Raw genomic sequence first — 230686 nt, 5'->3', positions numbered from 1 at the left:
GTGCCAACTTGACAATCAATCACAACTTCATCGCCAGCCACAAAATTACGCACAATCCGTAGAAATTCATTATAATTCTTTTCAATCTTTAATTCAGTAGCTGTAGCCGAAAAATCGACAGTGATAATAGGAAATGATTCTGCCGTTCCTGTATTATTTATTGTTGCAAAGTCGTTTGAAATCGTTGATGAACTTTCTGTTATGGAATAAGCAAAAGGATCCGGGCAAAGGAATTCAATTTCTGCCATTCGCTTTGCAAAGATCCCTTCAAAATCTGTATTTTCGGTTACAACCGCATAATATTTCTTATCAGTTTCATCATCAAAAATCAGTTCTTGTGGTCCATTGTTGGGATTCAGCCATACAGCTAAATCCCTTATCTTATTTCTGTAATCAAATAGAGAAGCACCGAAAAGGTTTATTTCTACCGTTATTCTGCGCTCCATAAACCGATAACCAAAGTAATGAACCCCATTTTCAGAAGGCGCTTGAGCCGTTCGGCTTTCGATCTCCGGGAGTGTGTCACGACCTTGTATATTTGTAATCCTTATTCCTTTTGATGTTGAATGAAATCCGTTGAAGGAAAATCCCCAACTCATGGATTAACACCCCCTACACGCAAAGACCTGTTTTCTAAGCTTGCCAGTTTTTGAGAAATGCCCCTTGCATCATTTTCAGTCCGAACATTAGGCATAATAAGCTGAATGGTTTTATTGACCACTCCTGCTGCAGCACTTGAAGCAGTTTGTGCAGAATGAACTTTCTGCTTGGAAATGTCTAACCTGGCATCTTGCAAAGGTTTCCTTGTTCCGATTGCAACAGTTTCTCCTACTTGAGTTGCTGCTTTCATCAGTTGTTTTGCCCTAGCTAAAAGCCCATCCTCTAAACCTTCCGTAAAGAATGAGCCTAATTCAATGGCTACCCTTGAAGGACTATGAATATCTAATGCGCTCTGGATCTTATTTGCAATGCTTTTCGCAATGCTTCTTGCAGTGTCCATCAGGCTTCCAAACATGCCCCACAATCCTCGAATAAGACCGCTTATGATGTTTCGCCCTATCCATTCAAGATCAACACCTTCAAGCCAATCTTGGGCCTGATTCCATATGTCCATGATCTTCTGTTTGACTTCATAAAGCTTTTCTTGAACCCCTTGTCTTAAAGCAACAAATTTTTCAACAGCAGTTCTGCGTATGGCTTCAGCTGTGTTTTGGACAATTCCCTTTGCTTCATTCCAAGTATTTTGTATTTTGGTTTTTAAGGAATTGTATATTTCATTTGTTTTGTCCTTTAACGCTTGCCATTTTCCAGAAACATAGCTCCTTATATTATCAGCTACATTATTTGCAGTGTTTTTCATGGCCAGCCAAGTATTGGAGAAAAATGTTTTTATTCCTTTCCACGTATTTTCTGTTACTGTTTTGGCAGCTTTCCAAGTTTTATCTATGAAATCAGATATGAACTTTAGAGATTGCTCAAATAAAATCTTGGTTAAACTCCACATATTAGAAAGGAAGTTTTTTACCTGGCCCCATTTTTCAGTCGTCCATTTGCTTATAGAATCCCAATTTTCATAGATTAAGAGTGCTAAAGCTACAACGATTCCCGAAATAATACCTACCGGGCCTGTGAGTGCAAGCATTGCTGTTCTGATTAACGGGAATATCGCCTTTACTTTAGATAACCATTGCCAGGCTGTTGTTAGTGGACCAATCATTGCCCCTAATACGGTTAAAAACGGGCCTATTGCAGCTGCTATTAGTCCGATTCCAACAGTTATTGCCTGCATAACAGGATCCATTTTTGCAAAGGCATCAGAAACAAATTGGATTGCTTGGGAGACATACGGGAGAACTGCCATGGCAAAGTCTAAAAGAACTTTCCCTAAAGGCTCTAGGGCAATCAAAGCTTCCCTTGTGAATTTCTTCCACTTGGTTCCAAAGGATTCTTCTGTTACCCGGTTCATTTCATCCATGGAACCTTTAACACCTTTTACCCCCCCATTAATATTGCCAAGGGCATACATGGCATCAGCTTCAAGATCTTCCCACTTAGTTCCGTACAAGCCAACCCCTATTTCATTAGCTTTAACCTGATCATCCATTCCTTTTAATTCCGCTATGACTGCATTGTGAACATCTTTAACCGTACCCTTACCTGCTAAGAAATTCTTCCATACCTTCTGTGTACTTTTGGACATTTGGCCCATAGCATCAGAAGTTGATTTGGATCCGTCTTTGATTTTGATTTGAAATTCCTTCATTGCATCATTAATGTAATCGAGGTTATACACTCCTGCTTTACTGCCTTGTTCTAACAGCTGAAAGTATTCAGATGCAGAAAAGCCCATTTCAGCAAACAAAGGCGCATATTCGCTGAGATTATCAAACATTTCATTAGAGAAGTTCAAGCCGTTCTGCGCCCCATGTGCCATGAGATCAAATGCTTCTTCAGCAGAAATCCCAAACCCTTTTATCAGGTTTCCTCCGGCCCTTGTAACCTCATTTACATCTGCATCAAAGGTTTGAGCCAAGTTCATGGCCGATTTTGTTACGGTTTCAAGTTCTTCTTGATCTAATCCCTTGATATTTTGCCGGGTTTGAATCAAGGCGTTTGAAACATCTTCAAGGCTTTCACCGAACCCCGCTGTATAAATGTTTTTGGCTGTTTGGGTTAGTCTTTCAGCCTCTCCTTTGGTAAGTCCCAAACTATTTCTTATTTTCGCTTGTGCATCACTAACGGAAGTTGCAGCAGCAATCCCAGCAGCTCCCATTGCAGTAAGAGGAACCGTTACGGCCTTGGACATGGTTTCCCCAATGGATCCCATTCTGTCAGCTACATCTTGTACCCGGTTTTCAATCTGCTGAAGCCCTGATTCCACGTTATTTGTGTTTATTTCTGTATTGATGACAATGCGCCCATCAATCGAAGCCATATTTTCACCTACCTTTTTTGTAGGATTTCTTTAACGCTTTACCTATCGCTGTTAAAGTTGCATCAGCTTCTTCAAGGGAAGGTGTTTCATTTTTGAGCATATAGATCCGCTTCAATTCAATAATCCTGTTCCGTTCTTCCTGGTTGTATTTAGTAGGTGCAGGAATTTTCTGCGCTCTAATTGCCAAAACCTCTTTAAATTTCGTATCATCAGATAAGCTATCTAATAATGCCAAGAACTTCTGCCAATGCAGTTTGCCTTGCATTTCAAAAAGATCAATCTTGTAATCTTGAAGGAACGAAGCATAAATAAAGGCAGCATCTTGTTCAAAATCAAAATAGCTTTTACCACCGTTTTCAGGTTTCTTAGGAAATAGAATTTCGTCAAAAAGAAAGCCTATAAATTGGCTTATCTCCAAAATAGAGAGTTCCAATTCATAGGCATTTTTCACAAGCATTTCAAATAGAATTTCAAGCTTTTCTATTTCATCAAACGTTTCATCAGATAGGAGCTCATAAACCCGTAGAACATTATCAAAGGCAAGATTAAGCTTGATTATTTGGCCTTGAAATTCTATTTCATCTATAAATCTTTCCGTAAGCTTCATAAGCTTTATTTTCCTGTGTAATAGGCTTTTTCTCTCTTTTTAAAGGCCTGCATTCTCTTTCCGACTACTTCCATCAGCTGCATGATTATATCAGCCATAACAAGCAATGATTTCCCGGTATCTGCATAGACCTTTTCAAAGGATCCTTCACCCAAAAGAAGTTCCACAACGCTAAACATAATTTCGTAATTCTCTTTTTCCGCTGCTTTTTGTTCTTTATCTGTCATTTTTGAATAATCCCTTTCGCTCATTTTCAGGGATTCTTTACGGAACTTTCTAAAGACCTTGTCATACTCCCTCAATTTCTCATCATTGAGATCCATCACATAAACTTTGTCTGCAATCTCGACTTCTTCATATGCTTTTTGAACATTAATTTTAATTGCCATATCATTTCCCCCTTCTTCTAATATTTTTTATATTTATGGTGCAGCTGGGGTATAGGTTGGCTTTCCATTGAAATGAATTTCAAAACTAAAGGTGCTTTTCTCATTGGCCGCACCTGAAGCACCTACAATATTTGCTACAGTACATGGACCTTCGTATGAATCCCCTTCTGGGTCTGTCCAACGGAATAAGGTTTTTCGTCCCTCACCCAGTTCTGTTTGCAGTCCGGCAATGAAATCCTGTGCTTCATCCCCATATTTCCTATGACCCTCAAAAGCAATGACCAGCTGTGCAGCCGTCACATCGGATGAGCCGAATCCATCACCATCTAAATATGGAGTTTGGTCAATTTCTTCATTCCATTGTGGATCAAACGTGTTGATTCCTGCTGCTACACGGGCCCAAACTTGAGTCATTTCATCAGTTGTCTGAGTTGTTTCAATCTCAAAGGTATGTGCTGAATTCAAAGTGAATCCTGCCATCAAAATACCCTCCTTTAATTCTTCGTTATAGTGGCGTTAAATAGCGCTGAATAGATAAAACTGCCCCGGCTGTCTTTTTCGACAAGCAAGGGCATTGTGTAAATCTCTGACTTGATAAATTGATAGGAACCATCAGTAGGAATAATTGTATTTGGGCCTAATTCATCAAGATAGACGGTTAATTCGTTTATAGTATCAATGGCTTGCACCTGGTTCTGGTGCTTCACCAATATTTGAAAGGCAATTACCCATTCCCTTGAACTGTCCAAATATCGCCCAATAGGTGATGAAGGCGTTCGCCTGATTGTAATTGCATTCAGATCTACTGGCAGAACATCAACAGTCAAGGAGTCGAACAAGGGGATTTTTAGTTCTATATGATTTGCCAAATCGTCAATGAAATCTGAAGGCATAAGGGAAATCCACCCCTTTCTTACAAGTGCCGATTTATGGCCTGTTGTGTCATGCGTACCCAATCACTAAGGAACCTGGCTTTTGCAGCTTCAAACCAAAGGCCCTGTGCATTTGGGTTTGCATCTTTGGAAAAGTTATATTGTGGGTTGTAATAAAGCTTTCTGGCATATGGCGTATCCCAAACAATCTTCCCTTTTCCGATTTGTGAAGCCCGAACCCCTGAACGTACAAGTTCCCCTGTTTCTTTGGGAATGAAATAGTTTGAACCCTTCAAAACTTCCTGATCCAACTGTTTCTGCCCGGCATCTACCGCTTCTTCAACCTGGCTTTGAATATTATCCATTTCCAAATGAACATTGAAGCTGATCATCTATATCAGCTCCACTTCATAATGATGAAGGGTTTCGGCATAAATAGGGTTGATACGCTGGACTTGCATCGTTACGCCCTGGAATGTCACCTTTGATTTTTCCTTGAATTCGAATATGCCTGATGAACTTGAATTCTTTTGGTCAAAGAACATTAGAGCTTTAACACTTTTGCTTTCTGTATCCCCTGCCCTGCTAAAACTTTTTTCAAAGTTGATCCTGATGTTTTTCAGGGTTACGGCAGGCAAATAGGATTCACCATACCGCCCATTTTCTTCGAACTGTTCATAAGTAGCTTCATGAATTAATAGATTCCGAGGAATAGGCCTGATTCTTAACATCTAACCCCAACTCCCATATACAGCAATCCCGTTGGCCTTAAATAGCTTAGGGCCATTTCAGAGACTTTCTTTACACTGGATCCTTCTGTATAACTAAAGCAGCCTATACTAACTGAAGAAGGGGAACCGCCATGAACTGACAATTTCCCACCTTCCGAATACATATATTCAATTTGGGCTGCAACAGCCTTTTTAACATTGGTTTGTACCAAAGTAGGTTCCTTGGATAAATCGACAACTAACAGCTTGTAACTAGTCACCATGTCAATAAGATCTGAAGCCCTGGATTCTAACTTGTTAAAGGTTTCAGCATCCATGGGAGTACCGTTGTACATATCATTATAAAAAGCCTGATCAATATAAGGCATGACTACTCAACCTTCTTACCTTCAGGCTTTTTAGCTTCCGTTTTCCCTGAGTTCTTCTTTTTAGGTTCATTAGATTCCTCAACCGTATAACCTTTATTCTTAAACCACTCCAGCAACCATTTATTATCGGTTTCAGCTTCTCCATTAACAAATTGAAGGGAAGCGCTATTCCCGTTGTAATTAGGATTAGGGCTTTTAATTTTAGCCATAAAAAAAGCTCCTTCCTTTATTGAACTTTAATATTACGGAGAACACCGGCTTTTCGGGTAGCTTTAAGGGCAACAGCAGCCACCATTTCTACCTCACCAGTTTTAACCGCTCCTGGAGAGTTGAAGTCAGGCAAGAAAGTACGAATCACTTTATTACCGGTAGGAGAAACTCCATGGAATCCATCCATTCCAAGAGAAACAGCATATAGATCTGTTAACCCTGTTTGCTCAGTACCAACCGTACGGTTTACGATCGGAACAACAGGAACCGTTGAAGTACCGTCATAGAAATATTCAAGATCAACCAGAGGAATTCCATCATAACCTGTTACGGTGCGTCCAAATCCATCCTCTGTCTTAGTCGCATAACCAGCCCGGCGGGCAACCGATTTGATTTTGGTGATTAACTTGCTGTTACCCATCAGCATGGTTGGCCGGCCATCTAATTCCGATAGAAAATTATCGATTTCATCTAGTAAAGCAAACTTCTTGCTTTCTAAGCCTGCTTCATCTGAGAGATCAATAACAGAATCGGTGTTTAATTCTGTATTAGAACCAGTAAGCGCCTTGTCTAACCCATCAAACGCTTTGGAATCGACAGCTGAATCTCCATTAATTACAGTGTAATGAAACAGATTGGCAGCCCCTTTAATTTTTTGCTGCATTTGGAAGTTCATTTCGTTGATTTGACCACTGGTATCCTGAATTACACGGTCAATTTTAAACGCTCCCCCAAAGATTTTAAGATTCACGTATTGATTCTCTCGGTCTGCTTCATTTGCTGTGTATTCGCTGTTAATCTCACGGAACCCAGCAGTTGAAGGAGTTTTTAAACGAGTGTAACCGTACGTTAAAGTTGATCCACCTGTACCAGGTGAAACAGCATTATCGAATGTTAACCGATCTAAAAGGAAGGAAGCACGACGAAATTCATCGATAACCTGCTGGTCAATATGGTCTGCCATTCCTACCTTTGCTTGCTCTAAAGTAATTGGCATAAACAATCATCTCCTAATCTTAATTATTCGTTGTTGAAAACCTTTGATTTAATGCATCTAAAAGGGTGATAGGCTCACCCGCTGCAGTCGTTTGGTGCTGGCCATGAGAAAATGTTGGCTTACTTGGCTGCTGCTCTGTTTCAAATAAATAAGCATCGCTTTTCTGCAATGCTTTCAACTGATCTTCCAAGCCTAGGAGCTTATCTCCATCCAACTTGATAGATTCCTTATTTAATAGAGCCTCAACCGCCTTAGGATTTTTAGCTTTGACGCTAGTTAAAGCAGACTTTAGAGCAAAATCAAAAGCCTGCTGATCAAGCTTTTCCTGATATTCAGCTGCAGTCTTCTTATTTTCTTCTGTTAATTCATTAATCTTGGCTGTTAATTCCTCATGACCTTTAGCCTTTTCGCCAAGTTCAGCTAATTGGGTATCACGGTCTTTCAACTGCTTTTTCAGTTCCTTGGTATTTTCGTTCAATTCATTAAATTTTTCTTTAGGGATCCAATTGCCATCAGAAACAATAGCAATCTTTTTATCTCCTGTTTTTTCCATGACTTGCTTATAAAGTTCTTCTCCAAGCAATTCTTTTAAATCCATCTATTTAAATCTCCTTTTTAATGTTTTTTAGCGTGTCACACCTCACGCAAAAAGGTTCCGTTTCTTTATGGCGTCTAACCTTTAAAAAGACGCACTATTATTAATAAGGCTTTTCTCGCTCATATCGCCTTGTTCGGCCTGTATCATGGATAAATGCTCTCATGTTAGCTTGTCGCTGCCGTACTTTCTTTTTAGCAGCATCTATGGCTTCAGATTCACCCATGGCTTCAGCAACAGCTAATTGTCTTTTAGCTTTCCTGATTTCCCTTTCCAAGTGCCTCTGCCTCTGGCTTTCCTCATAGACCTTCCTGTTTTCTGGAGCTGGGTAAGGCTTATAGACACGCTTTGAAAAACCTTCAATATAGGGATAAAAAACATGCCGGCAATTGATCCCCATTAGTCCATCGGGTTCGCCATAGCTAGTAGATGAAAGAGGAGGGTATTTATTACTGCTCCCTGACCTTGAAAAAATCTTCCCCTGATACTTTGCGCATTTTGGCCTTGCTCCCATATGGGAACTGACTTCAACTAAATCTGCCCCGTATTCATCCATTCGAGCAAATTGCATTTCATTGGCAACACTGTTCGACATTGACCTGGTAACCATTGATACATAGGCTTCGGTAGACATCTTGGCCCCATCTTTTCGAATAAGAGCAGTAACTCCGTGTTCTGCCCACCTTGCTGCTGTCTCTGCCAGCGCTTGCCTTGGCGTCTTTGTGCCTGCCAAGACTTTTCCTGTTGTTTCATTCAAGATATTTAAATATATTTGCTGAGACTGATTTAACATGGTTGTATTGATCAGGTTGAAAGATTCCCTTGCTTGCCTTTGAAAAGACACTAATACCGCTTCAAGAACAGAGCTTTCTTTAGGTAAAGGAGGTTGCAGCAAGATTCCTTGAGCAACAGCTTCGATCAATTCTATTTCTGAATCAGTGACAGCTTCATAGCCAGCTTCTTCAAGCATAGCTGTTACTCTTTCTATCGAAAGTTCTGCGTATTTTGCTATAGTTATTATATTTTGCTGTGTTAATTTTCCTAATTGTCCAAGCTTCTCGGTTTGCCACCTTTCTACATCTTCTTCCAGCAGGCTTTTTCCTTGTTTCAGGATCTTGGCAATGTTTAAAAGGATTTCCTCCTCAATGGATAGAAAGACTTCGATAACAGGCATTGTTAATTGCTGCTGCCTTAGTGGTTCCATTAGGTGTCATCCTGTTCTTGTCTTTTATTGTTAATGCCAAAGAAATCAATTGCTTCAGCCGTTGCTGTTGCATTTTCTTCAGCAATTTCCTTTAGTAACTGCTCGGCTTCTTCTTCTGAAAAACCATGGATTTTCATAATCGCCTTTTTCTTAGAAGTCAGCTGATTGGTAACCAACTGAACTTGCTTTGCAATCTCTGCGTTTTGGTCTTCTGCTATTGAATCATCAAAAGCAACTGTGACTTCATATTCGCCTTCTGGCCGAGAAAATAACTGATATAGCTCAGCGACCTGAAGAATACATTCCACTAGTTCCTGAATACCAGCTTCAATAAGGTTTTCATGGCTTTGCTTGGTCCGGAAGGTCTTAGAGTTTTCAGAAACGACTTCTGTTGCTGTCTTGACCCCCTGGCCATCAAAAGTGAATGCACCGGAAGAGAAGCCTATTTGCATAGCCAAGACATTGAGCAAGGAATTGATCGCTGAAATATGTTCCTCGACCCGGAGTGTTGCTGAAATGTCTGCTATTTTATTGGCATCCATATCGCCAAGAGCCATCGCCTGGTAAACTTCATCTTCAGCATCAAAATAACGGTGCATTTGTCCAGTTAGTGGGTCAATAACTGTTTGAATAGCTGTATCCGGTACTAAAATGCGCTTTTTCCCAAGCTTAAATTCTCGTTGATAGGAGTCAAAAGCAATATCCAAGGAATGCAGCGTATCAAGTGCATTAGCGAAAATGGAAATTCCTAATGGGCTGGCTGTATCCAAGTTATTGGCTATGTTTGGCTTAAAGTAGACAAAACCCGGTCGCTTGTAATTGGATATCCTAATCTCCTCTTCAAGGTTCGGGAAAAATTGTTTCAGTGGAACCTTAACCCCTAATTCCTCGCCTGTATTATTTTCATAGACTTCATTTCGGATTAGATAGGTCTCCCCATCCCACAGGTGCCATTCCAGGTGAGTGTATTTCTTTCCTTTCTTGGAGAATTCATTTAGGAATACAGCCTCTCGAATGGTGTTATGGTCCCAGCTAATCGGGATAAAACAATCAGCTGTCAAATAGGAAAGCTTTAATTTCTCATCCTCCACATATGGCTTGATCACCATGCCACCCATTGCAAACTGGTATTCTAAGTAATCCTGGAATTTCTTAACGAAGTTATTATTCTTAAAGACATCATGAATGTTTTCGGACAATGTCTTGTCAGAGATATTTATCTCGCAACGCTCATTAAAAATTAAAGTGGCTAGCTCCTGAGAAACCACCTTAGGCATGTTCAAGGTAGCCATTCGACGTTTTTTCTGTCCGGCAATCGTTGTATATCGGATATCATGCCACTCGCTAAAATACCCTTTATAGAGAGCTCTCCAATTTCCTATATCTTTGTAGAAATCCTCATTAATCTGGATGTCCTTGTGATCAGCCAGCTTTTTAATGCCTTTAATCAATCCCATTCTGTACATCACCTGCCTTATGCGGGCCAGCATGTTTTTAAACATTGGTTGTCACCGCCTTAATATTTCAATCCAAGCTTCCTCAAATTATCCTGAACATAATATTGGAAAGCATCGCATGTATGATCATCAATCTTTATGACCTTCGGATCATCGCTCTGCAAGGTATCAGCATCCCATTGGTACTTTTTATGTTCGGTAAGGAAAATCTCATTGGTTGCTTTTTTAAGCACAAAAAAACGCCCCTGAGCCAATAGGTCCTGGACGTTGTCGATCATATCTATTTTCTTTTTCTTCACTACCGGATGAAGCCGGATGCCATAGTCCTTAAAGAACTGGTTGCGCAAAGCCCCTTCAGCAGAATCAATTGTCTGCATATCAAAATGCCGTTTATAGGTTTGTTGGATTTTATCCATCCATTCTTTTAAATCCTTTGAAAGCTCGCTGGGAGCCTTTTTTACAACTTTGTTTTCCGGGCTATAGTAAAAGGTATCGAGTAGGATTACATTCCGCTTTTTCGTAAACCCCAAGGCCAGAAAGGTTGTTGCAGATACTTGGTGCCCTGTATCAATGGCTATATCGATAAGAATTAGATCATCATCCTTTGGCAGCTCATCGATCTCTTTAAAATGAGCCATATTATATACCATGTCACCAAGACCAATAACCTCACCGGCATACATCCAGCGCCAATAATCCTCATCATTTTCCTTGTATTTCTCAATTTTCCGGATCATCTGCTCGGATAAGAATCCCTTTTTATCATCAAGATACGTTGAATGATGGATAAAGTAATCATCATCCCCTGCTTTAGTTTCCAACCACTCATTAATCCAGCTGTATGGATTTCTGGGAGGGTTGTATGAGAAATAAACCTTAACCTCTTTTCCCTCTATTTCTTGCCGGATAAACGTATCTTCTACAATATCAATATCTTCTACACCAGCAAATTCAGCAGCTTCTTCATACCACAATGCCATGACATAGCCTTTTGCTATTTTGGCTGACTTTATCTTCATGGGATCGTCAACACCGTAAAAATAAAAGGCCGTATTGGTGACCTTATGACGAATTATGAGAGGAGACTTTCCAAAATAAAACTCATCCTCAACGCCCAGCATGTAAATGGCCCATTTAATCTGCTCGTAAATGGAAGTAGAAAGATATTTTCCTACTTTTCTTAAACAAACGACATTGCCCAGGTCATCTTCCAAAAAATCGACCACAAGCTTTAGACTAATCACCGAGGATTTCATGGAGGAACGGCCGCCTTTAGCGACTATATGGGACTGTTCAGCAAGCCAGAGGGAATAGAAATTGACGTTCATCAAGTCCATGACATTAATCGTTTTGACCGTCATTTTCTAACGCCTTTCTCATTGCTTCTTTATCATTTACAATAACAACCTTGCTGGTATCTCCGCCCTCTTGTTTGATTTCAGCTTTCGTTTTCTCGATATTTGCCCGCATAAGTTCAAGTTTCAGCCTGCGCTCATCATGAATGTGAGCCATCTCATCAAATTGCTTTATTAGGGAACGCAGCTCCCCCATTGCCCTGGACTGAGCATTCAAAAAGTTAGCATGCTTATCCCAAGCAAATTGATACTCCCATTCTCTTTCCTCAGCTGAATCCGAGTCTTTTTTCTTTTTTAAGACCTTTGTGATATCGTCTTTGTTTTCTACGAACATAATTCTCTGGGCACGAATAATGGCAGCATACTGAATCTGTATTTGATCCCAGATTAAATCAGATGGGGAATGTTCCTGCATATGGTTCATGATTTCTAATGATTCTTCTGGAAGATACTTAGAGAAGAAACCATGGGTGACCGCATTCGTGTTTCTTTTTGGTGCAGCTCCTCCTCTATTGCCTTTTGCATTAATATTGCCTTTAGGAGCACCACGCTTTTTTGTATGCACACTTTTTTCTTTGGGTGCACACCTATCACGATTCCAGCCATATCTCTTTTTCCATGACTTTACGGTATTCAGTGACACCTGATATTTCTCAGCAATGTCCTTGTATTTCATGCCTTTGACATAGTCTTTCTCCGCTTGGACATATTTTTCGGCCATGCTACATCACCTGGCACCTCCTGATATTTATGTTTGTTTTGGAACAAAAGAAAAAAAGCACCCAAAGGATGCTTTAAACAATTCGGTCCCTCTTCAATTATCTCGCCTCTGTCAAATAGTATATATTTCTAATTAATTTTTCTACTCTAAATTCTTTATCAAAAAAATCACTTTCATTAGTAATTACAAAAGCATTGATAGTATATTCCTCGTTTTGTTCACTAGTTTCTAAAAGTTCTATTTTCCAGACCTTATAAGTCGAAACGAAAAATAGTGGACAAGCAATAATATAGTCTACTCTTGTTAACAGAATTATTATGAATATAATAACCGAAAAACATATCAAAAAGCTAACAGTTGATGTAAAGTCTACTGTAATTAAAGGTAATATTAATGTTAATAGAAAAAAAGTATAATCATTCAAGTTAGGTCTTTCGAATTTTTTCACTATAACGTTACGCCCTTTTTCTCCTTTAACCATCTGTTTATTTAGTTTCTTAAACATAGTTTTTGGTACATAATAATACAATCCGGCAGAAAAAAGCATTATAAAAGATATAAATATTAGATGTAAAAAGTCATCAGAAATCGTGTGACCAAAAACTTCTAACGTTTTTACTTTTTCTTCAAAAAAATACCTATATAAAGCTACCACCAATACAGGTAGATATGAGATAATCCATAAAAATCCCTGTTCTGTTTTCCCCCACATAATTTATCTCATCCTTTATACTGCCATCATCACCCTTATTTCCTTTGTTAAAAATGAAGTAACAATTTTATCTTGAAAAAAGTGTAACAAAGGCTTAGGATCTTCTTCATCATCAAAAATAACTGTTTTGTTATTAAAGTCAATAAATTTAATTAACTTATCTAATTCTCCTATTCCCTTAATAAAAGCTTCTTTCTCTTTCCCGTCTTTAATTTGATCCCTTTTTGATTTTATCTGCCTTAATTCTTCTACCCTATCATTAAAATGTTTTTCTACATTTTCAATAGTTCCAGGTTTTATATTAGCAAGCCCCCTTGCTAATAATTGGTGACTAGAAGCTTTTTTAAAATACTCCTTTGTCATTTCATCTGGAAAAAAGCTCATTGAAGTTATCTTTTCAATATTTTGTTTACTAATCTCAGAAATATGATCAGTATAATCAAAAGCGAATTCAAAATATTTTGGGTCAATTATATAGACATTGCCCGCATCCATAAAAAATGAGAATTTCCCTCCAAATTCAATAATTTCTTGCTTTATTGTTTTGAATTCATTTGAAGAAAACATTGCCAATTTTTTTGTTTTAGCATTCTTTTTGATTCCTTTATAAAAGCAGAAATCTACTTTTTCTTTACCTAAAGCTATAGAAATAATTTGAAACTTAGTTTTAGATAATTTCTCAAGCGAATCATGAATAAAAGATTTTTTTAATAAATCAATATTTTTCACAGCTTTATTTGATTGGCCATGCTCTTTAATGTTAAAAACACCTATATGATCTGTTAATTGAAATTCCTTGTTATACTCTTGAATCGGAAAGGAGAAATCTTCACCAATTCTAATTTCCTTTAAATAATTTACAATATTTTCTTTAATAAAATCCACTAATTCAGGTTCAGCTTCAATTTTCTTTGAAAAATAAAGTTCGCTTTTTTGTTTATCTTTACATACCATATAAATATTAACATCTAAGCTTGAATATTCTTCTATGTTCATTCTTAAAATTTTATTAACTAAATGTGCCGAATCATTAATTGACATAAACAGTATCTCCCTTCTTATTCTTTTATGTCATTATACGACAAAAGGAGATATTTTCCTGCAACTATTTTACTACATGTTAAACTAAAGAACATAAATAGAGGAAGCAGTCTTTTAACCGCCTCCCCGTCCTGCCTTCAAGTTTAGCAAGCAGATTTATGTTTTAGCAATTTTGCATCATTCGTATCGTTTGGAACATTGGGAACATATTCACTCATTTTCTTAACAATAGAGTCTTTAATACGTCCAATATGAGTATGAGACAACCCCATATGCATAGCAATCCATCGATAACTTTTGCCCTCGAGCAGCCAATGAAGAACCTCATTTTCTCTGTCATCTGTAATAAGATGCATCCGATCCTGAATAACAGAAATCTTTGCCTGGTACTTAAGAATAACTGAATATCTTCTCTCTCTGCGTACACACTCTCTATATACCGGATCACTTGTGGTGCCTTGAGCTTTTGGCATCCCGGCTGCATCTCCATATTGGGATGTAAGCTCTTTTCCTACATCTTTCACTGAGTCTCTGAGAACCTTAATAGACTTTATCATCCAATGATAATCCTTAAGGATGGATTCAATCTGTTTGCTGGCAGCTTCTTTCATCCAGGACCCCTCCATGGTAAAATTAATTGTGGTGGCCGGGACAGATCCTGGCTTTTTTCATTCCTTAAGAATTTGTCGTTTCAATACAAGTTTTGTCGAAATCATTTAATATTTTTCCTTTATCTGTAATAATAGTTCCTGTAATTTTATCATTTAAAGGAGCAAATGAATGTGTCGTTTCTGCCGAGAGCTTAGAAAAAAGATTAAATTTTATAGAAAAGTGCTTATTGAAACTGGATTAAGAAAAGGGTTAGATGACCCTGAAACTATAAGAAACAGTCAATCTCTTGATAAATTAATTTTCAAGTATCAATCAAAATGCAGATAACATTTTAAATTTCAAATAAGGGTCGAGATATTCTCTGTTTCATTTTTTATAAAAACAATGAAATAATATTTAAAATCCAAACTGCCATTCACAAACATATGTTAATATCCTAATAAAATTTTAAAATGGACTAATATGAATTCCTTCATTCTCTCGCCAATCTGCGTAGAGTATACGTTTAACATTTTCATATCCATTGGTAGTTAATTGATTATCTAACCACTGTTGATCAAATCCGAGTTCATGTAAATTATCCCTTAATACTTCCCCATCTATAATTAACGCTGTTGGGAGGTATACTGGACTTTCTAGAAGACTGAGATCTCGCTTGTCTGGTTTTTGATACCTCGATTGTAATAATATACTTATTTGCCCATTGGCTTCCAATATACCGTATTTGACTTCGCGAACAGAAAAAACCTGATTTTGCCGAAGTATACTTAATACTTGATTTACATCCAATTTGTTCTTTTTAAGTAACTTTCTATCCATTACACCATCTCGAATAATGATGTTAGGATCGCCCAATAAGAGAGAACGTGTCGATTTATTTTTTAGAGTCAAGAACTCTACCCCCAACATGAGAAGCGTCCACAATCCGATGGCATATAAAAAGTGAAAAATCCCTACCTTATCTTCATAAATGGTATTTCCTAAAAAATCTCCAAGCACTAATACAAAAACTAAGTGAAACGGGGTTAACTGAGAGATAGATGTTCTACCTGTTATGATAATGATAAAAAATAAGGTGACAAAACCTACTATGACTTTGATTGTCAGTAAACCCAAAAAAACTTCACCCAAAGTTTATTCCTCCATTTTATATTTCACTCGATCCCAAAAATCCTCATGTTTTAAAATATTTATATTAAAACATGTAAGCTAAATTAAAAATCAGAAAGATAAAAAATACGGTTTTTTTCACTTATAATAATGGAGAAAGCAGGCGGGCACCCTGTTCAACAATGCGCTCGGTCAGGGGTCGTTCCAGCAAGTCTTCAATATTTAATGGAATAGAGTCCATTAGATCGCGTTCGAACTGATCTGTGAGTTCCCTCGCCACATCAGTACTGTACAAGACTTGACATACCTCATAATTCAGGCGAAAACTTCTCATATCATAGTTTGCTGAACCTATGGCAGCAATCTCCTCATCTATAGTCAACACCTTGGTATGAATCATTCCTTTGTCGTACTGGTAGATTTGTACACCAGCTTCTAAAAGTTCCCCATAATAAGTACGGCTTGCAAATTCCACGATTTTTTGATTATTGTGGCGAGGAACCAGCAACCTTACGCGCACACCACGAGCTACTGCTGTCTTTAATGCCATGATAATATCTGTTTCCGGTACAAAATAGGGTGTTGTTATATCAATAGTCTTAGTCGCCTGTGTTATACATATAAAGTAAGTTTGACGAATAAATGGGGTAGGAATTCCAGGATTTCCTTCCAACGTATGGATATACGCTTTTTGCAATGTCCTTGTTTTTGGCGATATATCTATCTCAATATAATCTAGGGTGCTCAACTCTGATCCCAATTCGGCTGACCATCCGACATGATCTTCTCTTCCGATTGGATTGATTACATCATACTTTGTTTTCAGGTTAGTTTTTGATTTTATTTTTTCCGGCACCGCCATATTCCAATGAACATCAAAGACAGTCTGTAAATCGACCAATGCATCTCCTATGATTTGCAAATGTGTATCCCGCCAGAAGCCAACGTCAGGCTTCAATCCTGTATATTCATATCCTACGTTCATGCAACCAGTAAAAGCTTTCTTTCCGTCGATTGTTACAATTCTACAGTGATCACGATAATTCCAATAAGAAAAGATCCAAGGAAATCGTAAAGGAAATATTGTCCTGCATTCTATCCCTGCTTCAACCATCTGCCGGATTTTTTTACGCGGGAAATTATAACTCCCCAAGCCATCTCTCATAAAACGAACCCGCACTCCGTTTACTGCTTTTTCGATTAGTAGTTCCGTGATGCGACTACCAATTTGGTCATTCCTAAATATGAAATATTCCAGATCAATCGTTTTTTGGGCTTTTTGGAGGGATTCAATGAGTTGTTCATATTTTGCTATTCCATTTTCAAATACTTGGACTTGGCCCGTTCGTAGCCCATTCACAGTGAAGTGCCGTAAAGCATCGGCGATTACCGATGCTGAATCACCAAATGTATCAGGTAATTTATTAGATTCACTTTTAGAAGAGGTCAATCTTTTCCGATGAATAAACTTAGGATTTGATATGCTTAGATAAAGCAAGAAACCAATGATAGGAAAAAGAAGGACGATTATTATCCAATTCAAAGCCTTGGCAGGCCTACGTACATCCCGAATTGCTATGATTAAGATAAAAAACGTATTTATCAGGTATAGATAAAAAATCCATTCCAACTAAAAATCCTCCCTTGTTTTTCTCTTAACATTTACAAAAAATGTAGGGAGTATACTTTTAGAATTCGAAAGAATACTTGTTTACTCTTTTGCTTCCTTGTCTTACTCTTCCAGCCACCTATTTATCTTGGCAACAAACAAATCTAATCCTTCCCTTTCATCAAGATGAAATGCTATACCAGAGAAATCAGGTCCCTGATAATGACAAACGCCCTTGTATTTTTCATGATGACGGATCAGCAGCCGTTCCATCCCTCTGTAAAACTCCAACTCTTCGCCCTGTTTTAAATCAGCGATTTGATCCTCAAGGGCGAAGGAAAATAAGTCTAATTGCTTCATTCCCTCACCGCCTAATACCCCTAATAATGCTATTTTTCCCATTCGTAAACATCATTACATTTTCGTTACAAAAACCGACAAAATATGACATTATACCTAAATTATGCTAGTATTTCCTCGGGCAAATTTTACGAAAGTAAAAGACGCAAAGCCACGGGCCTAAAACAGCTTATTTGTCATGGCAGCCGAGTTGCACACAATATATTACCAATACATTACCTTTCTAGTTTGCCTATTTTTCAACTAAAGAAAGGGTGTTGAAATTCATGATTTTCCCGACAGTATACAGTAAAGAGCCTGGTCTAAGACATATAATTAAGGATCAAAACTATTGCTTATGTGGCGTTAAATACCATGTCTTTTCTACATTTACAAGAAGTGATTTTAAGAAGATTCAATTTAAAAAAGTAGATAATGTCACCTGCCCTAAGTGTAAAGCCATTATATCTGCTCATCACTCTAAAACTTCTGCATTTCGATTTTATTAACTTCAGACGGCATTATGTTTTTCTGAATAACATTTAACGCAGGGACCCTCAACGTAGAAATAATTTGGCTTTCCACAAATCTTGCAAGTCTTGGAATAAGTATTCCAGCGTTTATTACAGTCCCTGCACTCAAGTAATAAAAGATTATTTCGATGGCCAATCACAGTCCCCTTGGACAGACATTTTGGACAGCGAGTAACTAACTTAACATTTGTGATAGTCATTTTTCATATCTCCCTTCAAAACCAGTTATTTTGTGCAGCCTCCGCATCAATCTCCCGAAAGGATGCCAGTACAAGCTCATATTTCAGTTCCTCGTAATCACATTCATCAATGCTTTTTCCGGATTGAGCTCTAGAAATATTCAATTCTGATAATCTCTTGATGAGGATATTCCTTTTCTGCTGCATAACGGATTCATAAAGGATCCCCATAGTATCAACTCCCCGATCTTAATAGTTTTAGTTTTTCCTGCAAATCTGCTTTCTTCTTAGCAAGTTCCTGCTGCTCATTCTTTAAAAGCTTAGGCTTTTCATCCTGTTGGTCCTCATCGTCAAACCAATCTGGCAGCATTTCCGTCCGTATTGGCTTGGATCGCATACCCTTAGGTTTATAAGAATTAGTGTTTTTAAAAGGCTTAACGTTTTTAGCTGCCTCTTTCGCCTGTTCTCTTGCTACTAAGGCTTCATAATGGTCCATAATGTATTTTTCACAGTAACCGAAGGCTTTAATGGCTCCATTTGGCTGACGTTCTTTATATTCAGCAAAACACTGTTCAAGCAATTTGATTGTTTGTGGCAACGGCATACCACGGGCGACAATCCGGGCGATTGCTTCATAATCTTTTGTTGTTGGGTAAACAGAACGTCCTTCATTAGCTGTTCGTAAATCGATAAATTTTTCCGCAATGACATCCACTGGATCCTTAGTAGAAGTATTTAATTCTTTAATTCTTAAATTCTTTAATTCTTGTTCTTGTTTCGATAACGTTTCGATAACGTTTCGATTTCGTTTGGATAAAGGTTCATTATCCGTTTCGATTGGCGTTTCGTTATCATCGTCAAACCCTTGGTATTCGTGGTATTTAAGGATGGTGAACACCGTTCCGTAATCCGTTTCGTTAACGGAAACTATTCCTTCATCAACTAATTTCTTAACCGAACGTAAAACCGTGCTTTTGGAAACTTTTTTAAATCCTCTTTTTTCCTTGTATTCGAGATCTTCCGCTAACTTAGAATAGGAACGGAGGTACTGACCTCTCTTTAATTCAATGCCTTTTACCTTAACCCCGTCCTTGTGAACAGCTTGCAAAAGCAGCAATGTAAAAAGTCGAAAAGTGGTGACATCATGCCATATTTCGTTCTCAAGTATCTTCCTATGAAGCTTTATCCAGCCTTGCACCTTTGTACCTCCTCCCCATGAAATTAACTTCTCTCGCACACAGCAAATCCGTTTTTAACGCCTTTTACTTTGTAATCCGGATATCGACGCATATACTGTAGGACAAGCTTTTTCAAATGTTCTTTATCTCTTGCCTCCTCCCAGATCCATCCTGGAAGGAGGACATTTGTCTTATTACTCTGCATCTTCGAAATCTATGTCCAGTGATTCCTGGGCGGACATCTTTTTGCTAGTTTTTTTCTTTTGATCCACATCAATAATTTCTGGTTCAGCAGCTGATTCTTGGTCTTCTTGGCTTGGTGGATCAAATTGAATAGGCTCTTCATATTCATTTGCATCATCCGTAATATCTTTTACTTCACGCTCCTGCTCGTCTTCTGTGAATGCTTTTTGCATATCGATGGACAAGATACCCCATTTGCCTAACATGTTCCTAAGAACTGTTTTCATTGCCATGGCATCGTAATCAGAACGCCAAACATTATTAAGAGATTTCTTGTCTTTTGCCTTGTTGTGCTTTATTCTGTGTACCTCTACTTCATCTCTGGTCCAATAGACCGTTTTTTCAAAGCCATTGACCAACTTAAAGTAGCCACAGTAACCGATGACCTTGTCACTTTTCCTGGCATCCAAATCTAGGTCAATTTCCTCCGTTAGACGATTCCACTTTAGGAGTTCTCCTTCATATACCGGTATTACATTTATGGCCTTGTACTGGCCACTTCTTAGTGCCAGCTGAATGTATCCTTTGTATCCCAGCTGGAATTGGGCTGCCTTATACCCCTTTTTAGAATCATAAAAAGCAACAATCCAGGCGTAACCTAAGTTTTTATCAACTGGTAAATCGAGAGATGCAGCAACCATTGCACTGGACACTATGGACATAGGCTCAGCTTCTCTTAGGCCAGGATCTCCGTTATACAAATTAAGAACGGAAGCCATAAACTGCGGAGCTTTATTGGCCAATACCTGCTCGAATTTCTTTTGCATTGTTGGTGTATTTAGTAGACTTTTAAGTCCAAGTGATTGGGCTGATACTTGCTTTGCTGCAGTCTCCTGCCTATTTGCTAATTGATTCTTCAAATCTGTATTGGTCGCCATCAATTAATCTCCTTTACAGCGAATTTTCGGAACGAGGATTCTTTCAAAACTTTTTTGTAAATGTCCGGAAACTTCTCTTTCAGGGCTTTCGAATCCACACTTTTTCTATTCTGATTTTTCCAAGTGACTATAAATTGATCTGTTATACCTGTTTCAGCATCTTTCAATACTTCTTTTAATTTGTTTTCAATTTCCGTTTTTGCAGTTTTAATCAGCTTTTCATCGGACTTCACTTTCTCATATTGAACCAGCAAATCTTTATAAACAGATGGAAGGACAATTTCTTTATCCTTCTCAGCACGATCGTACTTCTCTTTCAAATACTTCTCAGCTGCACTGGATCCATCTAGTTCCGGAGCATGACCTTGCAGTACGTGATATTCCCAAAAATGCTTTTCAGCATTGAAAATCATCTCGATAAGCTCCTGGTCTCGCTCTACTTCCTTCCAGATGAACTTGTTGCCACCGACAAGGACAGCGATATAGCCCTTTTTCTTATCTGTAACTCCGAGATAATGCTGGAGCTGCGCAAGGTAGCTTGCCGGTATTTCTTCGCCTTCCCACTCTTTAGCGAGATACGCACTGGCTGTCTTGCATTCCAAAACCGCTGATTCTCCAACAACTAAACGGTCAACGTTTGCTTTTATAAAAGGAAACTTGTGATGACTGTACATGAAATTTGTACGGCGGACTTTTTTACCTGTACGCTTTTCAAACTCCTTGGCAACCACATTTTCCATTTGATTTCCCCAGTAAATTGCTTCATTATCAGTTTCCTGTGGTTCGACCTGCCCTGTTTTTTCAAGCCAAAGCTCAAACGGTGAACGAAATTTATTAACTCCAAGAATGATTCCAGCATCACTCCCGCCGATTCCTTTAGCCCGTTCTTGCAGCCATTCAAACCGGCTCATATCCTTTGTATGAACTGCATTGTTTAATGCCAATTCTAGTCCCCCCCCTTTACCGCCAATAGCCTATATGCTAAAATGATGGTACTAAATAATTAGCCAATCATTATCGACTCCTGCGCCAACAGGAGTCATTTTTTATGCTGTTCTAAATTCAAATTCCATGACTTCTGTTAAGAACCGATCCAAGTTGTCCTTCAAGATGATTACACCGTCATATTCCACTATGTCGTCACCATCAAGGATCTCGTCACCAAAGTAATCAATTCCTACATGTTCAGGCTGTGCTGCCATATTCGGATATCCGGAACGCTCAATCTGTTCGATTATAGGATGATTCATTTTTATCCTCCTCTCTATGTATTAGGTGCTTTATTCACACCGCGATAAGCCGAAACGTAGATGATGGGGGAATGGTAGATATTCGTTCCGACTTATCGCGGCAGGAACAAAGGTTCTTGCCGCCCAATTCTAGTGGTGGTAGAATAGGATTATCGAATATTTAGTGGCAGTGAGCTGTGGTGAGCTTACTGCTTTTCTTTTTGATCTGAAGTAAAATCTCCAATTAAAATTCCCATAATGAAAATAAAATAGGTTCCAAAAATCATAGCTAAGACATAACCCAAGTCCATTCATGAACCCTCCTTTGGAGTACGGATCCTCACAGCCCAATCAATCTTGACTCCTTGGCTCTTCAATTTCCTAATTAATTGTTCCAGCTTCTCTTTTCTGGTTAGAACCATTGGATTATTCCTCCTATCAACGGCATTAACTGCTGCAATATCATCACTGGATCTACCCCTGTCACAATGGCACATGCCACATCTTTAGCTGATGTAACATCTGCCCACTTGATTAAAGTAGCGACATCCAGTGTTTTTTTATCTGTTTCAAATTTTGAAATACAACTCCGTGAACGATGAAGCTTTTCTGCGATTTCCTCCTGGGTAAGACCTGCTCGCTCCCGGCATGCTTTCAATACTGCGCCGAAAGTCAATCCTTTCTCCCTCCCTTCTATGTTCCATTTTGGAAAGGTTCCAGTATGGAACCGACAAATTAATAGATTGCTATTAAAATTAATAGATGAAAGGAAGTGCACCGAATCTTTTTAAGCCTGGCAGCTTCGTAAGGTGCCTTCGCTCATGAAACTTTTCTAGGAAACCAGTTTTCTATGTAGCTGAGTGCTGATTGAAGCTCCTTCCTTTTAATGTCTTTGTAACTTGCTACACCAAAACGGTCCTTGATTTCCCGATGTAGTTCCCTGAAGAGCTTTGATCGGAACTCTGGATTACTTTCCAGCTCATAAACCTTTTGAGCAATTCCTTTCTGCACACGGCGTTGTTCGCCACTGGATAGAGTGATATGCTCTTCGACTTTATGATCAATCTCATAGACTAGCTTTCTGATTTTATGTTGTTCAGCTTTAATGGTTTGAGTATCCTCCATAAGATCTGCAGTTGTTCTCAGCACTGTGACAAGAGCCTGATCTTTTGATAGAGGAACAATGTCTTCTTTAATCGTGTAGTATTCATCGACTAGCCTTTCGTAAGCATCCCATGCCTGCTCGGTATTTAGTGAGCCAAGCTCCCTTTTCAGTCCAGAGATAGAGAATAGAAGTAAATTTAAGGCTGTCGTCAAATTGACGTGACCCTTTGAATTCCCGTAATTCTTCTCCGGATAAGGCAAAATAATGTTTGCCTTGAACATACCGATCGGCATTTCTTTGAAAGTTTCGGTTAATAATTTTTGCTTCTGTACCAAAAGCCTCTGCAAGCTGAGTGGTAGTTAATACTCGCTTACCTCTCTGGCAAATAGGCTGCAATTGATTCATTTACATCGCCTCCAGACTTTTTTGTTCTTGGTCTCGCATCCAAGCATTAATCGTTTCCAGGGAAAAGAAAATTCTTCGCCTAACCCGGAAATGCGGGATTTGCTTTTCTCGGACCATCGTATAAATCGTGTCAGGATGGACACCAATATAATCAGCCACCTCTTGAGCTGTGAGTGTTTTTCGCTGCACTTTGAAATGATCCTGTGCTATTAGCTTTTTGAGATCCATTTATATACCTCCTATTAAGCTGTAGTTCTATTACACTTTACGTGTAACTCCTCCTCAAAAAAATATGAAGGAGATACACCTAATGATTTTGCTATTATTTGTAGTTCGTCAGTATTTATAGGCCTCTTACCAAGTTCTTTCATGTTGTACCCTGAAACACTGATGTTAAGCTCCTTAGCTATATGTTTTTGAGAAATTCCTTTCGATTTTCTATAGTTTCTAATACATTCATTTAAGTGCAAGTTATCACCACCTTTCCACGTAACGTGAAACTTTATGTTTTGATTATAAATCCACTTTTCGTGAAAGTCAATAAATATATTCAACTTTTTGTGGATTTTATTTAACGTAGCGTGAAATCTTGTTATGATTTTATTATTAAATAATTTAACATTATGAGGAAGATGGAATATGTCATTAGGCAAGCGTTTAAAAGCAGAAAGAGAGAGAAGAAATTGGTCTCAAATCTTTGTTGCTCAGAAAATTGGAATAACCAATACAGTCCTATCAAATTATGAACGGGATTACAGAGACCCAGATACTGAAACTCTAAAAAAGCTTGCAGATCTTTATGAAGTGGAGACAGATTATCTATTAGGCAGGTCTGATTTCCAAAAATCAAATGCAAATTTGCAAAACAAAGACGAAAAAGACATTGCAAAAAGAATGGAGAAAATTCGGCAAGACCTTTCTGAAGATGACGGCTATATGTTAATGGGGGAACCGATTAGCGAGGAAGCAAAGGAATCAATCATGGATGCCATGGAATATGCAATTAGACAAGCCACCAGAATTAACAAAAAGTATATTCCAAAGAAATATCGTGATAAACAGGACTGATTAGATGAAGGATTTTATTGTTGCTGAAGTTCAAAGATTAATTAAGAAATTCAAGACAAGAGATCCTTTTCTAATCGCTGAGAAACTTGGTGTTCATGTTGTGCCATGGGATTTTACGGATGAAGTCCAGGGAATGTACAAATATGAAAGGAAAAATAAATTTATTTTCATAAATAACAACTTAGGCAAAGTCCGTAATTTTGTCATGGGACATGAATTAGGTCATTCGGTTCTTCACCCCAAACATAATGCTTCATTTCTTAAAAAGAGTACTTTCTTTCCAGAAAGCAAATACGAAAGGCAAGCAAGTCAATTCGCTGTAGAGTTGTTACTTCCAGACGAATGTCTAAGTGAATTTAAAGATTCGCATCTTTCAATCTATGAAATTGCAGAAATATATGGTGTGCCAAGAGAAGTTGCTCACTTAAAAAAATTTAATCACTAAATAGGTACATTTAATCAAATCCTTATGACCACGCCAATAGCGTGTTTTTATTTAACGTTTAGTTGGGATAATAACCCATTTATACATAAATTTATATTTTTCGGGAGGAAAGCTTCATGAAGAAATTTTTAAAACTAGGATGTTTTGGTCTGATTGGTTTGTTCACAATTGTTATTATTGCCTTAATTATTGATATCGGAAATGACGATGAACAAGCTTCAAATCAACCTAAAGAAGAGAACGTAGAGAAAAAAGAAACTAATTCTGAAGAGACTGCTAAGGAAGAGACAAATAAAAAGGCAGATGTTATCACCGATGATGTCTACACTAATGAAATAAGACCCGAAATTAATGAGATCACTAAAGAGTTTGATAGCATATGGACTGAAAATTGGCAGTCATCCTGGGAGAAGATTTCTACTGCAAATGGTCAACCTGATATTGTTAGTTTAAAAGATGATATGGAAATCGTAAGTGAAAAGTATAGTGAACTATCAAAACGAATAAGTGCAATTGATTCTAAATCCATCAATCCCGAGTATCAAGAGCAATTGGAGGAATACAGAGTAAATATGTCTTTGGCAACGAATTACAGAGGTAACGCAGCTAACGCAATCTTACAAGCGATTAATGGCGTAGCTGACCTTGAATCCAGAATGGAAGAGGCTAAAAAATCTGTGGAATTAGCCGACCAAAAGATGTTAACAGCACTAGTTGCTATTACATCTATAGATAGTAAATTAGGTTTAATTGAAGAAAAAGATAAATAATGCCGGTATTCGACTATTTCTTTTAATCAGTAACAAAACTAATATTTCTTTGGATGAGAAAGGAGACATAAATGGACTTTATTGCAATTGACTTTGAAATATCAAATGAAAATTTATATAGCGCATGCTCTGTTGGCTTGGCAATTGTAGAAAATAATCAAATAGTTGATGAAAAGTATTACTTAATCAAACCTCCTAACCTTAAATTTGATGAAAGCTTTAGCGCAATACATGGTATCACTCCAAGAGATGTATTGGGCGCAAGAAATTTCGATGAGGTTTGGGAATTAATCAAACATTATTTTCAAGACACTACCATTGTTGCACACAATGCGCAATTTGATATGAGTGTATTGCATGCTGCTTTAAAGAAGTACCAGATTCCCCTTCCGGATTTTGAATATATTTGCAGCATTCCAATTAGTACACGAGCATGTAGAGGTCAAGGAATTGGTCAAAGCCTAGAGGAGAGATTGGCATATTTCAACATAGCATTAAATAATCACCATAATGCCCTCTCTGATGCTAGAGCATGTGCAGAACTGGTAACTACCTGCATCAGGATGAAAAACAGAAAAAACCTTATGAGTTATTGCAGCACTTATAGCAGTATTCCAGTCAAGAGATTTTCAGAATTGAAACCACAAGAGACTTTCACTAAAAGGAAGAAGTTTAGTAAAATTCGAGTTTCAGAAATCGCTGCTACTGTTGAAAATTTTGATGAGACACATGTTTTATTCGAGAAAAATATTGTTTTCACAGGTGACTTACAAAGTATAAGTCGGAATGAAGCAATGCAAAAAGCTGTTGATTTAGGGGCAATTATAAAATCTGGAGTGAGTAAGAAAACAGATTATCTTGTGGTTGGAATTCAGGATAAATCTTTAGTTGGTACAAAGGGAATAAGTACAAAAGAAGAAAAAGCATACTCCCTTATTAAAGAAGGTATAAACATAAATATAATAAACGAAAGTGCTTTCTTAAATTTAATAAAATGATTAATATGCCCTTTTGGGCTTTTCTTTTCAACTAAAACAGAACATACATTCTTATAGGAGGTTAACAAATGGCTAATGTTGAAAATCGCGGTAATGGTAGCTATCGTTTAACAGTAATTTTAGGTTATGACGAAAAAGGAACACCCATTAGAGAAAGAAGAACTGTAAAAGCTAAAAATATGAAAGAAGCTAAAAAGCTACTCACCCTATTTGAGGCTGAAATATTAACAGGTCAATATTTTAAAGCTGAGGATAAAATGACCCTAAATGCCTTTTTTCCTCAATGGCTAGAAAAACACGCTAAAGATACTCTTTCACCTGATACCTTGCAAAATTATATCAGTATCTTGCAAAAGCGAATCCTTCCGAAATATGGACATTTTAAACTGGAAGACATCAAAACTATTCATGTTGTAAATTTTATTAATGATCTTAAAAAGAACGGCCAGCGCCTGGATGGAAAAGATGGGAAACTTTCTGCATCTGCTGTACTGAACTGCTATAAGGCTTTTAACAATATCCTCTCTTGCGCCTATAAATGGAAGTTAATTAAAGAAAATCCTGCTATGGGAGCAAAGCCACCAAATGGAAAAGCAAAAAAATCAGAGGTTTATTCAAAGGAGGAGTTAAGCCAGTTAATGCAGCTTCTTGATGACAAGCCCCTGTTTTGGAAAACGCTTATCCTCCTGGCAGTTTCGACCGGAGCCAGAGAAGGTGAAATTGCTGGACTTGAGTGGAAACATGTTGACTTTGAAAAAGGAACTATTCGAATCGAGCAAGCTATTACAGAGATTAAGGGTAAAGGAGTTCAGATAAAAGGAACTAAAACCGGTAAAGACCGAACAGTTAGTGTTCCTGAAAAATTACTTGATATGTTAAAAAAACTAGAGTTAACTAGCCGGCATGATAAATGGAAAGTACGTGACCTCTGGGAATGGCCCAATCACTTCTTCATCTTTGGGAATGAATTCGGCAAACCGATCCGTCCAGACAGTATCGGTCAATGGTGGCGCAGATTCACCAAAAAACATGATTTTAAACATATACGCTTTCACGATCTTAGGCATACCTCCGCTACCCTGCTAATAAATGAAGGTGTACACGCCAAGGTTATCAGCGAAAGGTTAGGTCATGCTGATATTTCAACCACTATGAACATCTATGGTCACGTATTGGAAGAAGCAGATAAAACAGCTGCAAGTCACTTTGACGGTATTTTTAAAAAGAAGGCTTAGAATATATAAAGTTGCTGTTATTAAATAACGGGTGCATTGGTTAAAGATTTGAATTTATAATAAAGAAAACTCGCCATTTCCCCCAGGCGAGTTTTGCTTTTTTTAAATGCCATTTACAAATTCAAAAGGACTGTCATTTTGGTGCATTTAAAATGGAATTAGTATGCGATTTTTCCTGATTCAAATGAAATTTAATTTTTTGGTTATCTTGGTCGGTAACTCTCCCAAAAGGAAAAACCCTTATACAACCTTCCTAGTAGAATTATTTAAAATAATATTTCCTACTCTTTTCATTTGTTCCTGGTCGAACATCTCATCAAATTCTAATCTTCTCTTACCATATTGTATTTTAAGGCCTCTTTCTAGCAATCCATCTTTAAACCAATTGACATTAATTATAGTCTGGTATCTAAACTTATCCATATAATTTAAATTTTTGGTTATAAAAATAACTCTTTTATTAGTTGGTATTAAATAGCCCTTTATTTCTTGTTTGCTGCTCTTATCATATTCACAAAAAATAAACGTCAAAACTTTTTCATTAGGTTCAAGAACACGTTGAGCAAGGGATTGAAAGAACACTTTGTTTCTCTTAATCTCATTAAATTCATAAGAAGAATAGTCTTGGCCTTTATTTTCCATTAAATTAGAGATGATGTGTTCAATTTCTCTTCTTTCCTGCTCTTGTTGTTCTCTTTTTATCCTGTCTTTTTCTTGTTGCTGTTGAGCTCGAATTTCTCTTTGTTCTTCAATTTTTTGAGCTTTTTCCTCTTTTCGCTGAAGGCGGGCACGTTCTTTTTCAGTTCTATATTGGTCTACTTTCGCTTTAACAGCAGCAGGATCATCCTTTTTGGCTAATAATTTAATAAAAATATCTTCGACTTTATAACAAACGGTTTGATAAATCCCCATTTCAAGCCTCCTTAACTAATCATTTTTTTAGCAACATAGAGTCTTCTGCCTAACCAACTAAGTGCCGCTATCCCGATACCGCCAGCTGCGCTAGCTTGATTTTGTTTTTTCTCCTCTTCGTATTGTTTATATCCTTCTTGATAATAATGCTTAAATATTTCTTCACCCTTTTTATATTCGGAAGGGAGAGAATAGTTTTCGCCCTTTTCTCCCAGAAGGTATCCGGCATCTTTAATTCCCTGTATTTCTTCGTTAGAATCGAATCCTTCTTTGTACCACTGTGTAAATTTATCGTTTGGGAGATCTGGATCCTTAAATTCCAAATGTGTAAAGGCAGTTTCATATCCCATATTAAAATACTTATCTTTCAATTCCGCTTGTGCCTTTTCGTATCCTTCTTGGTATGCCTTTACATAAACATCCTCTTTGTCTTTAGGAGGGGCGTGAGTATCCTCTTTGCCATTTTTATATCCTAATTCTTGATATTCTTTTTTCTTAGTTTCAATTTTCTCTGACAAAGCCTTATTAAAGCCGCTTTCAAAGGATGATTTTAAACCTGGGTGATTTGAATATGCATCAGGAATTGCAATCTTATCCTGTTTTTTACCTAGAGCGTAACCATCATTTGTTGCTTTAGTTTTATCTGTTGTAATTTTCTGTTTACCTTCCTCGTAACCTTTGTTATAGCCTGTTGAATAACCAGATATAAACTCCTCTGAACCTTCGGATGTAGAATCGCTAGCATCCGTTTCAGCATAACCATCCTTTAACCCTTGTTTATACCCTTGATTTTCTCCTTTTTCGGCATCGGCTTGTTCTTGTTTAAATTGGATTTGTTCAGGACTGTTATTGATTTTGGTTTTGTCATATCCGCCCGGCGCTTCACAAGGGATTCCGTCATCAACCTGCCCATTTCCCCAACCATCTAAGTTTTCTGGATCATAAGTAGCTGAATATCCTTTGGAATTCCAATAATCGATAACCTCATCATAAGTAGCAAAATCAGAACAATTTTTATCATTTCTCGTTGTTGCCGGCTGACTGGTAGTAGTTGTTGATCCCCCGGTTGATGAACTGCCTCCATTATGATAATGATACCCGCTACAAAGCCCTTTTGCCTGTGATTTAGGGCTACAATTGTGGCCACCATTAGCATCGGTTCTTCCCCCGTGTGCATAAGAATTTGTAACAAAAATCAAAAGAAATAAAAATAATAAAAATGCAACTTTTTTACCCATTTCTTCCCCCAATATTTATTTTGTATGTCTATTATAGTATTATATGTAAATATTTACTATCACATTATTGATTAAGATATATTAGAAGAAGTTTTGAAGGAGTTTTTGGAGATAAGCAGAATGATTTGCAACTCTCAAATAAATAGTTAAATTGAGTCTATGGGGTCGATTTGGGGTCGAAACTCATCATGAAGCCTCAAATTCTAACCATCTCAATCTGGTTCGTAGTTCAAAAATGTTGATTTAACAAGGGTTTATCCAAGTTCTTCAAAGTTGTTCCTGATAAGTAAGACCGCCTCCTAAGCTGTAGGTCGTGAGTTCGAATCTCGCCTGGGACGCTTTCAGAAAAAAACGCCAACAAAAGTTGGCGTTTTTTCTCGTACTTACAAACCAGGATGCCGGGTGTCTAAGGCTTTATAAATCTTCAATAACAATATACGCAGCCTTAACAGGCCCATGTACACCAACAACGAGGTTCATCTCAATATCAGCGGAGTTGCTTGGCCCAGTAATGAAATTAATGCAGGAAGGTGCCAGCTGCCCTGAGTTTACCCTTTCCCTAATGATCCTTGCAGCCTGTGTCATACGCGGGACCAGGGTGCTCTTCGGAATAAGGATGATTGAAGCAGCAGGGAGAAAGCTGACTGTCCGTCCGTGATCCTTACTGCTGAACAAGACTGCTGTGCCGGATTCAGCGAGAGTTATTTCACTGACCGTAATGCCGATGTTGGCATGTTCTGCATATTCAATATTTCTTCCTTCTTCAGAATAATCCCATTCATATACTTCCACTTTCTCTTTTGGCCAAATTTCCTTAAATAGCGGTGTAAGCCCAAACTGTTTATAGCGGTCATCCTTCCAGGTCACAACTGGACCCCCGCCATACTGGGCTACAATTTCTTTAAGCGTTTCCGTCAAATTGGCAGCATTGGTTACAGCAAGATCAGTGTGGATTTTCGTACACTGTGTCTTTAATGCTTCAAGAAGCTCATCAGCATCTGCTTCTTTCAAGACTGCATCCTGCGGGTTATAGCTCCATTTTGGTCTTTCTACTCCAGTAACTCTTTTTTCTCTGCCCAATCTGCCTGCAATTTTATTTAAAAAAGCATCTCGATTCTGAATGGTTCCCTTCACTGCTGTCCGCCTCCTTTCGGCCGGTTTTTGAACCAATCGCGAAACCTTTCTTTATTAGGAGCTGGAAAATCCCTGATTTCTGTCCAGGCCTTTAAGGGGCCTGGTCCCTTTGTAATTTTGTCGCCGGCGGTAAATGGATTCATGGCTGCCGGTGCCAGCTTTGACCCCAGTTTATAAAGGGACGGCGAAGCAGCTCCCAGCCCAAAAGCCTTCATGGTCATTTTTTCCGATATGGGAGCCCTTCCTTCTTTTTCGACAATTACCTGCCGGTGTTTATGAAGAAGTTCATGAAGAGGGATTTTGACCGGACAGGCTTCCGTACAGGCTCCGCAAAGTGTTGATGCATAAGGCAATTCCTTATAATCATCATAGCCGCCTAAAAGGGGTGACAGAACCGCTCCAATCGGGCCTGAATAAATGGATCCGTAGGAATGGCCGCCAACATGCCTATATACGGGACAAACATTTACACAAGCAGCACAGCGGATACATTGGAGAATGGAGTGAAACTCTCCCCCTAAAATCGAAGAGCGGCCATTATCTACTATAACCAGGTGGAATTCTTCAGGACCATCGACATCGAGTTCTTCTTTTGGACCTGTCAGAACAGTAATATAGCTCGTAAGCTTTTGTCCAACAGCGCTCCTTGTCAACATACTTACAAGCACTTCCATTTCCTCGTAAGTCGGGACCAGCCTTTCCATGCCCATTACCGTAATTTGCGTCTTAGGCAAGGCAGTGACAAGATCTGCATTGCCTTCGTTAGTCACTAATGTGATTGAACCTGTTTCAGCCACAGCGAAGTTGCAGCCCGTAATGCCAACATCGGCGGTTAAGTATTCGTGGCGCAGCATTTCTCTCGCATGCCACGCAAGTTCTTCCGGCTTTTCTGTGTTCTGATAGTTCAGTTTTTCTGCAAAAACATCACGAATCTGCTCTTTATTCTTATGAAGGGCAGGCGCCACTATATGTGAAGGGGGATCATGGTCGTCCACCTGAAGGATGTATTCCCCCAAATCAGTTTCAATGACCTGGCATCCGGCCTCTTCCAGTGAGGCATTTAAATGAATCTCTTCGGTTACCATCGATTTAGATTTAACTACTTTTCTTGCATTCTTCTTTTCAATTACTTCCCGTATATAGGCAGAGGCTTCTTCAGCAGTTTCAGCAAAATAAACGTGCCCTCCCCTTTTAGCTACATTTTCGCTGAGCTGGTATAAATAAAAATCAAGATTTTCAAGTACATGCTGGCGAATTTCTTCTGATAGCGACCGCCATTCTTCCCAATTTCCAAGTTCTGCGGCAGCATCAAGCCTTCTTGTCTGAAGCCTTTCCTGTGCACCTGAAACTGCCCCTCTCATAAAGGAATTGCTTATCCCGGAATCTACACGATCCTTAAAGTCGTTTGTTCCTATTTTCATAGCCATTTCTATTCCCCCTTTAGAAAAGCGCAAGCACCTTACCTGACACACGAGGGGCAGGCTCTTACGCAAGACAATTATCAACGTTCAAAACTGTCTTTCCTGCTTTGCAAGAAAGCATGACCATTAATGGCTTATCGGCAATTTAACACTTCAGCAATATGCATAACCCTTATTGGTTTTCCCTGCCTACCGATCCTGCCTCCAATATTCATCAGGCACCCTGCGTCAGCTCCAATGAGAATGTCTGCTTCTGTCTCCTCTATATGCCCAACCTTCTCATCTACCATTTGTTCAGATATTTGAGCCATTTTCACGGAGAAAGTACCGCCAAAACCGCAGCATTGCTCCTTGCCGGGAAGCTCTTCGAATTCCAGGCCCTTTACATTTTTTAATAACCTCATAGGTGCTTCTTTTACCCCAAGAAGCCTGGTCATATGGCAGGAGGTATGATAGGTGGCTTTACCTTCTAACTTTGCCCCGACATCGTCAACGTTTAGAACTTCAACGATAAATTGAGTAAGTTCGTATGTCTTTTCAGCAAGCCTTTTTGCTTTGGGTTCCCATACAGAGTCGCCTTTAAAAACATGCGGATACTCATGAAACATATAGGCGCAAGATCCAGAAGGGGAAACAACATATTCTGCATGTTCAAATGCTGTGATCATCCTTTTCATGGCTTCCTTTGATTCCTTCACATAGCCGCTGTTGTAGGCAGGCTGGCCGCAGCAGACCTGTTCATCCGGAAAATCTATTTCACATCCCAGGCGTTCAAGCAGTTCAACAGCTGCTTTGCCTGCATTTCCCTGAAACATATCTACAAGACATGTTGCAAAAAGACTTACCTTCATTCATTCCCTCTCCCAGCTAGATATTGTATTTTTCTACTATCTTACTATAGTTATAATACAAATTGTTGAATTTTTATAAATATTATAATAATTAGTATAATTCACCTTACAGATCATATGTCAATGTTTTACTTCCTTTTTTTCATTAAAAAATATGATACAATTATATGATGTTTAAGTTGCTAAAAAGGGAGTTCAAAAATAAATGAAAGTTATCGCCAGTACGCTTAATGCCAAATACATTCATACAAATATAGCGATCCGCTATCTAAAGGCATACGCTCAGCCTGATTTCGATGTGGAATTAGCCGAATATACAATTAAAGATCCGGTAATGAATATCGTTACAGATCTGGTCCGCAAAAAACCTGATGTGATCGGATTCAGCTGCTATATATGGAATATCGAAGAGACCATTAAGGTCATTAAAATGATAAAAAAGATTGACCCCTCCATTCATATTACAGTCGGAGGACCTGAAGTGACCTATGATGTTGCGGATTGGATGAACAATGTAAAAGAATTTGATTACATTGTTATCGGAGAAGGTGAGGAAACGTTCAAACAGCTGCTGACAGAGCTGAATGGCACAATGAATATGGAAAATGTGCATGGTCTTGCTTTCAGGGAAAATGGCCAGGTTCGTATTAATCCTCAGCGGAATAAGCTGGATTTGCGTGAGCTTCCCTCACCATTCCGATTTGATGAAGATATTCCCCACCTTTCTAAACGGGTCACTTATATAGAAACCAGCCGGGGATGCCCATTCAGCTGCCAGTTTTGCCTTTCCTCTATTGAAGTAGGTGTGCGATACTTCGACAGGGAAAAAATCAAGGACGACATCCGATATTTAATGAGGAATGGTGCAAAAACCCTTAAATTTGTGGACCGCACATTCAACATTAGCCGCAGTTATGCTTTGGAAATGTTCCAATTCTTAATCGATGAACATCTGCCTGGTACTGTCTTTCAATTTGAGATCACTGCCGACATCATGAGACCGGAAGTGATTGAATTTCTAAACAAGGAAGCTCCAGCAGGATTATTCCGATTTGAAATTGGTGTGCAATCTACAAACGACTATACAAATGAATTGGTCATGAGGAAGCAGAACTTTAACAAGCTTTGCAGAACGGTCACAATGGTAAAGGATGGAGGGAAAATTGACCAGCATCTTGACTTAATTGCCGGGCTTCCTGAGGAAGATTATGATTCATTCAAAAGAACATTCAATGATGTATTTGCAATGCGGCCCGAAGAGCTTCAGCTCGGCTTCTTAAAAATGCTGAGAGGCACCGGGCTTCGATTGAGAGCAGAAGATCATCAATATATTTATATGGACCATTCTCCATATGAAATACTTGGAAATAATGTTTTGTCCTTTGATGATATCATTCGCATTAAGCAGGTTGAAGATGTTTTAGAGAAGTATTGGAATGATCATAGAATGGATGCGATTATTGAATATTTGGTTACAAAGGTATTTCCGACTCCATTCGATTTCTTCCAGGAATTCGGCAGTTATTGGGAGCAAAAAGGATGGTCCAGAATCGGCCATCAGCTTGAGGATCTTTTCAAACGTCTTTTTGAATTCCTGGAATCAAAAAAAATTGCTGATTTGGATATAGCAGAAGGCCTTATGAAGTTTGACTATATTTCAAAGCAAAAATACAAGCCAAGAAAACCCTGGTGGCAGCCTAGCTTTGAAAAATCCGAGAGATCAAAGCTTTACCAGTCTCTGCTTGAAAATCCAATCCATCTGGGTGAAGGCTTCTTAAGCCTTCAGTTGAATGAAAAAGAAATATACAAACATACCTTAAGTGAAAGATTATCTTTTGATATTGAAAAATATATTAAGGATGGAATAATTGAAAAGAGAGACTCAGTTCTGCTTGCCTATTTCGACTCAAGCTCAGAAAAGGTTTCCATCTTTACCGGCCCTATACATGATTGATAAAACCGGCAGGAATCTGCCGGTTTTTTAACATTTATCCCGATCTTTCTTTTTATCTTTATCACGGTTCATAAATGGCAGCTCATAAAGTTTTCCGGCATTTATATCACCAAACTCCATACCGAATTCTACATTGGCCGAGCCATTTTGCCGTCCTTTTTTTCGTGGTTTATTATGATCCACTAGGCTCTTCCCTCTCTCCCATGCTTGGAGTTGCGGTTAGCCATTTTCATGGGATTCTCGCCCTGGCTGAATTCTGCTGAAAACTCAGATTCCTGAAGATTCTTTTTAGGCGTCTTGCTGTATTTTTCAACGGCATTATACTCAGCTTTTCGTTTGGCCATCCCAATCTCCTCCTGAAATATATTTCATAGTGCTAAATCCATTTTCAGGTTTAACACAGCTTTATTTTTAGTAAAAAACACAGTTTCATTCCTATCTGAGCCTTCCTTATTTTACAATCATAAATTTTACTGCGGTGCAAAAAATAGAGTAAAAAGGAATGAGCGATATGACTAATAAAAGGAATAAAGATAACAGAAGCATTGGCATTGATGAGACACTTCCACATCAAATAGAAGCACCGAGCTTTAAAGACACAGGCATGAAACTTCAGCCGCCTTTCACGAATTCTTTTGGCGTAACCATTGGGGACAGTTATTATTCTTCGGACAGTTCACCGCTGGAAAACTGGAGCGATGAAACAGATCCTGCAGTGATGGCAGGTGAGGATTGGATTCATCCGACAAATGATATCGGCTGGAATACAACGGAAAACAAAGAACTCCTTGAAAGCAAAAAGCCGCCTCAAGGCTACCCATTCATGCATCCTACTAAAGATGTCAGCCGCGGGACGGATTAATAAGAAAAGCCCAGCCGTATAGGTGAAGGGATACAAAAAAAACAGTCCGGAATAATCTTCCGGGCTGCTTTTTTAGCCAATAATAACACGCTCTTTAGGATAATGAAAATTCGGCTGTTTTTCTTTGCCGCCTATAATAAATAAGAAGGAAGTTAATCCAATTCTTCCAATAAACATTAAGGCCATTATGATACATTTTCCGATCATTGATAATTCCGGTGTGATTCCTAACGATAGCCCCGTAGTACCAAAAGCTGAACAGACCTCGAAAATGATTTCAATTAGCTCCATCTGCTTTTCTGTAATGCTTAAAATGACTACAGAGAGAAAACACATTCCAATAGCTAGCAATGTGATAGCAAGGGACTTCAGAATATCATCTTCATGAATTTCTCTTTTAAATATTTTTATATCCCGATTTCCTTTGGCAAAGTGATATATAAAAAGGATATTCACTGCAAAGGTAGTCGTCCTGATGCCCCCACCGACAGAACTCGGTGATGCCCCGATGAACATTAAAATACTCATTATGATGAGAGTAGGCATTGTAAATTCATTAACATCCATCGTTGATAAACCGCCGCTCCGGGTGGTAGCGGATTGGAAGAATGAATAAAAGAAGCTTTCATGCCAATTCATGTCTTTGAAATATTGATTGAATTCCATGATGAGCAAAATAACCGTACCAAACACAAGAAGGGCGGCGTATGTAACGGTCGTCAATTTTGCAAATAAAGAAAAGCGAAAAGATGGTTCCTGGTCCCATTTATTCCTAAATAGATATTGCTTTAATTCGATAAGAACAGGAAAACCTATAGCTCCTAAAGTAATCAGAATAATATTGATCAGCTGCACGAAATAATCGCCGGCATAAGGTTTAAGAGAGGCTCCTGTTATATCCATGCCCCCGTTGGTTGTTGCACTGACAGATGCAAACAGCGCGTGCAGGAATGCGTCATCCCATGCAGGATAATATTTAAGAAAATGAAAACCCAATATGAGCGCACCAAGCGTTTCAATCACTAATATAATTTTAATGATTTCTTTTACTAAATTGACCAGGCCGGACAAGGCATATTGATTATGATCAACCATGATGAGGCGGCGCCCTCTTAATCCAATCTTGCGGCCCAGCAGGAGCCAAAAGAATGTGCCAAGCGCCATGATCCCTATTCCGCCAAACTGAAGGATGAACATGATGACAAAATAACCAAAAACACTATATGTTGCCGATATATCAACTACAGAAAGACCGGTCACACTTACTGCACTGACAGCCGTGAAAACCGTATCAATAAATGCAACCTCCACTCCTGGTTTATGTACAGCCGGTATTTTTAATAAAAGTACCGATACAGATACTGCCAATAAATAATATCCGGATATTACTTGGGCAGGTGTTAGTTTATCCAGCCAATTTCTTACGTCTTTCCACATATCATACCTGTCCCCTTCAAAATTTTTCTAACCCTTATCATAATGAATATACCCGGTTTTTAAAAGGGATATTAGAAAATTCGCAGGAAGTTTTTTATTTATATATAATAAAGTCAAAAAATCAAAGGGAGATATGACATGTTGTTGCCTGACCTGGCTGAAAAAATTATAGCTGAAGTGCGTCAGTTTCTTCAGGAAGATATCATAGTTGCCAATACCTGCGGGGGGATCATTGCAAGTACAGATGCAGGCAGAATAGGCAGTTTTCATGAAGGGGCACTGATTTGCATAAAAAATAAAGAAAAGCTGATTATTACCAGGGAGGATCAGTCGCGCCTTCAAGGTGTAAAAGCCGGCATTAATCTGCCGATCTTTTTTAAAGGGGAAACAGTTGGTGTTATTGGCATAACCGGAAACCCCGATAAAATTTCCCCATTCGCGGAAATCATCCGCAAACTAACAGAGTTATTTATCAGTGAGAGTTACTTTGCAGAGCAGTTCGATTGGCAGGCTCGTGCACTGGAAGGTTTTATGTTTGACTGGCTGCAGGCAAAAGAATGGGATCCTGCCTTCAAAGAACGGGCTCATCTTCTGAAAATTAATCTGGCTGTGGACAGACAGGTTTCCATCGCAGAATTCAGGCAAAATAGCCAATTGCTTCATAGGGATCTTTGGAATAGAATTTTATCCTGGAAAGAAGCGGGTCCGCATGATATTCTAATTCGCTGGGGAAACAACCGGATTGTACTTTTATCAGGTATTTCTTCAGCAAAAAAAGAAAATAGGTTAAGAGAAAGGGTCACTCGCTTCCATCGTTTTCTTGAAAACCTTTTGGCTGCTGAAGTAAGTATTGGCACCGGTAAACCATTGCCTCCCTTCTGCCTTTCCGACTCATTTATGCAGGCAGAACGAGCTTTAAAAATCGCAAAAGACCGGGACACCATCATATTTGATCAGGATTTGACCATTGAAATGATATTTGATGATCTCTCTCCAGAAACTAAAAAGGACTTCATTGAAAGAACGATCGGGACATTCATGAATGAACAGGATCTTATGGTAACCCTTCAGGAACTGTTCAGGCAAAATCACTCTTTGAAAAATACTGCTGAAGCTTTGCATATACATATTAACACCCTTCATTACAGACTCAAGAAAATATCGGATCTTTCCGGCCTATATACATCCAATTTGAATGATTTAATGAAATTATACATCGCGATTAAACTTTTAGAGGAAGGTACAAAAAACAATTAAAGTATCCATAAATATTTGTATAGTTAACCATAGCAGGGCGCTCCCTGTTTTTTTATACTTAAAGAAATAGATATTGCCAGCTTCCATTAAAGGAGTGGATCCATTTGGTTGACGTTCAAATAAAAGAAAAATTAATTGCCGTTGTCGGCGCAGAAAATTATGATGACTCCAAAGCAGGGCGCCTCGTCTATTCATATGACGCTACTCCAAATTTCCAATCGATGCCCGATGCAGTCATCAGTCCGCGAAATACTCAGGAAGTATCCAGTATCCTCAATATTTGCAGCAGCTCAGGAATTCCAATCGTGCCAAGGGGATCAGGCACCAATTTATGTGCAGGCACCTGTCCTACAGAAGGCGGAATTGTACTCCTGTTTAAGCATATGAATAAGGTCATTGAAATCGATGAAGAAAATCTTACGGTTACAGTACAGCCTGGTGTCATCACGCTTGACATGATAAACGAGGTTGAAGCAAGAGGGCTCTTTTATCCTCCTGATCCAAGTTCGATGAAAATAAGCACAATCGGAGGAAACATAAATGAAAACTCAGGCGGACTGCGTGGATTGAAATATGGAGTTACAAGGGACTATGTGATGGGGCTGGAAGCTGTACTTGCAGGCGGCGACATTATTAGAACCGGCGGCAAGCTTGCGAAGGATGTAGCAGGATATGATTTTACCAGACTGCTGGTTGGCTCTGAAGGAACTTTGGGGATCATTACGGAAGCAACATTAAAATTAATCCCGCTTCCTGAGTCAAAAAAGACAATGCTCGCATTATATCAGGATCTCGAACAAGCTGCAAAATCAGTCTCAAAAATCATCTCAGACAAAATCATACCCGCCACCCTTGAATTTTTAGATCAGCCTACATTAAAAGCAGTTGAGGATTTTGCCCAAATTGGATTGCCAACCGATGTCCAAGCTGTCCTTCTTATTGAACAGGATGGTCCTATTGAGGTCGTGGAAAAAGATATGCAGAAGATGGCTGAAATCTGCAAGAAACAAGGAGCTGTATCTGTACAGCTTGCAAATTCTGAAATGGAAGCAGAAGCCTTGCGGACTGCAAGGCGTGCCGCATTATCCGCCCTTGCGCGCCTTAAGCCGACAACCATTCTTGAAGATGCTACAGTGCCAAGATCTGAAATTGCCAACATGGTAAAAGCAATAAGTGAAATTTCAAAAAAATACGGACTTTCCATCTGTACATTTGGCCATGCCGGTGATGGAAACCTGCATCCGACCTGCCCTGCAGATGCACGGGATAAAGATGAAATGGAACGGGTTGAAAATGCTTTTGAAGAGATTTTTATCAAGGCAATTGAACTTGGAGGGACTATTACAGGCGAACATGGAGTAGGGGTCATGAAAGCTCCCTATCTTGAACTGAAACTTGGCCAGGCTGGCATTGATGCAATGAAAGCTGTTAAGACTGCTTTAGACCCCAATAACATTCTTAATCCCGGCAAAATTTTTGCCAAGGATGACAGAAAACGAGTGGTGGTTGCCCAATGACAACATTAAAAGAACAAACAATCATTCAGGAAGAATTTAAGAACCGAATGAATGAAGATGAGCTGCTGAATTGCATGCGCTGCGGCTTTTGCCTCCCTTCCTGCCCCACCTATGTCGAGTCAGGCTTTAAAGAAACACATTCTCCAAGGGGCAGGATCGCGTTAATGAAAGCTGTTGCAGACGGATTAATTGAACCGGATGAAGACGTAGAGAGATCTCTTGATCTTTGCCTGGGCTGCCGGGCCTGCGAGCCTGTATGTCCTTCAGGAGTAAAATATGGGCACTTGCTGGAAGAAGCAAGAGATATTATTATTCAGAATAAGAAACACTCGCTTCCGGTCAAAGCGGTTCGCAGTTTGGTCTTTAATGGGCTTTTCCCCCACCAGAACAGAATGAGGGCAGCTGCCGGGCTATTGGGCTTTTATCAGCGTTCAGGTCTGCAATTGGCCGCCAGAAAAACAGGAATGCTGAATTGGCTTCCAAAAAACCTCACGGCCATGGAAAAGGTACTTCCTCAAGTGCCAAAATTAAAAGAAATGAAAAATAGGCCATCATATCTCTCAGCAGATAAACCTATAAAAAAAGCCGCTTTTTTTACTGGGTGCCTAATGGATACGATGTTCCTGGAGACCAATAATGCGACAATAAAACTTCTTCAGCTTGCAGGATGTGAAATTCATATTTCTCAAAATCAAGCCTGCTGCGGCGCTCTTCATGGCCATAGCGGTGAAAAACAGACGGCTAAAAGTTTGGCAAAGCGGAACATAGAGGCTTTTGAGAAGCTGGACGCAGACTATATTATTACAAATGCAGGTGGATGTGGAGCATTCCTTATTGACTATGGCCATCTTCTTAAAGATGACCGGGAATGGCATGAACGAGCTGTAAATTTTTCTCAAAAGCTCAAAGATATCAGCGAGATTCTATACGAACTAGAATTCCACAAAAAAGTTAATCTTGAGCTGCCAGGGCAGATTATAACCTATCAGGATTCCTGTCATTTGCGCAATGTCATGAAAACCTCAACAGCCCCGCGCACCCTTCTGAATTCAATTAAAGGCATCGAATTCAGGGAAATGAAGGATGCAGACAGATGCTGCGGTTCTGCCGGTATTTATAATATTGTTGAATCTGAAATGTCAATGCAGATACTTGATCATAAAATGATTCAGGCCAAGTCGGCAGATGCAGCAGTAATTGTGACCTCTAATCCGGGCTGTCTTCTGCAGATGAAGCTGGGGATAGAACGTGAAGGTTTATCAGGAAACGTAAAAGCCGTTCATATTGCAGATATTCTTCTGGAAGCTGCTGTTGATAAAAAAAAGTAAAGAAATTGCTTATGCCGAAATATTACCACTTATGAAACTCCCTTTTTAATTCATACTACAAATACAGAGGGAAGATAAACTCTGTAAGACCAATAAAAAGGAGTTGAATACAATGGCAAGAAGCAGCAATAAGCTTTTAGTTCCTGGGATTGAACAATACATGGACCAGGTAAAATATGAAATTGCCCAGGAATTTGGTGTTCAATTAGGCTCTGATACTGTATCCCGGGCTAACGGATCTGTGGGCGGAGAAATTACTAAGCGCCTAGTCCAGCAGGCACAGGCACAAATGTCCGGCCAGAATAACCAATAACAACTTCATATAAATGGAAAAAGTCCGGAGCCATCTCCGGACTTTATTCTTACCATTTCCCTTTGTCATTATGCTTCCCTTGATTGTTTCCGCTGGCATTATTTCGATTGTCCCTGTCTTTCTGGTTTTTCTCAGGTCCATTCCCGCCTCTGTTTTTCCCATTATCTTTTTCTTTGGGATTTCTCTCGGGGCTATTTCTGTTTTCATTACCATTATTATTTTTTTTTTCGCTTGAATGATTTTGATGTTTTTGGGCTTTTACGTTATTTTCTTGATCTTTCTTTTCTTTATTATCCTGCCTTTTTCCAGGATTATTTCCATTGTTTTTACCGCTGTTATTTTGCTGGTTCTCAGATTTCTTTATTTGCCCCGGAACAGCAGGTTTTTCTTTACTATCTTCTATTTTCTCCTGCTTTTTTAATTGGCTTTGCGTATTTTCTGCCGGCTTTTGCGGAGCACGAGTTTCTTTATCTGTCTGTTTATCCGGATTTGCAGGTTCAGGTCTTTCTTTCTTGTCAGCGTCAGCTTTTAATTTATTTTCTTTATATATTCCAGGTGAGAGCCCTTTTTCAATAGCAGCTTCTCTTTCCTCTTCACTTGCTTCCAGTAAAGTTACTTCAAGCTGCTCTTTTTGTGCAGCTTGTTTAATATTTGCCAGCTCCTCCTGAATGCGCTTATCCGCTTCTTTACTCTGTTCTGTATAAACGGCAGCAATGACTACCTCTTTATTTTCCTTAAAATAGCCTTGTTTCTTTATTTGAAGCAGAATCTTGTCAGCTACATCATGAATGCTGGTTTTTTCCCAATTCTTGATGTTTTGGATAATTAGTTCTCCTTCCTCATTATAAGGAACGAGCTCTACTACCTGATATTTTTCATTGACCCCTAATTCAATACTCGGATTAACGTCGATTGACATATATGCATACACTTCGTCGTTTTGAAGGAACGGCAAAAAAGAAACGATTGCGAGCATTAGCGCAAAAGCTGCTGCCATTAATCCTTTTCCTTTAAATAGATTAAAAATAGTTAAAGGCGAGGACTTTTTTCCGTTTTTCAGTTCTATTGGGAAGAATTCAATTTCCTGGCCAAGTGCATATGCCCCATCTTGTTTTCGGGCCCGCAGAAATTCTCCTTCCGGGGTTAATAGTGTTAAAAAACGTTCGTTTATTTCCATGATAATTCCTGTTTTCACGTTTCCAACACCCCTTTGATATAATCCTTTAGAAAGATATAATCACCAGTTAATATCAGTGATATGGCAATTATATATTTCCTGTTTCTCTCTATTGTTTTCCTGCTTAAGGATACATAGCTCTCCAGCTGCTTTATCGGCAGCTTTTTTTTATCATAAAGTATTTTTTTGAGTTCATCATTTTCAACCAGAATCTTGGCTACTGTCATCGCATTTTTTCGTGCATCAGCATGTTTTGGAGACTGCTCGATCAGATCGCTGAAGGTAAGGTCGAATTCCTGCAGAATCTGTGTAAACTGGAGAATTTCTTCTTTTCTCAGTTCTTCATCCGTTTTTTTCCTGAAGTCTTCTATGGACAATTCGTCTTCAATCGCAGAACCCGTATCATCATCTTCCAGATTAGAGCCTCCATTAAAACTAAGATTCTGAAATTTGGATTGCTTGCGGATATAATCAATAACCCGTCTTTTGATCAGCACTTCCGAAAAACTGATCAATGAACTCCCTTTATCAGGACTATACTTTTCAATGGCTTCATTAAAAGCGATGAGACCAATGCTGAATTCATCATCTGATTCATGTATGTATCTTTTGCAGACTGATGATACTGTTTTAGCAATAAACGGCTTATATGACTCTATTAGCTCATTATTTAATGCTGTATCTCCCTGCTGTATTAACTCTACCGTTTCTTCGAGCGTTCTTTTACGCTTCTTTGCCAAAAACAATAAACTTAGCAATTGCCCCACCTCTTTTCAAAACACATTATATCATACGGTGTCCAGGTTATTTTTTTTAGGGTGGTATTGGCAAAGGAAATGTAAGCCTCGAAGCGCTTTCTTTTCCATCTTAAATCAGTTGCCTTTATTCTCTTTTCCTTGACCTTTTACTTCTTCAGCTTTCTCTTTTCCTTTGCCGGCATGGCTCATTGCCTCTGCCTGCTTTTCTTGAACTTTCTTTACCTGCTGTTCTTTTGCTGCTTTCCTGGCTGCCTCACGTGCTGCTTTTTCAGCTTGTTTAGCTGCCTCGCGTGCTTCCTTTTCTGCTTTTTTAGCTTCTTCACGTGCCGCCTTTGCTTCTGCTCTCTTTTGAGCCTCTAAAACCTTTGCCTCTTCATGTGCTTTTTTCTTCTCAGCTTTAGCTGCATCTTTTGCCTCTTTAGACACCTTCACGTGATTTTCAGGTGACACAGTTTGCTCTTCAGAAGCTGATTCATCAATCTCTTTCGCCGGATCTCCTGCTGCTTCAGGTTCTTCAGATTTAATCGGAGCAGGCGCCTTTTCTTCAGATTGCCCAGCCTGGTCAATTTCAGTATATTCTTTTTCATCTATCAATTGTTCAGACCATTTTTCAGTGAACTTAGCAATGTTCTTTTGCATCGCTAAAACTGCAGGATGGTTTTCATCGAATCTTTCTGAAAACTTAGCAAGATTTGCCTGGAGGGCAATGATATTCTGTGCAAGGATTTCTTTTACTTCATCTTCAGTTTCCTTGTCAGCGCTATCATTATCAGAAGAATCTTCACCGTCTGCAGCGTCTTCATCAGGAGCACCCTCTTCAGCTGATTCGTCTTCACTAATTAGATTACCGTTGTCCTCATCACCTGATTTTGATTTTCCTGGGTCTTCATTCGCTTCCTCAACGATGGTTTCAGCGTTTTCCATTTGTTCCAGTGCTTTTTCTATTGCTTCTAAAGCTTCCTCTTCCTTTCCTTCAGCAAAAAGTGCTTCTGCTTCAGCCATACGCTCTGCAGCATAGCCGGCAAGCAGTTTTGCTTCTTTAATGTCATCAAAAGTTAGAGCAAGCTTCACTTTTTCCAATGCAAGCTTTGCAAAGTAGAAGAAGCTTCCAGGCAACAGAGATGGGGCTTCTGATTCAATTTTATCAAGCTTTTCTTTAGCATTTTCAATGGATTCTGCTGTATCTTTATTTGTTTCAGCTGTTGCTTCAGCTGAAGGATCATTTTTTAGTTCAACTGTTTCAAATTCTTCATCTTCCTTGTTCTCACTTGCAAAGGCTGTTGCGGCTGAAAATGTGAATGTTCCCGCAATCACCAGTGCAAGTGTGCTTTTTGCCATTTTATTCATTTCTTTACTGGATAAAAATTTCAATGATTTCACCCCAAAAATTATTTTAAGCGGCCGCTTGTTCATTACAACTGTACGGTTTCATGAAAGAGATTTTTGGGGGTTATTAAAAAAATTATTTTAAAAAAAGATAAAAAGCTTTAACAATCACTAAATTGATTAGTGTGCCAAAGCTTTTTTCAATAATTAAATCATGTGCCATCTTAACTTTCCACCGGGCGCTTTCTACATTTCAAAATGATCCACCTGATCAATAGACCGGTGAATACACCCGGAATAACAAAGAGCATAGGAAGAAAGACCGGTCCGAAAAAAACCCCCAATAATTTCAGCTTGGTTGAGTACATAAGTCCTACTGTTACAAAATAGGCACTGAACACAAAGGGAAGGAAAGATAATTCTTCATTTTCCGGCATAGCCGTACGATATGCATCCCACATTGCAAACATGTAAAGACATGGGTAAAACATGAGCCACTGATAATTAAGGACATGAACCGCTTTATCAATTTCTCCCATGAAACTGAGCATGATGGCTGAATTAAAATGGCTGTATACATTAATGATGAATTCAAGCGCGACAAATAAAGTTCCCTTCCACAGCTGCCCCATTAATAATTGGCTAAAACCAGGCAATGCAATACTCCAAAAAACTGCTTCTAGTTTACTGAATTTTTTCATTTCATTACCACCAGCTACAAGTCGATACTTTTATTGTGCTCTGTTTATAAGCCAATTATCAATGAATTTTCCAGATATTTTCCTGAAAATCCATTGGAAAATTATTTCTCTTTTGACCTCACTATGCCAAAAGGCCCCTTCTTACGGAAGGAGCCAGCACGGATTAGGGGGTTTCATCCTCGTTTTGTTCTTTTTTTTCCTTGTTATCTTCTTTTAAAATTTTTAATAACTCTTCCAGCATGGCTGCCATATCATCTCTGCTGTAGGAACTGGCTTCAGAGGTTTGAAGTTGATTTTTGTCTTCTGCACCTTTATTGTGAATCCAGTCTTTATCCACTCTTTCTTCAAGCAGGTAAGCTGGCACTAAGTGGCCATCCGGTGTTGCATACATTTTATTTAACCGCCTTGTATCCCTGTCAAAGAAACTATATACAACAGGTATCACAAATAGTGTCAGGAACGTACTGCTGATCAGCCCGCCTATCAGAGCTATTCCCATAGGCTGGTTAATTTCAGTTCCTTCTCCTATACCAAGGGCAAGTGGAACTAACCCAAGTATGGTTGTTAAAGCTGTCATAAGTATTGGCCTTGCACGGTCCTTAACCGAAATGATTATGGCATCGTAGGTCTTAAGGCCATGTCCTTTCTTTTGGTTAATATAATCAACAATGACTATTGCATTATTAACTACAATTCCTGCCAGCACAATAATCCCGATTATTGCTGTTAAGCTAATAGGTGTTTGGGTTGCTGTAAGAGCAATTGCCACCCCTATCACCATGAGAGGCACAGTAAACATGATAACTAACGGATATTTCAGCGACTCAAATTGGGCTGCCATGACTAGATATATAAAGATGATTGCCAGAACAAAGGCAAGAATCAGGTCATCAATGGATGATTCCAGCAACTCCCTGTCACCGCTAAAAACGATTTCCGTTTCATCCGGCAAATCCAGGTCAGCAATTTCTTTATCCACTTCTTTTGACACGGCACCCATGTTTGTTGAAGACTTGTATTTTAATGTAAATTGAACAGCGTCCTGCTGATTGATGCGCTGAATATTGACCGGTCCTTCTCCGCGTTCTATATTAGTTACGTCACTCAGAGCAGCATAATTCCCATCAGGCTTTTTTATAAGCAATTTTTTTAAATTCTCTATATCCTGTGTGACTTCCCGATCATACTCAACAAAAACGCCATATATATTCGACTCTTCATCTATCATTTGTGTTGCCCGATTTCCACGTGTTACATCATTTACTGCCATGGCTACCTGGGCAGGAGCCAGTCCTTGCTTAAGTGCCTTTTCACGGTCCACAGTTATTTGAATCTCTTCAACTGTATCCATAAGGTCTGTCGATAAATCTGTTACATCATCTAAGTCTCTTAATGCATTATAGATTTTATTTACATTTTCTGTTAAGCGATTTGGATCTGTATCCTTTACACTGAAAGTCAGTGTATTCGGAGTTGTACCGGATGAGGATTGCATGTTAAATGAGAGTTCGGCCGTATCATTAACCTTTGATGCAGCATTTTCCAGATCCTTTTTGATATCATCGGCAAATTCAAAGGTTGATCTTTCACGCTGATCAAGCTCTTTCATTTTGATGTACAATTCAGCGATATTGGCATTCTTCGAGCCCCGGAAGGACCCTTCCTGTGTGGTTCCGATGAGGCTGACATATGTATCTACCTCTTCTTCATCCTTTAATTCTTCCTCTAAAGCAGATATAACCTTTTCAGTTTCTGAAAGTGCAGTGCCATTTTCAAGCTCCATCCGCACCGTAAAGAAGCCTTCATCTGTATTTGGAAGAAATTGTGTACCTACAGTGGTCATTCCAAAGCTTCCCGCCGCCAATAACAGCATGGTGATCGCTATTACCACTGCGCGATTCCGCAAAGACCACTTAATTGATTTTTCAAGTGAACGCATTAAGCCTGATTCCTGCCTTTTTGTCTCAATGTTTGCTTTTGGAGACTTCAGCAGCCGGCTCGCCAGCATGGGCACAACTGTCAGTGCAACAGCTAGAGATGCAAATAGGCTAAAGGAAATGGTCAGGGCAAACTCCTTAAACAACTCACCGATGATTCCAGTAATAAATACTACTGGGAGGAATACAGCGACAGTCGTTAGTGTTGAAGCAGTAATCGCACCGCCTACTTCTTTTGCTCCATCACTGGCGGCTGTTTTAGGATCTTTCCCCATTGATAAATGACGGTAAATATTTTCAATAACTACAATGGAATTATCCACCAGCATCCCAATTCCAAGCGCTAATCCGCCTAGCGTCATAATATTTAAGGTGAAATCTGAAAAATACATTAAAACAAACGTAAAAATTACAGAGTAAGGGATAGAGATACCAATAATAAGCGGGCTTTTAACATTTTTCAAAAAGAAAAATAGCACAATCATGGCAAAAGCACCGCCAAGAATCAGTGAATTGGAGATATTCCCTATTGCAAGGTTTATGTAATCCCCCTGGTCAAAAAGAATTTCTGATTCAATATTTTCAAACTGTTCTTTCTCAAGTAGATCATCCAATTTCTGTATGAATTGATTTGAAACTTCTGCCGTATTAGCGTCTGACTGCTGCAGGACACTCAGCAAAACAGATGGAGACTGGTTTGTGCGCGTGATGGTGCGATCATCCTGGCTGGCCAGCCTAACCTCTGAGATATCTTCAAGGCTTACTTTATCGCCTGTTGCAGGGTCAACTGTTACAGTAATTTTTTTCAGCGTATCAAGGGAATCAATAGAACTAATGATCCTGGTTGTCAGTTCTTTTCCCTCAGTTAATACCGGATCACCCGGCATTGAAATGTTATTGGATTCAATTACATCAACAACTTCAGCCTGGCTTAGTTTGAAATCTCTTAGTTTTTCCTGGTCAAGTTCCACCCTTACTTCCTTAATGGCTGTTCCGGAGAGATTTACGCTTGCTACTCCTTCAACCTTGGCCAGCTCCAGATTCAGTTGTTCTGCAAGCCTTCTTAATGCTTCAGGCTCTTCATCTGCACTAAGGGATAATTGTATGATAGGAAACTGGGCAGGATCAAACTTCATAAATCGCGGTTTTTCGGCTTCATCAGGAAGCTGTGTCTGGTCCAGTCTTTGAATAACCTCATTTTGTATTTCATCAATATCAGTAGTCCAGGAAAATTGCATCAGAATGAAATTTGCGCTCTCTTGCGAGGTAGAGGTTAAGGTTTTAATCCCCGGCAATGTTGCCAGATTTTCCTCGAGCGGCTTTGTTACTTTTTCCACAACTTCATCGGGACTTGCTCCAGGATACGAAGTTACTACTACTCCTACAGGAGGATTCAGATCAGGTATGAGCTTTAATGGAATATTCAAGAGGGAGACAACCCCTAAAATAAGCACTAAGAACATTGTAACCAATGTAAAGATTGGCCTTTTGATTGAAAAATCACTTATTCGCACACACTCTGCTCCTTTCAAAGTCAATAAATATATGACGGCAGGCAATGATTGATTTAAACACATTATAACTATATTAAAGCAGCAATCACTATGCAAGAAATCAGTGTGCTGTTAAATGGAGAAAAAGAACATTCTATTTGACTTTAAAGTGGTTCCATCATGCAAAATTCTACAACTACGGATTTTTTGTCCACAGAAAAAAGCAGCATTACACAGCTGCTTTTTTCTCAATTTTTTCGATCTTTAAACCAGTGAATCCATAGATAAGAGTAATAACTGGACTTAGTATGCAGAAGAACGCAAACGGCATGTAAGCTGCTGTTTCCACCCCTAGTACACCTGTTAGAAAAACTCCGCAAACACTCCACGGGACTAACGGGTTTACCACGGTGCCGGCATCCTCCAGAATCCTTGAAAGATTTTTCGGGTGCAGCCCGGCTTTTTCAAAAGGCCCTCTGAACGCATTCCCTGTTAAGAGAATCGACAGATATTGTTCTCCAAGGAGGAAGTTAATCCCGATTGCTGTTCCTGCTGCTGCCGCTACTAAAGCGGACACACGATTCAAAACTCCTTTGATGCCTTCTAGTAAAGCTGGAAGAATGCCAAGCTTAAAGAATAAACCTCCCATGGAAAGTGCAAGCAATACCAAAGAAATAGAAAACATCATACTTTCCATGCCGCCTCTTGATAATAGTGCGTCTACTTCCTCTGAACCACTTTTAGAGGCATATCCTGAAAACAGCAATGACATCACTTTTTCGAAACCGAAACTGTTTTGAACAAAGATCGCCAGGATTAAAGCCGATAAAATTCCAGCTGAAAGTGTGATGATAGCCGATACTCTTTTAATGGCCAGTATTGACAAAATGACAAATGGAATTAGGGAGTACCAATGTACAAGCCCCTCATCCAGCAGAGTTTTTTTCAGCTGGGCAATTTTTGAAAAATCAGATGCTGCCTCGCCTGGTGACAGCACAGCAAAAATTGCCAAAGAAATAATAAACGAAGGGATCGTTGTCCATGCCATGGTCTTTATATGTTCAAATAAATCCACCTTAACTGTCGATGATGCCAGATTAGTTGTATCGGACAACGGAGACATTTTATCTCCAAAAAATGCACCGGAAATAACTGCACCTGCCGTAATAGCATCCGAAAGACCCAAAGCAGAGCTGACTCCCATAAAGGCCACCCCCAATGTAGCAGCCGTTGTAAGCGAGCTTCCAATGCTCATGCCAATCACTGATGCTACCACAAACACAATGGCATAAAAGAACTTTCCATTAACAGCTTCCAAAGCCATGTAAATAAATGTAGGAATGGTTCCGCTTGCCATCCAGCTGCTTATCAGCATGCCTATTAAAAAGAAAATGAAAATCGCCCCTAATCCGGACTGGGCACCTTCAATCAGCCCCTTTTCCAGCTGTGTAATGGATACTTTTTTTATTAAACCGTAAGCAATTAACCCCATTATCGCGAAAACAACGGGAATATGAGGCACTGCCCCTGCGAAAATAATTGAATAACTTATCCCTCCAAGGATTAATAGAGTGATAATAAGTGCCTCTAACGGCTTCAAGTTCAATGCTGCATGTTCCTGATGCATAATGTATTCCTCCTAAAAATTACCATGAAGTTGGGAGCAAACAAAAAGAGCCCTCTCGCCAATAGGGACGAAGGAGCTCCGCGGTACCACCCTAATTGATAAGCCATTTACGCTTACCCGCTTAAAGAGAATGTCCTGTTGCAATGCAGTTGTATTTCGACCAATTGCTGCCTGGATTTTCATCACCCATCCAGTTTCTATCTGCTGACGGCAACTGCTCTACTTTCTTCTGCGGACAATGTCTATATTTTTATCGAGATTGAACTTCCTGCTTTTTAACTTAAACGCTTTTTAGTGCTAAAGCGCGTGTGTTAATACTATATTATCAATTGATGAATATGTCAATAGAATGACAGAGGAATATACAGGAATTGAAGCAGGAAAAAAAGAGGCTAATCATTTACAGAGACCAAAATCAGAAACGGCCCCTAAAAGAGGCCGCATGATTATTCTGAGTCCATCGGATTATATAGTTGAACATCCGGATTTTTTTCCTGGAACCATCGGAGTGCAAAGTCATTTTCAAATAGAAAAACGTTTTTGTCATAACGGTCTTTAACCAGGAGACTTCTTCCGCTGGAAAGATTTTCGTTGACCTCATCGCCTTCTACCCAGCGGGCGATTTTGGAGCCTTGCCTTTCCATATAAACTTCTGTGTTATATTCATTTTTCATGCGATGTTCAAAAACTTCAAATTGCAGCTGTCCTACTGCACCCAGAAGGTATTCTTCCATTTTTACTGTTTTAAACAGCTGGATTGCTCCTTCCTGTACCAGCTGCTGGATGCCCTTATGAAAATGTTTTTGCTTCATGACATTTTTGGCAGTTACTTTTACAAATAACTCAGGTGTAAATTGAGGAAGACGTTCATATTGGAAATTATTTTTACCAGCCGTTAACGTATCGCCAATCTGGTAAGTTCCCGGGTCGTAGATTCCAATGATATCCCCGCTTACTGCAGTATCTACTGTACTTCTGTCATCAGCCATGAATTGTGTGGACTGCGCAAGCTTGATGGACTTGCCGATTCTTGGTATATTTACAGCCATGCCTCTTTCAAATTGGCCTGAACAAATTCTTAAAAATGCTATCCGGTCGCGATGAGCAGGATTCATATTTGCCTGAATTTTAAATATGAAGCCAGAAAATTCTTCTGACAGCGGATCTATTTCACCTGCTGAAGAATCCCTCGGCTGCGGCGGCGGTGCAAATTGGAGATAAGACTCAAGGAATGTCTGTACGCCAAAGTTGGTCAGCGCGCTACCAAAAAACACAGGGGTCAATTCTCCCTTTGCAATTCTCTCTCTTGAAAACTCATTGCCCGCTTCATTTAACAGCATAATTTCTTCGAGCGTCTGATCATATAGCCCAGAATCCTTGATGGAATGGCTGCCCTCTATTTCACCTTCTTCATTCAGGGAAATGAAGCGGTCCTCTTCCTCTACTCTGAATTGCTCAATTCGATTATTAAACCGATCATAAATTCCGAGGAATTCTTTCCCCATCCCGATTGGCCAGTTCATTGGATATGATTCAATTCCCATGACCTCTTCTAATTCTGCAAGGAGCTCAAGTGGTGCCTTTCCCTGGCGGTCAAGCTTATTCATAAATGTAAAAATCGGAATTCCTCTCATGCGGCAGACCTTGAATAATTTAAGTGTCTGCTCTTCGATGCCTTTTGCTGAGTCAATGATCATAACAGCACTATCAACTGCTGTCAGCGTACGATACGTGTCTTCACTGAAATCCTGGTGACCAGGAGTATCTAGAATATTAACGCGCGCACCATCATATTCAAACTGCATCACACTGGAGGTAACAGAAATACCGCGCTGCTTTTCAATTTCCATCCAGTCGCTTGTCGCATACTTGCCTGTCTTCTTCCCTTTAACTGTACCCGCGTCTCGAATGGCACCCCCGAATAACAGGAGTTTTTCTGTCAGCGTCGTTTTACCGGCATCCGGGTGGGAAATGATTGCAAAGGTGCGGCGGGATAAAACTTCTTCTTTAAATTTTTTGGACATATTCGTTCCTCACTTACTTATATGAAAATTTGTTTATCAAGCAATCATGTGTCACTTAATTATTGCAATACCTTCAATTTTATCTCTCTAAAGTAAAGTTTGCAATGCATTTTAAGATTGCATATTTCTTTTTATAAATCTTTTTCAGGCTTATAATAATGAAACTAAATATAAGAAAGGAGGTTAATGATGGATACAATTACACACACTTTATTCGGTTTGAGCCTTTACGGAGCAGTTGATAAAAAAGACATGGATAAGAATACGAAAAGAGCGTATTTGCTGACTGCTGTAGGTGCAAGCCAAATTCCGGATATTGATGTCATTTCCCGCTTATGGGACACAGAAGGACTTTATCAGATGTGGCACAGAGGCATTACCCATTCTATTTTCCTAACCCCTCTCTGGGCACTTTTATTTTTTCTGCTGTCCTTCCTGCTGTTCAAAGTTAAGGATAAGAAGCTTTTCCTGCTGGGATGGCTTTCCGTTTTCATACATAATACAAGTGATTTATTCAATGCTTGGGGCACTGGATATTTGGAGCCATTTTCAGATATCCGGGTTACCTTTGGCACCATTCCTATTGTTGATTTAGTATTTTGGATTATACTGGGGACAGCTTTTGTTTTTTCAAAAAGAAATAGACCTAAATCCCCCTACTACTTTAAAATGGCATGGTCTTTTTTGCTGATTCATGTGATAATCCAAAGCACACAGGGATTTATCATTTATAAGCAATATGATGATCACTATGATCAAGTGGCCCTGTCTGCAGACTTTATTCCATGGACCTTTTCCGTTATTACAAAAAAAGATGATGAAGTGACCATTTTCAATGATAATCTTTTCATTGAAAAGGAAGCCCAATACGTGCTTCAATCAAAGGAAACGGCTGATTTGGACAAATTGTTCTCTCAGCGCCCTGAAGCTAAAACACTTTATGAATGGTCCCCTTTTGTCGTTCTTGTTGATGATACAGACAGGCTTGGCCTTTATGACCCCCGTTTTTACAGAAACGGTCAGTCTTTTTTATTTGAATATATCGAGAAAAATACTGAAAGATGAGTCTGGTGCTCATCTTTTTTTCATTTCACCCCATTTATTTTACATGCATAGAATTTTCATGAATTTATTCCTTTTGCACATAATACAACTATTGAGCTTTACAAGCAGTGTTATTAGGGAATAGAAGTACTGCCTGAACACTCCCTAAAGATTTTTGCAGGGAAAAACTACATAGTTAAGAGGTGTAAACATGAATTTTATTTGGGGGATATTCGGTATTATTGTCATTTTAGGGATAGCTTTCCTGCTCTCAAGCAACAGAAGGGCGATTAGTTTAAGAACTGTTGCAGGAGGGCTTGCCATTCAGCTAATTTTTGCCTTTCTCGTTCTAAAATGGGAAGGCGGCAGAAAGGGATTGGAATGGCTCACAATGAAGGTAAACGATATTATCAATTACGCCAATCAGGGAATAAATTTTTTATTTGGCGGACTTTTTACAGATGAATCTGGAATTACCTTCGTTTTCGCACTGCAGGTTCTCCCTGTGGTAATCTTTTTCTCTTCATTAATATCCGTCTTATATTATTTAAGGATTATGCAGTTTTTCATTAAAATCCTCGGCGGAGGTCTGTCGAAGCTACTGGGGACCAGAAAAGCGGAATCAATGTCAGCAGCAGCAAATATATTTGTTGGTCAAACTGAGGCCCCTCTTGTTGTCCGCCCTTATATTGCCAATATGACAAAATCTGAGCTATTTACAGTTATGACAGGCGGGCTTGCTTCTGTGGCAGGATCTGTTTTGATTGGTTATTCCCTTCTGGGAGTGCCTCTAGAATACCTTTTGGCAGCAAGTTTTATGGCGGCACCTGCAGGTTTGATCCTGGCCAAAGTTATGCTGCCTGAAACGGAGGACAAAGAAGAGCCTAAAGAATTTGATATGGAAGTGGATAGCGATTCAGCTAATGTCATTGATGCAGCCGCAAAAGGAGCAAGCGTCGGATTAGAACTCGCTTTGAATATCGGTGCGATGCTGCTTGCCTTTATTGCTCTGGTTGCCTTAATTAACGGGCTTCTTGGATGGGCAGGAGGGTTATTTGGTTTAGAAGGCTTAACGCTCGAAACCATTCTCGGGTATGTTTTCTCTCCGCTCGCATTTGCTATAGGGGTTCCCTGGTCAGAAGCAGTGCAGGCAGGTAATTATATCGGCCAAAAATTAATTTTGAATGAGTTTGTTGCTTATTCTGCTTTTGCACCGGATATCCCAAATTTATCTGATAAAACTGTGGCAATCGTCAGCTTCGCTCTTTGCGGTTTTGCCAATATTTCTTCATTGGGCATTCTGCTTGGAGGGCTTGGAGGATTGGCGCCAAACCGAAGGCAGGACATTGCACGGCTTGGCCTGAAGGCAGTTGCTGCGGGTGCCTTAGCATCTATGTTAAGTGCTGCCATAGCTGGAATGCTATTTTAAAAAAATCATGTAAAAACTCCTCCCGCTGTTTACGGGAGGAGTTTTTCGTTCTTATTTTTTTAAATGATAGATAACGGATTCATACGGCCTTAAATTAATGGTCTGTGCTGCAGAAGGTGACTGATTGTAATTGGACAGTAAGATTTCACCCTTATATTCGTCAGCTTGAATATGTTCAGGGATGACAAATGATGTTTCTTTCCCATAAAAATTATTAACGACCAAAAGTTTTTCATTTTCACCATTTCGAAGATAAGCAAACACATCAGGATGATCCATAGAAATCAGTTCATATTCTCCAAACGTGATAATATCATATTGCTTGCGAAGCTCGATCAGCTTTTTATAATGATAAAAAATAGAATTCCCGTCCTTCAATGCATTTTCGGCATTTATTTCCCTGTAATTAGATGCAACATTAATCCATGGCGTTCCATCGGAGAAACCAGCATTTTCAGAACCATCCCACTGAACTGGCGTCCGGGAATTATCACGAGATTTGCTTTTGAGAATGTTTATAATTTCCTCTTCGTCCATTCCCTTTTCCTTAAGGATATTATAAACATTCAGTGATTCTACATCTCTGTAGTCTTCAATGCTTTCAAAGCCTGGGTTTGTCATGCCAAACTCCTCACCCTGATAAATATATGGGGTCCCCTGCATCATATGAATGGCTGTCGCTAGCATTTTAGCAGATTCACGATGATATTGTCTGTCATCACCATATCTTGATACAACACGGGGCTGATCATGATTGCACCAGAATAAAGCATTCCAGCCTCCGCCTTTGTACATTTCCGTCTGCCACTTGGATAAAATCTGCTTTAACGCCCCAAAATCAAATTCAGCAAGTGCCCATTTCTCCCCATTAGGGTAATCCACTTTTAAATGATGAAAGTTGAAAGTCATGCTCAACTCTTCCCTCTCAGGATTGGAATACTTTATACAATGATCAATGGAAGTGGAAGACATTTCGCCAACTGTCATACTATCGTATTTTGAAAAAACATGTTCATTCATTTCATGCATAAATTCGTGCACACGAGGTCCGTCTGTATAGAATCTTCTGCCGTCACCCGGAGGCACAGACCCGTCATCATCGGGATAATCCTGGTTTTTAGAAATCAGATTGATTACATCAAGTCTGAATCCATCTACACCTTTTTCAAACCAGTACTCCATCATGTCATACACTTTTTGGCGAAGCTCTTCATTTTCCCAATTTAGATCCGCCTGTGTGACATCAAATAGATGGAGATAGTATTGGCCGGTTGCTTCGTCATATTGCCATGCATTACCGCCAAATTTAGATTCCCAGTTCGTCGGTTCGCTTCCATCATCCTTAGGATCCTTCCAGATATAAAAATCTCGGTATGGATTGTCTTTTGATTTTTTAGCTTCCTGGAACCATTGATGTTCAGTGGAAGTATGGTTTACTACAATATCCATAATGATTTTAATATCCCGGTTATGTGCCTCTTCAAGAAGCTTATCAAAGTCTTCCATTGTTCCATACTCTTCATGAATGCTGAAATAATCACTAATGTCATATCCATTGTCACGCTGCGGAGATTTATAGATTGGTGTCAGCCAAACGACGTCGACACCCAACTCTTTTAAGTAATCAAGTTTGGCAATAATTCCAGGGATGTCTCCAAGCCCATTCCCTGTCGTATCGTTAAAGCTTTTCGGATAAATTTGGTATACTACTGATTTTTTCCACCACGGTTGTTTCATTATAATCACACCTGTTTTAGTTTTTTTGAAATTGAGTTTTTTTAAGCTGTTGGCTTATAAATGATGTATTATGCTTATTATTCTGCCCGTTGATTTCCGCTGCAGGCATTCACTTTCCGCTCCTATCCACACAGTGGTTAAATTTAGTTGGCTGACTATAAAATTTTAATACTATATTTAATCAGTGATCATGGTACTCATCAACATTTTATCTTTTAGCTGTTAAAAAGAAGGACCTGTGCTTCATAGGGGCGCAGCTTAATTATTCTGCTAACTTGTGTATCTTTATAATTCCCTATCAGCACCTCAAATTTCTTCTCCTGGATGTCAGCAGGGAGTTCGACTTCGGGGTTTCCTCCATAGAAGTTGCACAAAACAAGAAGAATCTGATTGCCCAATGTTCTTGTATAGGCGTACACCACACGATGGTTATCAAGTATTAGGTTATACTTGCCGTAAACAATAATTTCATTTTTCTTTCTGAGTTCAATAAGCTTTTTATAATAATGAAAAACAGAGTCAGGGTCATTCAAGGCCTTTTCCACATTAATGTTTTTATAGTTAGGATTTACTTTTATCCAGGGGATTCCATGCGAAAATCCTCCGTGATCGGAAGAATCCCACTGCATTGGTGTCCTGGCGTTATCACGTCCTTTGGCATAGATGCTTTCAAGGGTCTTTTCCTCTGTCCAGCCACCATTAAGAGCTTCTTTATAAAAATTTAGTGTTTCTATATCCCTGTATTCTTCAACACGTGAGAAACGGACATTCGTCATTCCAATTTCTTCGCCCTGATAAACATAAGGAGTTCCCTTCATCATATGAAGCAATGTTGCGAGCATCTTAGCCGACTTTTCCCTATACTCTCCGTCATTACCGAATCTTGAAACAGAGCGAGGCTGGTCATGGTTATTAAAATAAAGACTGTTCCAGCCAACTTCATCCAGCTCATTTTGCCATTTTGTCAGATTAGCTTTTAAGTCACGCAGATCAAGGGGTTTAAGATCCCACTTGCCACCCGGCCCGTTATCCAGGCTAACATGTTCAAATTGGAAGACCATATTTAACTCATTGCGTGATTCTCCTGTATATTGCCTGGCCAACTGAGGAGTTACACCAGGCATTTCACCAACAGTCATAACATCATACTTTGATAAGGCCTTTTCATTCATCTCCTTCAGGTATTCGTGAATTCTTGGACCGTTTCGATAATACCTGCTTCCTGAAGCATATTTCTTACCCGGCTTTGGTTCATCATCAGGAAGTCCCTCCTCTTTGGAGATAAAGTTAACCACATCCATTCTAAATCCATCAATGCCTTTTCCGAGCCACCAAGTCATCATGCTGTATATTTCATTTCTTAGTTCTGGATTATCCCAATTTAAATCTGGCTGTTTCTTTGAAAACAGATGCAAATAGTATTCTCCTGTATGATCATCAAATTCCCAGGCAGATCCGCCGAAATTACTTCCCCAGTTATTCGGCTCTTTTCCATTCCTTCCTTCGCGCCATATATAATAATCCCTGTATGGATTGTCTTTTGATTTCCTTGACTCTGCAAACCAGATATGTTCGTCCGAACTATGGTTCACCACCAGGTCCATAATGAGTTTAATCTCTCTCTTATGCAGCTCTCGGAGAAGTTCTTCCCAATCTTCCATTGTTCCAAACTCCATCATAATGTCCTGATAATCGCTGATATCATAGCCATTATCATCATTTGGCGATTTATAAACTGGCGAAAGCCAGACTACATCAATCCCAAGCTCCTTCAAATAATCCAGCTTGGAGATGATTCCCTGCAAATCTCCTACTCCATCTCCATTGCTATCCATGAAGCTCCGAGGATATATTTGGTAAACTACACTTTCTTTCCACCAATGCTTCTTCATATGTGGACCTCCTATATTTACATTTTTCTGCAATCCTCGGAAAAATGGAGATACCATGGAATTTTAGAACCCCATGGCATCAATCTTTCTATTCTGCTTTTTTAAATTTCGAGAAAGCTAAAGTCAATACAAAAGGTACGACAAGTGCAATACCCATTCCGATAAAGAAAGCACCCCAGTTTTCCGCAAAGATGGAGAAGAATGCAGGCAAGCCTCCTACTCCTATCGACGGTGCCTTAACTCCATTAATAGTGATGAAGATTCCTGCAATTGCTGACCCAATAATCGCTGCAAAGAACGGGTACTTAAAGCGAAGATTTACCCCAAACATAGCCGGTTCGGTTACTCCAAGCCACGCTGATACTGAAGAAGTAAGTGCAAGCCCTTTCAGCTTTTCGTTCCCTTTGCTTAACAGCATCATGGCAAAAGCCGCGGAACCCTGTGCAATATTAGACAGTGCAACCATCGGCCATAAAAACGTGCCGCCAATGCTCCCAATTAACTGCAGGTCAACTGCCAGGAAGGTATGATGCATACCAGTGATAACGAGAGGAGCATATAATCCTCCGTAAATCAAGCCTCCAAGGGCTGGAACAGCATCAAAGATTCCTACAACCCCATTTGTAATCCAGCTGCCGATCGTGAATGTAATCGGTCCAATGGCAATAAAAGAAAGAAATCCAGTGATCAGTAATGCAATCGGCGCGACAGTCAGAAGCTGAAAAGCATCAGGAATTCTTTTTCGCAGAAATACTTCTATCTTAGCCAATACGTATGAAGCAAATAATACAGGCAATACCTGTCCCTGGTAACCCACCTTTTCAATTTCAAGACCGAATAAATTCCACTTCGGAACTTCTCCTGCTGAACCATAGCCCCACGCATTTAAAAGATCCGGGTGCACTAGCATCAAACCTAGCACAATACCAAGAAGTGGACTTCCGCCAAACCGGTTCACAGCACTCCATCCAATCAAACCGGGAAGGAATACGAAAGCAGTATTGGCTATCAGGTTAATGATGCCAGCCAGATCAGCCCAGTTTGTATAAACTTCAACAAATGACTTATCATCGAAGAAAATATCCGGTGCTGTCATAATGTTGTTGATCCCCATCAGCAAACCAGCTGTTACAATAGCTGGGAGGATTGGAATAAATATATCTGCAAGAGTTTTAATGCCGCGCTGCAATGGATTTAAGTTTTCAGCAGCAGCACTTTTTGTATCTTCTTTTGACGATTCGCCAATTCCTGTTGCTTCTGTCATTTCTTTATACACTTTATCAACGAGGCCTTGTCCAATGACAACCTGGTATTGTCTATTTGTGGAAAAAGAACCTTTCACAATATCTATATTTTCGAGCTTTTCTTTATTGACTTTTCGTTCATCTTTTAAGGCAAAACGCAGCCGTGTTACACAATGAGTAGCCGCTGCGATATTATCCTTTCCCCCTATAGCTTCTACAATTTGCTCTGCTGACTCTTTATTTGTAGCCATTCTTCGCTCTCCTCCTGTTACCGTTTTCATATTAAAGAAAAAAACAGTTATAAGGTTCTTATTTATTGTTCTCGCCCTTAATACATCTATCTATTGACGCAAACCAACTTGTATATACATGAACTGTTTACGCTTTCATTCTATCTTGTATATACATGTTAGTCAACATTTTTTTCATTCACTATTTTATATACCCACTCAATCGCTTCAGAAGCCAGAAAATAAAAAAACCGGCTTCGAGACTAATTTGTCTGCAAAGCCGGTTCTAAACCTATTGAATCGGTTATTTCCTTTTATCATCGTCATCATCTTTTGTGAGTTCACGGGTAGATTTCTTAAATTCCTTTAAGGTCTCTCCGAAAGCTCTCCCTATTTCAGGAAGTTTCTTAGGACCAAAAATAATAAGAGCCAGAACCAGGATGAGAATTAAACCTGGAATACCGATGTTTGATAACATGCTGAACACTCCTTATTTATCATATCGCTTGAGGCAGTAATAATCATGTTCATTGTCCATTATAGTGGATTGGCTAAAAAAATCATAGCATGAGAGCTATTTTTATGAATTCTCGTTTTTTCACTATTTAAGTGCTTTATCAAGTTCTTCCAGCACTTCACCAATTTTGCGATTATGGATCACATCATCAGCATAGATATCGAAATCTGTAGGTTCCATATTAATAATCACTAGTTTTGCTCCGTTTTGTTTGGCTATGAGCGGAAATTGATTTGCCGGTGTTACAGTCAAGGATGATCCCAGAACAATAAAAAGTTCTGCCTTTTCTGTTTCATCTGCTGCGAAATCTAAAGCTCCCTCAGGTAGCATTTCCCCAAAAAGGACTACTGAAGGACGGAGTACACCACCGCAACTACATTGGAATTGTCCATGCAAATACCCCTCGCTCGGGAACTCTTTTTTACATTTCTGGCAATGGAGTGTCTGCAAATTCCCATGGAGCTCTAATAGATTCTTGCTCCCAGCCAGTCCATGAAAACCATCCACATTCTGGGTTATAATGCTCTTAATAATATCTCTCTTTTCCCAATCTGCTAGAATATAGTGTCCTTCATGGGGATTGCACTCCTTTAGCCCGATTACCCTGTGCCGATAAAATTCTATAAACTCGTTCACATTTTCATTTAGTGCGTCTGTACTGGCTATTTTTCCAGGATCTTTCACACTCCATAATCCATTATTGGCAGACCTGAAATCAGGCAGTCCGCTTTCCGTCGACATTCCTGCTCCAGTTAATATTACTGTATAATTTGATTCCTTCAGCCATTGCTCAAGCAAAGATATCAGCTCCCAATAAGGTTTTGTCACAGGTTAAATAGGACTTCCATTTATTTCTCCAAGTGAAATGTTTATGTCATGTTAGATATGCGGTAAATACTAGATTATAACCTTTTATGCGAATTATCAATATAGGAGTGATAGCTATGCCTAAAATAGAAACGACAGATTATAAGGACGGATATAAAAGATTTTCTTCCAGGGCCAAACGGTATGCAAACGACCCTGAAAAAACAAAAGGACTGCTAAGAAAGGCGACACTTAAAGCAGATAAAAACAAATCTTCATTAAGTGATATATGGGAAAAGTTTCAGCTTCTGACCGATTTAGTTAAGGCTTGGTCAAAAGGCGATTACCGGCACATCTCAAAAAAATCGATCATCTTTATTATTGCTTCCATCCTATACTTTGTGTCCCCTATCGACCTTGTTCCAGACTTTTTAATTGGGATGGGGATCTTGGATGATGCAGCAGTCCTTGGCTTCGCCGTAAGCCAAATTACAGGTGAACTTGAGAAATTCAAAACATGGAAAGACGGTCGGACTATTGAAATGAAATGAAATAAATATCATATGCTGTCGTTTTTGATATTATTTGCTATAATAATGATGGAAAGTATTCATGCCTGTAAAAATTAAATAGCAAGAAATGTAGGGGAACCGGTATGCCGGTTGAGACTTCATCCTTATGATGATGACCCTTTGAACCTGATCTGGCTAATACCGGCGTAGGGAACATATTCTTAAACATACTTCATGTTTTTTATATGCGTCCCGGTTTATGCCGGGGCGTTTTTATTTTTTCAGGGCAAACTATCATTGACTTTCCTTGTTACATAAAAGCTTATAGGAGGTTTCATTATGAAGAAATGGATTGCAGCTATCACTGCGCTGCTTATTCTTTCAGGATGTGCCGGCAATGGCCAGGATGCTCAGACTGGAAATGAAGATACAGACAGCAAACAAGAATTGAAAAAAGTTACTGTTGTACTGGATTGGACGCCCAATACCAATCACACTGGCTTATATGTCGCAAAGGACAAAGGCTATTTTAAAGAAGAAGGACTTGATGTTGAAATTATAATGCCAGGTGAAGCAGGTGCAGATCAATTGACTGCATCAGGCAAGGCGGATTTTGGTGTCAGCTATCAGGAAAGCATCACGGAAGCACGTGTACAGGGTGTTCCGCTTGTATCGATAGCAGCTGTTATTCAGCATAATACTTCCGGTTTTGCATCCCCTGCTGAAAAAAACATTAAATCGCCAAAGGATTTTGAAGGAAAAACCTATGGCGGCTGGGGAGCTCCTGTGGAAAAATCGGTAATAGACTCCCTAATGAAAAAAGAAAATGCTGATGTTGATAAGGTCTCCATTGTTAACATGGGGGATGCGGACTTCTTTACAGCTGTTAAAAGAGATATAGACTTCGCATGGATTTATTACGGATGGACAGGTGTAGAAGCAGAGCTTCGGGGGGAAAAGATTAATATGGTCTACCTTACCGACTACTCAGAAAAACTGGATTACTACACGCCTGTCCTGGCAACCAGTGAAAAAATGATTGCAGATAACCCGGATACCGTAAAAGCTTTTGTTAAAGCTGTATCCAGAGGTTATGAATTTGCAATCGAACAGCCTGGCCAAGCATCAGATATTTTAATCAAGAATGCTCCTGACCTGGACAGCGAACTGGTCAAAAAAAGCCAGGAATGGCTATCCTCCCGATATCAGGATGATGCTTCCAGATGGGGTGAACAAAAGCTTGCGGTCTGGGAAAACTATGCAGACTGGATGCATGAAAATGGTCTTTTAGATAAAGAATTAGATGCCGGCAAAGCATTTACAAACGACTTCCTGCCGGAATAAGGAGAGTCTAGAAATATGGCAAACGCACTTGTAAGCATTCAAATCATTCCAAAAACAAAAGATGGGGAAGATGTTATCCCTTACGTCGATGAAGCAATTAGTATTATTCAGCAATCCGGTGTCAAGTACGAAGTACACCCCCTCGAAACAACAATGGAAGGCGATTTAGAACATTTATTGAAAATCATTGCCGATATGAACAAAAAAATGATTGAAAAAGGAAGCCGAAATGTAATCTCACAGGTTAAGATTCTATATCAGCCGGACGGTATTGAAATGAGTGATTTAACGGAGAAATACCGCCCATGATAAATGTGTTAAGAAAAGGATGGAGGCCGGCTTCGGTTCTCCTCCTTTTATTCATTGCTTGGGAATTGGCGGTAAATCTGGCAGAAGTCCCTGCATGGCTCCTGCCCCCGCCGACAGATATTGTTCAGGAAGCGATTTCGGGCTGGGAGGGCTTCCGTTTTCATCTTCAATCGACAGTCATGCTTTCTTTATTAGGATTTGCCATTGGCACCGGCATAGGATTACTCACAGCTGTTACACTGCATTTATTGCCTTTTATAAGGGAGTCGGTTTACCCTCTCCTTATACTTTCACAAAATGTGCCTATAATTGTTCTGGCCCCTTTGCTGGTTGTTTGGTTTGGTTTCGGCCTGCTTCCAAAGCTGATTGTCATCACACTGGTTTGCTTCTTCCCCATTACTGTTGCAGCATTAGATGGCTTTCGTCAAACCCCTGATGAATTTAAGCATTATATGCTGATGGCAGGGGCCAGCAAAGGACAGCTGTTTTGGAAGCTGGAGCTTCCCTATTCCCTTCCTTCTTTATTTTCAGGGCTAAAAATCTCCGCAACCTATAGTGTGATGGGGGCTGTAATATCCGAATGGCTCGGAGCTAAAGCTGGAATAGGAGTTTATATGACTTTGGCCTCTTCTTCATTTCGGACAGACCGTGTTTTCGTTGCCATTTTTGCGATTATGCTGTTAAGCTTGCTGTTTTTTGGAGGCATATTACTGGTTGAACGTTTGCTTATTAAATGGAAGTCCCGGGAGAGTGCCAGGAAATGATACAATTATCTGTTGAACATTTAACAAAAATTTTTGATACAAATCAGGTTTTAAATAATTTGAGTTTCCATGTAAATGTTGGGGAGTTTGTTTCGATTTTAGGTCCATCAGGGAGCGGAAAGAGCACTATTTTTAATCTGATTGGCGGCATGCTCCTGCCTGACGAAGGCAGCATAATACTTGGTGGTGAGAAGATTGACGGAAAACGCGGTTCAATCAGCTATATGCCTCAGACACCTTCCCTTTTGCCATGGAGAACCATTCTCCAAAACGTTCTGCTTGGCCAGGAACTAAAAGGAGAAACCGACTCTGAAACCGCCAGAAAAATGCTTCAAAAAGCAGGCCTCGGCGACTATGAAAATGCTTATCCTCATGAATTATCAGGGGGCATGAAGCAAAGGGCAGCCTTTATCCGGGCACTATTGAGCCCTCAGCCAATCATTTTACTGGATGAACCTTTTTCAGCATTGGATGAGCTTACCCGCCTTGAAATGCAAAAATGGCTGCTCGATATTTGGAGTGAGCATAAACCGACGATTCTGTTTGTAACTCACAATATAGAAGAAGCTATTTACCTCTCTGATCGAATTTTAATACTGAGCAGCAAACCTGCTAAAGTAATTCAAGAATATAATGTACCCTTTAACAGGCCAAGAATGGAGGAGCTTTTTCTCGATGAAAATTTCCTCGCCTGCAAAAGAAACATTCATCATGCGCTGAAGAATCAATAGGAGGCAACAGCAATGGATAAGTATATTGATGCCCATATTCATCTTGATAAGTACAGCAATGAAGAATTAAAGAAAATGTTTCATGAGCTGCCGTTCCAGCTTTCGCTTGTTACAGTTTCATGCGATTTAGAATCCTGTAAAAGGAATCTTGCTCTTGCAGAGATTTATCCTTTTGTTAAACCAGCCTTTGGTTTTCACCCTGAACAAGGTTTACCCAGTGATAACGATATTTCAGATCTTTTCAGTTGGATAAACGCTCACAAAGACCAGATGGCTGCTGTTGGGGAGGTTGGGCTTCCATACTATTTAAGGTCTGAAGAGGACATAAAGCTTGATGGATATATTGAACTCCTCGAAGAATTTATTAAGCTTGCTAAAAGGTGGGATAAGCCCATCGCCCTCCACGCTGTTTATGAAGATACACCGGTTGTCTGTGATTTATTGGAAAAACATTCGATTAAAAAAGCTCATTTTCACTGGTTTAAAGGTGACATTTCCGCTGTCAGCAGGCTTATTTCCAATGATTATTCCATCTCTTTTACCCCAGATATTGTATACGAAAAAGAAATACAGAATCTTATCCGGGATTATCCACTGGATAAAATGATGGCTGAAACAGATGGGCCATGGGCATTTGAGGGACCTTTTAAAAACAAGCCAACCCATCCTGCCATGATGGCACATTCTATCAGCACCCTGGCTGAAATAAAAGAAATATCTTTCAACAGCGCTCTTAACCAGGTATATGAAAATACGAAAAGCTTCTATAATATAGATTAATTAAATGGCTTTATGGTCTATTACCGCAGAGCTTTTTAAAATACAGGTTAGTTAAAAAATACCAGATAAATATAATCACTTCGCACCATTCCTAATTTTGGAAATATAAGTTAATCTTATATTGGACACTACTTTTAGGAGGTATGTGATGAAAAAGTATATTTTCTTGTTATTGACTATTTTACTAGTCTTCTCAGGCAATGTTTCTGCACAGCCCAAAAGCTTTTCTGCTGAATTGACTGAAAAAGATTTCATAAAAGCCGTGATGATGGCTGATGAATTTAAGGAATTTAAATCCTCCATTTTAAAAGATGCACGCAGCCAGCCAAAAGCTCTTATTGATGAAAAAGGAAAACAATATGGCTGGACAGTTCAATATGAAATTGATTACAATGAAAAGCATGTTTTCTTAAATGAAAAAGCACTTGTAAATTTCTCTTCCCTTCTATCGTTTTCGTATGAGTCCGACGGAAAAGGATTAAAGGTCCGGCTTGTTGATTACAGCAGACTTATTGAAGATCAGGCTTTTTATGTAAAAGACCTGAAATCTGATGAAGAAACCAAAATAGATATCTCAAAAGACAGCACCTTTACTGAATATTTGACAGAGGTAGAAATGAAGAAAATGCATTTGATTGAAGAAGCAGCAGTAAGCAATGCTGTCACTTCCGATAAAATCACTGCAGCTGGCGAGTTATGCTACTACTGTACAAAATATGAATGGCGCGGCGGATACCCTTGCTCATCCGCAAATACTGAGCCTGAAGTTTCAGTTTCTTCCCAGCTGAAAGAAAGTGGACTTAATCCAGATTCGGTTATCATTGACTGTTATGTACCCCGCCATAAAGTATGTGTTAGCGGGGAATGGAGAACATATTGCCCTATTCAATAAAAGAAAAGCGGAACGCTTATGCTTACCTTCGACATGTATAAGCAAATCGCGCCTGGAGCCGGGCATTTATAAAACCGGCTAAGCAGATGCTTAGCCGGTTTTGTTATCCCTTTGTGCCTGATGTGATATTTGAACCTTCTATGAAGTGCTTCTGGAAGAAGAAAAATAGCAGTACAACTGGCAGGAGAACCATGACTGACATGGCCATCAGGTAATGCCATTGTGTCTGAACTGTTCCCTTGAAGGTCTGAAGCCCGATTTGCAGTGTGTACAGACTTTCATCATTTATATACAATAATGGTCCGAGAAGATCATTCCATGCCCCATTAAATGAAAAAATGGCCACTGTAATAAGAGCTGGCTTCGTCAGCGGCAGCATGACATGCCACCAGATCTGCAGATGATTCGCGCCGTCAAGTACTGCCGCCTCTATTAGTTCATTAGGAATGGTCATCATAAACTGGCGCAATAGGAAGATGAAAAAGGCACTCCCCAAAAAAGCTGGAACAATCAGCGGCAGGTACGTATTTACCCAGCCGAGCTTCGAAAATAAAATGTACTGAGGCACCATCGTGACAAACCCCGGAATCAGCATGGTTGATAACACAACTATAAACAAAGCATTTCTTCCTTTAAAACGGATTTTTGCAAACGCATAAGCAACTAGCGAATTGACAAGAACACTTCCAGCCATTCCGCAAAAGGCAATAAAAAACGTATTCATTGCCCAGCGGGTAAACGGCGCTGTTTTCCAGGCTTCAACATAATTGGAAAAATGGAATTCTTTTGGCACAAAGGTAGGCGGATATTGGGCAATCTCAGCAGGAGATTTCAATGATGTCGAAATCATCCACCACAGCGGAGATAATAACAGTACACTTCCTGCTAATAAAACGGTAAAAATAATCGTCTGCTTTAATTTATCTTTGAATTTTTTTGTCTCATAAAACTTAGGTGCTGCGGCAGTTCTCATTTATTATCCCCCCCCTCATAATGAACCCATTTTTTGCCGAGTTTCATATTAATGATTGTCAGTACCATAACGACAATAAACAGAAGCCAGGCCATTGCAGATGCATAGCCCATGTCAAACACTTCAAACGCGTTATTCCACATATGCAGATTGTAGAATAGGAGTGAATTTCCTGGTCCCCCGCTTCCGTTTTCTGTCATGACATATGCTTCTTGAAAGATCTGAAAGGCACCTATGGTACTAGTCAGCACATCGAAGAAAATGATTGGTGAAATCATTGGCAGTGTGATATAAAAGAATTTCTTCATAACACCTGCCCCATCAAGATCGGCTGCTTCATACAGTGAAGCTGAAACTCCCTGCAGACTTGCAAGGTAAAGCAGCATCCCGCCGCCGACACTCCACATTTTCATCAAAATCAAAGCCGGTTTCGTCCATTCAGGATCAAACAGCCAGGCTGGCCCTTCAATCCCAATCCATGCAAGAAACGTATTTACCAGTCCTGTCGAAGGACTTAGCAGCTGCATCCACAAAAAGTAAACCGCAACACCCGAGAGGATAGCAGGCAGATAATAAAGTGTGCGGAAGAATTTCATGCCTCTTACTTTCTGATTTAAAAGAACCGATAGAAAAATCGCCCCTGCAGTAGTCAGCGGGACAGAGAATAAAACGTAATAAAGGGTATTCCATAAAGACGTTTTAAAAAGATCATCGATTGTAAACATGCGTTTAAAATTATCAAGGCCGATAAAATTCATTCTTGAAGTAATATTATAATCTGTAAAACTGGCAAATAAGGAAAATAATAGCGGACCAAATGTCAGTCCAAGGAAACCAATAATCCACGGGCTGATGAATAGATAGCCAAAGATATTTTCTCTTGTTTGGCGGGACATCCGTCTGCGTGATGTCTTTTCTTTTTTTCCCGCAAGTCCCGCTCCCCGGCGCGCAATCGTTGTATCATATGATTTCAACCCATACACCTTCTTTTATTTATTTTTAAAGAGAGAAGGAGGCCCCCTTCTCTCTTTGTTCTATTTTCTCTTTAGTTTTTCAACATCTTTCTCTGCTTCCGCCAGTCCTTTTTCCGGCTTCGTTTTTCCAAGCAGTACACTGTCAATATGCGGATTTATGCGGCTCTGGTAATCAGGATACTTTACTGGAACCGGAAACAATTGCGTTTGATCCAGGTTTTTCACCGAAGCTTCATATACGTACTTATCATCACCCTTAAGATCATTAACAACTGCTTCTGCAGCTTCTTTGTTTGCAACATTATCATAGTTTTTCATAGCCCAGTATTTTTGTGCCTCCTGGCCAGTTAAATACTTGATAAATTTCATAGCTTCCTCAGGATGTTTGGCTCCTTTCGGTATTTCAGCTACGAAACCGCCTCCATCGCTCCAATTCCCCGAACCTTTTTCATATGCAGGAATAGGGGCTACCCCAAAGTTCATATCCTCTCCATAGTCACGAATCTGTGTATAAAAAGTACCGATATCAACCCACATTGCCACTTTGCCTGCAATGAATGGATTTGACTGCTCACTGCCAAATTCAGCTTCAAAAGATTGAACTGTCTTCTCACCAAGACGCTCTTTCCATCCCAGCAGCCATCGAAGCGCTTCCTGCTTTTTAGGTGTATTGATGTAAAGTTCTCCATCTTGAATGAATCCTTTTCCGCCGTCAGCGCTTGTCATCCAGCTAGCAGCACCAATGCTGCCCCATAGCGGATAAAAGCCAACTCTCTCATAGCGGTCTCCATCCTTTATATCAAGCTTTGCGGCGTACTCCTCAAGCTCCGCCCATGTTGCTGGCGGCTTTTCCGGATCAAGTCCAGCTTCTTTAAAAGCATCTTTATTGTAAAATAGCAATCTTGTATCTGTATTGAATGGAACTGCATAAGGTTTGTCCCCGTACATTACAGTTTCCCATAAATGAGGATAAAATTGATCTTTGAAGGATTCATCGATATACTTGCTCAGATCTTCCGATTGGGCATTTTCAGCTCGCTGGGCGACTGAATTGATATCGTTTATAATAACATCCGCCGGGTTTCCCGCTGCAACGGATGCCAGGTTCTTGGTCCAAATATCTCCCCAGGGCAAATATGTATGCTTTACAAAAACTTTATCCTGTGAATTGTTAAAATCCTCTATGATTTTTTCAATGATCGGACGCCTCGTTTCTGAACCCCAGAAGCTCCAAAAATCAACAATTACTTTTCCATCCTTCGTTTTTTCTGCCTGAACACTTTCCCCACCTGAACAGCCTGCCAAGGTACCAATAAGCAGGATGGCGGAAATGATAAAGATTAATCCCTTTTTCATAATGCTCCCCCTAAATAATATTTAATCTTCTGCTTTAAGCTTGTGCCTAACCCCTGCGCAAGGAAAAATACTGGCCAGCAAATAAATTAATAATCAACTAAGATAGTACTACCCTGTTATTTGGGGATAAAACATTATTTTGAAAAAATTCTCGTAATTTGTAAATCTCCAGGACTTTACGCCTAATAAAAAAAAGACCCCTAAAAAGGAGTCTGAATTAAGGAGTTTTTTGAATGCTTTGCGCAATGGCTTCCAAATACTCAATGAATATGGCACCTTCTTCAGAGGGAACTGCATACATTATCTCACTGTCCATTGACTTGAAATATACCTCACCACGCTCGTTCCAGACCTTCACCTTTACAGGGTCTTTGCCTTTCATAATAAATTGGATATCATATAATGGTTTTGAGTCGATGACGGCCTCGGCAGGCATTGCTGAATTTATGGCAGTTCTTGCCGTGTTTTCCCACTTTTCATCTTTTACAGTCGCGGTTTCAGCAGAATACGTTCCATCAGCAGAGAAGGAATTCTCAGTTTCTGATAGAGCAATAGCTGTTTGACTGATAAAACTATCCCCAAGCATATCTGCACTGCTGCTGCCTCTTGTCGTTGAACCCTCAGAAAAAATAATGAAAGCGAACATAATACAAGCAGCCATTACTGCGGCGGCAGATAAAAATTCAGGGAAAATATTTTTCTTTCTTTTTGGCCTATCCTCTATGCCACTCCATATTTTTTGCAGGCTATCCTGCTTTTGCTTTTGCGATCGCGGAATACGGTCTAATTCACGAAAAGAATTATCGAATCCGAATGAGCTCTTCATGGATTTCCCCCCTTTTCTGCAATTCTTTTTTTAGTGCTGCGAGTGCCCTGGAAGTGGTGATTTTAACTTTGTTTTCGTTCCAATTCAAGATTTCTGCCGTTTCCTTGATGGAAAACTCCTTTATTTTTCTCAAAATCAGCACTTCTTGATAGCTTAATTTCAAATGTCGGATTGCTTCATATAAGAGTGTAACTTTTTCACCCTTAATCATAATCTCGGTTGGGGTCTCTTCATCTGATTGGAGCTGGAATTTTTCAATTGAGAAAAATTTGAATCTGTTTTTTTTACGCAGATAATCAATGGCTACATTTCTTGATATTCGGACCAGCCATGTAAAGATCTGGGACTCCCCATTAAATTGGCTCATATATTTATAAGCTTTAATAAAGGTGTCCTGTGTCAAATCTTCGGCGACTTCCTTATCATTCACGAGAAGAAATATGTATCCATAAATTCGATCGCTGTATTCGCTGTATATATCTTCAAAAGCTTCAGCCGATATTCTCTCCATTGCGGCGCCCCCTCGCGTATTATTAGACGAATGAAAAATAGAAAAGAAACACTTTTCCAATATTTATGTAAAATAGTCAAAAGAAATTTCATGCAGGCCAAGAATCCAAATTTTGTTCATTTATCCTATTTTTTCTAAATGTCCTGATTCTATTGTATTAATTAAGACGAATTCCGAAGAAAGAGTCATTTTCCCTGTAACCATTCTTCCAGCCACAATTCACAATTAAATACAAAGAAAGTTACACTTCAAAATACCCATTTTCATATAATTTACTTGCTATTTTCCTATTGGATTGACGAAAGGCATCTTTTAAAAATCCCCCTCTTTTTATTCATTTTATCATTCTGGGAAAATACTGCCTCCCTCCTTTTTCTTATTTTTTCCAAAAATTATTATTATTTCAATATTCCTGGGTATAAATGATTCCTTTCATCTAGATATAACCAGGTTAAGTTGATTCTTTAAGACTGTAACCTTATGAATGCTCTAAAACCTTCTAGCTATTTTATTCATTCCACAGCAATAAACTTCATTTTTCGACAATCTCCAGCTGATTCTTCAGCTAAAGTTCTTGTTAACGGAAGGGTTTTCCATTTTTGGAAGAAACCCTTAGGAGGTGATCGAGTTCATTCTGCCGGAAAACTATTTAAGAAATTAAACAAAACAAGGAGGGAATTTTTTGAAAAGAAAAAGAAACTCATTGAATCGCATTCTTTATGTGATGCTGACAGCTTTTTTGATTTTGCCGCTGATGTTCCCGGGCATGGGATCAGCAGAAAGTAAAAGCTCTCCGCATACCTCAGTTAAGGAAGCTGCACCTCAGACAGCAAAAAGCAAAATAAACAGCTCATTGCTGAAACAATTTGATAAAGAAGATAAAGTAACATTCCTGATAAAATTTAAAGAACAAGCTGATACTTCAGCAGCAGCCAAGAAAGCTCAAAAATCGGCTGCATCCCAAAAACTGACAGCCTCTAAATCCAAGTACATGAAACGTTCTGCAGTCCTATCCTCACTAAGATCTACAGCTATTGAAACTCAAGGCCAAGTCACAGATTTCCTTAAAAAGCAGGAAAAAGACGGCAAGGCAAAAGATGTTCAATCCTTCTACATCGTCAACGCCATTGCAGTAACAGCTACAAAGGACGTTATGGAACAAATCGCCGTGTTCCCTGAAGTAGAAAAAATCCTTCCAAACGAAACTAGACAGCTTCATAAGCCAGTAAAGGAAGCCGCAAAGACTCTAAAAACACAAGCAAAAACAAATTCAATCGAGTGGAATATTGACCGTGTCGGCGCTCCTGCTGTATGGGAAATGGGAATCGACGGTTCGGGTACTGTCGTTGCGTCCATTGATACAGGTGTTCAGTGGAACCACCCGGCGTTAAAAGAAAAATACCGGGGCTATAACGCAGCACAACCCGATTCACCAACGCATGAATTCAGCTGGTTTGATGCCACTGCAGGTCAGACAGCACCATATGATGATCAGGGACATGGTACCCACGTAACTGGAACAATGGTGGGTTCCGAGCCAAATGGAGCCAATCAGATTGGGGTTGCACCTGGTGCAAAGTGGATTGCAGTAAAAGCCTTCACTGCAAGCGGCGGAACTGATATAGATCTGCTTGAAGCAGGTGAATGGATTCTAGCTCCAAAGGATGCTGAAGGAAACCCTCATCCTGAAAAAGCTCCGGATGTTGTCAACAATTCATGGGGCGGCGGACCTGGGCTGGATGAGTGGTATCGTCCAATGGTTCAAGCATGGCGAGCAGCTGAAATTTTCCCAGAGTTCTCTGCCGGAAACACAACTTTGTTTAATCCAGGCGGGCCTGGTTCCGTTGCTACACCGGCTAACTACCCGGAATCATTCGCAACTGGTGCGACAGACATTAATAATGGTTTAGGCAGCTTCTCATTGCTGGGACCGTCACCATACGATGAGATTAAACCTGATGTATCTGCACCCGGAGTCAACATTCGTTCCTCAGTTCCTGGAAGCGGATATGAAGGCGGCTGGAATGGAACTTCCATGGCTGGCCCGCATGTTTCTGCGGTTGCCGCGCTGCTCCGCCAGGTTGATTCAAGTCTGACTGTTGAAGAGATGGAGGAAATTTTACTGACTACCTCTACTCCATTGACAAATGGTACTTATCCTGAGACGCCAAATAATGGTTTTGGATATGGGCTCGTCAATGCCTTCGATGCGGTTTCTTCCGTACTGACTGGCCTTGGAAAAATTAAAGGCCAGGTTGCAAAAGAAGGAGATGACTCAGAAGCTCCTGCAGCCAATCACGAAGCACCTCAGGAAACATATACAGGAATGGATCTGGCACTTGAATTGTCGGCATCAGATAATGTAAGCGTCACAAGAGTTGATCTTGAATACTTAAAAGCTGACGGCAGCTGGGCAGCCATTGAGGCCAAAAGAACAGCTGGAAACTATAAAGAAGGTACTTACCAGGCAGTTATTCCTGGAGAAGACATCGCCGAGCCTTCCGTAACTTATAAATGGAAGGTAAATGATTTTGGCGGAAATTTAACTGAAACTGACTCCTATGAAGTTGCGGTAAGACCTGGAATCAGCATCGGCTATTCTCAGGACTTTGAATCACAGCCGGCCGGCTGGACTTCATATGGACCGGAAAACAGCTGGGAGTGGGGTGTTCCATCTTCAGGTCCTGGCAATGCAGCATCCGGGGACAATGTATATGCAACTAAACTTGACGGCAACTATGCAAATAGAGCAAACATGAATCTGCAGATGCCTCCTATTGACCTGCCGGAAGGCAATGCCTACCTCCAGTTCAAGCAATGGCACGAGCTTGAAAACCGTTATGATTACGGCCATGTATTCGTTTCAACTGACATGGAAAACTGGGAACAGGCTCTTCGCGTAAACGGTAATACAACAGGCTGGGTTAATGCAGAAGTGGATTTAAGTGCGTATGCAGGACAGAGAATTTATGTAGCATTCAATGTGACTACCGATGGATCAGTACAGAAGCAAGGCTGGTATATCGATGATGTCCAATTATCTGATTCTCCAGTTGAACCTGCAGGTAAAGCTCAGCTTGGCATCAGCAAGGATAAACCTTCTGCAGAACTAAAGAAAGAAAAGGTAAATCCGGATAGCATTGTTCCTAAAAAGGATACACCTGCAAAAGATGATGATAAACAGCAGCAGCCTGCGCCTATGCTGCTTCCGCTTACTGCCGAAGTAAGTGTGCTGGAATCAGGCAGGTCCGTATTTACTAATCCTCAAAATGGAGCGTTTGAAATGACACATGCTTCAGGGGATTTCACTGTAAAAGCGGAAGCTTACGGTTATCGTTCTCAAACGCAGAACGTAAATATCCCGCAGGATGGAGAAGCGACTGCAAATTTCGTCCTTGAGGAAATACCAAAAGGGACAATCACAGGTGTTGTGACAAATGAAGCAACTGGAGAGCCTGTTGCAAATACTGCGCTTCTTTTAATAGAAGATGCAGCAGTACAGCCAGTAACAACAAATGAAAACGGTGAATATACAATCACAGCCTATGAAGGCACATACACTTTAAAAGCTATGGCACCTTCCTACTACAGCAAGGAGCAGAGCATCACGATCGAAGGCGGCTCTTCTTTAGAGCAAAATATTGAGCTAAAGCCATTTATTGGATACCCGGGTGAAATCGGATATGATGATGGTACAGCTGAAAATGCACGTGCATTCTACGATGCCGGCAACGGCTGGGCAGTTAAGATGTCCCTTGCATCCGGCCATGACAGTGCGATGGTTACTGGCGGTTTATTCCGCTTCTGGGATACCACCTGGCCGACTCCGGGCGGAACAGACTTCAAAGTAGAAGTATACGATGCAAGCGGACCAGATGGAGCACCTGGCAAAAAGCTGGCAGGTCCATTTGAAGCAACAGCCCTAAGAAACGGTGAATGGACACATGTCGATCTTAGTGACGAAGGAATCGTTACAGATGGCGACTTCTATCTGGTATATATCCAATCAGCACCGAATCCTAATGCTCCAGGTCTTGGTACAGATGAGGATGGAGAAAATGCAGGACGGAGCTGGCAGCTTGTAGGCGGAGCATGGTCTCCTGCTCCTGAGGATGAAGGAAACTATATGATCCGTGCCACAGTGAACTATGAAGTAACTGCACCAGTCATCACTTCTCCAGCTGACGGAGGCTTCACAAACCAAGGGAAAGTTACAGTTGAAGGTACTTCAGCCCCTACAACTACTGTAAAAGTATTTAATAATGGTGAAGAAGTCGCATCATCAGAAACAACTGAGGAAGGTACATTCTCAAGTGAAGTTTCCCTTTCTGAAGGGGAAAATACTCTTACAGCGAAGGCATCTACAGAGTCAGGATCTACCGATGCCTCTGAACCTGTAAAAGTAATATATGACAAAACAAAGCCGGAATTGGCAATAACAAGTCCGGCAGATAAATCCAAAACAAACAAAGAAACAGTCACTGTTAAAGGAACCGTTTCAGACGATAACCTTGATTGGGTTAAAGTCAACGGCCAGGCAGCAAAGATTACAGATGGTGAATACACCCTTCGCATCCTGCTGGATGAAGGTGAAAACACCATTACGGTAACAGCACAGGATAAAGCGAAAAACACCGAAGAAAAAACAATCACGGTCGATGCTAAATACACCGCTCCTGCCATAGAAAATCTTCTTCCTGCAGAAGACAAGGAACTTAAGAAAGGCGAATCGGTAAAAATCGAATTTGATAGCGAACCAGGGTTAAAAGCGGCGTTTGCCATCAGAATGCCTTTAACAAATGCTGGGGGACAGCTGAATAACGCTACTGAGCTTCCAATGATGGAAACTTCCCCAGGCCATTATGTCGGCTACTATACCGCCACATCAAATGTAAAGGCACCTGGTGCCGAAATCGAAGTGAAAGTAACGGATGACTACGGCAATGAAACTCGCAAGACAGCAGAAGGCAAACTGTGGATTAATGCGAAAAAGAATAGTAACAGCACTAAAACGAAGTAAAAATCAGATGAAAAGGCGGGCCATTTTTATAAGGGCCCGCCTTTTTGCACTTATTGATTTAATAATTTTCTTTTTTTAGTTATTAAGCCATTAAACTCTTTATCCAATTCTGCATATTTGCTGTCACCCGGAACAAGCAGGCTGAGTTCTCCCAGTATCGCACTGATGCGGTTATCAATAACCATAATTTGCTCTTTGGTGGAGTCATGATCTTTTTCCTGTTTGGAAGTCCTGGATTTCTTCTGATATTCCTTCAGGTCCATTTCAAATCTGGTAATTTTATTTTCTTCAAATACAAGTAACCTTGAGCTTAACTTCTCCAAAAAGTATAAATCATGAGAAATAATGATAAGCGTCCCTGAAAATTCTTTGAGCGTTTTTTCAAATTGTTCCCTGCTCGGCAAATCCAAATGATTTGTCGGCTCATCTAGTATTAGCACATCATATTCTTTTAAAAGCATGTCTGTAAGCTTGACCCTGATTCGCTCTCCCATGCTAAGCTGTTCAATCGGCTGATTTAACTTTGCTTCCTTCATCCCCAAATTCGCTAACAGGGTCCTTGCCTTGTAAATCATCATACGATCGGTGAGATCAAGTGCCTCAACGGCATTTTTTGTTAAGGGCAAATCATTGACATCCTGATTTAAATAAGCAATCTTTAAAGTGCTGCTGACCCAAAGTTCTCCATCAGAAGGTGGTACTTTATCTAAAAGCATACGGATAAATGTGGTCTTGCCTGCCCCGTTTGCTCCAAGAATCCCTATTTTTTCACCATGCTTGATATAAAATTGGCTATCCTCGAAAAGAGTCCGATCGCCAAAGCTTTTTGAGAGGTTTTTAGCTTCGATGATTCTCTTCCCTCTTTTGCCTGACGAATCAAATTGAAAATGTACTTTCGCCTCTTCTTCCGGCTTCTCAACTTTATTTTTATCCAGCTCCTGCTGAAGCCTTTTCATTTTTGACTTAATCTGCTGATCCATCTTTTTGGCTTTTACTCTGTGATATTCTTTAAAGCCCATCTGCCTATTCTCAGAAGGACTTCCGCCTTTAGTTGAGTCCCTGTGAGCTTTTTCAGACCATTTTTTTAAATTGGACATCTGGTTTTCGATTCGTTCGATCTCCTTCTGCTGAACATTAAATTGATGAAGCCGATCATCAAAATCTTTCCGTTTTTGCTCCCGGTAGTCTGTGTAATTACCCTGATAAATGGTGAGGATGCCTTCCTGCAATTCAAAAATTTTCCGGACAGCCTGATCAAGGAAATGACGGTCATGGGAAATGATCAGAACCGGGCCGCTGAAATTGCAGATTTCGCTAATGAGCCATTCGATGCCCTGTAAATCCAAATGATTAGTAGGTTCATCCAAAATCAGCATATCCGGGTTTGTTGACCAGACTTTAGCCAAAGAAAGCTTCAGTCTTTCGCCGCCGCTCAAAGAATCAAGTCTATCCGGTTCCCATTCATGGAGTTTTGAAAGACCAAGTTTGCTTGCCTGCTGAAGATTCTTTTCATTGTGATATTGGTTAAAATCGGAAATTTCACTGACAGAATAATCTGCCGACTGATGCAGGTAGCCAATTCTGCATGGCTCCTTCATCCGCTCGATCGTGCCTTTATCCGCTTGAATACTGCCGAACAATATATTGGCCAATGTAGTTTTACCTGTACCATTTAAGCCAACAAGGCCGATGCGGTCCTGCTGATAAATATCGAAGGCCAAATTAGAAAACACCGTTTTATCACCGAATGACTTTTGAAGATCCCTGGCCATGAGAATCGGCAGGTTATTATTGTTCTGATTGCCGATTAAACGTTTATTTGCACACATAAAAAAACCTCCCCATACCCGGAGAGGATTATGCACCCATCATTGGAAATGGTGCAAATACATAAAAAAACATGCGCCTAAATAAAATTTGCCGCTTACAGACAAATATAGTAAACATCCGTTCCGATACGGGATGACTAAAAAAGGCACACTAATCCTATGTTCTCCGGGTTAAACTTTTTAAATATAAAAAGATACCAGAAAAAATAAGATTATAACTTCATGCCCCTAAATCATCCTTTCAAACTCTTTGCTTGTAGTATATAAGCTTCTGGCTTTTTTTGTCAATAGGCAAATGATCGGCAGCTTGAATGCAAGCATCTGCCTGCTTTCATTAATCAATCCGGATATGCTTGTTGGTTAGCTCCTTAAGCATATTTAATATCGTTGCTCTTTCCTCCAGATTAAAACCGCTTACCCATTCTGAAACAAGCTTGTACTCGCTTTTATGCATTTTCCGCTGAAGTCCGCCCTCCAATATGGAGTATATTTCCCTCATCGTATTTTCCCGATCCTGTGTTTTAAGTTCATCCATTTTGCAAACCTCCCAATTTCGTTTATGCAGCTTCTTTTCCCTATTTGACTTATTAGGAAACACGAGTTTGCAATTGGTGAATTTGCTGGCTGATTTCAGGTTTTGTATGCGGAGACGGATTTTTACGCCTGGGTATTTGGTTATTTTGGGCGGTGCTTTTCCTTTTGCACGCGCTTTCTTGTATTATTGCGCGGAGACAGACTCTTTGCGCGCGGGTATTTTCCATTTTCGAGCGGAATTTGCCGGGGCTTCCAGCACTCACATCCAAAGGTATATATATGCATACAAAAGAAAAGCAGGTCCCCCTGCTTTTCTTTTAATCTATTACCACTTAAAGCAAGAAGCACCTACGATGATCAACAAGATGAACAGAACAACGATTAGCGCAAAACCGCCGCCGTATCCAGCTCCACCATATCCACAGCCGCCATATCCGTAGCCATACATTATAGAATCCCCTCCCTTACTAATAAACTATGTCACCATGTTTTATTATTAGAAACCACCGTAACCCCAAGAAGCACCGATAATAATCAGTAAAATAAACAATACAACTAAAAGGGCGAAACCGCCGCCGTATCCGCATCCGTCTGACATAGTCAATTACCTCCTTTGTTTGATTCAATATATCCTATTCAATTCACCCAATTTGTGCGATAGACGAATACACAGTTTTTATCGCAAAAAAGAAGCCTTCCATGGGAAGGCTTCTGATTTTTGTTGATATAACAGTATTTCCTGACTATCTTCCTTGAGAAAAATAGGCAATTTCATTATTTTTTATGAGAGAGAGTGGCTTGGATTCCTTTAGAGGATTGGACGGGTTCTTTTTCTTTAATTTCCTCAGTCAGCTGTTCCAGGCTTTGCCGGACGTTTCCTTTGCCAGAAAAATTTTGGAGCAGCTCCTTCACGTCTATGCCAGACGAAGCTTTCAGGCTTTCCTGCATCGTGGACATCAGGTTAGTGGCATAACCGGTTACTTTATTGGCCCCGCCATTATTGCTGTCACTTCCTGTATCAACCACTGTAATCTTATCAATATTTGATAGTGGGCTTGCAAGCTGCTTCGCATATTCCGGTAGCATGTTAATGACCATATCCATCATGGCCGCCTGGCCATACTGTTCAAACGCTTCCGCGATTTTCCTCTTTGCCTCCGCTTCCGCTAGTCCTCTGAGGCGGATGATTTCGGCTTCTGATTCACCTTGAGCGCGCTGTGAATCAGCCTTCGCCATCCCATCAGCCCTAACTCTTTCTGCTTCAGCACGGGCCTGTGATTCAATTCGATATTGGTTTGCATCCGCTTCGGCAATCTGCTTTTTCTTTTCAGCCTCAGCTGCCTGCTCAACAGCGTACCTGTCTGCATCAGCTTTCTTTTTCACTTCGGAATCATATTGGCGTTCTCTTCTTAAGATTTCTTTTTCTTCGAGCTCAATTTGCTTTTGGCGTTCAATGATCCTGATTTGCATTTCATGCTCCGTAACTTCTTGCTTTGCCCTGGCTGTCTCAAGGTCATATGCCTGGTCAGCCCGGGCTTTGGCAATATCCTGTTCCCTTCTGTAGTCAGCCATTTTCATTTGATTTTCCTTCTCAGCTTCCGCTATTTCTGTCGCTCTTTCAAGTTCTGCCTTTTGGGCATCCTTGGCTGCTTCCGCCCGTTTAATCCGGGTTTCCTTTTCAGCTTCAGCTGTGGCAATATCCGCATCCCGCTTTACCTGGGCAATTCTTGGCCTTCCCAGTGAGTCCAAATAGCCATTTTTGTCGCGGACATCTTTGATTGTGAAAGAAACGATGATCAGGCCCATCTTAGCCAAATCCTGTGAAGCAACCCTTTGAACCTCTTGGGAAAATTTATCCCTATTTTTGTATATTTCTTCGACTGTCATAGAACCCAGAATTGATCGTAAATGCCCCTCAAGAACTTCTTTCGCTTCATTTTCACGATCTTCCTTTGATTTACCAAGGAATTGTTCTGCAGCAGTAGCAATTTCTCCAATACTCCCTCCAATTTTTATGATCGCAGTACCATCTGCCATAACAGGAACTCCCTGTTCGGTATATACTTCAGGAGTGGTAACCTCCAGTTTGCTAGAAAGGAGACTCAATGGCTCTGCCTGCTGAAAGACCGGCAGTACAAATGTTCCTCCGCCTCGGATTATTTTTATCTTATTTCCTGATTCGTCCACATGGACATTTTTGCTGCCCAAATAACTTCCTGTTACGATCAACGCTTCATCTGGCCCTGCAGTCCGATATTTTGTAATGAACACACCAAGCAGCGCAATTAGCAAAAATGCTGCAATTCCAATTACAACCCAAATCATTATCATTTTATGTCCCCCTGTCTATAATTCTTTATAATCGATAACTTTAATAACTCCATTTTCCACTTCAACGATCAGCACATTGCTGCCTTCTGCTATGAACGTATTTTCATAGCTTAGAGCAGGCTTGGAAATTCTCCCGCTAATATTTTCAATCAAAACCTCACCGAAACCATTCTCTGGTATAGGAATTAATACCGTACCTAATCTTCCCCTTAAGGATTCATCTGTGTAAACGAGAGATTCTTCAGCAGTTGATAATGGTATAAGAACAAAAATATTCAGCATTATATCCAGCAGTCCTGCTATTCCAGCTCCTATCAAGAGAATGACCACGCTATTAAGAGAGGTTGTCATTTCAAAGATATAGCCTGCAGCGGAAAGAAAAGTGATAAATGCAAGAATCAGTACAGGATTTAGAAAGCTTCCCTCCGCAATTCCGTCAGCAATATCTCCAAAAAACACATACAAAATAATTAAGATGCCCGAAAAAACAAGTGTGAAGAGATATATTGTGTGAATAGGAAAACCAAATAGTTCCATTACATGCACCCTATCCATATTTTATTGTCCAGCTGTTCTATCCCATGCCTCCTTTCCCTTTTCTCTTAACGGATTAATTTATATACGGACAAAAACCTGTAATTGTTTCAATTTTCGCAGTTTTTTTCCATATTCATACTTCAATTTGTTCAGCTTGTCTAACTTTCAGCCCATTTTTGTCATTTTCATCTCTATTTCTGCATACCTTATTTTGGGATTAACATTCGCCACGGGGGATTAAATGCCGAAAATTGGTGGAATAGACGAATATATCTAGTTAGCGGAGGGATAGGGAACATGACAAGATCTGAATTGAACATAGAGAAGCCAAAGAGCAAATTTATGCTGATGACAATTGTCCTATTGGGCTTTTTTGCTGTCTTTACAGCATTATATTTTTATTCTCAAAGTCTCATTACTATAGAAGCCCCTAAAAAAGAACTAGGTGAGAAAATTATTATCCAGCTTCCTTCCGGAAAGAGTGTATTTACATATGAGAACTTGGTTGTTAAAGAAGATGGAAAGCTTTTTTATAAGGGAGAAAGAAATACACTGGATTTGACTGGCGGTACTATTGTTTATGAAGAATGGGAATAAACAGAGATAAGATACTCTGTTCCTCATCCCGAGGGCAGAGTCATTTTATTTTGAAGAAATCCTCTGCAGTTGACAAAATGTTTTCAAATCCTTTAAGATGAGCAAAAAATGGCGAGGAGAAATGACTTTGAAGGTAATGAAAAATGTTTTTTTTACAGCTTTAGCTACAGTTATTTCATTTTTCGGCATAAAGAAAATGACAAGCACCACTCACAAAATGAAAAGAATCGGACATCGGGGAGCAGCCGGCTACTGTCCTGAAAATACATTCCCTTCATATGACCGCGCGATCGAAATGGGTGCAGATTATCTGGAAATTGATGTCCAATTAAGCAAGGATGGAAAGATTGTTGTGATTCACGATTCACTTGTCGACCGTACAACTGACCATAAAGGCAAGGTGTCCGATTTTACCTTTGATGAGCTTAGAAAGATGGATGCCGGAAGCTGGTTTTCCCAAAAATTCCGCGGTGCCTGCATCCCTTCTTTTGCAGAGGTTTTAGACAAATATGCAGATCGAGTCGGGCTTTTAATTGAATTAAAAAAACCGTCCCTATACCCTGGCATTGAACAAATGATTGCAGAGGAACTAAAGAAAAGAAATTTTCACACAAAAGGGGACGACCATATTATTGTGCAGTCATTCGAAACCGAATCAATGAAAAGATTCCATGAATTGGTGCCGGAAATCCCTGTCGCCATCTTAATTAACTATCCGCCTGACACTGTTGAGATTAAAAATATTGCCAAATATGCCAGTTACCTGAACCCCAAATGGACTGTGGTTAACAAACGCGTGATCGATCTGATTCACTCAAATGGCATGAAAGCAATCGCCTGGACTGTGCGTTCCAGGAAAGAAGCAGAAAAATTGAAGCATTATCCACTGGATGGGATTGTGGCCGATTATTTAGATCTTATTGAATAACAAAAAGGATGCAGACCGATGAGGGTCTGCATCCTTTGTTTTGAGAGATGAGGAAGTATATATAAAATTCCGAAGGTCGATAACTGTCTAGCACAAGCAGCCTGCCCCTCGAGGTGAGGCTCCCAGGAAAAGGATGACTTCGCCAGCTTATTCATCGCACGACCAAAAGCGGCAGCTTTTGGGAGGATGGGCGTCATGCAGACGTTGCCACAGGGCAAGGCACTTCCGCTTCTCTTATAGCACCGCCTGTTTTCTTCCAGATTCCAGGAGCAAATTCAGGGTTTCCAAATCACTTTCAGCCGGAAGAGCAAATGGCTTTTGATAAGCTTCCGGCCCCTTTCCCGTGATAAAAATCCAGTCATTCTCCCTGGCTTCCCGCCATGCCTTCTGGATAGCCAAAGTACGGTCGGGAATCACTTCACCCTTTCCGCATCCAAATTCTTTATTCAGCCGTTGCAATTGGCTTATCATCTCATCCTCAGATTCATCATTTAAATCATCAGCCGTTAAGTAAAATTTATGGCAGTATTTTGCGGATGCCTTAATCATGTCCATGCGTTTAGATTGATCTCTGCCGCCGCGGAATCCATAGATTTGAGAGATTCTTTCCGCTCCCTGTTCCCTTGCTGCTTCCAGGCAATATTCAAACGCATCCACTGTATGTGCATAATCCACAACGAACTTAGCTCCTAAAGGGTGGATAATCGTTTCAAAGCGGCCCGGTATGCCCGGGAATGCAGCCAGGGCCTTAATTATATCTGCAGGGTCTATCCCCAGATCAAAGCCTGTCATAAAAGCCATTGCTGCATTATAGACATTATGGTGTCCCGGAAGAGGAAATTCAATTTCAAAAGACTGGCCTTTCATCTCCAAAATAAATACTGTTCTCCCATTAATAGCAACGTCTTTTATTGAACAGAACTTTTCATCACCAAGCATAATCAAAGGAATCTTTTCTTTTTGAAGATCCTCTGCCATTTTTTCTCCCCATGAATTATAGAAATTTATAACTCCTTTACCGCCGTCTTTTAACAAGGTGAAGATTTTCTTTTTATCATGAAAATACTGATCCATATTTTCATGATAATCAAGATGGTCATGAGCCAGATTAGTAAATAGCCCGTAGTCTAATTCCAGACCTTCAGTTCTTGATTGTTCCAGCGCATGAGAAGAAATCTCCATAACAACAAACTCATCAAGGCTTTTACTCAGCATTTTTTGGATCTGTAAAGCATCTGGTGTAGTATTGCTGGTCTTATATTCCTTGTTATTAATAATGTTGGAAACAGTTCCCAGGAGGGAGCATGTCCTGCCTGCAGCCTCCAAGATATGCTTTAATATATAGGCAGTGGTCGTTTTCCCGTTAGTTCCTGTTATGCCAATTATTTTATGTTTCCTTGATGGCCGATCATAAAAACAGCTTGCCAGCTTCCCCAGACTGGTTCTGCTATCCGTTACTTGTATATATGGCACATTCAATTCAAGGGCTTCTTCACCCACCACGGCAGCCGCCCCATTTTCAACAGCTTGTCCAATAAAATGATGTCCATCTGTCTGAAAGCCTTTTATCGCAACAAAAAGGCTTCCTTTCCCTACTTTGCGTGAATCCATTTCTACCCCTCTAATTTCAGGGTCGTTTGTAAAAACATCCATCTCCCCGCTATCCTTTAGGCACTTAATAACCTGGGATAATTTCATATTTCTGTCTCCTTTAATGTTTAAACAACAAGTAATTTGGTGTATATATCTATATTCATTATCTTTTGTTTTCCCACATTTACAGGAAATATGCCCTCTAAAGGACACAAATAACGGGGGAACGGGAAAATCGTCTTAATATACTAGAATTGAGGATAAATTTGGGTGAATGGCTTTCTGAAAATAAGCGATTCACCCTATTGAAATGCCAGCTTACTTCCGTATTAAACGATAGACAATGGCCGCTTTGCAAACTGGGATAAATACTTCACATTCAACCGGCTGTGCTGCGAAATAAGATAAGCATCTCTTGTAGCACCAGGTTTTCTTAACGTATTAAGAGCTCTTATCATCCCTGCTTCACTTTCCATGCCAACCCCATGACCAAAGAACATGCCTCCTCCCAAATAAACGGAATTCTCACCTGTCCAAACTGGATGATCATAGTCAGGATTATAAAAATAAACGACATCACCTGGTATGAAATTCCTGCCTCTTTTTGTAACAATCGATAGATCATAATCATAATTCCAGTCCCATACAAGAAGCCCCTGAAATAATGTATTGAAGCGGCTGACAGAGATGGAGTCCAAGACAGCTTTATAAAAAATCAGCACAATGGCTGTTGTACATTCAAAAGCATATTCCCAGCTGTTCGTAAACACATCCATAATCGCATCTGACGGTAAAACGGATGGATCGAGCAGGTATCCATATTTTGTCCCTCTCCATATGCGCGGATTGAAACGTGATGTGTTAAAGGGTGCAAATTCAACCCGGCTCGCATAAAGCTGTCTGGCTGCTTTGATGATATTCTCCCTTAGAAGGATATCAAACAGCAGTTCATGCATTGAATCATATTGATGAGTCTCCGGACTGCTCTCCAGGGCCAGATAAATTTCACGCTGAACACCAAAAAAGCTGGAAGCCCCCGGTTTATTTTGATTATTCGAAAGGATAATCATTGTCTTCCCCCCTTCAAATGAACTTATAGTAGCTTATGGTTTCTTTTGCAGGAGGGTTCCTTCATTATTTTTCTTCTCTTTTTTTACTCTCTGAAAAATGTAAGCGTTATTTATTATCGGAAAATATCTTTTTTCTGAAATAGACTTGCTTTTCCTTCTATTTTGCTTGTACAATATTCCACATATTCATAAGTTTCAGACTTTACATACAATTCATTTACAACAGGAGGCATATTACATGGTGACTTTTTTAGGATCGATGGTTTTGCTGGTGGCAGGATATGCCACTTATTCGAAATTAGTAGAGAAAATCTTTGGTATAAATGACAGTATCCCAACACCGGCATACACAGAAAATGACGGAATGGACTATGCTCCAATGAGCTGGTGGAAAGGCAGCCTGATCCAATTATTGAATATTGCAGGACTGGGGCCGATTTTCGGTGCTATCATGGGGGCTTTATATGGACCAGTTGCTTTTATCTGGATAGTGGCCGGTTCCATTTTTGCCGGTGCCGTTCATGATTATTTTTCAGGGATGCTCTCTTTGAGGCATAAAGGTGAGCAATTTCCCTCTATTGTTGGCAGATATTTAGGAAAACCGGCCAAAACAGCCATTAATATTTTTTCTATTCTCTTAATGGTACTGGTTGCCGCTGCATTTACCGCTGGACCCGCACAGCTTATTTCCAGCTTAACACCATTAAGTTTTATGGCTTCATTGTTCATTATTTTTGCTTACTTTATCCTGGCAGCTGTATTGCCTGTAAATCGGATTATCGGAAAAATTTATCCTTTTCTCGGAGCAATTTTAATTTTTATGGCTGTATCCATTGCAGTCGCATTGCTTTTCAGCGAAAAATCCATACCGAATGTAACGCTTTCTAACTATCATCCCGGAGAGCTTCCTATCTGGCCTTTACTGATGGTCACCATTTCCTGTGGTGCCATTTCTGGATTTCATTCAACACAAAGTCCGATTGTCTCACGCACACTGAAAAAGGAAAGCGACGGAAGAAAGGTATTCTATGGAGCAATGATTGGAGAAGGAATAATCGCTTTAATCTGGGCTGCAGCGGGCATGACCTTTTTCGGGGGAACAGGAGGTCTGCAGGAAGCCTTAGCTGCTGGAGGCCCAGCTGGAGTTGTTAATGAAATCTCGAGCAGCCTCCTAGGTACATTCGGTGGGATACTTGCTATTTTTGGCGTTATTATTCTCCCGATTACAACCGGTGATACAGCTCTCCGCTCTTCAAGAATGATGCTGGCTGAATCGCTGTCCTCTTTTATGAAAATAGATGGAAGATGGAAGGTTGTCATCACCACTTTGCCAGTGGCTCTTCCAACTTTATACCTTGCAACAATCGATTACTCTTTCTTATGGAGATATGTTGGGTGGACAAATCAGGTTACAGCTGCAGTCATGCTTTGGACCGCCACGATGTATCTCTTGAAAAATAAGAAATTTCACTGGATTTGCGGTGTGCCTGCATTGTTTATGACTGGTGTAGTATCCACGTATATTTTCTATGCACCCGAAGGCTTTCAGATGGATTATCAATTGTCGATGATTATCGGTTCAGTCATTACACTTGCAATTGCAGTGTGGTATGTTTACCAGATAATAAAACATAGACAGCTTGGCAAAAATAGTACCAGCTTAACAGCGGCTTAACTGTAAAAATGCACCTCATTCACAAGAGTGAAGGTGCATTTTTTAATTGGCTGATAACCTTCAGCTCAATCCCCTTTTTTCAGATTTCAGTTGTTGTCTGTCTTTCTTTTCGGTTAGCCCCGCACTCTGGATATCTGTCCCGTTACGTTTTACTCTTCATGAAGCGGGTAATGAATACTAACAGTTAAAGGAGGTTTTTTACGATGGCAGATAAATACAAGTCAGAAAAAAATAATTCTATAGAACAAGAAAAAAAGAAAGAAGACAACAAAGATATTGAGCCCCAAAGAGAGCCTGAAAAACCTCAGGAAGAACAGCGGAATTAAGGAGGATGTCTAAAATGGCTGACAAAAACATTCAGGATGGAAAGATGGATAACCCCGAACAATATAAAACCGAAAAAGAAAGTTTATTTGACAAGTATGAAAGTGAGAAGAATGTAGATCCTATCCCAGTGGAAGACTTAAAACAGGAAAAAGAAGAAGAAAAAAACGGCTCAAAAATTAAGAGCAGCTCTTCTACAGAGGAAAAGTACAAAGCTGACTTTGAAACGATAAAAAAGAAAAAGCTGTTTGGCGATAAATATGACGATGGAACAAGGACATAAGAAAGGCAGGATAGTATGAGTCAAAATAACCTAAAGGAAGAAATCATGAATGTATTGGAAAACAGCAAAATAGGCACCCTTTCTACCGTAAAAAACAACAAACCATATTCGCGCTACATGACATTTTTTAACGATAATCTTACCTTGTTTACACCCACCAGCATTCAGACAGATAAAGCAGATGAAATTAAAGCTAACCCAAACGTTCATATCTTAGCAGGATATGAAGGTGAAGGGTTTGGTGATTCCTATGTAGAAATTGAAGGAACTGCTTCTATTAATGATTCGGATGATTTAAAAGAAAAACTATGGAATGAAAATATGGAACCATGGTTCGATGGTCCAAACGATTCCAATTTAATTGTTCTTGAAATTAACCCGGATAAAATAACACTGATGAACATAAAGGAAAATTCTACAAGAACACTTGATTTATAAACCAAGACGCCTGGCATCGAATAACGTGCCAGGCGTCTTTTATTGTATGCTTCCATCATATTAGCCAGTAGCATATTTTCTATGAATGCTCTATTTTATTATCTTATTAAAATCCCTATAGTGACTCAAATAGTAATCTGCTCCTGGAGTATTATTCTGAAAGAGGCAAGTCCTTATGCCAAGGTCCTTTGCCGGCAGAATGTCTATTTCCCTGTCTCCAATTGCTAAATCCACTTTATGCTTCTCATGCAGAAATTCATATGAAGCGGTGTGAGGCTTGCGGGGATAGCCGTCATCTCCTGCTACCATATCGGTAAAGTATCCATCTAAATTATGGAACTTCAATATAGATAGAACATCATCTCTTTCCTTATGAGTCATAATAACATTCTTATCAGCCTGCTTTAATACATGCTCAACCCCAGGAAAAGGCGTTAAATCTTCGGGCTGGAGCTGTCTCGCCATCTTCCTGATTGCTTTAATTTGTTCATCATTTAAGCTGAAATGTTCAAATGCATCGCTGAATGAAACCTTTAACTGCCAAAAAATCTCATCTTCCGAGATCTTTTCATCCCCCATTACTTCCCTGAAAATCGCTGTGTAAGCTGGGTATGTATCAAACAAAGTGCCGTCAAAATCCCAAAGTATATTCAACACGCAAAGCTCCCTTCAAACTCCTTTTTATCCCCTTATTTTAGTAATTATACCTGCAGCCAATCTATTAACCTGCTTTTCCATTGTAATTAAATTACTTTGACAAACCTATAGCACAATGCTAATTTAATAGCTATAAGACTAAAAAAATCTTGCCCTGATAAAATAGGGAGAATTTTTAAAGGATGAATATGAATGAACAAAGAAATTATTAAGCTAATCAGAAAAAGCTATAACATGACACAGCGTGATTTCGCAAGAGTTGTCAGCTGCAGCTTCTCTCTAATAGCTCTGGTTGAGGTAGGCAAGAGAAGAGTAACAGCTGATCTTGAAAATAAGATCAAAATTGCTTTTGACCTCGATGACCAGCAGATGCAATCACTCACTTCCCTTGTTTCAGAAATCAGCAAAGGCGTCCCCCCCTTCATGTAAAAACAGATGCGGCTGTTTAAAGACCCTCCCTTCTATGATGATACCGATCACAAATTAGCAGCAGGCAATTAAAATAGGCATTTGCCGTGTCTCTCCGCCCATTTATGCATAAAGTATAAGGAGTTTTAGGATTTTTGCATATAAGGAGAGTGCCCAATGTATCCATATGGCTATTATCAAGGTTATCTTCCTCAGCCAGCAGCCCACTTCACCCCTGAATATGAATTTCAGCAGTTCGAACAATATGATTCTGACAGACAGCCACAGCAGCTCGAAAGAAGGGTTACAGCTTTAGAAAGGCAAAATCAGGACCAATCCAGAGAGATTACACGGCTGAACAGGCAGCTGGTAAATTTGGCTGACCAGGTTAAAATGCTGAACCAGACCGTTGACCGCCATACACGAAGGCTTAATCGGCTGAACCAAAGGCTAAGAGCAGTTGAGAATAGACTTAACATCCCTTTTACTCCTTTTGACGGGGAATTCTAAGGGAGAACATTGTGCTTTTTGCTGTGAGCCTTAGGAATAACAAATTTGCCCCAATCTCATAGTGATTGGGGCTTTAACTTATCTATTGATTTACACGCAAACTTTGGCAGTGTTAGGCCATTTTCTTCTTAGTTAAACCTTGCTATACGTTCGTAAACCTCTTTTAAGTTGGAGCATCCTAATTTATGAACTTCCTCGATCAATCGGCACCATAAGAGAGCTGTAAGCTTTGCATCCCCCAGCGCATGATGTCGGTCTTTAACAGGGATGCTATAAAATTCACAAAGGTCTTCTAATCTCCAGAATGATTTATTAGGATCAGCTATTCTGTAAAGGAAAGAAGTATCTAATATCCTATACTTGAATGGCGTACGGAATAGCTTCCAGCAGCTGTGCTGCATAAAGCTTTTTTCGTGATTCGCATGATGGGCTACAAGCGGCATATCCTTCACAAATTCAAGGAAGCTAATCAACACTTCTGAGAGTGGAGGAGCTTTTTCTAAAACAGCTTCAGATAAACCCGTCAGCTCCTTAATTTCGTTTGAAAGTGGCTTTTCAAAACGGACAAGTGAATAAAAACTGTCTTCACTGACTTTCCCTTTAATAATTTTAACCGCACCAATCGATATAATCTGATCCCCTTTATCCGGATAAAATCCAGTTGTTTCAATATCAAAGACAGCCACATTCAAATTTCCGAATGGAATAGCCATAGAATCGGTATTCTCCAGTTCCCTCTGCATTTGCCTTATAAAAGCCATTTGCTGCGGATTTTGACCATTCATCCCACCAAAAATATTCGTTTGAAGTTTACCTTGAATACCTCTGACAAATTGAACAAAAGGATGGAATCCCATCAACCTGCACCCTTTTCAATGGCCCTGATCACAAACTGATGAAGCTTTTTGCCATCCTTTAAAATATTTTTCAATTCATTTCTTTCAGATTTTGATAAGGATTTCAGCTGAATGTAGTGGGTATCATCATAAGCATCTGTTTGCCTGTAAGACTGAAGTCTCCATTTTAACAAAGCAGCAAAATTACTTGTATATTTACCCATTTCCTCATCATAGCCATCCATTTCTTTGAGCTTGCTCATTCGGGCAATAGTGGAAGTCTCCAATACCCCTTCTTTGACAGCAAGAATTCTAACCGCATTTACATATGGTATAAATGCGGCATATTTTAGATCCAACTCTCCTTGATGGCTCCCCTTTTCCTCTGTCAGAAGCTGGCCGAATGGACCAACTGATTTTTTTATATGCATACTGGTCTCCATCATCCTGGTCAGCAAATGAGGTCTTTTTTGAATGTTCATGTGGATAATGGACTTCAATTCACCTATATATCCCTCCTCGCCTGCAAGCACTCTGCTGTCATAGAAAATGTGGAGATTTCTTATCGTCTGCAGACTCTCCTCCTGCATCCATGCTTGGATCTGTCTTTTCCATTTAGATATGGACTTGCACCACAGCGGATTTGAACTCATCACATTCCCTTCGCAATAGGGATATCCAGCTGCATGCAAACCTTTTGAAATTTCCTCCCCCAGCTGCAAAAAATACGCTTCTGCTTCATCCTCTTCCGGTTCAAACACCAATCCATGGTCCTGGTCACTCAGAAAGCCCTGTTCCTTTCGCCCGCCGCTCCCCATCGTAAACCAGGCAAACTTCCATGAAGGTGATCTTTCTATTTTCAATCGCTCCAAAGCTATGCTAATAACATCTTTCATGATAAGGTCGTGAAATTCATTCAGAGCACTGGCATCATAGCGATATTTTATTATCTGTTCCTCTTTCCACTTTTTTAGGGTTTGATAAGAATTAAATGATGATTCCATTCAGGCACTTCCTTTAAAAGAAAGCTCGATTCTTGCTTATGAGCTTAAACTTTTGTTTTCCTCAGCCATGAAGACTTCCGGATATCCGTAGCTTCCATGTTCACTTAAATCTAATCCCATAATTTCTTCTTCTTCTGTTACCCGAAGTCCTCCCAATACTTTCTTGGCAGCAGCCAAAATAATGAAGGATACAGCAAAAGCATAAAGACCGGATACAGCTACACCCATGAACTGAACCCCCAGCTGTTCAAAACCGCCCCCATAAAACAATCCAGGCTTTCCGACTGATGCCAATTCAGGTGTTGCAAAGAATCCAGTGGATAATGTCCCCCAAACCCCAGCTGCACCGTGGACAGATAGTGCAAAGATGGGATCATCAATTTTCCTCTTTTCAAAGAAACGCACACTGTAGAAAACAAGGATCCCTGCTACAAACCCTATGACAACAGCCGCCCATGTATCCACAAATGCACAGGAAGCTGTAATAGCGACAAGGCCTGCAAGAGCACCATTGAGCATTGTCGGCACATCGGATTTCCCCATAACTACCCAGGAAATAATCAATGCTGATACGGCGCCTGCTCCTGCAGCAAGATTTGTATTAAGAGCTACAAATCCAAAGAACCCATCTTCCACAGTCAATGTACTGCCAGCGTTAAAACCGAACCAGCCAACCCACAGGATCAGCACACCCAGGGCTGTATATACTTGGTTATGGCCATAGATATTGTTAGCCGAACCGTCCTTGTTGAACTTTCCAATTCGGGGCTTAAGTAAAATAGTAGCGGCCAAGGCTGCCATAGCACCTGTTAAGTGAACAACCGTTGACCCGGCAAAGTCCTGCTTGCCGTGTTCTGCAAGCCAGCCCCCTCCCCAAATCCAATGTGCAACCACAGGATAAACAATTGCGGAAAATAATACGGTGAAAATGAGGTAAACGGATAGTTTTGCACGTTCAGCAAATCCGCCTAGTGCAATCGTGATGGCAATACCGGCAAATGCCAGCTGGAATACGAAGAATACCGAAGATGATAAGCCCATTCCCTCAAGTTCAGCACCTGAGTAAAAGAAATTTGTAAGCCCGACCAGGATATTTGCATTATCGCCAAATATGAAGCCAAAGCCCACTGCCCAAAACACTAATGATGATAAACCAAAGGTAAAGATCGTTTTTCCTGCAATATGCCCCGCATTTTTCATCCGGGTAGAACCGGCTTCCAGCATAATAAAACCGCCAAGCATAAAAATGACTAAAATTGCTCCCAGCATAACCCACAGGCTGTTCATTAAAAATGTGGCATCCAATTGTCATTCCTCCCTATTATTGTTTACAATGTAATAATTAATACAAAAATGATGTTATATTATCTAACATCTTGAAATTTAATCCTTATTTTACTCTAAATTTTACATAAGTCAATCTTTTTTTTAGAAAATTTATAATTTTTATGTTATATTATCTAACATTAATCTTACTATTAGATTAAAATGATTGGAAATTTTATAGTTGCATCTGTCTTTCATTAATCGGTTAAGTTAAAAACGAGCATTAATTTGCTCAAATAATCGTCGGGAGTGTTGTATCATGGCAAGAAACAAACTTTTGGTACCCGGTGCAGAAAATGTATTGGATCAAATGAAACAGGAGATCGCCAATGAGTTTGGAGTTCAGCTTGGTGCTGATACGACCGCACGAGCAAACGGTTCTGTCGGCGGGGAGATGACAAAGCGCCTTGTCGCAATGGCAGAACAGCAGCTTAAAAACCAGCAAAATCAGTAGAGGATGTTTTTTGCTGGACTTAACCGGCCCTGCCCATGGGCCGGTTATTAATAAAATACTTTCACTCAAAAGCTGAATTACCAACGGAGGCATACCTATGACCAACAAAAATGATAACCGCGAAAGAAAAAACAAATATCCTAAAAACCAAAAACAGGATACGGAGTTTTCAAGAGAGGCAAATATCAGAAGCGAAATAACAAAAAAAGATCTGCAAAAATAAACCGTCACACCCAAAAAAAGGCACGTCACTTGACTGCCTTTTTTTGGGTGGTTATTATTCATTCTGAATTTACAAAATACTTCTGATTACGGGTTATTTTCCATGTACTGTTTACCCCTCCTGATTGTGACACAAATACTCTTGCCTCAAAAACAATTGCAAACAACGCTGTCCCAAAAGCAAGGTGGAGAACTGCCCAGGATAATTCAATGTAACTTATAATGGTAAGAACTCCAATAATGATTTGGGTTAAAACAAGCAAGGAGGCAGCCATAAGCCGATTCTGCAGCCCAGCCTCACATTTATTTTTAAATGATAGATATGTAAGAATAAGTATGTAGAATGCCAGAACTCCAGCTAGAATCCTGTGTCCGGTCTGGATCATCCCAGATATGGATACAGGCATTAAACCATTTGCACATTCAAGCCATCCACAGGACAATCCTAATGATTGATGCTTAATATACGCACCAAGGAATAATGTAAGAAGAGTCACAATCAGCAATCCATTAAAATTTTTTTGGAAACTCTTTTGTTTTCTGAATACAGCAAGTGATCGCTGTTCACCAGCATTGCGCCAGATCCAGATTAGCGCAGCCAGGAAAAGCATTGCCACCATCAGGTGAACAGAGACAACTACAGCAGGCAAATCCAGCCAAACGACAGCAGCCCCCAGTAAAATTTGAATTAGTAAAAGCAGCATCAGCACCTTCGAAACTATATCAAGTTCTCGCACCGGATTTGACTTTTGAATACTAAAATACAACACCGCCGTCATTATTCCAAGTACTGCACCGATGACCCTGTGAGCAAACTCAATTAAGGTATCCCCTTCTAATATCGGGATTACCTTACCATTGCATAAAGGCCATTCCGGCCCGCATCCCATGCCCGACTCCGAAGATGCCACATACCCTCCGAATACAATTAGAAAATAGGTAATGACAATTGTTAAAAATGCCAGCCGTTTTACCTTCAAACTCCACACCCCTTATATTTCAATATTTAGAATTTTTCATTCAGTTTATCAAAAGGCGGAATATCTTTCGGTGATATGAATCACAAATTAAAGCGGGCCCTAATGCAATTTTCAACATAAAAAAACCGCCAGAGTTCCCCCTGGCGCAGCTATGCATGTCATTATTTTGAATAAGTACGGCTATAAAGGGTGACATCCTCCATTTTAGAACGATTAGGTTCATACCCTATTCCAGGCCTTTGAGGCACAAATATAAATCCATCTTCCATAATGACTTCAGGACGGATGATATCTTCCTTCCAGTAGTGGGATGATGGGGCCGTATCTCCAGGAAGCGTGAAATTGGACAGTGAAGTAATGGCAATATTGTGCGCACGGCCTATTCCAGCTTCAAGCATTCCGCCACACCACATCGGAATATCATGATCTTCGCAAAGGTCGTGAATTCTTTTGGACTCTGTCAGTCCTCCAACACGGCCGATTTTAAGATTTATGATTCTGCAGCTTCCAAGCTCAATCGCTTTTCTTGCATCCTCAAAGGTATGTATACTTTCGTCAAGGCAAATTGGCGTTTTAAGATGACTTTGAAGTTTGGCATGGTCGATAATATCATCATGATCTAAAGGCTGTTCAATCATCATTAGATTAAACTCCTCCATCCTTTGTAGATGATCAATATCATTAAGTGTATAGGCACAATTGGCATCAGCCATAAGCTGTATTTCAGGAAATTGGGCACGGATGGATTTTAAAATGTGCACATCCCAGCCGGGCTTGATTTTCACCTTAATCCGCCGATAGCCTTCATTTACATAACCTTCAATTTGCTTGAGCATCTTTACTTCTGACTCCTGTATGCCCACACTTACGCCCACTTCTATTTTTTCCTTTACTCCACCTAAAGCTTTTGCGAGAGATATCCCCTTCTCCCGGGCATAAAGGTCCCAGACAGCACCCTCCAGCGCTGCTTTAGCATTAAAGTTTCCCCTGATAGGCCTGAATGCCTCTGAAACATCATCAGGGTGCCGAATTTCTGATGCAAAAAGGATCGGTATTAAATGATCACTCATTATATGCCAATTTGTTTTAACTGTTTCTTCATTGTAAATAGGCTCCATAATGGAAACCGATTCAGCCCAGCCTGACTCTCCGCTTTTTGACTTTACTTCTACCAGAATAAAGTCCTTATCCACTTCCGTTCCGACACTTGTTGTAAATGGATTCAGCAGCTCCATTTTGACGTGCCTTAAAACGACGCTTTTAATGTCCATATTCCCAGTCTCCTAGCAGTATCCCTTTTCTTTTTCCAAGAGATATAAGTATTGGTTTTCCGCCGTTATGTCCCTTATCAAATCCGTTACAATCCAGCCTTTGCTGAGATAATGAATGAATACTTCTTTCGTGCTCTCTCTCCATTTCAAAGCCAATTCAAAATCCCGCTTTTTAATATCCTGAAAATCCCCTGGAACCGGGATAAGAATTTTTTCATTTTCATGAAACAACTGTGTATTTTCAGGAAAATAAAAGCCATCCGACATACCTGTTTCCAATGCCTTCGGCAGAACCTCTTCAGACCATTGACGTTCAGGACATTCCCCTTTAATTCGCCACTCCACTACAAATCGGTCAGATGGTATGCCTGCATTCATATGGTCTGACATTTCACCATAAGCATTTTCGATATATTGAGTGCATACCGCTCCGAGTTTATGCAGATTGAGATTAGCATTAACCGTCTCAAGCGGGTCATATGTCCACGAAATCAGATCATAGCCTTTCTCAAGCGCTGTCTTTTTTTGAGCATTTTTCAGCTTTTCTCCAATCCCGAACGCCCGGTACTCCGCTTGAACCCCAAGGCTGTGAGAGCAAAGATATATCCTTGTGCCGTCAAAGCCAGGAAAGCTGTATTGAAAGCCGATCAGTTCCTCTTCCAGGAAAGCTCCCAAGACAAACCCGCCATTTTTAACCGTTGCCACCGTATGATTAACCGGCACAGCTTCTTCCACACTCCATATGCGGGTTTCAAGTTCGTATACAGCTTCAAGGTCCTTAACTGTGTGAAGGTTTTTAATTGCCAGTGATGTTAATGCTTCTTGCTTCATAACCTTCCCCTTTCCATGAATATCCAAAGACTTTCCGGCCTCTATGCTGCCTTTTTTATGAATGCAATAAAGTTTTAAAAAATAATATGAGCCACAGCTGCTACTATTGGCAGTGTTATCATAGTGCGCAGAAGGAAAATTAGAATTAAATCCTTAATGCTGACAGGCAGATTTGAACCTAATAGCAGGCCGCCCATTTCAGACATGTATACCAGCTGTGTTACGGAGACACAGGCAATAATAAATCTTGTCATTTCACTTTCAATGCCGCTGCCGATGACAGCTGGCAGGAACATATCTGCAAATCCCACCACCATTGTCTGAGCTGCTTCTGCCGCCTCCGGAATTTGCATCAGGGCGAGGATTGGTTCAAACGGCTTGCCAAGAATAGTAAAAGCAGGTGTAAATTCAGCTATTACCAGGGCAACCGTTCCAATCGCCATAACAATTGGCAGAACACCCATCCACATGTCCAAAACATTTTCAACACCTTCTTTTACAACAGCGGCTGCACTATTATTTGTACGCGCTTTCTTAATAGCATTATTGAATCCCCATTTAACAGATGTAGTATGTGAAGGGATATTTGTTTCCGCCTTAAGCTCTGTCCCTTCATATGCCGTATCCGCTTTCCTTGATAAAGGCGGTATTCGAGGCATTACTATAGCTGCCACCAAACCAGCCAGGATAATCGTTAAATAGTAATGAATGAAATATTGCTCTAAGTTTAAATATTGAATAATTACAATCGTAAAAGTAATGGAAACAACTGAGAAGGTTGTTGCCACCACTGCTGCCTCCCGCTTTGTATAATAGCCTTCTTCGTATTGTTTTGTCGTTAACAGGACTCCAATTGTCCCGTCACCTACCCACGATGCCAGACAATCAAGCGAAGAACGCCCGGGCAGTTTAAAAACTGGCCTCATAACTTTAATCAATAATGCACCAAAAAATTCGAGGAGACCGAAATTTAATAGAAGCGGCAGCAATAAACCTGCCAGGAGAAATGTAGTAAATAGTATTGGAATTAAATCATAGATTAAGAGCGCACCCGTATTCTCTGAATATATCGGTTCCAGACCGAACTCAAATAATGTAATAATAGCAAAAACTGTTCCAAGTAAACGGGCTGCCACCCAAAACTTGCTCACATTCAGTAATTTGTTCAGATATGGGCTGTCCAAGATAAAGCCCGGTTTAAAAATTACTGCTATCAGTGAGCCAATTACTGAAAGCGCCATGATAAAAACAGTAATTGAAGGTATGGAATCTCCCAGTAATCCATTAATTTGATTTGCTAAATAAGCAACTGGGATTGTAATTCCATCAGCTCCTTGAATCGGTACCATAAATAGTAAAACCCCGACCAGAGAAGGAATTAAAAATTTTAAATAATCCCCGGTTGTGTAGGATGGCCTTCCCTCCTGCTGAACCATCTTCTTTGATAAACTGCTCATTCATTTTGCCCCCTTTATTTCTGGTATTAACTCCCCTGCTGTTCAAACTTACTCAAAAAACCGCTCTTGTTCAGCATATAAGATTTCCAGTTCCTGCTGTCTTTTTGCAGCTCTTTCATGATCCCGTTCATCGATACCTGCAATCAGCACCTCCAGTAAACTTATTACGGAAGCTGCCGAATGATGTCCAGAATCCATAAGCTCATCCGTAGTAAGCGTAACTTCTGCCAACTGCCCGATTGGCGACAGCTGGCGGTCTGTTATGGCAATAATCCTTGAATCTTGCCTTTCAGCAAAAGATGCAAGCTTTAACGCTTCTTTCCGGTAACGAGGAAAAGAAAAAATGACAACGGCCGATTGATCTGTTAAATCACACACATCCTCAGGAAGAAAACCGTTAGGGCTTGAGATATAAACATTTCCCCTAATTTGTTTAAGCGTGTAATAAAACCAGTATGCTGCGGCAAAAGAGCTGCCAAACCCCCCAACATAAACCCTGTCTGAGCGGATTAATGCATCAATCGCTTTCCAAATTTCCCTTTCATCAATCTGATCAAGCAATTGCCGAAGTATTTTCCTCTCCTGATCAATGACTCTCCTAAACAGGTTCTCTTCCGCAGTATTTTCTATGGAAGAGTCATGTTCAAAGTAATCCACCTGTTTCCCAGCAAGCCACTCTTTTCTTATTCGATCCTGCATTTGGGAATAACCGCTGAACCCAAGTGCGTACGCAAGTCGAATGACCGTTGTCTCACTGACCCCTGCATTTCTCCCAACTTGAAATGCTGTTAATAGAACAGCTTCATCAGCATGCTCCATTATAAATTCAGCAGCTTTCCGCTGTCCTGGCGAGAGTGAGGAATAGCTTTCTTTAATCATCTGGCTCATTGTTTTCTTATCCATGCCGGCTCCTCATGAATAGTGAAGGAAAAACTTCTTATGCAAATTATAAAGCATGAAATGCTTCTCTAACAAGAAGAATTTCCACTATTCAAAATTATTTTTATCTATATTCATCTAGAAATCTATCCTTTTACGTGAAGGGATTCCTTCTTTAAGAGAATTTTAAAGGATGAAATACTTCTTTAGCAAGAGGAAAATGTATTTTTAATAATATTTATTTATTTTTATGCATTAAACTCTAAGGTATTTCTTTTTAGATGGATGATTTGGAAAAATATTATCAAGGGAAATTACTTCGATATCCATAAAAGTTCTAAAAAAAACACTTCACACTAAACGGTTGCATCTTTCCTTTTTCAAATGGAAAGGGCTTTGTGCCCTTCACTGTAATTGGCGGCTAGGTTGGAGCAGCCTTAATCTTATCAATTGTTTGGCCATTTATTTAAGGGTTATTAAAAGATTGCGGTCAATTGTTTGCTACCAGTTATTTCCCCATTTTTTGGCACACTGGAACGATTGCTTCTTCCATTTGGATTGCATCATATGCTGACTGTCCCAATTAAACATTTAGCCTGTCGGAACCTAGAAAATCCTGACAGGCTCTAATGCAGTTTCAACAGCGGCTGGACAAGAACCGCAATGGCTTGCATGGATTGATGACCTGAATAACTTTTTGGCGGCAGGAGATACAGAATTATGCACTGTTGTTAATTTAAGAATTGAGAAATTAGGTTTTGAAGATTACGTATATAAATGGGAGTTCTCACATATCAGCTATGATATATATGAAGAGGGCCTGCAATCATGACCAGGCATGAAATAAATGAAGATCATTCATTTTTCATTACAAATAACCGAGACCAAAAACACTGGAAGACACGAAAAATAGTTGGTATTAAATTAGTTCATCAAGATAGGCCCATCTCCTTCTATACTTGTCATCTCGGCTGGTGGCACGATGAAGAAGAGTCCTATAAATTCCAGGTTGAATCTCTTCTTTCACAAGCCGCAAAGGATGAATCCGCCATTTTAATGAGAGATTTCAACAGCTTCGCTCGTGTCCGCAATGAAGGTTATGACTTTCTGACAGGCAATGGGCTCTACTACACTTATGAATTAGCTTCCAGGTAGGATTCGGGTGTTACTGTTAAAGGAAAGATTTTCGGCTGGGAGGACATTAAACATGATATGCGGATTGATTTAATTCTTTCGGCTCAGCCTATCCAGCCGAAATATTCACGGGTTATTTTTAACGGCACACACAAACCAATCATTTCAGATCATTATGGCGCTGAAATTGAAATATAGGCAAAAGTCCCTGACAATACTGTAAGGGACTTTTTTTACACTTTTAGCTTATAGATGGGTTCAGGATGGAAGGCCTGAAAGATCTCCTGTTGGTTCAAAACCAACTTTCGTATAAACACGAATAGCCGGCTCATTCTCCTTGATGACTAATAGGCAGATTTCATCACAAGCATACATCTCTTTCATTTCCTCTATCACAAGTCTAATAGCCGGTATACCGTACCCGTTCAAGACAAAAAAGCCTCCCTGCTTAAGTAAAACAGGGAGGCTTTCGCAGTATTATTTTTTCCGCTTCTTTGTCAATCTTCCTAATAGGAAAGCTCCTGCAGCCACACCAATCACAGTATTGGTTTTCTTATTAAATACCTGCTTGGCAACAAGATTTAAATTCTGCGGCCTTTCAGCCAGGCGCCTCATGAAGTAGCCGTACCAGTCATTTCCAAATGGTACATACGTACAGAAATTATAGCCTTCACCAGCAAGCTTCAGCTGCATATCCTTGCGGAAGCCATAAAGCATTTGAAATTCAAATTTCTCTTTAGGGATATTGTTAGCCCTTACAAAATCTTTTACATGATTAATTACTTTATGGTCATGTGTTGCAATAGATGTAAATTTGCCATTCAGCAAATGCCATTCTATTAATTTTATAAAGTTAGCATCGATGTCACTTTTTTCCTGATAAGCAATTTCTTCAGGCTCCTTATAAGCCCCTTTTACAATTCGCAAGCGGAAATCTTTATATTTCATTAAATCTTCTTCAGCATCCAGGAAATAGGCTTGTATAACTGTACCTATGTTATTATATTCTTTAGATAATTCATCCAGTAAATCAAAGGAAGGCTGCAAACGCTTAGAGTCTTCCATATCCATATTCACAAAAATACCATAATTGCTTGCTCTCTCTACTATCTCCCTAACATTTTCAAGACAGAAAGAGTAGTCGATATCCAGGCCTAATTGGGAAGGCTTTAAAGATATATGTGCATCCACCTGATTTTCATGAATGGCCTCTATCACTTCAATTATTTGTTTCTTCGCTTCTGCCGCCTCTTCCTTTTTATATACAAATTCCCCGAGGTTATCGACAGTACAAGAGATGCCATGAGCATTAAGCTCTTTGATGCTTTGAATTGCTTCATCTAAATTTGTTCCCGCAACTACACTCTGCGCTCCCAATTTCAACCCATATTTCTTTGCAGCGCTATTCAGCAATTCATTTTGGGAAAGGCCGATAAACAGATCTTTCAACATAGAAATATCCCCTAACTCTTGTAATTTCACAATGAAATTATAGCATAGATTTTTAATAAAAATTATTTTGTGAATTTTTATATTTTATCGATTCCCTATCATAATTTCGTTAAAACATTGCAAGGAGTTCCCAGTTCAAAAACAAAGTCCCTGTAAACAAAAAAAGTGCCTGGCTATTGCAGCCAGACACTTCAAGTATGATTCCGACTGGGTTCGAACCAGCGACCTCTACCCTGTCAAGGTAGCGCTCTCCCAGCTGAGCTACGGAATCGTTATGATATTTCCCTGTATTGGGGACAATATAAAATATACTTCTTTCTTTCATAAAAGTCAATACCTTAATTTCAACCATAAACTATAAGGTTATCAGGTTTAAAACGAGATTACATTCCCATTACAAATCCTGCATTTATGCCTTAAAGGTATCTTTTTAAGAATTAATGCTTTATAATGCCCTCTATATGATTCTTTTGTTAGCTGAATCAAACCACACAGGGTTACGGAAGGAGAAATTTTAATGAAGAAACTAATGTATCCCTTTTTACTAGTATTAATATCTGCCGTTTTAGCTGCTTGTGGAGCTGATGATGAAAGCAAAAGTGCAGATAAAAAAGAGGAAACGAAAACAGCTGAAACCGACCAGCAGGACCAGCAAAAGCAAATGGAAGAAATGAAAAAGAAAATGGACAAACAAAAGCTTGATGAAGAAAAGACTGTTGCAATTGTTAATGAAAAGAAAATTCTCGGCCGCGAGTATAACAGTGTGCTTACTTCATCACAAATGATGTATCAGCAAATGGGACAAGACCCTACTACCAAAGATGCTGCAAAGAAAATCAAGGAGCAGACACTCGACAGTCTAGTCGGCCAGACACTTCTTCTCCAGGAAGCCGACAAAAAAGGCTACAAAGCTTCTGATGAGGAAGTCAAAAAGCAGCTGGAAGAAACAAAAGGACAATTCAAGGACGACAAGGAATTCGAAACAGCAATGAAACAGGCTGGCCTTAACCCTGACTCATTAGAGAAGGAAATTGCCAACAATATTAAATATACGAAATATATTAATGGCGAGATTAAACCAGGAGAAGTTACAGATGCTGAAATTCAGAAATTCTATGATGAATATGCCAGCCAGGGTGGTGCTGAAGGACAGGAGCCCCCTAAATTGGAGGAAGTAAAACCTCAGATCAAGCAACAGCTTGAACAGCAAAAACAGCAGGATATGCTGGTTAAGCATGTAGAAGAATTGAAGAAAAGTGCAAAAATCGATATTAAGGTTTAAGTATTTTTAAAGCAGTTCCCATATATGGGAGCTGTTTTTATATGTTAAGGATTAAAAAATGTGCTATTCCTATACTGGACTGTTTGGAATACTAAATAATTTTCTTCCTTTTCTTTCCCTTGAGAATTTATTTAAATACGGTAATATGTATTGGGGAGGATGCAACATGATTAAACATACAACACTCATTCAAATAATTGCAGGATATTTAATTCTCACTCTCGGTGTCTCATTAATTATCTTATCCAACCTTGGTGCAGGTGCCTGGGACACTGTTTATGTTGGCCTGTTTAATAAGTTCGGTCTGACAATTGGAACATGGTCATTTCTGGTCACAGCATCTCTTATATTTTTTAATGCTCTGCTGACCTGGGAAAAGCCCCAGTTTAAATCATTTATTGGAACCATTTTAGCGAGTGCGGGGATCGATTTTTGGATGGAGCTTGTTTTTAGCGGCATCACAGTTACAAACTTATCCCTTCAGATCCTTGCCTTCATTACAGGCGTCTCATTACTTGGCTTCGGGGTCTCTATATATATCCGTCCTCAATTATTCAGCGGCCCCATTGATGGATTAATGATCGCAACTGCCAAAAGGCTCAATATCAGCATTAAGACTGCACGTATAATTAATGAATTTCTAGCATTGGCCATTGGCCTTATCTTAGGCGGTCCCGTTGGATTAGGCACATTGTTCGTAGCCGTCTTTTTAGGCTATGCCATACAATACGGCACTGTTTTGCTTAATCACTTGAAAAACAAGGGGTTAAAGATTATTTAAAATGACTTCATTTGTGAAGTCTTTTTTTATGCGAACAAATTTTCGTATTTTGCTTGAAAAAGAACGCACGTTCGTATATAATGTAAATAAAAGTAAGGAGGGATTTCTATATGAAAGGAATTCTTTATCGAGCTATGGAAGAGAGAAAGCCTGTGGAAATCATTTATCTCTCCAAACGCAATTCATTTACACAAAGAAAAATATTAATCAAAGAACTTCGAGGCAGCACGATTTTAGCCTATTGTTTATATAGAAAACAAATGCGCATCTTCAACTTGAACCATATCATGTCCATTTTGCCCGAAAAGAAAGCTCGCCAAATCAGCTAAAAGGAGCTTTCTTTCAAAATATTTCATTTTATTCATTCAAAGCCTGTATTTCACTTGGGGAGTACGGCTTTTTACTATGCTCCTTTCCTTCTCCGATTATTTGGTCTTCATCCGGGTATACACTCTCTAACCGGGATTTGGCCCTTAAATAATTTAAACTGAAGAAAGGAAGTATTTTATTAAAAGCAACTCATTGATTGCTGCTTTGTGTTCAGCAATCCTTATACTGGCAGGCTGTAATCAGAGTGAAGAGCAAATTGTCGAGGATGAAGACAAAAATAATCCTTCTACGGAGGAACAGCGGGAGGAAACAGAGAAAGCTCCGGAAGATAACAAAAAGATAACTGAAGAGGTTGGTTTAGGAGACATACGGGACCTTTTCACAAAGGCTTATGAGGAAAATAAAATAATGATGAAATTGCCCGCTTCAACGGAGACAGTATGCTGGAAGAGTTTGAAACGCATCGTGCAATAAAAGTTGAGATGCAATTTAAAAATATGGAAAAAGATATGAGTAATGAAGAGGTTCTTGCTTTTATCGAAAAACGCATTCCAAAAGATGCTGAAGAAGTTAACAGATTTAAAGAAGATAACAATCAGCGTGAGATCATTGAGTATAAAAGCGAACTATTAAAAGAACCCCTCCGTTATGAAGTATATGAAGGAGAAGAAACAGGCACATTCACTGTGTTATTAACCAGCAGCGAAGAAGAATATGTTAATACAACCCTTTCAATCGGCCATAGCGATCAGGGGGCCTGAAAGTCTAAGGATGCAGAAGCAAAAAAGGAAGGATCTCATCATGTGAGCATCCTTCCTTCTACATTTATTAAGCTGTTTGAGGCTTTGCCTGATCGTCTTTTTTAATGAAAACCTGCAGTGCTATCAACAGGATAAAAATAACTAATCCAACAATGTCAGTTACCCCTTCAGGATATATTAGCATTAGTCCGCCTGCAATTCCCAGCAGCCTTTCAATAATATTTAATTTACGCAGCCAGAAGCCAATTACGCCAGCCCCAATTGCCATCATACCTGCCAAGGCGGTGAATACTACCCAGATTAAGTAATACCAGGTTGTATCAATCATCAATAACTCAGGTGAAAGGACAAACATGTATGGAATAATAAAAGCTCCGATAGCAAGCTTGGATGCTGTTACTCCTGTCTTTATCGGATCTCCACCGGATACGCCCGCCGCCGCAAACGCTGCAAGAGCAACTGGCGGTGTGACATCTGCCACAATACCGAAGTAGAAAACAAATAAGTGAGCAGATAAATCAGGTACACCCAGCAAGATGATCGCAGGGGCGGCTATTGTTGATGTAATAACATAGTTTGCAGTTGTTGGTGAACCCATTCCCAGGATTATCGCTGCAACCATTGTCAGCATTAGAGTCGGAATCAACAGACCGCCTGAAAGATCAAGAAGACCATTCGCCATCTTTAATCCAAGACCTGTCTTTACAACAACTCCAACAATTATACCTGCCGCAGCTGTTGCTGCAGCAACGCCCAAAGCGGTGCGCGCACCATCAACCAAGGCATCGATAGCATCTCTGAATCCAATGCGCGTTTCCTTGCTTATCATACTTACTGCAACCGTAATTACAATTGACCAAAGAGCAGCACGTATTACACTCATTCCGCTCATTAGCAGGATGATAACTGCCAAAATAGGCAGCAGCAGATAAATCTTTTTCAATACTTCTTTACGGTTAGGCATCTCTTCATCTTTCAGCCCTCTGAGACCTACACGTTTTGCTTCGAAGTGAGTCATGATCCAGACCCCGGCAAAATATAGAAGTGCCGGAATAGCAGCTGCCTTTGCAATATCCCAGTATGTAATGCCGCCGCCAATAAACTCAACCATCAGGAATGCAGCAGCACCCATGATTGGAGGCATAATCTGGCCGCCGGTTGATGCAGTCGCTTCAACTGCGCCAGCGAACTCTTTCTTGTACCCAAGCTTTTTCATCATTGGAATGGTGAAAGATCCAGAGGTTACTACGTTAGCTACGGAACTTCCGCTGATAGTCCCCTGGAGAGCACTTGAGAAAATGGCCACTTTCGCCGGTCCGCCAGTTCTCTTTCCGGCGATGGACACAGCCAAATCATTAAAATATTGACCTACACCCGTTTTTACAAGGAATGAACCAAATAATAAGAATAAAAATATAAAGGTGGCAGATACGCCTAAGGGGGTACCCAGGATCCCCTCTGTCGTAAAGAACATGGTCTGCACCAATCTTTCTAAATCAAGACCGCGGTGCGCTAAAAATGCCGGCATATACGGCCCGAACATAGCATAGGCAAGAAAAATGACGGCAATAATGGTAATTGGAAGTCCAACTGCGCGCCTTGTCGCTTCCAGAACCAGAAGTACTGCAATTAATCCTACATAAAAATCAATCTCGGTCAGACGGCCAGCTCTCATGACAATTTCATCAATAAATAGAGGCCAATAAGCTCCGACAGCAATACCCAGTATAGCTAAAATGATATCGTACCAGGCAACTCTATGCTTTCGGCCTCTATCTTTCTTCCTTGCAGGGAATAATAGAAATATTAGGGCTAAAGCAAAGCCTAAATGAATCGAACGCTGCAGCTGGGCTGTAAGCATTCCGAAAACCCCTGTATATAGATGGAACAGTGAAAATGCTAAAAGCCCAAAAAAGACGATCCAGCCTAATACTCCTCCTAATTTCCTTGTACCAGCCTCTGGATCGTATTTTTCCAGCAATTTTTGCTGTTCCTCAAGAGATAATGTTTCTCCTTTATTTTCCAAGGATATTCACTCCTTTCAACACCTCGAATAAGTTTATTTTTTTTGCCTTTATCCGTACCCATGTGCCAGGTTCGATATAATCTGCAAGGACATATTCTTCGCCCTGCAAAATCAATCTGTGATTCGCTCTGACCTTACCCAGCCTTAAGTCAAATGAAGGAAAAACCCTTTTCATATTCTTAATATAATATTTGCCGTCCTTTTGTTCAAATGTTTCTCCATCTGAAGCATTCTCAGGCATGCCGATGGCAAAATCCTCATACATGAGTTCGAACAATTTAATACTTCCATCCTCGGTTATAGTATAGCTTTCTACAACATCTGTAAGGTGGATGGAATGTGTATACTTTATCTTAAAGGTTCTGTCCTCTTTAATCGGGAAATAAGCAATCACCTTTCCTTTGTTTTGATACTCAAAAACAACTGCCTGCTTAATGGGTATGAAGAACATGATTGCGATGGTAATGATTACGAGGAGTGCCAGGACCGCTTTTTTGTTCCCTGGCTTATTAAATTTCATGAAACCTCCACCTAAAAAATATTGTCAGCTTTTACAATTGATTGCCATTTCATTTTAAAATTAATTGACCGGCGCAATAACCTTATTAGGTTTTACAGCCGGCCAAATTTCATCATTGGATTATGTTATTGAAAGATTATTCAGCTTTAAAGCCTTTTTCGTCAAAGTACTTTTTAGCACCAGGGTGCAGTTCAATGCCAGTACCCTTTACAGCATTTTCAGCCTTAATCATTTTTCCTTTGGCATGTGTAACTTTGTCAAGATTCTCAAAGATTGCTTTCGTAACATCGTAAACTACATCCTCTGAAAGGTCATTTGAAACAACAAGCATTGCCTGTACTGCTACTGTTGGCACAGCTTCTGCAAGCTTATATGTTCCAGATGGCACTTCATCTTGTACATAGTAAGGATATTTTTCGATTAATGCATCGATTTTATCCTGTTCAATCGGAACGATCACAACATCTTCAGTTGCAGAAAGTCCTTCAACAGCACCTGTAGGAGTTCCAGCTGTAACGAATGCTGCATCAATATTGCCATCCTGGATTCCGGCAGTTGACTCATCAAAAGAAAGATCCTGCTTTTGAATGTCATCCAATTTGATTCCGTGCACTTCAAGAATCTGTTCTGCATTCGCAGCAGTTCCTGAACCAGGAGCTCCGATTGAAACTTTTTTGCCTTTTAAGTCTTCAACAGATTTAATGCCAGATTTTGCAGTAGTAACGATCTGAATCGTTTCCGGATAAAGCGTGCCGATCGCACTCACATTATCCACAGCTGCACCTTCAAACATTAATTTTCCTTCTTGTGCATATGAAGCAATATCTGTTTGAGAGAAAGCAATCTCAGCATTGCCATCTTTCAGTGTGTTCATGTTCTCTGCAGATGCACCTGAAACTTCAGCATTTGTATCAATGCCTGTAGCATCAGAAATAATCTCAGCGAATGATCCGCCCAGCGGATAGTATGTACCGCCTGTTCCACCAGTTACGATGCTCATGAATTTAGGCTTGTCTGCGCCGCCTTCTCCATCGCCGCCGCCTTCATCTTTTCCGCCGCCGCATGCTGCAAGAACCATAGAAAGCGCTAACAGAAGAGCTGTGGCTAGGAATATACTTCTCTTTTTCATCCTATTTCCCCCTTATAAAGATTAGATTTTATCAATTATATACTAACATAAACCTTATCTGAATTGTCAAATGATCCTTCCCTACTTTTAAAATTTGCCGTTAATTGTCTTTTTGAATGCTGATTCACCCTCTCTGTGAATTTTATCCAAAATAAAGCGGCATGCCTCATGCATGAGAATGCATGTAAAAAGCAATTCCTATATATATATGATAAAATCTCATTGTAAACTCTTACATAACACATTAGAACTAAACGGAGGAACAAAAATGATGGATTACCCTAGAGGTTCAATACAAGATATTGCAATCGAAAGCAAGGAACTGGGCGAAGAGGTTGAACTGCTCATTTATTTGCCCGCTTCCTTTTCACCTTTATATAAATACACAGTTGTTATAGCCCAGGATGGTAAAGATTACTTCCAGCTTGGAAGAGTCGGACGCATAGCGGATGAATTATTAAACAAAAAAGAAATTGAAAATATTATCATTGTTGGAGTCCCTTATAAAAACGTCAAAGACAGATGGAAGAAATATCATCCGGACGGTGAACAGCATAATGCTTATATTCGTTTCCTTGCACACGAACTGGTTCCATATCTTGACCGTGAATTTCCTACTTATCAAATGGGAATGGGACGTGCCCTTATGGGAGACTCACTTGCGGCAACTGTTTCATTAATGGCAGCCCTGCAATACCCTAATACTTTTGGGAGGTTAATTCTTCAATCACCTTATGTTGACACCTCCGTTACAGAGGCAGTGCAGGAATTTACGCAGGCCCACCTTCTTAATATTTATCACGTTATCGGGAAAGGCGAGACATCTGTAAAAACCACAGGAGGTGAAGAGAAAGATTTCCTTACACCAAATCGGGATCTTTCCAGTTTGTTTAAGCAGAAACAATTCCCTTACTTCTATGATGAATTCGATGGCGATCATACATGGACATACTGGCAGCCTGATTTAAAAAGGGCGCTAAAGTCTATGTTTTAACTTCAGAATTGTGTAAAAAGACCTATTCATTCGCTATAAAAAGATTATCTTGACATACTGTTTTTTATTATGAAAAAAGGTATAATTATATAATGAATTTAGAAAATTTGCTATAATAGACCAACCAAGTGTTTTTCATTTCATTTTAGCCTGCCAGTTATAAAAAACATTAATGAACATGGAGGTTGTTGTATGAACACTAATTACGGCATAGTTATTTTCCCGTCAAAAAAATTGCAGGATTTGGCCAATTCTTATAGAAAGCGGTATGATCCGCATTATGCTTTAATTCCTCCGCATGTAACATTAAGATCGCGCTTTGAAGCATCTGAAGAAGAAATAAAACAGCTGACGGAAACACTTCATGGAATAGCTGATAAACACGAGCCATTTCATATTAATGCTACAAAAATCAGCTCTTTCCAGCCTGTCAACAATGTCATTTATTTTAAAATTGAGCCTTCAGCCCAGCTTGAAGAGTTACATATTGAACTGAATGATCATATTAGCGGCGATACACCTGAATATAATTTTGTTCCCCATATTACCATCGGACAAAAACTCTCCAATGATGAACATTCCGATGTATATGGGAGCTTAAGAATGCAGCCTGTTAATCACGAAGAGGTTGTGGATCGTTTTCATCTTTTATATCAGCTGGAAAACGGTTCATGGACCGTTTATGAAACATTCAGGCTAGGAAAGGAATAGTGAAAAGTGGAAGTAAAAGTAGTCTCATCTGAACAAGAATTGCATGATGCCTTCTCAGTAAGGAAACAAGTTTTTATCAACGAGCAAAATGTTCCCGAGGAAGAGGAAATCGATCAGTTCGAAGACGAAGCAGTCCATTTTGTACTATATAATAATGGCATGCCTGCAGGTGCCGGAAGATTTCGTACAGTTGACGGCAATGGCAAAGTGGAAAGAATATGCGTTCTGAAGGAGAACCGTCAGAGCGGCTCAGGAAAGGCAATAATGGATAAAATTGAAGAGCATGCTAAGAAACAAGGCTTGCCTGCCTTAAAATTAAATGCCCAGACGCAGGCTATCCCTTTTTATGAAAAGCTGGGCTATCAGGTAATCTCGGAAGTATTCATGGATGCCGGGATTCCCCACCGTACAATGAAAAAAAAGATATAACGGACAAGCTTCTGCCAGGATGGCAGGAGCTTTTTTGTATGCAATAATTTTGGGACAATCTGCAAATACTATTCCAGATACAGCATTTTAAGGAGTGGTTTGAATGGAATATTTACATATCATAAGTGTACTTGTGATAGGATATATTTTCTTATTTATTATGGCAAAACTCCTGGGAAAAACTCAGATCACACAGATTACTCCTTTTGATTTTATCTCTGCCATCGTGTTAGGCGAGCTGGTGGGTAATGCCTTATACGATCAGGAGACTGGAATCCCCGAAATATTCTTTGCTGTTGCTGTATGGGGGACTCTCATTTACGCAACAGAAATCCTTACCCAGAAATTTAAACGGGCACGCAAGCTTCTTGAAGGTGAGCCCTCTATTGTTATAAAAAAAGGAAGAATCGTCTATGAAGAACTGAAGAAAAACCACCTTGACCTTAATCAGCTTCAGCACCTCCTCCGTTCAAAGGACGTCTTTTCTATTAGGGAATGCGAATATGCCATTCTTGAAACAGATGGAACGGTCAGTGCATTAAAAAAACCTCTTTACTCAACCCCAACCATTGGGGATTTAAAACTCCCTATAAATAAGATCGAGCTGCCAGTAACTTTAATTTTAGACGGAGAAGTGATTTGGGATAATCTCAAAAGCATCAATTGGGATGAAACAAACCTTATCCATGAAATTAAAAGCAGCGGCGCCAATAATGTCAAAGATGTCTTATATGCAGAGTGGAAAAAAGGAGAGGCTTTGCACGTGCAAACGTACTGAGCCTCTCCTTCTTTTTATTGGTTAGAAACTGCTTTAGTTTAGATAACTGTCTAATAAGGTTTCGGCAGCTTAACCATCGCAACTCTTAAAAGCGGCAGCTTTTAGGAGGCCGCCTACCACCTCGAGGTGTCGGGGGTGAGCACCAAGGGAAAGCTTCCTTGGATGCGCTTCCGCTTTTCCTATATGCATTCACTAATATAGCGGCCTTTACCCGTCAGCTCGCCGTATGTTTCTTCTGCCTTCTTTCTGGTGCTCCGTGTTTGGATGTCAGCCCGCTGCTGAGAATTTAATTTGGTTAGCCTTCTTTGAATATTAAGAGGAAGCTCATGACGAAAATCTTTTGAATTGGATTGTGCCGATATTTTGGCAACTGGCACGAAATGAAATGGATCATATTTTGTGTCAATCTCTCTTTCTGCATACTGACTATATTGATATGAAGTTACAGGTAAAATGTAGCCCATGAATGCTCCCCTCTCTTTTCTCTATGTATGTGATTATTAAAGGTATACGAAACAATATTTACTTTTATGTACCCGTTTACATAAAATTTTAAACAGAAAAGCACTTTAGAATCCTTTGCCGGTTTGTTATGATAAAATTTGTCTTGTTGTAAGGAAGATGATTAATAATTTAAACTCGGCAATTTATAAAAATGGGGTATTTTTTATGAAGACAGCAATTTTACATAATAAAGCAGTGAATCTGGAACAATTGAATCGGGAAAGTTTTCAGCATATTTATGAAGAAGGCAAAAAAGGAAAGCTGTATTGCCCTGATTGTGGAGTTTCTGTCCGTTTGTATTTAGGAATTATGGATGAGCCTCATTTTTATCATATTCAGCAAAGCAGCAGAATGTGCAAGGATATAGTGACGAAAAAAGAATCAGCCACGATTGAAACTGAAGAATATATAGAAAGAAACGGCTTTAAAATTCCTGTTTCAAGGCCAATTGCTTCTGCTGCTGTAAAAGAAATCGAATCAGCCTTTAAAAAAGCTCAGCCAGCAAAAAATATCCCCCCTTATATCCAGGAAAGCACTCACAATCAAAGTTTCCCTGATGAATACTTAAAGTCCCTTTCACAAGCAGGAGTCTTTTTGGATGAACAGCAGGCTGCGGCTGTCTCACATATTAATGGGCCTCTGCTCGTTCTTGCAGGAGCAGGGAGCGGCAAGACCCGAGTTTTAACAACCAGGACTGCTTTTATGCTTCGCGAAAAAAATATCGATCCTAAATCAATAATGCTCGTTACTTTTACAGCTAAGGCTGCGGCTGAAATGAAGGAGCGCCTTATCCAATATCCCGGAATGGATTCACAAAAAGTCAGGCAAATCGTTTCAGGGACTTTTCACAGCTTATTTTACCGGATTCTCTCTTTCCACAATCCGGGAAAATGGTCTTCCGTCAAGCTCCTTAATAAAGAGTGGCAGCGGGAACAGATCATTAAGGAATCCAGCAAAGACTTAAAGCTCGATGAAAAGGAATTTGCCTTTGACCTTGCCCTCCAGCAAATTAGCTATTGGAAAAACTCTCTTATTGGTCCTGGGAAGGTTCATCCAAAGAATGATTGGGAGGAACAGACCGCGATACTTTATCAAAGGTATGAACAAACAAAATTAAGAAGAGAATTATTTGATTTTGATGACATGCTGACAGGCTGCCATGCTCTTTTTCATGAAAAGCCTGAAATTCTTGAACAATATCAAAATCGCTTTCATTATTTCCTGATCGATGAGTTCCAGGATATTAATAATGTTCAATATGAGCTTATGAAAATGCTGTCCGATAAAACAAAAAACGTCTGTGCAGTGGGTGACGATGATCAATCTATTTATGCTTTCAGAGGAAGCGATCCCCAATATCTTTTAGATTTCGAGAAAGATTTCCCTGGTGCTAAGGTTATAACATTGAATCAGAATTACCGCTCTGCTCACGAGATCGTATCAGCAGCAAACCAAATCATTTCTCTAAATAAACATAGACGTGCCAAAAGCATGAATGCCCAATTTTCTGGCGGGCAGCACCCATTTCTCTTTTTTCCTTTTGATGAGGAAGAAGAAGCAACGATGATCATGACTGATATTCAGGAAAAAATTGAAGAAGGATATGAGCCGCGGGATTTTGCAGTATTATTCCGCACTCATACTGGCAGCAGGGCCATTTTTGAAAGGCTGGCCAATTCCAGCCTTCCGTTTAAATTGGATCAGGATGCCGAATCATTTTATGATCGGTTTATTGTTAGAAGCATGCTTGCTTTTCTAAAGTTATCATTAAATGAAGATGACCAGAATGCTTTGAAAGATATGCTCCCGTCTCTATTTGTTAAACAATCAGTCCTTCAGGATATTAAGGCAGAAAGCATCTTGCAGGATTGCTCAATGCTGGAGTGTCTAAAGTTTATAAAAACAGGATTTGCTTTTCAGGAAAGCAAGTTAAAAAAAGTGATCTCTGTTACCAGATCAATCTCCGGACTTAGTCCCATCACTGCATTTGAAACTGTTGAAAAAGAGCTGGGCTTCCAGGACTTTTTAAAAAAACGCGGCAATGAAGGCAATAAAATGGATAAAGGCTCTGATGATATAAAAGATTTAAAGGTCGCTGCGCGCAACTTTGAATCTCTTCATGAATTTCTGGAGCATACTGAACATATGAGAGCCATGAACAAAGAAATCAAGCGCCTCAGCAGGAATAATGATAATGCCATTACTTTAAGCACTATCCACCGTGCAAAAGGCCTTGAATATAATGTGGTATATGTTTCAGGTGCAGTTGAAGGAAACCTCCCGCATGATCATGCACTGGAAGCTTACCGTTCAGGTGAGTCTGCACCGCTAGAGGAAGAACGAAGGTTAATGTACGTTGCCGTTACAAGGGCAAGGAAGGACTTATACATTTCTGTGCCGGAAAAAAGGCGGGGACGGAAGGCATATGCCTCAAGGTTCATTGCCCCCATCACAAGAAGCGGCAGGAACAAAGACGGAAAATAAACAGAAGACCTGGCTGCAACCTGGCCAGGCCCTTCTGTTATTTTTTATTCATCATCTGGGAAATTGTGTTAAAGTCAAGCTGCTTTCCATCAGCAACAATTGATTTCACAATTTTATCTTCCATATCCTTGGAAACGGGTTTATTTGCAATTTGCGAAACTCTCTTGATTACATTTCGTACTGTTTTTTCATCTTTAAAATTTGCATTCTGCAATGAGCCGGCCAGTTCAAGTACATCCTTCATATTTACGCCTGTTTTCTTTTCAAGGTTTTTAAAAAAGTTGTTATCCATGCTGATCAATCACGCTCCTTCATTTACTCCTTTATATCTTATGAAGGTGGGCGAAAAACGTGAAATGTATTAAAAATTTATGTACTTGATACGCAAAAAAGCCAACACAAAACCTGCTGCTGGTTCTGAGTCAGCCTTTGTGAAATCTAATTGTAGAAACTTGCTCCGACGATAATGAGTAATATGAATAGGACAACGATTAGAACAAACGTATTCCCATAGCCCCCGCCATATCCGCAGCCTCCATAGCCATAGCCCATGCCTCTCACCTCACTTGGATTTCTCCCTGCAACATATGTGAAAATATAGCATGGTGAATGGGCAAGCTCCCAAGGGAGGCTTGGTTTATTCAGTCAGATTGAAATAAAAGGCTTGTTTTTTAATAACTTGAAGGAAATACTAGTGTATTTACCATCTCATTTACCCTTTTGGCTTGAAAATTAGTGCACCGATAAAGCCGAAGATTATCGCAGCTGAAATACCGGAGCTGGTTACTTCGAACATTCCGGTCAATACGCCGACTAGCCCGTGCTGATCAGCTTCCTGAAGGGCTCCATGGACGAGGGAATTGCCAAAGCTTGTTATAGGGATTGTCGCTCCTGCCCCCGCAAAGTCCGCTAGCGGTTCATACAGCCCAACTCCATCAAGAACAGCTCCAATTACAACCAAAAGGCTTAATGTATGGCCAGGTGTTAACTTAAAAATATCAAATAATATTTGTCCAAATACGCAAAATAGGCCTCCAATTACAAAAGCCCAAAAAAACATAGGCAGCATGCAAATATTCCTCCTTTAAACATCCTCTTTAAGTCATTTCAATTGAAACTGCATGTGCAATACAGGGGATGCTTTCACTCTGCTGGAATGTCAATGGCGATAATAAGGCGCCCGTCGCGACAACAAGGATTCTTCTATAAGTCCCTTGCTTCATTTGATTCAAAAGGTGTCCATACAAGACAGCAGCCGAGCACCCTGCGCCGCTTCCTCCAGACTGGACAGGCTGATCATCTTTATAAATCATTAATCCGCAATCTTTAAATTTCTCTCTATCAATTTTCAATCCATTATTTATGAGCAGTTCATAAGCAGTTTCCTGCCCTATTCTCCCAAGATCCCCTGTGACAATCAAATCGTAATGTGATGGATCCAGCTGCATGTCTTTGAAGTGTGCAGTAATGGTATCTGCTGCTGCAGGCGCCATAGCTCCTCCCATATTAAAAGGATCTGTCAGACCCATGTCGATTACTTTACCAATTGTAGCAGAAGTGGTAACCGGCAAATTCGAACCAGCTGATTTTGCGGAAACCAGAGCGGCACCTGCACCAGTTACTGTCCATTGGGCTGTTGGGGGCTTTTGGCCACCGTATTCTGTCGGGTATCTGAATTGTTTTTCAACAGCAGCATTATGGCTCGAAGCACCTGTCAAAACGTGATCAGCACCACGGTAATTAACAATGAAGGATGCCAGCGCAAGTCCTTCCATTGAAGTTGAGCAAGCTCCGAAAACCCCGAAATATGGGATTTGTATCGTTCTTGCGCTTAAACTGGAAGGAGTAATCTGATTGATTAAATCCCCGGCAATATAAAATTGTACATCCTCCTTCTGGACATTTGCCTTATTTAAGGCTGTCTGTCCCGCCTCTTCCAGAAGAATCCGATGTGCTTTCTCATAAGAATCTTCACCCATCCACAAATCATCATGCAGAACATCAAAATCTTCTGACAGATTGCCGTTTGCCTCAAATGGCCCGCCGGATACACCTGCAGCTGCAATTACCGGACGGTTTTGAAAGACCCAGGATTGTTTTCCCTTTAGCATTAAATAACCCCCCAAATAATTAATAGCGTTTTAATTAGGGCCACTACAAAAGCCGAAAACACACCAAAAAGAATAACCGACCCAGCAAGCTTGAACATGTTTCCCCCTACACCCAGCACAAAGCCTTCCGTGCGATGCTCAATAGCAGCTGAAATTACAGCATTTCCAAAGCCCGTTACAGGAACGGCACTGCCTGCTCCCGAGAACTGGCCCAAACGGTCATAAACGCCAAAACCTGTCAGAAGCATGGAGATAAAGATCATCGTAGCAACAGTTGGATTACCGGCCGTCTGTTCGGTGAAATTAAAAAAGTAGATATAAAAATAAGTTATTGCCTGTCCAACAACACAGATGAGACCTCCCACCCAGAAAGCACGAATGCAATTTTTCAGGACTGGGCGCTTCAGCTCATGTTTTTGCTCAAGCTTCTCATATTGCTGCTGTTCCGGTGTTTTTGTTTTTTTACTCATGCCCCTGCACCCTTCCTATGTCATTTCATTTTTCAGCTTTATGATTTTATCAAGTTTCTTTTTAGCCTTATTGTCTGTAAAATCGGGATCTTTCATTTTTTCCTGAAGTTCAACTGCCTCAATAAAGATTTTATAATCGCTTGAAACAATGAATTTCTCATCAGGGTATTTCTCCTCAAGCATTTTTGTCATTTTCTTTTCAATCTTTTTCATGTGGAATCGCTGCAAATGCTTCACTTTGTAAGCAACAAGAGTATCCCCATTGCTTTTTACCACTGCAACATCATACAGTTCTTTCATTTTTTCGACGTCATGCTCAATGTTTTCGACTAAATCCATATTTCCCTTTGTATTTTTATCAATTAATACAGCAGGGGGATTAGTCGTTTTGAGCAGCGCAAGATCGCTATCCGTCACCTTCCCATCTCCGCTGCAGCCTGATAATAAGATCAGTGAAAATGCAATAAACGATAAAAGTCTTTTTTTCATAATAGTCCCTTCCTATGTAGAATCTTTAATTATATTGTCCTCGAATAGTTTTGGATTTATGAATATTACTATCCATCCTATTTTTCCCAGAAAAAAAACAATAAAAAAAAGCCGGGTCCTCCGGCTATTGAGCTTTCTTCGTTTTTTTTCCGCAGCCGCATCCCTTTTTCTTTTTCTTTTTGACCGGCTGTGATTTTTCAGCTTGCTGATCCTTATGATTCTTTAACATCTTTGAGGCCCTCCATTAACAATAATTTTCCTCTTTTTAATTTATGCTGAGCCTCAAAGCTTGTGTAAAACAAACGCCCACATGAAGGAACAAATAGCTATGAGCTAATTAATTAATTTTTGCACCATAGATTCTATAATAGCTGCAAGTCCGGCAACTGCTAAAATCAGCAGCACCGGAACTGCCAATGATGCATAGAAGTAATATGACACATATAAAAAAATCGCACTCCACACACCAGTACACCAGTAACAGCTTAAAAGCTCTCCGAAGAAACCTCGCACTTTTCCATCTTTCACAACCCAATAAACTTCAATTTCGCCTCCGTTTTCATCCTTTTCCTCAACTTCTTCCAAAAAAGGCGTGCGCAAAAACTCGGTAATTTTATCAAATACAATCAGTCTGGTCAGCCTGAAGCTTGCAAGAGCAAAAATCAGCAATTCCATAGGTGTTATGTCCATTTTTTTCACCTCCAATATAAAAAAATAGCCTATTTTTTCAAAAAACAAGGCGTTTGTCCGTAACCCATAGGGCACTTCGGCAATATGTTAGTAGTGTAGACCACAAGAAACAAACAAGGAGGAAAACAAAAATGGGTTGTGGAAAAAAAGACGACTTCAAAGGCAAAGGCTGTGTATGTGAAGTAGTTCGAGCTATAAAAGATATTCAAGATAACGCAGAAGATGTGTGCGAATGCCCTTCAAACTGTTTCCTGGAGCCGCTGGGAGTTATATCACCAACAGGCAGAAAACGCCACAAGCGCCCGGATACCCGCGTATTCACATTAAAAACTGCGGACGGTTCACCATTCCATGCTTTCTTTACAGGAAATGACTGTGCATGTGTATCCATTTTCTTTAGAGTAGAAGAAGTGTTCGATAACTGCTGTGCAGTGCTTCGTGTCCTAGAGCCAATAAATAGAAAACCTGGTCCAGACAAAACAGTCAACCTTGCCGATGACTGCTGCATCGACCTTAAAAAAGTTTGCGAAGTTGACGACTTCCGCAGTACTAATGACTGCGTAACAGTTGACCTAAACTGCTTCTGCGCTGTTCAATGTATTGCCGATGTAGACCTTGATATCTGTGAAGATTAATTTGGAGCCAGCCGTCCATTCGGCTGGCTATTTTTTTCTGTCTAGCTCCTGCACTTTTCTTTTACCTTCTTAGGCCAATCATTTTGACAGCATTTAATGATTGAAGACTAATTTGTTCAATCGATTCATCAAATAGCTTAACCCCGATGGATTCTTCCTTTTTCGAAACCAGAAATCCCCTTATTGCCTTATCGCCGGTTTCAAATATACAGGGTATAGGGGGAAGCTGTTTTGGAAAATCAATTAAGTACTCCAGGCGCTCAAGCGTGTCCATTTCCTTAAAGCTTTTTACACGATTGAAAGCAGGTTTTCTTTTTTCCGTCGTAAATGCAAAGGATGCACTTTCATTTTTCTCTTCCCTGCCTGCTTCAAATTCTTCAATAGCTGCCTGCACCTTTACTTCGGTCATATTTTCAGTCTTTTCTTTGGGCATCGCCTGTTCATTTATTTTGTTCCCGGGTTCCGGTACACTTTCTTTTTGTTCCAGTTTACGATCCAGCTCTGCTTTTCTGCTGGAGTAGACTGTTTGCATCCTGGTCTCTGGAAATTGGAAACTCGGCTGCTGTATATAAAATAATGGTTCCTTCACTTTTTTCTCAGCCATTTTTTTGCCCACCTCCGCTAATCTTATTGTTCGTCGTATTATATGTATGCAGAAGATGGGCTTTCGTTTCTGGTGGAAATAAAAAAAGCCCGCTCACATTGGAGCAGGCAATTTCTATTAGAGAATATGATAACCGGAATCTACGTGAATATTTTCACCCGTTATTCCTCGGGACAGGCTGCTGAATAAGAATAAAGCTGTATCCCCGACTTCTTCCGGAGTTGTTGTTTTACGGAGAGGAGCCCGCTCTTCAATTTCTTTCAGGATAGAATTGAACTCGCTAATTCCTTTTGCAGAAAGAGTCCTGATTGGACCTGCTGAAATGGAATTGACCCGAATTCCATCTTTACCGAGGTCGTTTGCCAAATATTTGACACTTGCGTCAAGGGAGGCTTTTGCTACACCCATAACATTATAATTTTTCACAACCTTCTCACCGCCAAGGTATGTGAGAGTCACAATGCTTCCGCCTTCTGTCATTAATCCTTTTGCTTCCTTGGCAATGGCAGTCAGTGAATAAGAGCTGATATTGTGAGCTAAGAGAAACCCGTCTCTTGTGGTGTTCATATATTCTCCCTGAAGTTCTTCTTTGTGGGCAAAGGCTATGCAGTGGGCAATTCCATGAATTACACCAGCTTCCTCCTTAATCGTGCCAAAGCATTTCGCGATGTCTTCATCACTTGTTACATCACAAGGAAGAACTAATGAATGTGCATCCTCCAATGATTCTGCCAATTCACGCACACTTTTCTTTAGTCTTTCTCCCGCATATGTAAAAATTAAACGGGCACCAGCATCATGAAGGGATTTGGCAATTCCCCATGCTATACTTCTTTTATTTGCCACACCCATTACAACGAATGTTTTTCCATTTAGTGAAAGAGTCATTTTAAAATCCTCCTGATTTATTATTACATGTTATTAGTACCTAGTACTAATTGTACAACAATTTATCTGAAAAGAAAAGCCGAAAAAATCCTGCTATTAAAGCAGAACTTTTTCGGCAAGAAAGATGTCGGAGAGCCCTAACACCATTCACAAAACTCAAGTTCCCTTTTTAATTCATCAACGTACTCCTTAGATCCCGTAACAATCAGGCGGTCATTAACATGCAGTTCTGTATCTCCGTGCGGAACAATAGAATCCTTACCTCTAAATATACGTACGAATATGACATCCCCTGTAAACGGGAATCGCCGGAGCATCATGCCTTCAAACTGCTCATTCTTCAATCGGATCTCGTATAAAGCTGTCTCCTGGTTCGTTAAAATGTTCACCACACTAGGTGATTCAATTAAAGCACGAAGCAGTGCCTTAGACGAAAGAATGGTTGAAAACAGCTCAATATCATGTTCCCGTAAAGTTTCTTCCATATCAGGGCTTTCCATACGGCAAATGACACGATCCACTCCCTTTTCTTTAAAAGCAATAGATAATGTCGCATTTGTCTCTTCATCCCCTGTCGAGATTACTACAATATCTGATTCAAATGCTTCTGTACCATCAAAATTTTCAATATTAAATTCATCAACTTCAATGATATCAAACAAAGAGTCAGCTATCTGCTTTTCCGCCTTTTCCTGCTTTTTATGATACAAAGCTGGTTCGTAAAGGGATGATTTAAGTTCATTATAGATCGGCATCGTCATTTGATTAGCACCAATGAAAGACACTTTTAGCTTCTTCTCTTCGGCCGCTTCCATAGGGAATAGCTTTTTAAAGACTACAGGAGTAAATATACTCGTTATGACTGCAACTAAAATCAATGTTCCGCTCATTTCGGCGGTAATGACATCCATTCTTTCACCAATAGTTGCTGCAGCAATAACAAGAGAAAGGGTTGACGTTAATAAAAACCCTGAAGCAATAACAGTTTTAATGTCATACCATCTTTTTAAAATATAGATTGGTAAAAGTTTTGAAAGCAGCAGTGCAACCAGCAGCAATGGAATAAGCATTAGCAATTTCGGATCTCCAAACAATGTCCATACGTCGAGATCCACCCCTACCATCACAAAGAAAATAGGGATGAGGAATCCATATCCGAAAGAATCCAGTTTATGGATCATTTCCTGATTTGGCGCCAGCAATGATACAAGTACACCGGCAAGGAAAGCACCTAATATATTCTCTGCCCCAACTGTTTCTGATAACGCCACCAGGAATATGATTAGTGCAAACACCGCTCTTGTTCCAATCTGAACAGTCCCTGTAGACATCGCTTCAAGAAAATTAAGGTTTTTAAACCTTCTCCCCAGGAAATACAGCAATACACCTACGCCAAATAAGACGAGAAGCAGCCAGGTATTCCCTCCGCCTGTATCATTTAATGAAACAAACACAGCCAGCAGAATCATGGTAGCCAAATCAGCAATAACGGCGATCAGCAGAATGATTTGGCCTATGCCTGTTTTCATCAAATGCGCTTCCTTAAGTGTCGGAACCACAACTCCCAGAGAGATGGTCGAAATAATTAATGTCATTAAAAAGGCATTATCAATGAAATCTGCCCAGACAAATAAATACGATAAACCCAATGAAACCAAAAATATTCCTAAAAATACAATGGAAGAAACAGCAAAAGAGTTTGGCTCAAGCTTCCCGCTTGGGAGCTTTACTCTCTTCTTTGCCGAAGAAAAAGCTGTAAAGTCAATTTCCAGACCGCTCAAGAACATTAGAAATATAAATCCAAGAGTCGAAAGAGTTTCCAGCCACATATCTTCATGTACGATATCAAAGCCGCTTTTACCGATAATCAAACCTATAAGAATCTCTGCCACCACTACAGGGATGAAATTAATTTTCAGCCGGTGCAGCAAAATGGGCGTGATAAAAGCAGCCAATATCACAATGACCAGCGAAGCTACTGATGCTCCATGTTCCATAAAATAACCCCCTTAGCCTGTTAAGTAGCTCATAAATAATGTCGCCATTCCAAAATAAATTAAAATACTGATTAGATCATTAATAGTTGTAATAAATGGACCTGAGGCAACAGCCGGGTCAATTTTCATCCTGTGCATTAGCAATGGAATCAGCGCACCGGCAAGGGTGGCTACTATCAACGTAAACAAAATTGAAACGCCAACTAAAACACCAAGAAAGAAATTTCCTTTCCAGAAGTAAACAATGAAATTCACAAGAACACCGCAAATTCCGCCATTAATTAACCCAGTCCCTGCTTCCCTTATCACCAGTTTCCACTTATTTTCTTTCTCCAGGTCACCTGTAGCAATACCCCGGACAGCAACGGCCAATGCCTGAGTCCCTGTATTTCCTGCCATCCCTGCAATAAGAGGAATGAAAACAGCCAGAATGGCAACCTTATCCAGGGTATCCTCAAATCTTCCGATAAGGCTTGCAGTTAACATACCCAAAAACAGCAGGATGATAAGCCAGGGGAGCCTTTTACGCGCTGCAGAAACTGGATTCCTGTCAATATGATCCATATCCGATACAGCAGCCAATTTGGAATAATCATCAGATGCCTCTTCTTCCATGACATCCATGACATCATCAACTGTAATAATACCCAGCAAATGGTTTTGAAAATCCACAACCGGTACGGCGAGAAAGTTATAGTCTTTAATTTTTCTTGCGACTTCTTCCTGATCTTCGCCGACAGATACGGAAACTACCCTGTCATTTGTGATTTCCGAAATCATCGTATCATCATCACTTACTATTAAATCCCTTAATGAAATAACGCCAATAAGTTTTTTTTCGTCATTAACAACGTACACATAATAAATGGTTTCCGCCCTTGGCGCTTCATTTTTCAGGATATACATAGCAGAACGAACCGTCTGATTGGCTGACAGTGAGACAAATTCCGTCGTCATTATACTTCCTGCTGTATATTCTTCGTAATGAAGCAAATCCTTAATTTCTTTTGCCGATTCATCATCCATAATTGTCAAATAGCTGACTACCTGGTCTTTATCTAGTTCATTTAAAACATCAACTGCATCATCGGCATACATTTCCGAAAGCATATCCGCTGCATAGTGGGGATTCATCTCAGCAAGGACGTCTTTATAATCTTCTTCCTCAATCTCCAAATTTTCAAATAGAGCTGCCATTTCTTCCGGAGAGAGATAAAGATAAATTTTTGCCCGGATGTCCTCATCCAGATCTTTAAAAAATGAAGCCTGATCATAAGGGTGCATATCAAGAAATTCATTCCTGAAGATATCAATTTCTTCATTTTGTAAAGATTGGATTAGAAGACTGGTATTGATGTGGGAATCTGCCCTTTCCACTGCGTGATCTTCCATAGAAATTACCTCCTCTCATACAATGAAACCTTCTTTTTGAAATGTTATCCCCAGCACAGGAACCTGAGGTGAATTGGAAAAATTTCATTCTTGCTGTGGAATTGATATTGCCAGCGGTATTTTTTTAAAACACGAAACCACGAGCTTCTTGCCCGTTAAAAAGCCTAACAGGAAAACGTACTTCACTATACTAGCAAATCTTTGTTTTTTTGTCGTCTCTGAACATTCATAAATTCAAATGAACGTTAATGTACTTTTCAGTTTTAATTTTCCCATTCCTTTAACTTAAAACCGTTAAAGCTTCTCTGCAAGCTGAAAATAAACGTCATGATAATTATTATGAAAATTGATATCATAACAGTAGAACTATTAAAGGAGCCTATATATGAGACTTGATATTATTGGTGATATTCACGGCTGCTTTGCTGAATTGAAAGAACTGACTTTGAAAATGGGCTATAGATGGAAGAGGGGATTTCCTGTCCACCCAAGTAATAGAAAACTCGCCTTTGTTGGAGACTTAACAGACAGAGGACCAGAATCTCTGGCAGTCATCGATGCAGTATATAACCTTGCCGCAAATGACCTGGCTTACTATGTCCCGGGCAATCATTGCAATAAACTATACCGCTACTTTCTAGGAAATAAAGTTCAAATTACACATGGCCTGGAAACCACAGCAGCTGAATATGAGCAGCTGGACCCGCAATCACAGATGGAAATGAAGAGTAAATTTATGGAATTATATGAAAGTGCACCGCTATACCATGTGCTTGACAACAATAAACTGGTAATCGCCCATGCTGGAATTAAGGAAAGCTACATTGGGATGCATTCATCAAAAGTTAAAACCTTTGTTCTTTACGGAGATATAACTGGAGAAAAAAATCCTGACGGGACACCTGTGAGACGGGATTGGGCTAAACAGTATGAGGGTAAGGCAGCGGTTGTCTATGGGCATACTCCTGTAAAGGAAGTCAGGAAAATCAATAACACCTATAATATTGATACAGGCGCTGTTTTTGGAAATAAATTAACTGCAATTAGATATCCGGAAATGGAATTAATGTCTGTCCAGTCAGGCATGCCTTATGTAGAAGAGAAGTTTAGGAAGATTTAATCCAAAAAGCCGGCAAATGCCGGCTTTTATAATAGACAATTCATATCTTCTGGAAACAGCTGTTTAAACATAAGAGTTCTGTGCAGAAAGGGATGATAAAAGGAAAGGCTGCAGCAGTGCAGTGCCTGCCTCCTGATAAATTGCCTTGTGCCTCCATACAATTCATCACCTGCAAGAGGATAACCAAGCCATGCCAAATGGACTCTGATCTGGTGAGTTCTGCCAGTTTCAAGCTTTAATTTTACATGTGTAAATTCCTTGTGCCGGCTGATTACCTGATAATGAGTACATGCATATTGGCCTGCCTCACTAACTTTCCGCTCAATAATACTGTCTTCTTTTCTCCCAATCGGCTGTTCTATAGTACCGGCATCCCGGCTGATTGTCCCTTCTGCAAAGGCTTCATACGTCCGCTGGATTTTACGGCATCGCTGCTGCTGGCTAAACAAATGATGCACATGCCTGTGTTTCGCTATTAAAACCAGGCCAGAAGTATCTCGATCGAGTCGAGTCACAATATGCGCAGCAGACTCTAAGCCTATTCGCTGATAATACCCAATCAGACGATTAGCCAAACTTCCCGAAGGATGTTCTCTGGAAGGAATGGTACTCACACCTGCAGGTTTATTTACTACAAGAAGATAATCATCTTCATAAAGAATATCAAGGGGCAAGTCTTCCCCCTTCATGCCTTTACTGGGAACTTCTTCAGGGAATCCAACCCGAAGAATATCTCCCTCCTTTAGCTCGTAGCGGACATTGACTTCCTGATTGTTCACTTTAATGAAGCCCCCAGCAAATTTTATGTCAGTGAGTGCAGTTTTAGAAATATCATTTTCTTTTAAAAATCCCCTGATTAACGAGCCCGCCTGCAGGGCAGTAATTTTCCATTGTAATTCAAAACGCGCCATGAGCTATAGGCTCCTGTTCTGTAAGAAGTAACGGGCTTATTAAAATAAGCGATTCTAAATACTGAATAGTTCCTTTTTCAATCAGCGACAAATGAATCGTGAACCCTTTTCCAGAATGGGAATGGCCTGAACCTGGCAAAACGGATTTTCTCATCTGCCACTCTGAATTGTATTGATTTTACATCCTTATGAAGAAGAGTCAAATGATCAATGGTAATTTGAAAATCCGGCTCATTCACAGGCTTCAGCATGCATGTATGGTGTGCCGGCAGTACGAGCGGAGAGCCCACTGTACGGAAAACCTTGTTATTAATGGAAGCCATTTCAGCAAGCTGGATGGCAGGCAAGGAAGGGTGCAGGATGGCACCGCCCAGCGCCTTATTATAAGCTGTACTTCCAGATGGAGTAGAAACACAAAGACCATCTCCCCGGAACCGTTCAAAATGCTGGCCGCGTATCTCCACATCCATTACTAAAGTGCCTTCCACCGCTTTGACAGTTGATTCATTCAATGCAAGATAGCGGGTTTCTTTGCCGCCATGCTGGTAGCGGATAATCACTTCCAGGAGCGGATATTCAATCACCTGATACGGGGTTTTAGCAATTGCAATGACAAGCTTTTCGATTTCCTCCGGCACCCAATCTGCATAAAACCCAAGATGGCCTGTATGTATACCAACAAACGCGGTCTTGTCCAGACGGCTGCTGTATCGGTGAAAGGCATAAAGCAAGGTGCCATCCCCGCCTACCGATATGACTATATCAGGCTCTTCTTCATCATATGTAAGCTCGAAGTCCAATAAATAGGTTCTCATTTTGTGCATGAGTGTATTAGATTTTGAATCTCCTTTTGAGGTAATGGCAAATTTCATCTTATCCAAGCTCCTCTTTTATACGTTAGTTTTCTCCCTTTTGCTGCTTTTCCTTTTTCCTTGTAAAGAATGCCTGGGCATCCTGAATCTCACCGCGAATGAGTGACATTTCTTCATCAAGCCTGAAAGCAGCCTCTGCCGCTCTCTGGAGCCTCATCTGGATATCTTCAGGGAATTGGCCCTTATATTTATAATTTAACGAATGTTCAACCGTGGCCCAGAAATTCATGGCAAGCGTTCTGATTTGAATCTCTGCGAGGATTTTCTTCTCTCCTTTTATTGTCTGAACAGGATAGCGGATCACGACATGGTAAGAGCGGTAACCGCTTGCTTTTTTATGAGATATGTAATCTCTTTCTTCAACAATTTCAAAGTCATTTCTTTGTCTTAATAGTTCAACCACTCTCTTAATATCATCTACAAATTGGCACATCATTCTAACACCGGCAATATCCTGCATTTCAGATTCCAATTTGTCGAGAGGAATGCCTTTTTGGTTTGCCTTATCAAGAATGCTTGCAATAGGCTTTACCCTACCAGTAACAAATTCAATCGGAGAATGGGTAGAATCCATTTCAAATTGGCTTCTCATGCCTTTTAGCTTTATTTTTAATTCTTCGATCGCCTGCTTATATGGCGCCAAAAATAAATCCCAATGCTTCACCTGCAACACCACCAAATATCCGAAGTTAGAAAACGCAAGCGCCTCGACCACCCCCGACTTCGAGAGGGGGTAACACAGCCTATCTCTTTATCCAAGTTTTTCGTTATTCAAACATTTAATTAAAATAAGTTCTCTACTTTTTCTACCATTTCATTTCCATAATTGCTGTTCCCGCGGATATTTTCTACTAAATCTCCTAATTCCTCATGAAAGCCTGCCAGTTCAATGCGAACATGATTACGATCAGAAGCAAAAACACGCATTTGGCCATCCAGTGCCTTTTTTAGTTCCGGCCAGACTGTTTCAGGAAGCGAAATATATGTATAGTCATCATTTTGTTCTGCTATGTAAATAAATGATAGGTTGTCGGAATCAGCCAATATTTGCTGCATGGCTGTTAAGCCTGAGACTGTTCCAGCATCTATTTCCAAGATTAATTCATTTTCAATCCATTCTGCATTTACAACTGTAAGTTTCTGTTTCATTTTTCTACCTCCATTGTCATTACCTATTCTATCGCAGATTTTATGGACAGTAAAACCCCTGATTCAATTTTCACAGCCACAGTCCTGCACCCCGAAAGTTCAGTTAAACATGAAGCAAACTCCCCTGATGACTTTATCACAAAAATAAAAAAAACTTCAAAGATTGAAGTCCATCCTGATTAAGGAGATAATACAGGAAATTACTTATAGCTGAGGTGTAGTGGCTTGTCTAACAAAAATATTGAAATTGAATTTAAAAATATGGTCACCAGAGAGGAATTTTCCTCATTAATAGATTTTTTGAACATAAGGAGCGAGGATTTTTCCGAACAGGAGAATCATTACTTTGATACACCGGATTTTTTATTGAAGGCTAAAGGAAGCGCCTTAAGGATTAGGCAGAAAAATGGCTCATTTGAATTGACTCTTAAACAGCCCCACCCTGAAGGACTATTGGAGACCAATGAAAATCTTACTGAGTCCGAAGCTGCAGAGATGATCCAGACTGGGAAAATTCCCACTGAACTGATAATAAGATCCCTAAAGGAGCTGGGCATAAAGACAGATAAACTTCAGTACTTTGGTACTCTCGCAACAAAACGTGCAGAGAAGGAATACATGAAAGGAGTGGCTGTTCTTGATCACAGCCGATATTTAAATAAGGAAGATTTTGAGTTAGAATATGAAGTGGATAATAGGAATGAAGGTGAATTGATTTTTCATAATTTGCTCAAACAGCTTAACATTCCTGTCAGGAAGACCGAAAATAAAATTAAGAGGTTTTATAGCGAAAAATACAGACAGCAAAAGGATTAATAGAAGTACACCTTTTGCCAAGGAGCAATACAATGAACGTAAATCAGTTGAAGATATTGATGGAGCTGCAGGCACTGCAAGGTTTTAATAATTCTAAGCAAACGAATACTTCAAACCCTCTGTTTCAAGAGCTGTTGGCCGGGTTAGTTACGGAAAATTCCGGTTCATCACATCAAGTAAAAGGAGGACTGGGGGCAGTTGCGTCTCTGGAACCTTATTTTAGTGTTTTACAAACAGATACCCTTAAAGCTGCAGCTCTTCCGCCCCTTAAACTAACCAAATTTGCCGAAACTTCAAATAGTGATTTTGATGATCTGATTCAAAAAGCTTCAGATCTGTTTAATGTACCTGTTAACCTGATCAAGTCAGTCATTAAACAGGAATCAAATTTTAATCCGAATGCAGTCAGCCATGCAGGGGCTTCCGGGCTTATGCAGCTTATGCCCGATACAGCCAAGGGGCTTGGCGTTGAAAATATCTTCGACCCTGCCGAGAACATTTTTGCCGGAGTCAAATATTTACGGCAAATGATGGACAGGTATGCGGATAATGTAGAACTTGCACTGGCTGCCTATAATGCCGGACCTGGAAATGTAGATAAATACGGAGGAGTCCCCCCTTTTAGAGAAACACTGAATTACATAAAGAAAGTGACCTCTTCCTTTATGGCTTAAGGCTAATTTCAGCCGCCCGAATTTACCGGGCGGCTTTTTCATATCCTTTTCGGCGAATGTTTCGGATTGACGGCATGTGCTTAATCCATACTATAAGAAAAGCGCAAGCGCCTTGCCCACGAAGGAGCGCAGACTAAGAACGGCACGTCCTCCCAAAAGCTGCCGTTTTCGGTCGTGCGATGTATCGCTGCCGCAGTTTTCTTGTCCTGTGGCAACGTTTGCATGACCCCCATCCTTGGTGCCTTACCTCGAGGTGGGGCTGCACTAGACAGTTATCTGCTTCAGAATTTTTACATTTTCTTTTAAAAAAGAATCGAAGAGCGGGCAAAAGGGCTGAGTAAGCTATTTGTTTGAGATATAAATCCCTCATTGATAGAATATAAAGAGATCACATCTCTCAATATTAAATAGGAAGATTTTTTTACAAACGAATTAACTCATAAAAGGAGTTTTAAATATGGCCGAGAAAATGCACACTCCCTTCGACGCTATTGGTGAGGAAAAGCTTCACCAGCTAATTGACGCTTTCTACCGGCGCGTAGGACAACATCCTGATCTCGTTCCTATTTTTCCAGATGACCTGACAGAGACAGCCAGAAGACAAAAGCAGTTTATGACCCAGTATTTAGGGGGACCCCCTTTATATACTTCAGAACATGGACATCCGATGCTTCGTGCTCGGCACATGCCTTTTCCCATAACGGAAACGCGGGCAAAGGCCTGGCTTTCATGCATGAATGAAGCAATGGACGAAATTAGGCTTGATGGGCCCTTGAGGGAAGACTTTTTTGCAAGGCTTGTGCTCACTGCGCAGCATATGATCAATACACCTGAAAACGGCGTGAAAGGTGAAAGCTCGTGAATAAGCCAGAATCCAATGCAAACAAGCTTACATCTCCACATTGCCACGGCAGTGAAAAAAAACCAATAGAAGTCTATATGTTTGTTGATCCCCTTTGTCCAGAATGCTGGGCTTTGGAGCCAATTTTAAAAAAGCTCCTGATTGAATATGGCCGCTATTTTTCCATAAAGCATGTATTAAGCGGCAGGCTGGCAACGTTAAATATGGGGAAAAGGCAAAACTACGAGAACATTGCTGAATTGTGGGAGAAAACAGCAAGCCGCTCTGGAATGTCCTGTGACGGGAACGTCTGGTTCGAAAATCCGATTTCTTCACCCCACCTGGCTTCGGTTGCAATTAAAGCCGCGGAATTGCAGGGGAGAAAAGCCGGCATCAGATTTTTACGCAAGCTTCAGGAGGTCTTATTTCTTGAAAAGCAGAATGTGTCTAATTTTGAAGTTTTAAAGGATTGTGCTAAGGAAGTCGGTCTGGATGTCGTAGAATTTGTTTCTGATATTCATTCAGATAGTGCAGCAAAGGCTTTCCAATGTGATTTAAAAATCACTTCTGAAATGGATGTTCAAGAAATACCCACTCTTGTCTTTTTTAATGAAAATATAGAAGATGAAGGCATCAAAGTCACCGGTTATTATCCCTATGAAATTTATGAACAGATTTTGGAGGAAATGCTTCCTGCTAAACCTGAACGTGCTCCTTTGCCGCCACTGGAATATTTCTTAAAATACTTTAAGCTAGTGGCCAGCAAGGAAATCTCTGTTGTATATAATATGTCAGACAGCGAAGTGAACAGGGAAATGAAAAAGCTTCAGCTAAAACAAATAGCTGAATATGTACCTGCAAAATACGGTAATTTCTGGAGATATTTAGGGTAATGTAAAGCTGTGCAAAATGCACAGCTTTATTTTTTTCAATGAAAAAACCATGCATTTCATACGCACGGCTTTTTCGGGTTTTATACAAACAAAGGGGATGGGAGAAATTTTTCACGTCCAAACAAAAGGGGTAAATGTTTGCATGTGATCAACTTCACATTTGTATTATATAATGAGGTAACAAACAACGACAATAAGTTTGTGCCTCATTTCACAATATTGTCAAAATCAAGTCATGACTGTCTGGACAACCGCATAAAATAATAGGGATGAAACCTTGCCAAGGAGGAGAATGCAATATGAAAAAACTGCCTGTATTATTGATAGTGATGCTCATCTTGCTCTCCTTTATTTTAAATATTTTCGGATTGATGAAACTTATCCCTATTTTCATCACTTCACCTATTTTATTTATTTCTCTCCTGATCCTATTTTTATATTTGAATGACCGAAGGAGATTTAAGGGATTTTGAACAATACATAAAAGGTGCCAGACAAACTCCTGGCACCTTTTATGAACTGCTTGCGGCTTTTCTAGGAAAGCAAGCTTTCCATTTCATTAAGCTTTTCCTCAAATACTTTGCAGGCATCTTCAATCGGCTTGCTGCTCGTCATATCAACACCGGCTTTCTTTAGCACCTCAATTGGATAATCTGAGCTGCCGGATTTCAGGAATTCAATGTATCTGTCAACTGCAGGCTGGCCTTCCTGAAGAATTTGCTTGCTTAATGCAGTTGCGGCACTGAAGCCAGTTGCATATTGATAAACATAATAATTATAGTAGAAATGCGGGATTCTGGACCATTCCAGGCCGATTTCTTCATCAATAACAATGTCTTCTTCCCCAAAATATTTCTTATTAAGCTCATAATATTCTTTAGTCAATGAATCTGCAGTCAAAGCTTCATTGTTTTGTGCCTTTTGATGGATGAGATGTTCAAACTCTGCAAACATTGTCTGGCGGAAAACAGTTCCCCTAAAGCCTTCAAGATAATGATTAAGCAGATACAAACGCTTTTTATCATCATCTATTGTTTTGAGCAGATAATCATTTAAGAGGGCTTCATTACTTGTGGATGCAACCTCTGCGACAAAAATTGAATAATTTCCATATGGATATGGCTGATATTTTCTTGTGTAATAGCTGTGAACAGAATGCCCAAATTCGTGAGCAAGGGTAAATAGATTGTTTACATTATCCTGCCAGTTCATCAGTATATATGGATTCGTGCCATATGTTCCCGATGAATAGGCACCGCTTCTTTTGCCCTTATTCTCATGAACATCTACCCAGCGATTTTCAAAACCCTCTTTTAGAATAGTTAAGTAGTCCCCGCCAAGCGGCTTCAGCCCTTTTAAGATTAGATCTTTTGCTTCTTTGTATGGGATTTCCATTTTTACTTCCTTCACCAAAGGTGTATAAAGATCATACATATGAAGCTCCTTGACACCGAGAACCTTTTTGCGGAGTTTGACATATCGATGAAGCAAATGCAGGTTATCGTTAATGGTGTTTACTAAATTTTCATAAACACTTTCAGGAATATTGTTCGCAGCAAGAGCAGCATGGCGCGCAGATTCATAATTCCGGATCTTTGCATTGAAATTATCCTTTTTAACATTTCCGCTTAGAGTGCTTGCGAAAGTATTGCGGAACTTCCCATAAGTCTCATATACCGCTTTGAAAGCATCATGGCGGACACTCTGCTCATCACTTTCGAGAAAACGGATGAATCTTCCATGAGTAATTTCGACCTCTTCGCCATTTTCATCTTTAATGGACGGAAATTCCAAATCAGCATTATTCAGCATGCCAAATGTATTGCTTGAAGCCCCAAGCACCTCAGAAGCCTGGGCAAGGAGGGATTCCTGCTCAGCAGACAATACATGAGGCCTTTGGAGATTAATTTCCTCAAGGGAATGTTTATATAATTGCAGCTCCGTTTTGTCCTCTAAAAAACCGGCAATCTTCTCTTCATCTTCAGCAAGCAATTCAGGAACAATATACGCGAGTGCACTTGCAGCTTCTGAATATAAATTTTTAATTTTGTCATCCAGGCCCTGATAAAATGAGTTTGTTGTATCCTGGTCATAACGCATATGGGCATATGTATAAAGCTTCCCAAGGCGAGAGAGTAAATGATCCTGGAACTGCAGCGCTTCATATAATGTTTCAGCACTTTCTCCAAGCCTGCCTTGATACTTGCCTGCATTTGGGATAAGCTTTTGCACTTCATTATATTCCTTGTCCCAATCCTTATCAGAAGGGAAAATATCCTCCAAACGCCAGGTGTCTTCTGATGAAATCTCATTCCTTGCGGGCAGTTTCTTTACAGTTGTCTCATTAGCCATTCATTCATCCTCCATTCAAAAGTCCCATTACACTATCTTCTCTTTCAAGAAACAAATTCCTTCTTTTCAAGAGCGAATGTGCAAATCTTTGATTATTTTATGTTAAATAGATCATTTTCATTTATTGACCTGCAAAATGCTTTGCGTGATCCCTCTAAAAAAATCCTCATCTCTTTGGAGAAGACAGTAGGAATTATCAGGCTCTCCACATGGCGCAGTTCTTTTATATAGACCGTTTCCTGTCTGCTTAACAATATTTAAGTTAATAAGGATATCCAGATATTCTTTAACTGCCAAGACTTCGGATCCGGTTTGAATTAGTGGAATTGACCTGACCTTAATATCACTATTCTTTACCCTATTGCGAAAGGCTGCAACCATTCGCGCATGAGAAAACGGTCTTTCTTTGCCGATGACATCCATGTACAAGTAAGTCTGCCACTGTATGGGCGGGGTTTCTATAAAAGGAGAATGACGGACAGGAAGGCCGATTTCAGGTGGGAGTAAAGCAGGAGCAATTGAACGGGAGTATAAATCCTGAAGAAAGTTATTTTTATAAGCACTGCTATTTTGAGCCAGGAAATTCTTTATTTTTCGAATTTCATTTTTCCATTCACTTATGTTTAATTCATTTTTAAAATATGGATCAAATAAAAAATCTGGATCAGCATGGAAGATTGTTTTCACATCGTAATGTGCACAGGCATTTCTGACTGTTAGGGGAAGGATTTGGCGGACATTGATAAAGGACTTGGTATTGGGGCAAAATGAAGGGATTACCCATCTGCCTGAAGGGGTTTGCCGAAGAAAAAAGTACTGGAAACCAGATAAAGAAATTTTTGTTTTCCCAATGCGTTTAATATTTTTTCCTGCCAGTATCCACATTGGAACTATGCCTGACTGAAAATATGCTTCTGACCGTTTTTTAAATAACTCTTCTGAGATGATTGAACATTGAAATTCAAGAGCATAATTTACCCCTTCATACTGGACACCTATATCTGGCCGCTGGGTAATGTCCGGATAGTATGGCTCCAGAATTGGATCTAACCCTTTTTTCTTAAGCCATTGAAACAAAAGTAACTTTCCAGAAATATGGTATTCAGACTCCCTTTCATAGCTTTCTGGACATTCAGAACCCTTTTTGTGGCTAAAATGCGGGATTCTCTTATTACCAATCTTCATAATTACTTCCTCTTTGCATTCTGGGCAGAAAAAAGTGTGCTTTTCCCTATACTTTTGTAAATCCGGGAAACTCTGTGAACCAATAAGACTTATTTGAACCCCTTTCTCTGTTTCGGCAACCAACAAATGATCATCTCCTTTCTAAGCTAAATGTTCTTTATTTAATTGCTAAATTCCTTTATAATCCGGAAATTCTTTTTGAGATTTTTTATGCAGCCATCCGCTTATGTTCATAGCTGCAATGAAACAGTTTCTAAACACGAACGCTTAACAAAATAAAGCCGATTTCAAAAATGAAATCGGCTTTGCTTTACTATTTAAAGTGTTTTCTCAGATTTTCAAAAACATCATTTTCTATAATCAATTTACCGTACTCCATTACACGGTGAATAGTTGTGCTCGTTTCGTGCCCGTACTCCAGGAGAATGCTCAGCATGTTATCTATATCATCCTCTTCAAAAAGCTCTTCAGGGAACTCCGCGAATAAATAATACTTCCCTTCAAAGGAATATAACTTTGTAGTAATGGAATCAAGAATTGACCGCTTTGATAAAGAAATAACGTCCTCAAAATCTTTAAAAGATAATAAGAACTCAAGATCGCCTTCATATCCAGGCTCATCTTCATCGGATTTACGGAAATGATGATCCAGCATTTCCTCTATATGCTCATCCACAGGCAAATCTTTCACTTTTTCATCCGGGACAGGAAGTTCAAACTTCTGACCATCCTTTGAAAGCTGGGCCTTTGTTACAAGAACCTCCAGACCCTTATCCAATGCCTGAACCTGAATCCATAAAGGTCCTTCAACTAGAAATTCTTCCTCCTGATGGACTTCATCCATCATTTCCCAAAAGAGTTCCTCACTCCGCTCACGATTGTACCAAATCTCTTCACGGTCAAAGCCTCTTTCTTCTATATCAAGGTAAGAAATATAAAATTTAACTGTATGATCATTAATACGTTCGATTTCCATGCAGCAACTCTCCCTTCTGGCTATGATTGAAGGGACTAAATACCCCCAGCAGTCATGTGTTATCCATTTACCCGTAAATCAATTGGTTAATCCCCGATTTAATTGAAGGTAAACTGTATTTTGTACCTTGTACTTTTATTTTATGACAAATTGAGCATAAAGGGAATTAAAAAGTCGTATGTTTAGAAAAACCGTTAAATGCCTATATTGTCGCAAGGTTTCATTCTTATCTAATCTGTCTGTAACTATATATTCCCTTATTATATCCATTTTCCTTGTTCTTTTTCATATAACAGACAAAAAGACCTTCTTCTGTTAACAGAAAGAAGGCCTCTTAATTTTAAGTATAATTGAATGCGTTTGTACATTAACAATCTGGACTTGAGCTAATGTTCAGTTTTAAATCAAACCGGTGTTAATTAACCATGCGCTGTGCTTCACGCAACTGGTAGGTGCGAACTTTTCTCGGAAGGAAACGTCTTATTTCGTCTTCATTATATCCAACCTGCAAACGTTTTTCATCAAGAATGATCGGACGGCGAAGCAGCCCAGGGTTTTCCTTGATCAGCTCAAATAAGTCTTGGAGAGGCATTGATTCAAGGTTTACATCAAGCTTTTGAAATGTCTTTGATCGAGTAGAAATAATTTCATCGGTTCCATCTTCAGTCATGCGCAGAATTTCTTTAATTTCATCAATAGATAGCGGCTCTGAGAAGATATTTCTTTCTTTATAGGCAATCTCATGTTCTTCTAACCATGATTTAGCTTTCCTGCAAGATGTACAACTTGGTGAAGTGTATAATGTGACCATTTTACAAATTCACACTCCTTAAATTAGACATATATGAAACAATCTGAGATTTAGATTTGTTTAATTAAATATTTCTAGAGACTTCTAGATTAAAATTACTTTAATCAAGGAATTTATATTATTTATTATACACCAAACAATATCTATTTGGTATAACTTTTTATAAATATGATAAAAGTATTAAACATTTATTAAACAAATGGATTAAGAATTAGAATCTACTTAATAAGACGAATGAACAAGCAAAAAGTTTCATTTTTTTATATATTTTTTGCTATAATTTCTTCCATAAAGTTTCTTAAGCTTTTAGCTCAAGGGAATTTTATGTATTAAATTATTTTATTTATACTAAATTACTCTATATTTACCCTAATGAATTTTGATTAAACCTTAAATAGATAATAATATTTTCTCAATTAATAAATGAAAATGAAAACACAGCCATTTACAAAAAAGGCTGTGTTTTCCCAATTCTTAAAGATCCTCCAAAACATCCGTCCCATTTTTATTTTCCTCAAAGGTCAGGACCTCTTCTACAGGCTGATAGGACTTCCCATAGAAATGTGCATCTCTGTATGTGTGGATCATTTCATATGTTTTCTTCATGGCTTCATAAATCATTTCTTCACTTTCATTCTCAGGTGACCAATATAGAATTTCCATTGAATTGATTTCATTGGTGGCAAGAGACCGGCGGCTGTATCCAATTGATTGTGCGTGCTCAAACCCTTCTCTTTTATAGAACCGAAGGCGCTTTTCTGTATCCGTCTCTTCATAATCAACCGGTTCAACTTCCAAAATGATCGGCTTACCTTTGGCCTTCAGCTTTTGAAGTAATTTATGGCCAAGTCCCTGTCCTCTGGATTCCTTCGAAACAAACAGGTAATCAATAAATACAAAGTTATCCAGTTCCACATACATAAGAACATGGTGTGGACCTTCATCTTTATGATAAATGTCTGACCGTTCCTTTAATAAGGTTTCCATGTGTTCTCTGGATTTCATTTCTTCAATTGGAAAATATTGATTCAGTTTTTCATACCAATGCATGGATCTTCTCCTTTTTTTGCTCAAAAACGATAAACCGTCTCTAGAGCATGAATATTTATTCCAGCATGATAAGCTCCCAGCTTTCCTTTCCACTCACTTCTAAGTTTAGCCTTATATACTATTTCCAATCAGATAAAGTATTTGTGGAATTACCCCTTTTAATACTGGAAAGTTTCGAATAAAATAATATTAGGGATGTTTATACATTAATCACAGGAAACTGTGAAAAGAAAGATGGAGGTTTATCATGGTTGGTTACATAACTGATTTAACACTTGTTGCGCTGCTCATAATTGGATTTACTGCCTTATTAGGTGTACTAACTAATGGTATTGGAGAAAAGGTATTTGGCGGTAAAAATAAATCCGAATTCGTGGATCAATCTGCAAGGGTGCAGACTGGATGGAAAAGCGTAGGCGGAAAGAAAAAGCAGTAACCTATGCCTCTATACTATGATACCGTATTCAAGATTGGTGTCAAATGATATGTAACTTAATTAATTGATAAACAAAGCCAGAAGGAGGCCAAAATAATCGGCCTCTTTCTGGCTTTTATGGTGTATAATCCACTTTTGGTGTATACGAATTACCAGCATTCCATAAAAGGAATTCATTAATTCCCTGTTCGTTCAGTGCCTTTATTTGAGCTTCAACCTCGGCCCTTCCATACTTCTTATAATTTCCGGCTCCTAAATAGGAAGCAGTAAAATCCTGAAGCCACGGTCTTGAGACAGGTGGACTATCCAACTCTTGCAACTTCCCATTCTCAAGTTTTGCATATTCAGAAACCAGCTTATAAGGTTCAAGATCAGGTTTGGCAATTCCGAAATAGGAAGTCCAGTGGCTTGGATAAATCATAGAAGAAATTACATCTACATGTTCTGAGATTTTAGAAAAATTCTGACCAATTCCCGGAGCTTCAGGAAGAGTAGCCGTGTAACCAAAAATATCAACCGATACCTTTACTCTATATGGCTCAAGCTGCTTCCTTGCATACTCAACAAAGTCTGTGACCGCGCTTACACGCTTTTGAACATTTTCAATCTTAAGATTTTCATATTCACCCATACTGTATTTCAAAGAGCTGTCGCGGTGTTCAAATCCTTCAGGAAACCGGACATAATCAAATTGAATTTCCTGAAATCCCATTTTTGCAGCTTCAATTGCAATTCCAACATTGTAATCCCAAACTTCTTTTAAAAATGGATTTACAAATGATTCACCTCTGCCATTCTTCCATACTGTATTTCCTTCTCTATAAGACCATTCCGGCTTTTTATTTGCAAGGACCGAATCTTTGAAAACAACTACCCGGGCAATCGGATAAATTTGCTTTTCTTCCATGACTTTCATGACTTTTTTTGTATCCTTTATGTAAGGTTTTCCAATCTCTTTATATGGTGAGCTGTCTTCGGGAATATAAGTAAGATTTCCCCAATCGTCCTTAATATCGATTACCATCGCATTCAAATCGGTACCTTCCATTAATTTTACCAAGTTATTAAACTTTGCGCCGCCTGCAGAATGTCCGGTGACATATATCCCCCTTACAGCATCAGGATATTGAAAATGATAGCCGGAATCAAATTGGAAACGGCTTATTTTTTCTGGAAGTGCCTTTACAAGCGAAACATGTTCCCTTTGTGGGTTTCGGCCTGGTTCCTGGTGTTCCTGTTCTTTTGCCTGCCCCGGCTGGGCAGAAATGAATAGACCTGATACTAACATTAAGGCAGCAGTCAAATGTACTGACTTTTTCAAATGTGTGATGCCTCCTTTATTAAAGTTCTGCTTGCTGTTACCCATTATAAAATATTTCAATGAATTAAGACTATCTATATACTAAATTATCTTTATAAGTATTCTTTAAACCAATAATATTTAAAAAATATTAAAATGCTGCTTAATTAAATGAATTGACGGAAAAATATAAATAATCGAAAATTCTAATAGTAATATTCTAGAAAATGTTGTATTATATACTAAAGCTTACGTTAGCGAATAAACGTGTTAAAGAGATATTTCTCCTATCTACATATATGACTGAGCAATTTACATCTTGGTAACTCCTTTTACGATAAAAAAGGATTAACATAAGTTTAGCAAACACTTACTTTTCCAAGATGTAAAAAACGATCTCAGTTGAGATCGTTTTTTGTTATTTGGCATATTGAGCTTTTAATTCGTTATACTCTTTTTCAGAACAGTAAACAAAATGTCCCGGAGTAATTTCACGCATTTCCAGCTTTTCATTCTCAGCGTAATTGTGAACTGCTGTATCATATGATTTCCTTCTGCGGGAACGTTCCGTTTCTGGATCCGGAAGCGGAATAGCTGACAGCAGTGATTGAGTGTAAGGATGCATTGGGTTTGCATATAAATCTTCTGCTGGCGCAAGCTCTACCAGTTTACCGAAATACATTACACCAATACGATCACTGATGTACTTAACCATCGATAAGTCATGAGCGATAAACAGATATGTCAATCCTTTTTCACGCTGCAGTTTTTTCATAAGGTTTACTACCTGAGCCTGGATGGAAACGTCCAATGCAGAAATTGGTTCATCGGCAATAATGAAATCAGGGTCAACCGCAAGCGCGCGGGCAATCCCGATACGCTGTCTCTGTCCTCCAGAGAATTCATGAGGGTAGCGGTTAGCATGCTCTTTGTTCAAACCAACTGTTTCCAATAGCTCATAAACCCTCTCCATACGTTCCTTTTTGCTCTTTGCCAACCCGTGGATATCGATGCCTTCCGCAATGATATCGGCTACTGTCATACGCGGATTTAAGGAAGCGTAAGGATCCTGGAAAATCATTTGCATTTTCCGGTTAAACTTTTTTAGTTCTTTGGCTGACTTTTTGCCGTGAACATCTTCACCTTCAAAAAGAACTTGACCATCTGTTGCATCGTATAATCTGATAATGGTTCGTCCAGTAGTTGATTTACCGCAGCCAGATTCACCTACAAGTCCAAGGGTCTCTCCCTTATAAATATCAAAAGTTATCCCATCAACTGCTTTTACCATATTGGGACGGCCTACATTAAAATGCTGTTTTAAATTTTTAATTTGGAGCAACTTTTCTGCCATTATTATTTTCCCTCCTTGACTAATACAGGATTTTCAAATGTGGAGGATAATTGGCGCATACGTCTTTTTACTGCTTCCGGCGGCTCAACCTTTGGAGCATCCGGGTGAAGAAGCCATGTTTTTGCAAAATGTGTTTCTGAAATCTGGAACATCGGCGGTTCTTCTTCAAAGTCAATTGCAAGTGCATATTGATTTCTGGCTGCAAATGCATCTCCCTTTGGAGGATTTGTCAGATCCGGAGGTGTTCCAGGTATCGCAGCTAATTCAGCTTTATCATCATTTTCTAAGCTTGGCATTGATGCAAGCAGTCCCCATGTATAAGGGTGACGCGGGTCATAGAAAATTTCATCCACAGTGCCCATCTCAACAATCTGGCCAGCATACATTACAGCTACACGGTCCGCAACATTTGCAACAACACCCAGGTCGTGCGTGATAAAGATAATGGATGTATCCATTTTATTTTGAAGATCTTTCATAAGCTCCAGGATTTGCGCCTGAATAGTAACGTCAAGAGCTGTTGTCGGCTCATCAGCGATAAGCAGCTTTGGATTGGCTGCAAGAGCAATCGCAATCATTGCACGCTGTCTCATACCGCCGGAGAATTCATGAGGATATTGATTAACTCTTTTCTCAGGCATCGGTATACCAACAAGTCTCAGTAATTCAACTGCTCTGTTTTTGCCATCAGTCTTCGTCATATTTTGATGTTTAATCAGCACTTCCATGATCTGATTTCCAACTCTCATCGTTGGATTCAATGACGTCATCGGATCCTGGAATATCATACTGATTTCCTTACCGCGAATTTTTTCCATTTGTTTTTCTGTTTTTGGTACGATGTCATCACCGTTCAACAGGATCTGCCCGCCTGAAATTCGGCCTGGCGGCATAGGTATTAACTTCATAATAGACTGGGAAGTAACACTTTTGCCTGAACCTGATTCACCAACAATCGCAAGCGTCTCTCCCTTATGAAGGTCAAAGCTGACTCCCCGGACTGCTTTTACTGTACCTCCATATGTTTGGAATGAGACTTCTAAATTTTTTACTTCAAGTAATTTTTCCATGTTCTCACTCCTTTATTTACGCATTCTTGGATCCAGAGCATCACGCAAGCCATCTCCAACTACGTTAAAAGCAAAAATCGTTAAACAGATAAACGTAGCAGGGAAGAATAAGCGCCATGGGTAGTAACGCATAGCCGGCAATCCATCATTGGCCATTGTTCCCCAGCTCGCTATAGGCGGTGTTAATCCAAGTCCAATAAAGCTTAAGAATGCTTCAGTAAAAATAGCAGAAGGGATCGTTAGCGTCATTGTGACTAAAATAGGTCCCATTGAATTTGGAATTAAGTGTTTGCCCATAATTCTGTTTGTATTTGCACCAAGCGTTTTGGCTGCCAGGACATATTCCTGATTTTTAAGAGATAACACCTGTCCGCGGACAATACGGGACATATTGATCCATCCTGTAATGGACATTGCAATGATCATAGTAGACAATCCCTGTCCAAGCACAACCATTAACAGGATTACTAATAATAAGTAAGGTACACCATATAAAATATCGGCAAAGCGCATCATACCCTCGTCAGTGCGTCCGCCCTTATAACCGGCAATACCGCCCCAAAATACACCAATAATTAAATCAATTACAGCTGCAGCAACTCCAATGAAGATAGAAATTCGTGCCCCTTCCCATGTACGGGCAAATACATCACGGCCAAGATCATCTGTACCAAACCAATGTTCAGAAGAAGGCGGCTGGTTTTTGTTGCTCAGATCATTTGATGCATAATCATATGGAGTCATATATGGTCCAAAGATTGCCATGAAGATTAGCAGTCCTAATAATACTAATCCAAACAGGGCAAGCTTGTTTTTTCGAAATCGAATAAATACATCTTTCCAAAAAGAAAGACTTGGTTTTGAAATTTTTTCAGCTTCACCAAGCTGTGTTCCGACTAACTTGAACTTATCCTTCGAAATCTGCATAATTACTCTCCTTTCTTCCCGCCAGCAAGTTTGATGCGTGGGTCGATGATTCCGTATGCAATGTCAACAAGGAGAATAGATACAAGCAACAGAATACTGTAGAAAACTGTTACACCCATAATTACCGTATAATCACGATTGTTGATACTTGTTACAAAGTGTGCACCAAGTCCAGGAATACCGAAGATTCGTTCAATAACGAAACTTCCGGTTAAAATACCTGCGGTTAAAGGCCCCATATATGTTACAACAGGTAATAGTGCATTACGGATCGTATGTTTTACTGTAATTACTCCCCTGCTTAAACCTTTTGATTTAGCAGTCTTAATATAATCATTCGCCAGAACTTCAAGCATGCTGGAACGAGTTAACCGGGCTATAAAAGCCATCGGTGTGGATGCCAGTGCAACGGCTGGAAGAACGCTGTGCATAAATGATTCCCATCGTGCTACAGGGAAAATACCCATTTTTATTGCAAGGAAATATTGCAGGAATGATGCCATGATAAAGGAAGGTACAGAGATACCTAATACAGCTACAATCATCGCAGTGTAATCCGGCCACCTATTGTGTTTTAATGCCGCAATGATTCCTAATAGAACTCCTACTGCAACGGCGATAAAAATGGCTTCCATTCCGAGAAGAAATGAAACAGGGAAACCTTCATTAATCAGGTCGTTTACAGTTTGGCTTTTATATTTGAACGATGGTCCAAAATCCCAATTGGCAATTCGAACCAGATACTCCCAATACTGTGCATACCATGGCTTGTCCAGCCCAAAGTGGGCATTCAGGTTTGCTTCAATTTCGGGAGGAAGTTTTTTCTCAGATGCAAAAGGGTTTCCGGGTGCAATGCGCATGAAGAAAAACGTTGCTGTAACAATCATCCAAAGAGACAGAAGCATGTACACCAAGCGTTTTCCAATATATTTCGCCATTGTCAAACACCTCCAATTTATTACAATGCCTTAATCAGAAACGAAGGTATATGGGATTGAGCATCCCATATACCTTTCATAAAGTTTAGCTATGTTTATTCGAAGTGTGCCCACTTATATTGGACATCACCAAGACCGGATACTGCAACATCTTTAAGGTTCTCAGCCTGTACCCAGTTGTTAGTATAGAAATAGATTGGAGCAACTGGCATATCTTCCATGAAGACTGCTTCAGCATCCTTCAATAACTGCTGGCGAGCTTCAGGGTCAGTTTCTGTTGCAGATTTAGCAAGCAGATCCTGGAACTCTTTGCTTTCCCATCCAGTATTGTTGTTACCGCCATCAGCGTCACGGTACATTTCTAAGAAGTTGATTGCATCGTTAAAGTCACCCAACCAGCCCATACGTGCTACTTGGTAATCCATTTGGTTTACATTATCAAGGAATACATTCCACTCTGCATTATCTAGTGTTACTTCAACACCTAGGTTCTGTTTCCACATATCCTGGATTGCCTGTGCAATCTTTTGGTGTGCCTCAGAAGTATTGTAAGAAAGAGTTACAGCTGGAAGTTCAGAAGCATCTTTATAGCCAAGCTCTTCAAGACCTTTTTGTAAATATTCTTTAGCCTTTTCTACATCGTTATCAGAGAAATAACCCTTTTCGTTTTCTTCAAACATTGAAGGTGGAACAATTGCCATTGCAGGAAGCTGTTCACCCTGAAGGATGTTATCAATAAGCTCCTGACGGTTGATAGCATGTGCAAATGCCTTACGGATATTGACATTATTAAATGGTTCTGCAGTTGTATTAAACTTGTAATTGTAAATACCTGCGATTGGCTGAGTAACTAAGCGGCCTTCGTCTTTAAGTGCCTGCATAGCGTCAGTTGGAAGAGCACCTGTTGGAGCTCCAGCCCAATCTAGTTCTCCGTTGTCAAACATAGATAATTCAGTATTAGGATCATTGATCATGATCATTTCAATGCTGTCCAGCTTAACTGTTTCAGCATCCCAGTATGTCTCGCTCTTCTCAAGAACGATCTTGTCACTGTGAGCCCATTCAACTAAATGGAAAGGACCGTTAGTAGTGAAATTTTCACCAGCGTCAGTTGCCCATTCTGGGTTAGCTTCAGCAATCTTGCTGTTAACTGGCAGATAAGTATAGAAAGCAGTCAATTCTTCAAAATATGGTGTCGGATTTACTAATTTAACTTCTAAAGTTTTCTCATCGATAGCTTTAACACCAACCGCATCCTTTTCACCTTTGCCTGTATTGAATGCTTCAGCGCCTTCAAGGTAGTAAAGCTGGTATGCATAAGTTGAGTTGTTTGCAGGATCTAATGCCCATTTCCAAGCATATTCAAAGTCTTTAGCGATTACAGGATCGCCATTTGACCAGTTCGCATCGCGAATTGTGAATGTATAAGTTTTTCCGTCTTCAGAAACTTTGATGTCGTCTGCCATTGCTTTTTCAGGCTTACCATCTTGATTAATGCGAGTAAGACCTTCTAACACATTACGAAGTACAGTTCCAGAAGTTGAATCTTCTGCTAGTCCTGGATTCAATGATGGTGGTTCAGTGTTGATGTTTACTCTTAACTCCTGCGGTACATCAGACTTTCCGCCGTCGTCTCCGCCTTTTTCGCCGCCGTCAGCATTGTCTCCGCCGCCGCTGCATGCAGCAAGGAACATGCTTAGCACAAGCAGCATGCTAAAAAAGATCGATAATCTTTTGTTCACGGTATTAACCCCCTATTTAATTTCCTCAAACAATATCCTTACGCTTGTCTTTCACAAAAAACACAACTGTGCGCCCCAGATATATTGCTCAAATAGTCTGTTAATTAAATTTAAAAAATTTGCAGACTATTTAGAAGGCAACAAAAAAAGCAAGTTTATATTCTCTTAAAGATAGATTATCCCTATATTCTGATAATTCAGATTAAAAGGAGTAATCTATAAGATGTAAGCTATAAACTTACTCAATATGCACCATACTCTCGCTATCTGGAGTGATATAGTTTTGTTTTAAATGTAACAAAATCGTAAAGATTATGTTTGTTACGTTTATTATAAATAGTTTAAAAACTTATTGCAAGTGGCTTTTTGTACATGCAATCCAATCGAGTATGACATTTTTCGTCAAAAAGTCTTATAAATTAAGATTTTTGAGATTTTAAAAAAATTTTTCTTTTTATGTTTATTTGCTATTTTAATAGGAATCATCACCCATTTATTGTCAAATACAGCCTTGAAATAGAGGCTATCGATACATTCATTTTACCTTTTATTAACTTGATTTTTGTATCCGTATAGTTTAACTTATTATATAATACAAATAAAAATTAATTATCTAGTCGGCAATGAAAAAAGAGTAGTACATTTACTGAGGGTTAACAGAGAGTCTGTGGAAGGTGCAAACAGGCAGCCCGGTAAATCGAATGGACTTTTGAGCTTCTGGATTTTCAGGCGCTTCCCTGCGTTATCGGGGACCTATGCATTATTCTGCATAGGGCAGAGTGACTCAGTATTTGAGTAATTAGGGTGGCAACGCGGACCATTCGTCCCTATTTTATAGGGATGAATGGTTCTTTTTTATGCTTAAAGCACAAAAATTTCTCCTCACCGCCTGTCAATTCATGATCTTTTAAGCCGATTAAAGGAGGAAAAACATGAAAACTATATTTTCCGGCATCCAGCCCAGCGGCACAATTACCCTTGGGAATTACATCGGTGCCATGAAGCAATTTGTTGAACTGCAGAATGACTACAACTGCTATTTTTGCATTGTTGACCAGCACGCAATAACAGTTCCCCAGGACAGACTGGAATTAAGAAAAAACATCCGAAGCCTGGCTGCCCTATATTTGGCTGTTGGAATTGATCCTGAGAAATCCACCCTATTCATTCAGTCGGAAGTACCAGCCCATGCCCAGGCAGGTTGGATGATGCAATGTGTTGCTTACATCGGTGAGCTCGAACGCATGACCCAATTCAAAGACAAATCAGAAGGTAAAGATGCCGTATCTGCAGGACTGCTGACCTATCCTCCTTTGATGGCTGCCGATATCCTTCTATACAACACCGACTTGGTTCCAGTTGGAGAGGATCAAAAGCAGCACCTGGAATTAACTCGTGATCTTGCAGAAAGATTCAATAAGAAGTACAACAACATCTTCACCATTCCTGATGTAAGAATCGCCAAAGAAGGCGCGAGGGTTATGTCTCTTCAGGATCCATTAAAGAAAATGAGCAAGTCTGATCCTAATAAAAAGTCATTTATATCATTATTAGATGATCCAAAACAAATTGAAAAGAAAATAAAAAGTGCTGTAACAGATTCTGAAGGCATTGTTAAATATGATAAGGAAAACAAACCTGGCGTATCCAATCTCCTTTCCATTTACTCAATTCTTTCAGGGAAAACTGTTGCGGAAATCGAAAAAGCATACGAGGGCAAAGGATATGGAGATTTTAAAGCCGGTCTGTCAGATGTTGTTGTTGGAGCAATTAAGCCTATTCAGGATAAATATTATGCGCTAATGGAATCGGAAGAACTTGATCTTGTACTTGATCAGGGAGCTGAAAAAGCCAATAAGTCTGCATACAAAATGGTTAAAAAAATGGAAAGTGCAATGGGACTCGGCCGTAAGAGAAAATAAAAAACAGCCTTTTGGCTGTTTTTTATTTTTTTTAATTCACTTTTGGGCCATGCTCCATTTCCCACAACTTCTCAAAAAACGGCTGTCCTTTTATTAAATTTTCACAAAACTTCTCGTGTTTACCTGACCAGCCGTATTTACTTTCATCGTAAAGTTCATACCATGCTTCTTCAAAGTTCATTGACTGTATTTTCGAATAGCGTTCCGGGCTCCACTCCGTATACCAATAACGGATCTCAGCATCATTTTTGGATGAATGAAGCTGATCCAGCGCCATAAACAGCAGCTGCTTAAGCTGTCTTTCTTTTCTCGTCAGGCCTGCCATCAAATCCGGAGATGGAGAAAGGATATGAAATTCCTTTAATGCTGTTTGATCATTAAATGAGTATGTTGCCGTTTCCTGATTTTCAAGCATTTCATATGCCAGCTGCTCCTGACGCGGGATAAGTCTGCTTTTTCTGATAGGAATATTGTAGCCGATCGTATCTACTGCCAATATGCCTGTCCCATCTGAAACAACAAAACAATACTCCAATTGAATGCGTTCATGATTTTTCCTTAAGTAAGCTTTTTGATAAATATCATCTAGCAGTTGTTGTGGCAGCTCGGAAAGATCATTTTCAATATAATTAAAAAGAACCGGGTCAATCTTTAACAGCGGAACCTGATCAAGCAGTTCTACGCCATCATCTTTTCTCCATTCATGAAAATGGCATACATTGTATCCATTCTCTTCTCCTTCAAACCAATTCACCCAAACATCATGAAGATACAACATTTTTCAACCCCCACTTCAACAAACTATTTGTCACTCAGTATGGGCAGTAGGCAGTAAATTTATTCCTATATTGCTCTCGTAATCCATTTTTTGTAATAAATTTCAAAATGACATTGCTGAATAAATACCTTCTCTTTATTCATTCAAATTTGAATAAGGAAAATATATGCTAACAGTTATAATAACGATTCCGATCGGAAGCAAATAACATTCTGGACGTGAGATAATAAAATTGAGATATTCTTTGAAGGTATGCCCAGTTGTAAGCAAATTTAAATACCCTATTACACTGACTCCTCCTGAAACAGAAATCCCAAATCCGGTTAAAAGCCAAAATGCCCTAAATAACATTTTCTTTCCTATATGCGTGAGTCCCAAAAGGTCTTAATGCTGCCATAAACTCACTCCCAGTCTTTTTTTACATGTATATGAAGGAATCTGTTCGGATATGTACAAGCTATTGGCCTGAAAACAACAAAAAAACGCCTGATATAGGCGTTTCTTAACTATCTGTTAGATTTAGGATTGAAGGCATCTTTTAAGCCTTCTCCAATGAAGTTAATTGATAGGATTGTAAATGTTAAAACCGCAGCTGGCGGAATCCATATCCACCACTTACTGGTTAAAACATCCGGACTTCTTGCTTCCTGAAGCATATTCCCCCAAGTAGGTATGTTGATCGGAACACCGAATCCCAGGAAGCTTAGGCCCGTCTCAGCTACAATCATCGCTGCCAGTGTAATGGTCGCCTGAACAATAATGGTTGACATTACGTTCGGCAGCAAATGTTTAAAAATGGTCTTTGGTGCAGAGCATCCGATAGAAACTGCACTCATAATATATTCATTTTCCTTCTCAGCCATGACCTTGCTTCGCACAAGACGGGCAGTTCCTGTCCAGCTGAGTACACTTATTACGAATATTAGAGTTCCTGTACTTGATTCGATAAAAATTGATTTTAATACGATAACAAATAGCAGGAATGGGAAGTTCATCATAAAGTCTGTGAATCTCATTAGGGCATTGTCGACCCAGCCGCCAAAATACCCCGCAGTAGCACCAACAAGAGTACCAATAGTAATAACAGCTAGCGTGATAGAGAATGCAAGCAAGAGTGAAGTCTTGCCGCCGTGCAGAGTTCTGGCAAAAACGTCTCTGCCTGACTTGTCAGTGCCAAAGTAGTGATCAGCAGATGGTTCTTTGCTCATTTGTGTTAAATTGATCTTAGCTGTCTCCTCAACTGGCATAGTCAGCGGCTCAGCCAATATGGACATTGCACAGACCAGCAGCAGGAATACCAGACTGATCATTGCTGCTTTGTTGCGCAAAAACTTGCGGCGGGCGAGAGCCCATGGTGATTGACTCTTCGGAGGTTTAACAGGTTCTGTTAAACCAGGCGAAGTTTGCTGTGATATTGATGGTTCCATACTCCCACCTACCTAACTTAAACGAATACGCGGATCTACTAGACCATATAGTAAATCTGCAACTAAATTTCCAATCAGGGTCAAGATAGTCAGCATCATGGCAATAGCCATCATGACAGAATAATCACGTGCATTAACTGATTCTACGAATAAATAACCGATGCCAGGGTATGTGAAAATGGTTTCTGTGATAATTGCCCCTCCAAAAAGATTGGCAATATCGAATCCAAGTAATGTAACAATAGGTATGATTGAGTTTCTTAGAATGTGCTTATTATAAATCGCAGATTCTTTCGTACCTTTAGCTCTTGCTGTACGAACATAATCCTTGCGAGAGCTTTCGATCATATCATTTCTCAAGAACTGTGTGTAAGCGGCTGTAGCCATGGCTCCCAGGACAATAGCCGGCAATACTGTATGTTTTGCTTTACTTAAGTAATATTCCAGTGTGCCCGCTTCTACCCCGCTGCCGATACTTCCACTGGCTGGAACCCATCCAAGATTGATGGCAAAAACATAAATGGCAACCAAAGCTGCAACAAAGCTGGGAATTGCAAGTGCTAGATAGTTAAATGCTGATATTAAATAATCTCCCATGCTATAGGCAAATCGCCCAGAGTATCTTCCCATTAAAAAAGCTAATAAATAAGTGATTAAAAGAGCTGATATTCCTAAAATGATCGTGTTCGGCAAACGGTCACCAATTAATTCCATAACCGGGCGCTTATGAACAAATGAATCTCCAAAATCTCCTTGGACCACACCACTCATCCAGCGGACATACTGCACAGGAATAGGATCATTCAATCCCATCTGCTCACGCATTTCTTCAATATACTCCGGATCTGAGTTTAATGGGTCAATTTTTCCAGATAGCGCATCACCAGGCATAAGCTTTGCGAGGGTGAAAACCACTACTGAGATAAGGAAAATTATTGGAATCATACCTATGAGTCGTCGAATTGTGTACTGTAGCATTTCCATTCCCCTTACCAAACAAAAATTTATTCGCTGGTTAAACTTGTATTCCTTGGAGAACAAATCCCCCAAGGAATACAGGTTCCTTTTATCCTATTACTCTACAATGTGCCACTTGTGGAACTCATCAGTTCCGAATGGAGTTACTTTCACTCCGCCAACACGCTTGTTGATCGCCCATGGATCTACACGCTGTTCGAAGAAAATGATCGGCAATTCTTCGTTAACAAGCTTCTGCCATTCGTTGTAGACTTCCTGACGGTGTTCAGTTACATCTTTACTAGCATCTTCAGGGAAAGTTATCCCTTTCTTGATTAGCTCATCAGACTTTTCACTGTACCATCTCCACATGTTCCACTTGTCAGTAGATAACCAGATTCCAGCTGGATCTGGATCATTAGCAAGTCCCCAAGCACCCATGAATGTTTCAACAGATGGGTCATCTGCTTCAATAGTGTCATAGAATAAGTTGAAATCTTTTAATGAACCGCCGTTTAGCTTAGCATTTAAGCCAACTTCCTGCCAGGATTGAAGGATGAATTGAGCACGTGCTTCTGAAGTTTCAGCGCCTGCCATTGCATCAAAATTAATTGTAAATGGCTTGCCTTCTGGATCTTCACGGAAGCCGTCGCCGTCTTTATCTACATAGCCTGCTTCGTCAAGTAATTTCTTTGCTTTCTCTGGATCATACTCATATTGATTGATTTCTGAATCATCAATTTTTGCCCAAGATACTGATGGGAAAGGAGTGTTTAATGGTTTTCCTAATCCGTTTGCAAAGCCATCGATAAATGCCTGACGGTCAATTGCATGTGCCATTGCATGGCGAAGGGATTTGTTCTGGAACTTCTTGTTATCAGAAACTACTACACCTTTTTTAGTGTCATAATGACCCCAGTCAAAAGCGATATAGCTGTAAGACATGGCATCTGCTTCTACTGGATTTACATTGTCAAGAGCTTTAATAGCTTCCCACTGATCCTTTGGAGCTTCAATAACATCGATTTCTCCGTTCTGCACTAAACCTTGCGCAAGAGAACCATCAATAATTTTGTAAACTACACCATCCAATTTAGCTGGTCCTTGCCAGTAATCATCAAAACGCTCAAATTCAATCATTTCACCAGGTACGATGTTTTTCACTTTAAAAGGACCTACACCGATTGGTGTTTTACGGATTTGATCGGAGTCCGGAAGCTCTTTAGAAGAAATATCCCCATAATGGTGCTTTGGCTCAGGATAAACCCAAATATTCTCCAATAAGTTAACAGAAGGCTCAGTTACTGTCACTTCAATTGTATAATCGTCAATTACCTTGATACCTTCAATTGTCTCAGCTTTTCCGTCTTTATATTCTTGAGCACCTTTGATCATTGCTACGTTAGCAAAACGTGCACCTTCATAAGTTGGATCAGCAATTAAATACCATGCAAATTCCATATCTTCTGCAGTTAATTCTTCACCATCATGCCATTTAACTCCTTGCTTAAGCTTGAAAGTTAATTTCGTCTTGTCTTCAGATAACTCATAATCTGCCAGATTCGGTTCAGATATAAGCTCATCATTTACTTTGAGCAAACCTTCATGCATAAACTGAAGGGCATTAGCATCATCTTCACCCTCGTAATAAGCATAAGATAAAACACCTTTAAATGGCTGAGTATAACCGAATGTTACTGTTCCACCCTCTTGAGCTTCTCCTGATGCTTTCCCATCATCCTTTGGTTCCTTTTCAGTGCTGGCTTTCTCTCCGCCGCCAGAACATGCTGCCAGGAATACAGACATGACCAGCAGAAGTGATAGCAGCCAAAATGCTGATTTCTTCATTAGTTTCCCCCCGAAAAATATTTTTTGACAAAGCCTTATTTATATAAGTGACAAGCGACTCTATGCCCAGGCTTCACCTCCTTTAAGTGCGGTTTTACACTCTGGCACTCTGGCATTGCATGCGCGCAGCGCGGATGAAACGTACATCCTTTTGGAGGATCAATCGGGCTTGGCACATCGCCCTCTAAAATAATTCTTTCTTTTTTCTTGCGCGGATCCGGTTCTGGGATCGCAGAGATTAGAGCTTGAGTATAAGGATGTAAAGGCTCTGCATAGAGGCTGTCCTTTTCAGCGACTTCTACAAGGCCTCCCAGATACATAACCCCTATCCGGTCACTCATATGTTTAACTACACTCAAATCGTGGGCAATGAATAAGAAAGTAAGATCAAATTCATCCTGAAGCTCTTTCAGCAGATTCAATACCTGAGATTGGACCGATACATCCAGGGCGGAAACAGGCTCATCCGCAATAATGAGCTTTGGTCTTAAAGCCAGTGCCCTTGCGATACCGATACGCTGTCTTTGCCCGCCGGAAAACTCATGCGGGTATTTATAGTAAGCATCTTCAGGCAGCCCAACTTTCGCAAGAAGATCCATTACTTCCGGCTTCAGTTCCTTTTCGGATTTGCTGTTATAGTTCCTGATGGGCTCTGACACAAGATGCCCAACCATCATCGTGGGATTTAATGATGCATAAGGATCCTGGAAAACCATCTGGAAGTCCTGGCGGATTTTCCTCAGGCTGGTTCCTCTTACATTTGTGATATCCTGTCCGTCAAATATGATTTGTCCGTCTGTTGGTTCTAGAAGTCTGAGGATCGTTCTGCCTGCGGTTGATTTTCCGCAGCCTGATTCTCCCACCAGCCCCAGCGTCTCCCCTTTCTTAATTTCAAAGGAAATATCGTCGACCGCCTTAACGACTGCCACAGTCTTTCTAAGGATTCCGCCTTTTATTGGATAGTAAGTCTTTAGGTTCTTAACCTCTAAAAGCACTTCATTGCTGCTTTTATCCTTTTTTAAAACAGCTGTATTATTATGCTCTGTACTCATCATGCGTTCACCTCTTGTTTCGGATGGCTTGTCTCGTAAAGCAGACAGGCAACCTCATGTCCTGCTTCATTTTCTGCCAATTGAGGTGTAACTGTCAGGCAATCAGGCATTGCCTTAGGGCAGCGCGCCGCAAATTTGCACCCTGTTTTAGGCATGTTTTTTAATGAAGGCACAATTCCTTTTATTGTGCTTAGCTTTTCCACTTCTTCATCCATTTTCGGAATTGCTCCCATCAGGAGCTGAGTATAAGGATGTTTTGGATTGTGAAATAAGGAATCTACATCTGTCCGTTCTGCTATCTTTCCTGCATACATAACAATTACCTCATCACACATCTCGGCCACAACGCCCAAGTCATGAGTAATCAGAATGACGGACATATCATTGACTTCCTGGATTTCTTTTAGAAGCTCAAGAATTTGGGCTTGTACAGTAACATCCAGGGCAGTTGTCGGCTCATCGGCGATCAGCAGCTTCGGCTGGCAGGCAATGGCGATGGCGATCATAACCCTTTGCCTCATACCTCCTGAAAGCTGATGCGGGTATTCATCTACAATTTTTTCAGGCCTTGAAATTCCCACACTTTTTAGAAGTGCGATACTTTTAAGCCGCGCTTCTTTTTTGGAGATTTTCATATGATTGAATAATACTTCCTGCAGCTGGAACCCGATAGAGAAAACAGGATTTAAAGAAGTCATTGGTTCCTGGAATATCATTGCGATATCTTTTCCCCTGATATTATTAATCTCTGAATCTGTCATCTTCTCCAAATGAATACCGTCAAAGATAATTTCTCCATTTCGGATTTGGCCGATTCCTTTTGGCAGGAGCTTCATGACAGAGAGGCTCATTACAGATTTACCGCAGCCCGACTCTCCTACGATTCCAACTATTTGTCTAGGCTTAACTCTAAAAGAAACATTATCAACTGCGTTATAGTATGTACCATCTATGGAAAATGCCGTTTCTAAATTCTTCACCTCTAGTAATGGTGCGTCTTTATGTTGACGGGAATTTGCGCTCATAGGACACCTCTTACCTTTTCGAATTATTCTGTTAATTCATTCTATTTGTCTAAAATATTATTACAAACTTATTACAATTGCAAGATTTTTTTAAAATTTGTTAAGATTCATTTTTCTTCACTAAAAAAAAAGCCTACATTTTAGGGCTTTAAAGCGATTACGACTCCAGTTTATATAAAGTTTGGTCCACAAAATATTCGGATGGCGCAATAAAAGATAGTTTTGTAGAAAAACTTTTTTTCTCTCTAAATTCCCTTACAATTTCGTAGCCAGCAGCATAACCAAGTAATGGAGGGTAGGGTCTTTCGCCATAAAGTACCTTTTGATGAAGCCTCTCATTCTTTTTTAATTTCAAATGAGTTTTAATCATTTTATCCCAGAAATTCCTGATCTCTTCCTTTGAGTATCTGCTGCACCAGGAACCTCTGAATTTCTTACCACAGTGAATTTCTACCGCATGTTCGGCAAGCCCTTCCAATATGATGGAATCTAGCAGCGTAAATTCTTCAAGCGTTTTTTTCTGTGAGTTAATCCTGCAGGCATGGTGATATTCATGCACAAATAATGCCTCTACTTCGTCTTCTTCTATATGAGAAGGAAGAAACAGAAAGAGCATATTTGCAAATGATACTCCCGATTTTCCAGAATGCCGCGAAAATGGGCCTCCTCCTGCCGACGGGAAGATATAAACATCAATATTAGGGCCGCCCCACTTCTTCCTATATTTTAAGTATATTTTTTCTGCTATATTCCATGTTTGCTTTTCTTTTAATTCCTTAAAATCATTCCTGCTGAACCGGTCAGGTTTATACATGCCGAAACCCATTAAGTATTCGTATATTTTTCGGGGATTATGATCATTAAAGGGTCCTGTAAGTTTTTCACATATTTTAAGCGGTTCATTAAAACTTTCTTCGAGCCATAAATCTGTTTTGACTATCCCATTTCCCCACCTCGATTTATTCAATATTTAATAAATTTTATGTATGCGGCAGCATTTTGTTCTTCAAAATAAAAAGCCGATTCAAAGGAGGTTCATCATCCATTGAATCGGCTTTGGTTTAGTTATTATTCATATCTTTTAAAGACGATGGTTGCATTGTGGCCGCCAAAGCCTAGGGAATTGCTCATTGCAGCTGTTATTTCTTTTTCCCTTGCCTTATTTGGAACATAATCCAGATCACATTCAGGATCCGGGTTTTCTAGATTAATGGTCGGAGGCAGGATCCCTTCCTTCATAGCAAGAACTGTGAAAATGGCTTCAATTCCGCCTGCAGCTCCCAGAAGATGTCCCGTCATGGATTTAGTCGAGCTTACTGCCAATTTATAGGCATGCTCTCCGAACACCTCTTTTATTGCCAATGTTTCAAATTTATCATTATAATCGGTACTTGTACCATGCGCATTAATATAATCGATATCCTCCGGCTTTAATCCGCCGTCCTCAATCGCCATTTTCATGGCTCTTGCTCCGCCCTCTCCGCCTGGAGCTGGTGCAGTGATATGATAAGCATCCCCGGTAGCGCCATAGCCGACGATTTCAGCATAAATTTTTGCGCCGCGGGCAAGTGCATGCTCCAATTCTTCAAGTACGACAATCCCCGCACCTTCTCCAATAACAAACCCATTACGATTCTGATCAAATGGACGGCTTGCTGTTTTTGGATCTGGATTGGTTGAAAGCGCAGTGTTGGCACAAAATCCAGCCACAGACATTTTTGTGATTGGCGCTTCTGCTCCCCCGGAAATCATCGCATCGGCATCGCCGCGCTGAATAACCTTAAAGGCATCACCAATTGAGTTTGTACCAGTGGCACAAGCAGTTACAGTACAAGAGTTAAACCCTTTTGCCCCTAAGTAAATGGAGACTTGACCCGTTGCCATATCCGGAATCATCATCGGAACGAAGAAGGGGCTCACCCTTCTATACCCGCGTTTCATAAATATCTCATATTGATTTTCAAAAGTTTCCATACCGCCAATGCCTGATCCAATCCAAACACCGATGCGATGCGCATTTTCATCTGTGATCTGAAGGTTCGCATCCTTTACAGCCATAAAGGACGAAGCAACAGCATAGTGTGTGAAGCGGTCCATTTTTCTGGCATCTTTTTTGTCAATATATTCCTCTGGATTAAAATCCTTTACCTCAGCAGCCACCTTAGCCGGATATTCATCTGGATTTAATCTCGTCAGAGGGCCAACACCTGAAACCCCTGATTTAATATTGTTCCATGTCGTCTCTGTATTATTTCCAAGCGGTGTTACAGCTCCGATGCCTGTAACGACAACTCTTCTTTTATTCATTTTGATGCAGCTCCTTTTAAATTATCATCATATTTAAAATGAGGTATCTTATCTTCCCCATCTCATCGCAATGGCTCCCCAAGTTAGCCCTCCGCCGAAGCCGACCATCACGAGCAAATCATCATCTTTAATTTTACCCGCTTCCAGTTCTTCCACCAATGCAATTGGAATAGATGAAGCAGAAGTATTTCCGTATTTATCCACTGTTTTCGACATCTTCTCAACCGGGAGTTCCAATCTTTGGCGGGAAGCTTCCATAATGCGGATATTCGCCTGATGAGGAATCAGGAAATCTACATCTTCCTTGGATAATCCAGCTTTATCAAGTACGTTGATGCAGCTTTCACCCATTTGGCGAACCGCAAATTTGAACACTTCGCGTCCATTCATAATGATATATTCATCCTGATATAGATGTTTTGCGCCTGTGCCATCTGCACCTAATTCAAAGGATAATATTCCCCTGCCATCTGAGACTGGCCCGATTACAGCTGCACCCGCTCCGTCTCCAAATAAAACGGCTGTATTACGGTCATTCCAGTCTGTAACTTTTGAAAGCTTTTCAACACCCACTACTAATACATGTTTGTATGTCCCTGTTTCAATAAACTGTTTTCCCGTTATGATACCATACATAAAACCTGCACATGCAGCGCTAATATCCATCGCCGCCGCCTTGCTTGCTTTTAATCGTTCCTGAAGCATGCAGGCAACAGATGGAAATGGATGATCCGGTGTAACCGTTGCAACTAAAATAAGATCTAAATCCTCTGCTTCAATTCCTGCATTTTCCAAGGCTTTTAGTGCTGACTCATAGGCCATATCAGATGTGTCTATGCTGTCGTCTGCTATTCTTCTTTCCTCAATTCCAGTCCTGGTCCGAATCCATTCATCAGAAGTATCAACTATTTTCTCCAAATCTGCATTTGTTACAACTTTTTCAGGAAGATATCTTCCTATTCCTATAATTCCAGCATTCATGGAGTCCCACTCCCTTTCATATTTACAAACCCATAAGCATTCTCTATTTAAATATTATTATCAATTATTATGACTTGGTACTAATTTTATCAAAAGTATATATAATAACGCAACACTTTTTACCGTCCCTTACTTATTACTGCACAAATGTCTATACCCAGTTAACTTTTCTTCATATGCTGTTATATAGGCATCTGAAAGGAGGAAAATGACATATGTTTGATAATGATAAAGTTAAAGAAAATACAGAAGACCCTTTAAGCCATTTTCTGTTTGGTGAAAGAGTAAGAAGACATGAATCAGCACAAGATGAAAAAGAATCCGATAGAAGAGCTGAAGAAGCTCAGGGGAATGGTGACTGGCTTTTCGGGGGCAGGAGCAGAAATGCACATGAAGCTGACGAGTGGCTGCTTGGCGGGAAAGACAGAAAAACCGATGAAAGGGAAAGTCCCCCTAAAGAAAATGGAAACAATATCCTGAACAACATCAACTTGGAGGAATTAATGGGCAGCATTGACACTCTTATGACTTCAGCTCATCAGTTAAAACCATTGCTGAAAAAAGCAGGGCCTTTGCTGGAGATGTTTTTGAAGAAGTAGTGGCTGGGCAAACCTTATACGTTTACTTTAGAATATATCCTTTTTTTAGCTGGTCCATCACCGGATAGATTCAAAGATTTTAATATCCTATATGCTGTATGCCTGGATTCGAGATTTAAATAATCCCGGCATTCTTTATTTGTTATCTTTGAATTAAAAAGCAAAAGGTAATCTGTTATTGCTTCCAAATGACTCGTTCTTGAAATCATTTTACATTTAAGACAACACCATTTTCCGTCTTTCCTCACAACAGCAAAAGATTTGCAGGAATGACATTGAACACCTCTTAGTAAATCTTTTCGATTAATTCCATAAGTATTTAGAATATCATTATCCAGAGGACTATTTTTGCACATAATCTTTTCATTCAGTCTATTAATGTCGTTGGGCCATAATATCTGTTTGTTATATTTTGATTTGGCATCCATAAGTCTATCAATTATTTTTTCGGTATGAACAACTCTTTTCAAAATAATGCTATTTTCTTTCTCTGTTTTTATATAGGTAGCAGGGTTAGTAATAGCAACAAAATACTCTATTGGCAATTCTGGAAACTTCTCTTTTAACAGCCATTCTTTAAATTGGGACACTTGACGCAATACCTGTGAAACTGGATTAGGAATCACTTTCTCCTTCTGTCCGTGTTTTTGAATTACTTGATCAGATATTGGTTCAAAAGAAAGGGTTCCAGAATAATTTTTGACTTCAATTATTCCAGCGAAGAATGGGGTAATAAGCAGGGAATCAATTTGAAATGGAGTATGAAGGATAAAACGAAGATCATTATAAATTCTAAAATCTTTACCTGGGAGAAAACTTAAATAATAATCCAATTGCTTCTCTCCATTAAAACCTGATAGCCCATTCCTATAATCAACTTCAATTTCTGCTCTTTTCCGGTGGTAATCAGGCAATCTGCGCAGCAGCGCTTCAATCTGTAATATTCTTATCGGCTTGGATCTAGACTTCATTATCATAGCAAAACTCCTTTGGAACATTATCGCCAAAGTTATAAATTCGATATGGATGATGAATAATCCTTTATTTAATATGTAAATTTAAGGTACCTATTTTCTTTTTTCATGAATTTCTTGTCTGTACGCGGATTCTTCCATTATCAATACGGATTTTTTATATTATTTGCAGGGATTCTTCCCGGTTCGGGCTGAAATCCTTACATTTATGCGCGGATCTCATTGGTTTATGCGCGGGCTCTTTGATTTGCGCGCGGATTCTTCCTGTTTCGGCGCGGGCCCTTCGGTTTACGCGCGGATTCTTCCTGTTTCGGCGCGGACCCCTTTTATTTGTGCGCGGATCTCATTGGTTTACGCGCACTCTCCTTCTTTACGCGCGGGCCCTTTGGGTTGCGCGCGGATTCTTCCTGTTTCGGCGCGGACCCTTTTCATTTGTGCGCGGATCTCATGGTTTACGCGCACTCTCCTTCTTTACGCGCGGGTCCTTCGGTTTACGCGCGGATTCTTCCTGTTTCGGCGCGGACCCTTTTCATTTGTGCGCGGATCTTCTTGGTTTGCGCGCACTTCCTCTTTAGCGTGGGATTCTTTGGTTTCTCTCGGACTCCTCCTATTTCATCGCGAAATCCTTCCTTTTGCACGAGAATCTTCTTACCATAAGAGACACACTCCTTCTTTATGCGCGTGCTCTTTTGATTTCCGCACGGTTTCTTCTTCCTATTTCGGCGTGGACTTTTTTGACTGACGCGCTGACTTTATTTTTCACGCTGTCCTATCGCACGAGTCCAAACAAAAAACCAGCCCAAAGGCTGGTTCCCTATTACTCACTCTCTTTCAAAGCATCCGCTTTGCCCATTTCGTAGGCTTCGTTCATGACTTTAGTGAATAGGTTCATGAATGGCTGGATCATTTCCATGGATAGTTCAATACCTGCTTCGTCGAGCTGCTGTTTGGCTTCTGGCAGGTATTTCATGGCGATTTGCATGAATTCCATATTTTTTTCGTTTAGCTGCATCCTGTAGTACCTCCTATGTATAGCAATTACTCGTTGGGCAGTTTGCCTGTTTTTTTGTATTTCTCTATGGCGGCGTTTAGTTCTTTTTTGAATTCTTCGTCGACGTCAGGGCTGAATTTCCCGAGTGAAATAACCTCATCCTGAAAATCGAAAGTTAAATTTCCAGATTCCAGTTCGCCTTCGTTGAATTTTTCTGCCACTAGTTCATACAAAACATCGACATGCTGAACCGTACTGGTCAGGACGACTGATTCACCCAGATCAGACTGGTCGGAAATATAGCCGATGGCGTAGAGCCCTTCCTCTTTTAGTTTCTCGATGACAGGAACATTATACCCATCTCCAGCTGGATAGACAACATCTGTCTTATTGACAATCATTTTGTCCAAAAGAGCTATGGCTTTATTATCATTGTCCCAGTTGCCGACATATTGGATTTGCACGTTTATATCTTCATCAATTTCGCTTACACCTTGATAAAAACCTTCTACCTCCGGCTGCCATTCAAAAGCTGCAAGTATTCCTATATTATTGGTTTTCGTCATATGGCCTGCAACCATGCCCCCAAAGAATCCCATTGCATAGGCTTCAAAATTCAAGCTGGTGGTGTTGTCATTTTTGGCATCACCATTAAAACTGACAAAATGAATGTCTGGGTATTTTTTAGAAATGTTATTAAAGTATGCCGCATATTCATTGCCATGTCCAAAAATAAGGTTTACACCTTTTTGATCAAACTCTTTAACAGCTCTTTCAACAACCATCTCAGAATTCATGCCCTCTTTATAATAAACCTCCACATTATAATGGGATTGAATCTTTAACATGCCTTTATAGCCTTTGGTCCCCCATACCTGATCATTGACGGTATCGGGCACTAATAATCCAGCTTTTTCAAGTTTTCCTGTAGACATAGCTTGTCTGCAGGAGGCCAATAAAAGAAGGCACAAAAGAAGGATCCCGAATTTCACTAATGTCTTATGCATCTCCTTTTTCTCCGCCTCTCTGTCTTTCACTTCATACTAATGGTATGACCGGTTTATTTTACCAGACTAATTCAATTCTACCTTGTCTATATGTTAATTGAAAAGTTTTTTTTCTACTTTACAAACCATCCGGGCTCTCTATAGAAAGAATATGGCTTCTTTGCTTCTCAAGACCTTCGGAGAATTTCACGGAACACACAATCGCTTTTTCAATTACTTTTCCTTTTGCCAGATCGGGAGTGTGCCAATCTTCATTATAGGCAAGTGAAAGGTATTCTGCACATTTTTGCCAATGCCCAGTGACGCTGCTCATTAAAAGGCAGGATTCTCCTAATGGCTTATCTGCACAATCCGATAAGAAACAAATAAGATCCTCAATGAAAATAGCGTCATGTATCCATTCCCTTTCATTTATCCTTACTCTTTTTCCATTGGCAAGAGCCTGGTGAAAGCTAAATTCCTTTGGCTGCCAAGGACCGTATATGACAGGCATGTAAAAGCATGAAACTGAAATATTGTTTTCTCTAAGGATTTCAATAACATCTTCCAAGCGGCTGTGTGTTCTGCTGATGTCTTTAAGCCACTGAATAGGGAGAAGGAATGCAATTTTCACTTGCTGGTCCTTGAATTCGGACAAGTTTTTTAAAAGAAATTCCTCAATAAGCTCCTTCTCCCTTAAAGAGGCGAGCTCATTCTTTATATATAAATCGTATATATCTATAAAAATTGCATCATTTTTTATTATTTCTCTTTTAGAATTAATCCATGATGAATAGTTTTTTTCATAGAAGTTGGCATTCCGTCCGATTGCCAGGCGTTTTTCGTTGATTAAAGCATCTTCTTTATCCTTATTGAAATGAATTCCATCTATCTCACAGCCCTGTTCAAGCAGATGCTTGCACAGGCTGAATCCTATAAATTCAAACGTCCCTACTATTACTGCCCTGTCCATTTTCACTCCTCCTTAGAAGCATATTAATTTATACTATGCTTCAGGGATTGTCTTTATTTCTTTACGGAATGGCAGCAGATTTTTATAGAACTTTTTCATATTTTCTAAAGAAGTTTGTCATTTGAGAAGACATTCGCTGTTTTTTATCTGGAAGGATATAAAACACAGAGATAGGGCTATTTTCATTTTCCCATTGTATCGATCGTTTCTTTAAATAATCTGATTGCTTGTAAGCTCTTCCGCCCGCCAGTACCTGAATGATTCTGACTGGCACTTTAAGGCCCGTTGTTAGGTTTTTTTCATGCCTGCTGAGCAGATCCGCTATTTTATCCGTTTCTATTTCATATGAAACTGCCAGTTCTTTTAATAGTTTCTTGTAAAAAAATTTATGCTCTTTTTCCTGTTCAAGATGGTGCTTTAGTGAAAGGATAGGATTGATTAATACGGCTGAACGGATTAAATCGCTCATTTCATGCAATAATCTAAGGGCTACCAATGCTCCCATGCCCTCAGCAATAATATGGATCTTTTCGTTAATAATTTCCGTTCGCAGAATATGTTCATACAAGCATTTAGCCTTATCGACAGCTTGATCGTTCCCCCAGTTCCTCCCATAAAGATTTGAATAAAAAATCGTATAGCCATCTTCCCTGAGCTTCTTAATTAATGAATATTTCCCTTCATTTTGAGTCCAAAAACTGCAGTTTCTGTCAACAAAGTGCCGATCATCCCCAATAATCAGGATACCGAAACCACTAGGTTTATCTGGGTAATGAATCATGCACCATTCTGTATCCAGCTGGAAGTTCCGGCTTTCCATAGTAAAACTCCTTTGCAAGTTTGTTCATAATAATGTATGTGAGTAAAATTAAAATGAATGGGGGATTTGCCTAGTTCTAGACAAGTTCATTATGAAGCAGGATGTATCCAATCAGAGAGCTGAAAAGTACATGTATAGGATGTAAAAATAAATTTATTTCTTTAATAGCTTATGCTAATATGAAAAGGGATTAATTATGTTAGAGGTGAAATAGATGAGATTCTTTTGGACATTCTTCTGGACTTTCCTTCTTGTTCAAATGTTAACGTACGTAGTTTCTTCAATGCTTGGAGCGCCATACGATTTTGTAACCGGCTCCATTCTGGCGGTTGGGACAAGTGTTTTAATTTTTGTTGTCGCTTCCATCATTCCTGAAGGTCCTGTTGAGAAAGAAGGACTTCATTAATCTGCTGCTTATGCAGGAAATGAAAAGAGTCATCCTGATTGATTCAGGATGATTCTTTTCATTTGTTCCCTATTTTATCAGCAGTTCCATTTTGCCGTTATCTGCGGATATGACAACTTCACTGTAATCCTTAATTTCACCTGCGATTATTTTGCGGGCTAGTGCTGTTTCAACGTTCCTTTGGATAAAGCGCTTGAGCGGCCTTGCTCCATAGACGGGATCAAATCCGTTTTCTGCAATATATTCTTTGGCATTATCATTTATACTCAACTTAATATGCTGATCGGATAATCTTGCTTGAAGCTGAGTAATTAATTTTAAAACAATACTCTTTATCTCATTAAGAGCTAAAGGCTTAAACAGAATAATTTCGTCCACTCTGTTCAGAAATTCTGGACGGAAATGGCTCCGCAGCTGTCCAAGTACATTGTCTCTTGTTTCTTCGGATATATCTTCACCAGGAGAACGTTCCAGAAGAAAATGGGAGCCAATATTGGAAGTCATAATGATAACCGTATTTTTAAAATCAACCGTGCGGCCCTGTGAGTCAGTGATTCTTCCATCATCAAGCATCTGCAGGAGGATATTGAATACTTCAGGATGGGCTTTTTCAATTTCATCAAGCAGGATTACTGAGTATGGCTTCCTTCTTACAGCTTCTGTCAGCTGACCGCCTTCCTCATACCCTACATACCCCGGAGGAGCACCAATCAATCTTGATACAGCATGTTTTTCCATATATTCGGACATATCAATTCTGATTATTTGTTCTTCACTATCGAATAGTGACTGTGCAAGTGCCTTAGCTAATTCTGTTTTGCCTACCCCAGTTGGGCCCAGAAAGATGAAAGAGCCAATAGGGCGGTTCGGATCTTTAATTCCTGCCCTTGCCCTAAGGACAGCATCTGACACAAACTGCACAGCTTCATCCTGGCCAATCACTCTTTCGTGAAGAATGCTTTCAAGGCGAAGCAGCTTTTCACGTTCACCTTCAACAAGTTTAACTACTGGAATACCTGTCCACCTTGCCACAATGCCGGCAATTTCTTCTTCTGTGACTTCTTCTCTCAGCAGCCGGTCCCCTTGATTCTCGTTAACAGCACTTTCAAGATTTTTCAATTCCTTTTCCAAAGAAGGGATTCTTCCATGACGCAGTTCTGCAGCTTTATTCAAGTCATAATTATTTTCCGCTTCTTCCAGCTCACGGCGCATTTTCTCAAGCTGCTCCCGTTTTTCCTGAACTTTCTGGATTCCTTCTTTTTCAAGCTGCCATTTTGCTTTCATGCTGTTAGCCTGGTCTTTTAATTCAGCCAGTTCTTTTTGCAGGTCTGCAAGTCTCTGCTTGCTTCCTTCATCACTCTCTTTTCGTAATGCTGCTTCTTCTATCTCAAGCTGCATGACTCTTCTTGTAACTTCATCCAACTCTGATGGCATTGAATCGATTTCAGTCCTGATCATGGCACAAGCTTCGTCAACCAAGTCAATTGCTTTATCAGGAAGGTACCGGTCTGTAATATACCTGTCTGACAAGGTTGCGGCAGCCACTATAGCCCGATCGTGGATATTGACTCCATGATGGATTTCAAAGCGCTCCTTCAGCCCTCTGAGAATTGAGATTGTATCCTCTACATCCGGCTCCTGTACCAATACCTGCTGAAAACGCCGTTCCAGGGCTGGATCTTTTTCGATATACTTGCGGTGTTCCTCAAGTGTGGTAGCTCCTATACAGTGCAGTTCCCCTCTTGCAAGCATAGGCTTCAGCATATTCCCTGCATCCATTGCGCCTTCTGTCTTGCCCGCTCCAACAATGGTATGAAGTTCGTCTATAAAAAGAAGAATTCTGCCTTCGCTTTTCTTAACCTCATTTAATACAGCTTTCAATCTTTCCTCGAATTCCCCCCGGAATTTGGCCCCGGCAATTAAAGCGCTCATATCAAGGGCAAAAATGGTTTTATCCTTGAGGCCCTCAGGCACGTCTTTACGTACAATTCTTTGTGCCAATCCTTCGACAATAGCTGTCTTTCCTACCCCAGGTTCGCCTATTAAAACTGGATTATTTTTGGTTTTCCTTGAAAGGATGCGAATGACATGCCTGATTTCACTATCACGGCCAATTACAGGATCAACTTTCCCCTGTTTCACCTCTGCAACAAGATCTCGTCCATATTTTTTTAAAGCCTCATATGTTGATTCCGGATTTTGCGATGACACCCTCTGATTCCCCCTAATCTCCTTAATCGACTGCTCCACTATTTCTTTATTGATTCCATATGACTTTAAAACTGCTGCCGTTTCGGTTTCCGCTGCTGCAGCAGCCATGAAAACATGCTCAACTGACATGAAATCATCCTGATAGATCTTCATATATTTTTCTGCTTCCGCCAGCAGCCGCTGCAGTTTACCGGTTATATACAATTTTCCTTGTTCCGTTCCTGAACCAGACACTTGCGGTTTTTTCCTCAATGCTTCATGCATTTTATTATTAAAAGAATCAGCCGGTATCTGCATTTTTGACAGTATTAATGATATCAGGCTGTTTTCCTGCCCCATTAAAGCCAGGAACAAATGTGCTTCATCCACCTCCTGATGCTGCTCGCGTATTGCTATGGACTGTGCATTTAATAACCCTTCCTGAAGCCGCTCTGTCATTCGATTTAAATCCACTGTGCAACCTCCTTTTTGACCTTATTTGACCTTTTGATTTTATTATAAGCCAATCTTTTCATATGTAAAGTTTCCAGCATTTTATTCTAAGTCTAAAAAGCCATCCGCAATTGGGATGGCTCTATTTTTTATACTAATTCCCTATCTTCTTTATCAATAATCAAAATCAAGGCTTTCTTTTATACGTCCATAGCCTGTTATGATTGGATGTTTCCGGAAATTGGTCCCCAGCTCTCATTTTAAGCATTTGAGGATTATTGACATTACTTCCCGTTTCGCCAATTTCTATATAAATTCCATTATTAGGCGCTTTCTGGCCAGGCTTAAATTGTCTGTTTTGCCCCATGGTGAATACCTCCTTTAATCGTAAATCACTTATTATTATTTCCACTCTTGCATCTCTCATGAGGGAAACTATTGGCATCGCACAAAAGCAAGAAGGGGATATCACTTTACTCTGCTGTCCTTTTTATAGTTAAATGGGGGGGTATTAGATTTCATTATGGAGGATTTTACTTGTGACTGATTTTCTGACATTGCTTAAATACTTGTTTTTGGGATTATTTCAGGGATTTACAGAGCCTATTCCCATTTCATCGAGCGGGCATCTGGAGATTGCCCAGCACTTTTTCGGGCTTGACATTAAAGGCCTTAGCTTTGCCCTCCTTGTAAATACAGCCTCATTATTAGCTGTGCTGCTTATATACAGGGAAGATATTATGAGACTCATCCGAAATGGCCTTGCCTACATTACAACCAAAGATAAACAGGCCGAATCAGACTTTCGGTTTATCATTTACTTGATTATTGGGACCATTCCCGCAGGTGTCATCGGGATTTTGTTCGAGGATTTTATCGATATGCACCTTGCCAATATAAAAACAGTTGGGATTACTCTTATCGTCACAGGACTTGCACTGTGGCTGATCCGTAATTTACGCGGACGGAAAAATGATGCTGAATTATCTTATAAGGATGCAATCATAGTAGGTCTTGCGCAGGCAGTTGCCCTGATACCGGGAATCAGCCGTTCCGGTGCCACTATTGTAGCCGCAATGGGGCTCGGGATGAAACAGGAAACCGCTCTAAGGTTTTCTTTCCTTTTATATATCCCGGTAAGCGCCGGCGGAATGATTCTTGGTTTTAATGACATATTAACGGATCCCAATTTATCTGAATATGCTTTGCCCTATACAGTTGCCTTTGTTGCCTCACTGGCTGCATCTTACTTCTCTTTAAAATGGTTTATGAATATTATGGCTAAAGGGAACCTGAAGTATTTTGCAATTTACTGTTTTATTGTTGGACCGCTGGTTTATTTTCTATCTTAATAAAAAAGCCTTCTCTGCGCTGAGAAGGCTTTTCCATTATAATATCTCTGAAAGAATGGCTTTTTGAACATGAAGTCTGTTTCCAGCCTGCTGAAAGACAGCAGAATTGTTTCCATCAATGACCTCCGCTGTAACTTCCTCACCCCGATGGGCAGGCAGGCAATGCAAAAAGACATAATCTTTTTTGGCTTTTTGGACAAGATATTCATTAACCTGATAATCAGCAAAGTCTTTCAGCCTCTGTTCATTCTCTGCTTCCTGACCCATGCTCGTCCAGACATCTGTATAGATGGCATCGGCATTAGCAACCGCTTCTTCAGGTTTAGACGTTATCACTACCTTTGAACCGCTTTGTCCGGCAAACTCTTGTGATTGCTGGAGAACAGATTTATCTGGCTCATACCCTGCAGGACAGGCAATCGTGATATTTACCCCCATCTTGGCAGAAGCAATCATTAAAGAATGGGCCACATTATTGCCATCGCCTACATATACCAGGTTTTGCCCTTTTAACTCCCCATTTTTCTCTTCGATTGTAAGCAGATCGGCAAGAGCCTGGCACGGATGATAAAGATCGGTCAAGCCGTTAATGACCGGTATGTCCGCATGATGAGCCAGTTCCTGGATCTTCTTATGGGAGAAAGTGCGGATCATAATCGCATCAACATACTGTGAAAGCACTTTAGCTGTATCCGCAATGCTTTCACCTCTTCCAAGCTGCAGGTCCTGGCTGTTTAAATATAAGGCATGGCCCCCAAGCTGCAGCATACCTGCCTCAAAGGAAATTCTTGTACGTGTTGATGACTTTTCAAAAATCATCCCAAGAATTTTGCCTTTTAGGATGGATGTTTCTGCACCCTGCAGATGGGCTTCTTTTAATTGCTTTGCTTTTTCCAGCAGACTCTTAATCTCCTCTGATGAAAAGTCTGCAAGTGTTAGAAAGTCTTTTCCTTTTATATTTATACTGTTATCAGCAGCCTGAATTGAAATCATAGGACGCCCACTTCCTTTTCTCCAGTATTATTTTTAATGCCCTGCCAATCTTCAATGGATTTAACATCCCACTCGCCAGCAGACATTGATTTTAATAATGCAATAAGCGTTTCTTTTTCGCTGAAAGTCAAAATTCTGTTTTTGGTTCCCATTTCTCTCATTCTTTTATCTTCTTCACTTATGCCAGGATTATATAAGGCGAAGGTTTCCTGGGCATTCCAATCCATATTGTCTTGAGTCAAAAAAACAGGCACTACTTTAGCCTTATTAATATAATGAGTTAATTCTTCTGTTTCTGGAGAGTTTGCAATTACGACACATTTGCCTTTAGCACCATTTAAACCAGCATGGAAAGACTTTCTGATTGCTGCCTCAAAATTTGGTGCAAGTGAAATTGCCTCTCCAGTTGATTTCATTTCAGGACCCACTTTGCTGTCCAATCCCTTTAAGGCATAATTAGAGAAAACCGGGAATTTCACACATACAAATGGGAGTTTTACAGCAGCCGGAATTTCATCTTTCGACAAACTATATTTCCCAAGCAATATTTTTGTCGCAATCTCCACCAGCTGTACGCCTGTGACCTTGCTGATAATTGGTACAGTTCTGCTTGCACGAGGGTTTATTTCAAGAATAAATACCTCTTCGCCATTAACGATATACTGAATATTCATGAGTCCTTTATACTGGAGCTTTTGCACAATGGCTTTTGCATAGGCTAGCATTTTCTTCTGCACAGTTTCTGAAAGATTTTGCGGGGGGAGAACGGACATGCTGTCGCCAGAGTGAACACCCGTTTTTTCAATATGCTCCATAATTGCAGGTGCACAGATATGATTTCCGTCTGCTGCCAGATCAAGCTCAGCTTCTGAAGCATGCACGAATTGATCAATTAAAATCGGATAAGGGACATCACTTTTCTCCAAATAACCCTCCAGCTCAGCTGGTGAAGAAATACGTTCCATTCCTCTGCCTCCAATAACATAGGATGGGCGGACAAGAATCGGGAATCCAATGTTTTCAGCTGCTTCTTTTAGCTCTGCTTCTGAGCGGACAACATCTCCCTTTATCCTCGGGATATTCAAATCATCCAATAGCTGATAAAAAAGCTTCCGATCCTCTAATGCATCAATGGTATTTGAGTCAGTTCCGAGCAGGGTAACACCATAACTTTCAAGTTCGGATGCCAGATTCAGAGCTGTCTGCCCGCCAAGCTGCACAATGGCTTCTGAAATCCCTTCTGCTTCAATCACATTTAAGATATCCTCAAGAATTAGCGGTTCAAAATAAAGCCTGTCAGCGGTTGTATAATCCGTGCTTACAGTTTCAGGGTTATTATTGATCATGATTGTCTCGACGCCTTCATCCCTCAGAGCAAATACTCCCTGGACGGAGCAATAATCAAATTCAATGCCCTGGCCAATTCTGATGGGGCCGCTTCCGATAATCAGGACTTTCCTCTTATCACTCTTTACTTGTTCATTTTCGCCAAAATAACTGGAGTAATAATAATTTGATTGTGCTTCGAATTCAGCTGCACATGTGTCAACCATTTTATAGGCAGGAAGAATGCCAGCCTTTTTGCGTTTGTCCCTGACTGCTTTCTCCGCAACTTTCCATTCCAATGCAAGAAACTTATCACTGAAACCCTTTTCCTTAAATAGCTGCAGCTCTTCATTTGTTGCTTCATCAAGTGTTAAAGCAGAAATTTGTCTTTCCAGCTCTACCATTTCATTGAGTATATTGAGATAGAAATAATCAATTTTTGTGATATAGTGTAAAGCTTCCAATGAGTAATTTCTACGGATTAATTCAATCACAGTAAAAAATCTTTCATCAGTCTGCTTTAACAGCAGTTCCTCAAGTGAGGAAATCGATTTAGCTGATAAGCCAGGTGATTTCAAATCATTTCCCTTCACTTCAAGTGAATGGATTGCCTTTAAGAGAGCCCGTTCCAGATTCCGGTCAATGCCCATTACTTCTCCGGTTGCTTTCATCTGCGTTCCTAGTTTGCGGTCTGCTGAAGGAAATTTATCAAAAGGCCATTTTGGAAACTTAACGATGACATAATCCAGAGCTGGTTCAAAGCTTGCGAAAGTATCTCCTGTTACAGGGTTGATAATTTCCGATAAGGTATACCCGACGGCAAGCTTTGCAGCCATTCTGGCAATTGGATAGCCTGTTGCTTTGGAAGCAAGGGCAGATGACCTGCTGACTCTGGGATTTACTTCAATCAAGTAATAATTCTTGCTATGCGGATCAAGGGCAAACTGAATGTTGCACCCTCCAATAATGCCAAGCTCTGAAATGATCTTAATTGATGCTGATCTCAGCATCTGATACTCATCATCTGTTAAGGTTTGTGAAGGTGCCACAACAATTGAATCACCGGTATGAACCCCAACGGGATCAATATTTTCCATATTGCAAATAGTGATGCACGTATTCTGTGAATCCCGCATGACCTCGTATTCTATTTCCTTAAATCCTGCTATGCTTTTTTCAACAAGGCATTGGCTGATCGCACTCTCTTTTAAGCCGCCCTGGACCAGAGAGGTCAGTTCATCAAAATCTCCTGCTATGCCTCCGCCTGTTCCGCCAAGAGTATAAGCTGGACGGACGATAATAGGAAATCCAATTTCGCGGGCAAATTGGATGGCTTCATTTACTTCATGGACAATGATGCTTTCGGGAACAGGTTCGTTAAGCTCGTTCATCAGCTTACGAAAAGCTTCCCGGTCTTCACCTTTCTTAATGGATTCAATGCTGCTGCCCAAAAGCTTCACTCCATAATGTTCGAGCACACCTGATTCACTCAGTTTAAAAGCAAGATTCAAGCCTGTCTGGCCTCCCAGGGTGGCAAGCAGGCCATCGGGACGTTCTTTCTTTATAATCTTCTCAAGGCTGTCAGCTGTCATCGGTTCAAAGTAGACTTTGTCTGCAAAAGCTTTGTCAGACATAATGGTAGCCGGATTGTTATTAACAAGGATAACCTTATAGCCTTCTTCCTTTAATGCTGCGCAGGCCTGTGTTCCTGCGTAATCAAATTCTGCCGCCTGCCCGATGACAATCGGGCCGGAGCCGATTACTAATATGGATTGGATGCTGGTGTCTTTAGGCATAAGCGAAAACTCTCCTATTCTCCTCTTGAATCATGTTCATAAACTCATCAAAAATATAATCACCATCTGCAGGTCCCGGATGGGCTTCCGGGTGGAATTGCACCGTATGGATTGGCAGGACCTTATGCATTAGTCCCTCAATTGACTGGTCATGAAGGTTTACATAGCGGGTTTTAAACCCTGTATCTTTTATGCTTTCTTCATCAACCACATAGCTATGATTTTGTGATGACATATAGACTGTACCCTTCTTCATGTCCGCAATCGGGTGGTTGGCACCCCTGTGGCCAAAGGACAGTTTTTTTGTGTTGCCTCCAAATGCTAAAGCAGCCAGCTGGTGTCCAAGACAAATTCCCAATGCCGGGTACTGCTCCAGCACCCTTTTTAATTCCGGAAGGATGCTTTTTAATTCTTTAGGATCTCCAGGCCCGTTTGAAAGCACTACACCGTCTGGATTTAGTTTTTTTATCTGTTCAAAACTTGTGTTGTAAGGAACAGATGTAACCCTGCACGCTCTTTTCAGCAAGGAATCCACAATTGACTTTTTAGCGCCAAAATCGATGACAACTATATGAATGCTTCCCTCTCCAAAACACTCCATAGTTTGCGAAGATACTTTACAAACTTTTTCATCCTTTGGAAGCAGCAATCCGGCGCGTGCCGTTTCCGAAGAAGACATTTTTGCCGGCATGCTGCCTTCTGAACGTATTTTCTTTACAATTGATCGGGTATCCATATGCCCTAATAATGGAATATTCCATTTATGAAGGTATTCCTGAAGCGAATAAGCCGATTTGTAATGCGAAGGATTTCTGCTTCCTTCATAAACAATAACCCCTGCCACATGAGGTTTCTTGCTCTCAAAATCAGACTCATTTATTCCGTAGTTTCCAATTAAAGGATAAGTAAACACAATAATTTGGTCCTTATAAGAAGGATCTGTCAATACTTCCTGGTAGCCTGTCATTCCTGTAAAAAAAACGATTTCCCCTTCTATATCCTTTTCAGGCTTATCCGTCAGCCATTGGCCCTTATAGGAATGGCCGCTATTTAAATGAAGGTATCCTTCCATTATCAACACCTCGAAGCTATCTGTATATTTATATAACTGTTTTAATTTTTATTCATACACTTGAAAAATAATACAGCTTAAACAGCTGATTTTGAAAATTCCTTTAGTGTGGATTGCAGAATTTGAACCGCTTCATCTATTTCAGATTTTGATGCTGTCAGCGGAGGCAGCAGCCGCAATACATTTTCCCCTGCAGGCAAAGCCAGCAAGCAATTGGCTCTTAATTCCTTTAACAAAGATGGAAGGGGGATATCTGATTCAATACCGACCATCAAACCAAGATAGCGAAGCTCCTTAACAGCTGCAATCTGTTCAAGCGATCCTGCCAATTTGTCAGCAAGATATACACTCTTTTCCTGAACTTCCTGTAAAAAATCATCATCAAATACTGTCTTCATTGTAGCAATAGCTGCTGCAATGCTGATCGGGTTCCCGCCGAATGTTGATCCATGGCTTCCTGGCCCAAATACTTCTTCTAATGCTCTTTTTCCAATCACAGCGCCTATTGGCAATCCGCTTCCCAGGCCTTTAGCAGCGGTTACGATATCGGGATTAAGGTCAAAATGCTGAAATCCAAAGGCTTTGCCCGTTCTGCCTATGCCCGTCTGAATTTCATCTACAATCAGCAGCGCTCCATATTCTTTGCAAAGTTCCTCAGTTTTTGTAAGAAACTCCTGATTCCCAATGTGAATCCCGCCTTCACCCTGTACAATTTCCAGCATTACGGCCGCTGTTTCCTCGTCAATCTCTTCCTTCAACGCATTAATATCGTTAAAAGGAACATACTTAAAAGTCTCAAGCATGGAACCATAGCCTTTTTTAATTTTTTCCTGGCCCGTTGCAGCCATAGTGGCAAAGGTTCTCCCGTGGAATGATTGCTGAAAGGTAATGATTTTTTTCCGTTTCGAAGCTTTTCTTGCAAGCTTAATCGCTGCTTCATTTGCTTCCGCTCCGCTGTTGGCAAAGAATACAAGGTCCATGCCCGCAGCTTCAGAGAGAGTCTTTGCAGCATCCTCCTGCTGATTCTGTTCGAATAAATTTGAAACGTGCCAGAATTTATCCAGCTGTTCATTGATTGATTTTTGTACAGCTGCCGGACGGTGGCCAAGATTGCATACCCCGATTCCTGAGGTGAAGTCCAAATAACGCTTCCCATTTTTATCAAAAAGATAGCTTCCTTCTGCTTTTTCCGGCTCTACGTCCCACCGGGCATACGTTGGAAATAGATTACTCAAGTTAAGACCTCCTTCTTGGCAGATACATTCGTACCGAACCAAATCCCTTCCTCATAAAACTTTTCTTTTCCTGATACAATCATTACGCTATTTAACCCTTTGCTGATTAGGTTCAAGGCAGAGGTAACCTTTGGAATCATTCCGCCTGTAATTTTTTTATCGTTAATATGCTGTTCAATTTCATCCGCGTCAAGCTGAGGAGAGAGGTTACCGTCAATGAAAATTCCTTTTACATCCGTTACAAAGATACAATGTTCAGCTTTAATGGCATTGGCAACGGCCGCCGCCGCATAGTCGGCATTAATATTCAATTTCGTGCCGCCTTCTGCAGCCCCAATTGGAGTAATGACAGGGATCAGGTCTTCGTTAAATAACATTTCCAGTACCGACTGATTAACTGCCGTTATTTCGCCAACCAGTCCAAGCTCATCCTGATTGATAAATTCTGCCTTTAGTAATCCCGCATCACTGCCATTTACGCCAAACCCTCTCAAACCATGCAGTTCGATCATTGAGGTAAGTTTGCGGTTGGATTGTCCTGACAAAACCATCTCTGCTACCTCCAAGACTTCCGGAGTCGTTTTTCTTAGCCCATTAACAAATTCATGAGGGATATTATAAAGTTCAAGCATGCTGTTAATTGCCGGGCCTCCTCCATGAACGAAAACAATCTGGTATTCTTCCTTCTTCAACTCTAAAAGACTATCAAAGAAAGCTTCACCCAGCTCTTCCATTACACTGCCCCCGCACTTAATGACTATACTTTTCAATTGGCATCCCCCTTAGGTACGATAACTTGCATTGATTTTGACATAATCATAGGATAAGTCACATCCCCAGGCTTTCCCTTTGCCTGCTCCCTGATGAAGATCCACAGTAATCTGAATGGCGGCATTGGATAAGTACTCTTTTGCATCTTTTTCAGAAAATGCCAGTGGAACACTATTTTTCAGCATGACTATAGGTCCAATTGCGATATCTACCGAAGAAGGATTAAGAGCTGGCTGGCTTTGTCCGATTGCCCCGATAATCCTGCCCCAATTGGCATCCGCTCCATATATAGCAGTTTTAACAAGATTCGATCCGACAATCTGTTTAGCAATCATTCTTGCATCGTCATCCGTTTTTGTCCCCGATACCTCCACTTCTATCAGCTTTGTTGCTCCCTCACCATCTTTTGCAATCTGTTTAGCAAGACTTTCACTTGTTTGAGAAAGCATCTGTATAAAAACATCCCAATCTGGATGATCCGGCGAAAGTTTATTTATACCGCTTGTTCCATTAGCCATGACCATTACCATATCATTAGTTGAGGTATCTCCATCAACGGTTATCTGATTGAACGTTCGATCGGTAACCTGTTTTAAGGCAGATTGCAAATCGCTGCAGGCTATATTTGCATCTGTAGTGATAAACGCAAGCATGGTTGCCATATTGGGATGAATCATTCCAGACCCCTTTGCCGATCCGCCCATAGTAACGGTTTTCCCATCGATTACTGCCGAATAGCAGCATTTCTTCATCACTAAATCCGTTGTTAATATGGCTGTTTGAAAATCCTCTGAGTGTAATGCCTCATTGCCGGGATTCAGCATCTTAATGCCCTCTTCTATCTTATCCATCTGCATATACTCCCCAATGACACCAGTGGAGGCAACCGCCACATGCTGTTCCTTTAAATTGAATTTATCTGCAGCTGATTTTCTCATTTGATAGGCGTCCTTTAGCCCCTGGTCCCCTGTACAGGCATTGGCACATGCACTATTTACAATGACAGCCTGAATGATGCCTTCCGCTGCAATGCTTTCCTGTGTAACTTTTAGAGGGGCAGCCTGAAAATGGCTTGTTGTATATACAGCTGCACATTGTGCAGGAGTATCGCTCAATATAATTCCCAGGTCCTTTTTTGAATAGCGCAGCCCTGCATGTACGCCAGCTGCTGTAAATCCTTTCGGTGTTATGATGCTTCCTGTCGGCAGTTCGGTTACTTCAGTTTGAGATACTAATTGCATTTTCTTTCCTCCTTATGGATAGAGCGGAACAAATCCGAGACCCGCTGATTCATCCAATCCGCTCATAATATTGGCATTTTGTACAGCCTGCCCGGCAGCACCCTTCATTAAATTATCAATCACTGAAACTATTGTCAGTCTGCCCGTTCTGGAATCCACATGGACACCTATATCGCAAAAATTAGAGCCTGCCACCTCTTTAACGGAAGGGAATGAATTTTCAGGACGAATTCGAATAAATGGCTGTTTTTCATAGACTGATTGATAAAGTTCAAGAATTTGAGAAGATGTGTAATCTTTTGTCAGCTGAACATAGCTGGTTGTCATAATGCCTCTTGTAATAGGAAGAAGATGGGTCGTAAATGTGATCGGCTTTAGAGCGGAATTCCATTTCATCAGCTGCTGCTCGATCTCAGGTGTATGCTGATGCTGGTTTACCTTATAAACACGCAGGTTTTCATTAGCTTCTGCATAGCTAGTTGATCTCGAAAGCGCCCTTCCTGCCCCTGACACGCCGGATTTTGCATCGACAACAATGCTATCGGGTTTTATTAAATTTTCTTTTACAACTGGTGCAAGGCTTAGCAGAGCAGCTGTTGGATAGCATCCAGGATTAGATATGATTTCTGCAGAAGCTATTTCGTCATGATGCCACTCAGGAAGCCCATATACTGCTTTTTCTACGAGAGATTCGTTTGCAGGAGCGTGTTTATACCACTCCAGATAGGCTTGAGCTGGGATTCGAAGATCACCGGAAAGGTCAATTACCTTTATATTCTTGCCTGAAAAATTTTCAGCAAGTTTCCCTGATACTCCAGATGGTGTAGCCAGAAAAACAATATCAGACTGATCTGCTATTTGAACTGAATCAATCCCCTGTAAGTTCTTGTCAATGATTTCATAAAGATGGGGATATTCATTCCAAATGGGGAGATCTTCTTTCGTTGAATGAATCGATTTAATTTTAAATTCCGGATGCTGTTTAAGGATACGGAGCAATTCCGCACCCCCATATCCGGTTGTTCCGATAATTGAAACGTTCATAATTGCTCCTTCCACACTCTATTGTATATTTAATCATTTATATACATATTTATGAATTTGTGTTTCTCTTATTATAGAAACTGAAAGAAAAAAATGCAACCTATTTTACTGAAGTTTTAAAGATTTCTAATATTTATTTTTACTCGGCACAGCTAAATAACATTTCTGAACAAATTGAAAAACCGGCCTTGTCAGGCCGGTCTTTAATTATGAATGGCAAGTAATAACATGAAAAAGAATATGGCTGCATTCGCAATTTCATATATCCCAATTTTTTTAGGTGTAAATGATTTCCCATAAAATGCAATGGACCGAAAAAGGCTGGGAAGAAACGCTGCAGATACAATCCAACCACCTGCGGGCAGCCAGAGAATCGGTACCGCAGCATGAAAGATCCACGAAATCCATTTGTAGGAAATGTTTTTCTTTTCCCTGATCATTGATTTTACATAGAAGGTGCTTCCGGCAAAAAATAAAATGGAAGCTACAAATACTGTCCAGGCCAGCGGTGTAATTTCCCCATACGGCAAGTAGCTGCTCGCAAGGCCTGCTGTTGAAAAGGCACAAATGGCACTAAAATCGTTACCCAATGCCCTATCTCTGTTATTGGACGAATAGCGCGCATTAATGATAAAAAAAGGAATCATAAGAAGTCCAAATATGATAATCGAAGGCCTTGCCATTATAGGAAATAATAGCAGTAAAATAGCCGGAACCAGATAAATAATAACCCACTTTTCATAAAAAGCTATCTTTTTTCTTTTAAATAGAAGAAGGCCCGGATAAGTAGCCAGATATAATAAAATCCATCCTAAAAAAAATGGGATATGAGACCAAATAATATCAGATGCAGCCGCTCCGAGCCAAAATGGCAGGATCAGCATTGCCCAGGCTCCATGCTGTTTTGGCATAAATAACTTCACCTATAATACCTCCCCGCTGCTTTCTGCCAATAATATATAATTTTCGCGGTAAATAATAAGTGAAGATTATCACTGGTAAACAAATCGCCACAAAACGTTCAACTTTTTTGAGAATTATTAAAAACAGCCCAAAATAGAATGGGCTGTTTTGCATAATCTTATTTCCTTTTCTTACTTTCGCTCACTAAATACTCAATAATCCAATCAGTACCTATTGGATCATGGATGCTGAAAAACGGAGTGTCCAAATCTGCAGCCTTGTGCTTAATCAATTTATCTTCCCAGGAGAAGAGTGCACAGATATTTGTCAGTTCCTCCATAAGGTACATATCTTCATCACTTCTGAGCAGGAGTGCTTTTGGATATGAAGCCTTTTTATGACCTTCTATAAGCACAACGTCAGGATGCAGCTGCATGGCAATCTTAATTTGCTCGTCCAGGCTCCAGCTTTTCTTCTCAGCTTGTAAAAGCAGTCTGCCTCCACCTTCAACAATTGAAGCAGCTGCTCCTGATTCAATATGATTGCTGGAATCCTTTCCTTCTGGGGTTTCGGGTTTGCCGCCATGACCATGATGCTTAATGGTAACGGCAGAAAGGCCATTTCTTTTTAATCCGGAAATTATTTTGCTTACCAATGTTGTTTTTCCGCTGTTTTGATAGCCGGATACCTGAAAAATAACAGCTTTACTTACCATGGCCATTCGCTTCCTTCATGGTCCTCAAGCAAAAGCACCTCAACAATGTCGCCCTTGCCATAGCCTCTGGTTCCGCCAGGCAGAATCATTAGTGAATTCGCGCCAGCGAGACTCATTACAATGTTTGATTTATCCACTCCGCTTGGCGCCGCAACAAGTCTGCCTCCTGAATAATTCACAGCTGTCCGGACAAATCGTGTAAATGGGTTTGCTTTTGGAAACTCTGCCACGAGTTCTGCTGTTTCTTTTCTTAAATGCGGTTTCTCAGAGAACAGCATTTTCCGGATGATCGGTCTTGCAAAAAGCTCAAACCCGACATAGCAGGCAGAAGGATTTCCGGATAGTCCAAACAGCAGCTTCCCTTCATGCTGGGCAACTGTAGTCACACTGCCGGGTCGCATCGCAACTTTATTGAAAAGGATCTCTGCACCAAGCTTTTCATAAATGCCCGGCAGATAATCAAAATCGCCAACAGATACACCGCCCGTAGTAATCAGCATATCCACGCTGTTCAATGCTTCTTTCACAGCATTGAAACATGTATTAAATTCATCAGGGAGCTTTCCATAATAAATAACTTCCGCCCCGGCCCGTTCAATTTGGGCTGTAATCATATGGGCATTGCTGTTTCTGATTTTCCCCGGCTGCAGCGGTTCGTGTACTTCCAATAGCTCTGTGCCGGTTGCAAATAATCCGAAAACAGGCTTCTTTGCAACCGGTACTTCGGCATAGCCAAAGGTAGCAAGAATAGCCTGAATTCCCGGGTTGATTTTTGTCCCCTTCTTGACCAGTGAATCTCCTTTTTTCGCATCTTCGCCCTTGAAGGAAACATTGTCTCCAGGATTATAGGAGCGTTTAATGGACATAAAATTCTTACCGTCTTCTTCATATGCTTTTGCCAGTTCAAGCATTACCACGGCATCACATTCCTCAGGCATTTGCGCACCCGTCATAATTCTCACGGCCTGGAATGGACCAATGTTTTTGGAAGTCACATGCCCCGCGCCAATGTGATCTATTACCTCAAATACTGCGGGATTTTCCATTGAAGCTTCCATTGTATCTGCTGAACGTACTGCAAATCCATCATATGGTGAGCGATCAAAATGAGGTACATCATGGGTCGCCTTTAAGTCTTCTGCCAGAAAACGGCCGTTGCTTTCATTAATGGATATGTATTCTGCACTTCCTTTTAATTGATAGGCCATGATTTTTTTTACTGCTTCCCCAACAGGAATGGGAGTTCTTTTTTCCAGCACTATATCAGCTCCTATGTACTTTTCTTAATGCCTTTTCTATTTCAATTATTATAAACGTACATGAAAACTTATAACATGACAATCATCACACATTCCTTTTTTGCATGTGCATGATTTTCATAAAAAAATTAAATAAAGGCTTGAAGTGTGATGCCCGTCACCAAATTAAAAAGGATATTCATTTATTCTAAAGATAGTTCACAAGATAGAAGGAGGAAAATTCAATGACTATACATCTTACAGAAGACCGTCTGGTAAAAGATATTGTAAACGAATTTCCAAAAACAAGTGATGTTTTTAAACGGCATCGCATCGATTTTTGCTGCGGTGGAAATATTCCGCTGGTGCGTGCAGTTTCAGAGCAGTCTGCAGATATGGAAATTCTGATTAAAGAATTGAACGAGGTTATTCAGAAGGAAAACCAAACCGATGATTTAGAGGTTTGGACAGACAGTTCTTCAGAAGACATTATTGAACATGTCATCAATCGATATCATCGTCCTCTTGAGGAGGAACTGTCACTATTAAGCCCATATGTAACAAAGGTTTCAAGAGTACATGGAGAAAGCCATAAGGAGCTATTAAAAGTCCATCAATTATTCTTTGAGCTGAAGCACGAGCTTCTTGAACATACTTCTAAAGAGGAAGAGTCAGTTTTTCCAATGCTCCTGAAGCTCGAGGACCCTCAGGTTGAAAATCGCCAAGAAATCATCAGCTATATCCGGGAGCTTGAGAAAGAGCATGATCATGCTGGTTCAATTTTAAAGGAATTAAGGGAAATTACATCAGATTATGCTCCACCTTCAGATGCATGCGGATCTTACCGTCTCGTGTATAAGCGGCTGGAAGATCTGGAAAGCCAAACCTTTATGCATGTTCACCTTGAGAATAACATTCTATTTCCACGATATATATAAACATTACGATCTGCAGCCAATAACGGCTGCAGTTTTTTTGCAGTTAAACGACAAAATAAAAAGCCTGCCCCGCTATGTCCATTTCTCATGACATAGCAAGGCATGCTTTCTTTATCCACCTATATAGGACATTTCAATTTTTTTCCTGCTGGCAATGGTTTCTTCAGTCCGTTCGTCTGAATATCTGTCTTTTCTACCTTTCCAAATATTAACAATTCGATCGGTAATTTCTTCATCCGTGGCGCCTTTTCTCATAAATCCCTTCAGATCATGCCCTTCTCCATTAAATAGGCATGTGAAAATTTGGCCGTTTGCCGACAATCTTGAACGTGTGCAGCTTGAACAGAAAGATTCAGAAACAGATGTAATAAACCCAACATCCACATCCGTGCCCTTATAACGGTATCGCTTGGCAACCTCTCCGAAATAATCCGGATCTACCGGTTCCAATAAATAGTGTTCCTTTAAAATGCCATAAATTTCTTTTTTGGTAACAACCTCGTCCATCTTCCAGCCGTTTGTACTGCCGACATCCATGTATTCAATAAAGCGGAGCTGTAAGCCGTTATCTTTACAGAACTTAGCCATCGGGACAATTTCAGAATCATTCAGGCCTTTTTTAACGACCATATTAAGCTTGACGCCCAGCCCTGCTTCTTTTGCTGCCTCGATCCCTTTAAGAACTGGTTTTACACCTACATTGCGTCCGTTTATTTTTCCAAACAGCTCATCATTCAGACTGTCAAGACTGATGTTAACCCTCACCAGTCCTGCTTCCTTTAAATCTTTCGCATGTTTGGGCAGCAATACACCATTTGTGGTAAGCCCTATATCTTTTAAGCCCTCAATGTCTGAAAGCATTTTTACAAGTTTAGGCATGTCCTTTCTCATAAGGGGTTCCCCGCCTGTTAACCTGATCTTTTCCACTCCAAGACTTACAAAGATTTTAGCCATCCGTTCGATTTCTTCATAGCTCAGAAGTTCATTTTTTGGAAGGAAAGCAAAATCCGGCCCGAAAATTTCTGCCGGCATGCAATATTGACAGCGGAAATTACAGCGGTCAATGACAGAAATGCGAAGATCTCTTAAAGGTCTATCCAATTTATCTTTAACGATTGTTTTAGCCATTTTGTTCAACTCCATATAAAGAGTGACTTAAATAAGCTTTCTATACAGATGTATATTTTAGCCTTTCCCTTAAAATAACAGAAATAACCCAGTATCTCAAATTAAGGGCTTCTACTATTAGAACATACAATCGTTTCAATGTTAATAGGGAATTGTTTGTATAATAGCAAAGACACGCCATTTCAATAGAAAATGCCACAATAAAGACACAAAAGCCGGCAATGTTTTCACCATACAAATGATATTATTGTGAAAAAAGACAGTTGTTTTATGAAGGAGGATTAACATGGCTCGTACAGCCATTAAACCGACACATTCCATAGAGATTAAAGAGCTTCTTCATTTCGCAGACCGGCGTATGAAAACCCCTAAAGGGGCTTTCATTTTTCAGGAAGGCATGGATGCTGATGAGCTTTATATTATACTTTCAGGCAAGATACAAATCAGCAAGATAACAGCAGATGGCAGAGAACTCACCTTCAGGTTATGCGGAGAAAATGAAATTATTGGCGAGCTGACCCTATTTACCAGTAACCCTAAATATTTATTGAATGCTTTAGTTCTTGAAACTGGTGAAGTGGCTGTGATAAAAAAAGATGTCCTGGAAAAGGAGATATTTAAAAATAGCACATTGGCTTATGAATTTATGAAATGGATGAGCGACCACTTCCGTAATACACAGACCAAATTTAGAGATCTCGTCCTAAATGGAAAAAAAGGTGCCCTGTATTCAACCCTTATCAGAATGACTAACAGCTATGGAATAAAGGTTAAGGAGGGCATACTCATTGATCAGCCCCTTACGAATCAAGAGCTTGGGAATTTCTGCGGAACCTCCAGGGAAAGCACCAACCGGATACTGGGTGAACTGAAGAAAGACGGCATCATTACCATTCTAAATGGAAAAATCACAGTCAAAAACCTTCAATATTTAAAAAATGAAATAGGCTGTGAAAACTGCCCTGCTGTATATTGCAGCATCGAGTAGGAGTGCAGCTGAACTGCACTCCTCTTTCTTTTACTTTGGCGCTTTCTTTCTAAGTGCCTTTGGAATATAAACACAAAACGGCTCGCTTTCCATATAATCCCCTGTCATGGCAAATGCCCGTGACCTGGATCCCCCGCATACATAACGGAACTCGCATAGTCCGCATTTCCCTTTATATTTATCAGGATTTCTTAGGTCTTTAAAAATTGGCGATTCCCTGTATATTTCAGCAAGTGGCTGTTCCCTTACATTCCCTGCTTTTACAGGAAGCAGCCCGCTGGGATAAACATCCCCAATATGTGAAATGAAAACAAATCCATTTCCATCATTCACTCCTTTAGGAGCCCTGCCTAAACCATCTATAGAACCCGTTAGCCCTTGCTGTGTGAGTGCATCGAGATATTGGATGTCCTCATTCTGAGCCTTCGCTTCCCTCATTTTTTGCTGAATGACCACTCGGCGGTAATGCTGTGCAGCTGTTGTCTTGATATCGAAAGTAACTTTTTTGCTTAAGTTATACAGCCAAGTAAATACCCTCTCATGTTCAACCGGAGAAATCATATCTGTTTCCTGCCCTCTCCCTGTTGGAACAAGGAAGAACACACTCCAAAGAACACATTTGAGTTCTTCTGCAACCATAGCCATTTCCTCAAGATAATCGATATTATAACGCGAAATAACTGTATTAATCTGGACTGGAATTTCAAGCTCGTGCAAATATTTAATCCTTTCGATCGTTAAATCAAAGGAACCGGCAGTACCTCTAAAATGATCATGGATTTCCGCATTTGGCCCATCAAGGCTGAAAGCCCATCGAGCTAAGCCGACCTCTTTGGCTTTTTCAATAGCTTCTTTCGTTACATTGGGTGTCGCACTCGGCGTCATTGAAACACGCAAGCCTTTTTTTACAGCATATTCGGCAATTTCGAATACATCCTGCCTCATTAATGGATCTCCACCAGTAAAAACAAGCATAGGGTTGTTCATTTCCTTAATTTGGTCAATCAAATACTTTCCTTCATCAAAAGAAAGCTCTCGCGGATTTCTCCTGTATTGCGCTTCCGCACGGCAATGCAGACATTTGAGCTGGCATGCCCTTGTTAATTCCCAAATCACAATAAAAGGGTCTTTATTAAAATCTCTATCAAATCCCATTTGAGATGCCTCCTTAAACAGCCTCAATCCTGGATGTTTTATCAACACAATGCAAACCTATATTTTGTCTTTCCATCGTTATTATAGGATAATCGGCATGTTAAATAAGTGAACTATCTCACATACAAATGCTCATTTTCAAAGAGTTTACAGAGTTGTGACCAACGAAATCAAGGCAAGGGCACAAAAAAAAACAGCAGGAAAATACTCCTGCTGTTTTAAGATTAAATCTTATTGTACACCAAGTGCGATTTTTGCATAGCGGGACATTCTATCTTTAGACCAAGGCGGGTTCCAGACAATGTTCACTTCAGTATCCTTTACTTCCGGAATATCTGCCAATGCTGACTTTACTTGATCAACAATTGTTCCTGCCAAAGGGCACCCCATGGAAGTAAGAGTCATATCTACTACAGCTTTACCTTCTTCTTCCATTTTCACATCATATACTAAGCCTAAGTTAACAATATCTATCCCCAGCTCCGGGTCAACAACTAGTTCAAGTGCACCCATGATGCTGTCTTTTAAATCCTGGTCCATACTTAGCACTCCTTCATTATTTACTTTATCTCTTTCTCTATCTTAACAAATATTTAAATGAATTGAAAAAATGTTGGTTATAGATGTTCCTCGAACCATTTAACCGTTTCCAGCAGCCCTTCCCTGCTTACTTTATGCCCTGCCTGTTCATCTGATATAAACATTAGGTTTTCAGGTGAGTCTCTATATAAGGGCTGGATGGTCTCATAAAATTGGTATGTATAGGAATAAGGCACAACCGGGTCTTTTTTGCCATGCCAGAACATAAGCGGCCTTCCTCCAAGCTTTTCAGGCTGAAGGCTTAGATCCCGCTCCCTTAAAGTCCCCAGCAGATCTGCTAGTTCTTCACTGGAAAGCGGCATTTTAATATTATTCTTTTTCAATTCATCCAGCTGAAGCTGAGCAAATTTTTCATAATACGGCATACCCATAAGACTTACTGCAGCCTTGATCCACTCATACTGGGTCAAGGCGCCTAAAGTGACTATTCCCCCCATGGAGGTGCCTACAATTCCTATTCTTCCCTGGTCGATCAGATCTGCATCCTCATAGACTTCCCTGATTATGTTCAATTCAGCAATGGTATTCAGAACAATATCCCATAGCTTGAAATTTAATTCGCTTCCTGATAAACCTTCAGATCTTTCCCCATGCAGTAAGGTGTCCGGAAGCACCACCCTGAACCCTTTTTCAGCAAGTAGATAGGCATAATGCAGATTATGTTCTTTGGCACTCGTAAAGCCATGAACGAAAATAATAAAAGGCAAGCGTTCCCCTTTTACTTCCTGTCTGGCGAGTTCAAGAACAGGAATTTCTTTGATATGCTTATGTTCAATAACAACCACAGTTCTTCCTCCTAAACCTGTTGGGCAAAAGTGAATTTTTTTACAAAATTATAATAATATTGATAACATATATGTATAGAATGATTTTGTAAAAAACGCACGCTCTTGTCTTGATGTAAATTCTTTCTATATTTTCAGTTTAACATGTAGACTTTTTTTTTCCAAAACCTTTACACTTAAAAGAAAAGCGGGGCATACTTCAAGGTAAGCATTTGGCTGCAGTCCCCTAACTGCAGTTATATTCTTATAAAAAAGTGCCGAGCGCTTAGAAGGAGATCTTATGGCAGAAAAACATTTAATCGCACTGGACCTTGATGGAACATTATTAAAAGATGACAAAACCATCTCAGCTAAAACTAAAATGATTATTCAAAAGGCACGTGAACAAGGACATGAAGTAATGATTGCCACTGGAAGGCCATTTCGCTCCAGCGAAATTTACTATCGTGAAATGGGATTGACTACGCCAATTGTCAATTTCAATGGTGCTTACATACATCATCCTAAAGATCATAATTGGGGAGTTTATCACACACCTCTGCAAATGAACGTTGCAAAAGAAATTGTCGAAGCCGTTAATAGCTATACAGTTCATAATATTGTAGCAGAAGTTATAGATGATGTTTACCTTCATTACCATGATGAAAAGCTTCTGGATATCTTCAGTTTTGGCGACCCCAAAATTACTACTGGAGATTTGCGCAATTTTCTCAATGATAATCCGACAAGCATGCTGATCCATACAGATGAAGAACATGTAAAAACAATTAGAGCCCACCTTTCTGAAGTCCATGCCGAAGTGATTGACCACCGTCGCTGGGCGGCTCCATGGCATGTCATTGAAATCGTAAAAACAGGGCTGAATAAAGCCGTTGGCCTTCAAAAAGCAGCTAATTACTTCCAAATACCGCCTGAGCGGATCATAGCTTTCGGTGATGAAGACAATGATCTTGAAATGCTTGAATTTGCAGGCTACGGGATTGCCATGGGCAATGCTATCGACCAGGTGAAAAATATTGCCAATGAAGTCACTTTAACCAACGAGGAAGATGGAATCGGAATCTATTTAAATGAATTATTAAACCTTAAAGCACTGTAAGCAAATGAAACAAAAAGAATTAAATAGTAGCCAGTCCATTAAATTCCCTTTTTAAATCATTCCTATAGAGCATACTAAAGGATGGAGCAGCACGATGCTGCTTTAAACTCTTTCATGGAGGGGATTCGAATGGGTAAACGTAATAAATCAAAACGCTTCGTACAACAGGGTGTTGATACTGTTAGTAAGCATGATGAGCGTATCCCGTACCACATGACCTATGCAGAGGCGGAAGCCCAAAAATTAGCTAATGTGAAAGAATCATCCCTCGGAGGAATATAACGATGGGAAACAGATTATTTCAGGAAGCCAGAAAATATGTGGAAATAGCTAAAAATTCTGCAGGCGAAGAAACTGTTTTCCGCGCGAAAAATGCTTTAAGTTCCGCGTTTGCCAATTCCACGGTGGCTGAACAGGCACAGCTGCGGGAGATGCAGCAGGAGCTTGAACAATATTCGCAGAATCGCTAAAAAAAAGCTGGCAGCCTCGATGGCTGCCAGCTTCTTTTTTACCTCCTTTCCAGGATAACAGGAAAGGAATTAATAATATGTCCGTCTTCAAGGCTTTTTTCATATAAATGCAAAATCACTGATCCGTTTTCAGGCAGTTTATCAGCAGGAATGCTTACTTTTATATTAAGGTTCTCCCAGTCATTTGAAAGTGCTGAAACTCCCTTTTCAGGCAGCAGTTCATTATGGCCATCTTCAACTGTATACCATAGCTTTCCGCTTTTTGACCGCCCATCAAATGATATTGAATATAAGCCATTCTCTCCAGTAACCTTAACATTGCGAAAGGCAGGATTTTGTCCTGGGATATAGACAGTGGCTTCTGATTCCGCTTTGGTCTCCAGTTCTTTGCCATTTAAGTTTGATGCCAAAAGCCTGGCTTTTACAATGTACTCCCCTTCCTTTACTCTTTTGCCATTGTGCCGATAATCCCACTGCTCTTTCCACACCTTGATTTCATCCGGTTTGACGCCAATAGACTGTATAGCTTGTAAAAACGCTTTACCTTCTGAAGAGGAATATACCATTTCGCCTTTTTGATTTAATATTTTTACCTCGTAAAATTGGGAAGTCCTAAACTCAAAGCTTAGCGGGTAATTGGCAGTATTCCTCAGAAGCAATTCTATCTCCATTGTTTCCGTTCCTGCTTGAGGCATTACTTTAAAATCAAATGGCATTTCCTTTTTAGAAGCTTCAAAACTTTGCAAAGGCATAGTGAAGATAATCAGAGCAGCAGCAGCCAATAGCCGAAGCATCCTTCATCCCTCCATTCATTTAATCCCTGCGGAAGAAACCATAAACACCAGCGGTTTGGACAATATTTGTAAAGGCACTCGGATCTACTTCTTTAATAATTCTTTCAAGGTCGAATAACTCATAACGGGTGATGACAATCATCATCATTTCCTTGTTTTCATTTGTAAAAGCCCCCTTTGCAGGAAAGGTTGTAATTCCCCTGACAAGATGGTCATGGATGGCTTTTTTCATTTCTTCCGATTTTTTCGTTATAATCAATGCTGTCAGTTTCTCATGTCTTGTATGAATGGCATCAATGACCCTGGTTGAGGCATAAAGGGTAACAAGAGTGTATAAAGCTTTTTCCCAGCCATACAAAAAGCCTGCTGTTATTATAATAATGGCGTTAAGAGTGAAAAAATATGTACCGACAGGCTTGTCTTTCATTCGGGATAATACCATCGCGATGATATCCATTCCTCCTGTGGAAGCCCCCCATTTAAGTGTTATCCCTACGCCAACAGCCGCAATGACACCTCCAAAAACTGCATTAAGCAAAATATCTTTTGATACATGAATTACCGGTATGATTTCCAAGAAAAAAGACATTAAGAATACGCTTAGAAAACTATAAATGGTAAAGGACCTTCCAACCTTCTTCCAGGCTAAAATGGTGACAGGAATATTTAGAATAAACAGCAGGATTCCTGTTGATCCAAAATCCCCCAGTATGCTTGATAAGAGCTGTGCCACACCTGTAAAACCGCTCGCATATACATTCGCAGGTATCAGAAAAAAATTCATCGCAATCGCGTTCAATATCGCGCCAATCAAAACAATAAATACTTTCTTAGTTTCTAACCAAACCATTTTTTACCCCCTGAATTTTCTTATTATTTTCTTTACCCAGTAAAATGAAACTTCAATCAGTGATGTATTTTTCCCCGCTGATTGTTAGATGAGGCCCACAGGACAAGTAAGGCTTAGTCAGCATAATCACCGCACGACCAAAAGCGACAGCTTTGAGGAAGCAAGTCACATAGACATTGCCGCAGGATGTGGCGTTCTTAGTCTTTGTTCTTCTTACTGGCCTTTACGGGCTGTTTGCCTCCCGCTTATTTCCCTTTGATTCCTCTAGTTCTAAAAGTGAGAGTCTTACTGCCCTTAAGACTGCGAAATGTGTGTCATATTCAACACAATTCATTGTTTTTTCTCCTTGATTTCTATAAACTTAATTCATATAGTTTGAAAGCAGGTGAAAGAAAATGTCAGTAAAAATTTTAGCTGACAGTGCGTGTGATCTGCCGCTAAGCTTCTATGAAGAAAATAGCGTCACACTTTTCCCATTAAAGGTTCAACTGAATGATACAGAATATGAAGATTTAGTCACCATAGAACCTAAGAGTGTTTATGATGCTATCCGTGAAGGCCAGGTGCCTAAAACATCTCAGGTATCCCCTCTCCATTTTGAGAAAACGTTCATGAAAATGGCAGAAAGAAATGAAGATGGCATTTATGTTTCTTTTTCCTCCGGACTTTCAGGTACATACCAGACCGCTGTAATGATTTTGGAGCAAGTAAAAGAGAAATACCCGGACTTTAAATTATCCATTATCGATTCCAAGGCGGCTTCATTGGGATATGGATTAATCGTGAAGTCAGCTGCTGCTAAAGCACAATCAGGCGCATCCAAAGAAGACATACAGAAAGATATCGATCTTCGCTGCCGGCAACTCGAGAGTTTATTTACTGTAAATGATCTCGAATACCTGGCAAAAGGCGGACGTGTTTCTAAAGCTTCCGCATTTTTAGGCGGACTTTTGAATATTAAACCTCTCCTAACTGTAGAAGATGGCAAACTTGTACCGATTGAGAAACTGCGCGGCAAGAAAAAGCTTCTTCGCCGCATTATTGAGCTGATGAAAGAAAATGGGACTTCGTTTGAGAATCAGACGGTCGGCATCAGCCATGCTGATGATGAAGACACAGCTCTTGAAATGCAAAAATTAATCCTGGAAGAGTTTAAACCCAAAGAAGTCTATATTACATCCATAGGCTCTGCAATAGGGTCCCATACGGGTCCAGGAACAATTGCAATTTTCTACCAAAAGCAAATATAAACCTTAAGTGAAGAATACATACTCCATTTCATTCTGACAGACAATATGATTGTACTTCAGTTATATTTCTGAAGGATAAACCTCTCAGTATGAAAGGAGTATTATTATTATGCCGCATACTTCCGATAATGATAAAAAAGCGAAAGACAATAATGCGCTTCTTCACGAAAAAAATATGATGCGCGAAAAAAACCGCAAAGCCGGGAAAAACCAATATTCCAAAAAGACAGACCATCTATAATAATAAAACGGGCAAGCATTGGCTTGTCCGTTTTTAGATTGTGAATTAGTCTTTTTTTATATATGTCCATCCTTCTTCCTGATAAATCTTGCCTTCCTTCATAAGCCTTCCCAAAGCCCTTTTAAATGAAGCTTTGCTTAGCTGAAAACGCTCCTGTATATCTTCTGGCGCGCTTTTATCGCCAAATGGCATCGCACCATTGCGGCTTTCAAGATAAGATAGGATTTTTTCGGAATCATCATCCAGTGCCTCATGTTTTCTGGGAGCAAGAGAAACATTCACTGTACCGTCCTCTTTCACATCAACAATTCGCCCCTCAACTTTTTCGCCAAGACGGGGCTCTCTTTTGCGCTGGGATTCATGGATAAAGCCTTTAAAGCCCTCAGCTGTATAAATCCAGCTCCCGACCTTTGCAGTCCTATATATATGTCCGTGAATATTCTTATTAAAATCACTTTTGGCTGCCTTTATTGAAATATCTGTAATGACAGGATCAGTAGCCATTTTCACATAAATCCTGTTATTCTTATTCACCCGAAGTGTAATGTATAACCTATCCCCTTCAATCGGCCAGACGGCTTCATGTACAGGCAAATCTTCCTCCCCGAGGAGCATGTCCTTCTGAATGCCGATGTTGATAAATACACCGATGCCGGGCTTTATATCACTTACATGCGCCCATCCATATGTACCCACCTGAACCTCCGGAATCACAGTTGTTGCTGCAATTCTTCCCTGCGAGTCCATATAAAGAAAAGCCTCGACTTCCTGTCCTTCTTCCAGTTTTTCATCCGTCTCGTTCTGATGAAGAAGAACATCTTCCTCTCCATCCGTCAAAAAATAGCCAAATGCCGCTTCCCTTGAAACAATCAGTTTAGCAGCACGGCCTAAATTCTCTTCTAAAGCCATCCCTTTTCCTCCTTCTTAGTTTCCAGTAAACAAATATTCATTATATTAAATCTTTCCCAATTAAGATCACATAACTCCTAAAGTTGTTTGAACTGCTATATTTTACTATAATAAGGACAAGAAGTGAAACTTAAAATGTTATCTCCAAGGAGGCTGTCATGTCTAAAGAAAGCTCATTTGATATTGTATCCAAAGTTGACTTTTCTGAAGTAACCAATGCCATTAATATTGCCATGAAGGAAATCTCCACCCGTTATGACTTTAAAGGCAGCAAAAGTGATATAAAGCTGGATAAGGAAGAGCTCGTGCTTTTATCTGATGATGAATTTAAAATGGAACAGCTCAAAGATGTTTTATTGAGTAAATTGATAAAAAGGGGCATACCTGTAAAAAATCTTGATTACAGCAAGTTAGAGGGGGCATCAGGCGGAACAGTACGCCAAAGGGCAAAGCTTGTTCAGGGAATTGATAAAGAAAATGCCAAGAAGATTAATACCCTTATTAAAAACAGCGGTTTAAAGGTGAAGAGCCAAGTTCAGGATGATCAGGTCCGTGTAACCGGCAAAAACCGCGATGACCTGCAGAAGATTATTGCTGCTGTAAAAGAGGCAGATTTGACTGTTGATGTTCAATTCGTAAATTATCGGTAATTTAAGCAAACGGAGATAATCCGTTTGCTTTTTTAGTTTTCAGGAAAACCAGCTTGCATTAAATGAATTTAATTTGCTGATCTTTTCCTAATATTAGTTAATTTTTCAGGTTCTTTGCTGGCTTTGAGCATTTGTTTGCAAAATCACATACTTTATTTGCTGTTTTTTAAATTTATTTGCTAAGTTCACAAATTAAAGAACCAAATTTATTTTACAAATTTATACATCATTAATTCATCTGCATAAGACCCATTGCTTCTTTTAATATGTTTAATTTTGCGTCCTTCCTCCTGAAATCCAAATCGCTTGTACAGATGGATCGCTCTTTCGTTATACGCAAAGACTTCCAGGCATACTTTTTCCAGACCCGGCTCGTCTTGCGCCCACTTCAGAAATTGCTCCATCATTTTGCTTCCCAATCCCTGGTTACAATGCTTCTCCTGTATTGTGATCCCGAAATAACCCAGATGGTTTACCTTTTTGCTTTTTGAACGCCGAAAGGTCAGCATTCCAATCACTTCATTGTCAACTTCCGCTAATAAAATCAGATCCCCAGTTCTAATGCTCTGCTCAATCCACGTTTCTTCTTCTTCAATTGTTAAATTAAATTCATCCGCCCCGGTCATTAAAAAATCACTTTCTCCAAAAGCCTTCCGGCAATGCGCCAAAATGGCTTCTGCATCACTTTTGTCAGCTGATCGAATTTGCAATTCCTGTTCCCCCACTCTTTTTAAGTACATTATATAAGAGCAATGCAAATAATTTCCATGTTTTTTTAACATAATAAAATGGAATTAAAAGAGTATTAATGATTTGGAGGGATTTCGTAATGTCTAATACTCAAAGCAATCCAAAGGAATTTCCGCCTCAGCATCAGGATCATCAGCCCGGCACAGAGGCGCCAATGCAGCCTGAGCCCCAAACTGTTGATCCAAATTATAAAGGGTCCGATAAATTAAAAGGAAAAGTTGTTTTAATAACAGGCGGTGACAGCGGCATCGGAAAATCAGCCGCCATTTATTTTGCCAAAGAAGGAGCCAGCGTGGCGATTGTCTATCTGGAAGAACATGAAGACGCAGAAAAAACTAAAGAAGCTATTCAGGCGGAGGGACAGGACTGTCTGCTGATGTCCGGTGATCTCGGAAGCGAAACATTCTGTAAGGATGCAGTCAGGAAAACACTTGATCAATTTGGACAAATCGATGTACTGGTTAATAATGCAGCCGAGCAGCATCCTCAAAAAAGCCTGCTTGATATCACTGCTGAACAGCTTGAAAAAACATTCCGAACAAACATCTTTTCCTTCTTCTATCTAACAAAAGCAGTACTTCCTCATCTTAAAAAAGGGAGCTCAATTATCAATACTGCTTCCATAACAGCATATGAAGGCAACGAGCAGTTAATCGATTATTCTTCAACAAAAGGAGCGATTGTCTCCTTTACACGCTCATTGGCCAAATCACTGGCTGGACAGGGAATCCGCGTAAATGGAGTTGCTCCTGGACCTATTTGGACACCTCTTATTCCATCTACATTCACCGCGGATAAGGTATCGAAATTTGGATCAAATACCCCAATAGGCAGAGCAGGACAGCCTTATGAATTAGCTCCGGCCTATGTCTATCTTGCCAGTGATGATTCATCTTATGTAAGCGGCCAGATGATCCATGTCAATGGAGGCACTATTGTAAACGGGTAGAGCGGAACTTTAATCAGAGGGTGTCAAATTAACCCCCTCTGATTGTTAATTGAACCAATCGGGCCTATACAGGCAGTTAATTCCCAATGATTCCTCTGCGTCTTGCAATGGGGGTCTTACTCACGTTAGACTGGGATAAACAAAAGGGAAGCCTGCACCAGGCTTCCTTTTTTATGATAGAATCTGTGGTTCTTCAGTTTTCGGGCTGCTGCATGAGCAGCGTTTTACAATTTTATGGGGAATAATAATTCGTTTTACAGGCTCCCGCGGGTTTTCAATTCTGTATATAAGGCTTCGGGCAGATTCAAATCCCAGATCGAATATATTGATATCAACAGAAGTTAGAGGAGGCCTGGACATTTCAGCCAGAAGCACATTATTAAAGCTGATGATAGATATATCTTCAGGAACTCTTATACCCATTTCATCCAGCGTATTCAGGACACCCAATGCCATTAAGTCGTCAGCAACCACAAGGGCGGTTGGAGGTTTTTTCAAGGAGATGAGTCCTCTGACAGCTTCCTGGCCTCCTTCTTTTAAGAATTCTTCATGAACAATATATTCATTTACCAGCTGAATGCCAGAATCCCTTAATGCTTTTTCATAGCCGAGAAGCCGTTCAACAGTAACGGTTAGATTCAAGTTTCCGCCGACAAACGCAATTTGCTCGTGGCCTAGCTTAATCAAGTATTCCGTTACTTCTTTGGCTGCACGGAAATTATTATTATCCACGTAAGTAATTTCTTCTTCGTCTGAAAAAGGCTTGCCTATAACAACAAATGGGAAATCCCTATCCTTTAGGAAGGCCAGAACTTTATCCTCCACTTTTGAATACAGCAATATCACTCCATCTACCCGGCCGCCCTGTACCATCTGGACAACACCTTCATAGATCTCATCATCTGTTTTCCCGGTTGTCATATGGAGGGCATAATGCCTTTCATGCGCTCCCTCGCTCAAGCCCCTAAGGACAGTTGGAAAGAAGGGGTTCTGAAATACTACATCCGTAGAACTGGGCATTATCAGCCCAATTGCGCGTGTTGATTGGCTAGCAAGGCTTCGCGCAATAAAATTCGGATGGTATCCTAATTGTTCCATTGCCTCCCTGACTTTTTGCTTGGTTTTCTCGCTGATGCGAGGATTGTTGGCAATTACCCTTGAAACAGTAGATGGCGCAACTTTTGCCATCTTTGCTACATCTTTAATTGTGACTGCCAATAGAATCACCCTCTCCGTGAGGTCTCTGTTATTAATATTATAATCAAAACAGGTTTGATTTTCTTTCCTTTTTTAAACAGTTAACAGGAATAGGAAGAAGGGGCGGCTCTAATGCCAAAATTACTCGGATTTCTTCTTTTTTGACCGCTTCCATAAAAGATAGATAAAAATCATAAAGGCTGAATAAACTGCTGCGAGAGCTGCAATCAGCGGAATATTCAATCCCGATTTTTCTGCCAGAACATATATTTCAGCCTCTTCACGGTCAATGATCATCTCATATTTTCCGTCTTTACCTCGGATGAGATCATCAGCAATCATGCCGCGAAGCTCTTTTCCTTCTTCTAATTGTGAGGAATCCAGCACAGCTTTCTGTGACTTTGTTGAATTATTGATCGCAATAACCGTTGTTTCATCTTCGTAAGTCCGTTTATAAACGGCAAAACCGTCCCTTTCCTCCAGCAGTTCCATGTCTCCCCTTGTTAAAGATGGCAGCGATTGCCTCACTTCCCCAAGTTTTGAGATATAATCAATCAGTTCTTTATCTGTACGGAAATCCATTTGTCTGCGGTTGTCAGGGTCCTCTCCGCCATCCATAGCTATTTCGCTTCCATAATAGACAATCGGAATCCCAGGTGTGGTATACATGTATGTTAAGGCTAGTTTCCACCTTGGTCCCGGATGATGATTTTTTGTGATAGCATCCCGGGTGAACCTGACAGTATCATGATTATCCATGAAGCTTCCCATTAGATAGGGATTTTCATAAAATGCCTTATTTCGGTCCCAGTTTGTAAAAAGCCAGCTTAACGACTTGTCAGGCTCTGCAAAGGCAGTTCTTAAATGATCATTTAAAGGATAATCAACAAAGCCGTCTATCCCTGTTTTTTCATATTCAGCAATATATTTTGGGTCATCCGACCAAACTTCCCCCAGCAAATAAAAGTCTTCTTTGACTGACTTTACATTTTTGGTGAATTCGGTCCAGAATGATTTTGGAACATGCTTTACAGTATCAAGACGATATCCATCAATATCCGTTTCTTCGATCCACCACTTTGCTGCATCAATTAAATAGTTTTGTACCTCAGGGTTTTCCTGCTTTAAATCAGGGAGACCATAAATCCAGCCATTTTCAATCTCCGCTTGATTCGTCCAGTTCATGACATCTTGTTTTTCATGGAACCAATCCTTTTTCCCGGGGTCATTAACCCATTCGTGATTGGAGCCCACATGGTTTACTACGAAGTCCAAAATCACTTTCATATCTCTTTTGTGGGCTTCCTGGACTAACTTCTTGAATTCATCCATTGTGCCAAAGTGCTCTTCCGTGTTATAAAAATCTTTAATCCAGTAACCGTGATAGCCCTTCTCTTCATTATCGAAAACGGGAGTCAGCCAAATTGCTGTAAAACCCATATCTTTAATATAATCCAGGCGTTCTGTAATCCCCTTAAAATCTCCGCCATGATATGCTTTTGAGTCCTGAACATCGACTTTAAAGTCATTATTTGGATCTCCATTGCTAAATCGGTCAACCATTAAGAAATAAAATGTTTCATCTTGCCATTTACGCTCTTCTTTTTCAGTTGCTCCTGCCGGCAGGGCATAAAAAAGAAGAAACGGGATTAAGATGAAGGTTATGATTCCTTTTTTCATCGCCGCTCCTCCTTCATTTTTCAAGCCGCTGAGAGACTGCAATCCAGATCGCAGGCTGCAGCGGCCAGTAAAGTTTCAGCCCTTTAAGATTAGCCTTTTGTTCCCCCTGCCGTCAAACCAGATACAAAGTATTTTTGGAACATAAGGAACAGTGCAGCAATCGGAATGGCAATTAACACAGAGCCAGCAGCAAACTTTGTAAATTCATTTCCAAATTGCTTTGCAACCATTTCATACAATCCTACAGCCATTGTGAACTTTTCATCTGTTCTTAATAAAATTCTGGCAAGGATAAAATCTCCAAAAGGAGCAATGAATGAAAATAACGCAACTACCGCAACAATTGGCTTTGCGAGCGGCATAACAATTTGCCAGAAGACACGCAGATGGCTCGCACCATCCATTTTCGCAGATTCATCAAGTTCTTTTGGAATCGTATCGAGATAGCCCTTCATCAGCCAAGTATTCATTGGAATCTGCCCGCCGACATACACAAGGATCAATCCAAGATGTGTATCAATTAAACCTGTTCTTGTCGCTAATACAAATATGGCAATCAGTGCTGCAAAGTTGGGTATCATTTGCAGTATCAGGAAAGTTAATAACCCATTTTTTCTTCCGATAAAGCGGTAACGGGAAAATGAGTACGCAGTGAAGGATACTGTTATAACCGTTAAAATCATTGTCAATGTACTTATTTTCAAAGAATTCCAGTACCATTTAACATAATTGGACTTATCTGAATCAAAAAGATATTTGTAATGATCTAATGTGGGGTTTTCAGGAAACATTGTGGATCCCGACAAACTTTGGCCTGGATTTAAGGAAGAACCCACTACCCACAAAAGCGGATAAATCACAATAAAGCTCATAAAGGCAATAATTACATATGAAAAAGTCAGCCGGATTATTTTATTTTTCTTCATGCTCATAACTACATCAAATCCTCTTCTTGGAATGATTTTGTTCTTCTAAACTGCCATAGGGCTACCGTGATGACGATTAATGACAGAATCATGGTTACCGCTGCTGCTTTGCCATATTGGGCAGAAGTCATTGTCAGTTTATAAATCCAGGATATAAGAATATCCGAACCGCCGGCATTTTGGCCCGGAATGGCCGGTCCCCCGCCATTGAACAAGAAGATAACATTAAAGTTGTTGAAGTTGAATGTATACTGAGTAATGATAATGGGTGCCGTTGCAAAAAGAACCAGCGGCAGGGTGATTTTTGTGAATTTCTGCAGGATCGTTGCACCATCCACTGTTGCAGCTTCATAAAGCTCATCCGGAATGGACTGCAGAACACCTGTTGTCATGGCAAAAATGAACGGGAATCCAAGCCATGACTGAATGAAAATTAATGCTAAACGTGTCCAGTTTTCCTCTGTCATCCATGGAACGGGACCGATGCCTATTGCATCTAGAATCGTTTTATTAATCACACCAAATGTCTCATTGAACATCCCTGAGAAAATCAGGATTGATATAAAGGCAGGAACTGCCCAAGGGAGAATGAGGATTGTTCGAATAATCGCTTTCCCCTTAAGATCCTTCTGGTTAACGAGAATTGCGAGGAAAATACCCAGAGCTACCTGCAAAGTGGTAGCTACAAAAGTCCAGACTATTGTCCAGCCCATTACGCCAAAGAAGGTTTTTCTCCATAAATCCAGCTTGAAGATATCGATAAAATTCTGGATGCCAACCCAATCTACCAGTTTGGCAGGCGGAGAATGATATAGATCATAATTTGTAAATGCAAGAAGAACTACGAATAAGATTGGAAAAATAACTACGAAAACTAAGAGAAAAAATCCCGGAGATATCATTAAATAAGGGAAACCATTATCAAGGAGATTGTGGTACTGTTCTCTGACACTGTTTAATTTCAGCCCCAAGTCACGCTTTTTTCCATTATTATATGCGTCATAAATATTGAAAGCATATATGATAAGTCCCAATGCTGTTACAATCAGTGCGATAATTCCATCGATCAGGAGAAAAATCGAGTGATCCAGAACTGGAATTTCCCCCAGTGTAATAAGTCCCCAGAATCCCCAATTTAGTGTGTCATAGAATGCTGCAAAGAACGAAACCGTAAGAATTAAGAATATGGCACCTTTTACGAACTGTTTATTATAAAACTGTCCAAATCCAGGCAGGATGGATAATAGAGCAGCATTTCTTCCATGTTTGGATGTCATTTTTTTTGTGTCCATATGGCTGTGGCCTCCCCTTTCTTTATAGGAGAAAGTATTTTCTATCATTATAATTCATTTCCAAAATAATAGCGGCTGTTTTTTGTGCAAACGGTTGCTTTAAAGAGGAACAGGAAAGCGGCTTCTGCCGCTTCTATTTAAAGATACGAATGTATTAAATATGAAGTTAGATAACTTCCTAGCTCCTGGCTCATGGGGTCTAAGCCAAAGCGGGCGCCTTCTGCTTTTTTTGTCATTATATAAAAATGAGGGGCAATACCTCCTGGGAGGTACCGCCCTTTATCTGTCAAGATTTACTTGGCAGGGTGATTTGTTTCGATATTTGTCTTAATCGTTTTTACTGCATCGTCAAGTGCTGCCTTTGGCTCCGCTTTTCCTGTTGCAATTGTTTGAAGTGCAGAGGCCATTGGTCCCCAAACTTCAGCCATTTCAGGAATGTTTGGCATTGGAACAGCATATTGAGATTGCTCTGCAACTGCTTTTGCAGCTTCATTGTCTGCAATTACAGGATCTTCAATAAGAGATTTTACAGGAGGGATTTCCTGAGTTGTTTCGAAACGGATTTTTGAGTTTTCTTCATTTGTAATATGCTCAACGAATTTTGTTGCCCAATAAGGGTTTTTAGTGAATGCCGTTACATGCCAGCCTTTAACACCCATGAATGTTTTAACAGGCTCTCCGTTAGGAAGCTTTGGCATAACAGAAACTCCAACATCAATTCCTGCATCCTTCATGCCTTGAAGTGCCCATGGACCATTCATAACAGAAGCAGCTTTTCCTTCATTGAATAGGCCATCCATTGCTGCTCCGCCGCTTTCCCCGATGATTCCTTTAGGGAATAAGCCTTCACTGTACCACTTTTGAATGAACTCAGCACCTTCAACAGCGCCTTCGTTGTTTAAACCTACATCTTCACGGTCTAATGCACCGTCATTTTCCTTGAAAACATATCCGCCCATGCCAGCAATAGGTCCGTGCGCGAAATAGAAGTTATCGAATAGAGCCAGGAATCCGTACTGTCCGCCAGTCGTCAATTCTTTAGCTTGAGTATAAAGCTCATCCATTGTTTCAGGAGCTTTTTCCATTAATGCTTTATTATAGATGAAAACTGGTGTTTCAGTTGCTTTAGGAAGACCATATAGCTTTCCATCAAACATCTGAGCAGTGATGGATGATTCTGTGAAAGTATCAAGAACGCTGTCTTCTACCTGGATTTCCTGAAGAAGACCTTCAGTTACAACCTGGCCAATTTGGTCATGAGGAAGTGTAACAACGTCAGGTGCATTACCTGCAGGTCCATCAAGCCTTAATTGATCACGGATCTTATCTGCCATGCCCAACTCTTTAAACTCAACTTTAATTCCATACTCTTTTTCAAAAGACTCAATGGCAGGCTTTAAAGCAATGCCTTTATCTGTGTCTTCCCAAACTACTAATTTTTCCGGTTTTGGCTCTTCAGCCTGGTTTTCGCCTGTGCCGTTATCTTTATCTGTTTTTTCCGGCTGTGCCTCACGCTGAGGACCGCAAGCTGCCAGCATTCCGATCACTAATACCAGCATCATAAAGAAAGATAGTGACTTTTTCATGATATTGCCCCCTTTAATATCTGTTGAGAAATACAAAAAGTACAACCGTTTGCACAAAAGTGTAAACGCCTTATTCTATTTCTAAAAAATTGAGCGTTCACTTAAACTATTAACCAATGAAACCGCTTAATGAAAACGATTGCACAATTTCTAATTTTTATTATACAAGGTTTTTGGGCTTTTACAACTACTTTTTTCTAAATATTTTTAAGCGAAAATTAATTTTAAAAGATTGATGCTCATTTCTCTTCTATATTTTCATTTCTTTTATATGATATAATGCAAGCGATTGCACTTTTGAAAGGGGAATTTCAATGGAAAAGGCAGCTATCATACATTATCCTGCTGATCATTATGTTTATCCTACCAGCAAGAAAACCTTACATATTAGACTGCAAACAAAGAAAGATGATGTTTCTGAAGTCACTTTAATACACGGTGACCAATATCTTTGGGCAGATGGAAAATGGCAGTATGAAAAAACGGATATGAAGAAATCCGGATCTGATGGCATTCATGATTATTGGCATGTATATATGGACCCGCCATATAGAAGATCCAGATATGGCTTCCAATTAAAATCTGGTGAAGAAGAATTAATTTTGACTGAAAAAGGTTTTTACGAGGAGACTCCTTCTGATTCAGGTTATTATTTCAACTTTCCCTATCTTCATCCTGAAGAGGTATTTAAAGCTCCTTCCTGGGTGAAGGATACAGTCTGGTATCAGATTTTCCCAGAAAGATTTGCTAACGGGAATCGCGGCAATGACCCCAAAGGAGTTCTTCCCTGGGGCAGTGAACAGCCTTCTAAGGATAACTTTTTTGGCGGTGATTTTGAAGGTGTCATTGAACATCTGAGTTATCTTCAGGAGCTTGGCATTACCGGCATCTATTTCACGCCTGTTTTTAAGGCATTTTCCAACCATAAATATGATACAATAGATTATCTGGAAATTGACCCCCAGTTCGGTTCAAAGGATACATTAAAAAGACTGGTTGAAGAATGCCATAAGCGGAATATTAGAGTGATGCTCGATGCAGTTTTCAACCATAGCGGATACTATTTTCCACCTTTTCAGGATGTGCTTGAGAAGGGAGAAAAATCACAATATAAGGATTGGTTCCATCCGCATAGTTTCCCGCTTAAAGGCGGGGAGTACCCTAATTATGAGACCTTTGCTTTTGTTGAACAGATGCCAAAGCTGAATACAAATAATCCCGAGGTAAAGAATTATTTGCTCAAAGTGGCCAGCTACTGGATTGAAGAATTTGATATCGACGGCTGGCGGCTTGATGTGGCCAATGAAGTCGACCATCAGTTCTGGCGTGAATTTAGACAGACTGTTAAACGAATTAAACCAGATCTCTATATTTTAGGGGAAATCTGGCACAATTCTATGCCTTGGCTGCGCGGAGACCAGTTCGATGCTGTCATGAATTATCCTTTTACCACGAACTTGCTTAATTTAATTGCAAAAAAATCCATTACCGGGACTGAATTTGCCAATAATATGACCGCTGAAATCCACAGCTATCCGTCTAATGTCTACGAAGCTGCATTCAACTTGGTCGGAAGCCATGATACACCCAGGATTTTAACGGAATGTGAAGAGGATAAAGGCAGGGTAAAACTTATTTATACACTTTTATTTACCTTTATGGGTTCACCATGTATATATTATGGGGATGAAATAGGGCTCAGCGGTGAAATGGATCCCGGCTGCAGAAAATGCATGGAATGGGATGAGGAAAAACAGGATCGTGATTTGCATTCTCATATTCAAAGGCTTATTAAGCTGCGGAAAGAAGAAAAGCTGCTGGCAAATGAAGGCCATTTTGAATTTATCCAAACAGATTCTAATATAGTTGCCTACCGCAAATACGATGATTTTAAAACAATCATTGTGCTCGCCAATCCTGAGGATGAAAGTGTGGAAGTTACTTTACCTTATCCGCTTAAGGGCGTAAAGATTACGAATATGCTTACAGACGAAGAATTTGCAGCAGAAGCGGAGAACCTTAAAGTTCAGCTTGATGGATTTGGGTTTGAAATTCTGTCCTTCTCCTCCATCTTCAATAAATAGGAAACCTGATTGAAATAAGGAAAGTTCTTAAGGGCAATACCTTAAGGCTTTTCTTTTTTCGTTTTTAATTGTCACCGGCCCCTCCTATTTACATGAATCTTATTACAAACAGGGAGATTAACCATGACTAAGAACCAGAAAAACTTAACATTATTTGCATTAACCTGGCCGATCTTTATAGAAATATTGCTTCACATGCTTATGGGGAATGCTGACACGCTTATGCTCTCGCAATATTCGGATGAATCCGTGGCTGCAGTTGGTGTGTCAAATCAGATCCTTTCGCTCGTGATCGTCATGTTTGGATTTGTTGCAACTGGGACGTCCATCCTTATTGCTCAAAATTTAGGCGCAAAAAATAAGAAGACAGCTTCTGAAATTTCAATTGTCTCCTTAGGGGCAAACCTTGTATTTGGGATCATCTTAAGCATCCTTCTATTCGTATCAGGCAAACCGCTGCTCCGGACGATGGATTTGCCGGAGGAACTTTTAAGCCAGGCAAACGCCTACTTGGTCATCGTTGGCGGCTTTTCTTTTGTCCAGGCATTAATTATGACAATTGGAGCCATCATCAGAAGTTATGGGTTTACCAGAGATGTTATGTACATTACCATCGGGATGAACATCTTAAATGTTATAGGCAATTACTTATTCATTTTTGGCCCATTCGGTTTCCCTGTACTGGGTGTAGAAGGAGTGGCGATATCCACTGTCATCAGCAGATTGATCGGATTTGCTGCTGCAGTCGCTGTCCTGCTTAGAAGAACAGAAAAAGCGCTTCCGTTCCGCTTACTTTTCCGCTTTCCAAAGAAACATATCAAAAATCTTTTAAGAATCGGTATCCCTTCAGCAGGTGAACATTTATCCTATAATGGGTCACAGATGGTCATTACCATTTTCATCGCTGCTCTGGGTACGGAGGCTCTGACTGCAAAAGTTTATGCACAGAATATTATGATGTTCATTTTCCTTTTCAGTGTCGCCATCAGCCAGGGCACTCAAATCTTGATAGGCCATATGGTAGGTGGAAAGGATTACGAGGCAGCCTATAAAAGGTGCATGAAAAGTCTGCGCCTTGCCATCATGATTTCGTTCGGAACAGCCGTTATTTTCTCCTTGTTCTCAGAAGAATTGATGGGCATATTCACTTCTAATCCAGACATCATAAAGGTTGGCAGTATTCTCATTCTTCTGACTATACTTCTGGAGCCCGGCAGGTCGTTTAATTTGGTCGTCATTAACTCCCTCCGTGCAGCCGGAGATGTAAAATTCCCCGTTTATATGGGGATCCTGTCCATGTGGGGCGTAAGCGTCACCCTTTCCTATGTCCTTGGAATTCATTTTGGACTGGGACTTGCCGGCATTTGGATCGCTTTTATAGCCGATGAATGGCTTAGAGGATTGCTCATGTTATGGCGCTGGAGATCCAGAGTCTGGGTTAACAAGTCGTTTGTGTCTTCAAAAGCAGTCTAAATAAGAAAAGCAGAAGCTCCTCCCTCGCTGAGGAATGCAGAACGCCGCGTCCTCCCAAAAGCTACAAGCTTTCGGTCGTGCGATGTATCGCTGCCGCAGCTTTCCTTGTCGCAGAGTCTGCATGGCTCCCATAATGAAAGCGGCAGTTAGACTGCCGCTGTTTTTTCATTCAGCAATATTTATATTATAGTCTTTAAACCAAATATGAATCTGTGCAAGGTGAGCTAATAGCTGAGGCCCAGTCATGAGCTGCCCAAACCATGGTTCCTTGAAAGAGTCACCGCCCGATTCAATAATATTCTTCATCTGGCTGTAATCAAAGAATTCATACAGAGCGGATGACCGGTCTTCCAGGTATCCAGTTAGCATCTTTTGGACTGCACCCGTATATTCCGGATTATGCGTTTTGGGGTACGGACTTTTCTTTCTGTATAATACCTCCTTCGGCAGTATGCCTTCGAGTGCTTTGCGCAGAATTCCTTTTTCGCGGTTCCCATGCATTTTGATCTCCCACGGAATATTCCATACATATTCCACCAATCGATGATCGGCAAAAGGCACCCGGACTTCAAGACTCGCCCCCATACTCATTCTGTCTTTACGGTCTAACAGGGTCGTCATAAAATAAATCATATTAATATAAAAAAGTTCTCTCCTGCTCGCGTCTTCCCTGCTCTCCCCATCTAAGGCAGGTGTTTCAGAGATTGCCTGAAGGTATTTTTCCATGGCATAGTCATGGATATTTAATTTCTTCCTCCAATCTTGTTTCAATAGCCCCTGTCTGGCTTCGAGCGACCTCATCCATGGGAAGCCCTTACGCTTTAAGTCTTCCTCTCTGTGGAACCATGGATAGCCGCCAAATATTTCATCCGCGCATTCACCTGATAAGCTTACAACAAAATCCTTTTTTATTTCCCTGCAAAACCATAGCAGGGAGGAATCGACATCAGCCATGCCCGGAAGATCCCTTACATGCACTGATTCGATTAAATCCTCTGCCAGCTGCTGCTGAGTGATTATACAGCTGTTATGTCTCGTATTAAAGGACTGGGACATCTTTTGGATAAATGCTCCATCCGAATTGGGCTGAAACTCATTTGCCTTGAAAAACTCCTCATTTCCCTCATAATCTATCGAATAAGTATTCAACTGGCCCTTTCCATCTCTTTCGTAAGCTTTTGCCGCAATAGCTGTAATCGCACTCGAATCCACACCGCCGGAAAGAAACGTGCATAACGGAACATCCGAGACCAGCTGCCTTGTTACAGCATCCGTAAATAATTCTCTCACTCGTTCAGCAGTTTCCTCTATATTATCCTCATGATGCGCACTTTTCACATTCCAATAACGCCAAACCTTCAGTCCATTTTTCGAAAAGGTCAGCGCATGTGCAGGCCTTAATTCATCAATACCTCTGAAAACTCCTGCCCCTGGAGATCTTGATGGCCCCAGTCCAAAAACTTCTGCCAGACCTTCCCTGCCGATTTCAGCTTTAACATCAGGATGGGCCAAAATAGCTTTCAATTCAGATCCGAATATAATGCCCTGCTTCGTTTCTCTATAAAATAAAGGTTTTACCCCTAAACGGTCCCTGCCTATAAATAATTGTTCTTTCTTTTCATCCCATACAGCGAAGGCATAGATGCCATTCAAAAATTGAAGGCAATTTTCTCCCCATTCTATATAAGAAGTCAGCAAAACCTCAGTGTCAGAATGGCCATCAAACGAATATCCTTTTATAAGGAGTTCTTTACGGAGATCCTCCGTATTATAAAGCTCTCCATTATAGCAAATAGTATAGCGGTTTTGATGTTTTTCCCTAGTCATTGGCTGTTTTCCGCCTGCTGGGTCTACAACAATTAACCTTTTATGGCCGAATCCAGCATGCACATCTGTCCATATGTTTGTTTCATCTGGACCCCGCTTTGCCAGCGTATCCACCATTTTGCCAATTGCTGCCGTTTCTTTTCTCAAATCCTTTTGGAAATCAATCCAGCCGGTAATTCCACACACTTTACATCATCCTCTCAAAGCGGAATCGCATGGGCACATTTTTCATGATGCTATTGTATGCACAGCCTAGAAAAAAGTTATTTGTCCACAACAAGCGGTTATAAAAATCGCCAAAACTGTCTAAAAAGAAGTTGAGGAAGTTAATGGAGGTTTTATATGAATAGACAGCAGCGAACAAAGCTTATTGAATATCAATCCCGTGCTTTTACAGAAGGCACTGTAGAGTATATTAATGAACAATGGGTTTTTTTCGACCATGAAACAGATGAAGCATCATTATTGGATGAATTCCTCCATCAGGAAATGGAAGTATTTCATTTTAAACGGTGGAAGAAAGGCATTTTATTCGAGGATGGCAAAGTGACCTTTGATGATGAAATATTCCACTTAAAGAATCAGGACTCGATCCGCATCCGAAAACATCTGGTTTTCTCCCTTGAGAGATTACTGGAGGAAATGAATGATGATGCCTTTTACCAGTTCGTAGCTACTTTAAATTCCATGCAATTTTCAGTTTATGACTGTATTTATTGCTATAATCAGCTGGCATTTTTCAATGATAAAGACAGAAAAAGCGGTGTGAATTTTATCGTTTTTGATAATCAGGATCATATTTGCAATGTGCAGCACCATTTTTGCTATTATGAAAAAATGAGTGACCGGTTTGAATTTACCTTAAACAGCGGAAAAAGGATGGTTATTGAAAAAATTTCTTCATAAAAATAGCGGAAGCTCCTTGACCACGAAGTAATGCAGACTAAGAACGCCACGTCCTGTGGCAACGTCTGCATTACCCCCACCCTGGGGGCATCAAGCACAAGAAGAGCCTCTCAGAAAGGCGTTCTTTCACTTTTGGGGAGGCTTGCCCGAAATGTGGAGGTGGCTACCCAGGGACGACAGGCATAAGACGGTTCCTGTAAGAAGGCGTTCTTCCTTCTAAAAGGAAACGGCTTGTGACCTCGAGGGGATAGGCGCTGGAGCTAGACAATTATCTACGTTCAAAATCTTATCCTTTTTTGTAAAAAAAACAGCAGCCTGCCTTTAATGGCAGTGCTGCTGTTTCTTTTTGCTAACTGTGCATTTGGGCATATTTAGATAAAGTGAAATTTCAATCAATGGGGCGATCTCCCCATTGATTATTAATTGATGCCCATAGGATGTGGCGTACTTAGTCTTTGTTCTTTTTTCGGGCTTTTACGGCCAGTTTGACACGCACTTATCCTTTTTTGATTCCTCCGAGAACTGAAGGTGGAGGCTCTTACTGCCCGTTAAACTGTGATAACCCTTCCTCAAACTCACTGGTCATAAGCGGCTTATGAATATAGAAGCCTTGTGCATAATGGCATTTTAATTCCTTTAACAGCTCAATCTGCTCCTTTGTTTCCACACCTTCTGCCACGACTTTAACGGCAAGCCCGTGTCCCATGGTGATGATGGCTTTTACAATGGCAACATCGGATGTGTTTAATCGCAGATTATTAATAAACGACCGATCGATCTTTAATGTGTTGATTGGAAGGTCCTTTAAATAACTTAGGGAAGAATAACCTGTGCCAAAATCATCAATTGATACTTTGACTCCTATTTCCTGCAGCGACTGCATGACTTGTATACTGTACTCAACATTTCTCAGCATCGTGCTCTCCGTCAGCTCCAATGTTAAATATTTCGGCTCCATACCGGAAAGTTCCAATGCCATCTTCACTTCTTTAAGAAATCCTGGCTGCTGGAATTGATAGGCGGATACATTCACAGAGATGGAAAGTGATTTGTAGCCAAGCATTTGCCACCGTTTATTCTGCTTACAAGCCGACCTCAATACCCAGCCGCCGATATCCTTAATGAGACCTGTCTCTTCTGCAAGAGGAATAAAATCACCGGGTGAAACAAGGCCAAGTTTTGGATGATTCCAGCGTATCAGGGCTTCGCTTCCGTATAAATTGCCTGTTTCGAGATCAATTAATGGCTGATAGCATAGATAAAATTCATTTTTCTGCAAAGCTTTTCTTAAGTAGCTTTCAAGCTCAAGTCTGACCATTGCCTGCTGATTCATTTCCATCGAGAAAAAGGTAACCCTGTTTCCTCCTTGCTGCTTGGAACGATTCGTAGCAATATCCGCATTTTTCAGCAGCAAATGCTCATCGGACCCATCATCTGGATGCAGGCTCGCACCAATGCTGGCAGTGACAATGAACTCCTGATTCGACTGAGATATAGGATGGGATATTTCCTCTAATATCTTTTTGGAGATATTCATAACCTTCTCGATAGTTGCTTCCCTTGATAATACCAAAGTAAACTTATCACCGCTGAATCTTCCCAAATAAGAACCCGACGGCAAAACCCTTTCTATTCTTTCGGAAATTTCCTTTAACACCATATCCCCAGCAAAGTGCCCCAGACTGTCATTTATGATTTTAAAGCGGTCGATATCAATAGAGAGAACGGCAATTTTCTTCTGTTTTTTTCTGGCTCTCTTTAATTCCATTTCCAATTGTTCTGTAAACTTCATTCTATTTGGCAGCCCGGTATCCCGGTCAAAAAAAGCCAGTTCTGTTATCTTCTCTTGAATCTTTTTCTGTTCTGTAATATTTCTGCCAATTCCATAAATACCTACACATTCCCCATTAACAGTAATTGGAATATTTTTCAGCTGAAAAAGATTAGTTTCGCCAGATTTTGTATTGATATAAACGTTATAATATTGCTCTTTCCCTCTTAACGCCCGGTAAAAATGCATTCTGACCCTTTGCACATCCGCATCACGCACATATGAAAGGGCAGTTTTTCCGATTATTTCATCCCGTCTGAACCCAAAAGTTTTCTCGAATGCAGGGTTAATACTTGTGAAATTCCCCTTCAAATCGGTTGAGTAAACAAAATCTGCATTATTATCAAACAGTGATTTATAATATTGTTCAGACATTTTCAAACTGCTGTTTAATGCATTAATATCATCCTGAGAAGCATGCATTAAATGAGTCAATGAAGTAATCGTTTTAAATTGGGCCGTCTTTTCATAAGAATATAATTTTGGCCGATTCTTTTTTGATTCAGCAATATTTTCTGATAGAGCAAGATATGTAAGAGAATGTCCGACCATCTGCGGAACTCCGCCTTTTCGGAAAGAAAATTCCCCGTAAGAAAAGAACCCGCTCGCCGGGGCAATCCCCTGGAACATTTCCAGTTCTTTTTCCGTAAAATCTCTAGCAAACTGTTTTCGAGCCATACAATTGTATATAAATATGCTTTCAGGAGCTAGCTTGTCAAGCTCTTCTAATTCCTGTAAAGACCGTTCAATGATGTCTTCCAGATTTGCATAAGCAAACGTGAGTGTGTCTCCTTCTTCAACCTTCCTGTTTACTTTAATAGCACCATTTCCGAGTGGTTTTATAATAAAAACAGAAACTTTTTCCCCGCGGTACTTTAGCAGGAAAGGGAATTCAGTACCTGATTCCGGCAAATCCTTAATAAAAGCCTCACCCAAATAATGCTTTAGAATATTTAAGGGCTTCTTATGATCTAAGGAATAGATGATAGATCCTTCGGCCTTTGTAACAGTAAAGCTTTTTCCAATCTCCTGCCACTGATAATTTGCAAACGAACGGACTGAAAGATGGCCGCTTTGAAGGGCAACTGCTGCAAGCCCATCGCTGGTGATTCCATCCTGAGAAAAAGCAAAGCCCTCCTGAAATAAACCATTATCTCCCGCAAGGCCCCCTGAGATTACTACATCCGGATGGATTTCATTAATCCCCTCCAGCAAGGCAGTGGAATCTACATCATATCCAGCAGGGAAAATAATTACAGCATCTGTATTGAAGATAGCAAGTTCCCGTGCTAAGGTCTTGCCCATTTCATAACTATTCTTAAAATCAGTCCTATTGAACAGGAAAGATTTTAATTCTGTTTTTTCAAAGACAGTAAAGCAGATCACTGTTTGTTTTTCCGTAATCCGGCCTTCATAAATTTCACCAGAAGTCGAACAGCCTGCTATTTGTGCAAATGGAAGCTTGTCTGCCAGTTCTTTTTGAAGCTTCACGATATTTAGACTTTCAGGGTTTCCTGTAAAAACCTGCACTAGTAAATTAGGATATTCATCTAATTCGTTTAAGTCTATAAATCTATTCAGCTGGCTAGTATTCTTATATAAACATGAAATCGTCTTTGCCATAAAAACCCACCATCACAGTAAGATCATTAGAATAATGCCAGTTACCCGCTAAAGGAACGCCCTTTATACAGCTGAAACTCCCATTTCTAATTTTTATTATAAAGTTAGTTATATTTTTAAATTACCATATTTAATGAAGTCATGATATGACAAAATTAGAAAAAGCTGCCTTTTTGGCAGCTTCTCAAAAAATATCCTTATTTACGTCATAAATGTTAATGGCAATTTAACAAAGCCTAAATATAAAACCAGAATTAAAGCAACAACAAACTGTCCCCATAAAACAGATGTCTTTTTCCCTTTAACAGTGCGGATAATAATCATTTCAAACATAGCTATTACCCAAATGCCTACCAGGGACTTCAGCACATAAAGAAGGTCGATGCTGTTAAGGCTGCTTAAAATCCAAACCCCAGTTCCAATAATCAGCAAATAGAACAGTCTCAAGATCATGTGAACGACTTTTAAACCTTTTTGCTTGCCGCTTTTATGCATCATAAGCGCAATAATAAATAAAACTAGTGCCAAAAACCAAGTTGTTATATGGGCATGTATCATTCCAGTGCCTCCTATTGTAAAATTCGATACCATCATACCATATTGGCATAGAAAAACCTAAAATTATGGTGCTGCAAAGATCATTTAAGGACAACTTTGTGAACTATTTAAGGCAATATGTGATATTTCTCATTGACACTCTTAAGATATAAATTAATACGTAATGGCCTGTGATTTTGTACACAGGCCACCTTTTTATTTTTCTATAAAATTTGTTAGAGTTCCTATTTTTTCAATTGTAATTTCCACTTTATCTCCCGGGTGAAGAAAGCGTGGAGGCTTAAAGCCTTTGCCTACACCTGCAGGAGTTCCAGTAGCAATAATATCTCCTGGTTCAAGGGTCATGCCTTTTGACAGGACCGAGATGATTTCTTCGATTGGAAAGATAAAGTTTTCAGTATTTGAACTTTGTCTCAATTCTCCGTTTACCTTTGTTTGAATATCAAGCTGATTCGGGTTTTCAACAGCAGTTGAATGGACGATCCAAGGACCCATCGGGCATGTGGCATCCAGGCTTTTACCGATAAAAAATTGCTTATGGCGTGCCTGCAGATCCCTTGCTGTCACATCATTAATAATCGTATAGCCAAAGATGTGTTCGAATGCTTCTTCTTTTGGGATAGCCCGTCCTTTTTTTCCGATTACAACGGCAAGCTCTCCTTCATAATCCAGCTCTGCTGTAACATTATGATGATTTAATACCGTTTCATTATGGCCAATTACCGTTGTTGGAGATTTTGTAAAGACCATTATGTGCTCAGGAATGTCTTCTTTGCTTCCCATCTCAATTGCATGCTCGGCATAATTCTTGCCTACACAAAAGATATTCTTATCGGGACGGGGAATCGGGGCTTCCAATGCGACAGAAGCGAGCGGCCGAAAGAGTTCTTCCCTGCCAGGATTGCTGCTTAGCCAGTCTTTTAAACTATGTACCTTCTCAATGAACTTATCTCCTAAGGCAATACATTCCTTCAAAGTCGCTGGCAAATCACTTTTGCCTTCCATTTTTTCTAAAGCTGCATTTAGCGGAACAACCTTTGTGCCGGTGTCGTCCAATAAACCTGCCACACTTCCGCTGCTATCCTTAAAAGTAACAAACTTCAATCCCATCACCTCATTTTATTATTCACTTTTTTAGTATAATATAAATTTTCAAATTTTTGGACTATTTATAAATGAATCCAAATATTAACCCTTTCTCTTCCAATTAGGGATTTTCAAATAGGTGAAGCTCCTCCAGAGCCATTCAACCGGTCCATAATAATAGCGGGCAGTCCAGAAGCGGCTGATTATAACCTGAAAAGCGAAAATGAAAATAACCAGAAGAGTCCCCCAAAAAGCAGATACCTTTCCATAGAAACCTAATCCATAACTATAAAATATAAAAGTCGAGATAATGGACTGGAAAAGATAATTTGAGAGCGAAAGTTTCCCAACATATGAGAGCGGCAGCAGGAATCCAGGTCCCTGGCCATTTTTTATCATTACTGCTATTCCTAAACCATAAGCAATAGCAAGCAGCGGACCTCCAAATATATCCTGCACGTAATCCAGTCCCAGATTGCTTTCCAACAAGTAAGGCAGCAATTTGAACAATACCCCTGCAGCCAAAGAGACCAGCATAATTTTCGTGAAGAATGCCCTGTTTTTTTCCGGTTCTTCCAGCCATTTCAGCTTGGCAGCTCCTCCCCCTATTAAAAATAAAGGAAAGATAGAGGCAATCATGATAGGTAGTGAAGCAAGATTATTAACTCCTGACCAGTCCTCTGCCCGCTGTGCGGTAACCTCAGTAAAGCTTCCATTTTGATAGGCCTGTAAAGAAGCTAATGCAGCTGCAGGGTCATAGATTGATAGCTCATCAGCAGGAACAAACAGAACTGTAGCAAATAACAAAAGGGCAAATATCAGATTGGGAATGATGTAAAGCAATATTCCGGTTAAAAGCATATTTCTTCCGGACATTTTTACAAACAGTAAAAACATAAAGCCAAAGATTGCATAATTAATTAGAATATCCCCATGCCATATGAGAAAAGCGTGAATGATGCCTATCAGCAGCAGAAGGGAAAATCTCCTTGCAGCCATTCCTCCAAATCCAAGGCCTTTCGCCAATGCACTCTCCCTAAGAATGACTAATCCATAACCGAACAGCATGGAAAACAATGGGTAAAAGCTGGCCTGCACAAAGATATCAATAAAGACATAAGCGGCTTTATCTGCCGGACTGTCCCACCATTCTAAAGGATCAATATATAGATATGGCGAATGGAAAGAAAGCATATTAACTAGAAAAATCCCGAGGATGGCAAATCCCCTCATAATATCAAGCGAAATGATCCGATCCTTCTCCAGGACCGGACTGACTTGCCTGTCCATAAAACGCCTCCTTCTTTTTGAAAGAAAATCTAACCTTAATGATAGAGAGCAGGTTTCTAATTGTCCAGAAAAGAAATGCGGAAGCGCATTGCTCACGAAGGAACGCAGGCTAAGGGGGCAGGCTGCTTATGCTAGACAGATATCAGCATTCCAACTTTCTCTTTGTAAAAAAGGACCCAGCAAATGCTGAAGTCCCGGCTTTCAGTTAATTAACAAAACGGCCTGTTTTCCCTTTCAACTCCCAGTAATCATTCCGAAGATGGATTTTTTGAATTTTCCCCGAAGCTGTTTTCGGCAGCTCTTCTACAAAAGTCACTCCTGTTACAGCTTTAAAGTGGGCAAGTTTCTGCCTGGTAAAACTGATAATTTCCTCTTCAGTCAGTGTTTTCCCATTTCGCAGAACGACGAACGCGTGTGGCGTTTCCCCCCACTTTTCATGAGGTACAGCTATAACGGCTGCTTCCAGTATGGCAGGTTGCTCGTATAAAGCCCCTTCAATTTCGATTGATGATATGTTTTCACCGCCGCTGATTATGATATCCTTTTTACGGTCTACGATATCGATATTGCCGTATTCATCTACATTCGCCATATCACCGGTATGAAGCCATCCGCCTCGAATAGCTTCCATTGTTGCCTCTTCATTTTTCCAATAGCCCTTCATCACTCCGTTGCTGCGGACAACGACTTCACCGATTTCCATGCCATTATGGGCTACTTCTTCGCCCTGTTCATTAATTACCCTGACTTCACAGCCTATCATCTGGTGGCCTGCCTTTGCTTTCATCCGATACTGCTGGGCAAGGGGCAGTTCTTTAAGATGAGACCGAATCGTCGAAACAGTGCTTAATGGAGATGATTCAGTCATTCCATATACCTGTATGAACTCCCACCCAAGCTCCTTTTCTACTCTTGTTACAAAAGCTGGCGGCGGGGCGGAGCCAGCTATAACAACTCTGACATCTTGTTCAACAGCCGGAACAAATTGTTCATAATGCTGCATCAGCGAATTCAGGACTGTAGGAGCCATATGCATGACGGATACTTTATGTTTTTGCAGTTCATCAAAAATCTTTTCCGGAGTCGCTTTTCTTATACACACCTGAGAAGCGCCATTTGCCGTGTAATAAAAAGGAGAGCCCCATCCATTCACATGGAACATCGGAAGGACATGAAGCAATACATCCTGATCGCTTACCCTCAAATGATGCATAGTTGACAATGCATGCAGGTAATTGCTGCGATGGGTCAGCATGACACCTTTTGGATTGCCTGTTGTACCGCTGGTATATAGAAGGCTGCACACATCATTTTCATCGAGGACTTCCCTCTGATATGGACTGCTGTCCTGGCTGCTGAGCCATGAATCATAATCGGTTTCTATTGTTTTTTCCTCTTTATAATGAACGATGATCTTTTCAACCGTCTTAAGCTGATCCTTCACAGGAAGTATAAGATGGTAAAGGTCCTGGTCGACAAATAGAATTTTGGATTCACTGTGGTTTAATATAAACAGATAATCTTCCGGCTTAAGCCGTATATTTAAAGGGACCATGATTCCACCCAGCTGAAAAATACCATAAAACCCCTCCAGCATTTCGACGGAATTTGGTGCAAGATAAGCTACCCTGTCCCCTTTTTCAATCCCTGAAGCTTTTAATCCATGGGAGAGCTGATTAACTCTCGTGTTCAATTCCTCATATGTAAAAACTCGATCATCTGCAAAAATGGCTTTTTTAGAACCGTAAAGAGACACAGCACGATCTAAAAACTGCGTTACTATTAATGGAACATTCATCTTATGGCCACCTCACTGAAAATTTAGTTAATTCTATATTTTTTATATTATCATAAAAATTATGACAGTTTCACCTGTATTTTGTCTGTTATATAACATTTGCAGACATTCTTATTAAAGTGTAATTCAGATATTTGGGCTAATTAATCACAATCAGCTATTAGGCACATACGATATACAAGAAATCATTTTAAAGGGTGTTTATGTATGCCAGCTATTGTCGGAGTCGCACAGGTCATATCAATCGGAAGCAGTTCTGTCTTCAATATTGGGGATGTTTATAAAATCATGCCTGTTTCTAACGCTAAGACCTTTTCAGGCGCTGGATCGTTTAACACTGGGGATGGCCTGAATGTTTACAATCACCGGAGCACAACAAACACTTATGATTGTGATGGCGTGGATCAGGGCAATTATTTCAATGCTTAAAACGGGTGATCATATGAATTTTTATATACAGCAATCCATTCATATTAATTTAATAAAGATCGGCGGGATTACAAACTCTTCCGTCATGCAGATTGGAAGTGCAGGCATTATAAAGCCGGCCTCTTATTTATATAACACTGGCGGCTTTACTGAGCCTGCACCTGAAGCGGAATTGCCAACGCCGGCGGGGCCAGCAGGGGGGAGTGTTTTCCTGGGGCCATCTGTACCCCTGACCAGGGAGCAGAAACGATAAGTTCATTTTTAATAAAGCGAGGTGGTGCGCTTGAACCAGCAATTAAATACCTATCTTCAGCAATTGCATGCTTTTGTGGAGGCACAGGAAAAACGAATACGCAGCCTGGAAGCAGCGGTCAGAAAACTTCAGGAAGAGAATGAAGTTCTGAAAAGCCGTCCTCCGATGCAGGTTGATCGGATTGAATATAAATTCGACCAGCTTAAGGTTGAGTCTCTTGAAGGCACTTTAAATATTGGCTTAAATCCTTCTGAGCTGCAAAATATTGAAGATTTTGCCGTAGATAACAAAAACATCAATGCACCTATTTCGCCTAAGAACCAAATGAAGAGAACGATGGAAATTGAAGATGCCATCTATCAATATTTAGAACGGGAACTTCCTGAAATTACTTCTTCTGTTCAGAAGAAGTTAAATGTCAGTGTGGATGATTCCTATATTGCGTTTATCAAAGAAGATATCAAAAAGCAGCTGCCTAACAGGATTGATTTCTATATTAAACAGCAGGCTTCAAATCGATCCGGGCAGGAAAATGATAACGCAGAGATTATTGAGCTTATAAAAAAGGAAATTCACAATGGAGTCCATGCCTTTATCTCGCATTTGCCAGAGAATATGAAAGGGATGAATAACGAATGAATTATCAGGTATATAACAGAGATTTGTGTGTTGGCAGCATAAGAGTGCTGGGGGTATCCAGCTCATCTGTTTTAATGGTGGGAGATACGCAAACGATCCAACTGGCTGCCACTTTTGATACACCCCCTGAATCGCTTCTGATAGGGCCATTTGTGCCTCTGACACCGGAGTAAACTGCTATGCTGCAAAGAACTTCATCCGTTGACAGAATTAATATTGACACCCTCTCCTTTTCTTCTGTATTTGAAATTGGGGACTCCTGTTTTATTAAAGGATTCTCCAGAGCAATTGCCGGTCAGCGTGAAGTGGAGTATTATAACGCGAAGGAAGGGAATTTTAATATCTATCCCGTTTTCAGGGAACCCATTCCTTTAATTCCTATTGAAGAAGATATAACTATACAGACTGCACAGCTCAATCCGATCATTAGGGTTCAGAATATTGATATTATCGGGGTTTCCTCCTCATCTGTCATTCATATCGGCAACAGTGGAAATATTTCAATGGAAGCCCGAATCAAGCATATCCGGCAGGTTTATCCCAAAAACAGCAATTCGTAATCAGAGCTTAAGGATGAAAATTTTTTATAAAGGATGTTTTACATGCCAGCTATAATCGGACCGGTACAAATCATTAACGTCGGCGGGGGAATTGTACAATTTGGAGACTCCCTTTATATTTCTCCAAAAAGCAATTCCAAATCAACGACCGGACAGGGTGCCGCAAATACGGGCGGCTTAGTCATTACAAACAATGGCCTGAGTGCCAGCAATGTACTGGATACCAGTCTGGTTGATCAGCCAAATGTCGGCAATAACTAATTTATTATCAGTAAGGACGATAGCTCATTTGTTATCGTCCTTTTGATTTCCTGTCATTGGACTTTTTGGCTTTCGTTAACTTTGTTGAAGGCTGCTTTTTGATCCATTTCAAATATTTTCGGATTTTATCATCCTGCTGCAATAACTCTATTGAATTTAGTCTTACAGCTAGCTCTGCATTCGTATATAAAGCATGAATCTGCTTATGACAGGGTATACATAATTTCGCGGTCGGCAGGAGGGTGCCTCCTATTTCTTTCGGGGTTAAATGATGGACTGTTATATTAGTATCCTCCCGCAGGCATAATTCGCAGGTTCCCGCCTCTGTTTGCTTTTTTCCCATTGCAAGCCTCCTTTATATTTAAATTACCCTTTATATTGGAGCGGCAGTAAATCGTATATTCTCCTTTTTGCGTGCGGCGATGTTCCGTCTGCGCGCGGGATCCCTCTGTTTATGCGCGGCTTTTCAGCTAGTGCGCGCAATACCTTCCTGCTAATACACAAAAACCGGCAAGTTCCCTTGCCGGCTTTCCCTATAACTTAAGTGTATGAGCCCCGTCAAAGAAGAATAGGTATCTTTCATTAACTTCTCTCTTTAATATTTGTTCCAGTGCTCTGGTGTACATATCAATTTGAACTTTGTACCTGTTCTCGAGAACGGGTTTGGCTTCTGCAAAGCCTCCCTTAAACCGGCCGCTGATTCCATCTGTTTTATAATCCAGAAGCACCAGACCCTGCTCATCTTCAAATACACAGTCCACGATCCCCTGGATGAGAACCGGTTCATCTTCTCCCTGCCAATCTGTATAGATTTCCCGGGCTGGGAAAGATAAACTGAATGGAATTTCTCTTCGTACCGATTTAGCCTGAACGATTCTTTGTCCCATTTCAGTTTCGAAAAACTGTACAATCAGCTGCGGCTCAATGCTGGCATGCTGCTCTTCTGTCAGCAATTCGTTTTGAACCATCTCAGCCATTTTGGAAGATATCGTTTCAACAGTTGAAGGCCTGCTGAAATCTATATGCTGCATGACAGCATGCATAGCAGTACCCCGTTCAGCTGGAGAAAGAGATTTTTCCTGCATGAATCGAGGCCTGCCTAGCAGGGGTTTATTGATTTTATGGATTAATTCAGTACCGCTGTCTTCTTCAGAAAAAATCTCCCGCTGCCGCTTCACTTCCGAAACGGATTGTTTAGAACGGTGCTGTGCAGCTTGCTTAAAGGAATATTTCCAGAAAAGCTGTTCCTCTACTTTATCCTTATATACCGATTCAGTTGGAACAGGTTTTCCTTCATAAACCAATTGAAGCAAATCCATTTCGCCCTCATTGGCTTCTTCTGTAAGAACAGCAGCTTCTTCGCTTTTGATTATGGTTATATTCCAGCAGGAAGGGTGTTCAAGTATTTCAGCAGGAACGAGAGGATGAACCGGCCCTCCCCCCTTCAATGCCTCACAATCTCTATGTCTGACAAGTGATGGACCAATCCAGTCCAGGTAACTGTTTGCAGAAGCCCTGTCATATTCATTCAGGAGCCACTCTTTATGCTCCGAAGCCTGCAGCCACTGATTTAATTTTTTATCTGCACTCTTGACGGACGAAACCAGAAAAAGCTTTTCCTTCGCCCTTGTTAAAGCAACATACAGGACCCGCATTTCTTCAGCAAGCATTTCCATTTTCTTTTTTCGTTTAAAGGCAATCTGCGGCAATGAGGGATAAGAAATTCTCTTCTCGGCATTTACATATTTTGCAGCAAATCCATATTCCTTATCGAGCATGTATGGCTTTTTCAGATCCATCGTATTAAAATTGCGGGCAAGCCCTGCAATGAAAACGAAAGGAAATTCCAGCCCTTTGCTGCTGTGGATCGTCATAAGGCGGACAACATCTTCCTGCTCACCCAAAGCACGGGCAGCGCCAAGATCATCGCCTCTGTCCCGCATTCGTTCAATAAACCTTAAGAAGCGGAATAATCCTCTGAATGATGTTGCTTCATACTGTCTTGCTCTGTCGTACAATGCTCGAAGGTTTGCCTGCCTCTGTTTTCCTCCCGGCATGCCGCCGACGAAATCATAAAATCTGGTTTCCCTATACAGATGCCAAATCAGTTCGGAAAGAGATCCCTGGCGCGCCATTACACGCCAATCTTTAAGCTGATCGAAAAATGGCCGCACTTTCTCGTATAATTCTTCTGTTTCCAGGGTTGGGTCATTCCGGCAAAAAGAAGTCAATGCTTCATAGAAAGATCCTCTTTTATTATGGATTCTGATTTGTGCAAGCTCTTCTTCCGTCAACCCCAAAATAGGAGATCTTAGAACCGATGCCAGCGGAATATCCTGATACGGATTATCAATCACTTTTAGAAGTGACATCATAATCGCTACTTCCGTTGCTTCAAAATAGCCGCTGGAGAGATTGGCATAAACAGGGATTCCCTGCTGTTTGAACTCCTCCATTATTTGCGGAGCCCATGTCATGGAACGAAGCAGGATGACAATATCCCTATACTTGGGAGGCCGCCCAGATTGGGTCTTTGTGTTGTAAACTTCTTTCCGATTCCCAATGATTTCTTTTACTTTCGACGCCATAAATCTGGCTTCGAGCTGTGACTGGGCTAACTCTTCGCTGTCAAAACCCTCATCCACTGATTCAGGCTCAGGTTCATTTTTTTCATTTCCTTCAAGATCAATAATGGCTATTTCCACAGGGTGCTCCTGACTCTCTGAATAAGGAGCTCCTTTAACAAGCTCTGCTGCCTGATCATACTCAATTTCACCGACAGATGTCCCCATAATTTGCTTAAAAATATAGTTGGTCCCGTGGAGGACTTCTTTACGGCTTCTGAAATTTCGCGCCAGATCAATTCTAAGCCCTGCCTCTTCTCCGTCCCGGCCAAACCGGGTGTACTTACCCAAAAACAGATTAGGCTCTGCAAGGCGGAAACGGTAGATCGACTGCTTTACATCGCCTACCATGAAAAGATTCCCATTTTCTTCTGAATCTGCCGTTACCAGCTGCAAAATAGCTTCCTGGACCATGTTTGTATCCTGATACTCATCAACCAAGACTTCTTTGAACTGATTTCTGCAGGCAAGAGCTGCTTCTGATGGCAGAAGCCTGCCCTCTTCATCTGATGATGAAAGAATTTCAAGGCAATAATGCTCAAGATCGGCAAAGTCAACAAGCCCTTTTTCAGTTTTAACCTGGTCAAAGCGAATTGAGAATTCTTTAACTAACGAAACAAGCGATTCTATATGGGGCTTCATTTCCGCCATGTCACGCATGAAGCTTTCCTGTTTGCGGAAAAACAGTTCTTCCTGCAGGCCGGTTATGATTTTCTTTGCCTGGTCCCTAAGTTTCTTTGCCTTTTCAACCAGCCCTTCATCATAATCATCGCCCTTACACGTTTTGGCTCTGCCAAAAGACCATGATTGCATCGCTTCGTATAACATCGGCCACGAATCATTTTTCGCTTCGATTAGAGTATTGACAACATGCAGATCTGCAACAAAGTTTTCTGCTCTCGGAGCAGGTCCTCCCGGAAGCTTGGTCAGCTCCAGCCCATATTCCAGCAGCTGCTTGGCACCTTTCAGCTGAAGATCTATATCCGCCAAAAGGAAACGGACAAATGGAAGCTGTTCAAGACTGTCAACACCGTCCACGTTATACATCTCAACAATTGAATCAAGATATTGATCAGGTGAAGGGTTGGAGCGGGCAAAATCGTATAAGTCCCTTATTATATCTTGAAGGGCAGTGTCACTTCTGTCATTTGTAAAAGTATCAACAAGTGCAAAGAATGCTTCGTTTCCCTCTTTACCGTATTCCTCTTCAAAAAGTTCTTCTAGTACTTCATCCCTTAAGAGCTGTGCTTCTGTTTCATCAGCGATTCGAAATCCGGGATCAATCTCGGTCATGTAGTAATATTTACGGATCATCTCTAAGCAAAATGAATGTAAAGTCGAGATGGATGCCCTGTTTAATAAGCTTACCTGCTTTCTGAGGTGAGCAGACTTCGGATCGGCATTAATCGCTTTTTCAAGAGCCTCGCCGATTCTGTGCCTCATTTCGGCTGCTGAGGCATTTGTGAAGGTCACAACAAGCAGTTCATCGACATTAATAGGATCTTCATCAGCGATAATCTTATTGATGATCCTTTCAACCAAAACAGCCGTTTTCCCTGATCCGGCTGCAGCAGCCACCAGGATATCCTGACCCTTGGCCATAATTGCTTTCCATTGGTCATCTGTCCAGGTTGCATCTTCCGGCTTAGGCGGTATGGCCATTTTCATCGCCCTCCACCTCCTTCTTGATGATTTCAATCATGTCCTCTTTTGGCTTAGGCACAAATAACCTGTAATCATTGGTTTCGAGCGATTCGTCAAATTGGCATACAGATTTATAGGCACAAAATGTACATGGTGTTTTTTCCTTCATTTTATATGGGGCAATTTTAACATCGCCCTCTGTTATCATATTGCCAGTATTCCTATACATCTTTCTTACATAACGGCGCAAATAATCAAACTCCTGCTTGCTTGCCACTTTAGACCGCTTCGAAAGTGTCCCGTCCTTTTTAAATCCGGCTGAGACTATGGATGAATCACCTGTCTCAATTGTCTGGTCCATTAACCTGATGACATTTTCATCTCCCAGAAGCAGACCATTCATTTTAAATTTCTTATAAAGTTCCTGCTCGATATCCTCTAATGTCAGCATTTTTGAAGTGCTGACGATTGGATTATGGACATGGAAATAAAGGACTCCTGCAGGATCGGCTTCAGTCCCGATCAAAGAATTGGAATGGGCAATAATGATGTCCAGATACGTGAGCATCTGGAGAGCAATGCCATAATAAACCTCACTGACATTCAAATCCTTGGAGCTTGATTTATAGTCAATTACCCGTAAAAATGTCCCGTTTGTATCCTGAGCCTTGTCCACTCTGTCAATTCTTCCGACAAGCTCCATTTTAGTCCCATTTTTAAGAGGAAAAACAAGCGAAGGAAGTTCCCCTTTTGGACCAAACCCCAATTCAAGGCCCACTGGCGAGAATCCGCTTGATTTGGCATGCTCACTGATAACATAGGAGGCCCTGCTGATGATTTGCTCAAGCTTTCTCTTAATATAGTGATGCCTGTTCGAGCTTAAAAGAATTTCATTTTGCAATTTAGGAGCGAGCATTTCAATTGCTTCTTTTGCCAGGATCTCACACTGTTCCCTTGTCATATCTGTCCATGATAGCTTCTGAGTCATAACTGTTTCTGCGATAAATTTTAACGCGGCGTGGAATAAATCCCCGATATCCGGCGCTTCCAAGCGGTATACCTGTCTTTCCCGAAGCCTTAGTCCATGCTGTGCAAAATGGGAAAATGGACAGCTATGGAATAATTCCATCCTGGAAACACTCGCCTGGATATGATCGCCATACAATTCTTTACTGATGTCTTCGCCAAGCTGAAGTGTACGGTTTTCATAATTCAGGCTGGAAAGAACCTTTAGTGCCGGCCTTCTCCACTGCTCATTGTTAAGATAGCAGTTATAAACATCCCACCACAGGTCATAGAGTGGATAACTGCGTTTTTTCAGCTGAAGCTGCGAAGTCAAATACGAAAGTGCTGTATTCAGATTATCCGCATATTCCAGCTGCTCCGTTTCCGGCAGCTCTGCCGGATCCGACATGAAGGAATGCTGCCTGCAATCGGGGAATAAATCTCCCAATCTCTTAATATAAGGAGAAGGCATAAGTGCTTTACCTTCTTCATTTGCCAGCGGATAACTGATAAAAAGTTTTTCTGATGGAGTGACAAACGCTTTATAGGCTATAAATTCTTCATCAAGAAGTCGAGTACGGCTTCCTGGTGCCAGTTTCATTCCGTTTGTGTTCAGAATTTCTCTGTCGTCATCCGCCAGCACACCATCCTCTGAGAATTTGGCAGGTATTATTCCTTCATTCAGACCAATGACAAAGGCAGCTTTAATATCAGTTAGCCTTGACCTTTCCAAATCGGCCGCCATGACCTGATCGATGGCAGGCGGAACAAGCGAAAATCGCAGTGACTCCAGACCGGCATCCAGAACGGAAGCAAAGCGCTTTAGCGTCACTTCTTCCTCACCAAGCATTTCTACATACTGATCGAGAAGCTCCATAATGGCATTCCATGCTTGTCCATGCTCCCTTGATTTAACAAGGTTCCCTTTTTCCTCTTCAGCTGATTTCCACTTTTCAATTTTCACAGGCACATCTAATTCTTCCAGGTATAAAAATAATGCTTCACAATATCCGCGGCCATCAGCAGCTTTTTTCAAGCGTCTGTGCAGCCTTAATATTGGACCTGTAATCATTTCGCGCAAATCGCTTAACTCATCTTCTATTTTCTTCTCGGCATCTGTCTGGGCAACCGCTTCAAACTCCAGTCCCCTGATTCTCCTGTATATCCATCTTTTTTTCTTCGTCCATTTGTCCCCTTGAATGCCATAGGCAAGAACATAGTTCTCAAGTCTGTCCATTTGCTCACGAAGCTTGCCGGGGTTTAACTTGGACGGAAATATGAGCTCCGTTTTTACTGCTCTGAAAATCGGTTCATAGCGCCAATTCCCATTGATGATTTCAAGAGTTGACCTAATTAACTCCACGAGTGGATGATTCAGCATAGTTCTTTTTTGGTCAATAAAAAATGGGATTTCATAGTCATGGAACACGGTTTCAATCATGTCATGATAATCCTGTCCGTTTCTTGCAAGTACTGCAATATCACGATAGCGATAGCCATCTGTGCGAACAAGCTTATTTATTTTTCTGGCAACGCCCTCAATCTCAGCCCTCCTATTGACAGCCTGTCCGATGTGAATGTCTGCTTCCCCTGGAAATGCCTCAGCAGGCCTGCTGTCAAAATACGCCTCAAGATGCCTAAGAGAAGGGCTGCTCCACCTTTTTTGCTCAGTAAGGATCATTTCTTCAATACCCAGTCTGTTGCGGGAAGCCATTTCTTTGATTGTCTGATAGTTTTCTCCCGCCATCCTGAATAAATGAAGTTCTTCAGTAGCACTATGTTTAAACGGCTGGTCAAGTGTCAGTGTAATAGTGACGTTTTTACACTGCTTCATCAGCTGTTCAACAATCGAATATTCCTGTGGTGTAAAGCTGTAAAAGCCATCTATATAAACCTCGGCATTTTTTAGATACTCTGAATGGGAGGCTTTTTCACCAAGAAGGCGGAAGTAGTCTTCTGAATCTGTATATTTGCCGGCAAGAGATTCTTCAAAATTTTTATAGATTAACTCAAGATCATGAAGCTTGTCCTGGAGGGCCTTATTCGATTTCCCTTTTCCTGACAGCTGCTGCTGCCTTTCAGCCAGTTCATCGGGGGCTACACAATAACGTTTGAATTCAGTCATCATTTGTTCAACTTGCTGAATAAAACCATTTTTATCTGCAGCCCTCTGAAAAAGCTTCAGCTCATCCTTTTTATCTTCGATGATCTTTCGGATAAGCATGCTGATGCCAACACTGTTAAGATGATATCTGCTCATTCCTCCTGTTTCCTGAAGAATTCTCCAGGCAAGGCGCGTGAAGGAATATACCTGGCTGCGTATCATTCCGCCAAGGCCGGGCGTGGTAATTAATTTATATTCTGAAAGGAACGTCATTTGTTCCGGAACTAAATAAATGATTGGATCTCCATCCGGATTAAGCCGCAGTTCATCACGGATTTCATTTAGGCAGTATTCCGTTTTACCGCTTCCGGACCGGCCTATCAATAAACGTACGGTCATATTTTTCCTCCTTAAAAAAAGCTCTCTCTCTGTCATTATTTTATCATATAAGCTGTTCAATTTTTTGAATGGGGTTTTTCAAAATTGTGGAAATGACAACGTTCCTATACGGTGATTCGTGCATAAAGTATATCGGCAGGTGATAAGGATGATTTCAAAACCGGTCCTGATGGCAACTTCAGTCATTTTGACAGTTACAGGAATTTTTGTGGCCAGCAACATTTATACACTAATTCCTATTTACGGGGATATTGCTGATACATTTAAAGTAAATGAAAATTATATTGTTGGCGGGGGAAGCATGTTTGCATTTTTTTATGCAGCCGGCCTGCTGTTCTTTGGTCCTGCTTCCGATACATTTGGCAGACGCAGAATTATTATTACTGGTTTGTTTGCCTCTGCTTTGTCCACTTGTGCCGTCGGGCTCTCTCCTAATGTAGAGGCTCTCTATATTACCAGGTCGTTTCAGGGGCTGACTCTTGGGAGCTTTGCTCCTGTTGCCTTCGCTTATTCCTTTGATCTTTTTAGGCCGAGGAGCCGCACCCTGCTGCTTGTTTTTATTAATACAGGATTCCTTGTCGCCGGCATTCTTGGACAGCTGATCAGTTCGACAATTACTATTTATTTTAAATGGAACTATGCCTTTTATTTCTTTGCTTTTTGTTATTTCATCCTCTTCCTTGTCTCGTACAAAATACTCCCAGGCACCTCGCATTCATTCAAGTCAGAGGTTTCCGTCATTTCTATAATGAAAAAATTATTAAAGAAAGGAAACCTGCTCAAATGCTATGCTATCACCTTTACTCTGCTGTTTTCCTTCGCAGCTTTTTATGATGCAATAGCCAGGAATTTTCATGGAACCTTGGAGGAATTATTCACATTAAGAGCAGCGGGTTTAATTGGGGCACTGCTGTCTCTCTTTACTGGAAAGCTAATTGAGCGGATTGGTGCCTATTCGACATTAAAGCTTGGTTTACTTTTAGGGATTTTCAGCATCATTAATATGTTTTTCTTCAGCAGCACTATTGCATTGATGGCAATTTCCATATTGTTTGTGGCTTCCATATCCATTCTTGTTCCCACTGTTATTACACTGATTGGCATGATTGCAGGGGCTGACCGCGCAAAAGCGCTTTCTCTCTATTCTTTTTTTCTATTGACCGGAGCAAGCTTTGCCCCGCCGGCAGTCATGATTCTTGAATATCATTATGTACTGTATCTGCTTCTTGCCTTTTTCCTGACGAATATCATTCTTAGCTATTTCTTGTCAAAAGAAATTATTTTTGTCAGTCAGCCAGAATAAATCCTGTAAAGCGCGGAATTATTCCGCGCTCTTTCACTCTTTCCACTCCTTTCTCAGGAGCCCGTATAGAAACATATCATGCCGTTTTCCATCGCGCTCAAGAAACTCTCTATAGCAGCCTTCTCTCTGGAATCCAAGACTTTCATAAAGAGTTTTTGCTCTAGTATTATAGGAAAATACAGTAAGCTGAAGCCTATACAGATTCAGCTCCATAAAAGCATAGCGAATAAGGCATTGCATGGCTTCCTTTCCATACCCTTTTCCCCATTCGGCTTCTTCTGCAATGGCAATGGTAATCCAGCCTGTTCTGTGTGGCCATAAAATGCCGTTTAGCTCCGCATAGCCTATCAGTTTATTTGCTTCTTTTAACCTGAGCGAAAATCTGAAGGTGTCTTGCGGACATTCATCAAGCCATTTCTTAATTTCCATTTCCTGTTTGGGTTTTACCGGCAGAGCATCCAGGTTTCGCATGATTTTTTCGTCTGCACGCCACTGGATTATCTTTTTAATATCATCCTCAATAAACCACCCCAGAAGTATCCTCTTTCCAGACAATATCGTACTGTTTATCACTTTCTTCACCCCCGGAAAAATCAATTCTGCAGAAGATGGGCTCCGCTTATTGGATAAATAAAGAGCTCCCGAAGGAACTCTTTATTCGTACGTTTCCACAAATACTGCTGCCCCCATCCCGCCTCCGACACATAGAGACGCTATTCCTTTATGGCCGCCTCTTCTCTTTAATTCATGAACGAGACTCACAACAAGGCGCGCACCGGTACATCCAATAGGGTGTCCCAGGCTGATTCCGCTTCCATTTACATTTACTTTGTCCCGGTTTAAGCCTAACTCTTTCTCAACCGCCAAATATTGCGCTGCAAAAGCCTCATTTATCTCAATCAAGTCTGCATCATCAAGCGACCAGCTGACATTGGCAAGACCTTTTTTGACTGCCGGCACAGGCCCTATTCCCATTACTTTTGGATTTACCCCTGCCACGGAGAAGCCAGCAATCTTTGCCAAAGGCTTCAGTCCCTTATCCAGAGCCAGATCTTCCGGCATCAGGACAAGTGCTGCTCCGCCGTCATTCAGGCTTGATGCATTTCCTGCTGTAACAGAGCCATCCTTTCTAAAGACAGACTTCAAGCTGCGCAGCTTTTCGGCTGTTAAATCTGCCCGCGGGTTTTCATCTTTTGTAACGGTTACTTCCCCTCTCCTGCTTTTCACAGTAATTGGAACGATCTGCGAATCAAAGTAACCGTTTTCAATTGCATGCAAGGCTCTCTTGTGGCTAAGCAAGGCCGCTTCATCTTGTTCTTCTCTTGTAATGGCATGAATTTCTGCCAGGTTTTCTGCCGTCTCCCCCATCATAATATGATGGATTGGATCTTCGAGAATTTCCCATACGGTATCGGTTACCTGCCCATGCTGCATGCGGGCGCCCCAGCGATGCTGCTTTAATACATAAGGGCTGGAACTCATGGCTTCCACTCCTCCAGCAATCACGATATCTGACATCCCTGACTGAATCTGCAGCGCTGCAGACATAATTGCCTGCATGCCGGATGCACACTGCCTCTGGACTGTGAACCCTGTTGTTGTATCATCAAAGCCTGCAAGCAAAGCTGCTGTTCTTGCTGTATTCGGTTCATCTGTACGCTGAATGCAGTGTCCTAAAATCACTTCATCCACCTCATTGCTCTGCAGGCCGCTTCTCTCGGCAGCTTCTTTTAATACAGGCACAATCAAATCCGTCGGCAGGAGGTCCTTAAACGCTCCGCCGAACGTGCCAACCGGTGTTCTGACTGCTGATGTTATTACAACATTTCTCATCTTTTCCACCTCATTAATCTTCTGATTATCGAGCACGCGCTCGAATTCAGGTCATTACATCATGATGCCGCCATCTACATGAAGGACCGTGCCATTCACATAATCCGATTCATCGGAAGCCAGAAACAGGTATGCATTCGCAATATCTTCTGGTTTTCCAAGTCTCCCCAGCGGAACCATGCCCTGCATTTGGCCCATAACCTTTTCCGGTACTTTTGCTGTCATACCGGTTGAGATGAATCCTGGGGCAACGGCATTTACGTTGATTCCTTTTCTGCCGAGTTCTTTTGCCCATGTTTTGGTCATTCCCACTACACCCGCTTTGGCTGCCGCATAGTTTGTCTGTCCGACATTCCCATAGACTCCCGAAACAGAGGACGTATTGATTATTTTTCCGCTTCCGTGTTCCAGCATGAATGGAAGCACTGCTTGTGTACAATGGAAGACACCTGCCAGATTCACGTCCATAACCGTCTGAAAATCATCTGCAGCAAGCTTTGCCAGCATCCCGTCCCTTGTAATTCCTGCATTATTGATCAGGATGTCAATTTTTCCAAATGTTGCTTTTACAGCTTCCGTCATACTGTCTATGCTTTGCCTGTCTGCGACATTAACCTGAAAAAACTCAACCTGAAGACCTTTTTCCTTCAGCTCTTGAGCCCTGGTAATTCCCATGTCTGCATCATAATCAGCCATGGCTACCAACGCTCCTTCACCTGCAAACTTTTCGGCAGCAGCCAGACCAATTCCATTCGCCGCACCTGTAATAATGGCGACTTTATCCTTCAGCCTCATCAATTGCACCTCCGTGATATATTTAAATATTCCGAAATCAGATACTGAAACTGATCCTTTGACGTTTACTCAGGCTATTATTCGACAAAGCCTGCAGCTTCTCCTGTGTCCCCTGCAATATATTCTCATGGTTAAAAAACTATCCCAGTCTTCCTAGGGAACTGATGGTAATTTTTTGAATCGGTTTAGCCGCTGCAAAAAAAGGCTAAGAAATATAAAACAAAAGTCAGCAAAGTTGAAAGGAGCATTTATCATGAAAATTGTTTATGGCTTGATGGCTCAAAACGGAGATGCCCAGGAGCTGTTATGGGATTTGGGATTTTGGGAAAGTGAAGAAACCGCAAAGGAATATTTAAATGCCGAAATGGCAAATACACGCGGGATTACCGTAGAGCCCATTACAATTAATGACGCTATCCCAATTTCCCCAGAAGAAATGGAAGAAGAAAAAATGGTTGCCTGCTCCCTTTGTGGAATTGAATACAATCGTGAAGATGTCAATATGACTGACTATGATGAAGACGTATGTGTAAACTGCGAACCTGAATATAGGAATAATCCTAATTTGCATGTTATCTGAAATGTCTTGCCTGCAATTAGAAAAGCGCAAGCGCCTTGCCCACCCCTAACACCTCGAGGGGGAGGCGCTGGAGAGCTGGACAGGAAAATAAAAGGGACTCGATAATTAGTATTATCGAGTCCCTTTTTCACAAGATAAGTTTGTTTAGAATGACGCATCCATTTCATCAAGCGGCCAATAGCGCAGGTTTACTTTTCCTACAACCTGGCCGGCTGAAATAAATCCAAAATGCCTGCTGTCCCAGCTTCCGAGGCGATTATCCCCCATAACAAATAGTTTTCCCTCTGGAACCGTTTCGGTGCCCGTCATCTCCAGGAGTGTAAAATCACCTGTCAGTTTGCCTCCTAATGTTTCTTTCCGGTATTTCTCCAAGTAAGGCTCATCCACTTTTTTGCCATTTATAAATAATTCATCATTGCGGTATTCGATTTCATCTCCTGGCATCCCTATAATTCTTTTTACAAAATCCTCTTGATCATTATGATGAAAAACAATTACGTCAAAGCGCTCTAAGTCACTGACCTGATAACCGATTTTATTCACAATCAGCTTATTTCCATCCTGAAGGGTGGGCATCATGGATTCACCTTCCACAACATAATTGGAGAAGAAAAAAGTCCGTATAAAAGCAAAGATAATGATGCCAATTGCAAAAGCCTTAAGCCATTCCGCTCCTTCTTTTCTCAATCCTTCCTTCACAGTTTCATCTCCCCCAATACTTATGCATTCATTGCTTTTTATTCCCGCGATCATTTTCTACGCTCATATTCATCTTTATTTCAATGATTTTGCCGACATACCAAAGAATGAAAATGACCAATGCAACAATGGCTGTCCGAATTGGCTGTGTTATTAATGATTTGATATCATATCCGACAAAGCTTATTGTAAAAATCAT

234 protein-coding genes, 1 tRNA gene, 1 pseudogene, 2 riboswitches and 1 other annotated feature (2 of these 239 running past the window's edge) are annotated in these 230686 nt (G+C 40.3%); of the genes and pseudogenes, 75 read left to right on the top strand and 161 right to left on the bottom strand.

The features are described from left to right. The 19 genes from ACR42H_RS08330 to ACR42H_RS08240 all read right to left on the bottom strand — a co-directional run. On the bottom strand, positions 1–599 hold the 5' portion of the coding sequence (locus ACR42H_RS08330; RefSeq protein WP_206835753.1) for a distal tail protein Dit. The gene continues 148 nt to the left of window position 1, outside the view; only the first 599 of its 747 coding nucleotides appear in the window; the start codon lies at positions 597–599; its stop codon lies beyond the left edge, outside the window. Then, positions 596–2935 carry a phage tail tape measure protein gene (locus ACR42H_RS08325; RefSeq protein ID WP_436375511.1) on the bottom strand — a complete coding sequence of 780 codons (2340 nt, stop codon included), beginning with the start codon at positions 2933–2935 and terminating at the stop codon, positions 596–598. The genes ACR42H_RS08330 and ACR42H_RS08325 overlap by 4 nt, the downstream gene beginning before the upstream one ends. A gap of 4 nt (positions 2936–2939) precedes the next feature. Next, on the bottom strand, positions 2940–3542 hold the full coding sequence (locus ACR42H_RS08320; protein ID WP_206835747.1) for a Gp15 family bacteriophage protein: 603 nt from the start codon (positions 3540–3542) through the stop codon (positions 2940–2942). A 5-nt stretch (positions 3543–3547) separates the two neighbouring features. Beyond that, complete coding sequence (locus ACR42H_RS08315) at positions 3548–3931, bottom strand: hypothetical protein (RefSeq protein ID WP_206835745.1); 384 nt, start codon at positions 3929–3931, stop codon at positions 3548–3550. 33 nt (positions 3932–3964) lie between these two features. Then, on the bottom strand, positions 3965–4411 hold the full coding sequence (locus ACR42H_RS08310; RefSeq protein WP_206835741.1) for a phage tail tube protein: 447 nt from the start codon (positions 4409–4411) through the stop codon (positions 3965–3967). Between the two features lie 14 nt (positions 4412–4425). Beyond that, a complete protein-coding gene (locus ACR42H_RS08305) occupies positions 4426–4824 on the bottom strand; it encodes a phage tail terminator protein (RefSeq protein WP_206835739.1) in 399 nt (132 codons plus the stop codon). Positions 4825–4844: 20 nt separating this feature from the next. Next, entirely contained in the window at positions 4845–5195 is a 351-nt protein-coding gene (locus ACR42H_RS08300) for a minor capsid protein (protein ID WP_206835736.1), read from the bottom strand. After that, the gene (locus tag ACR42H_RS08295; protein WP_206835733.1) at positions 5196–5534 is read right to left on the bottom strand and encodes a putative minor capsid protein; all 339 of its coding nucleotides are present in this window, start codon (positions 5532–5534) and stop codon (positions 5196–5198) included. Next, a complete protein-coding gene (locus ACR42H_RS08290; RefSeq protein ID WP_436375504.1) occupies positions 5528–5902 on the bottom strand; it encodes a hypothetical protein in 375 nt (124 codons plus the stop codon). The genes ACR42H_RS08295 and ACR42H_RS08290 overlap by 7 nt, the downstream gene beginning before the upstream one ends. A 2-nt stretch (positions 5903–5904) precedes the next feature. Then, positions 5905–6111 (bottom strand): hypothetical protein, encoded by a 207-nt coding sequence (locus tag ACR42H_RS08285; RefSeq protein ID WP_206835726.1) that lies wholly within the window; start codon positions 6109–6111, stop codon positions 5905–5907. A gap of 17 nt (positions 6112–6128) precedes the next feature. Continuing rightward, entirely contained in the window at positions 6129–7109 is a 981-nt protein-coding gene (locus ACR42H_RS08280; protein ID WP_206835722.1) for a major capsid protein, read from the bottom strand. A gap of 19 nt (positions 7110–7128) precedes the next feature. Next, a complete protein-coding gene (locus ACR42H_RS08275) occupies positions 7129–7707 on the bottom strand; it encodes a phage scaffolding protein (RefSeq protein WP_206835720.1) in 579 nt (192 codons plus the stop codon). Between the two features lie 100 nt (positions 7708–7807). Next, positions 7808–8908, bottom strand: a complete 1101-nt coding sequence (locus ACR42H_RS08270) for a phage minor capsid protein (RefSeq protein ID WP_206835718.1) — start codon at positions 8906–8908, stop codon at positions 7808–7810. Then, positions 8908–10410 carry a phage portal protein gene (locus ACR42H_RS08265; protein ID WP_206835716.1) on the bottom strand — a complete coding sequence of 501 codons (1503 nt, stop codon included), beginning with the start codon at positions 10408–10410 and terminating at the stop codon, positions 8908–8910. Before ACR42H_RS08265 ends, ACR42H_RS08270 begins: the two co-directional genes overlap by 1 nt. A 14-nt stretch (positions 10411–10424) precedes the next feature. Continuing rightward, positions 10425–11726 (bottom strand): PBSX family phage terminase large subunit, encoded by a 1302-nt coding sequence (locus ACR42H_RS08260; protein ID WP_436375501.1) that lies wholly within the window; start codon positions 11724–11726, stop codon positions 10425–10427. Continuing rightward, entirely contained in the window at positions 11707–12441 is a 735-nt protein-coding gene (terS, locus tag ACR42H_RS08255) for a phage terminase small subunit (RefSeq protein ID WP_206835712.1), read from the bottom strand. Before terS ends, ACR42H_RS08260 begins: the two co-directional genes overlap by 20 nt. A gap of 97 nt (positions 12442–12538) precedes the next feature. Next, positions 12539–13153 (bottom strand): hypothetical protein, encoded by a 615-nt coding sequence (locus tag ACR42H_RS08250; RefSeq protein WP_206835710.1) that lies wholly within the window; start codon positions 13151–13153, stop codon positions 12539–12541. Positions 13154–13168: 15 nt separating this feature from the next. Continuing rightward, positions 13169–14194 (bottom strand): Kiwa anti-phage protein KwaB-like domain-containing protein, encoded by a 1026-nt coding sequence (locus tag ACR42H_RS08245; RefSeq protein ID WP_436375498.1) that lies wholly within the window; start codon positions 14192–14194, stop codon positions 13169–13171. 143 nt (positions 14195–14337) lie between these two features. Next, a complete protein-coding gene (locus ACR42H_RS08240; protein ID WP_206835706.1) occupies positions 14338–14805 on the bottom strand; it encodes a LuxR C-terminal-related transcriptional regulator in 468 nt (155 codons plus the stop codon). Between the two features lie 169 nt (positions 14806–14974). Here ACR42H_RS08240 and ACR42H_RS08235 point away from each other — a divergent pair, with 169 nt between their 5' ends. Further along, positions 14975–15133 (top strand): aspartyl-phosphate phosphatase Spo0E family protein, encoded by a 159-nt coding sequence (locus tag ACR42H_RS08235; RefSeq protein ID WP_083390605.1) that lies wholly within the window; start codon positions 14975–14977, stop codon positions 15131–15133. A gap of 120 nt (positions 15134–15253) precedes the next feature. Here the strand turns inward: ACR42H_RS08235 and ACR42H_RS08230 are convergent, their stop codons facing one another. The 14 genes from ACR42H_RS08230 to ACR42H_RS08165 all read right to left on the bottom strand — a co-directional run bounded on the left by ACR42H_RS08230 (position 15254) and on the right by ACR42H_RS08165 (position 24084). Then, positions 15254–15937 (bottom strand): DUF421 domain-containing protein, encoded by a 684-nt coding sequence (locus ACR42H_RS08230; RefSeq protein ID WP_206835705.1) that lies wholly within the window; start codon positions 15935–15937, stop codon positions 15254–15256. Positions 15938–16058: 121 nt separating this feature from the next. After that, on the bottom strand, positions 16059–17546 hold the full coding sequence (locus ACR42H_RS08225) for a phospholipase D-like domain-containing protein (protein WP_436375495.1): 1488 nt from the start codon (positions 17544–17546) through the stop codon (positions 16059–16061). A gap of 102 nt (positions 17547–17648) precedes the next feature. Further along, entirely contained in the window at positions 17649–17927 is a 279-nt protein-coding gene (locus ACR42H_RS08220) for a hypothetical protein (RefSeq protein WP_436375493.1), read from the bottom strand. 68 nt (positions 17928–17995) lie between these two features. Next, positions 17996–18083: riboswitch (cyclic di-GMP riboswitch) on the top strand. Positions 18084–18344: 261 nt separating this feature from the next. Further along, positions 18345–18533, bottom strand: a complete 189-nt coding sequence (locus ACR42H_RS08215; RefSeq protein ID WP_206837716.1) for a hypothetical protein — start codon at positions 18531–18533, stop codon at positions 18345–18347. A gap of 79 nt (positions 18534–18612) precedes the next feature. Further along, positions 18613–18807 (bottom strand): hypothetical protein, encoded by a 195-nt coding sequence (locus ACR42H_RS08210; protein WP_436375491.1) that lies wholly within the window; start codon positions 18805–18807, stop codon positions 18613–18615. Positions 18808–18811: 4 nt separating this feature from the next. After that, positions 18812–19774: a hypothetical protein gene (locus tag ACR42H_RS08205; protein WP_436375489.1), complete on the bottom strand. Its 963-nt coding sequence runs from the start codon at positions 19772–19774 to the stop codon at positions 18812–18814. 174 nt (positions 19775–19948) lie between these two features. Next, positions 19949–20875 carry a recombinase RecT gene (locus ACR42H_RS08200; protein WP_436375487.1) on the bottom strand — a complete coding sequence of 309 codons (927 nt, stop codon included), beginning with the start codon at positions 20873–20875 and terminating at the stop codon, positions 19949–19951. Then, positions 20875–21786, bottom strand: a complete 912-nt coding sequence (locus ACR42H_RS08195; protein ID WP_436376881.1) for a YqaJ viral recombinase family protein — start codon at positions 21784–21786, stop codon at positions 20875–20877. Before ACR42H_RS08195 ends, ACR42H_RS08200 begins: the two co-directional genes overlap by 1 nt. Positions 21787–21921: 135 nt before the next feature. Beyond that, entirely contained in the window at positions 21922–22131 is a 210-nt protein-coding gene (locus tag ACR42H_RS08190; RefSeq protein WP_436376880.1) for a YqaI family protein, read from the bottom strand. 385 nt (positions 22132–22516) lie between these two features. Further along, positions 22517–22780, bottom strand: coding sequence for a helix-turn-helix domain-containing protein (locus ACR42H_RS08185; protein ID WP_009330644.1), 264 nt, complete (start codon positions 22778–22780; stop codon positions 22517–22519). 143 nt (positions 22781–22923) lie between these two features. Continuing rightward, positions 22924–23229 carry an ORF6C domain-containing protein gene (locus ACR42H_RS08180; protein WP_436376878.1) on the bottom strand — a complete coding sequence of 102 codons (306 nt, stop codon included), beginning with the start codon at positions 23227–23229 and terminating at the stop codon, positions 22924–22926. 82 nt (positions 23230–23311) lie between these two features. After that, the gene (locus tag ACR42H_RS08175) at positions 23312–23614 is read right to left on the bottom strand and encodes an ORF6N domain-containing protein (RefSeq protein WP_436375485.1); all 303 of its coding nucleotides are present in this window, start codon (positions 23612–23614) and stop codon (positions 23312–23314) included. After that, positions 23615–23803, bottom strand: a complete 189-nt coding sequence (locus ACR42H_RS08170; protein ID WP_026041684.1) for a helix-turn-helix domain-containing protein — start codon at positions 23801–23803, stop codon at positions 23615–23617. 53 nt (positions 23804–23856) lie between these two features. Further along, positions 23857–24084, bottom strand: a complete 228-nt coding sequence (locus ACR42H_RS08165) for a helix-turn-helix domain-containing protein (RefSeq protein ID WP_206835679.1) — start codon at positions 24082–24084, stop codon at positions 23857–23859. A gap of 169 nt (positions 24085–24253) precedes the next feature. Here ACR42H_RS08165 and ACR42H_RS08160 point away from each other — a divergent pair, with 169 nt between their 5' ends. The 5 genes from ACR42H_RS08160 to ACR42H_RS08140 all read left to right on the top strand — a co-directional run bounded on the left by ACR42H_RS08160 (position 24254) and on the right by ACR42H_RS08140 (position 28130). After that, positions 24254–24682: a helix-turn-helix domain-containing protein gene (locus ACR42H_RS08160; RefSeq protein ID WP_436375483.1), complete on the top strand. Its 429-nt coding sequence runs from the start codon at positions 24254–24256 to the stop codon at positions 24680–24682. Positions 24683–24686: 4 nt separating this feature from the next. After that, positions 24687–25127: an ImmA/IrrE family metallo-endopeptidase gene (locus ACR42H_RS08155; protein ID WP_206835673.1), complete on the top strand. Its 441-nt coding sequence runs from the start codon at positions 24687–24689 to the stop codon at positions 25125–25127. 116 nt (positions 25128–25243) lie between these two features. Further along, complete coding sequence (locus ACR42H_RS08150; RefSeq protein WP_206835670.1) at positions 25244–25897, top strand: ribonuclease; 654 nt, start codon at positions 25244–25246, stop codon at positions 25895–25897. A 71-nt stretch (positions 25898–25968) separates the two neighbouring features. Continuing rightward, the gene (locus ACR42H_RS08145) at positions 25969–26895 is read left to right on the top strand and encodes an exonuclease domain-containing protein (protein ID WP_206835669.1); all 927 of its coding nucleotides are present in this window, start codon (positions 25969–25971) and stop codon (positions 26893–26895) included. A gap of 68 nt (positions 26896–26963) precedes the next feature. Beyond that, entirely contained in the window at positions 26964–28130 is a 1167-nt protein-coding gene (locus tag ACR42H_RS08140; RefSeq protein WP_436375481.1) for a tyrosine-type recombinase/integrase, read from the top strand. Between the two features lie 240 nt (positions 28131–28370). Here the strand turns inward: ACR42H_RS08140 and ACR42H_RS08135 are convergent, their stop codons facing one another. The 5 genes from ACR42H_RS08135 to ACR42H_RS08115 form a co-directional block, all read right to left on the bottom strand. After that, a complete protein-coding gene (locus ACR42H_RS08135) occupies positions 28371–29042 on the bottom strand; it encodes a PH domain-containing protein (protein WP_206835665.1) in 672 nt (223 codons plus the stop codon). Positions 29043–29053: 11 nt separating this feature from the next. Then, entirely contained in the window at positions 29054–30280 is a 1227-nt protein-coding gene (locus ACR42H_RS08130; protein WP_206835663.1) for a YHYH domain-containing protein, read from the bottom strand. Positions 30281–30694: 414 nt separating this feature from the next. Continuing rightward, positions 30695–31414, bottom strand: a complete 720-nt coding sequence (locus ACR42H_RS08125; protein ID WP_113883242.1) for a LutC/YkgG family protein — start codon at positions 31412–31414, stop codon at positions 30695–30697. Beyond that, positions 31411–32841, bottom strand: coding sequence for a LutB/LldF family L-lactate oxidation iron-sulfur protein (locus ACR42H_RS08120; RefSeq protein ID WP_009331076.1), 1431 nt, complete (start codon positions 32839–32841; stop codon positions 31411–31413). Before ACR42H_RS08120 ends, ACR42H_RS08125 begins: the two co-directional genes overlap by 4 nt. Before the next feature lie 128 nt (positions 32842–32969). Next, positions 32970–33686, bottom strand: coding sequence for a (Fe-S)-binding protein (locus ACR42H_RS08115; RefSeq protein ID WP_113883243.1), 717 nt, complete (start codon positions 33684–33686; stop codon positions 32970–32972). A 205-nt stretch (positions 33687–33891) separates the two neighbouring features. On the opposite strand from ACR42H_RS08115, the gene ACR42H_RS08110 reads away from it, so the two are divergent. Further along, complete coding sequence (locus tag ACR42H_RS08110) at positions 33892–35640, top strand: B12-binding domain-containing radical SAM protein (protein ID WP_436375478.1); 1749 nt, start codon at positions 33892–33894, stop codon at positions 35638–35640. A gap of 27 nt (positions 35641–35667) precedes the next feature. On the opposite strand, the gene ACR42H_RS08105 is transcribed toward ACR42H_RS08110, so the two are convergent. After that, the gene (locus tag ACR42H_RS08105; protein ID WP_243508204.1) at positions 35668–35823 is read right to left on the bottom strand and encodes a hypothetical protein; all 156 of its coding nucleotides are present in this window, start codon (positions 35821–35823) and stop codon (positions 35668–35670) included. Next, positions 35823–35984: a hypothetical protein gene (locus ACR42H_RS08100; protein WP_166672519.1), complete on the bottom strand. Its 162-nt coding sequence runs from the start codon at positions 35982–35984 to the stop codon at positions 35823–35825. The genes ACR42H_RS08105 and ACR42H_RS08100 overlap by 1 nt, the downstream gene beginning before the upstream one ends. Positions 35985–36151: 167 nt before the next feature. Between ACR42H_RS08100 and ACR42H_RS08095 the strand changes: the two genes are divergently transcribed. Continuing rightward, positions 36152–36502, top strand: a complete 351-nt coding sequence (locus tag ACR42H_RS08095; protein WP_436375476.1) for a DUF3905 domain-containing protein — start codon at positions 36152–36154, stop codon at positions 36500–36502. A gap of 72 nt (positions 36503–36574) precedes the next feature. Here ACR42H_RS08095 and ACR42H_RS08090 read toward each other — a convergent pair whose 3' ends face one another. Continuing rightward, the gene (locus tag ACR42H_RS08090; protein WP_436375474.1) at positions 36575–37939 is read right to left on the bottom strand and encodes a TrkH family potassium uptake protein; all 1365 of its coding nucleotides are present in this window, start codon (positions 37937–37939) and stop codon (positions 36575–36577) included. 138 nt (positions 37940–38077) lie between these two features. Between ACR42H_RS08090 and ACR42H_RS08085 the strand changes: the two genes are divergently transcribed. From ACR42H_RS08085 to ACR42H_RS08070, 4 genes are all read left to right on the top strand, one after another. Further along, complete coding sequence (locus ACR42H_RS08085; protein ID WP_436375472.1) at positions 38078–39196, top strand: CdaR family transcriptional regulator; 1119 nt, start codon at positions 38078–38080, stop codon at positions 39194–39196. A gap of 104 nt (positions 39197–39300) precedes the next feature. Further along, entirely contained in the window at positions 39301–40713 is a 1413-nt protein-coding gene (gene glcD / locus ACR42H_RS08080) for a glycolate oxidase subunit GlcD (protein ID WP_113883248.1), read from the top strand. After that, a complete protein-coding gene (locus ACR42H_RS08075) occupies positions 40710–42041 on the top strand; it encodes a (Fe-S)-binding protein (protein ID WP_436375470.1) in 1332 nt (443 codons plus the stop codon). Before glcD ends, ACR42H_RS08075 begins: the two co-directional genes overlap by 4 nt. Positions 42042–42153: 112 nt before the next feature. Next, positions 42154–42354, top strand: a complete 201-nt coding sequence (locus ACR42H_RS08070) for an alpha/beta-type small acid-soluble spore protein (RefSeq protein WP_009331086.1) — start codon at positions 42154–42156, stop codon at positions 42352–42354. Between the two features lie 49 nt (positions 42355–42403). Here ACR42H_RS08070 and ACR42H_RS08065 read toward each other — a convergent pair whose 3' ends face one another. The 7 genes from ACR42H_RS08065 to ACR42H_RS08035 form a co-directional block, all read right to left on the bottom strand. Next, positions 42404–43549 (bottom strand): anti-sigma factor domain-containing protein, encoded by a 1146-nt coding sequence (locus ACR42H_RS08065; RefSeq protein ID WP_436375467.1) that lies wholly within the window; start codon positions 43547–43549, stop codon positions 42404–42406. Continuing rightward, positions 43546–44289, bottom strand: a complete 744-nt coding sequence (gene sigI / locus ACR42H_RS08060; protein ID WP_113883251.1) for an RNA polymerase sigma factor SigI — start codon at positions 44287–44289, stop codon at positions 43546–43548. Before sigI ends, ACR42H_RS08065 begins: the two co-directional genes overlap by 4 nt. A gap of 114 nt (positions 44290–44403) precedes the next feature. Continuing rightward, a complete protein-coding gene (locus tag ACR42H_RS08055) occupies positions 44404–45669 on the bottom strand; it encodes a DUF5667 domain-containing protein (RefSeq protein WP_436375465.1) in 1266 nt (421 codons plus the stop codon). A gap of 170 nt (positions 45670–45839) precedes the next feature. Further along, positions 45840–46316, bottom strand: coding sequence for a hypothetical protein (locus tag ACR42H_RS08050; RefSeq protein ID WP_436375463.1), 477 nt, complete (start codon positions 46314–46316; stop codon positions 45840–45842). Between the two features lie 163 nt (positions 46317–46479). Continuing rightward, entirely contained in the window at positions 46480–49767 is a 3288-nt protein-coding gene (locus tag ACR42H_RS08045; RefSeq protein WP_436375461.1) for an efflux RND transporter permease subunit, read from the bottom strand. Between the two features lie 208 nt (positions 49768–49975). Then, the gene (nhaC, locus tag ACR42H_RS08040; protein ID WP_436375460.1) at positions 49976–51373 is read right to left on the bottom strand and encodes a Na+/H+ antiporter NhaC; all 1398 of its coding nucleotides are present in this window, start codon (positions 51371–51373) and stop codon (positions 49976–49978) included. A gap of 446 nt (positions 51374–51819) precedes the next feature. Next, positions 51820–53397 (bottom strand): peptide chain release factor 3, encoded by a 1578-nt coding sequence (locus ACR42H_RS08035; protein ID WP_113883256.1) that lies wholly within the window; start codon positions 53395–53397, stop codon positions 51820–51822. 189 nt (positions 53398–53586) lie between these two features. Between ACR42H_RS08035 and ACR42H_RS08030 the strand changes: the two genes are divergently transcribed. Together ACR42H_RS08030 and ACR42H_RS08025 are read left to right on the top strand one after the other, a co-directional pair. After that, on the top strand, positions 53587–54462 hold the full coding sequence (locus tag ACR42H_RS08030) for a metal-dependent hydrolase (RefSeq protein WP_113883257.1): 876 nt from the start codon (positions 53587–53589) through the stop codon (positions 54460–54462). A gap of 190 nt (positions 54463–54652) precedes the next feature. Beyond that, positions 54653–55870 (top strand): NupC/NupG family nucleoside CNT transporter, encoded by a 1218-nt coding sequence (locus ACR42H_RS08025; RefSeq protein WP_436375457.1) that lies wholly within the window; start codon positions 54653–54655, stop codon positions 55868–55870. Between the two features lie 51 nt (positions 55871–55921). On the opposite strand, the gene treC is transcribed toward ACR42H_RS08025, so the two are convergent. The 5 genes from treC to ACR42H_RS08000 form a co-directional block, all read right to left on the bottom strand. After that, a complete protein-coding gene (gene treC / locus ACR42H_RS08020; protein WP_113883259.1) occupies positions 55922–57607 on the bottom strand; it encodes an alpha,alpha-phosphotrehalase in 1686 nt (561 codons plus the stop codon). Between the two features lie 215 nt (positions 57608–57822). Beyond that, positions 57823–59499 carry a glycoside hydrolase family 13 protein gene (locus ACR42H_RS08015; RefSeq protein WP_436375455.1) on the bottom strand — a complete coding sequence of 559 codons (1677 nt, stop codon included), beginning with the start codon at positions 59497–59499 and terminating at the stop codon, positions 57823–57825. An 88-nt stretch (positions 59500–59587) separates the two neighbouring features. Beyond that, positions 59588–60994, bottom strand: coding sequence for a PTS system trehalose-specific EIIBC component (treP, locus tag ACR42H_RS08010; RefSeq protein ID WP_436375453.1), 1407 nt, complete (start codon positions 60992–60994; stop codon positions 59588–59590). A gap of 283 nt (positions 60995–61277) precedes the next feature. Next, the gene (gene tatA, locus ACR42H_RS08005; RefSeq protein WP_113883262.1) at positions 61278–61451 is read right to left on the bottom strand and encodes a twin-arginine translocase TatA/TatE family subunit; all 174 of its coding nucleotides are present in this window, start codon (positions 61449–61451) and stop codon (positions 61278–61280) included. Between the two features lie 123 nt (positions 61452–61574). After that, entirely contained in the window at positions 61575–62288 is a 714-nt protein-coding gene (locus ACR42H_RS08000) for an NAD-dependent deacylase (RefSeq protein WP_436376876.1), read from the bottom strand. Positions 62289–62434: 146 nt separating this feature from the next. On the opposite strand from ACR42H_RS08000, the gene ACR42H_RS07995 reads away from it, so the two are divergent. From ACR42H_RS07995 to ACR42H_RS07965, 7 genes are all read left to right on the top strand, one after another. Further along, positions 62435–62848, top strand: a complete 414-nt coding sequence (locus ACR42H_RS07995; protein WP_113883264.1) for a YkvA family protein — start codon at positions 62435–62437, stop codon at positions 62846–62848. Positions 62849–62930: 82 nt separating this feature from the next. Continuing rightward, positions 62931–63039: riboswitch (TPP riboswitch) on the top strand. A 109-nt stretch (positions 63040–63148) separates the two neighbouring features. Further along, entirely contained in the window at positions 63149–64153 is a 1005-nt protein-coding gene (locus ACR42H_RS07990; protein ID WP_436375450.1) for an ABC transporter substrate-binding protein, read from the top strand. A gap of 15 nt (positions 64154–64168) precedes the next feature. Further along, positions 64169–64462, top strand: coding sequence for a thiamine-binding protein (locus ACR42H_RS07985; protein ID WP_436375448.1), 294 nt, complete (start codon positions 64169–64171; stop codon positions 64460–64462). Beyond that, positions 64459–65226, top strand: coding sequence for an ABC transporter permease (locus tag ACR42H_RS07980; protein WP_436375446.1), 768 nt, complete (start codon positions 64459–64461; stop codon positions 65224–65226). The genes ACR42H_RS07985 and ACR42H_RS07980 overlap by 4 nt, the downstream gene beginning before the upstream one ends. Beyond that, complete coding sequence (locus ACR42H_RS07975) at positions 65223–65957, top strand: ABC transporter ATP-binding protein (protein WP_436375444.1); 735 nt, start codon at positions 65223–65225, stop codon at positions 65955–65957. The genes ACR42H_RS07980 and ACR42H_RS07975 overlap by 4 nt, the downstream gene beginning before the upstream one ends. Before the next feature lie 12 nt (positions 65958–65969). Next, positions 65970–66737, top strand: a complete 768-nt coding sequence (locus ACR42H_RS07970) for a TatD family hydrolase (protein WP_436375442.1) — start codon at positions 65970–65972, stop codon at positions 66735–66737. A 148-nt stretch (positions 66738–66885) separates the two neighbouring features. Then, complete coding sequence (locus tag ACR42H_RS07965; RefSeq protein ID WP_113883270.1) at positions 66886–67629, top strand: hypothetical protein; 744 nt, start codon at positions 66886–66888, stop codon at positions 67627–67629. Positions 67630–67732: 103 nt separating this feature from the next. Here the strand turns inward: ACR42H_RS07965 and ACR42H_RS07960 are convergent, their stop codons facing one another. The 5 genes from ACR42H_RS07960 to ACR42H_RS07940 all read right to left on the bottom strand — a co-directional run bounded on the left by ACR42H_RS07960 (position 67733) and on the right by ACR42H_RS07940 (position 72269). Next, positions 67733–68602, bottom strand: coding sequence for a carbohydrate ABC transporter permease (locus ACR42H_RS07960; RefSeq protein ID WP_436375440.1), 870 nt, complete (start codon positions 68600–68602; stop codon positions 67733–67735). Further along, complete coding sequence (locus ACR42H_RS07955) at positions 68599–69585, bottom strand: carbohydrate ABC transporter permease (RefSeq protein WP_436375438.1); 987 nt, start codon at positions 69583–69585, stop codon at positions 68599–68601. The genes ACR42H_RS07960 and ACR42H_RS07955 overlap by 4 nt, the downstream gene beginning before the upstream one ends. A gap of 51 nt (positions 69586–69636) precedes the next feature. Further along, positions 69637–70932 carry an ABC transporter substrate-binding protein gene (locus tag ACR42H_RS07950; protein ID WP_436375436.1) on the bottom strand — a complete coding sequence of 432 codons (1296 nt, stop codon included), beginning with the start codon at positions 70930–70932 and terminating at the stop codon, positions 69637–69639. 217 nt (positions 70933–71149) lie between these two features. After that, complete coding sequence (locus tag ACR42H_RS07945; protein ID WP_436375434.1) at positions 71150–71758, bottom strand: hypothetical protein; 609 nt, start codon at positions 71756–71758, stop codon at positions 71150–71152. Then, a complete protein-coding gene (locus tag ACR42H_RS07940; protein ID WP_019381590.1) occupies positions 71733–72269 on the bottom strand; it encodes an RNA polymerase sigma factor in 537 nt (178 codons plus the stop codon). Before ACR42H_RS07940 ends, ACR42H_RS07945 begins: the two co-directional genes overlap by 26 nt. A 682-nt stretch (positions 72270–72951) precedes the next feature. Here ACR42H_RS07940 and ACR42H_RS07935 point away from each other — a divergent pair. Then, positions 72952–77289, top strand: coding sequence for a S8 family serine peptidase (locus ACR42H_RS07935; protein ID WP_436375431.1), 4338 nt, complete (start codon positions 72952–72954; stop codon positions 77287–77289). A 50-nt stretch (positions 77290–77339) separates the two neighbouring features. Here ACR42H_RS07935 and abc-f read toward each other — a convergent pair whose 3' ends face one another. The 6 genes from abc-f to ACR42H_RS07905 form a co-directional block, all read right to left on the bottom strand. Beyond that, positions 77340–79118: a ribosomal protection-like ABC-F family protein gene (abc-f, locus tag ACR42H_RS07930; protein ID WP_436375429.1), complete on the bottom strand. Its 1779-nt coding sequence runs from the start codon at positions 79116–79118 to the stop codon at positions 77340–77342. Positions 79119–79452: 334 nt separating this feature from the next. Continuing rightward, the gene (locus ACR42H_RS07925) at positions 79453–79653 is read right to left on the bottom strand and encodes a hypothetical protein (RefSeq protein ID WP_113883277.1); all 201 of its coding nucleotides are present in this window, start codon (positions 79651–79653) and stop codon (positions 79453–79455) included. A 324-nt stretch (positions 79654–79977) separates the two neighbouring features. Continuing rightward, positions 79978–80100 carry a YjcZ family sporulation protein gene (locus tag ACR42H_RS07920; protein ID WP_076256871.1) on the bottom strand — a complete coding sequence of 41 codons (123 nt, stop codon included), beginning with the start codon at positions 80098–80100 and terminating at the stop codon, positions 79978–79980. A 48-nt stretch (positions 80101–80148) separates the two neighbouring features. Then, positions 80149–80250: a YjcZ family sporulation protein gene (locus tag ACR42H_RS07915; RefSeq protein WP_019381583.1), complete on the bottom strand. Its 102-nt coding sequence runs from the start codon at positions 80248–80250 to the stop codon at positions 80149–80151. A gap of 176 nt (positions 80251–80426) precedes the next feature. Beyond that, complete coding sequence (locus tag ACR42H_RS07910; RefSeq protein ID WP_113883278.1) at positions 80427–81983, bottom strand: flotillin family protein; 1557 nt, start codon at positions 81981–81983, stop codon at positions 80427–80429. Positions 81984–81998: 15 nt separating this feature from the next. Beyond that, positions 81999–82520 carry a hypothetical protein gene (locus tag ACR42H_RS07905; RefSeq protein WP_113883556.1) on the bottom strand — a complete coding sequence of 174 codons (522 nt, stop codon included), beginning with the start codon at positions 82518–82520 and terminating at the stop codon, positions 81999–82001. Positions 82521–82817: 297 nt separating this feature from the next. Between ACR42H_RS07905 and ACR42H_RS07900 the strand changes: the two genes are divergently transcribed. Further along, a complete protein-coding gene (locus tag ACR42H_RS07900) occupies positions 82818–83117 on the top strand; it encodes a hypothetical protein (protein WP_436375426.1) in 300 nt (99 codons plus the stop codon). A 121-nt stretch (positions 83118–83238) separates the two neighbouring features. Next, positions 83239–84045, top strand: a complete 807-nt coding sequence (locus ACR42H_RS07895) for a glycerophosphodiester phosphodiesterase (protein WP_436376874.1) — start codon at positions 83239–83241, stop codon at positions 84043–84045. A gap of 234 nt (positions 84046–84279) precedes the next feature. Here the strand turns inward: ACR42H_RS07895 and ACR42H_RS07890 are convergent, their stop codons facing one another. Then, positions 84280–85743 (bottom strand): UDP-N-acetylmuramoyl-L-alanyl-D-glutamate--2,6-diaminopimelate ligase, encoded by a 1464-nt coding sequence (locus ACR42H_RS07890; RefSeq protein WP_113883281.1) that lies wholly within the window; start codon positions 85741–85743, stop codon positions 84280–84282. A 224-nt stretch (positions 85744–85967) separates the two neighbouring features. Beyond that, entirely contained in the window at positions 85968–86708 is a 741-nt protein-coding gene (locus ACR42H_RS07885; RefSeq protein WP_436375424.1) for a protein-glutamine gamma-glutamyltransferase, read from the bottom strand. Between the two features lie 238 nt (positions 86709–86946). Between ACR42H_RS07885 and ACR42H_RS07880 the strand changes: the two genes are divergently transcribed. The 4 genes from ACR42H_RS07880 (at position 86947) to ACR42H_RS07865 (ending at position 89428) form a co-directional block, all read left to right on the top strand. Beyond that, on the top strand, positions 86947–88383 hold the full coding sequence (locus tag ACR42H_RS07880; RefSeq protein ID WP_436375422.1) for a carbon starvation CstA family protein: 1437 nt from the start codon (positions 86947–86949) through the stop codon (positions 88381–88383). A 203-nt stretch (positions 88384–88586) separates the two neighbouring features. Then, positions 88587–88709: a 3-methyladenine DNA glycosylase gene (locus tag ACR42H_RS07875; protein ID WP_436375420.1), complete on the top strand. Its 123-nt coding sequence runs from the start codon at positions 88587–88589 to the stop codon at positions 88707–88709. 14 nt (positions 88710–88723) lie between these two features. Then, positions 88724–88990 (top strand): hypothetical protein, encoded by a 267-nt coding sequence (locus tag ACR42H_RS07870; RefSeq protein WP_113883285.1) that lies wholly within the window; start codon positions 88724–88726, stop codon positions 88988–88990. Positions 88991–89005: 15 nt separating this feature from the next. Continuing rightward, positions 89006–89428, top strand: a complete 423-nt coding sequence (locus ACR42H_RS07865) for a pyridoxamine 5'-phosphate oxidase family protein (protein WP_113883286.1) — start codon at positions 89006–89008, stop codon at positions 89426–89428. A gap of 90 nt (positions 89429–89518) precedes the next feature. On the opposite strand, the gene ACR42H_RS07860 is transcribed toward ACR42H_RS07865, so the two are convergent. After that, entirely contained in the window at positions 89519–90082 is a 564-nt protein-coding gene (locus tag ACR42H_RS07860; RefSeq protein WP_113883287.1) for an HAD hydrolase-like protein, read from the bottom strand. 195 nt (positions 90083–90277) lie between these two features. Between ACR42H_RS07860 and ACR42H_RS07855 the strand changes: the two genes are divergently transcribed. Together ACR42H_RS07855 and ACR42H_RS07850 are read left to right on the top strand one after the other, a co-directional pair. Further along, positions 90278–90514, top strand: coding sequence for a helix-turn-helix domain-containing protein (locus ACR42H_RS07855; RefSeq protein ID WP_009331127.1), 237 nt, complete (start codon positions 90278–90280; stop codon positions 90512–90514). A 156-nt stretch (positions 90515–90670) separates the two neighbouring features. Further along, positions 90671–91003, top strand: a complete 333-nt coding sequence (locus tag ACR42H_RS07850; protein WP_113883288.1) for a hypothetical protein — start codon at positions 90671–90673, stop codon at positions 91001–91003. 128 nt (positions 91004–91131) lie between these two features. Here the strand turns inward: ACR42H_RS07850 and ACR42H_RS07845 are convergent, their stop codons facing one another. From ACR42H_RS07845 to ACR42H_RS07835, 3 genes are read right to left on the bottom strand one after another with little or no spacing between them, the layout of a single operon-like run. Further along, positions 91132–91860: an exonuclease domain-containing protein gene (locus tag ACR42H_RS07845; protein WP_436375416.1), complete on the bottom strand. Its 729-nt coding sequence runs from the start codon at positions 91858–91860 to the stop codon at positions 91132–91134. Then, positions 91860–92843 (bottom strand): DUF294 nucleotidyltransferase-like domain-containing protein, encoded by a 984-nt coding sequence (locus tag ACR42H_RS07840; RefSeq protein WP_436375414.1) that lies wholly within the window; start codon positions 92841–92843, stop codon positions 91860–91862. Before ACR42H_RS07840 ends, ACR42H_RS07845 begins: the two co-directional genes overlap by 1 nt. 36 nt (positions 92844–92879) lie before the next feature. Beyond that, positions 92880–94148 (bottom strand): ammonium transporter, encoded by a 1269-nt coding sequence (locus ACR42H_RS07835; RefSeq protein WP_436375412.1) that lies wholly within the window; start codon positions 94146–94148, stop codon positions 92880–92882. A gap of 280 nt (positions 94149–94428) precedes the next feature. Here ACR42H_RS07835 and ACR42H_RS07830 point away from each other — a divergent pair, with 280 nt between their 5' ends. Both ACR42H_RS07830 and ACR42H_RS07825 read left to right on the top strand, forming a co-directional pair. Continuing rightward, positions 94429–94623 carry an alpha/beta-type small acid-soluble spore protein gene (locus ACR42H_RS07830; RefSeq protein ID WP_113883292.1) on the top strand — a complete coding sequence of 65 codons (195 nt, stop codon included), beginning with the start codon at positions 94429–94431 and terminating at the stop codon, positions 94621–94623. A gap of 97 nt (positions 94624–94720) precedes the next feature. Further along, complete coding sequence (locus tag ACR42H_RS07825) at positions 94721–94846, top strand: hypothetical protein (protein ID WP_258549822.1); 126 nt, start codon at positions 94721–94723, stop codon at positions 94844–94846. Positions 94847–94904: 58 nt separating this feature from the next. Here ACR42H_RS07825 and ACR42H_RS07820 read toward each other — a convergent pair whose 3' ends face one another. The 5 genes from ACR42H_RS07820 to ACR42H_RS07800 all read right to left on the bottom strand — a co-directional run bounded on the left by ACR42H_RS07820 (position 94905) and on the right by ACR42H_RS07800 (position 100287). Continuing rightward, entirely contained in the window at positions 94905–95825 is a 921-nt protein-coding gene (locus ACR42H_RS07820; protein ID WP_113883293.1) for a COX15/CtaA family protein, read from the bottom strand. A 161-nt stretch (positions 95826–95986) separates the two neighbouring features. Then, positions 95987–97096 (bottom strand): o-succinylbenzoate synthase, encoded by a 1110-nt coding sequence (menC, locus tag ACR42H_RS07815; protein WP_436375409.1) that lies wholly within the window; start codon positions 97094–97096, stop codon positions 95987–95989. A gap of 12 nt (positions 97097–97108) precedes the next feature. After that, the gene (locus tag ACR42H_RS07810) at positions 97109–97927 is read right to left on the bottom strand and encodes a GNAT family N-acetyltransferase (RefSeq protein ID WP_436375407.1); all 819 of its coding nucleotides are present in this window, start codon (positions 97925–97927) and stop codon (positions 97109–97111) included. A gap of 74 nt (positions 97928–98001) precedes the next feature. Beyond that, entirely contained in the window at positions 98002–99384 is a 1383-nt protein-coding gene (locus tag ACR42H_RS07805; protein ID WP_436375405.1) for a YjiH family protein, read from the bottom strand. Positions 99385–99432: 48 nt separating this feature from the next. Beyond that, complete coding sequence (locus ACR42H_RS07800; RefSeq protein ID WP_436375403.1) at positions 99433–100287, bottom strand: MurR/RpiR family transcriptional regulator; 855 nt, start codon at positions 100285–100287, stop codon at positions 99433–99435. 353 nt (positions 100288–100640) lie between these two features. Between ACR42H_RS07800 and ACR42H_RS07795 the strand changes: the two are divergent. Together ACR42H_RS07795 and ACR42H_RS07790 are read left to right on the top strand one after the other, a co-directional pair. Then, positions 100641–100981 (top strand): annotated as a pseudogene (locus ACR42H_RS07795) (PTS transporter subunit EIIC); the annotation flags it as partial. Between the two features lie 110 nt (positions 100982–101091). After that, entirely contained in the window at positions 101092–101418 is a 327-nt protein-coding gene (locus tag ACR42H_RS07790; RefSeq protein ID WP_436375401.1) for a hypothetical protein, read from the top strand. A 237-nt stretch (positions 101419–101655) separates the two neighbouring features. On the opposite strand, the gene ACR42H_RS07785 is transcribed toward ACR42H_RS07790, so the two are convergent. The 3 genes from ACR42H_RS07785 to ACR42H_RS07775 all read right to left on the bottom strand — a co-directional run bounded on the left by ACR42H_RS07785 (position 101656) and on the right by ACR42H_RS07775 (position 103120). Then, positions 101656–101826, bottom strand: coding sequence for a GNAT family N-acetyltransferase (locus ACR42H_RS07785; protein WP_243856206.1), 171 nt, complete (start codon positions 101824–101826; stop codon positions 101656–101658). Between the two features lie 48 nt (positions 101827–101874). After that, positions 101875–102849, bottom strand: a complete 975-nt coding sequence (locus ACR42H_RS07780; RefSeq protein ID WP_436375398.1) for a proline dehydrogenase family protein — start codon at positions 102847–102849, stop codon at positions 101875–101877. A 198-nt stretch (positions 102850–103047) separates the two neighbouring features. Further along, positions 103048–103120: transfer RNA gene (locus tag ACR42H_RS07775), tRNA-Val, on the bottom strand. A gap of 246 nt (positions 103121–103366) precedes the next feature. Between ACR42H_RS07775 and ACR42H_RS07770 the strand changes: the two genes are divergently transcribed. The 5 genes from ACR42H_RS07770 to ACR42H_RS07750 all read left to right on the top strand — a co-directional run bounded on the left by ACR42H_RS07770 (position 103367) and on the right by ACR42H_RS07750 (position 106003). After that, positions 103367–104131: a SurA N-terminal domain-containing protein gene (locus ACR42H_RS07770; RefSeq protein ID WP_436375396.1), complete on the top strand. Its 765-nt coding sequence runs from the start codon at positions 103367–103369 to the stop codon at positions 104129–104131. Between the two features lie 166 nt (positions 104132–104297). Further along, positions 104298–104912 carry a YczE/YyaS/YitT family protein gene (locus ACR42H_RS07765; protein WP_113883300.1) on the top strand — a complete coding sequence of 205 codons (615 nt, stop codon included), beginning with the start codon at positions 104298–104300 and terminating at the stop codon, positions 104910–104912. A 110-nt stretch (positions 104913–105022) separates the two neighbouring features. Then, positions 105023–105241 (top strand): hypothetical protein, encoded by a 219-nt coding sequence (locus ACR42H_RS07760; protein WP_035327332.1) that lies wholly within the window; start codon positions 105023–105025, stop codon positions 105239–105241. Positions 105242–105434: 193 nt separating this feature from the next. Continuing rightward, positions 105435–105716 carry a hypothetical protein gene (locus ACR42H_RS07755; protein WP_436375394.1) on the top strand — a complete coding sequence of 94 codons (282 nt, stop codon included), beginning with the start codon at positions 105435–105437 and terminating at the stop codon, positions 105714–105716. Positions 105717–105724: 8 nt separating this feature from the next. Further along, on the top strand, positions 105725–106003 hold the full coding sequence (locus tag ACR42H_RS07750; RefSeq protein WP_436375392.1) for a hypothetical protein: 279 nt from the start codon (positions 105725–105727) through the stop codon (positions 106001–106003). 67 nt (positions 106004–106070) lie between these two features. On the opposite strand, the gene ACR42H_RS07745 is transcribed toward ACR42H_RS07750, so the two are convergent. From ACR42H_RS07745 to ACR42H_RS07735, 3 genes are all read right to left on the bottom strand, one after another. Beyond that, positions 106071–108029 carry a TRAP transporter permease gene (locus ACR42H_RS07745; RefSeq protein ID WP_113883302.1) on the bottom strand — a complete coding sequence of 653 codons (1959 nt, stop codon included), beginning with the start codon at positions 108027–108029 and terminating at the stop codon, positions 106071–106073. Continuing rightward, entirely contained in the window at positions 108019–108549 is a 531-nt protein-coding gene (locus ACR42H_RS07740) for a DUF1850 domain-containing protein (RefSeq protein WP_113883303.1), read from the bottom strand. The genes ACR42H_RS07745 and ACR42H_RS07740 overlap by 11 nt, the downstream gene beginning before the upstream one ends. Before the next feature lie 136 nt (positions 108550–108685). Then, positions 108686–109678 (bottom strand): TAXI family TRAP transporter solute-binding subunit, encoded by a 993-nt coding sequence (locus ACR42H_RS07735; RefSeq protein WP_258747481.1) that lies wholly within the window; start codon positions 109676–109678, stop codon positions 108686–108688. A 268-nt stretch (positions 109679–109946) separates the two neighbouring features. Here ACR42H_RS07735 and ACR42H_RS07730 point away from each other — a divergent pair, with 268 nt between their 5' ends. The 4 genes from ACR42H_RS07730 (at position 109947) to ACR42H_RS07715 (ending at position 112590) form a co-directional block, all read left to right on the top strand. Beyond that, positions 109947–110672 carry an alpha/beta hydrolase gene (locus ACR42H_RS07730; protein ID WP_113883305.1) on the top strand — a complete coding sequence of 242 codons (726 nt, stop codon included), beginning with the start codon at positions 109947–109949 and terminating at the stop codon, positions 110670–110672. A gap of 192 nt (positions 110673–110864) precedes the next feature. Beyond that, the gene (locus ACR42H_RS07725; RefSeq protein ID WP_436375389.1) at positions 110865–111383 is read left to right on the top strand and encodes a YjcG family protein; all 519 of its coding nucleotides are present in this window, start codon (positions 110865–110867) and stop codon (positions 111381–111383) included. A 6-nt stretch (positions 111384–111389) separates the two neighbouring features. Beyond that, entirely contained in the window at positions 111390–111812 is a 423-nt protein-coding gene (locus ACR42H_RS07720) for a GNAT family N-acetyltransferase (RefSeq protein ID WP_113883307.1), read from the top strand. 103 nt (positions 111813–111915) lie between these two features. After that, a complete protein-coding gene (locus ACR42H_RS07715) occupies positions 111916–112590 on the top strand; it encodes a DUF421 domain-containing protein (RefSeq protein ID WP_436375386.1) in 675 nt (224 codons plus the stop codon). 179 nt (positions 112591–112769) lie between these two features. Here ACR42H_RS07715 and ACR42H_RS07710 read toward each other — a convergent pair whose 3' ends face one another. Continuing rightward, positions 112770–113054, bottom strand: coding sequence for a hypothetical protein (locus tag ACR42H_RS07710; RefSeq protein WP_113883309.1), 285 nt, complete (start codon positions 113052–113054; stop codon positions 112770–112772). Between the two features lie 205 nt (positions 113055–113259). On the opposite strand from ACR42H_RS07710, the gene ACR42H_RS07705 reads away from it, so the two are divergent. After that, positions 113260–115578 (top strand): UvrD-helicase domain-containing protein, encoded by a 2319-nt coding sequence (locus ACR42H_RS07705; protein WP_436375384.1) that lies wholly within the window; start codon positions 113260–113262, stop codon positions 115576–115578. A 37-nt stretch (positions 115579–115615) separates the two neighbouring features. Here the strand turns inward: ACR42H_RS07705 and ACR42H_RS07700 are convergent, their stop codons facing one another. The 7 genes from ACR42H_RS07700 to ACR42H_RS07670 all read right to left on the bottom strand — a co-directional run bounded on the left by ACR42H_RS07700 (position 115616) and on the right by ACR42H_RS07670 (position 119338). Next, positions 115616–115870: a stage VI sporulation protein F gene (locus ACR42H_RS07700; protein WP_009331176.1), complete on the bottom strand. Its 255-nt coding sequence runs from the start codon at positions 115868–115870 to the stop codon at positions 115616–115618. Positions 115871–116016: 146 nt separating this feature from the next. Next, on the bottom strand, positions 116017–116130 hold the full coding sequence (locus ACR42H_RS07695; protein ID WP_019381501.1) for a YjcZ family sporulation protein: 114 nt from the start codon (positions 116128–116130) through the stop codon (positions 116017–116019). Positions 116131–116290: 160 nt separating this feature from the next. Further along, positions 116291–116647: a stage V sporulation protein AE gene (gene spoVAE / locus ACR42H_RS07690; RefSeq protein WP_113883311.1), complete on the bottom strand. Its 357-nt coding sequence runs from the start codon at positions 116645–116647 to the stop codon at positions 116291–116293. A 28-nt stretch (positions 116648–116675) separates the two neighbouring features. Beyond that, a complete protein-coding gene (gene spoVAD, locus ACR42H_RS07685) occupies positions 116676–117689 on the bottom strand; it encodes a stage V sporulation protein AD (protein ID WP_113883312.1) in 1014 nt (337 codons plus the stop codon). Then, positions 117689–118159 (bottom strand): stage V sporulation protein AC, encoded by a 471-nt coding sequence (spoVAC, locus tag ACR42H_RS07680; protein ID WP_436375381.1) that lies wholly within the window; start codon positions 118157–118159, stop codon positions 117689–117691. The genes spoVAD and spoVAC overlap by 1 nt, the downstream gene beginning before the upstream one ends. A gap of 15 nt (positions 118160–118174) precedes the next feature. After that, on the bottom strand, positions 118175–118648 hold the full coding sequence (locus ACR42H_RS07675; protein WP_436375379.1) for a YhcN/YlaJ family sporulation lipoprotein: 474 nt from the start codon (positions 118646–118648) through the stop codon (positions 118175–118177). A 333-nt stretch (positions 118649–118981) separates the two neighbouring features. Next, positions 118982–119338 (bottom strand): DUF1360 domain-containing protein, encoded by a 357-nt coding sequence (locus tag ACR42H_RS07670; protein WP_113883314.1) that lies wholly within the window; start codon positions 119336–119338, stop codon positions 118982–118984. 131 nt (positions 119339–119469) lie between these two features. On the opposite strand from ACR42H_RS07670, the gene ACR42H_RS07665 reads away from it, so the two are divergent. Further along, positions 119470–119973: a CotY/CotZ family spore coat protein gene (locus ACR42H_RS07665; RefSeq protein ID WP_113883315.1), complete on the top strand. Its 504-nt coding sequence runs from the start codon at positions 119470–119472 to the stop codon at positions 119971–119973. Between the two features lie 61 nt (positions 119974–120034). Here ACR42H_RS07665 and ACR42H_RS07660 read toward each other — a convergent pair whose 3' ends face one another. The 4 genes from ACR42H_RS07660 to mgtE form a co-directional block, all read right to left on the bottom strand. Further along, positions 120035–120577, bottom strand: coding sequence for a CotO family spore coat protein (locus ACR42H_RS07660; RefSeq protein ID WP_436375376.1), 543 nt, complete (start codon positions 120575–120577; stop codon positions 120035–120037). 117 nt (positions 120578–120694) lie between these two features. Further along, entirely contained in the window at positions 120695–121465 is a 771-nt protein-coding gene (gene fabI, locus ACR42H_RS07655) for an enoyl-ACP reductase FabI (protein ID WP_436375375.1), read from the bottom strand. A 137-nt stretch (positions 121466–121602) separates the two neighbouring features. After that, entirely contained in the window at positions 121603–123462 is a 1860-nt protein-coding gene (locus ACR42H_RS07650; RefSeq protein WP_113883318.1) for a monovalent cation:proton antiporter family protein, read from the bottom strand. A 12-nt stretch (positions 123463–123474) separates the two neighbouring features. Next, entirely contained in the window at positions 123475–124854 is a 1380-nt protein-coding gene (mgtE, locus tag ACR42H_RS07645; RefSeq protein ID WP_436375374.1) for a magnesium transporter, read from the bottom strand. Positions 124855–125239: 385 nt separating this feature from the next. On the opposite strand from mgtE, the gene prpE reads away from it, so the two are divergent. Continuing rightward, entirely contained in the window at positions 125240–125974 is a 735-nt protein-coding gene (prpE, locus tag ACR42H_RS07640; RefSeq protein WP_113883320.1) for a bis(5'-nucleosyl)-tetraphosphatase PrpE, read from the top strand. Between the two features lie 26 nt (positions 125975–126000). Here prpE and ACR42H_RS07635 read toward each other — a convergent pair whose 3' ends face one another. From ACR42H_RS07635 to ACR42H_RS07620, 4 genes are all read right to left on the bottom strand, one after another. After that, the gene (locus ACR42H_RS07635) at positions 126001–126885 is read right to left on the bottom strand and encodes an RluA family pseudouridine synthase (RefSeq protein WP_436375372.1); all 885 of its coding nucleotides are present in this window, start codon (positions 126883–126885) and stop codon (positions 126001–126003) included. 77 nt (positions 126886–126962) lie between these two features. After that, the gene (locus tag ACR42H_RS07630) at positions 126963–127757 is read right to left on the bottom strand and encodes an NAD kinase (RefSeq protein ID WP_009331194.1); all 795 of its coding nucleotides are present in this window, start codon (positions 127755–127757) and stop codon (positions 126963–126965) included. Between the two features lie 25 nt (positions 127758–127782). Continuing rightward, entirely contained in the window at positions 127783–128421 is a 639-nt protein-coding gene (locus ACR42H_RS07625) for a GTP pyrophosphokinase (RefSeq protein WP_113883322.1), read from the bottom strand. A 119-nt stretch (positions 128422–128540) separates the two neighbouring features. Continuing rightward, the gene (locus ACR42H_RS07620) at positions 128541–128906 is read right to left on the bottom strand and encodes a hypothetical protein (protein ID WP_113883323.1); all 366 of its coding nucleotides are present in this window, start codon (positions 128904–128906) and stop codon (positions 128541–128543) included. Positions 128907–129131: 225 nt separating this feature from the next. On the opposite strand from ACR42H_RS07620, the gene ACR42H_RS07615 reads away from it, so the two are divergent. From ACR42H_RS07615 to ACR42H_RS07600, 4 genes are all read left to right on the top strand, one after another. Beyond that, positions 129132–129722: a CYTH domain-containing protein gene (locus ACR42H_RS07615; protein ID WP_436375368.1), complete on the top strand. Its 591-nt coding sequence runs from the start codon at positions 129132–129134 to the stop codon at positions 129720–129722. Between the two features lie 32 nt (positions 129723–129754). Then, on the top strand, positions 129755–130396 hold the full coding sequence (locus ACR42H_RS07610) for a lytic transglycosylase domain-containing protein (protein ID WP_436375366.1): 642 nt from the start codon (positions 129755–129757) through the stop codon (positions 130394–130396). 457 nt (positions 130397–130853) lie between these two features. After that, positions 130854–131258: a globin gene (locus tag ACR42H_RS07605; protein WP_436375364.1), complete on the top strand. Its 405-nt coding sequence runs from the start codon at positions 130854–130856 to the stop codon at positions 131256–131258. Continuing rightward, the gene (locus ACR42H_RS07600; RefSeq protein WP_436375362.1) at positions 131255–132130 is read left to right on the top strand and encodes a ClpXP adapter SpxH family protein; all 876 of its coding nucleotides are present in this window, start codon (positions 131255–131257) and stop codon (positions 132128–132130) included. The genes ACR42H_RS07605 and ACR42H_RS07600 overlap by 4 nt, the downstream gene beginning before the upstream one ends. Before the next feature lie 534 nt (positions 132131–132664). On the opposite strand, the gene pepF is transcribed toward ACR42H_RS07600, so the two are convergent. The 5 genes from pepF to ACR42H_RS07575 form a co-directional block, all read right to left on the bottom strand. Beyond that, a complete protein-coding gene (pepF, locus tag ACR42H_RS07595) occupies positions 132665–134482 on the bottom strand; it encodes an oligoendopeptidase F (protein WP_436375360.1) in 1818 nt (605 codons plus the stop codon). A gap of 117 nt (positions 134483–134599) precedes the next feature. Continuing rightward, positions 134600–135790, bottom strand: a complete 1191-nt coding sequence (locus ACR42H_RS07590) for a competence protein CoiA (RefSeq protein WP_436376872.1) — start codon at positions 135788–135790, stop codon at positions 134600–134602. Positions 135791–135980: 190 nt separating this feature from the next. Then, on the bottom strand, positions 135981–136643 hold the full coding sequence (gene mecA, locus ACR42H_RS07585) for an adaptor protein MecA (protein WP_009331203.1): 663 nt from the start codon (positions 136641–136643) through the stop codon (positions 135981–135983). A 415-nt stretch (positions 136644–137058) separates the two neighbouring features. Beyond that, complete coding sequence (spxA, locus tag ACR42H_RS07580) at positions 137059–137454, bottom strand: transcriptional regulator SpxA (protein ID WP_009331204.1); 396 nt, start codon at positions 137452–137454, stop codon at positions 137059–137061. 474 nt (positions 137455–137928) lie between these two features. After that, positions 137929–138504: a GNAT family N-acetyltransferase gene (locus ACR42H_RS07575; protein WP_113883330.1), complete on the bottom strand. Its 576-nt coding sequence runs from the start codon at positions 138502–138504 to the stop codon at positions 137929–137931. Positions 138505–138751: 247 nt separating this feature from the next. Between ACR42H_RS07575 and ACR42H_RS07570 the strand changes: the two genes are divergently transcribed. Beyond that, positions 138752–138940, top strand: a complete 189-nt coding sequence (locus ACR42H_RS07570) for a hypothetical protein (protein ID WP_113883331.1) — start codon at positions 138752–138754, stop codon at positions 138938–138940. A gap of 115 nt (positions 138941–139055) precedes the next feature. Here the strand turns inward: ACR42H_RS07570 and ACR42H_RS07565 are convergent, their stop codons facing one another. The 6 genes from ACR42H_RS07565 to ACR42H_RS07540 all read right to left on the bottom strand — a co-directional run bounded on the left by ACR42H_RS07565 (position 139056) and on the right by ACR42H_RS07540 (position 146271). Then, positions 139056–140261 carry a putative glycoside hydrolase gene (locus ACR42H_RS07565; RefSeq protein ID WP_436375357.1) on the bottom strand — a complete coding sequence of 402 codons (1206 nt, stop codon included), beginning with the start codon at positions 140259–140261 and terminating at the stop codon, positions 139056–139058. A 397-nt stretch (positions 140262–140658) separates the two neighbouring features. After that, positions 140659–141594: an ABC transporter ATP-binding protein gene (locus ACR42H_RS07560; RefSeq protein WP_113883333.1), complete on the bottom strand. Its 936-nt coding sequence runs from the start codon at positions 141592–141594 to the stop codon at positions 140659–140661. A 2-nt stretch (positions 141595–141596) separates the two neighbouring features. Next, the gene (locus ACR42H_RS07555) at positions 141597–142664 is read right to left on the bottom strand and encodes an ABC transporter ATP-binding protein (protein WP_113883334.1); all 1068 of its coding nucleotides are present in this window, start codon (positions 142662–142664) and stop codon (positions 141597–141599) included. A 12-nt stretch (positions 142665–142676) separates the two neighbouring features. Next, on the bottom strand, positions 142677–143594 hold the full coding sequence (locus ACR42H_RS07550; protein WP_395858188.1) for an ABC transporter permease: 918 nt from the start codon (positions 143592–143594) through the stop codon (positions 142677–142679). Then, positions 143594–144529, bottom strand: a complete 936-nt coding sequence (locus ACR42H_RS07545; protein ID WP_113883336.1) for an ABC transporter permease — start codon at positions 144527–144529, stop codon at positions 143594–143596. Before ACR42H_RS07545 ends, ACR42H_RS07550 begins: the two co-directional genes overlap by 1 nt. A 95-nt stretch (positions 144530–144624) precedes the next feature. Beyond that, entirely contained in the window at positions 144625–146271 is a 1647-nt protein-coding gene (locus tag ACR42H_RS07540) for a peptide ABC transporter substrate-binding protein (RefSeq protein ID WP_113883337.1), read from the bottom strand. Between the two features lie 614 nt (positions 146272–146885). Then, positions 146886–147103: a binding site (T-box leader), on the top strand. Between the two features lie 100 nt (positions 147104–147203). Between ACR42H_RS07540 and trpS the strand changes: the two genes are divergently transcribed. Then, the gene (gene trpS, locus ACR42H_RS07535) at positions 147204–148193 is read left to right on the top strand and encodes a tryptophan--tRNA ligase (protein ID WP_113883338.1); all 990 of its coding nucleotides are present in this window, start codon (positions 147204–147206) and stop codon (positions 148191–148193) included. A gap of 31 nt (positions 148194–148224) precedes the next feature. Here the strand turns inward: trpS and ACR42H_RS07530 are convergent, their stop codons facing one another. The 9 genes from ACR42H_RS07530 to ACR42H_RS07490 form a co-directional block, all read right to left on the bottom strand. Next, a complete protein-coding gene (locus tag ACR42H_RS07530) occupies positions 148225–148971 on the bottom strand; it encodes a YjbA family protein (RefSeq protein WP_113883339.1) in 747 nt (248 codons plus the stop codon). 506 nt (positions 148972–149477) lie between these two features. Next, positions 149478–150398 carry an oligopeptide ABC transporter permease gene (gene opp4C, locus ACR42H_RS07525; RefSeq protein ID WP_113883341.1) on the bottom strand — a complete coding sequence of 307 codons (921 nt, stop codon included), beginning with the start codon at positions 150396–150398 and terminating at the stop codon, positions 149478–149480. A 12-nt stretch (positions 150399–150410) separates the two neighbouring features. Continuing rightward, positions 150411–151376: an oligopeptide ABC transporter permease gene (gene opp4B, locus ACR42H_RS07520; RefSeq protein ID WP_113883342.1), complete on the bottom strand. Its 966-nt coding sequence runs from the start codon at positions 151374–151376 to the stop codon at positions 150411–150413. A 96-nt stretch (positions 151377–151472) separates the two neighbouring features. After that, the gene (opp4A, locus tag ACR42H_RS07515; RefSeq protein WP_113883343.1) at positions 151473–153203 is read right to left on the bottom strand and encodes an oligopeptide ABC transporter substrate-binding protein; all 1731 of its coding nucleotides are present in this window, start codon (positions 153201–153203) and stop codon (positions 151473–151475) included. Positions 153204–153238: 35 nt separating this feature from the next. Beyond that, positions 153239–154258: an ABC transporter ATP-binding protein gene (locus tag ACR42H_RS07510; RefSeq protein WP_009331221.1), complete on the bottom strand. Its 1020-nt coding sequence runs from the start codon at positions 154256–154258 to the stop codon at positions 153239–153241. Continuing rightward, positions 154255–155280: an ABC transporter ATP-binding protein gene (locus tag ACR42H_RS07505; protein WP_113883344.1), complete on the bottom strand. Its 1026-nt coding sequence runs from the start codon at positions 155278–155280 to the stop codon at positions 154255–154257. Before ACR42H_RS07505 ends, ACR42H_RS07510 begins: the two co-directional genes overlap by 4 nt. A gap of 157 nt (positions 155281–155437) precedes the next feature. Next, positions 155438–156247: a DUF2268 domain-containing protein gene (locus ACR42H_RS07500; protein ID WP_436375351.1), complete on the bottom strand. Its 810-nt coding sequence runs from the start codon at positions 156245–156247 to the stop codon at positions 155438–155440. 101 nt (positions 156248–156348) lie between these two features. Then, positions 156349–157587, bottom strand: coding sequence for a beta-ketoacyl-ACP synthase II (gene fabF / locus ACR42H_RS07495; protein ID WP_436375349.1), 1239 nt, complete (start codon positions 157585–157587; stop codon positions 156349–156351). 48 nt (positions 157588–157635) lie between these two features. After that, entirely contained in the window at positions 157636–158568 is a 933-nt protein-coding gene (locus ACR42H_RS07490) for a beta-ketoacyl-ACP synthase III (RefSeq protein WP_113883346.1), read from the bottom strand. Between the two features lie 215 nt (positions 158569–158783). Here ACR42H_RS07490 and ACR42H_RS07485 point away from each other — a divergent pair, with 215 nt between their 5' ends. Further along, positions 158784–159167: a hypothetical protein gene (locus ACR42H_RS07485; protein WP_436375347.1), complete on the top strand. Its 384-nt coding sequence runs from the start codon at positions 158784–158786 to the stop codon at positions 159165–159167. A 14-nt stretch (positions 159168–159181) separates the two neighbouring features. On the opposite strand, the gene ACR42H_RS07480 is transcribed toward ACR42H_RS07485, so the two are convergent. From ACR42H_RS07480 to ACR42H_RS07460, 5 genes are all read right to left on the bottom strand, one after another. Next, on the bottom strand, positions 159182–160144 hold the full coding sequence (locus ACR42H_RS07480; protein ID WP_436375345.1) for a nuclease-related domain-containing protein: 963 nt from the start codon (positions 160142–160144) through the stop codon (positions 159182–159184). 814 nt (positions 160145–160958) lie between these two features. Next, positions 160959–161153 carry a ComZ family protein gene (locus ACR42H_RS07475; protein ID WP_009331228.1) on the bottom strand — a complete coding sequence of 65 codons (195 nt, stop codon included), beginning with the start codon at positions 161151–161153 and terminating at the stop codon, positions 160959–160961. A gap of 26 nt (positions 161154–161179) precedes the next feature. Continuing rightward, entirely contained in the window at positions 161180–162139 is a 960-nt protein-coding gene (locus tag ACR42H_RS07470) for a BMP family ABC transporter substrate-binding protein (protein WP_436375343.1), read from the bottom strand. Positions 162140–162257: 118 nt separating this feature from the next. Further along, positions 162258–163091, bottom strand: coding sequence for a hypothetical protein (locus ACR42H_RS07465; protein WP_436375341.1), 834 nt, complete (start codon positions 163089–163091; stop codon positions 162258–162260). 82 nt (positions 163092–163173) lie between these two features. After that, positions 163174–163911: a serine aminopeptidase domain-containing protein gene (locus ACR42H_RS07460; RefSeq protein ID WP_113883351.1), complete on the bottom strand. Its 738-nt coding sequence runs from the start codon at positions 163909–163911 to the stop codon at positions 163174–163176. 214 nt (positions 163912–164125) lie between these two features. On the opposite strand from ACR42H_RS07460, the gene ACR42H_RS07455 reads away from it, so the two are divergent. Then, positions 164126–164317 carry a DUF2929 family protein gene (locus ACR42H_RS07455; protein WP_009331232.1) on the top strand — a complete coding sequence of 64 codons (192 nt, stop codon included), beginning with the start codon at positions 164126–164128 and terminating at the stop codon, positions 164315–164317. Positions 164318–164386: 69 nt separating this feature from the next. On the opposite strand, the gene clpB is transcribed toward ACR42H_RS07455, so the two are convergent. Next, a complete protein-coding gene (gene clpB, locus ACR42H_RS07450; protein ID WP_436375338.1) occupies positions 164387–166981 on the bottom strand; it encodes an ATP-dependent chaperone ClpB in 2595 nt (864 codons plus the stop codon). A gap of 166 nt (positions 166982–167147) precedes the next feature. Then, positions 167148–167327: a YjzC family protein gene (locus ACR42H_RS07445; protein ID WP_009331234.1), complete on the bottom strand. Its 180-nt coding sequence runs from the start codon at positions 167325–167327 to the stop codon at positions 167148–167150. 172 nt (positions 167328–167499) lie between these two features. Between ACR42H_RS07445 and ACR42H_RS07440 the strand changes: the two genes are divergently transcribed. After that, on the top strand, positions 167500–168312 hold the full coding sequence (locus ACR42H_RS07440; RefSeq protein ID WP_436375336.1) for an undecaprenyl-diphosphate phosphatase: 813 nt from the start codon (positions 167500–167502) through the stop codon (positions 168310–168312). A 36-nt stretch (positions 168313–168348) separates the two neighbouring features. Here ACR42H_RS07440 and argF read toward each other — a convergent pair whose 3' ends face one another. The 10 genes from argF to ACR42H_RS07390 form a co-directional block, all read right to left on the bottom strand. After that, complete coding sequence (argF, locus tag ACR42H_RS07435) at positions 168349–169305, bottom strand: ornithine carbamoyltransferase (protein WP_436375334.1); 957 nt, start codon at positions 169303–169305, stop codon at positions 168349–168351. Continuing rightward, positions 169302–172427: a carbamoyl phosphate synthase large subunit gene (locus ACR42H_RS07430; protein WP_436375332.1), complete on the bottom strand. Its 3126-nt coding sequence runs from the start codon at positions 172425–172427 to the stop codon at positions 169302–169304. The genes argF and ACR42H_RS07430 overlap by 4 nt, the downstream gene beginning before the upstream one ends. After that, positions 172420–173499, bottom strand: a complete 1080-nt coding sequence (locus ACR42H_RS07425; protein WP_436375330.1) for a carbamoyl phosphate synthase small subunit — start codon at positions 173497–173499, stop codon at positions 172420–172422. Before ACR42H_RS07425 ends, ACR42H_RS07430 begins: the two co-directional genes overlap by 8 nt. Before the next feature lie 77 nt (positions 173500–173576). Continuing rightward, positions 173577–174734 (bottom strand): acetylornithine transaminase, encoded by a 1158-nt coding sequence (locus ACR42H_RS07420; RefSeq protein ID WP_113883357.1) that lies wholly within the window; start codon positions 174732–174734, stop codon positions 173577–173579. Next, positions 174731–175504: an acetylglutamate kinase gene (gene argB / locus ACR42H_RS07415; RefSeq protein ID WP_113883358.1), complete on the bottom strand. Its 774-nt coding sequence runs from the start codon at positions 175502–175504 to the stop codon at positions 174731–174733. The genes ACR42H_RS07420 and argB overlap by 4 nt, the downstream gene beginning before the upstream one ends. 12 nt (positions 175505–175516) lie before the next feature. After that, the gene (argJ, locus tag ACR42H_RS07410; protein ID WP_436375328.1) at positions 175517–176746 is read right to left on the bottom strand and encodes a bifunctional ornithine acetyltransferase/N-acetylglutamate synthase; all 1230 of its coding nucleotides are present in this window, start codon (positions 176744–176746) and stop codon (positions 175517–175519) included. A 12-nt stretch (positions 176747–176758) separates the two neighbouring features. Beyond that, positions 176759–177790 (bottom strand): N-acetyl-gamma-glutamyl-phosphate reductase, encoded by a 1032-nt coding sequence (gene argC, locus ACR42H_RS07405; RefSeq protein ID WP_113883360.1) that lies wholly within the window; start codon positions 177788–177790, stop codon positions 176759–176761. Positions 177791–177993: 203 nt separating this feature from the next. After that, positions 177994–178713: a YwiC-like family protein gene (locus tag ACR42H_RS07400; RefSeq protein WP_436375326.1), complete on the bottom strand. Its 720-nt coding sequence runs from the start codon at positions 178711–178713 to the stop codon at positions 177994–177996. A gap of 158 nt (positions 178714–178871) precedes the next feature. Beyond that, complete coding sequence (gene mobB / locus ACR42H_RS07395) at positions 178872–179414, bottom strand: molybdopterin-guanine dinucleotide biosynthesis protein B (protein WP_113883362.1); 543 nt, start codon at positions 179412–179414, stop codon at positions 178872–178874. Then, positions 179402–180667 carry a molybdopterin molybdotransferase MoeA gene (locus tag ACR42H_RS07390; protein WP_113883363.1) on the bottom strand — a complete coding sequence of 422 codons (1266 nt, stop codon included), beginning with the start codon at positions 180665–180667 and terminating at the stop codon, positions 179402–179404. The genes mobB and ACR42H_RS07390 overlap by 13 nt, the downstream gene beginning before the upstream one ends. Before the next feature lie 224 nt (positions 180668–180891). On the opposite strand from ACR42H_RS07390, the gene ric reads away from it, so the two are divergent. After that, positions 180892–181584, top strand: a complete 693-nt coding sequence (gene ric / locus ACR42H_RS07385; protein ID WP_113883364.1) for an iron-sulfur cluster repair di-iron protein — start codon at positions 180892–180894, stop codon at positions 181582–181584. A 111-nt stretch (positions 181585–181695) separates the two neighbouring features. On the opposite strand, the gene moaA is transcribed toward ric, so the two are convergent. After that, positions 181696–182712 carry a GTP 3',8-cyclase MoaA gene (moaA, locus tag ACR42H_RS07380; protein ID WP_436375323.1) on the bottom strand — a complete coding sequence of 339 codons (1017 nt, stop codon included), beginning with the start codon at positions 182710–182712 and terminating at the stop codon, positions 181696–181698. 286 nt (positions 182713–182998) lie between these two features. Between moaA and ACR42H_RS07375 the strand changes: the two genes are divergently transcribed. Continuing rightward, positions 182999–183700, top strand: a complete 702-nt coding sequence (locus tag ACR42H_RS07375) for a Crp/Fnr family transcriptional regulator (RefSeq protein WP_436375321.1) — start codon at positions 182999–183001, stop codon at positions 183698–183700. Positions 183701–183730: 30 nt separating this feature from the next. On the opposite strand, the gene ACR42H_RS07370 is transcribed toward ACR42H_RS07375, so the two are convergent. The 3 genes from ACR42H_RS07370 to ACR42H_RS07360 form a co-directional block, all read right to left on the bottom strand. Next, positions 183731–184855: a TIGR04053 family radical SAM/SPASM domain-containing protein gene (locus ACR42H_RS07370; protein ID WP_436375319.1), complete on the bottom strand. Its 1125-nt coding sequence runs from the start codon at positions 184853–184855 to the stop codon at positions 183731–183733. 231 nt (positions 184856–185086) lie between these two features. Further along, positions 185087–185395: a metal-sulfur cluster assembly factor gene (locus ACR42H_RS07365; protein ID WP_113883368.1), complete on the bottom strand. Its 309-nt coding sequence runs from the start codon at positions 185393–185395 to the stop codon at positions 185087–185089. Positions 185396–185472: 77 nt separating this feature from the next. Then, the gene (locus tag ACR42H_RS07360) at positions 185473–186240 is read right to left on the bottom strand and encodes an alpha/beta fold hydrolase (protein WP_113883369.1); all 768 of its coding nucleotides are present in this window, start codon (positions 186238–186240) and stop codon (positions 185473–185475) included. Between the two features lie 280 nt (positions 186241–186520). Between ACR42H_RS07360 and ACR42H_RS07355 the strand changes: the two genes are divergently transcribed. The 3 genes from ACR42H_RS07355 to ACR42H_RS07345 all read left to right on the top strand — a co-directional run bounded on the left by ACR42H_RS07355 (position 186521) and on the right by ACR42H_RS07345 (position 187809). Beyond that, positions 186521–187339, top strand: a complete 819-nt coding sequence (locus ACR42H_RS07355) for a Cof-type HAD-IIB family hydrolase (protein ID WP_113883370.1) — start codon at positions 186521–186523, stop codon at positions 187337–187339. Positions 187340–187468: 129 nt separating this feature from the next. Beyond that, positions 187469–187621, top strand: a complete 153-nt coding sequence (locus ACR42H_RS07350) for a hypothetical protein (RefSeq protein WP_009331255.1) — start codon at positions 187469–187471, stop codon at positions 187619–187621. A gap of 2 nt (positions 187622–187623) precedes the next feature. Further along, positions 187624–187809: a DUF3813 domain-containing protein gene (locus ACR42H_RS07345; RefSeq protein WP_113883371.1), complete on the top strand. Its 186-nt coding sequence runs from the start codon at positions 187624–187626 to the stop codon at positions 187807–187809. A 38-nt stretch (positions 187810–187847) separates the two neighbouring features. On the opposite strand, the gene ACR42H_RS07340 is transcribed toward ACR42H_RS07345, so the two are convergent. Further along, positions 187848–188603, bottom strand: a complete 756-nt coding sequence (locus ACR42H_RS07340; protein WP_113883372.1) for a BsuPI-related putative proteinase inhibitor — start codon at positions 188601–188603, stop codon at positions 187848–187850. 19 nt (positions 188604–188622) lie between these two features. Continuing rightward, positions 188623–189453, bottom strand: coding sequence for a YitT family protein (locus ACR42H_RS07335; protein WP_113883373.1), 831 nt, complete (start codon positions 189451–189453; stop codon positions 188623–188625). A gap of 395 nt (positions 189454–189848) precedes the next feature. Between ACR42H_RS07335 and ACR42H_RS07330 the strand changes: the two genes are divergently transcribed. Together ACR42H_RS07330 and ACR42H_RS07325 are read left to right on the top strand one after the other, a co-directional pair. Further along, the gene (locus ACR42H_RS07330; RefSeq protein WP_436375315.1) at positions 189849–190703 is read left to right on the top strand and encodes a DegV family protein; all 855 of its coding nucleotides are present in this window, start codon (positions 189849–189851) and stop codon (positions 190701–190703) included. Positions 190704–190812: 109 nt separating this feature from the next. Next, positions 190813–190944, top strand: coding sequence for a DUF3941 domain-containing protein (locus ACR42H_RS07325; protein WP_009331260.1), 132 nt, complete (start codon positions 190813–190815; stop codon positions 190942–190944). A gap of 45 nt (positions 190945–190989) precedes the next feature. On the opposite strand, the gene ACR42H_RS07320 is transcribed toward ACR42H_RS07325, so the two are convergent. Further along, positions 190990–191853 (bottom strand): CvfB family protein, encoded by an 864-nt coding sequence (locus ACR42H_RS07320; protein ID WP_436375312.1) that lies wholly within the window; start codon positions 191851–191853, stop codon positions 190990–190992. Between the two features lie 158 nt (positions 191854–192011). Here ACR42H_RS07320 and ACR42H_RS07315 point away from each other — a divergent pair, with 158 nt between their 5' ends. Beyond that, positions 192012–192503 carry a YajQ family cyclic di-GMP-binding protein gene (locus ACR42H_RS07315; protein ID WP_113883376.1) on the top strand — a complete coding sequence of 164 codons (492 nt, stop codon included), beginning with the start codon at positions 192012–192014 and terminating at the stop codon, positions 192501–192503. 206 nt (positions 192504–192709) lie between these two features. Here the strand turns inward: ACR42H_RS07315 and ACR42H_RS07310 are convergent, their stop codons facing one another. Beyond that, entirely contained in the window at positions 192710–193243 is a 534-nt protein-coding gene (locus ACR42H_RS07310; RefSeq protein ID WP_436375310.1) for a GNAT family N-acetyltransferase, read from the bottom strand. A gap of 89 nt (positions 193244–193332) precedes the next feature. Between ACR42H_RS07310 and ACR42H_RS07305 the strand changes: the two genes are divergently transcribed. After that, a complete protein-coding gene (locus tag ACR42H_RS07305; RefSeq protein ID WP_113883378.1) occupies positions 193333–194202 on the top strand; it encodes an SDR family oxidoreductase in 870 nt (289 codons plus the stop codon). A gap of 171 nt (positions 194203–194373) precedes the next feature. On the opposite strand, the gene ACR42H_RS07300 is transcribed toward ACR42H_RS07305, so the two are convergent. The 5 genes from ACR42H_RS07300 to ACR42H_RS07280 form a co-directional block, all read right to left on the bottom strand. Next, a complete protein-coding gene (locus ACR42H_RS07300) occupies positions 194374–195420 on the bottom strand; it encodes a LacI family DNA-binding transcriptional regulator (RefSeq protein WP_113883379.1) in 1047 nt (348 codons plus the stop codon). 120 nt (positions 195421–195540) lie between these two features. Next, positions 195541–197079 (bottom strand): alpha-amylase family glycosyl hydrolase, encoded by a 1539-nt coding sequence (locus ACR42H_RS07295; protein ID WP_436375307.1) that lies wholly within the window; start codon positions 197077–197079, stop codon positions 195541–195543. A gap of 89 nt (positions 197080–197168) precedes the next feature. Then, positions 197169–198011, bottom strand: a complete 843-nt coding sequence (locus ACR42H_RS07290; RefSeq protein ID WP_113883381.1) for a sugar ABC transporter permease — start codon at positions 198009–198011, stop codon at positions 197169–197171. Between the two features lie 2 nt (positions 198012–198013). Further along, entirely contained in the window at positions 198014–199297 is a 1284-nt protein-coding gene (locus ACR42H_RS07285; RefSeq protein WP_436375305.1) for a carbohydrate ABC transporter permease, read from the bottom strand. A 293-nt stretch (positions 199298–199590) separates the two neighbouring features. After that, positions 199591–200883 (bottom strand): extracellular solute-binding protein, encoded by a 1293-nt coding sequence (locus ACR42H_RS07280; RefSeq protein ID WP_436375303.1) that lies wholly within the window; start codon positions 200881–200883, stop codon positions 199591–199593. Between the two features lie 314 nt (positions 200884–201197). Here ACR42H_RS07280 and ACR42H_RS07275 point away from each other — a divergent pair, with 314 nt between their 5' ends. Both ACR42H_RS07275 and ACR42H_RS07270 read left to right on the top strand, forming a co-directional pair. After that, a complete protein-coding gene (locus ACR42H_RS07275; protein ID WP_113883384.1) occupies positions 201198–202967 on the top strand; it encodes an alpha-glycosidase in 1770 nt (589 codons plus the stop codon). A gap of 123 nt (positions 202968–203090) precedes the next feature. Then, on the top strand, positions 203091–204440 hold the full coding sequence (locus ACR42H_RS07270) for an MATE family efflux transporter (protein WP_113883385.1): 1350 nt from the start codon (positions 203091–203093) through the stop codon (positions 204438–204440). 165 nt (positions 204441–204605) lie between these two features. Here the strand turns inward: ACR42H_RS07270 and asnB are convergent, their stop codons facing one another. Next, positions 204606–206453 (bottom strand): asparagine synthase (glutamine-hydrolyzing), encoded by a 1848-nt coding sequence (gene asnB / locus ACR42H_RS07265; RefSeq protein WP_436375300.1) that lies wholly within the window; start codon positions 206451–206453, stop codon positions 204606–204608. 156 nt (positions 206454–206609) lie between these two features. On the opposite strand from asnB, the gene ACR42H_RS07260 reads away from it, so the two are divergent. Further along, positions 206610–207173, top strand: a complete 564-nt coding sequence (locus ACR42H_RS07260) for a DUF2777 domain-containing protein (RefSeq protein ID WP_113883387.1) — start codon at positions 206610–206612, stop codon at positions 207171–207173. A gap of 538 nt (positions 207174–207711) precedes the next feature. Here ACR42H_RS07260 and ACR42H_RS07255 read toward each other — a convergent pair. The 5 genes from ACR42H_RS07255 to ACR42H_RS07235 form a co-directional block, all read right to left on the bottom strand. Beyond that, entirely contained in the window at positions 207712–210627 is a 2916-nt protein-coding gene (locus ACR42H_RS07255) for an EAL domain-containing protein (RefSeq protein WP_436375298.1), read from the bottom strand. 201 nt (positions 210628–210828) lie between these two features. Continuing rightward, on the bottom strand, positions 210829–211185 hold the full coding sequence (locus tag ACR42H_RS07250) for a YisL family protein (RefSeq protein WP_113883389.1): 357 nt from the start codon (positions 211183–211185) through the stop codon (positions 210829–210831). Between the two features lie 195 nt (positions 211186–211380). After that, a complete protein-coding gene (locus tag ACR42H_RS07245; RefSeq protein WP_113883390.1) occupies positions 211381–212289 on the bottom strand; it encodes a fumarylacetoacetate hydrolase family protein in 909 nt (302 codons plus the stop codon). A gap of 84 nt (positions 212290–212373) precedes the next feature. Then, the gene (locus ACR42H_RS07240; RefSeq protein WP_436375296.1) at positions 212374–213561 is read right to left on the bottom strand and encodes a DUF418 domain-containing protein; all 1188 of its coding nucleotides are present in this window, start codon (positions 213559–213561) and stop codon (positions 212374–212376) included. 205 nt (positions 213562–213766) lie between these two features. Beyond that, complete coding sequence (locus ACR42H_RS07235) at positions 213767–215359, bottom strand: long-chain-fatty-acid--CoA ligase (RefSeq protein ID WP_436375294.1); 1593 nt, start codon at positions 215357–215359, stop codon at positions 213767–213769. Between the two features lie 207 nt (positions 215360–215566). Here ACR42H_RS07235 and ACR42H_RS07230 point away from each other — a divergent pair, with 207 nt between their 5' ends. From ACR42H_RS07230 to ACR42H_RS07205, 6 genes are read left to right on the top strand one after another with little or no spacing between them, the layout of a single operon-like run. Then, the gene (locus ACR42H_RS07230) at positions 215567–215788 is read left to right on the top strand and encodes a spore germination protein (RefSeq protein WP_009331280.1); all 222 of its coding nucleotides are present in this window, start codon (positions 215567–215569) and stop codon (positions 215786–215788) included. A gap of 13 nt (positions 215789–215801) precedes the next feature. Beyond that, complete coding sequence (locus ACR42H_RS07225; RefSeq protein WP_113883559.1) at positions 215802–216041, top strand: spore germination protein GerPB; 240 nt, start codon at positions 215802–215804, stop codon at positions 216039–216041. 30 nt (positions 216042–216071) lie between these two features. After that, complete coding sequence (gene gerPC / locus ACR42H_RS07220) at positions 216072–216680, top strand: spore germination protein GerPC (RefSeq protein ID WP_113883393.1); 609 nt, start codon at positions 216072–216074, stop codon at positions 216678–216680. After that, the gene (locus tag ACR42H_RS07215) at positions 216677–216853 is read left to right on the top strand and encodes a germination protein GerPD (protein WP_009331284.1); all 177 of its coding nucleotides are present in this window, start codon (positions 216677–216679) and stop codon (positions 216851–216853) included. Before gerPC ends, ACR42H_RS07215 begins: the two co-directional genes overlap by 4 nt. Positions 216854–216859: 6 nt before the next feature. Then, positions 216860–217240, top strand: a complete 381-nt coding sequence (locus ACR42H_RS07210) for a spore germination protein GerPE (RefSeq protein ID WP_113883394.1) — start codon at positions 216860–216862, stop codon at positions 217238–217240. Positions 217241–217282: 42 nt separating this feature from the next. Then, a complete protein-coding gene (locus ACR42H_RS07205; RefSeq protein ID WP_009331287.1) occupies positions 217283–217501 on the top strand; it encodes a spore germination protein in 219 nt (72 codons plus the stop codon). A 31-nt stretch (positions 217502–217532) separates the two neighbouring features. Here the strand turns inward: ACR42H_RS07205 and ACR42H_RS07200 are convergent, their stop codons facing one another. The 3 genes from ACR42H_RS07200 to addB form a co-directional block, all read right to left on the bottom strand. Continuing rightward, a complete protein-coding gene (locus ACR42H_RS07200) occupies positions 217533–217844 on the bottom strand; it encodes an HNH endonuclease (RefSeq protein WP_436375290.1) in 312 nt (103 codons plus the stop codon). Positions 217845–218034: 190 nt separating this feature from the next. Further along, positions 218035–221793: a helicase-exonuclease AddAB subunit AddA gene (addA, locus tag ACR42H_RS07195; RefSeq protein WP_436375288.1), complete on the bottom strand. Its 3759-nt coding sequence runs from the start codon at positions 221791–221793 to the stop codon at positions 218035–218037. Continuing rightward, positions 221771–225277: a helicase-exonuclease AddAB subunit AddB gene (gene addB / locus ACR42H_RS07190; RefSeq protein ID WP_113883397.1), complete on the bottom strand. Its 3507-nt coding sequence runs from the start codon at positions 225275–225277 to the stop codon at positions 221771–221773. Before addB ends, addA begins: the two co-directional genes overlap by 23 nt. 148 nt (positions 225278–225425) lie before the next feature. Between addB and ACR42H_RS07185 the strand changes: the two genes are divergently transcribed. Continuing rightward, positions 225426–226580, top strand: coding sequence for an MFS transporter (locus ACR42H_RS07185; RefSeq protein WP_436375286.1), 1155 nt, complete (start codon positions 225426–225428; stop codon positions 226578–226580). Positions 226581–226613: 33 nt separating this feature from the next. On the opposite strand, the gene ACR42H_RS07180 is transcribed toward ACR42H_RS07185, so the two are convergent. The 3 genes from ACR42H_RS07180 to fabG form a co-directional block, all read right to left on the bottom strand. After that, positions 226614–227153: a GNAT family N-acetyltransferase gene (locus ACR42H_RS07180; RefSeq protein ID WP_243856202.1), complete on the bottom strand. Its 540-nt coding sequence runs from the start codon at positions 227151–227153 to the stop codon at positions 226614–226616. 81 nt (positions 227154–227234) lie between these two features. Continuing rightward, positions 227235–228413, bottom strand: a complete 1179-nt coding sequence (locus tag ACR42H_RS07175; RefSeq protein WP_113883399.1) for a thiolase family protein — start codon at positions 228411–228413, stop codon at positions 227235–227237. Positions 228414–228467: 54 nt separating this feature from the next. Beyond that, positions 228468–229208, bottom strand: coding sequence for a 3-oxoacyl-ACP reductase FabG (fabG, locus tag ACR42H_RS07170; RefSeq protein WP_436375283.1), 741 nt, complete (start codon positions 229206–229208; stop codon positions 228468–228470). Between the two features lie 253 nt (positions 229209–229461). Here fabG and ACR42H_RS07165 point away from each other — a divergent pair, with 253 nt between their 5' ends. Then, on the top strand, positions 229462–229788 hold the full coding sequence (locus ACR42H_RS07165) for a hypothetical protein (protein WP_113883401.1): 327 nt from the start codon (positions 229462–229464) through the stop codon (positions 229786–229788). A 144-nt stretch (positions 229789–229932) separates the two neighbouring features. Here ACR42H_RS07165 and lepB read toward each other — a convergent pair whose 3' ends face one another. Both lepB and ACR42H_RS07155 read right to left on the bottom strand, forming a co-directional pair. Next, positions 229933–230487, bottom strand: coding sequence for a signal peptidase I (lepB, locus tag ACR42H_RS07160; RefSeq protein ID WP_113883561.1), 555 nt, complete (start codon positions 230485–230487; stop codon positions 229933–229935). A gap of 28 nt (positions 230488–230515) precedes the next feature. Further along, positions 230516–230686, bottom strand: partial view of a TVP38/TMEM64 family protein gene (locus ACR42H_RS07155; protein ID WP_113883402.1) — the 3' portion only. 453 nt of this gene lie beyond the right edge of the window; the window shows 171 of its 624 coding nt (coding positions 454–624); the start codon falls outside the window, past its right edge; the stop codon is at positions 230516–230518.

This window comes from Cytobacillus sp. BC1816, assembly GCF_051353635.1.
GTDB lineage: Bacteria > Bacillota > Bacilli > Bacillales > Cytobacillaceae > Cytobacillus > Cytobacillus oceanisediminis_C.
This window is presented reverse-complemented; position numbering and strand designations above follow the sequence as displayed.

Coding starts and splice junctions, on each gene's coding strand:
- ACR42H_RS07475 (WP_009331228.1), bottom strand. CDS start 161,153: ATGCAGCTAAACGAAAAAAATATGGAATTCATGCAAATCGCCATGAAA.
- fabF (WP_436375349.1), bottom strand. CDS start 157,587: ATGAATAAAAGAAGAGTTGTCGTTACAGGCATCGGAGCTGTAACACCG.
- ACR42H_RS08310 (WP_206835741.1), bottom strand. CDS start 4,411: ATGGCAGGATTCACTTTGAATTCAGCACATACCTTTGAGATTGAAACA.
- ACR42H_RS07325 (WP_009331260.1), top strand. CDS start 190,813: ATGCCGCATACTTCCGATAATGATAAAAAAGCGAAAGACAATAATGCG.
- ACR42H_RS07310 (WP_436375310.1), bottom strand. CDS start 193,243: ATGTACTTAAAAAGAGTGGGGGAACAGGAATTGCAAATTCGATCAGCT.
- ACR42H_RS07865 (WP_113883286.1), top strand. CDS start 89,006: ATGAGTCAAAATAACCTAAAGGAAGAAATCATGAATGTATTGGAAAAC.
- ACR42H_RS08035 (WP_113883256.1), bottom strand. CDS start 53,397: ATGTCCAAAAAATTTAAAGAAGAAGTTTTATCCCGCCGCACCTTTGCA.
- ACR42H_RS07210 (WP_113883394.1), top strand. CDS start 216,860: ATGCTGCAAAGAACTTCATCCGTTGACAGAATTAATATTGACACCCTC.
- ACR42H_RS07825 (WP_258549822.1), top strand. CDS start 94,721: ATGACCAACAAAAATGATAACCGCGAAAGAAAAAACAAATATCCTAAA.
- ACR42H_RS07165 (WP_113883401.1), top strand. CDS start 229,462: ATGAAAATTGTTTATGGCTTGATGGCTCAAAACGGAGATGCCCAGGAG.
- ACR42H_RS08180 (WP_436376878.1), bottom strand. CDS start 23,229: ATGGAGGATACTCAAACCATTAAAGCTGAACAACATAAAATCAGAAAG.
- mecA (WP_009331203.1), bottom strand. CDS start 136,643: ATGGAAATCGAACGTATTAATGATCATACAGTTAAATTTTATATTTCT.
- ACR42H_RS07185 (WP_436375286.1), top strand. CDS start 225,426: ATGATTTCAAAACCGGTCCTGATGGCAACTTCAGTCATTTTGACAGTT.
- ACR42H_RS07465 (WP_436375341.1), bottom strand. CDS start 163,091: ATGGACAGGGCAGTAATAGTAGGGACGTTTGAATTTATAGGATTCAGC.
- ACR42H_RS08290 (WP_436375504.1), bottom strand. CDS start 5,902: ATGCCTTATATTGATCAGGCTTTTTATAATGATATGTACAACGGTACT.
- ACR42H_RS07880 (WP_436375422.1), top strand. CDS start 86,947: ATGGTGACTTTTTTAGGATCGATGGTTTTGCTGGTGGCAGGATATGCC.
- terS (WP_206835712.1), bottom strand. CDS start 12,441: ATGGCCGAAAAATATGTCCAAGCGGAGAAAGACTATGTCAAAGGCATG.
- ACR42H_RS07810 (WP_436375407.1), bottom strand. CDS start 97,927: ATGAAGCAAGAAGCATTAACATCACTGGCAATTAAAAACCTTCACACA.
- ACR42H_RS08115 (WP_113883243.1), bottom strand. CDS start 33,686: ATGAAGGTAAGTCTTTTTGCAACATGTCTTGTAGATATGTTTCAGGGA.
- ACR42H_RS08200 (WP_436375487.1), bottom strand. CDS start 20,875: ATGGCGACCAATACAGATTTGAAGAATCAATTAGCAAATAGGCAGGAG.
- ACR42H_RS08145 (WP_206835669.1), top strand. CDS start 25,969: ATGGACTTTATTGCAATTGACTTTGAAATATCAAATGAAAATTTATAT.
- opp4C (WP_113883341.1), bottom strand. CDS start 150,398: ATGGAACCATCAATATCACAGCAAACTTCGCCTGGTTTAACAGAACCT.
- ACR42H_RS08260 (WP_436375501.1), bottom strand. CDS start 11,726: ATGACGGTCAAAACGATTAATGTCATGGACTTGATGAACGTCAATTTC.
- ACR42H_RS08030 (WP_113883257.1), top strand. CDS start 53,587: ATGGATACAATTACACACACTTTATTCGGTTTGAGCCTTTACGGAGCA.
- argJ (WP_436375328.1), bottom strand. CDS start 176,746: ATGCAATTAGTATCTCAAACTGAAGTAACCGAACTGCCGACAGGAAGC.
- treP (WP_436375453.1), bottom strand. CDS start 60,994: ATGGCTACAAATAAAGAGTCAGCAGAGCAAATTGTAGAAGCTATAGGG.
- addB (WP_113883397.1), bottom strand. CDS start 225,277: ATGACCGTACGTTTATTGATAGGCCGGTCCGGAAGCGGTAAAACGGAA.
- ACR42H_RS07445 (WP_009331234.1), bottom strand. CDS start 167,327: ATGGGGCAAAACAGACAATTTAAGCCTGGCCAGAAAGCGCCTAATAAT.
- ACR42H_RS07545 (WP_113883336.1), bottom strand. CDS start 144,529: ATGGCGAAATATATTGGAAAACGCTTGGTGTACATGCTTCTGTCTCTT.
- opp4A (WP_113883343.1), bottom strand. CDS start 153,203: ATGAAGAAATCAGCATTTTGGCTGCTATCACTTCTGCTGGTCATGTCT.
- ACR42H_RS07230 (WP_009331280.1), top strand. CDS start 215,567: ATGCCAGCTATTGTCGGAGTCGCACAGGTCATATCAATCGGAAGCAGT.
- ACR42H_RS07730 (WP_113883305.1), top strand. CDS start 109,947: ATGATGGATTACCCTAGAGGTTCAATACAAGATATTGCAATCGAAAGC.
- ACR42H_RS07560 (WP_113883333.1), bottom strand. CDS start 141,594: ATGGCAGAAAAGTTGCTCCAAATTAAAAATTTAAAACAGCATTTTAAT.
- ACR42H_RS07995 (WP_113883264.1), top strand. CDS start 62,435: ATGCCTAAAATAGAAACGACAGATTATAAGGACGGATATAAAAGATTT.
- ACR42H_RS07355 (WP_113883370.1), top strand. CDS start 186,521: ATGGCAGAAAAACATTTAATCGCACTGGACCTTGATGGAACATTATTA.
- ACR42H_RS07705 (WP_436375384.1), top strand. CDS start 113,260: ATGAAGACAGCAATTTTACATAATAAAGCAGTGAATCTGGAACAATTG.
- ACR42H_RS07200 (WP_436375290.1), bottom strand. CDS start 217,844: ATGGGAAAAAAGCAAACAGAGGCGGGAACCTGCGAATTATGCCTGCGG.
- ACR42H_RS08305 (WP_206835739.1), bottom strand. CDS start 4,824: ATGCCTTCAGATTTCATTGACGATTTGGCAAATCATATAGAACTAAAA.
- ACR42H_RS07370 (WP_436375319.1), bottom strand. CDS start 184,855: ATGGGATTTGATAGAGATTTTAATAAAGACCCTTTTATTGTGATTTGG.
- ACR42H_RS07650 (WP_113883318.1), bottom strand. CDS start 123,462: ATGGAACATGGAGCATCAGTAGCTTCGCTGGTCATTGTGATATTGGCT.
- ACR42H_RS07725 (WP_436375389.1), top strand. CDS start 110,865: ATGAACACTAATTACGGCATAGTTATTTTCCCGTCAAAAAAATTGCAG.
- ACR42H_RS07460 (WP_113883351.1), bottom strand. CDS start 163,911: ATGGAAAGCCGGAACTTCCAGCTGGATACAGAATGGTGCATGATTCAT.
- spoVAC (WP_436375381.1), bottom strand. CDS start 118,159: ATGAGTAAAAAAACAAAAACACCGGAACAGCAGCAATATGAGAAGCTT.
- spoVAD (WP_113883312.1), bottom strand. CDS start 117,689: ATGCTAAAGGGAAAACAATCCTGGGTCTTTCAAAACCGTCCGGTAATT.
- ACR42H_RS07335 (WP_113883373.1), bottom strand. CDS start 189,453: ATGGTTTGGTTAGAAACTAAGAAAGTATTTATTGTTTTGATTGGCGCG.
- ACR42H_RS07280 (WP_436375303.1), bottom strand. CDS start 200,883: ATGAAAAAGTCACTATCTTTCTTTATGATGCTGGTATTAGTGATCGGA.
- ACR42H_RS08135 (WP_206835665.1), bottom strand. CDS start 29,042: ATGGGGATTTATCAAACCGTTTGTTATAAAGTCGAAGATATTTTTATT.
- ACR42H_RS07970 (WP_436375442.1), top strand. CDS start 65,970: ATGGATAAGTATATTGATGCCCATATTCATCTTGATAAGTACAGCAAT.
- ACR42H_RS07225 (WP_113883559.1), top strand. CDS start 215,802: ATGAATTTTTATATACAGCAATCCATTCATATTAATTTAATAAAGATC.
- ACR42H_RS08130 (WP_206835663.1), bottom strand. CDS start 30,280: ATGGGTAAAAAAGTTGCATTTTTATTATTTTTATTTCTTTTGATTTTT.
- mgtE (WP_436375374.1), bottom strand. CDS start 124,854: ATGGAAGATCACGCAGTGGAAAGGGCAGATTCCCACATCAATACCAGT.
- ACR42H_RS08275 (WP_206835720.1), bottom strand. CDS start 7,707: ATGGATTTAAAAGAATTGCTTGGAGAAGAACTTTATAAGCAAGTCATG.
- ACR42H_RS07700 (WP_009331176.1), bottom strand. CDS start 115,870: ATGGATAACAACTTTTTTAAAAACCTTGAAAAGAAAACAGGCGTAAAT.
- prpE (WP_113883320.1), top strand. CDS start 125,240: ATGAGACTTGATATTATTGGTGATATTCACGGCTGCTTTGCTGAATTG.
- ACR42H_RS07340 (WP_113883372.1), bottom strand. CDS start 188,603: ATGCTTCGGCTATTGGCTGCTGCTGCTCTGATTATCTTCACTATGCCT.
- ACR42H_RS07735 (WP_258747481.1), bottom strand. CDS start 109,678: ATGAAAAAGAGAAGTATATTCCTAGCCACAGCTCTTCTGTTAGCGCTT.
- ACR42H_RS07950 (WP_436375436.1), bottom strand. CDS start 70,932: ATGAAAAAGGGATTAATCTTTATCATTTCCGCCATCCTGCTTATTGGT.
- ACR42H_RS07750 (WP_436375392.1), top strand. CDS start 105,725: ATGCAATTTAAAAATATGGAAAAAGATATGAGTAATGAAGAGGTTCTT.
- ACR42H_RS07485 (WP_436375347.1), top strand. CDS start 158,784: ATGTTTGATAATGATAAAGTTAAAGAAAATACAGAAGACCCTTTAAGC.
- ric (WP_113883364.1), top strand. CDS start 180,892: ATGACTATACATCTTACAGAAGACCGTCTGGTAAAAGATATTGTAAAC.
- ACR42H_RS08160 (WP_436375483.1), top strand. CDS start 24,254: ATGTCATTAGGCAAGCGTTTAAAAGCAGAAAGAGAGAGAAGAAATTGG.
- ACR42H_RS07555 (WP_113883334.1), bottom strand. CDS start 142,664: ATGGAAAAATTACTTGAAGTAAAAAATTTAGAAGTCTCATTCCAAACA.
- ACR42H_RS07675 (WP_436375379.1), bottom strand. CDS start 118,648: ATGAAAAAAAGACTTTTATCGTTTATTGCATTTTCACTGATCTTATTA.
- ACR42H_RS07740 (WP_113883303.1), bottom strand. CDS start 108,549: ATGAAATTTAATAAGCCAGGGAACAAAAAAGCGGTCCTGGCACTCCTC.
- ACR42H_RS08220 (WP_436375493.1), bottom strand. CDS start 17,927: ATGGGAAAAATAGCATTATTAGGGGTATTAGGCGGTGAGGGAATGAAG.
- ACR42H_RS07780 (WP_436375398.1), bottom strand. CDS start 102,849: ATGTTGAAAGATCTGTTTATCGGCCTTTCCCAAAATGAATTGCTGAAT.
- ACR42H_RS07845 (WP_436375416.1), bottom strand. CDS start 91,860: ATGGGATTCCATCCTTTTGTTCAATTTGTCAGAGGTATTCAAGGTAAA.
- ACR42H_RS08280 (WP_206835722.1), bottom strand. CDS start 7,109: ATGCCAATTACTTTAGAGCAAGCAAAGGTAGGAATGGCAGACCATATT.
- ACR42H_RS08090 (WP_436375474.1), bottom strand. CDS start 37,939: ATGTGGAAAGACGTAAGAAATTGGCTGGATAAACTAACACCTGCCCAA.
- ACR42H_RS07275 (WP_113883384.1), top strand. CDS start 201,198: ATGGAAAAGGCAGCTATCATACATTATCCTGCTGATCATTATGTTTAT.
- ACR42H_RS08315 (WP_206835745.1), bottom strand. CDS start 3,931: ATGGCAATTAAAATTAATGTTCAAAAAGCATATGAAGAAGTCGAGATT.
- ACR42H_RS07985 (WP_436375448.1), top strand. CDS start 64,169: ATGGCAAACGCACTTGTAAGCATTCAAATCATTCCAAAAACAAAAGAT.
- ACR42H_RS07430 (WP_436375332.1), bottom strand. CDS start 172,427: ATGCCTAAAGACACCAGCATCCAATCCATATTAGTAATCGGCTCCGGC.
- ACR42H_RS08235 (WP_083390605.1), top strand. CDS start 14,975: ATGTGTCGTTTCTGCCGAGAGCTTAGAAAAAAGATTAAATTTTATAGA.
- ACR42H_RS07805 (WP_436375405.1), bottom strand. CDS start 99,384: ATGAGCAGTTTATCAAAGAAGATGGTTCAGCAGGAGGGAAGGCCATCC.
- tatA (WP_113883262.1), bottom strand. CDS start 61,451: ATGTTATCAAACATCGGTATTCCAGGTTTAATTCTCATCCTGGTTCTG.
- ACR42H_RS08265 (WP_206835716.1), bottom strand. CDS start 10,410: ATGTTTAAAAACATGCTGGCCCGCATAAGGCAGGTGATGTACAGAATG.
- ACR42H_RS07660 (WP_436375376.1), bottom strand. CDS start 120,577: ATGGCTGAGAAAAAAGTGAAGGAACCATTATTTTATATACAGCAGCCG.
- fabG (WP_436375283.1), bottom strand. CDS start 229,208: ATGAGGCTGAAGGATAAAGTCGCCATTATTACAGGTGCGGCGAATGGA.
- ACR42H_RS07905 (WP_113883556.1), bottom strand. CDS start 82,520: ATGGAACTATTTGGTTTTCCTATTCACACAATATATCTCTTCACACTT.
- ACR42H_RS07965 (WP_113883270.1), top strand. CDS start 66,886: ATGAAAAAGTATATTTTCTTGTTATTGACTATTTTACTAGTCTTCTCA.
- ACR42H_RS07530 (WP_113883339.1), bottom strand. CDS start 148,971: ATGTTGTATCTTCATGATGTTTGGGTGAATTGGTTTGAAGGAGAAGAG.
- ACR42H_RS07260 (WP_113883387.1), top strand. CDS start 206,610: ATGAATAGACAGCAGCGAACAAAGCTTATTGAATATCAATCCCGTGCT.
- ACR42H_RS08100 (WP_166672519.1), bottom strand. CDS start 35,984: ATGGCCAAACGAAAAGCTGAGTATAATGCCGTTGAAAAATACAGCAAG.
- ACR42H_RS07285 (WP_436375305.1), bottom strand. CDS start 199,297: ATGGACACAAAAAAAATGACATCCAAACATGGAAGAAATGCTGCTCTA.
- ACR42H_RS08140 (WP_436375481.1), top strand. CDS start 26,964: ATGGCTAATGTTGAAAATCGCGGTAATGGTAGCTATCGTTTAACAGTA.
- addA (WP_436375288.1), bottom strand. CDS start 221,793: ATGAAAATGGCCATACCGCCTAAGCCGGAAGATGCAACCTGGACAGAT.
- ACR42H_RS08085 (WP_436375472.1), top strand. CDS start 38,078: ATGTTGTTGCCTGACCTGGCTGAAAAAATTATAGCTGAAGTGCGTCAG.
- menC (WP_436375409.1), bottom strand. CDS start 97,096: ATGGACATTAAAAGCGTCGTTTTAAGGCACGTCAAAATGGAGCTGCTG.
- spxA (WP_009331204.1), bottom strand. CDS start 137,454: ATGGTCACATTATACACTTCACCAAGTTGTACATCTTGCAGGAAAGCT.
- ACR42H_RS07255 (WP_436375298.1), bottom strand. CDS start 210,627: ATGGCAAAGACGATTTCATGTTTATATAAGAATACTAGCCAGCTGAAT.
- ACR42H_RS07455 (WP_009331232.1), top strand. CDS start 164,126: ATGAGATTCTTTTGGACATTCTTCTGGACTTTCCTTCTTGTTCAAATG.
- ACR42H_RS07830 (WP_113883292.1), top strand. CDS start 94,429: ATGGCAAGAAACAAACTTTTGGTACCCGGTGCAGAAAATGTATTGGAT.
- ACR42H_RS07945 (WP_436375434.1), bottom strand. CDS start 71,758: ATGAAGAGCTCATTCGGATTCGATAATTCTTTTCGTGAATTAGACCGT.
- ACR42H_RS07900 (WP_436375426.1), top strand. CDS start 82,818: ATGACAAGATCTGAATTGAACATAGAGAAGCCAAAGAGCAAATTTATG.
- argC (WP_113883360.1), bottom strand. CDS start 177,790: ATGAACGTTTCAATTATCGGAACAACCGGATATGGGGGTGCGGAATTG.
- ACR42H_RS07910 (WP_113883278.1), bottom strand. CDS start 81,983: ATGATAATGATTTGGGTTGTAATTGGAATTGCAGCATTTTTGCTAATT.
- ACR42H_RS08240 (WP_206835706.1), bottom strand. CDS start 14,805: ATGAAAGAAGCTGCCAGCAAACAGATTGAATCCATCCTTAAGGATTAT.
- ACR42H_RS07885 (WP_436375424.1), bottom strand. CDS start 86,708: ATGATTATCCTTTCGAATAATCAAAATAAACCGGGGGCTTCCAGCTTT.
- ACR42H_RS08245 (WP_436375498.1), bottom strand. CDS start 14,194: ATGTCAATTAATGATTCGGCACATTTAGTTAATAAAATTTTAAGAATG.
- ACR42H_RS08025 (WP_436375457.1), top strand. CDS start 54,653: ATGAATTTTATTTGGGGGATATTCGGTATTATTGTCATTTTAGGGATA.
- fabI (WP_436375375.1), bottom strand. CDS start 121,465: ATGACTCTTTCACTAAATGGAAAAACATTCGTTGTAATGGGTGTGGCA.
- ACR42H_RS07990 (WP_436375450.1), top strand. CDS start 63,149: ATGAAGAAATGGATTGCAGCTATCACTGCGCTGCTTATTCTTTCAGGA.
- ACR42H_RS07940 (WP_019381590.1), bottom strand. CDS start 72,269: ATGGAGAGAATATCGGCTGAAGCTTTTGAAGATATATACAGCGAATAC.
- ACR42H_RS07715 (WP_436375386.1), top strand. CDS start 111,916: ATGGAATATTTACATATCATAAGTGTACTTGTGATAGGATATATTTTC.
- treC (WP_113883259.1), bottom strand. CDS start 57,607: ATGAAACAACCGTGGTGGAAAAAATCAGTAGTATACCAAATTTATCCG.
- ACR42H_RS08095 (WP_436375476.1), top strand. CDS start 36,152: ATGACTAATAAAAGGAATAAAGATAACAGAAGCATTGGCATTGATGAG.
- ACR42H_RS07295 (WP_436375307.1), bottom strand. CDS start 197,079: ATGAAAAAAGGAATCATAACCTTCATCTTAATCCCGTTTCTTCTTTTT.
- ACR42H_RS07510 (WP_009331221.1), bottom strand. CDS start 154,258: ATGATGAGTACAGAGCATAATAATACAGCTGTTTTAAAAAAGGATAAA.
- ACR42H_RS07870 (WP_113883285.1), top strand. CDS start 88,724: ATGGCTGACAAAAACATTCAGGATGGAAAGATGGATAACCCCGAACAA.
- ACR42H_RS07635 (WP_436375372.1), bottom strand. CDS start 126,885: ATGGCGCGTTTTGAATTACAATGGAAAATTACTGCCCTGCAGGCGGGC.
- ACR42H_RS08195 (WP_436376881.1), bottom strand. CDS start 21,786: ATGAGCCGGTTTGAATGGCTGCAAGAACGGGCTAAAGGAATCGGCGGG.
- trpS (WP_113883338.1), top strand. CDS start 147,204: ATGAAAACTATATTTTCCGGCATCCAGCCCAGCGGCACAATTACCCTT.
- mobB (WP_113883362.1), bottom strand. CDS start 179,414: ATGGCCATGGTAAGTAAAGCTGTTATTTTTCAGGTATCCGGCTATCAA.
- ACR42H_RS08250 (WP_206835710.1), bottom strand. CDS start 13,153: ATGTGGGGGAAAACAGAACAGGGATTTTTATGGATTATCTCATATCTA.
- ACR42H_RS07855 (WP_009331127.1), top strand. CDS start 90,278: ATGAACAAAGAAATTATTAAGCTAATCAGAAAAAGCTATAACATGACA.
- ACR42H_RS07215 (WP_009331284.1), top strand. CDS start 216,677: ATGAATTATCAGGTATATAACAGAGATTTGTGTGTTGGCAGCATAAGA.
- ACR42H_RS07205 (WP_009331287.1), top strand. CDS start 217,283: ATGCCAGCTATAATCGGACCGGTACAAATCATTAACGTCGGCGGGGGA.
- ACR42H_RS07665 (WP_113883315.1), top strand. CDS start 119,470: ATGGGTTGTGGAAAAAAAGACGACTTCAAAGGCAAAGGCTGTGTATGT.
- ACR42H_RS08325 (WP_436375511.1), bottom strand. CDS start 2,935: ATGGCTTCGATTGATGGGCGCATTGTCATCAATACAGAAATAAACACA.
- ACR42H_RS08210 (WP_436375491.1), bottom strand. CDS start 18,807: ATGGGGATCCTTTATGAATCCGTTATGCAGCAGAAAAGGAATATCCTC.
- ACR42H_RS08150 (WP_206835670.1), top strand. CDS start 25,244: ATGAAGAAATTTTTAAAACTAGGATGTTTTGGTCTGATTGGTTTGTTC.
- ACR42H_RS08295 (WP_206835733.1), bottom strand. CDS start 5,534: ATGTTAAGAATCAGGCCTATTCCTCGGAATCTATTAATTCATGAAGCT.
- ACR42H_RS08070 (WP_009331086.1), top strand. CDS start 42,154: ATGGCAAGAAGCAGCAATAAGCTTTTAGTTCCTGGGATTGAACAATAC.
- ACR42H_RS08050 (WP_436375463.1), bottom strand. CDS start 46,316: ATGAAAAAATTCAGTAAACTAGAAGCAGTTTTTTGGAGTATTGCATTG.
- ACR42H_RS07895 (WP_436376874.1), top strand. CDS start 83,239: ATGACTTTGAAGGTAATGAAAAATGTTTTTTTTACAGCTTTAGCTACA.
- ACR42H_RS07175 (WP_113883399.1), bottom strand. CDS start 228,413: ATGAGAAATGTTGTAATAACATCAGCAGTCAGAACACCGGTTGGCACG.
- ACR42H_RS07235 (WP_436375294.1), bottom strand. CDS start 215,359: ATGAATGTTCCATTAATAGTAACGCAGTTTTTAGATCGTGCTGTGTCT.
- ACR42H_RS07270 (WP_113883385.1), top strand. CDS start 203,091: ATGACTAAGAACCAGAAAAACTTAACATTATTTGCATTAACCTGGCCG.
- opp4B (WP_113883342.1), bottom strand. CDS start 151,376: ATGCTACAGTACACAATTCGACGACTCATAGGTATGATTCCAATAATT.
- ACR42H_RS08320 (WP_206835747.1), bottom strand. CDS start 3,542: ATGAAGCTTACGGAAAGATTTATAGATGAAATAGAATTTCAAGGCCAA.
- spoVAE (WP_113883311.1), bottom strand. CDS start 116,647: ATGCTGCCTATGTTTTTTTGGGCTTTTGTAATTGGAGGCCTATTTTGC.
- ACR42H_RS07470 (WP_436375343.1), bottom strand. CDS start 162,139: ATGCATAAGACATTAGTGAAATTCGGGATCCTTCTTTTGTGCCTTCTT.
- ACR42H_RS07575 (WP_113883330.1), bottom strand. CDS start 138,504: ATGCATTGGTATGAAAAACTGAATCAATATTTTCCAATTGAAGAAATG.
- ACR42H_RS07875 (WP_436375420.1), top strand. CDS start 88,587: ATGGCAGATAAATACAAGTCAGAAAAAAATAATTCTATAGAACAAGAA.
- ACR42H_RS08015 (WP_436375455.1), bottom strand. CDS start 59,499: ATGAAGAAGCATTGGTGGAAAGAAAGTGTAGTTTACCAAATATATCCT.
- ACR42H_RS07670 (WP_113883314.1), bottom strand. CDS start 119,338: ATGGACATAACACCTATGGAATTGCTGATTTTTGCTCTTGCAAGCTTC.
- ACR42H_RS08120 (WP_009331076.1), bottom strand. CDS start 32,841: ATGGCTATGAAAATAGGAACAAACGACTTTAAGGATCGTGTAGATTCC.
- ACR42H_RS08285 (WP_206835726.1), bottom strand. CDS start 6,111: ATGGCTAAAATTAAAAGCCCTAATCCTAATTACAACGGGAATAGCGCT.
- ACR42H_RS07980 (WP_436375446.1), top strand. CDS start 64,459: ATGATAAATGTGTTAAGAAAAGGATGGAGGCCGGCTTCGGTTCTCCTC.
- ACR42H_RS07480 (WP_436375345.1), bottom strand. CDS start 160,144: ATGATAATGAAGTCTAGATCCAAGCCGATAAGAATATTACAGATTGAA.
- ACR42H_RS08155 (WP_206835673.1), top strand. CDS start 24,687: ATGAAGGATTTTATTGTTGCTGAAGTTCAAAGATTAATTAAGAAATTC.
- ACR42H_RS07290 (WP_113883381.1), bottom strand. CDS start 198,011: ATGAGCATGAAGAAAAATAAAATAATCCGGCTGACTTTTTCATATGTA.
- ACR42H_RS08110 (WP_436375478.1), top strand. CDS start 33,892: ATGAAAGTTATCGCCAGTACGCTTAATGCCAAATACATTCATACAAAT.
- ACR42H_RS07790 (WP_436375401.1), top strand. CDS start 101,092: ATGACCAGGCATGAAATAAATGAAGATCATTCATTTTTCATTACAAAT.
- abc-f (WP_436375429.1), bottom strand. CDS start 79,118: ATGTGTGCAAATAAACGTTTAATCGGCAATCAGAACAATAATAACCTG.
- ACR42H_RS07250 (WP_113883389.1), bottom strand. CDS start 211,185: ATGATACATGCCCATATAACAACTTGGTTTTTGGCACTAGTTTTATTT.
- pepF (WP_436375360.1), bottom strand. CDS start 134,482: ATGGCTAATGAGACAACTGTAAAGAAACTGCCCGCAAGGAATGAGATT.
- ACR42H_RS07240 (WP_436375296.1), bottom strand. CDS start 213,561: ATGGACAGGCAAGTCAGTCCGGTCCTGGAGAAGGATCGGATCATTTCG.
- ACR42H_RS07890 (WP_113883281.1), bottom strand. CDS start 85,743: ATGAAATTATCCCAGGTTATTAAGTGCCTAAAGGATAGCGGGGAGATG.
- ACR42H_RS08075 (WP_436375470.1), top strand. CDS start 40,710: ATGACAACATTAAAAGAACAAACAATCATTCAGGAAGAATTTAAGAAC.
- ACR42H_RS07630 (WP_009331194.1), bottom strand. CDS start 127,757: ATGAAATTTGCCATTACCTCAAAAGGAGATTCAAAATCTAATACACTC.
- ACR42H_RS07710 (WP_113883309.1), bottom strand. CDS start 113,054: ATGGGCTACATTTTACCTGTAACTTCATATCAATATAGTCAGTATGCA.
- ACR42H_RS07490 (WP_113883346.1), bottom strand. CDS start 158,568: ATGAATGCTGGAATTATAGGAATAGGAAGATATCTTCCTGAAAAAGTT.
- ACR42H_RS07605 (WP_436375364.1), top strand. CDS start 130,854: ATGGCCGAGAAAATGCACACTCCCTTCGACGCTATTGGTGAGGAAAAG.
- argF (WP_436375334.1), bottom strand. CDS start 169,305: ATGATTTCAATTCAGGCTGCTGATAACAGTATAAATATAAAAGGAAAA.
- ACR42H_RS07765 (WP_113883300.1), top strand. CDS start 104,298: ATGATTAAACATACAACACTCATTCAAATAATTGCAGGATATTTAATT.
- ACR42H_RS07570 (WP_113883331.1), top strand. CDS start 138,752: ATGGTTGGTTACATAACTGATTTAACACTTGTTGCGCTGCTCATAATT.
- ACR42H_RS07425 (WP_436375330.1), bottom strand. CDS start 173,499: ATGGAAGGATACCTTCATTTAAATAGCGGCCATTCCTATAAGGGCCAA.
- ACR42H_RS08300 (WP_206835736.1), bottom strand. CDS start 5,195: ATGATCAGCTTCAATGTTCATTTGGAAATGGATAATATTCAAAGCCAG.
- ACR42H_RS07350 (WP_009331255.1), top strand. CDS start 187,469: ATGGGTAAACGTAATAAATCAAAACGCTTCGTACAACAGGGTGTTGAT.
- ACR42H_RS07800 (WP_436375403.1), bottom strand. CDS start 100,287: ATGGATAAGAAAACAATGAGCCAGATGATTAAAGAAAGCTATTCCTCA.
- moaA (WP_436375323.1), bottom strand. CDS start 182,712: ATGGCTAAAACAATCGTTAAAGATAAATTGGATAGACCTTTAAGAGAT.
- ACR42H_RS07365 (WP_113883368.1), bottom strand. CDS start 185,395: ATGGACCAGGATTTAAAAGACAGCATCATGGGTGCACTTGAACTAGTT.
- ACR42H_RS07315 (WP_113883376.1), top strand. CDS start 192,012: ATGTCTAAAGAAAGCTCATTTGATATTGTATCCAAAGTTGACTTTTCT.
- ACR42H_RS07770 (WP_436375396.1), top strand. CDS start 103,367: ATGAAGAAACTAATGTATCCCTTTTTACTAGTATTAATATCTGCCGTT.
- ACR42H_RS07975 (WP_436375444.1), top strand. CDS start 65,223: ATGATACAATTATCTGTTGAACATTTAACAAAAATTTTTGATACAAAT.
- nhaC (WP_436375460.1), bottom strand. CDS start 51,373: ATGCATCAGGAACATGCAGCATTGAACTTGAAGCCGTTAGAGGCACTT.
- ACR42H_RS07850 (WP_113883288.1), top strand. CDS start 90,671: ATGTATCCATATGGCTATTATCAAGGTTATCTTCCTCAGCCAGCAGCC.
- ACR42H_RS08175 (WP_436375485.1), bottom strand. CDS start 23,614: ATGAATCAATTGCAGCCTATTTGCCAGAGAGGTAAGCGAGTATTAACT.
- ACR42H_RS07915 (WP_019381583.1), bottom strand. CDS start 80,250: ATGTCAGACGGATGCGGATACGGCGGCGGTTTCGCCCTTTTAGTTGTA.
- ACR42H_RS07960 (WP_436375440.1), bottom strand. CDS start 68,602: ATGAGAACTGCCGCAGCACCTAAGTTTTATGAGACAAAAAAATTCAAA.
- ACR42H_RS07375 (WP_436375321.1), top strand. CDS start 182,999: ATGGCTCGTACAGCCATTAAACCGACACATTCCATAGAGATTAAAGAG.
- ACR42H_RS08270 (WP_206835718.1), bottom strand. CDS start 8,908: ATGGAACCACTAAGGCAGCAGCAATTAACAATGCCTGTTATCGAAGTC.
- ACR42H_RS07305 (WP_113883378.1), top strand. CDS start 193,333: ATGTCTAATACTCAAAGCAATCCAAAGGAATTTCCGCCTCAGCATCAG.
- ACR42H_RS07620 (WP_113883323.1), bottom strand. CDS start 128,906: ATGAAACAGAAACTTACAGTTGTAAATGCAGAATGGATTGAAAATGAA.
- ACR42H_RS07925 (WP_113883277.1), bottom strand. CDS start 79,653: ATGGATGAACTTAAAACACAGGATCGGGAAAATACGATGAGGGAAATA.
- ACR42H_RS07610 (WP_436375366.1), top strand. CDS start 129,755: ATGAACGTAAATCAGTTGAAGATATTGATGGAGCTGCAGGCACTGCAA.
- ACR42H_RS07505 (WP_113883344.1), bottom strand. CDS start 155,280: ATGAGCGCAAATTCCCGTCAACATAAAGACGCACCATTACTAGAGGTG.
- ACR42H_RS07920 (WP_076256871.1), bottom strand. CDS start 80,100: ATGTATGGCTACGGATATGGCGGCTGTGGATATGGTGGAGCTGGATAC.
- ACR42H_RS07695 (WP_019381501.1), bottom strand. CDS start 116,130: ATGGGCTATGGCTATGGAGGCTGCGGATATGGCGGGGGCTATGGGAAT.
- ACR42H_RS07320 (WP_436375312.1), bottom strand. CDS start 191,853: ATGGCTTTAGAAGAGAATTTAGGCCGTGCTGCTAAACTGATTGTTTCA.
- ACR42H_RS07345 (WP_113883371.1), top strand. CDS start 187,624: ATGGGAAACAGATTATTTCAGGAAGCCAGAAAATATGTGGAAATAGCT.
- ACR42H_RS07760 (WP_035327332.1), top strand. CDS start 105,023: ATGAAAGGAATTCTTTATCGAGCTATGGAAGAGAGAAAGCCTGTGGAA.
- ACR42H_RS07840 (WP_436375414.1), bottom strand. CDS start 92,843: ATGGAATCATCATTTAATTCTTATCAAACCCTAAAAAAGTGGAAAGAG.
- ACR42H_RS07330 (WP_436375315.1), top strand. CDS start 189,849: ATGTCAGTAAAAATTTTAGCTGACAGTGCGTGTGATCTGCCGCTAAGC.